This is a genomic window from Aliiglaciecola sp. LCG003 (assembly GCF_030316135.1).
In the GTDB taxonomy this organism is placed as follows: Bacteria; Pseudomonadota; Gammaproteobacteria; order Enterobacterales; family Alteromonadaceae; genus Aliiglaciecola.
This window is the reverse complement of record NZ_CP128185.1, coordinates 1,326,446-1,557,131: the sequence shown is the minus strand read 5'-3', so window position 1 is coordinate 1,557,131 and position 230,686 is coordinate 1,326,446. Positions and strand designations below refer to the sequence as shown.

At 43.3% G+C, this 230,686-nt stretch carries 191 protein-coding genes, 2 tRNA genes, 1 pseudogene and 1 CRISPR repeat array (1 of these 195 only partly in view); of the genes and pseudogenes, 65 read left to right on the top strand and 129 right to left on the bottom strand.

Annotated elements, in window-relative coordinates:
- Nucleotides 1–170 precede the first annotated feature (170 nt).
- Nucleotides 171–814: pseudogene (locus tag QR722_RS06565) on the top strand (RpiB/LacA/LacB family sugar-phosphate isomerase).
- Between the two features lie 141 nt (nucleotides 815–955).
- Here the strand turns inward: QR722_RS06565 and QR722_RS06560 are convergent.
- Together QR722_RS06560 and QR722_RS06555 are read right to left on the bottom strand one after the other, a co-directional pair.
- Complete coding sequence (locus QR722_RS06560; protein WP_286286415.1) at nucleotides 956–2,164, bottom strand: ammonium transporter; 1,209 nt, start codon at nucleotides 2,162–2,164, stop codon at nucleotides 956–958.
- Nucleotides 2,165–2,205: 41 nt separating this feature from the next.
- Nucleotides 2,206–2,544: a P-II family nitrogen regulator gene (locus QR722_RS06555; protein WP_286286413.1), complete on the bottom strand. Its 339-nt coding sequence runs from the start codon at nucleotides 2,542–2,544 to the stop codon at nucleotides 2,206–2,208.
- A 296-nt stretch (nucleotides 2,545–2,840) separates the two neighbouring features.
- Here QR722_RS06555 and QR722_RS06550 point away from each other — a divergent pair, with 296 nt between their 5' ends.
- The 4 genes from QR722_RS06550 (at nucleotide 2,841) to QR722_RS06535 (ending at nucleotide 5,595) form a co-directional block, all read left to right on the top strand.
- Nucleotides 2,841–2,978 (top strand): hypothetical protein, encoded by a 138-nt coding sequence (locus QR722_RS06550; RefSeq protein ID WP_286286412.1) that lies wholly within the window; start codon nucleotides 2,841–2,843, stop codon nucleotides 2,976–2,978.
- Between the two features lie 66 nt (nucleotides 2,979–3,044).
- Nucleotides 3,045–3,809 (top strand): hypothetical protein, encoded by a 765-nt coding sequence (locus QR722_RS06545; RefSeq protein WP_286286411.1) that lies wholly within the window; start codon nucleotides 3,045–3,047, stop codon nucleotides 3,807–3,809.
- A gap of 260 nt (nucleotides 3,810–4,069) precedes the next feature.
- Nucleotides 4,070–4,450: a VOC family protein gene (locus QR722_RS06540; protein WP_286286409.1), complete on the top strand. Its 381-nt coding sequence runs from the start codon at nucleotides 4,070–4,072 to the stop codon at nucleotides 4,448–4,450.
- Nucleotides 4,451–4,737: 287 nt separating this feature from the next.
- A complete protein-coding gene (locus QR722_RS06535) occupies nucleotides 4,738–5,595 on the top strand; it encodes a PA4780 family RIO1-like protein kinase (protein ID WP_286286406.1) in 858 nt (285 codons plus the stop codon).
- 61 nt (nucleotides 5,596–5,656) lie between these two features.
- Here the strand turns inward: QR722_RS06535 and QR722_RS06530 are convergent, their stop codons facing one another.
- Nucleotides 5,657–6,457: a hypothetical protein gene (locus tag QR722_RS06530; RefSeq protein WP_286286404.1), complete on the bottom strand. Its 801-nt coding sequence runs from the start codon at nucleotides 6,455–6,457 to the stop codon at nucleotides 5,657–5,659.
- A gap of 12 nt (nucleotides 6,458–6,469) precedes the next feature.
- Nucleotides 6,470–6,943 carry a hypothetical protein gene (locus tag QR722_RS06525; RefSeq protein WP_286286401.1) on the bottom strand — a complete coding sequence of 158 codons (474 nt, stop codon included), beginning with the start codon at nucleotides 6,941–6,943 and terminating at the stop codon, nucleotides 6,470–6,472.
- Between the two features lie 596 nt (nucleotides 6,944–7,539).
- Between QR722_RS06525 and QR722_RS06520 the strand changes: the two genes are divergently transcribed.
- The 6 genes from QR722_RS06520 to QR722_RS06495 all read left to right on the top strand — a co-directional run bounded on the left by QR722_RS06520 (nucleotide 7,540) and on the right by QR722_RS06495 (nucleotide 11,680).
- The gene (locus QR722_RS06520) at nucleotides 7,540–8,109 is read left to right on the top strand and encodes a hypothetical protein (RefSeq protein ID WP_286286399.1); all 570 of its coding nucleotides are present in this window, start codon (nucleotides 7,540–7,542) and stop codon (nucleotides 8,107–8,109) included.
- Nucleotides 8,110–8,122: 13 nt separating this feature from the next.
- Nucleotides 8,123–8,419, top strand: a complete 297-nt coding sequence (locus QR722_RS06515) for a hypothetical protein (RefSeq protein WP_286286396.1) — start codon at nucleotides 8,123–8,125, stop codon at nucleotides 8,417–8,419.
- Between the two features lie 271 nt (nucleotides 8,420–8,690).
- The gene (locus QR722_RS06510) at nucleotides 8,691–9,980 is read left to right on the top strand and encodes a DEAD/DEAH box helicase (protein WP_286286393.1); all 1,290 of its coding nucleotides are present in this window, start codon (nucleotides 8,691–8,693) and stop codon (nucleotides 9,978–9,980) included.
- Between the two features lie 324 nt (nucleotides 9,981–10,304).
- Nucleotides 10,305–10,496, top strand: a complete 192-nt coding sequence (locus QR722_RS06505) for a CsbD family protein (protein ID WP_286286391.1) — start codon at nucleotides 10,305–10,307, stop codon at nucleotides 10,494–10,496.
- Nucleotides 10,497–10,771: 275 nt separating this feature from the next.
- Nucleotides 10,772–11,284 (top strand): YgjP-like metallopeptidase domain-containing protein, encoded by a 513-nt coding sequence (locus QR722_RS06500; RefSeq protein WP_286287585.1) that lies wholly within the window; start codon nucleotides 10,772–10,774, stop codon nucleotides 11,282–11,284.
- Nucleotides 11,285–11,320: 36 nt separating this feature from the next.
- Nucleotides 11,321–11,680, top strand: a complete 360-nt coding sequence (locus QR722_RS06495) for a YacL family protein (RefSeq protein ID WP_286286389.1) — start codon at nucleotides 11,321–11,323, stop codon at nucleotides 11,678–11,680.
- A 63-nt stretch (nucleotides 11,681–11,743) separates the two neighbouring features.
- Here the strand turns inward: QR722_RS06495 and QR722_RS06490 are convergent, their stop codons facing one another.
- The 3 genes from QR722_RS06490 to QR722_RS06480 are packed head-to-tail and all read right to left on the bottom strand — an operon-like array spanning nucleotide 11,744 to nucleotide 14,818.
- Nucleotides 11,744–12,070: a YdbL family probable chaperone protein gene (locus QR722_RS06490; RefSeq protein WP_286286387.1), complete on the bottom strand. Its 327-nt coding sequence runs from the start codon at nucleotides 12,068–12,070 to the stop codon at nucleotides 11,744–11,746.
- Nucleotides 12,071–12,079: 9 nt separating this feature from the next.
- Nucleotides 12,080–12,232, bottom strand: a complete 153-nt coding sequence (locus tag QR722_RS06485) for a YnbE family lipoprotein (protein WP_286287582.1) — start codon at nucleotides 12,230–12,232, stop codon at nucleotides 12,080–12,082.
- Between the two features lie 30 nt (nucleotides 12,233–12,262).
- Nucleotides 12,263–14,818 carry an intermembrane phospholipid transport YdbH family protein gene (locus tag QR722_RS06480; RefSeq protein WP_286286385.1) on the bottom strand — a complete coding sequence of 852 codons (2,556 nt, stop codon included), beginning with the start codon at nucleotides 14,816–14,818 and terminating at the stop codon, nucleotides 12,263–12,265.
- A 710-nt stretch (nucleotides 14,819–15,528) separates the two neighbouring features.
- Here QR722_RS06480 and QR722_RS06475 point away from each other — a divergent pair.
- The 4 genes from QR722_RS06475 (at nucleotide 15,529) to QR722_RS06460 (ending at nucleotide 20,593) form a co-directional block, all read left to right on the top strand.
- The gene (locus QR722_RS06475) at nucleotides 15,529–16,365 is read left to right on the top strand and encodes a hypothetical protein (RefSeq protein ID WP_286286382.1); all 837 of its coding nucleotides are present in this window, start codon (nucleotides 15,529–15,531) and stop codon (nucleotides 16,363–16,365) included.
- 206 nt (nucleotides 16,366–16,571) lie between these two features.
- The gene (locus tag QR722_RS06470) at nucleotides 16,572–17,357 is read left to right on the top strand and encodes a hypothetical protein (RefSeq protein ID WP_286286380.1); all 786 of its coding nucleotides are present in this window, start codon (nucleotides 16,572–16,574) and stop codon (nucleotides 17,355–17,357) included.
- Between the two features lie 45 nt (nucleotides 17,358–17,402).
- Nucleotides 17,403–19,496, top strand: coding sequence for a hypothetical protein (locus QR722_RS06465; RefSeq protein ID WP_286286378.1), 2,094 nt, complete (start codon nucleotides 17,403–17,405; stop codon nucleotides 19,494–19,496).
- A gap of 296 nt (nucleotides 19,497–19,792) precedes the next feature.
- Nucleotides 19,793–20,593, top strand: coding sequence for an ankyrin repeat domain-containing protein (locus tag QR722_RS06460; protein ID WP_286286377.1), 801 nt, complete (start codon nucleotides 19,793–19,795; stop codon nucleotides 20,591–20,593).
- 22 nt (nucleotides 20,594–20,615) lie between these two features.
- On the opposite strand, the gene QR722_RS06455 is transcribed toward QR722_RS06460, so the two are convergent.
- The 5 genes from QR722_RS06455 to QR722_RS06435 form a co-directional block, all read right to left on the bottom strand.
- The gene (locus QR722_RS06455) at nucleotides 20,616–21,023 is read right to left on the bottom strand and encodes a Dabb family protein (RefSeq protein ID WP_286286375.1); all 408 of its coding nucleotides are present in this window, start codon (nucleotides 21,021–21,023) and stop codon (nucleotides 20,616–20,618) included.
- A 169-nt stretch (nucleotides 21,024–21,192) separates the two neighbouring features.
- Nucleotides 21,193–21,771: a porin family protein gene (locus QR722_RS06450; protein WP_286286373.1), complete on the bottom strand. Its 579-nt coding sequence runs from the start codon at nucleotides 21,769–21,771 to the stop codon at nucleotides 21,193–21,195.
- A gap of 544 nt (nucleotides 21,772–22,315) precedes the next feature.
- Nucleotides 22,316–24,412, bottom strand: coding sequence for a TonB-dependent receptor plug domain-containing protein (locus tag QR722_RS06445; RefSeq protein ID WP_286286371.1), 2,097 nt, complete (start codon nucleotides 24,410–24,412; stop codon nucleotides 22,316–22,318).
- Between the two features lie 83 nt (nucleotides 24,413–24,495).
- A complete protein-coding gene (locus tag QR722_RS06440) occupies nucleotides 24,496–24,903 on the bottom strand; it encodes a hypothetical protein (RefSeq protein WP_286286369.1) in 408 nt (135 codons plus the stop codon).
- A 72-nt stretch (nucleotides 24,904–24,975) separates the two neighbouring features.
- On the bottom strand, nucleotides 24,976–25,872 hold the full coding sequence (locus QR722_RS06435) for a helix-turn-helix transcriptional regulator (protein ID WP_286286367.1): 897 nt from the start codon (nucleotides 25,870–25,872) through the stop codon (nucleotides 24,976–24,978).
- A gap of 127 nt (nucleotides 25,873–25,999) precedes the next feature.
- On the opposite strand from QR722_RS06435, the gene QR722_RS06430 reads away from it, so the two are divergent.
- Both QR722_RS06430 and QR722_RS06425 read left to right on the top strand, forming a co-directional pair.
- A complete protein-coding gene (locus QR722_RS06430) occupies nucleotides 26,000–27,385 on the top strand; it encodes an MATE family efflux transporter (protein WP_286286365.1) in 1,386 nt (461 codons plus the stop codon).
- Between the two features lie 228 nt (nucleotides 27,386–27,613).
- A complete protein-coding gene (locus tag QR722_RS06425) occupies nucleotides 27,614–27,898 on the top strand; it encodes a DUF6172 family protein (RefSeq protein ID WP_286286362.1) in 285 nt (94 codons plus the stop codon).
- 305 nt (nucleotides 27,899–28,203) lie between these two features.
- A CRISPR array of direct repeats spans nucleotides 28,204–33,511; the repeat unit is 28 nt; unit sequence TTTCTAAGCTGCCTGTGCGGCAGTGAAC.
- A 220-nt stretch (nucleotides 33,512–33,731) separates the two neighbouring features.
- Here the strand turns inward: QR722_RS06425 and cas6f are convergent.
- The 12 genes from cas6f to QR722_RS06365 all read right to left on the bottom strand — a co-directional run bounded on the left by cas6f (nucleotide 33,732) and on the right by QR722_RS06365 (nucleotide 48,928).
- Nucleotides 33,732–34,355 carry a type I-F CRISPR-associated endoribonuclease Cas6/Csy4 gene (gene cas6f / locus QR722_RS06420; protein WP_286286359.1) on the bottom strand — a complete coding sequence of 208 codons (624 nt, stop codon included), beginning with the start codon at nucleotides 34,353–34,355 and terminating at the stop codon, nucleotides 33,732–33,734.
- Between the two features lie 9 nt (nucleotides 34,356–34,364).
- Complete coding sequence (gene csy3, locus QR722_RS06415) at nucleotides 34,365–35,390, bottom strand: type I-F CRISPR-associated protein Csy3 (protein WP_286286357.1); 1,026 nt, start codon at nucleotides 35,388–35,390, stop codon at nucleotides 34,365–34,367.
- 37 nt (nucleotides 35,391–35,427) lie between these two features.
- On the bottom strand, nucleotides 35,428–36,381 hold the full coding sequence (gene csy2 / locus QR722_RS06410) for a type I-F CRISPR-associated protein Csy2 (RefSeq protein ID WP_286286355.1): 954 nt from the start codon (nucleotides 36,379–36,381) through the stop codon (nucleotides 35,428–35,430).
- Complete coding sequence (csy1, locus tag QR722_RS06405) at nucleotides 36,378–37,679, bottom strand: type I-F CRISPR-associated protein Csy1 (protein ID WP_286286352.1); 1,302 nt, start codon at nucleotides 37,677–37,679, stop codon at nucleotides 36,378–36,380. The genes csy2 and csy1 overlap by 4 nt, the downstream gene beginning before the upstream one ends.
- Nucleotides 37,680–37,690: 11 nt before the next feature.
- Nucleotides 37,691–41,089 (bottom strand): type I-F CRISPR-associated helicase Cas3f, encoded by a 3,399-nt coding sequence (cas3f, locus tag QR722_RS06400; RefSeq protein WP_286286350.1) that lies wholly within the window; start codon nucleotides 41,087–41,089, stop codon nucleotides 37,691–37,693.
- Nucleotides 41,086–42,057 (bottom strand): type I-F CRISPR-associated endonuclease Cas1f, encoded by a 972-nt coding sequence (gene cas1f, locus QR722_RS06395; RefSeq protein ID WP_286286348.1) that lies wholly within the window; start codon nucleotides 42,055–42,057, stop codon nucleotides 41,086–41,088. Before cas1f ends, cas3f begins: the two co-directional genes overlap by 4 nt.
- 144 nt (nucleotides 42,058–42,201) lie before the next feature.
- A complete protein-coding gene (locus tag QR722_RS06390; RefSeq protein ID WP_286286345.1) occupies nucleotides 42,202–43,074 on the bottom strand; it encodes a WYL domain-containing protein in 873 nt (290 codons plus the stop codon).
- 188 nt (nucleotides 43,075–43,262) lie between these two features.
- The gene (locus tag QR722_RS06385) at nucleotides 43,263–44,453 is read right to left on the bottom strand and encodes an MFS transporter (RefSeq protein ID WP_286286343.1); all 1,191 of its coding nucleotides are present in this window, start codon (nucleotides 44,451–44,453) and stop codon (nucleotides 43,263–43,265) included.
- A 16-nt stretch (nucleotides 44,454–44,469) separates the two neighbouring features.
- The gene (locus tag QR722_RS06380; protein WP_286286342.1) at nucleotides 44,470–45,573 is read right to left on the bottom strand and encodes an NADH:flavin oxidoreductase; all 1,104 of its coding nucleotides are present in this window, start codon (nucleotides 45,571–45,573) and stop codon (nucleotides 44,470–44,472) included.
- Between the two features lie 25 nt (nucleotides 45,574–45,598).
- On the bottom strand, nucleotides 45,599–46,240 hold the full coding sequence (locus QR722_RS06375; RefSeq protein ID WP_286286340.1) for a TetR/AcrR family transcriptional regulator: 642 nt from the start codon (nucleotides 46,238–46,240) through the stop codon (nucleotides 45,599–45,601).
- Nucleotides 46,241–46,823: 583 nt separating this feature from the next.
- The gene (locus QR722_RS06370) at nucleotides 46,824–47,807 is read right to left on the bottom strand and encodes a transposase (protein WP_286286338.1); all 984 of its coding nucleotides are present in this window, start codon (nucleotides 47,805–47,807) and stop codon (nucleotides 46,824–46,826) included.
- A 236-nt stretch (nucleotides 47,808–48,043) separates the two neighbouring features.
- A complete protein-coding gene (locus QR722_RS06365) occupies nucleotides 48,044–48,928 on the bottom strand; it encodes a hypothetical protein (RefSeq protein ID WP_286286336.1) in 885 nt (294 codons plus the stop codon).
- Nucleotides 48,929–49,223: 295 nt separating this feature from the next.
- Here QR722_RS06365 and QR722_RS06360 point away from each other — a divergent pair, with 295 nt between their 5' ends.
- On the top strand, nucleotides 49,224–51,386 hold the full coding sequence (locus tag QR722_RS06360) for a S46 family peptidase (RefSeq protein ID WP_353506908.1): 2,163 nt from the start codon (nucleotides 49,224–49,226) through the stop codon (nucleotides 51,384–51,386).
- A 132-nt stretch (nucleotides 51,387–51,518) separates the two neighbouring features.
- On the opposite strand, the gene QR722_RS06355 is transcribed toward QR722_RS06360, so the two are convergent.
- The 9 genes from QR722_RS06355 to apbC all read right to left on the bottom strand — a co-directional run bounded on the left by QR722_RS06355 (nucleotide 51,519) and on the right by apbC (nucleotide 62,222).
- Entirely contained in the window at nucleotides 51,519–52,694 is a 1,176-nt protein-coding gene (locus QR722_RS06355) for a CaiB/BaiF CoA transferase family protein (protein WP_286286331.1), read from the bottom strand.
- Nucleotides 52,695–52,706: 12 nt separating this feature from the next.
- Entirely contained in the window at nucleotides 52,707–53,852 is a 1,146-nt protein-coding gene (locus QR722_RS06350) for an acyl-CoA dehydrogenase family protein (RefSeq protein WP_286286329.1), read from the bottom strand.
- The gene (locus QR722_RS06345) at nucleotides 53,849–55,978 is read right to left on the bottom strand and encodes a 3-hydroxyacyl-CoA dehydrogenase NAD-binding domain-containing protein (protein WP_286286327.1); all 2,130 of its coding nucleotides are present in this window, start codon (nucleotides 55,976–55,978) and stop codon (nucleotides 53,849–53,851) included. The genes QR722_RS06350 and QR722_RS06345 overlap by 4 nt, the downstream gene beginning before the upstream one ends.
- A gap of 9 nt (nucleotides 55,979–55,987) precedes the next feature.
- Entirely contained in the window at nucleotides 55,988–57,196 is a 1,209-nt protein-coding gene (locus QR722_RS06340; RefSeq protein ID WP_286286325.1) for an acetyl-CoA C-acetyltransferase, read from the bottom strand.
- Between the two features lie 173 nt (nucleotides 57,197–57,369).
- Complete coding sequence (locus QR722_RS06335) at nucleotides 57,370–58,368, bottom strand: AraC family transcriptional regulator (protein WP_286286323.1); 999 nt, start codon at nucleotides 58,366–58,368, stop codon at nucleotides 57,370–57,372.
- 74 nt (nucleotides 58,369–58,442) lie between these two features.
- Complete coding sequence (locus QR722_RS06330) at nucleotides 58,443–59,804, bottom strand: MBL fold metallo-hydrolase (protein ID WP_286286321.1); 1,362 nt, start codon at nucleotides 59,802–59,804, stop codon at nucleotides 58,443–58,445.
- Nucleotides 59,805–60,155: 351 nt separating this feature from the next.
- Nucleotides 60,156–60,232: transfer RNA gene (locus tag QR722_RS06325), tRNA-Pro, on the bottom strand.
- Between the two features lie 231 nt (nucleotides 60,233–60,463).
- Complete coding sequence (gene dcd / locus QR722_RS06320; protein ID WP_286286319.1) at nucleotides 60,464–61,060, bottom strand: dCTP deaminase; 597 nt, start codon at nucleotides 61,058–61,060, stop codon at nucleotides 60,464–60,466.
- A 100-nt stretch (nucleotides 61,061–61,160) separates the two neighbouring features.
- Nucleotides 61,161–62,222, bottom strand: coding sequence for an iron-sulfur cluster carrier protein ApbC (apbC, locus tag QR722_RS06315; RefSeq protein WP_286286317.1), 1,062 nt, complete (start codon nucleotides 62,220–62,222; stop codon nucleotides 61,161–61,163).
- Nucleotides 62,223–62,329: 107 nt separating this feature from the next.
- On the opposite strand from apbC, the gene metG reads away from it, so the two are divergent.
- Nucleotides 62,330–64,357: a methionine--tRNA ligase gene (gene metG, locus QR722_RS06310; RefSeq protein ID WP_286286315.1), complete on the top strand. Its 2,028-nt coding sequence runs from the start codon at nucleotides 62,330–62,332 to the stop codon at nucleotides 64,355–64,357.
- A 131-nt stretch (nucleotides 64,358–64,488) separates the two neighbouring features.
- Here the strand turns inward: metG and QR722_RS06305 are convergent, their stop codons facing one another.
- Together QR722_RS06305 and QR722_RS06300 are read right to left on the bottom strand one after the other, a co-directional pair.
- A complete protein-coding gene (locus tag QR722_RS06305; RefSeq protein ID WP_286286314.1) occupies nucleotides 64,489–65,562 on the bottom strand; it encodes a methyl-accepting chemotaxis protein in 1,074 nt (357 codons plus the stop codon).
- Between the two features lie 226 nt (nucleotides 65,563–65,788).
- Nucleotides 65,789–66,562, bottom strand: a complete 774-nt coding sequence (locus QR722_RS06300; protein ID WP_286286311.1) for a class I SAM-dependent methyltransferase — start codon at nucleotides 66,560–66,562, stop codon at nucleotides 65,789–65,791.
- 77 nt (nucleotides 66,563–66,639) lie between these two features.
- Between QR722_RS06300 and gloB the strand changes: the two genes are divergently transcribed.
- From gloB to QR722_RS06285, 3 genes are read left to right on the top strand one after another with little or no spacing between them, the layout of a single operon-like run.
- A complete protein-coding gene (gene gloB / locus QR722_RS06295) occupies nucleotides 66,640–67,413 on the top strand; it encodes a hydroxyacylglutathione hydrolase (RefSeq protein ID WP_286286309.1) in 774 nt (257 codons plus the stop codon).
- Between the two features lie 40 nt (nucleotides 67,414–67,453).
- The gene (locus QR722_RS06290; protein ID WP_286286307.1) at nucleotides 67,454–69,130 is read left to right on the top strand and encodes a LysM peptidoglycan-binding domain-containing protein; all 1,677 of its coding nucleotides are present in this window, start codon (nucleotides 67,454–67,456) and stop codon (nucleotides 69,128–69,130) included.
- A gap of 10 nt (nucleotides 69,131–69,140) precedes the next feature.
- Nucleotides 69,141–70,127 (top strand): ion transporter, encoded by a 987-nt coding sequence (locus tag QR722_RS06285; RefSeq protein WP_286286304.1) that lies wholly within the window; start codon nucleotides 69,141–69,143, stop codon nucleotides 70,125–70,127.
- Between the two features lie 85 nt (nucleotides 70,128–70,212).
- Here QR722_RS06285 and cysS read toward each other — a convergent pair whose 3' ends face one another.
- Nucleotides 70,213–71,589: a cysteine--tRNA ligase gene (gene cysS / locus QR722_RS06280; protein ID WP_286286302.1), complete on the bottom strand. Its 1,377-nt coding sequence runs from the start codon at nucleotides 71,587–71,589 to the stop codon at nucleotides 70,213–70,215.
- Between the two features lie 166 nt (nucleotides 71,590–71,755).
- Here cysS and ppiB point away from each other — a divergent pair, with 166 nt between their 5' ends.
- From ppiB to QR722_RS06255, 5 genes are all read left to right on the top strand, one after another.
- On the top strand, nucleotides 71,756–72,250 hold the full coding sequence (ppiB, locus tag QR722_RS06275) for a peptidylprolyl isomerase B (RefSeq protein WP_286286299.1): 495 nt from the start codon (nucleotides 71,756–71,758) through the stop codon (nucleotides 72,248–72,250).
- Nucleotides 72,251–72,294: 44 nt separating this feature from the next.
- Nucleotides 72,295–73,029, top strand: a complete 735-nt coding sequence (lpxH, locus tag QR722_RS06270; protein WP_286286296.1) for a UDP-2,3-diacylglucosamine diphosphatase — start codon at nucleotides 72,295–72,297, stop codon at nucleotides 73,027–73,029.
- Nucleotides 73,030–73,349: 320 nt separating this feature from the next.
- Nucleotides 73,350–74,930, top strand: a complete 1,581-nt coding sequence (locus tag QR722_RS06265) for an alkaline phosphatase (protein ID WP_286286294.1) — start codon at nucleotides 73,350–73,352, stop codon at nucleotides 74,928–74,930.
- 13 nt (nucleotides 74,931–74,943) lie between these two features.
- Complete coding sequence (locus QR722_RS06260; protein WP_286286292.1) at nucleotides 74,944–76,827, top strand: alkaline phosphatase family protein; 1,884 nt, start codon at nucleotides 74,944–74,946, stop codon at nucleotides 76,825–76,827.
- A gap of 133 nt (nucleotides 76,828–76,960) precedes the next feature.
- Entirely contained in the window at nucleotides 76,961–77,701 is a 741-nt protein-coding gene (locus QR722_RS06255) for a hypothetical protein (protein WP_286286290.1), read from the top strand.
- Between the two features lie 149 nt (nucleotides 77,702–77,850).
- On the opposite strand, the gene ffh is transcribed toward QR722_RS06255, so the two are convergent.
- Nucleotides 77,851–79,227 carry a signal recognition particle protein gene (gene ffh / locus QR722_RS06250; protein WP_286286287.1) on the bottom strand — a complete coding sequence of 459 codons (1,377 nt, stop codon included), beginning with the start codon at nucleotides 79,225–79,227 and terminating at the stop codon, nucleotides 77,851–77,853.
- A 203-nt stretch (nucleotides 79,228–79,430) separates the two neighbouring features.
- On the opposite strand from ffh, the gene QR722_RS06245 reads away from it, so the two are divergent.
- Complete coding sequence (locus tag QR722_RS06245; RefSeq protein ID WP_286286285.1) at nucleotides 79,431–80,219, top strand: cytochrome C assembly family protein; 789 nt, start codon at nucleotides 79,431–79,433, stop codon at nucleotides 80,217–80,219.
- An 80-nt stretch (nucleotides 80,220–80,299) separates the two neighbouring features.
- Nucleotides 80,300–81,592, top strand: a complete 1,293-nt coding sequence (locus QR722_RS06240; RefSeq protein WP_286286283.1) for an HlyC/CorC family transporter — start codon at nucleotides 80,300–80,302, stop codon at nucleotides 81,590–81,592.
- 40 nt (nucleotides 81,593–81,632) lie between these two features.
- Here the strand turns inward: QR722_RS06240 and QR722_RS06235 are convergent, their stop codons facing one another.
- Nucleotides 81,633–81,809: a hypothetical protein gene (locus QR722_RS06235; RefSeq protein WP_286286281.1), complete on the bottom strand. Its 177-nt coding sequence runs from the start codon at nucleotides 81,807–81,809 to the stop codon at nucleotides 81,633–81,635.
- A gap of 123 nt (nucleotides 81,810–81,932) precedes the next feature.
- Nucleotides 81,933–82,412 (bottom strand): phosphohistidine phosphatase SixA, encoded by a 480-nt coding sequence (sixA, locus tag QR722_RS06230; protein WP_286286279.1) that lies wholly within the window; start codon nucleotides 82,410–82,412, stop codon nucleotides 81,933–81,935.
- A gap of 219 nt (nucleotides 82,413–82,631) precedes the next feature.
- Here sixA and QR722_RS06225 point away from each other — a divergent pair, with 219 nt between their 5' ends.
- From QR722_RS06225 to QR722_RS06215, 3 genes are all read left to right on the top strand, one after another.
- Nucleotides 82,632–85,391, top strand: coding sequence for an insulinase family protein (locus QR722_RS06225; protein WP_286286277.1), 2,760 nt, complete (start codon nucleotides 82,632–82,634; stop codon nucleotides 85,389–85,391).
- Nucleotides 85,392–85,624: 233 nt separating this feature from the next.
- Nucleotides 85,625–90,115: an EAL domain-containing protein gene (locus QR722_RS06220; RefSeq protein ID WP_286286274.1), complete on the top strand. Its 4,491-nt coding sequence runs from the start codon at nucleotides 85,625–85,627 to the stop codon at nucleotides 90,113–90,115.
- Between the two features lie 189 nt (nucleotides 90,116–90,304).
- Nucleotides 90,305–90,448: a hypothetical protein gene (locus QR722_RS06215; RefSeq protein ID WP_286286272.1), complete on the top strand. Its 144-nt coding sequence runs from the start codon at nucleotides 90,305–90,307 to the stop codon at nucleotides 90,446–90,448.
- 466 nt (nucleotides 90,449–90,914) lie between these two features.
- Here QR722_RS06215 and fadJ read toward each other — a convergent pair whose 3' ends face one another.
- Both fadJ and fadI read right to left on the bottom strand, forming a co-directional pair.
- Nucleotides 90,915–93,062, bottom strand: a complete 2,148-nt coding sequence (gene fadJ, locus QR722_RS06210) for a fatty acid oxidation complex subunit alpha FadJ (protein WP_286286270.1) — start codon at nucleotides 93,060–93,062, stop codon at nucleotides 90,915–90,917.
- An 11-nt stretch (nucleotides 93,063–93,073) separates the two neighbouring features.
- Nucleotides 93,074–94,384 (bottom strand): acetyl-CoA C-acyltransferase FadI, encoded by a 1,311-nt coding sequence (gene fadI, locus QR722_RS06205; protein WP_286286268.1) that lies wholly within the window; start codon nucleotides 94,382–94,384, stop codon nucleotides 93,074–93,076.
- Nucleotides 94,385–94,631: 247 nt separating this feature from the next.
- On the opposite strand from fadI, the gene QR722_RS06200 reads away from it, so the two are divergent.
- From QR722_RS06200 to QR722_RS06155, 10 genes are all read left to right on the top strand, one after another.
- Nucleotides 94,632–95,588, top strand: coding sequence for an AAA family ATPase (locus tag QR722_RS06200; RefSeq protein WP_286286266.1), 957 nt, complete (start codon nucleotides 94,632–94,634; stop codon nucleotides 95,586–95,588).
- Nucleotides 95,589–95,595: 7 nt separating this feature from the next.
- Entirely contained in the window at nucleotides 95,596–96,543 is a 948-nt protein-coding gene (locus QR722_RS06195) for a DUF58 domain-containing protein (protein ID WP_286286264.1), read from the top strand.
- The gene (locus tag QR722_RS06190) at nucleotides 96,540–97,049 is read left to right on the top strand and encodes a DUF4381 domain-containing protein (RefSeq protein WP_286286261.1); all 510 of its coding nucleotides are present in this window, start codon (nucleotides 96,540–96,542) and stop codon (nucleotides 97,047–97,049) included. Before QR722_RS06195 ends, QR722_RS06190 begins: the two co-directional genes overlap by 4 nt.
- Nucleotides 97,042–98,046: a vWA domain-containing protein gene (locus QR722_RS06185; RefSeq protein ID WP_286286259.1), complete on the top strand. Its 1,005-nt coding sequence runs from the start codon at nucleotides 97,042–97,044 to the stop codon at nucleotides 98,044–98,046. The genes QR722_RS06190 and QR722_RS06185 overlap by 8 nt, the downstream gene beginning before the upstream one ends.
- Nucleotides 98,043–99,908 carry a vWA domain-containing protein gene (locus tag QR722_RS06180; RefSeq protein WP_286286258.1) on the top strand — a complete coding sequence of 622 codons (1,866 nt, stop codon included), beginning with the start codon at nucleotides 98,043–98,045 and terminating at the stop codon, nucleotides 99,906–99,908. Before QR722_RS06185 ends, QR722_RS06180 begins: the two co-directional genes overlap by 4 nt.
- Entirely contained in the window at nucleotides 99,908–101,614 is a 1,707-nt protein-coding gene (locus QR722_RS06175; protein WP_286286256.1) for a BatD family protein, read from the top strand. Before QR722_RS06180 ends, QR722_RS06175 begins: the two co-directional genes overlap by 1 nt.
- 51 nt (nucleotides 101,615–101,665) lie before the next feature.
- Nucleotides 101,666–103,522, top strand: coding sequence for a DUF885 domain-containing protein (locus QR722_RS06170; protein WP_286286255.1), 1,857 nt, complete (start codon nucleotides 101,666–101,668; stop codon nucleotides 103,520–103,522).
- 140 nt (nucleotides 103,523–103,662) lie between these two features.
- Nucleotides 103,663–104,220: a sigma-70 family RNA polymerase sigma factor gene (locus QR722_RS06165; RefSeq protein WP_286286253.1), complete on the top strand. Its 558-nt coding sequence runs from the start codon at nucleotides 103,663–103,665 to the stop codon at nucleotides 104,218–104,220.
- A complete protein-coding gene (locus QR722_RS06160; RefSeq protein ID WP_286286251.1) occupies nucleotides 104,213–104,926 on the top strand; it encodes a DUF3379 family protein in 714 nt (237 codons plus the stop codon). The genes QR722_RS06165 and QR722_RS06160 overlap by 8 nt, the downstream gene beginning before the upstream one ends.
- Nucleotides 104,927–105,280: 354 nt before the next feature.
- Nucleotides 105,281–105,952 carry an HAD family hydrolase gene (locus QR722_RS06155; protein WP_286286249.1) on the top strand — a complete coding sequence of 224 codons (672 nt, stop codon included), beginning with the start codon at nucleotides 105,281–105,283 and terminating at the stop codon, nucleotides 105,950–105,952.
- A 56-nt stretch (nucleotides 105,953–106,008) separates the two neighbouring features.
- Here the strand turns inward: QR722_RS06155 and QR722_RS06150 are convergent, their stop codons facing one another.
- From QR722_RS06150 to QR722_RS06055, 20 genes are all read right to left on the bottom strand, one after another.
- On the bottom strand, nucleotides 106,009–107,274 hold the full coding sequence (locus QR722_RS06150; protein ID WP_353506900.1) for a Xaa-Pro dipeptidase: 1,266 nt from the start codon (nucleotides 107,272–107,274) through the stop codon (nucleotides 106,009–106,011).
- A gap of 354 nt (nucleotides 107,275–107,628) precedes the next feature.
- Nucleotides 107,629–108,753 carry a flagellar biosynthesis protein FlhB gene (gene flhB / locus QR722_RS06145; protein ID WP_286286248.1) on the bottom strand — a complete coding sequence of 375 codons (1,125 nt, stop codon included), beginning with the start codon at nucleotides 108,751–108,753 and terminating at the stop codon, nucleotides 107,629–107,631.
- Nucleotides 108,754–108,762: 9 nt separating this feature from the next.
- Nucleotides 108,763–109,548: a flagellar biosynthetic protein FliR gene (gene fliR, locus QR722_RS06140; RefSeq protein WP_286286246.1), complete on the bottom strand. Its 786-nt coding sequence runs from the start codon at nucleotides 109,546–109,548 to the stop codon at nucleotides 108,763–108,765.
- Nucleotides 109,549–109,551: 3 nt separating this feature from the next.
- Nucleotides 109,552–109,821 (bottom strand): flagellar biosynthesis protein FliQ, encoded by a 270-nt coding sequence (gene fliQ / locus QR722_RS06135; protein WP_286286242.1) that lies wholly within the window; start codon nucleotides 109,819–109,821, stop codon nucleotides 109,552–109,554.
- Nucleotides 109,822–109,832: 11 nt separating this feature from the next.
- A complete protein-coding gene (fliP, locus tag QR722_RS06130) occupies nucleotides 109,833–110,582 on the bottom strand; it encodes a flagellar type III secretion system pore protein FliP (RefSeq protein WP_286286240.1) in 750 nt (249 codons plus the stop codon).
- Entirely contained in the window at nucleotides 110,575–111,066 is a 492-nt protein-coding gene (gene fliO / locus QR722_RS06125) for a flagellar biosynthetic protein FliO (protein ID WP_286286238.1), read from the bottom strand. The genes fliP and fliO overlap by 8 nt, the downstream gene beginning before the upstream one ends.
- Nucleotides 111,026–111,451, bottom strand: coding sequence for a flagellar motor switch protein FliN (gene fliN, locus QR722_RS06120; protein ID WP_286286236.1), 426 nt, complete (start codon nucleotides 111,449–111,451; stop codon nucleotides 111,026–111,028). The genes fliO and fliN overlap by 41 nt, the downstream gene beginning before the upstream one ends.
- Nucleotides 111,452–111,478: 27 nt before the next feature.
- Complete coding sequence (fliM, locus tag QR722_RS06115; RefSeq protein WP_286286234.1) at nucleotides 111,479–112,537, bottom strand: flagellar motor switch protein FliM; 1,059 nt, start codon at nucleotides 112,535–112,537, stop codon at nucleotides 111,479–111,481.
- A gap of 40 nt (nucleotides 112,538–112,577) precedes the next feature.
- Entirely contained in the window at nucleotides 112,578–113,102 is a 525-nt protein-coding gene (gene fliL, locus QR722_RS06110; protein ID WP_286286232.1) for a flagellar basal body-associated protein FliL, read from the bottom strand.
- A gap of 93 nt (nucleotides 113,103–113,195) precedes the next feature.
- Nucleotides 113,196–115,514: a flagellar hook-length control protein FliK gene (locus QR722_RS06105; protein WP_286286229.1), complete on the bottom strand. Its 2,319-nt coding sequence runs from the start codon at nucleotides 115,512–115,514 to the stop codon at nucleotides 113,196–113,198.
- Between the two features lie 107 nt (nucleotides 115,515–115,621).
- Complete coding sequence (gene fliJ / locus QR722_RS06100; RefSeq protein ID WP_286286227.1) at nucleotides 115,622–116,068, bottom strand: flagellar export protein FliJ; 447 nt, start codon at nucleotides 116,066–116,068, stop codon at nucleotides 115,622–115,624.
- Nucleotides 116,068–117,402 carry a flagellar protein export ATPase FliI gene (fliI, locus tag QR722_RS06095; protein ID WP_286286226.1) on the bottom strand — a complete coding sequence of 445 codons (1,335 nt, stop codon included), beginning with the start codon at nucleotides 117,400–117,402 and terminating at the stop codon, nucleotides 116,068–116,070. The genes fliJ and fliI overlap by 1 nt, the downstream gene beginning before the upstream one ends.
- Nucleotides 117,403–117,404: 2 nt before the next feature.
- Nucleotides 117,405–118,196, bottom strand: a complete 792-nt coding sequence (gene fliH, locus QR722_RS06090) for a flagellar assembly protein FliH (RefSeq protein WP_286286224.1) — start codon at nucleotides 118,194–118,196, stop codon at nucleotides 117,405–117,407.
- 43 nt (nucleotides 118,197–118,239) lie between these two features.
- Nucleotides 118,240–119,274 (bottom strand): flagellar motor switch protein FliG, encoded by a 1,035-nt coding sequence (fliG, locus tag QR722_RS06085; RefSeq protein WP_286286222.1) that lies wholly within the window; start codon nucleotides 119,272–119,274, stop codon nucleotides 118,240–118,242.
- Nucleotides 119,275–119,282: 8 nt separating this feature from the next.
- On the bottom strand, nucleotides 119,283–120,986 hold the full coding sequence (fliF, locus tag QR722_RS06080; protein ID WP_286286221.1) for a flagellar basal-body MS-ring/collar protein FliF: 1,704 nt from the start codon (nucleotides 120,984–120,986) through the stop codon (nucleotides 119,283–119,285).
- An 18-nt stretch (nucleotides 120,987–121,004) separates the two neighbouring features.
- Nucleotides 121,005–121,334 (bottom strand): flagellar hook-basal body complex protein FliE, encoded by a 330-nt coding sequence (gene fliE / locus QR722_RS06075; RefSeq protein ID WP_286286219.1) that lies wholly within the window; start codon nucleotides 121,332–121,334, stop codon nucleotides 121,005–121,007.
- Nucleotides 121,335–121,573: 239 nt separating this feature from the next.
- Entirely contained in the window at nucleotides 121,574–122,917 is a 1,344-nt protein-coding gene (locus QR722_RS06070; protein WP_286286217.1) for a sigma-54-dependent transcriptional regulator, read from the bottom strand.
- Entirely contained in the window at nucleotides 122,914–124,080 is a 1,167-nt protein-coding gene (locus tag QR722_RS06065) for a sensor histidine kinase (RefSeq protein WP_286286215.1), read from the bottom strand. Before QR722_RS06065 ends, QR722_RS06070 begins: the two co-directional genes overlap by 4 nt.
- Before the next feature lie 143 nt (nucleotides 124,081–124,223).
- The gene (locus QR722_RS06060; protein ID WP_286286213.1) at nucleotides 124,224–125,687 is read right to left on the bottom strand and encodes a sigma-54 dependent transcriptional regulator; all 1,464 of its coding nucleotides are present in this window, start codon (nucleotides 125,685–125,687) and stop codon (nucleotides 124,224–124,226) included.
- 166 nt (nucleotides 125,688–125,853) lie between these two features.
- Nucleotides 125,854–126,654 carry a flagellin N-terminal helical domain-containing protein gene (locus QR722_RS06055; RefSeq protein ID WP_286286211.1) on the bottom strand — a complete coding sequence of 267 codons (801 nt, stop codon included), beginning with the start codon at nucleotides 126,652–126,654 and terminating at the stop codon, nucleotides 125,854–125,856.
- A gap of 305 nt (nucleotides 126,655–126,959) precedes the next feature.
- Between QR722_RS06055 and QR722_RS06050 the strand changes: the two genes are divergently transcribed.
- From QR722_RS06050 to QR722_RS06040, 3 genes are read left to right on the top strand one after another with little or no spacing between them, the layout of a single operon-like run.
- A complete protein-coding gene (locus QR722_RS06050) occupies nucleotides 126,960–128,006 on the top strand; it encodes a zinc-binding dehydrogenase (protein WP_286286209.1) in 1,047 nt (348 codons plus the stop codon).
- Entirely contained in the window at nucleotides 128,003–129,487 is a 1,485-nt protein-coding gene (locus QR722_RS06045) for a PfkB family carbohydrate kinase (protein ID WP_286286207.1), read from the top strand. Before QR722_RS06050 ends, QR722_RS06045 begins: the two co-directional genes overlap by 4 nt.
- Nucleotides 129,484–130,197: a nucleotidyltransferase family protein gene (locus QR722_RS06040; protein ID WP_286286205.1), complete on the top strand. Its 714-nt coding sequence runs from the start codon at nucleotides 129,484–129,486 to the stop codon at nucleotides 130,195–130,197. The genes QR722_RS06045 and QR722_RS06040 overlap by 4 nt, the downstream gene beginning before the upstream one ends.
- A gap of 57 nt (nucleotides 130,198–130,254) precedes the next feature.
- Here the strand turns inward: QR722_RS06040 and QR722_RS06035 are convergent, their stop codons facing one another.
- The 41 genes from QR722_RS06035 to QR722_RS05835 all read right to left on the bottom strand — a co-directional run bounded on the left by QR722_RS06035 (nucleotide 130,255) and on the right by QR722_RS05835 (nucleotide 174,650).
- A complete protein-coding gene (locus tag QR722_RS06035) occupies nucleotides 130,255–131,052 on the bottom strand; it encodes an SDR family NAD(P)-dependent oxidoreductase (protein WP_286286203.1) in 798 nt (265 codons plus the stop codon).
- Nucleotides 131,052–131,849 carry an SDR family NAD(P)-dependent oxidoreductase gene (locus QR722_RS06030; RefSeq protein WP_286286201.1) on the bottom strand — a complete coding sequence of 266 codons (798 nt, stop codon included), beginning with the start codon at nucleotides 131,847–131,849 and terminating at the stop codon, nucleotides 131,052–131,054. The genes QR722_RS06035 and QR722_RS06030 overlap by 1 nt, the downstream gene beginning before the upstream one ends.
- Before the next feature lie 3 nt (nucleotides 131,850–131,852).
- Nucleotides 131,853–132,662, bottom strand: a complete 810-nt coding sequence (locus QR722_RS06025) for a hypothetical protein (RefSeq protein ID WP_286286197.1) — start codon at nucleotides 132,660–132,662, stop codon at nucleotides 131,853–131,855.
- 10 nt (nucleotides 132,663–132,672) lie between these two features.
- Nucleotides 132,673–133,530, bottom strand: coding sequence for an FkbM family methyltransferase (locus QR722_RS06020; RefSeq protein ID WP_286286196.1), 858 nt, complete (start codon nucleotides 133,528–133,530; stop codon nucleotides 132,673–132,675).
- Nucleotides 133,527–134,693 carry a methyltransferase domain-containing protein gene (locus QR722_RS06015; protein WP_286286194.1) on the bottom strand — a complete coding sequence of 389 codons (1,167 nt, stop codon included), beginning with the start codon at nucleotides 134,691–134,693 and terminating at the stop codon, nucleotides 133,527–133,529. The genes QR722_RS06020 and QR722_RS06015 overlap by 4 nt, the downstream gene beginning before the upstream one ends.
- The gene (locus tag QR722_RS06010) at nucleotides 134,680–135,609 is read right to left on the bottom strand and encodes a transketolase family protein (RefSeq protein ID WP_286286193.1); all 930 of its coding nucleotides are present in this window, start codon (nucleotides 135,607–135,609) and stop codon (nucleotides 134,680–134,682) included. Before QR722_RS06010 ends, QR722_RS06015 begins: the two co-directional genes overlap by 14 nt.
- Nucleotides 135,606–136,379, bottom strand: a complete 774-nt coding sequence (locus tag QR722_RS06005) for a transketolase (RefSeq protein WP_286286191.1) — start codon at nucleotides 136,377–136,379, stop codon at nucleotides 135,606–135,608. Before QR722_RS06005 ends, QR722_RS06010 begins: the two co-directional genes overlap by 4 nt.
- 4 nt (nucleotides 136,380–136,383) lie before the next feature.
- Nucleotides 136,384–137,163 carry an SDR family NAD(P)-dependent oxidoreductase gene (locus QR722_RS06000; protein WP_286286190.1) on the bottom strand — a complete coding sequence of 260 codons (780 nt, stop codon included), beginning with the start codon at nucleotides 137,161–137,163 and terminating at the stop codon, nucleotides 136,384–136,386.
- 4 nt (nucleotides 137,164–137,167) lie between these two features.
- Nucleotides 137,168–138,232, bottom strand: a complete 1,065-nt coding sequence (locus QR722_RS05995) for an alpha-ketoacid dehydrogenase subunit beta (protein WP_286286188.1) — start codon at nucleotides 138,230–138,232, stop codon at nucleotides 137,168–137,170.
- On the bottom strand, nucleotides 138,225–139,184 hold the full coding sequence (locus QR722_RS05990; RefSeq protein ID WP_286286187.1) for a thiamine pyrophosphate-dependent dehydrogenase E1 component subunit alpha: 960 nt from the start codon (nucleotides 139,182–139,184) through the stop codon (nucleotides 138,225–138,227). Before QR722_RS05990 ends, QR722_RS05995 begins: the two co-directional genes overlap by 8 nt.
- Nucleotides 139,181–139,834 (bottom strand): class I SAM-dependent methyltransferase, encoded by a 654-nt coding sequence (locus tag QR722_RS05985; protein WP_286286185.1) that lies wholly within the window; start codon nucleotides 139,832–139,834, stop codon nucleotides 139,181–139,183. Before QR722_RS05985 ends, QR722_RS05990 begins: the two co-directional genes overlap by 4 nt.
- Before the next feature lie 17 nt (nucleotides 139,835–139,851).
- Nucleotides 139,852–140,841, bottom strand: a complete 990-nt coding sequence (locus QR722_RS05980; RefSeq protein ID WP_286286183.1) for a GDP-mannose 4,6-dehydratase — start codon at nucleotides 140,839–140,841, stop codon at nucleotides 139,852–139,854.
- A complete protein-coding gene (locus tag QR722_RS05975) occupies nucleotides 140,838–141,401 on the bottom strand; it encodes an SIS domain-containing protein (protein ID WP_286286181.1) in 564 nt (187 codons plus the stop codon). The genes QR722_RS05980 and QR722_RS05975 overlap by 4 nt, the downstream gene beginning before the upstream one ends.
- Nucleotides 141,398–142,336, bottom strand: a complete 939-nt coding sequence (locus QR722_RS05970) for an NAD-dependent epimerase/dehydratase family protein (protein WP_286286179.1) — start codon at nucleotides 142,334–142,336, stop codon at nucleotides 141,398–141,400. Before QR722_RS05970 ends, QR722_RS05975 begins: the two co-directional genes overlap by 4 nt.
- Complete coding sequence (locus QR722_RS05965; protein ID WP_286286178.1) at nucleotides 142,333–143,610, bottom strand: hypothetical protein; 1,278 nt, start codon at nucleotides 143,608–143,610, stop codon at nucleotides 142,333–142,335. Before QR722_RS05965 ends, QR722_RS05970 begins: the two co-directional genes overlap by 4 nt.
- A gap of 22 nt (nucleotides 143,611–143,632) precedes the next feature.
- Complete coding sequence (locus QR722_RS05960; protein ID WP_286286177.1) at nucleotides 143,633–145,876, bottom strand: class I SAM-dependent methyltransferase; 2,244 nt, start codon at nucleotides 145,874–145,876, stop codon at nucleotides 143,633–143,635.
- A 43-nt stretch (nucleotides 145,877–145,919) separates the two neighbouring features.
- Entirely contained in the window at nucleotides 145,920–148,196 is a 2,277-nt protein-coding gene (locus QR722_RS05955; RefSeq protein ID WP_286286176.1) for an HAD family hydrolase, read from the bottom strand.
- Between the two features lie 76 nt (nucleotides 148,197–148,272).
- Complete coding sequence (locus QR722_RS05950; protein ID WP_286286175.1) at nucleotides 148,273–148,731, bottom strand: adenylyltransferase/cytidyltransferase family protein; 459 nt, start codon at nucleotides 148,729–148,731, stop codon at nucleotides 148,273–148,275.
- Nucleotide 148,732: 1 nt separating this feature from the next.
- The gene (locus QR722_RS05945; protein WP_286286174.1) at nucleotides 148,733–149,623 is read right to left on the bottom strand and encodes a LicD family protein; all 891 of its coding nucleotides are present in this window, start codon (nucleotides 149,621–149,623) and stop codon (nucleotides 148,733–148,735) included.
- A 22-nt stretch (nucleotides 149,624–149,645) separates the two neighbouring features.
- A complete protein-coding gene (locus QR722_RS05940) occupies nucleotides 149,646–150,821 on the bottom strand; it encodes an acyl-CoA reductase (protein ID WP_286286173.1) in 1,176 nt (391 codons plus the stop codon).
- 1 nt (nucleotide 150,822) lies between these two features.
- Nucleotides 150,823–151,905, bottom strand: a complete 1,083-nt coding sequence (locus QR722_RS05935; RefSeq protein ID WP_286286172.1) for a LuxE/PaaK family acyltransferase — start codon at nucleotides 151,903–151,905, stop codon at nucleotides 150,823–150,825.
- Between the two features lie 320 nt (nucleotides 151,906–152,225).
- Nucleotides 152,226–155,735 carry a 6-hydroxymethylpterin diphosphokinase MptE-like protein gene (locus QR722_RS05930; protein WP_286286171.1) on the bottom strand — a complete coding sequence of 1,170 codons (3,510 nt, stop codon included), beginning with the start codon at nucleotides 155,733–155,735 and terminating at the stop codon, nucleotides 152,226–152,228.
- Between the two features lie 293 nt (nucleotides 155,736–156,028).
- The gene (locus tag QR722_RS05925) at nucleotides 156,029–157,423 is read right to left on the bottom strand and encodes an AMP-binding protein (RefSeq protein WP_286286170.1); all 1,395 of its coding nucleotides are present in this window, start codon (nucleotides 157,421–157,423) and stop codon (nucleotides 156,029–156,031) included.
- A 3-nt stretch (nucleotides 157,424–157,426) separates the two neighbouring features.
- Nucleotides 157,427–158,152: an SDR family NAD(P)-dependent oxidoreductase gene (locus tag QR722_RS05920; protein WP_286286169.1), complete on the bottom strand. Its 726-nt coding sequence runs from the start codon at nucleotides 158,150–158,152 to the stop codon at nucleotides 157,427–157,429.
- Nucleotides 158,145–158,390, bottom strand: a complete 246-nt coding sequence (locus tag QR722_RS05915; protein ID WP_286286168.1) for an acyl carrier protein — start codon at nucleotides 158,388–158,390, stop codon at nucleotides 158,145–158,147. Before QR722_RS05915 ends, QR722_RS05920 begins: the two co-directional genes overlap by 8 nt.
- 31 nt (nucleotides 158,391–158,421) lie before the next feature.
- Nucleotides 158,422–158,994: a GNAT family N-acetyltransferase gene (locus QR722_RS05910; RefSeq protein WP_286286167.1), complete on the bottom strand. Its 573-nt coding sequence runs from the start codon at nucleotides 158,992–158,994 to the stop codon at nucleotides 158,422–158,424.
- Nucleotides 158,984–160,021, bottom strand: coding sequence for a UDP-2,4-diacetamido-2,4,6-trideoxy-beta-L-altropyranose hydrolase (gene pseG / locus QR722_RS05905; RefSeq protein WP_286287576.1), 1,038 nt, complete (start codon nucleotides 160,019–160,021; stop codon nucleotides 158,984–158,986). Before pseG ends, QR722_RS05910 begins: the two co-directional genes overlap by 11 nt.
- A gap of 29 nt (nucleotides 160,022–160,050) precedes the next feature.
- Nucleotides 160,051–161,112: a pseudaminic acid synthase gene (gene pseI, locus QR722_RS05900; RefSeq protein WP_286286166.1), complete on the bottom strand. Its 1,062-nt coding sequence runs from the start codon at nucleotides 161,110–161,112 to the stop codon at nucleotides 160,051–160,053.
- Entirely contained in the window at nucleotides 161,105–162,064 is a 960-nt protein-coding gene (locus tag QR722_RS05895) for a hypothetical protein (protein WP_286286164.1), read from the bottom strand. Before QR722_RS05895 ends, pseI begins: the two co-directional genes overlap by 8 nt.
- A complete protein-coding gene (gene pseF, locus QR722_RS05890; protein WP_286286162.1) occupies nucleotides 162,061–162,759 on the bottom strand; it encodes a pseudaminic acid cytidylyltransferase in 699 nt (232 codons plus the stop codon). The genes QR722_RS05895 and pseF overlap by 4 nt, the downstream gene beginning before the upstream one ends.
- Complete coding sequence (gene pseC / locus QR722_RS05885) at nucleotides 162,756–163,919, bottom strand: UDP-4-amino-4,6-dideoxy-N-acetyl-beta-L-altrosamine transaminase (protein WP_286286161.1); 1,164 nt, start codon at nucleotides 163,917–163,919, stop codon at nucleotides 162,756–162,758. Before pseC ends, pseF begins: the two co-directional genes overlap by 4 nt.
- An 11-nt stretch (nucleotides 163,920–163,930) precedes the next feature.
- Nucleotides 163,931–164,929: a UDP-N-acetylglucosamine 4,6-dehydratase (inverting) gene (pseB, locus tag QR722_RS05880; RefSeq protein WP_286286159.1), complete on the bottom strand. Its 999-nt coding sequence runs from the start codon at nucleotides 164,927–164,929 to the stop codon at nucleotides 163,931–163,933.
- 286 nt (nucleotides 164,930–165,215) lie between these two features.
- On the bottom strand, nucleotides 165,216–165,524 hold the full coding sequence (locus tag QR722_RS05875; protein WP_286286157.1) for a hypothetical protein: 309 nt from the start codon (nucleotides 165,522–165,524) through the stop codon (nucleotides 165,216–165,218).
- Nucleotides 165,521–165,952: a flagellar export chaperone FliS gene (fliS, locus tag QR722_RS05870; protein ID WP_286286156.1), complete on the bottom strand. Its 432-nt coding sequence runs from the start codon at nucleotides 165,950–165,952 to the stop codon at nucleotides 165,521–165,523. The genes QR722_RS05875 and fliS overlap by 4 nt, the downstream gene beginning before the upstream one ends.
- Before the next feature lie 10 nt (nucleotides 165,953–165,962).
- Nucleotides 165,963–167,426: a flagellar filament capping protein FliD gene (gene fliD, locus QR722_RS05865; protein ID WP_286286154.1), complete on the bottom strand. Its 1,464-nt coding sequence runs from the start codon at nucleotides 167,424–167,426 to the stop codon at nucleotides 165,963–165,965.
- Nucleotides 167,427–167,448: 22 nt separating this feature from the next.
- Nucleotides 167,449–167,880, bottom strand: a complete 432-nt coding sequence (locus QR722_RS05860; RefSeq protein ID WP_286286152.1) for a flagellar protein FlaG — start codon at nucleotides 167,878–167,880, stop codon at nucleotides 167,449–167,451.
- 90 nt (nucleotides 167,881–167,970) lie between these two features.
- Nucleotides 167,971–168,795, bottom strand: a complete 825-nt coding sequence (locus QR722_RS05855) for a flagellin N-terminal helical domain-containing protein (protein ID WP_286286150.1) — start codon at nucleotides 168,793–168,795, stop codon at nucleotides 167,971–167,973.
- Nucleotides 168,796–169,698: 903 nt separating this feature from the next.
- Nucleotides 169,699–170,724: an IS110 family RNA-guided transposase gene (locus QR722_RS05850; RefSeq protein WP_286283064.1), complete on the bottom strand. Its 1,026-nt coding sequence runs from the start codon at nucleotides 170,722–170,724 to the stop codon at nucleotides 169,699–169,701.
- A 600-nt stretch (nucleotides 170,725–171,324) separates the two neighbouring features.
- Nucleotides 171,325–172,155, bottom strand: a complete 831-nt coding sequence (locus QR722_RS05845; RefSeq protein WP_286286148.1) for a flagellin N-terminal helical domain-containing protein — start codon at nucleotides 172,153–172,155, stop codon at nucleotides 171,325–171,327.
- Between the two features lie 460 nt (nucleotides 172,156–172,615).
- Nucleotides 172,616–173,458: a flagellin N-terminal helical domain-containing protein gene (locus QR722_RS05840; RefSeq protein WP_286286146.1), complete on the bottom strand. Its 843-nt coding sequence runs from the start codon at nucleotides 173,456–173,458 to the stop codon at nucleotides 172,616–172,618.
- Nucleotides 173,459–173,825: 367 nt separating this feature from the next.
- Entirely contained in the window at nucleotides 173,826–174,650 is an 825-nt protein-coding gene (locus QR722_RS05835) for a flagellin N-terminal helical domain-containing protein (protein ID WP_286286144.1), read from the bottom strand.
- A gap of 260 nt (nucleotides 174,651–174,910) precedes the next feature.
- On the opposite strand from QR722_RS05835, the gene QR722_RS05830 reads away from it, so the two are divergent.
- On the top strand, nucleotides 174,911–175,843 hold the full coding sequence (locus QR722_RS05830; protein ID WP_286286142.1) for a hypothetical protein: 933 nt from the start codon (nucleotides 174,911–174,913) through the stop codon (nucleotides 175,841–175,843).
- 26 nt (nucleotides 175,844–175,869) lie between these two features.
- On the opposite strand, the gene flgL is transcribed toward QR722_RS05830, so the two are convergent.
- The 13 genes from flgL to QR722_RS05765 form a co-directional block, all read right to left on the bottom strand.
- Nucleotides 175,870–177,099 (bottom strand): flagellar hook-associated protein FlgL, encoded by a 1,230-nt coding sequence (flgL, locus tag QR722_RS05825; RefSeq protein WP_286286139.1) that lies wholly within the window; start codon nucleotides 177,097–177,099, stop codon nucleotides 175,870–175,872.
- Nucleotides 177,100–177,108: 9 nt separating this feature from the next.
- Nucleotides 177,109–179,202: a flagellar hook-associated protein FlgK gene (gene flgK, locus QR722_RS05820; protein ID WP_286286137.1), complete on the bottom strand. Its 2,094-nt coding sequence runs from the start codon at nucleotides 179,200–179,202 to the stop codon at nucleotides 177,109–177,111.
- A 3-nt stretch (nucleotides 179,203–179,205) separates the two neighbouring features.
- Complete coding sequence (gene flgJ / locus QR722_RS05815) at nucleotides 179,206–180,186, bottom strand: flagellar assembly peptidoglycan hydrolase FlgJ (RefSeq protein WP_286286134.1); 981 nt, start codon at nucleotides 180,184–180,186, stop codon at nucleotides 179,206–179,208.
- Nucleotides 180,187–180,209: 23 nt separating this feature from the next.
- Nucleotides 180,210–181,295 (bottom strand): flagellar basal body P-ring protein FlgI, encoded by a 1,086-nt coding sequence (locus QR722_RS05810; protein WP_286287573.1) that lies wholly within the window; start codon nucleotides 181,293–181,295, stop codon nucleotides 180,210–180,212.
- 38 nt (nucleotides 181,296–181,333) lie between these two features.
- Nucleotides 181,334–182,020 (bottom strand): flagellar basal body L-ring protein FlgH, encoded by a 687-nt coding sequence (gene flgH, locus QR722_RS05805; RefSeq protein ID WP_286287571.1) that lies wholly within the window; start codon nucleotides 182,018–182,020, stop codon nucleotides 181,334–181,336.
- 14 nt (nucleotides 182,021–182,034) lie between these two features.
- Nucleotides 182,035–182,823, bottom strand: a complete 789-nt coding sequence (gene flgG, locus QR722_RS05800) for a flagellar basal-body rod protein FlgG (RefSeq protein WP_286286132.1) — start codon at nucleotides 182,821–182,823, stop codon at nucleotides 182,035–182,037.
- A 36-nt stretch (nucleotides 182,824–182,859) separates the two neighbouring features.
- Nucleotides 182,860–183,603, bottom strand: a complete 744-nt coding sequence (locus QR722_RS05795) for a flagellar basal body rod protein FlgF (protein ID WP_286286130.1) — start codon at nucleotides 183,601–183,603, stop codon at nucleotides 182,860–182,862.
- A gap of 136 nt (nucleotides 183,604–183,739) precedes the next feature.
- Nucleotides 183,740–185,122: a flagellar hook protein FlgE gene (gene flgE, locus QR722_RS05790; RefSeq protein WP_286286128.1), complete on the bottom strand. Its 1,383-nt coding sequence runs from the start codon at nucleotides 185,120–185,122 to the stop codon at nucleotides 183,740–183,742.
- 26 nt (nucleotides 185,123–185,148) lie between these two features.
- Nucleotides 185,149–185,835, bottom strand: a complete 687-nt coding sequence (locus QR722_RS05785) for a flagellar hook assembly protein FlgD (protein ID WP_286286126.1) — start codon at nucleotides 185,833–185,835, stop codon at nucleotides 185,149–185,151.
- Nucleotides 185,836–185,861: 26 nt separating this feature from the next.
- On the bottom strand, nucleotides 185,862–186,284 hold the full coding sequence (gene flgC / locus QR722_RS05780) for a flagellar basal body rod protein FlgC (protein ID WP_286286124.1): 423 nt from the start codon (nucleotides 186,282–186,284) through the stop codon (nucleotides 185,862–185,864).
- A complete protein-coding gene (flgB, locus tag QR722_RS05775; protein WP_286286123.1) occupies nucleotides 186,281–186,685 on the bottom strand; it encodes a flagellar basal body rod protein FlgB in 405 nt (134 codons plus the stop codon). The genes flgC and flgB overlap by 4 nt, the downstream gene beginning before the upstream one ends.
- Before the next feature lie 110 nt (nucleotides 186,686–186,795).
- Nucleotides 186,796–187,629, bottom strand: coding sequence for a CheR family methyltransferase (locus tag QR722_RS05770; protein ID WP_286286121.1), 834 nt, complete (start codon nucleotides 187,627–187,629; stop codon nucleotides 186,796–186,798).
- A 22-nt stretch (nucleotides 187,630–187,651) separates the two neighbouring features.
- The gene (locus tag QR722_RS05765; RefSeq protein WP_286286119.1) at nucleotides 187,652–188,578 is read right to left on the bottom strand and encodes a chemotaxis protein CheV; all 927 of its coding nucleotides are present in this window, start codon (nucleotides 188,576–188,578) and stop codon (nucleotides 187,652–187,654) included.
- Between the two features lie 171 nt (nucleotides 188,579–188,749).
- Here QR722_RS05765 and flgA point away from each other — a divergent pair, with 171 nt between their 5' ends.
- The 3 genes from flgA (at nucleotide 188,750) to flgN (ending at nucleotide 190,445) form a co-directional block, all read left to right on the top strand.
- Complete coding sequence (gene flgA, locus QR722_RS05760) at nucleotides 188,750–189,481, top strand: flagellar basal body P-ring formation chaperone FlgA (RefSeq protein ID WP_286286118.1); 732 nt, start codon at nucleotides 188,750–188,752, stop codon at nucleotides 189,479–189,481.
- A gap of 152 nt (nucleotides 189,482–189,633) precedes the next feature.
- Nucleotides 189,634–189,966, top strand: a complete 333-nt coding sequence (gene flgM, locus QR722_RS05755; RefSeq protein WP_286286116.1) for a flagellar biosynthesis anti-sigma factor FlgM — start codon at nucleotides 189,634–189,636, stop codon at nucleotides 189,964–189,966.
- Between the two features lie 53 nt (nucleotides 189,967–190,019).
- Nucleotides 190,020–190,445 carry a flagellar protein FlgN gene (flgN, locus tag QR722_RS05750; RefSeq protein WP_286286114.1) on the top strand — a complete coding sequence of 142 codons (426 nt, stop codon included), beginning with the start codon at nucleotides 190,020–190,022 and terminating at the stop codon, nucleotides 190,443–190,445.
- An 85-nt stretch (nucleotides 190,446–190,530) separates the two neighbouring features.
- Here the strand turns inward: flgN and QR722_RS05745 are convergent, their stop codons facing one another.
- A complete protein-coding gene (locus tag QR722_RS05745) occupies nucleotides 190,531–190,995 on the bottom strand; it encodes an LPP20 family lipoprotein (RefSeq protein ID WP_286286112.1) in 465 nt (154 codons plus the stop codon).
- Nucleotides 190,996–191,472: 477 nt separating this feature from the next.
- On the opposite strand from QR722_RS05745, the gene QR722_RS05740 reads away from it, so the two are divergent.
- The 6 genes from QR722_RS05740 (at nucleotide 191,473) to QR722_RS05715 (ending at nucleotide 200,005) form a co-directional block, all read left to right on the top strand.
- The gene (locus QR722_RS05740; protein ID WP_286287569.1) at nucleotides 191,473–192,579 is read left to right on the top strand and encodes a flagellar assembly protein T N-terminal domain-containing protein; all 1,107 of its coding nucleotides are present in this window, start codon (nucleotides 191,473–191,475) and stop codon (nucleotides 192,577–192,579) included.
- A 112-nt stretch (nucleotides 192,580–192,691) separates the two neighbouring features.
- Nucleotides 192,692–192,768, top strand: a tRNA-Arg gene (locus QR722_RS05735).
- Nucleotides 192,769–192,982: 214 nt separating this feature from the next.
- Nucleotides 192,983–194,851, top strand: coding sequence for a cytochrome c/FTR1 family iron permease (locus tag QR722_RS05730; protein ID WP_286286110.1), 1,869 nt, complete (start codon nucleotides 192,983–192,985; stop codon nucleotides 194,849–194,851).
- Nucleotides 194,852–195,201: 350 nt separating this feature from the next.
- Complete coding sequence (locus QR722_RS05725) at nucleotides 195,202–195,765, top strand: hypothetical protein (RefSeq protein ID WP_286286108.1); 564 nt, start codon at nucleotides 195,202–195,204, stop codon at nucleotides 195,763–195,765.
- A complete protein-coding gene (locus QR722_RS05720; protein WP_286286106.1) occupies nucleotides 195,758–198,544 on the top strand; it encodes a prolyl oligopeptidase family serine peptidase in 2,787 nt (928 codons plus the stop codon). The genes QR722_RS05725 and QR722_RS05720 overlap by 8 nt, the downstream gene beginning before the upstream one ends.
- Before the next feature lie 285 nt (nucleotides 198,545–198,829).
- The gene (locus QR722_RS05715; protein WP_286286104.1) at nucleotides 198,830–200,005 is read left to right on the top strand and encodes a tetratricopeptide repeat protein; all 1,176 of its coding nucleotides are present in this window, start codon (nucleotides 198,830–198,832) and stop codon (nucleotides 200,003–200,005) included.
- A 136-nt stretch (nucleotides 200,006–200,141) separates the two neighbouring features.
- On the opposite strand, the gene QR722_RS05710 is transcribed toward QR722_RS05715, so the two are convergent.
- From QR722_RS05710 to QR722_RS05700, 3 genes are read right to left on the bottom strand one after another with little or no spacing between them, the layout of a single operon-like run.
- Complete coding sequence (locus tag QR722_RS05710) at nucleotides 200,142–203,816, bottom strand: AAA family ATPase (RefSeq protein ID WP_286286102.1); 3,675 nt, start codon at nucleotides 203,814–203,816, stop codon at nucleotides 200,142–200,144.
- Nucleotides 203,813–205,048: an exonuclease subunit SbcD gene (gene sbcD / locus QR722_RS05705; protein ID WP_286286100.1), complete on the bottom strand. Its 1,236-nt coding sequence runs from the start codon at nucleotides 205,046–205,048 to the stop codon at nucleotides 203,813–203,815. Before sbcD ends, QR722_RS05710 begins: the two co-directional genes overlap by 4 nt.
- A gap of 49 nt (nucleotides 205,049–205,097) precedes the next feature.
- Nucleotides 205,098–206,903 carry a cation:proton antiporter gene (locus tag QR722_RS05700; protein WP_286286099.1) on the bottom strand — a complete coding sequence of 602 codons (1,806 nt, stop codon included), beginning with the start codon at nucleotides 206,901–206,903 and terminating at the stop codon, nucleotides 205,098–205,100.
- 228 nt (nucleotides 206,904–207,131) lie between these two features.
- Here QR722_RS05700 and QR722_RS05695 point away from each other — a divergent pair, with 228 nt between their 5' ends.
- On the top strand, nucleotides 207,132–207,701 hold the full coding sequence (locus QR722_RS05695; protein ID WP_286286097.1) for a polyphosphate kinase 2 family protein: 570 nt from the start codon (nucleotides 207,132–207,134) through the stop codon (nucleotides 207,699–207,701).
- The gene (locus tag QR722_RS05690; protein WP_286286094.1) at nucleotides 207,670–208,047 is read left to right on the top strand and encodes a polyphosphate kinase 2 family protein; all 378 of its coding nucleotides are present in this window, start codon (nucleotides 207,670–207,672) and stop codon (nucleotides 208,045–208,047) included. Before QR722_RS05695 ends, QR722_RS05690 begins: the two co-directional genes overlap by 32 nt.
- An 87-nt stretch (nucleotides 208,048–208,134) precedes the next feature.
- On the opposite strand, the gene QR722_RS05685 is transcribed toward QR722_RS05690, so the two are convergent.
- Complete coding sequence (locus QR722_RS05685; RefSeq protein ID WP_286286092.1) at nucleotides 208,135–210,030, bottom strand: M1 family metallopeptidase; 1,896 nt, start codon at nucleotides 210,028–210,030, stop codon at nucleotides 208,135–208,137.
- A 128-nt stretch (nucleotides 210,031–210,158) separates the two neighbouring features.
- Here QR722_RS05685 and smrA point away from each other — a divergent pair, with 128 nt between their 5' ends.
- Nucleotides 210,159–210,743, top strand: a complete 585-nt coding sequence (gene smrA / locus QR722_RS05680) for a DNA endonuclease SmrA (RefSeq protein WP_286286090.1) — start codon at nucleotides 210,159–210,161, stop codon at nucleotides 210,741–210,743.
- Nucleotides 210,744–211,271: 528 nt separating this feature from the next.
- Here the strand turns inward: smrA and purL are convergent.
- Nucleotides 211,272–215,165 carry a phosphoribosylformylglycinamidine synthase gene (gene purL / locus QR722_RS05675; RefSeq protein WP_286286089.1) on the bottom strand — a complete coding sequence of 1,298 codons (3,894 nt, stop codon included), beginning with the start codon at nucleotides 215,163–215,165 and terminating at the stop codon, nucleotides 211,272–211,274.
- Between the two features lie 135 nt (nucleotides 215,166–215,300).
- Here purL and mltF point away from each other — a divergent pair, with 135 nt between their 5' ends.
- Entirely contained in the window at nucleotides 215,301–216,779 is a 1,479-nt protein-coding gene (mltF, locus tag QR722_RS05670; protein WP_286286087.1) for a membrane-bound lytic murein transglycosylase MltF, read from the top strand.
- A gap of 233 nt (nucleotides 216,780–217,012) precedes the next feature.
- Nucleotides 217,013–217,165 (top strand): hypothetical protein, encoded by a 153-nt coding sequence (locus QR722_RS05665; RefSeq protein ID WP_286286085.1) that lies wholly within the window; start codon nucleotides 217,013–217,015, stop codon nucleotides 217,163–217,165.
- A 6-nt stretch (nucleotides 217,166–217,171) separates the two neighbouring features.
- Here the strand turns inward: QR722_RS05665 and tadA are convergent, their stop codons facing one another.
- On the bottom strand, nucleotides 217,172–217,666 hold the full coding sequence (gene tadA / locus QR722_RS05660) for a tRNA adenosine(34) deaminase TadA (protein WP_286286083.1): 495 nt from the start codon (nucleotides 217,664–217,666) through the stop codon (nucleotides 217,172–217,174).
- 220 nt (nucleotides 217,667–217,886) lie between these two features.
- Here tadA and QR722_RS05655 point away from each other — a divergent pair, with 220 nt between their 5' ends.
- On the top strand, nucleotides 217,887–218,129 hold the full coding sequence (locus QR722_RS05655; RefSeq protein ID WP_286286081.1) for a hypothetical protein: 243 nt from the start codon (nucleotides 217,887–217,889) through the stop codon (nucleotides 218,127–218,129).
- Between the two features lie 86 nt (nucleotides 218,130–218,215).
- Here QR722_RS05655 and guaA read toward each other — a convergent pair whose 3' ends face one another.
- Together guaA and guaB are read right to left on the bottom strand one after the other, a co-directional pair.
- On the bottom strand, nucleotides 218,216–219,793 hold the full coding sequence (gene guaA / locus QR722_RS05650; RefSeq protein ID WP_286286079.1) for a glutamine-hydrolyzing GMP synthase: 1,578 nt from the start codon (nucleotides 219,791–219,793) through the stop codon (nucleotides 218,216–218,218).
- A 76-nt stretch (nucleotides 219,794–219,869) separates the two neighbouring features.
- The gene (gene guaB / locus QR722_RS05645) at nucleotides 219,870–221,339 is read right to left on the bottom strand and encodes an IMP dehydrogenase (protein ID WP_286286077.1); all 1,470 of its coding nucleotides are present in this window, start codon (nucleotides 221,337–221,339) and stop codon (nucleotides 219,870–219,872) included.
- Nucleotides 221,340–221,447: 108 nt separating this feature from the next.
- Here guaB and xseA point away from each other — a divergent pair, with 108 nt between their 5' ends.
- The 3 genes from xseA to QR722_RS05630 all read left to right on the top strand — a co-directional run bounded on the left by xseA (nucleotide 221,448) and on the right by QR722_RS05630 (nucleotide 226,048).
- Nucleotides 221,448–222,791 carry an exodeoxyribonuclease VII large subunit gene (gene xseA / locus QR722_RS05640; RefSeq protein ID WP_286286075.1) on the top strand — a complete coding sequence of 448 codons (1,344 nt, stop codon included), beginning with the start codon at nucleotides 221,448–221,450 and terminating at the stop codon, nucleotides 222,789–222,791.
- 531 nt (nucleotides 222,792–223,322) lie between these two features.
- Nucleotides 223,323–224,948, top strand: coding sequence for an endonuclease (locus QR722_RS05635; protein WP_286286074.1), 1,626 nt, complete (start codon nucleotides 223,323–223,325; stop codon nucleotides 224,946–224,948).
- A gap of 131 nt (nucleotides 224,949–225,079) precedes the next feature.
- Complete coding sequence (locus tag QR722_RS05630; protein WP_286286072.1) at nucleotides 225,080–226,048, top strand: transposase; 969 nt, start codon at nucleotides 225,080–225,082, stop codon at nucleotides 226,046–226,048.
- A gap of 318 nt (nucleotides 226,049–226,366) precedes the next feature.
- Here the strand turns inward: QR722_RS05630 and nhaA are convergent, their stop codons facing one another.
- From nhaA to QR722_RS05620, 4 genes are all read right to left on the bottom strand, one after another.
- The gene (gene nhaA, locus QR722_RS05625; RefSeq protein ID WP_286286071.1) at nucleotides 226,367–227,557 is read right to left on the bottom strand and encodes a Na+/H+ antiporter NhaA; all 1,191 of its coding nucleotides are present in this window, start codon (nucleotides 227,555–227,557) and stop codon (nucleotides 226,367–226,369) included.
- Between the two features lie 387 nt (nucleotides 227,558–227,944).
- Nucleotides 227,945–228,103: a DUF1993 family protein gene (locus QR722_RS19385; protein WP_353506907.1), complete on the bottom strand. Its 159-nt coding sequence runs from the start codon at nucleotides 228,101–228,103 to the stop codon at nucleotides 227,945–227,947.
- Entirely contained in the window at nucleotides 228,087–228,302 is a 216-nt protein-coding gene (locus tag QR722_RS19380) for a DUF1993 family protein (protein ID WP_502872455.1), read from the bottom strand. The genes QR722_RS19385 and QR722_RS19380 overlap by 17 nt, the downstream gene beginning before the upstream one ends.
- 266 nt (nucleotides 228,303–228,568) lie before the next feature.
- The gene (locus QR722_RS05620) at nucleotides 228,569–229,114 is read right to left on the bottom strand and encodes a GNAT family N-acetyltransferase (protein WP_286286069.1); all 546 of its coding nucleotides are present in this window, start codon (nucleotides 229,112–229,114) and stop codon (nucleotides 228,569–228,571) included.
- A gap of 746 nt (nucleotides 229,115–229,860) precedes the next feature.
- Between QR722_RS05620 and QR722_RS05615 the strand changes: the two genes are divergently transcribed.
- A complete protein-coding gene (locus QR722_RS05615) occupies nucleotides 229,861–230,556 on the top strand; it encodes an esterase/lipase family protein (RefSeq protein WP_286286068.1) in 696 nt (231 codons plus the stop codon).
- A gap of 55 nt (nucleotides 230,557–230,611) precedes the next feature.
- On the opposite strand, the gene der is transcribed toward QR722_RS05615, so the two are convergent.
- On the bottom strand, nucleotides 230,612–230,686 hold the 3' end of the coding sequence (gene der / locus QR722_RS05610; RefSeq protein WP_286286067.1) for a ribosome biogenesis GTPase Der. The gene runs 1,371 nt beyond the window's last position; the window shows 75 of its 1,446 coding nt (coding positions 1,372–1,446); its start codon lies beyond the right edge, outside the window; its stop codon occupies nucleotides 230,612–230,614.

The window sequence follows — 230,686 nt, the reverse complement described above, 5'->3', positions numbered from 1 at the left end:
TTACCTTACTGTTAAGTTGTCACTTCATCTGCAATCTCTTTAGTTACACAGGACTAATACGCAGAGTCAACTCCAATCCTAGGTCAGTTTATTTTTGTTGATAGCTGCCAGTATGAAGGGTTGAATAACCTAACCATCTGATAAAATGTAAAAAGTAAGGATCAACAGCAATGAAAATCGCGCTTATGAACGAATTTAGCCAAGCATCAAAGAACGCCACTGTTCTGGCTGAATTAAACGAGGTTGCCGGTGGACTCGGTCACCATGTATTTAATGTAGGTATGAGTGATGATAACGATCACCGCCTTACCTATATTCATTTGGGCATTTGGGCATTTGCGCCGCTATATTATTAAATTCTAAAGCGGTCGATTTTGTGATCGCAGGTTGTGGAACCGGTCAAGGTGCACTGATGTCTTTAAATGCCCATCCTGGAGTCGCATGTGGATGCTGCATAGACCCTGCAGATGCTTATTTATTTGCACAGATCAATAATGGTAATGCTTTAGCCCTGCCTTTCGCCAAAGGCTTTGGCTGGGGCGCAGAGCTTAATATTCGTTATATTTTTGAAAAAGCATTCAGCGGAGAAAAAGGCTTGGGCTATCCCGCGGAGCGCAGGGACTCTCAAGTCGCTAATGCCACCATCCTTGATGGTGTTAAAAATGCGCTGGCCAAGCCGTTCATGGAGGGCTTAAAAGCCCTCGATCAAGAGCTGGTTAGCACAGCTGTAGGAGGAGAACGTTTTCAGGCTTGCTTGTTTGAACACAGTCAGGATGCTGAGTTAACGGCGTATGTTAAATCCCTTTTAAATTAACAATAAATTATCCAACGACAGCCAACAAATACAGGTACTCGGCTGTCGTTAATTAGAAACCCCACAACTAGTGACAGTGAACAAATATAGCCGCATCACTGTCTCGCTGCGAGCCGAATAGATCGCAGCCACATCAATTGCTTAGTCGTGGTTCATTGAGCCGATTTTATGGATAGCCAGATCGGCTCCAACAAACTCATCTTCTTCACTCAAGCGCAAACCTGATATTTTATGAATAAGCCCATAGACAATTCCGCCACCGATAAGCGCAACAGCGATACCTGCTAGGGTTCCAATGACCTGTGCAGTAAGGGAAACGCCACCTAAACCGCCTAAGGATTGACTACCGAAGATACCGGCTGCAATACCTCCCCACGCCCCGCAGATTCCGTGCAATGGCCACACCCCTAATACATCATCAATTTTACGAGTTCGTTGTAGCATAGTGAACAAAAATACAAACAAGCCTCCTGCAATCACACCCACCACCAATGATCCTATCGGATGCATGATGTCTGACCCTGCACACACTGCCACTAAGCCTGCTAAGGGCCCATTGTGGATAAATCCAGGGTCATTCTTGCCGAACACTAATGCTGCAATAATGCCACCCACCATGGCCATCAATGAATTGACTGCCACCAGCCCACTAATACTGTCCATACTTTGTGCAGACATAACATTAAATCCAAACCAGCCAATACACAAAACCCAGGTTCCTAAGGCTAGAAACGGAATATTCGAGGGTGCAAAAGCAACTAACTTACCACCGGACGTTCTCCCTTTGCGCAGTCCTAAGAAATACACCCCGACGAAGGCTAACCAGCCCCCTACTCCGTGTACAACCACGGAGCCAGCAAAATCGTGAAACGCCGCGCCTGTAGTCTGTTCAAGCCAAGCTTGCAAACCATAATTACCATTCCAAACAATCCCCTCAAAAAAGGGATATACAAAAGCGACAATTAACCCTGAGGCCAGCAAAAATGGGTAAAACTTGCCGCGCTCTGCAATCCCTCCAGACACGATAGCTGGAATAGCTGCGGCAAAGGTTACCAAAAAGAAGAATTTGACTAATTCGTAACCATTGTTTGCAGTTAACGTTTCCGCGTTACCGAAAAATGTGGTGTCGTAGGCAATCCAGTAACCAATGAAAAAGTAAGCTAAACATGACACCGCAAAGTCTGTAATTATTTTCACCAAGGCATTGACTTGGTTTTTACTTCGCACCGTACCGACTTCCAGAAACGCAAACCCAGCGTGCATGGCAAAGACCATGATGGCACCCATTAAAAGAAAATAGGTGTTAGAGCTTTGGATCAGCGTCTCTACTGCACTATTTATATCTTGCATATTCAATCTCAATTAGGGGTTTAAAGTTAGAGTTAACCAGTCTAAATGGCTTCATTATTTAATTCACCAGTGCGAATTCTAATGGCTTGCTCTACATTCATTACGAAAATTTTACCGTCGCCTATCTTGCCAGTACCGGCCTGTTCCATAATAGCTTCAATGCAACGCTCTACTTGTTCATCGGCTAGCACGATTTCAAGTTTCACTTTCGGTAAAAACTCCACATTATATTCAGCACCGCGATAAGTTTCCTTGTGGCCCTTTTGACGACCATAGCCTTTCACTTCTGTGACTGTTAAACCCGTGATCCCTATCTCAGTCAGTGCTAGCCTGACATCGTCCAATTTGAACGGTTTTATTATAGCTTCTATTTTTTTCATGCTGTTACCCGATGGCTAAAGTGAAGTTAATGATGTTTGATTTACCAAAATGATACATTGCAAATGCCTTGAATGCAGGCTTAAGTGTAGACCGAAATGAAATAACAAATTACCCAAGTAACAATAAGTTAACAATAAAGGTGGCGAGTAGGCAGATGCTTAACAAAGGCGACATGATAGAGCTTTTTGGCACCTAGTGGAGTTTTTTATATCTGCCTCAAATATAATGGGCGATTAGCCATTCATCGATTAAATCGAACCAACAGGGCTGTGAAATTTAATGAGGTAATATCAAGATGCCAGATATAGACGAACACAATTCATCCGATAATGGCTTCTTGGTACGTGTTAAAGACGGTTGGGATTTTCTGTTCGAATGGTGCAGAACCAACATCATTTCTAACAATAAGTCTGATAAGCTTTCTATTGTATAAAGCAGATGATGGTATTAATCTGCGCGACAAATATCGATAACCACTCGACAGCATTAAACCAAGGATTTGGATATAGGAAATATAAGCAACAATTCCCCGGACTATTCTCGATGCACAATTGAAGAACTTGAAGACGTTTTGGTCAATATCGATCTAGCACAATATCCTGAACGCCATTTAGCGGCAAAAGCGATGATCTCCAAGAAATTGAAAGAGCAAAAGATAGCGCCTAAAAGCCGTTATGATCAGGTATCAGCTTCTGCGTCAAAACCAAAATGGTCTGAACAACTTTTAATGACCCGCATTATCATAGGGTCGTTTTTGTTTATGACATTTTCAGCTTTACCTGCTATGTTTTATGAGTTTATGACAACCAAAAGTTGGACAGCATATTCCTCAGGAGTGATTTGGATGCTGGCATCCATTCTTGTGGTAATGTGGTTCACATGTCTGAAAAAAGACTCAAAATTGATGCGACGTCTAGGAACAAATTGGCGCGGCAAACTCGCCGTCGTGGTTATGCCTTTTTTATTTTTACTAATGAGTTGGCTGTTTATCAATAAGTCTCTACCTCTATATTTGCACATGGTCTCGGTACAACAAGAAGTGCGCTATGATATGGATTACCGAAAGCGAAGTGGCCGAAAGCACTGCCGTCATCGGGTAGAAATTATTGAAACTGACGAACTAGCAGACGGCGATTTATGTTTGACTGAGAGTCAGCGAAATAGTTTGTCCGAAAAGGGGAAAATTACCGTGGTGGGAACTCGCAGTCAGTTTGGTATGGTGATTAACGGATTTAAACTTACCCTGATTAAGCACACTCAATAAGCGACTGCATAAGCCAGTTAGGCACTTACTCAAAGCACATAACCTAAACAATCTAAGTGTAGATTATTTAGCTTCAAAGACTATATTTCGCGCATAGGTCCCCGTCAGCCTTGCCCCAAATCTGATTTAATAGTCGTCAATTCGGTCAGGACTGATACAAATTACACTAGGGAGTATTCCACCATATGTTTATTCGTGGTCTACTGATTGGCTAAAATAAATATAAATTGCAATCGCGTTATTAATAAGGAGTTCACTCTATGTTTAGCCATATCATGATAGGTGCCAACGATATCCAACAATCAAAAGCGTTCTATGACGCTATTCTCGGTGCTTTGGGCCACGAGCCCGGTGTTGTAGATGAAAAAGGTCGTTGTTTTTATTTTACCGACAATGGCATCTTTTCTCTCAGTAAACCGATTAATGGCGAGCCTGCTAGCCATGGTAATGGCAGTACTATAGGCTTTGCTGCCACGACGCCTGAAATGGCCGACGCATGGCATGCAGCTGGATTAGCCAATGGTGGCACAAGCTGTGAGGATGCGCCTGGTATTCGCGAAGGCGGTGGCAGAAAGCTTTACTTAGCGTATTTACGTGACCCAAGCGGCAACAAGATCTGCGCGTTGCTTCGAGTCAAATAAAGATTCCCGACCCACTTTAGTGAATCCATTTGCGAGTTGCCGGCAACTCGCAATCTTCCCATCATAATTGCCCTTTCCAGACTGTTTTAATCCTCTATTTTGCATAGCTGGGGTTCTATCTATTCGACTATTCATTAACTTGATGGATAAAATCCGCACAAGACGATATCAATCACCCTATTAAACTTGATATCATGGGGCTACACATCTTTAAATGGCATAGGTTATTCAAGTTTGAGCGTAGTGAAAAATTCAACAAAAATTGTGCAGGTTGGTATTAACCTTTAATGAAAATACCTAAAAGATTGCAACCTTTAGTAGAAGACGGTCTTGTCGACGAAGTGTTATATCAGTTGATGAGTGGGAAGGAAGCGACAGTCTATGCTGTGCGCTGCGGTGAAGAGATCCGCTGTGCGAAAGTGTATAAAGAAGCCATGAAACGCAGTTTCAAAAAAGCCGCTCAATATCAAGAAGGACGAAAAGTCCGCAATACTCGTCGTGCCAGAGCGATGGAAAAAGGTTCGAATTTTGGACGCAAACAGCAAGAAGATGCTTGGCAAAATGCGGAAGTCGATGCTCTATTTAAATTGGCTAAGGCAAATGTAAGGGTACCTGAACCCTACGGATGCTATGACGGCGTATTATTAATGGAACTGGTTACCGATGACGAAGGTAATGTTGCGCCAAGATTAAATGATGTAACCATGTCTGCGGAACAAGCCATCGAAGATCATCACCTAGTGATGATTTATGTCATGCGCATGCTATGTGCAGGCTTGGTGCATGGCGATCTGTCGGAATTTAACGTGCTAGTAGATGACTACGGCCCAGTCATTATTGATTTACCCCAAGTTGTTGATGCAGCAGCAAACAATAATGCATTTAGCATGTTGCAACGTGATGTACGCAATATGAGTGAATACTATGGCCAATTTGCCCCCGAATTAGTCAATACCTTTTATGCAGAGGAAATGTGGGCCTTATTTGAGGCCGGTGAATTGACGCCTGACACCGAACTTACTGGCCATTTCGAACACCCAGACGATGACCCAGATGTGGATTCTGTTATCGAAGAAATCAAAGCAGCATTTGCTGAAGAGCAAGAACGCTTGGAAAGGATCAGAGACGCTAACGAACCATTATAAAGTAAATTTTAGTGGTTCGATGGAGCCTATATAACCCAATGTCTTATAGCTTTGCACGGGGCTATTTTGACTTTTCAGCGAATGCTTTCATTACAGTGGCGGTCAAACGTTTTTCCGCCATACCCGCGAACACCCCAAGTAGAATCGCATCTGTCGGATTAAACACCACATTATTCAAGTTGAAGGACAGGATTTTTAATTCAATTACCTCTTTGCCCAACAACAACATGACAATGATGATCAATACCATCAGTAAAATGTAGCGGATAATAGGGGGATAAAGGCTTGAACCATACCTTTCCAAATTATCCCAACTCAGTGTTTCGTTGGTTAACATTCGATAGGCCCAGTTCCCTAAGCAAAGTCCCACAACAGCGGCTAAAAAACATTGTAATTGAGGTAATAAGTTAAGCCCCAAGATAGCAATTGTCGTTATCTTAGATATCTCTAACAAGCCCAACGCTAGCAAAGCAATGACCAGCACTAAGGCGGTAGCTTTATGCAACTTGTATAGAAATAACTTGCGTAAAAATGGCCCCTGATGCTCAGCGAAGTATTGACGTGCACTGTTTAACGCTATTTCCCCTTGCCCTAAATCTCCAATGCCTTGCCCCACTCCGTTTTGCGCGGCAAATAATACACGCTCATAATAGTCTCGATACTCATTAGTACTGGCATAATTTTGGTGCAATAGACTCATCAAGGTGTTAATCCGACTCAGCGTGCTGATTGCTTTATCCGCAAAGGCCGATTCTTCGGCATTGGGCTGTGGTTGATCCGGCGGTCGGCGTTTAAAAGAGATATCTGTTTGAGTGTTACCCTCCGGCGGGTACGCTTTTACTTCATATCCTGCGATAGTCATTGTCGATGTTCCCTATTTTTTTACAATACGTTGCCCGCAACAACTGCAGTATTCATTATCTTGCACATGAGTCTGAGCTTGATCAGGAGGCAAAAACACCCGGTTCAAATAAGGCTGCGAATCAATACCGACCTTGGATGGAAGATCAGGAGGAAGAAAAATATAGGGAGTAGGATCAGGTATGTATTTATTGGAATCTGATATTCCTTTCCTTGAAGCGCCAAAATTTGGATTTTTTAGGACGTCGAGCAATACCGTTTCAACAGCCTGTTTTAACTGCTCATTTGATGATTCAGACTGCGAAACTGCGCCTAATACTGATGCGGTAAAACCCTTCAAAAAGTTTTGTTGCTGATGTTGATCTAGTTCTGCCGCAAAGGGTTTGATATCTGCCCATGATTTCAATCGTGTTAAATTATCATCACCCAATTTACCAAGCTCTTCACGCAATGCATCCGACTGAATAGATTGGAATAAATTATCCATAATGTTTTCCTTATAGCTAGTATCTGAGTCCTCCAGATCCTAGCGTTAATGATACAGACATACTGATTAAGAATGGTACACCCTAGTCAAATTGCAAGACGAACTGATAGAAACTAGCGCTACCTAAAATCGTTTAGTCGTCCGCTCGCCGTTGGCATTATTTGAGGCAAACGGATAATCGTGCCTTTAAACTTTCAAATCCTATAGTCATTTAGTGGCTAAATTTCTTTTTAAGGGGGAAATATCTCCAATAGTGCAGTGCCTATGCATTCACACTAATAACCACGAAGTAACTACACAGCTAGTTGATTTAAAGATATTTTTTGTTGTTTTTTTGAACATATTTAACTATGTTAAAGGCTAGGTTAACGGAGTTATCGAGCTCTTTTTTTTGCTCTGCAATAAAGTCGACTAGGGTGTAATTGTTGAACCCGCTATTTAAATTACTCAGCATCTTTAACCTATACCTGACGCAGCAAATAATTGAGTTGCCAATGCACTAGTCAATCGTTAGCAGTCGAGTGTATAGCCGTAGTCTAGTGTGACTCACAACACCATAATAAGTCTAACAATGTGTACTCAAAAGGAAATGTCATATGCAAATAAAAAGTGTTTTAGTACTGCTGATCTTAGTCTTAGCGGGATGCGCCACACCACCAGAAGTTAAGCAATTGTCCGTTCAACAAAACAGCTATTTTGATGCCGCCATAAAAGCAGTCACAATTCAATCTGAGGCCCTCATTCTAGCCACAGAAAAGCTTGTTGCACAGGCACAACAGCGCATCACAGACGAAGAGAAATCCTCGCAAAAGGTGTTTGAAGACCTCATGCAACAAGGTGCCTTATCGGCCTCAGATGCACAGGGGACAATTACCAGTTTAGCGGCAACCGCAAAAGCCGCGGAACAATCCCGTGCGCAATTGAATCAAGATCTGGCGGCCATCAAACAAAAGAGTAACGAGCTAATCGCGTTTTTAAGCAAGATGAAGCAAGTCAATATTACCCTTGATTCTTACATTCAGTCGGAAAAAGCCGGTGAGGCTGTCGTCAATGACATTATGAAGCAGCCTTCAGTGAGTGCATTATTAGATACTATCAATAGTTTAACCCCAAAAATACTAAGTGGTGCAACGGAAATTAATACGCTACTCAATGGCATAAATTAGGGAGAAGTAGAAAATGAATAAACAACAACTTATGAGCAAGATTGAAGAGCTGCGACAGGCCGCTGAAAGCCTTGAAGGGGCGACCAAAGCATTTAAGCTGAATGAGATTAGTATTCTCAAAATAAAGATTGAAGGCATGGCAATACAAGATATAGCGGCAAAAATGAACTCGATTACACTACCAGAATTAGCAGATATGGATGTCGCCATTGAAAGCGCAGCAAACGCGGTTAAAACCCAGCAACAGCGGGTTCAAGCATTTGATAAGGCGTATACTTTTATTAAAACAGCCTTAGGGCTGGTTATTTGAACCACCTCGACCTTTACCTGCCAGGCTAATTTTCCTAATTAAACGGCTCTTATCGGTTTTAAGGGTCGTTAACGATGGTTAGAGCACATCAATTCTGAATCCATAAACAAGCACTTGTGATTGCTTTTGGCTATTATCTGCACAAAAGCCAAAAAACTGTCTAGCAAATCTACAATTAATCCCACCAAATGAACTAAAATGCTGTATATTCCGCCCTCATTTTTAAACTGTAGCTAGATCTACAGAACACATTAGCTACAGAGGATCCAACATGAAGTTTTCATCATTAGGTTTAAACGCAGAAATCGAGCAAGCTATTAAAGTTTGCGGTTACACTGAGATGACCCCGGTCCAGGAACAGACCATGGTTGCTGCCCGTCGCGGACAGGACTTATTAGTCAATGCGCAAACAGGGACCGGTAAAACGGCTGCTTTTTCATTGCCTATTCTGCAACAAATGCTCGATAAACCGAAGCAAACAGTAGCTTCAAGTCCAAGAGCGCTGATCCTAACCCCAACTAGAGAGCTGGCAGAACAACTCGCTGGTGCCATAGGTCGTTATGCTCAATTCACTGAATTGAAGGTGACTGCTTTATATGGTGGCGTCAAAATGGGTGGCCAAACTAATAAATTAAAAGCTGGAATTGACATTCTGATCGCCACTCCCGGGCGTTTGCTTGAACATATGGCATTGAATAACCTGACATTAGCAGCAGTTGAATTCGTGGTACTAGATGAAGCTGATCGCATGTTAGACATGGGCTTCATAGCCGACGTCAGCACCATCATGCAACATACCGCTAAAAAGCGTCAAACCTTGTTGTATTCCGCCACGACTTCTTCTGCTGTGAACGAGTTGTCCCACAAAATACTGAATAACCACAAAGAAATCCGCGTAACGAAAATTAATGCCACCGCAGAAACTGTCAACCACATAATGTATGAAGTTGAAGAGTCGCGTAAAATTGAACTATTTACTACCTTGCTGAATGAGCAAAACTGGTTTCAAGTGTTGGTATTTACCAGTACCAAAGAGCAAGCAGACAAATTGATGGACAGTCTGAAGAGAAGCAAAATAGACGCAGCGGTATGTCACGGCGATAAAAGCCAAGGTTCTCGCCGTCGTGCGCTGGCTGATTTCAAGTCGGCTAAGCTGCAAGTATTAATTGCTACCGAAGTTGCTGCTCGAGGCATAGACATTCAAGGATTAGATCATGTGGTTAACTTCAACCTACCATATCTTCCTGAAGATTATGTGCATCGTATTGGCCGCACCGGTCGTGCAGGTAAGAGCGGTGAAGCGATTTCTTTTGTCAGTCGGGAAGAAGAGCGCACCGTTGCGCGAATTGAGAAACTGATTGGTACCTCTATCCAACGTGTAATCAAAAAAGGCTTTGAAGTCAGTAATCGGGTCAGCTTGCTTAAGAGTATTTCAAGCAACTCTAGACCAAGCAAAAGTAATAAATCGAGTCAGACTCAAATCACCGGTGACAAAGTGCGAAATAAAAAACCGACTAAACCCAAAGCGCGTACAACCAAACGCAGTACTAAACGGGCTTAGCAGTTTTAGTTTTTTAACGGCAATCAAAAAATTTTAAAGGGCCTGAAAAGGCCCTTTTTGCATAGCTTATATACCCCCCACATAGACACTTTTACAGACGTCAATATGTAAAACTTACAACTACATCAAACTATTCCTCAAGCAAACATCATCAGAAACTATAACCTTAGCGATTTAAACTGTTTTTAAGCTATATCTATCAATGACTTAATTTTATTTTTGGTGTTTTGAACCCCCTTCCAGGATTTTGGTGCAATGCTTGCAATATGTAAATTGGAAGGCTGCAAAGCCGCCAAATTAAATTTACTCAGCAAGGAGAATGTCATGAATAGTGATCGAATCGAAGGTAATTGGAAAGAGCTGAAAGGCAAGGTTCAACAGCAATGGGGTAAGTTAACCGACGATGATCTTGATGTCGTTGAAGGTCGCCGTACCGAATTAGTAGGTAAGATCCAGCAAGCTTACGGCAAAACCCGTGAAGAAGCTGAGCGTGAGGTAGACAAGTTCTTTGAATAGGACGTCTAGCTAAATATTTGATTATCATCAAGCTGCGAATAGAAATTCGTAGATTGCAGAAACAGTCAAATTTATAAGCTTACCCAAGAAGTGGCCAGATAAATCTGGCCACTTTTTTGTTTAGGGGAAAAATATTTTCATCATAAAAACGCCTACTTTATCACCGCCACAGTATTAGCACATATCGACTTGTTGGAGTTAGATTTGTGACGGTTTGATTATGACAAAATCGCTGATAAGGAGTAAACTAGCACCACTAATTACTCACTTGTAGCATCGTGGCAAACCTTAAATATTTATCAGCGTATAATCATACATTGCAAAATCAAATTCAGCATTTACTGGAACAGGATAAGCTCGCCGATTACTTACTGGCAAAGTATCCAGTGAGCGGAAAAGTCAATACCGAGACACAATTACGAGACTATGTGCTGAACATCAAAAATCAATATTTGAAGAAATCTGCGCCCTTAAGCAAAATCACCTTTGACCCTAAAATACATGTTATCAATCACGCATTAGGCTTACATACTTTTATCTCCAGAGTACAAGGTGGAAAACTCAAAGCCAAAAACGAGCTACGAGTCAGCACAATATTTAAAAATACACCAGAGCCGTTTCTTAATATGATCGTTGTACATGAACTGGCTCATTTAAAAGAAAAAGAGCACAACAAGAGTTTCTATCAACTTTGCCTACATATGCTAGCGGACTACCATCAAATTGAGTTTGATATGCGCGTATATCTGACCCAACTTGAGCACAAAGGAGAGATTTACCATGCCTAAACTACCCATCCCCCCCCATAAAAGTGAGCAGCGTTAATGAATTACCAGTTTTCAAGAGGCCCTTTCGATCAGCCACAAGCGATATTTGAAATGGGTGCCGAAGCATTCGGAAAATGGTTCAGCGATGAGTTAGGTGACAACCAACAAAAAATCAGCAGTTTGTTCAGTATTATTGAACAACTAGAAAGCAAGCAAATAAAAGAACACAGATTTAATGGTGCCGAATACGGCCTTTTCCTCGATCAGTACGAAGTTGAAGTTTATTCACAAACTCAGGATTCACTTCCAGATGATGATTTACCCGAAGGAACAGAAGTTTATGACCAAGAAACCCGCGCCGGCTGTGGTTTGGAGGATTTTAAGCACGTACTTATTTCGTGGCGGGAATTTATCTGAATTAAAAAATACGCAGCCCCAAAGCTGCGTATTTTGTACTTAGCGAATTTATCTGGCTGTGTTTTACTTCTTAAGCCATTTCCCATCAACTTTAACGTAATGACCTGATTCGGTCTTCTCAAACGCTTTCTTGGCAGCTAGCTTTTCCACTTGAGCAACTGTGATGTTGTTGTCTCTGGCTAGCTCTTCATATTTAGCTTTGCGTTTCTCATTAATATCATTCACCAAGGCTAGGATATCTGGGCGCTCAACCACTACTCCAAGGTAACCGTTGTCCTGTTCACCTACCAAACCACCTTGTTTAGCTGAGCTGAGTTCAACCGCCAGCACACTGTGACTAAAAAGCAAAGATGCCATTACAATTGCTTGAATTAAGACTTTAATTTTCATGCCTTGCTCCTAAAATAATTCACTATCTTGACTAAAAATATCATCTAATTCTTTGTCTACTTTGACACGAATTTCATGATCGATTTTGACATTAATATTAATGGTAATGGGCTCCTTGGTCTCCACCTGTACCTTGTGAGTACAAGCTGAAATCAACAGCATACTGCTAATAAAAAATACTATTTTCACGGGTCATTTTCCTTGTTTCAAAGTGCCTTGTTGTATGCGCTGTTCGATTGAGTTTTGCATCGAATTTGTGATCCGCATCGATTTTAACAATGTGAATATGTTTTGCTTATGGCCATAATTAAATATCACTGCTTGATTTTTTTCCGGGTTGCGCCCCTCTATACTAAAGGCAAGGTCGAGCCAGCCATCTGAGCTTAAATTCACTTGACTGGAAAGATGATCAAAATTTACATTTTCCAATAGTGATAACTCACTCTGTTGCGCTTTAATTGAATCGAAGGCGGCATTTTTACTGATCCGCAATGTGCCAGGCCCATCACTACTTAGCTTGCCAGATTCAATCAACGGCACTTCTGTGGCGACTCTAATTGGCATCTCTCCCGAGATGGAACCATTGACCTTAATACCAGGCTGATCATGCAATTCAACTAACTTCTCTAGGTCTAACCCTGTCAGATCTATATTGGTTTTTTTAATTGGTGTGTCAAGTCTCATTTCGGCAATGTGAATTGCACCACCAAGTAAGTTTCCGCTAGCATAGTTGAGGGTAAATTCGCTGCCTGCCACACTCAATTGTGCTTCAACATTTTTAATTGGCACGCCTACATTGACTTCATCGACTCTAATCTTAGCTTTATCTAGCTGAAGCGAACCTGAATCAAGGGTAAAAGGCTCATCTATATTCAACATCAGAACTTGAAAGTCATCATAGCCTAGACTCACATCAGTCAGACTTACCCTACCCTGTACGCCACCGGATGTGGCTTGATTGTTTAATTTAGCACTAAAGGTGCCTGATACAGGATCAAGCTTAGGTTCGAATTGCTTTATCCAGGGCTTGAGAAGCTTAACGCTCTGTGGTGGCAATTCAATACTATAGCTTTGTGCTTGATGACTAACCAACCCCGTCAGCGCTGAATTAAGGCTAAAGTCATGCTTACCCGTTACAGAAAATGGCTCCAGCGCCATATCAACTGCATGTGTCACATCAACTTTTTTTATTGTGTATTTGTCTAACGATATCCCTGTCAATACAGAAGTACCGGTTATATGCGCTAGCTTTCCAGCATCCAGATTGACTTCAATTTTTGACCTTATCTGGCTCAAGTTTGCAACAGAACTAGAGACCTTCTGCCCCACAACATCGAGCTGTAAATGCCACGCTTCATTTGACGGATTGTTTAACACCCAATCTATACTGCCTTGCTCCATCGTGGCGCTAGAACCACCCAGCTCGCTGGTTAAGAAAGCAACTGACTGGTTACCGCTTAACTGTACCGCTATCGCTTTATCAGGACTATGCTGCACAGTATAGTTGTACTTGCCCTGACTACTGGCAAGCTCATAATCGTGACCTTGTAGCTGTTCAACAAGCAAATTACTTTGAGTTGAACGCACACTCCACTGAGCTGCGTTTGCCTCAATCACACCTTTGGAATCTAATTCAATAAGGGCTTGCTGGAGATACGAAGTGTCTAGGTACCCGGCTAGCTGTGCACTGAGCAAAACTGAGTAATTAGTCTGAATATTCATGTCAGTATCAATAGTGCTGTCAAGTATTTGCAACTGCAAATTGTCTTTGTTATTTGATAGCACAACATTCACTTCGGGTACTTCTAATAGCTTATTTTGAAACACAATAACTTTAGGGACAGTCACGGTAGCGACCAAATCAGCCGGGAGTATGACTTTGGTTAAATTTGCGCAACCTGTTTGAGTAAACTTGACTGGCAAATGGTGCAAATTTACACGAAAGCTTTGCGCCACCACATCCCATTCAGCCACCAATTTTCCATCGGCGAGGAATTGAGCAGAACATCCATTGTATTCAACAGGGCTTTGCATCTGCATTTGGTGCTCACTAAAGAGCTGTCTGCCATCAAAACTAAGATGGCTGACAATTGGACTAGCCAGCAGCGCCGGCCAATCGACTATGGAACTATAGGGTTCAATTGCCTGCTGTAGTGTAGTACTCATAGACATAATTTGCTGAATATTCCAACTTACTTGAGCGGCTAACTTACCTTGCTCTAGCGCAATTTCGGCGTTAAGGTCACCGCCTAAATGCAGCTCTTGAGGCGTGCGTTGCTTTAGCGTTAAGTGCAACGGTAAATCAAGTAAATAGGATTCGATAACCGCTTGCTTTATAGTTAAAATCGGTAGATAGGAGGGTAATGTTTTCGGTACTAAAGTGGCTATGTCACTATCTTCATTGCTATCGGCTTGGGTTGTATAATCTTGCGTATGCTTGATGTGCAAGCGAGATATCGCTAAGGAACTTTGTAAATTCGCTACATCAGTGACACGCCAGAATGCGTCTTCAATTCTCAGCTCTAAACCAACTTGATCAACGCAAAGTTGGTTGATGTGTACCCCTTCAGAAACACTTATATCGTAATCTATACAACTTATCTGAGTATTTTCTGGCAACCAAAAGGACCCGACAAATTGGCCAATTGGATTACGAAAGACATAACTTACCCAGCTCATCAGCAATACTATCAACACAGGCAATACAATCCACTTCAGCATTTTAGATTGCGACTGACCCAATGTCATTGGTCAATAATCCTTGTTGGTTGATGAGCAAGGCAAAAGTGCATCCTAGCTACAGATTAAATTTATCTTGGCTTGTACCATTCCATAATCATGCCACAACAGCAATAATCTACTTATTTCAACATCAGAATTGCTTATGGCTACTTTAAAGGCTCTTTTTTTTGCAGTCCTGCATTAGGCCAGTGCCCGACTAGACCATGACATTCAGGCATACTTGACAATCATCCTAGGTGGAATGCAAAGCTTTTCGATGCAACAAATCCTATTCAAATTGGAAGCCTGTAAACTTAGACCTAAACACTGTGAAGCATTTTGTTGGTATAGGCTATAATTTTACGCTTTACTCACTCTATGACTGAGGTTGGCTGCGCACCCTCACACCTCAAGCAAGATTAATAATAGAGTAGCAAACTACCTTTTCCAGGATCTCCCGCCTTGAAATTAGCCCTCTGAAATCAAGTTGCTCTGACCCCCTTGATAGATTTAATTTCCCCCTACAGATGATTTTCTATTACAGCCCAGACGCTGCTTGCCTTTTATCATTTTCGTTACTTACACGAGAGTCGATATTTTGCGCTTTATTCTAGCTGATTAAAATTACCAATTGATAACTAATTGATCTTGTTCAACTTTTATTACACCTACTTGACTAATACTTGTATTGAAGCTTCACCACATACATTGATAACAGATAAATTAGGCGTAATTAAATGCAGCAAAAACGTTCAACCTCACCGTCGATAAGACATGTATTATCCGTTATCTTTTTTAGTTGGAAAAATTATAAAGTGTCGAATGTTTTCGTTACTTTATTTATGTGGCTAGTGGCCTTTAGTATTGAGGCTAGCGAAAATATCCCGCTTAAAGAGTCCTTTCCAGCAGACGAAATTACCCACCTTTATCAGATAGGCGACACGATTGTATTTAAAGGCACCGTTAGCCTCACCAAAGTTGGTGCGCCAACAAATATCATGACAATTCAAGTTAAGCAGGAATTGCTACCTAGTAGGATTGTTTATTTAGATAAATCGATAATGACCTTACGCACCACTACTACTTTCTTGGATAGTGGTGAGCAACAAGTTAGTCAGCAAGATATTTGGCAGGAACCAACCGGTGCATTATTTGAACTTACCGATCCAGATGGAAAAGAAATTGTTATCGGCAGCGCTTTCGATAAAGGTCTAATGGCACTTCCTGAATACAGTGCAGCCATTACCGAGTATCAAATTAAATTCTACTCAATCTACGGTGGACCAAACTCTAGGCCTGTTACGCAAGGAAGCAGGACAATTACAGTTGCCCCCCAGAAGACCATTTTCACACCAAACGGCGAAACCTTAGCCCGCAAGATTAATCACCAAGAAACATATGAATATCTTTTTACCTTCGCTGATAACAAACGAAGTTCTTATATGGTCACTGAGCGAAATATGTGGATCTCGCCATCCAAAGGTCTCATCAAGAAAGTTGAAGTTGTGCGTAATTATTCTCACTCTGGCGTGTTGCAATCGACTGCCCGCTGGGAGCTGGAAGTTAAGCAATAAACTTATGAGTTTAAGCCGAGTCGATGAAATTTAGGTGAACGGTTCAGGTGTATAGGTCATACAAAAGCACTTTTAATCTGATCAAAGCACCTCAAACAGGGTTATCGATACGCTACAACAATGTGTATTTTCAACCCGACACATGCTCCAAAACTAAGCAACAAACTAAAGTAAATACGCTTTAAGTAAAATAAAGGAACCAAAAAATGACAACAATACAAACGTATTTTTATTCGCGATTACGCAATGTCCTAATAACGACAACACTGTTATTTATAACCTCTGCTGCCAATGCCGCTGTGCTTTACAACGGTTACGCAGATATTGAATTTAACCTAGACAGCGTACGGCACGCTCAGGGAAACGGTAACGGTCCGGGCCCGGGCCCGATAAGAAATGCTATTTCATCAACCGGAAGTGTTTTTGAAGCTAGTGCCATTAGCAGTGGTGCTGCTACGGCGACTTATCTAACCGAGCTGATATCACCTAACGACTGGGCAATTGATGAACCTTTTTTCCAGTATTCCGAATCATATGGTGACGCAGGTTTAACAGGAGACGGCACTGGAACATCAGATGCGTTTGCTGATACCGAGTTCTCTATTTTTGTCGAAAACAACTTAAATTCAGCGCTGATTTTTACCTTTTCATTTTTTTCTTATGTCAGTGCTGATGTGATCATTGACGGTGATTTAGGACCTTTCGATGACGGTGGTGCCTATGCCGAAATATTTATGGCTGACGATTTTACCGATGAACTGCTTTTTAGCTCTGCAGAGGTTTTTGTAGGCGGCTCTATGTTTGATTCGGACTATATCGAGGGCAACATAATCTTCACTTTAGCACCGGGTGAAAGTAATACCATTTACGGCAACGTTTACAGCGAAGGATATGCGGCAACAGTTGCCGAGCCGTCATTACTGTATTTGTTTTGCTTGGGCCTTGTGGGCTTAGTACGCCTAAAACGTCAGAAAACTCTAACAGCGAGTTAGCAATTTGCTTTTGCAAACGTCGAGCAAATTCAAGAGGAAATAATTATGTTGAAAAATACCATACGCAAAACACCTGTCGCTTTAGCGATAGTGGCTGCACTGCTCCAAGGTAATGCTCTGGCTGCATGGGAGTCCGAGCATGTATTCTCAATTGATGATGTCATGGGTAGCTTTGATGGAACCACCTATGGCACTACGGGTGCTGCTACTGACCCCAGCATAATATGCGGTGTTGCTGATATAGCCTGCGGTGATATAGGAAGCTACTTAGACAAGTCAGGGGTTAGACTCTACCCAGTAGATAGCGAGTTCGGCTACTATGTAGTGGACTTTCTGGGCGCCGAGGGAAAAGTAAGGGATTACGATTACGCAGAAGGCTTTGTCGGCAATGAGCCAGACGGCGGACTCAGGTTATCCAATGCTCCCACTCTAAAATACAAAGTCAAACCGCCATTAGGGACCTGGTGTCAAGGTCTAGGCGGCACCTCAGTGAAATGCGAAACTGAGCACTACACTGCCATGGAACATGTGCTGAGCTGTCACGAGACCATACCTTACAAATTTGCAGATCCGGTAACTGGCGACCAAAAAATATTGTCCTCAGGCAATCTTACCTTCGATTGCGCTAATGCACCTTTAGATGACAACGCGTTGATTCTTGAAGCTGGCACCCCTGGCCCCCGCTTGATTAGTCCTATTCCATGCGACTCCGAGGGTGTTCCTGCTGGTTGTCAGATGTTTCCAAATGATAAAACCGACATGCTGAATAATATTGCCTTGAGTACCGACTACTCTGTGCAATTAAAAGACGATGGCAAGCCACTTTACGGCTGGGGAGGTTTACATAAGCGACCTAATGATGTGCGTATGTATGCTCGTCTTGCCTTGCCTGACGAGTGGAAGGAAGAGGATGCTGATTTTGTAGTTACTAAGGCTTATTTGGAAGTAGACCACCTAATTACCAATAATCCGAATGACCAGATACGCCCGGAAGATCTTGAAAATGAAGCCGCTACGGGACGCAAACCGTCTTATCGAGTTGAGGGGACACCAGGCACTGCTGATGAAGTATGGAAATCAACAGTAGATTGCTATGAAGGGGATGGTGATTTTATCGAGGGCGAAACGCCAGCTAGCCCAATAGGTATTGGTACTGTACTGCGGAATATGCCTTTTGCGTTAAGTAAAGATGACACACCTGGAACCGAGCCTGCTGATGCACCCTATGCCTTTTCATCTGATCTCTACAATGGGTTGACTAACGCATACTATACAACCATAAACCGCGACCCCTTTGAGTGGTCATACGTTAGTGTCAATGCGCAAGATACCGGCGTGTATGACTTTGTCGGTACGGCCTTTCCGAAAACTCAACAAGAAATGGAGGCAGAAGGTGTAGAGTTGGTATCCGGCCCTCGCTGGCGTCTAAAACCAAATAAATTTGGTCAAGATTTACCCGGTTTAGAAATTCCAAAAATTGAATGTAGTGCACCACCATTTCAAAAAGACAATATCAAATATGAAGTTGGTGAAAGAGTGGTGACGGTCATTAATCTGCTAGATTGGAACAATACACTTGGTGCCTCACCATTATCTACCAGCAAAGGTTGGGTTGACGTAAATGCAAACGCCTTTGTTACCGTCGCCGGTTTTACCAATGGTGTTCCTTATACAACGAATGGCTTACCAATGACAGAAGACTTCGATGTTGCGTTTTACGTTAAAGGTGATAGCAAATCTACCGCCATCTATAGCGCCAAGCTGATATTGGAATATGAAGGTCAAGGACCCACGCCTGTGCCCGATGACTTAGACATGGAGTTGTTGAGTCTAGCGGTTCCAGCAAGGGCTACGGTAAACTCTGCGCAGATATTGGCAGTTGATATTATCAACAATGGCCCAGCGGATGGTGCATCAGGAACAGTGACTGTTGAAGGTGTATCCTCTCGCGGTGAAGTTTTGCAGTTCTCAGATATCTTCGCTGATATGCAAAGTGGCCAGCAACAGAGCTTTATATTCCCTTGGACCGCACCGTCATCACCTACAACATTTACATGGACAGCCACAGTAACGGCCGATGCAAATGATACAAATCTAGGTAATGATACTGCGACAGCCCGAACGCGAGTTCGTCGCTAGCCAGCACAGACAGGTTAAACCCTGTTGGAAAAGCTAGGATCACGGTGATGTTATTGAGATTAATGTGAAGTACTAAGCTTCAATTGGTTTCAGTATCATCCCTTGGTTCTATTAATACTTGAGAGATTGGATGAAAATAAAAGCTTACATCCCCCAACCTAATCACACGGCTATAACTGCCACAAGGCATAGGCGCAAGGTTATTGCGCTGTGAGATAAAGCATAGTGTTCAGGTCGTTTAAGGGTTGTACTGATAAAAACCAGACATTTTTTCAACAAATTTTCGGAGGATCACGGTGACAACAAAGCAGGTTATCATCTCTGTATCTATCTTCGTGTTACAAGCATTTACATTGAATGTATCTTTTAGTAAAGAGCACTCCCCTTCCCCAATGAGTGTGCAACAAGAAGGGCAAGATAAAGCCTTGTTACGTGCTGTTGTAACCAACAAACTCCCTGACCTTCAACGCCTACTGGATGATGGTGCCAATCCGAACGCTATTGCACAGGATAAAAACCGACGCAGCGCGCTCATTTTAGCCACAGCAACGGGTCGAGTAAAAATGGTTAAAGCTTTGCTATCAAGTGGTGCTGATGTCAATTATAAAGATAGTGCTGGCCTTGCTGCACTCAACTGGTCAGCAATGCGCAATAAAACCAATGTTGCGTCGCAACTGTTGATCTGGCAGGCAGATGTGAATACCCAAGATAACAACGGGGTTACTCCTTTAATGTATGCAGTAGGAACTGCTAATAGGCAATTACTACAGCAATTAGCAACCAATGGGGCAGATTTAAACGCTGTATCACAGCCTACCAAAATGACGCCATTATTGGTGGCTGTTGAACAAGGCGATAAAGGAAGTGCAATGTTGCTGTTGAAGCTTGGTGCCAACGTCAACGCTTCGAATCACGAAGGCTATACGCCATTGATGGCGGCGGCGGAATCAGGGCAGCATGAAATGCTTAAAATGTTGGTTACACAGGGCGCAAAATACACCTTAAAAGATGCCAAAGGCATGAGCGCAATGCACTATGCGCAAAAAAATAGACATATGAAGATTGATCAATTTCTGCAGTCCTTGCAGAATAACTAGCGCTACAATTTTACCAAACAGATCACAAAATCAGCGAATCATGCACAACGACTTTGTCCCAAAGGTGTGAGCAATTTTCGACAAATTTCAGGTGCAGTGGGTGCACTTGGTAAGCACTTTGTCCGGCTGTATCATCGAAATACATCAGCTCAAACACATCGAAGCTATTGTCCACTACGTCACGTTTTTCAGTAGTCGCTGGCAGGCCTATTTGCATAGATTTAACTGTCGGTATTTGCTTCAGGGTTTTTAAGCCAGCAATTAAGGCATCACGATCGTTAGTCGAGCCCGGATTTTTCAGCCAAAAATACACCGAGTGGACTAATTTTGGCTCAGAACTAATAACTTCTGCGCTCGCTATACTGGCCGTTGCGCCGACACCAAGAACAGCTGCAGTTGTGATAAATTGTCGTCGGTTAAGATGGGCCATAATTTCCTCTGCTTATTTTTATCCAAAAACGAGTCTAGCAAAGTTCGACATTAATGCTACGAAAACCAGCTCCTTTAAAAAACAAAAGCCCCATCAAGATCGCAACATCTTAATGGGGCTAGCACTCAGATTATTCTTGGATGATTAATATCCAAAAAGGCTGAATTGATTAGAACAAGTATTGAACACCAATTGACGCTTGTTTTAGGTCTGTTGAAAAGTTGGCATCATCAAAATCATCAACCGCTTCACCAGCATCTAGGTCAACATCATACAAAGTATAATCTAGTTTAACTGACCAGTTATTCGTTAGTTTGAAGCTCAAACCAACACCAGCGAACAAGCCTTTGTCATCATAATCATCACGCACACCTAGCACTGTGTAATCTGTTTCGTACCAAAGCTGACCACCTTTGACATAAAGTCCGATAGTTTCAGAAAGTGGCATTCCGGCAACCAAACCAAAGGTATATCCGTCTGTATCTGCGTTGCTGACATTATTGCCGTAGCTACCGAAATCGATATAGCTTCCTTCTAATGCGAAATATTCATTGAAGCTGTAACCAGCAATAAACTGGTATGCATCTTTGTCATCATCAAAATCGTCGTCACCATCAACACGTAAGTAACCATAGTTGGCGCCCAGGTAAGCTCCCATAGCGTCTGCGTCATTTACAGATTGAGCTGCCGCTGGGGTTGGAAGCGCGCCTAATGCCATTAGTGATGTGATTAATGAAAGTTTCTTCATTGTATTCTCCTGTTGTGTTATTTCGGTATCCCTAAATTTGGATAGGTTAGTAAAGATTGAGTTGTTGCCGTCTTGGCAATCACGAAATACTTATTACAAAAGGCATGCCAACAAATTCCGCGCAAAAATCCGCCAAAAAAAGTCAGATTTGAATAAAAATAAATCAGTTACGCTGTAGTACCACGTGATTTTTGCAACTGGGATGTAAGATTTACATTCTAGTAAGCACACTGGATTACGCTGTTAACACCTTCCAATTGGCATACAGGTAAGTGGATGTTTGAGCGCAATCTAGTACTTAATAGCAGTGCTATTTTGGGGAAAGGCTGATGAATCTTAGCTTTCGCAAACACATATTGCACAACCTACATGCAACATTAGCTCAGTACTAACAAGCTCAGAGCCAATACTTGATGGGATGGCTAGCCCGATGAAAATTCTGTGTCTCGGCTAAACCCTATACATTTTAACCGAGACACCTTTACCATACTAAGAGACGCGGACTAAGCTGCTTTTTCGACAACCTAGTCCAATCCGCTTAACACTACCAAACCAAGGTTAAACTAGCGCTCAACTCGCGACCGGTTTCATATAGCCGATCTCCCACAGGCACATCTGTTTCGGCCACCCGATTGACGCCACCAAGGTGAGGTTGATAGGCCTTATCAAATAGGTTTTTGGCTGCCAAAGACAAACTAATATGCTTGTTAAAGCGATACTCACCAGACAAGTTAATCAGTCCATAGCCTGCACTTTGTGTTTCACTTTGAAGCTGCGATACCTGATGCTGCGCTGCGAACAGCTGTGATTCTATGGATACCGTCAGTTGCTGATTACGCCAATGTAATTGGGTCATCAAGCTAGCCGGGGCAATGCGGTATAAGGGTTGATCAATGTCATCTCGGGTTCCACGCACCCAGCTGGCAGTCATACCCAAGTCGATTTTGTCGCTTAATTGCGCTGTCACAAGTATGTCGGCTCCCCAAATAGTCGCATCGGTATTTTGCCATTGTAGCGGTTGAGCACCACTCATCATGGTCGACACCATATTGGCTAAAGGATCTTCTGAAGGAGTACCGACTATATAATCTTGAACAGCTTGATAAAATACTCTTGGAGCAATAGTCAGGGCATCGCTGTAATAACTGACACCTAGATCGACTTGGCGGCTAGTTTCGTGGTTTAACTCAAGGTTACCCAAGTAATTTTTACCATCGGCTAAACCCGCGGAAATACCTAGGGGCAACCATACATATAATTCTGTATAGCTTGGGGCCCGATTCTTTTGTGCTATCGCGGCTTGCCATTGCCAAGCGCCATCGAATGAGCCCTGTGCGTGAGCACTGACATCCGCGAAAGAAAAGTGAAGGTCCCGTTCTGATTGATTGAAGCGCCCCACCAGTGCCGCAAGATTTGGATTCATCATAGCCATACTATTCGCTACACCACCGGCTTGCATATCCACCTGGGTAAAACGGCTGCCCAAAGTCAATTCCGCTAATTCAGTTTCAGTTACCCATTCTAGATAGGCACTTTTGCGGGTGCGCTCAACCTGATTGAAATTGTTTATATTTAAACTTCCCACTAGCGGGTTGGTAATGACTGAATTGTGCTGGTTATTATGCCAACTTAGCCCTGCTGTTAACGCCCCAATGTCTAGCGTATTTTGCCATACCCCTTCGTAACCCCGAGCGATGCTGTCTACGGTATTCAGCCTAGCCTTTAGAGGCGAGCTAAGTGGTCTATGCTCAAAATTATTCATACCATGTTGATTGCTGTTGCCATAGACTTTGAGTTGTAATTGGCTGTCGGAACCTGCCACATTTAGGCCAGAGTAGGTGTAATTGAGTCGATACCAAGCGGCATCAATATATTTAATGTCCATCGCCAGCGCCGGAGTACCACTTTCATTGGTATCAATACGCTGATATACACCATGCAGCATATGCTGGCCGTTACGAACGCCTAATTCAGAGCCAAAACCAGAACGGTTGTAAAAACTATTTGGCACTGCAAGGCCGCGTCCATCCTCAACTTGGTCACGCTGTTGTTGCAAACCATTAAAACTGGCAAAAAGCCTATCCGAAGAGTAGCCAATTTGCCCAGTGTAATGTCGTGCACTGCCTTGATCAGTTCCTTGCATCTTGGCCTGTGCAGCAATTTTAGGCTTGGTTGAGAATCGCTGCTGTATATCGGTTTCAACTTTAACCGCCCCACCTAGGGTCTCTACACCTGCTGAAACCGGAGCGATTCCGCGATAGAAGGTCAGTTTGCTCGCAGGTTTCGATACCACATGAGATAGCGGTGGATCCATCCCATTTGGACCTGCACCATCGATGGGTGCGCCGTCAATGCTTATCGCTAATCTGTCACCAAACAACCCCCGATATTGTGGGATACCTGAGACAGGGCCGTTACCATTCACACTCATTCCGGGTAATCGGTTCAAGCTATCTCGATAATCTGTTGAGCTATCAGTTAGCCTTTGAATATCAAGATCTATTTTAGTGCTCTGCTGATGACCAAGGACTTCAATCGTTTCTACTTTTTCGATGCTATTGGCATATACAGCCAAAGAAATGCTGCTAAAAGCACTGATAACGGCAATATTACATACCATTGAAATGTTGTTTCTTTTCATTGTTGTTCTCTTGAACTGAGGCGCTTACGCGCACAAAACTTCTCGATACCAGCTCACACTGGCAAAACGTTAGGATTTAATGTTCAAGCAAAAACAGGCGGGGCGCGGGAGTGCGCTGTTTGATAGGGATAGGCCGTATAAGGCTGCTGTGCCAATCGTTCTAATCTGGCTGTATAGCTGACAAACTGACTCAACACACTATGACTTTGCATGGCCAGAGCGTTTTTGAAATCTGACATGACCTTATCAGGACACAAATTTTCTATGGGAAACTCAGAGGCTTCTTCAGGCGCATCAACAAACACGAAATGATTAAATTGGTTACTCTGTGACAACGAAATCCACTTCATTTCTTTGCCCGTACAGATAAGCTCAATGTCATTGAAACTTTGCAAACGCAACTGCTCTAACTGCTGACCATTCAACAGCAAGCGCAAACCGCCCTGCAGCAACAACGTCAGGCAAAGAACATAACAAAGTTTGTGTTTCAACGAATTAATGGCTGGGATTTCCTTTTTGAGCGTGGAAATAGTTTACGAAATCAGCACTATAGTGCAAGGGATTTATTCGTCATGCTGGTGATTCTTGTCGTTACTATTTCGCCATCGACCCGGACTAACTTGATAGAGTTGCTTAAATCGATGGGCGAAACTGGCACTGTCGGCATATCCCACCGTATCAGCGATTTGCTCTAAGCTATAGTGAGTGTAACGCAGCAAATAGCAGGCATATTCCATACGACTGTGGGTAAGCAACTTCATTGGCGTTTTACCGGTTTCTTTTTTACATAGCCGATAAAATTGGGGCTCTGATATATGCAACTCGGCCGCTAACGACTTTACACTCCATGGTAGTTGCAATTGTTTGGTTACGCTGCGCATCAATGCCTGAAAGCGTTGCTGCTGGACACTTTGGGTGGGTGTCTTTTTAAGTGTCTGTTCAATTTGATAAAGTAGCACTTCGATTAGTCTAAGTTGAATGTCAGGCTGATAGTGACCATCACTGTGATCAAAGTCCCTGATCATTGCCATGACTTGGTATAGCAGCGCAGCATTTTCACTTTGCCAAACACCCGCGTTGAGTTGGCGAATAAACTGGTATTCCGGACAGTCATGTAGCAACAACCAACACATATCCCAATGATCGCCATCCAGTTCGTACAAAAACGGGGTGCCTGCTGGTATCAGCATAATGGTATTCGGGGAAACCGCTTGTTGACCGCTATCTAGACTAAGGGTGGCCCCGCCTGATTTGGTTGAAATTAAGTAATGAACATGCACCCGATCATTTTGCTGACCATTGAAATACTCACCTTTACCGGTTTTACCGACTCGATATTCGCTGCGTAGATGTGACACCCCTGCACAGGCTATAAAGCTCTTACCCTTACCCGGAAGAGAGTCGAAGTTGAAGAAGTCTTCTTCGCAACTCGGATCGATGTTGAGAATATCTCTCCACATATTTTTAACCATAATGATAGTTTTAGACATAATACATGATATTCGCAATTATGTTTATTTGCTTGAAATCTTATAAAATGCACCACCCTGACTGCCCACTAATATTTAACTAAACACAACGGAGCCTATGCAACCTAATCGCACATCCACATTAAGACAAAGTCTTAAACTTGCTTGGCCAATTTCACTGCAAAGTATTTTGGTGACCATGCTGGGTATGAGCGACATTGTAATGGTCGGTCATCTGGGTGATGCCGCCGTTGCCTCTGTTGGATTGGGTAATCGTATTCAGTTTGTGGTGTTGATAATTTTGTCGGGCCTTGCGGCCGGTGTGGGCGTGTTGTCAGCACAGTATAATGGCGCTGGTAAAACTGGCCTGATAAGTCCTGTCATCATAAAGTCACTGGTTATTGGGGCTGGGGTATTGCTACCTGTGGTGTTACTGACCTTTGCCTTTGGCGATCATATTGTCGGCTTAGGAACCACAGATCCAGTCATCATCAATACAGGCGAAACTTATCTATGGGTCACTATGCCCAGCTTAGCCTTTATCATCGTAGTCATGGTGTTTGAAAATGCCTTGCGTGGCTTTAGCCAAGTCAAACTTCCGATGGTGCTTGGCAGTATTGCAATTTTTATCAATATCGCCCTCAATTATTGGTTGATAAACGGCGGATTGGGCATTGATGCCTTAGGCGTTTTAGGCGCTGCTTGGGCAACCTTCATTGCGCGAGGATTGCATGCGTTGATGATTATTTACTGTCTGGCGAAAAGTAAACATGAGGTCTTCCCCACTCGCCTGAATAGTCAGCAGTTCTATCAAAAACAGCAATGGATACATTTAATTAAATTAGTCTGGCCGATGATGGTGAGCTTTGGCGTCTGGTCAATTGGAACCTTTGTTTATCAGCTGATATTTGGACGCATTGGGACCCAAGAATTGGCGGTCATGAGCCTGATGGCTCCGCTTGAGGGCTTGTTGATTTCGTTCTTTTTCGGTTTTGCTTCTGCTTGCTCTATTCTGGTGGGGCAGCGACTTGGACAAGACGCTTTTGCGTCTGCCTGGTCGGTCGCCCGCGGTTTTGCTATTAGCGCGCCGATAGTGACCTTTTTATTGGCGCTGGGAATGTTAAGTTTGGAATCTGTAGTGTTCATGCCCTATACCAATCTGCAGCCTGAAACCCTTAGTGTCGCCCATAACATTTTTATGTTGATCACCTTCGGAACCTGCATCAAAGTATTCAATATGACAGCGTCTATGGGTATCTTGCGCGCTGGCGGCGACAACAAGCACTGTATGCTGATTGATATTTCCGGCATGTGGATAATAGGCATTCCGCTGACCGTTGCCGCCGCATTTTATTTTAACTTGTCGCTATACTGGGTGGTGCTAGTAACCTATTCAGAAGAAATCACCAAATCCATCATGTTTGTTTATCGCATGCGCGCAAAACACTGGCTGCGCAATTTGACCGTGCAGACGCCATCAACCACTTCTACAGGTTTAACTTAATAGGATAATCAACATAGCTGCTAAGCCGCCTGAAACAGGTTGCGCTGATATGTTATTGGCATTGTCAGCTATCAATATGTAAATAATGTATTTGTACACGGCACTGCAACAACCTAATAACTTAACCATAAATAGTTTTTATCAGGTATAATGCCCCTCCAGCTATCCCCTGCTGGGTTTAGCCATCTGCATGTGAATTCTGCAAATAGATATCCTGATAGGAACCTAATGAAAAAAACATTTGATCTCACTCATCCCAAAATTAATATTGACCGTATGGTTGACTCGGTTAAACATGAAATTAAGAAATACCTTAAGCGAGAACGAAATAAGTCACTTCCAGAAGGTATTGGATATTGGGAATTTGACTGTAAGTTCGGCGTAACAGAAGCTGTTGCCAAGAAAGTATATTTGAAAGAAATAAATAAAATGATAGATGAATCAGTGGCCAATGGGGCAACGTCGTTTTATGTGGAAATATTAGCCAAGCCCGGGGAAATGAAAACGGTTTGATAAATACAGGCAAGCATTTTGGATAATGGTTGCCCATTAAAAAGTCCGCTTTCAAATCGACGCCTCAAGCTAAATCGAAAATATATAGCATGTCATTCAAGACCATAAATCAGAATAAACAACGGCAATCTCTAGAGGATTACGATGAAATCTGCATCTTTGGTTCTGGGGTGCATATAAAGAAACCCATGATATTTTCGATCATCTAGATTATCGATAGAAGAAAGCTTATCAACGCTATAAAGTGGATATCTATTTCAATGCCTCTTTCGGTGAAGCTGTAAAGGTAACCAGTTGCAAGAAATTTTCTAAGCTGCCTGTGCGGCAGTGAACCGGTAGGCACAGGCCTGTCATTACGTGGAACATTTCTAAGCTGCCTGTGCGGCAGTGAACTGCATCACCTCTGCTGCCTAGCATCTGCATTTTTTCTAAGCTGCCTGTGCGGCAGTGAACTTCGACCAACTTCATCAATGTCATCTTCGCCGTTTCTAAGCTGCCTGTGCGGCAGTGAACAGCTTGCGCCGCTGTTTTAACTAGATAAATAATTTCTAAGCTGCCTGTGCGGCAGTGAACTATCTGCAGCGCTTTCGTCTGTTCCGTCTATATTTCTAAGCTGCCTGTGCGGCAGTGAACAGACAGGAATCAAGCCGCTTGATGATGTGATTTTTCTAAGCTGCCTGTGCGGCAGTGAACAAAGCCACTGCCTTGATGCCAATTATTATAAATTTCTAAGCTGCCTGTGCGGCAGTGAACGGTCAGGCTGATTGCTTGTGCGATGTTGCTGTTTTCTAAGCTGCCTGTGCGGCAGTGAACGGATTGTGTCATCGAAGTCAAAATCAGGCTCATTTCTAAGCTGCCTGTGCGGCAGTGAACTGGCCAGTGGAGAGGTCAGCGATAGAGTCAGTTTTCTAAGCTGCCTGTGCGGCAGTGAACTACACGATGAATTGCAAAGAGTGGCCCGGCGATTTCTAAGCTGCCTGTGCGGCAGTGAACAAATGCCTTATTGGTATCAATTCGGAATGTTTTTTCTAAGCTGCCTGTGCGGCAGTGAACTTGGCGTAATTAGCCAATTAAAAAACCTTAATTTTCTAAGCTGCCTGTGCGGCAGTGAACATCAAGATGAAATTATTTTTCGGGATGTCAGTTTTCTAAGCTGCCTGTGCGGCAGTGAACTTAAGTTAGAAGCACCTAACGCCTTATCGAATTTTCTAAGCTGCCTGTGCGGCAGTGAACATGCTTGGGTTGATCTTGGTACTATCCCTGACTTTCTAAGCTGCCTGTGCGGCAGTGAACACAACCATCATAAATCGAGCTAGTGTGCGTATTTTCTAAGCTGCCTGTGCGGCAGTGAACTCCTAAGTGATCACGGTGATTGTGGGGCTAACTTTCTAAGCTGCCTGTGCGGCAGTGAACACATTATTGATGTGTTTATTGGTGATATGGATTTTCTAAGCTGCCTGTGCGGCAGTGAACAACATAAGTGCTGCCATAAGTATTCGTGTTGTTTTCTAAGCTGCCTGTGCGGCAGTGAACGCATCAGCTGTTAACCCAGTAACCTCGGTAATTTTCTAAGCTGCCTGTGCGGCAGTGAACTGCCTTTCGATCTGGAGGTTCCAGAGTTTAGCTTTCTAAGCTGCCTGTGCGGCAGTGAACAGCTAGAAGTTTTCTTTTTCTTCTTGCTGTTTTTTCTAAGCTGCCTGTGCGGCAGTGAACGGGCTAAAGTACTATGTAAAAACTCCTGCACATTTCTAAGCTGCCTGTGCGGCAGTGAACACGTGGCTCAAGTTGAGCTATGGATTATGAATTTTCTAAGCTGCCTGTGCGGCAGTGAACTTGTGAACCAAAAAGTGCGTTATATTCGTTCTTTTCTAAGCTGCCTGTGCGGCAGTGAACATAACAGTGGGATCGTTTGAATCCATTGTGGATTTCTAAGCTGCCTGTGCGGCAGTGAACTGAAATCCGCACGTCTAAAGCCGATTCGACATTTTCTAAGCTGCCTGTGCGGCAGTGAACATCCATTCATAAATACTCATGCTGCCTCCGGTTTTCTAAGCTGCCTGTGCGGCAGTGAACCACAGCGGGTAGCGTAGGCGCAATTCTTCGTATTTCTAAGCTGCCTGTGCGGCAGTGAACTTGACTTCATTGATTCTAATTACACCATTAAATTTCTAAGCTGCCTGTGCGGCAGTGAACGCTTGTGATTTCAATGTTGCCTATTTCTTTCATTTCTAAGCTGCCTGTGCGGCAGTGAACGACCCGGTTAAAGATGTATCGGCCAGTGAAAATTTCTAAGCTGCCTGTGCGGCAGTGAACGTCTAGAAGATACCACTCCAATAAAAGTTGATTTTCTAAGCTGCCTGTGCGGCAGTGAACACAACCAAGTTAACATCTCTTGCATACCTGAGTTTCTAAGCTGCCTGTGCGGCAGTGAACGGAATTAATTCTAATTATTACACAGGGGAAAGTTTCTAAGCTGCCTGTGCGGCAGTGAACATGCGCCCTCACCTATTTAGTAATAACACTGTTTTCTAAGCTGCCTGTGCGGCAGTGAACGATTTAAATTATTTTACTGGTCGGAGCAGTTATTTCTAAGCTGCCTGTGCGGCAGTGAACATTTTTTAGATCACTTAGAATCTCTATTTAGTTTTCTAAGCTGCCTGTGCGGCAGTGAACTAGTTATGCCCTTGTTTCTGCTTTTTAATTACTTTCTAAGCTGCCTGTGCGGCAGTGAACAATTTCCGGATAGTTGGGTAAATAGCGCCGCCTTTCTAAGCTGCCTGTGCGGCAGTGAACATCGTTTATAGGTGGTGGTTATATACCTGATGTTTCTAAGCTGCCTGTGCGGCAGTGAACTGCAACTCTTTGCTTCATTGCTTTATTCGGTATTTCTAAGCTGCCTGTGCGGCAGTGAACTAAATCTTTAATTGTTTTAAATTCCCCTGAATTTTCTAAGCTGCCTGTGCGGCAGTGAACTGCAAGCCTTAGCCGGTGTTTGGTTTGTTAGATTTCTAAGCTGCCTGTGCGGCAGTGAACTGTAAAGATTTAATCTCTTTATTATTTCCTATTTTCTAAGCTGCCTGTGCGGCAGTGAACTTTATTTGCGCTTACTCCGCTGCCCTTTGGTGTTTCTAAGCTGCCTGTGCGGCAGTGAACTGTGCGGGGCTGCGAAGTAAAACGCTAATATTTTTCTAAGCTGCCTGTGCGGCAGTGAACATTGTCGAATGATAGCACTACCGCGTCAAATATTTCTAAGCTGCCTGTGCGGCAGTGAACATATAACCGGTGGAGCATTTGCATACTCCGGCTTTCTAAGCTGCCTGTGCGGCAGTGAACGAGTAAGAAGAACATATGAAGCTGTAGTATTATTTCTAAGCTGCCTGTGCGGCAGTGAACCTATTGACTTGAACTCTTGGCTTGAACAGTGTTTTCTAAGCTGCCTGTGCGGCAGTGAACATGTTTGATTGCCTCTTCTTTAGCTTTTAGAATTTCTAAGCTGCCTGTGCGGCAGTGAACTAAAATCAACTTTAGACAATCCATACTTAAACTTTCTAAGCTGCCTGTGCGGCAGTGAACCTGGCGCTTTTACGTAACCAACAGGTCCAACATTTCTAAGCTGCCTGTGCGGCAGTGAACTAGATTACCAAATTCGGCTAGTTGATCATCTGTTTCTAAGCTGCCTGTGCGGCAGTGAACCTAATGCTGATTCGTTCGGATGGGACTGTGATTTTCTAAGCTGCCTGTGCGGCAGTGAACCTCTTGAAAAACAATGGTCCCGCCAACCTTTGTTTCTAAGCTGCCTGTGCGGCAGTGAACAAGCAAAGGCGGTATATTCACCACCGCAGAGCTTTCTAAGCTGCCTGTGCGGCAGTGAACCTTGGGAAGCCGCCCCATACACCTTCTTCTGTTTTCTAAGCTGCCTGTGCGGCAGTGAACGTATGGTGCTGCACTGGCAATCAAGGGTTTACTTTCTAAGCTGCCTGTGCGGCAGTGAACTTCTGAGCCTTCGAATATGGATTCTGGATGATTTTCTAAGCTGCCTGTGCGGCAGTGAACACAGATCTGAAAGCCAGAATTGAAAAGCTGGATTTCTAAGCTGCCTGTGCGGCAGTGAACAGTTCCTTACCAAGCAGACTTTGACAGACAAGTTTCTAAGCTGCCTGTGCGGCAGTGAACAATTACTAGCGCAAGCGTAGATGCAACATTCTTTTCTAAGCTGCCTGTGCGGCAGTGAACATGCCGATGCTAAAGGTGTATTGGACGCATCTTTTCTAAGCTGCCTGTGCGGCAGTGAACGACCTGCAATGTCAAAGTCTATATTCCCAGATTTTCTAAGCTGCCTGTGCGGCAGTGAACCCGCGCTAATTTCTATTGGTATTTCTGGTGTTTTTCTAAGCTGCCTGTGCGGCAGTGAACGCAACATCTCCCACAACAGCGGCCGGACTTGTTTTCTAAGCTGCCTGTGCGGCAGTGAACCAATATTGAATGATACGCTTCCGTCTGGCTGTTTTCTAAGCTGCCTGTGCGGCAGTGAACGCAGGTCTATCACTGTTTCCGGACTTGATCAATTTCTAAGCTGCCTGTGCGGCAGTGAACTACACGAAGGGCATAAGGTAGAACATACTAACTTTCTAAGCTGCCTGTGCGGCAGTGAACTTTTTGCTTATGATATCGAGCCTGACACGTCTTTTCTAAGCTGCCTGTGCGGCAGTGAACTGGTGGCTGGGTTTGGTTTATTCTTGTTGCCTTTTCTAAGCTGCCTGTGCGGCAGTGAACCACAGGCTGCAACTGATGGTGATGTTGCAGACTTTCTAAGCTGCCTGTGCGGCAGTGAACTACCTTGAATCTATTCCTATAGACCACCTAAATTTCTAAGCTGCCTGTGCGGCAGTGAACCTTTGAAGTTGATACAGTTGGCAAACATCAATTTTCTAAGCTGCCTGTGCGGCAGTGAACTGGGCTGTTTAGAGGCGATAATATGCTAATGGTTTCTAAGCTGCCTGTGCGGCAGTGAACGACAAGTTGGTATTCTCGGCGAGTACAACATATTTCTAAGCTGCCTGTGCGGCAGTGAACTACAATGCAGCCATTAGTATGTTCAACCTTGTTTTCTAAGCTGCCTGTGCGGCAGTGAACTGAATATATACTCCATACTAGATCTTAAAGTTTTTCTAAGCTGCCTGTGCGGCAGTGAACCCAGGCAGATGGCATAGGCACTGGCTCATTCATTTCTAAGCTGCCTGTGCGGCAGTGAACTTCATAATACCCTTGTCTGTCAAAGTCTGCTTTTTCTAAGCTGCCTGTGCGGCAGTGAACTGCAACTCTTTGCTTCATTGCTTTATTTGGAATTTCTAAGCTGCCTGTGCGGCAGTGAACTCACAATAGTATGGTTTGCACCTCTTGTTGTTTTTCTAAGCTGCCTGTGCGGCAGTGAACTAACGGGATGGTTAAAGGCGTTGTGTCACAATTTTCTAAGCTGCCTGTGCGGCAGTGAACAGTTTCTGCGGTTAAACATCATTGATTTAACATTTCTAAGCTGCCTGTGCGGCAGTGAACGTATTGACGATAACCTTTCTGATGCAGAGTTGTTTCTAAGCTGCCTGTGCGGCAGTGAACAATAGAATAACGTTAAAAAAATAAGTTACAACAAGTAGATAGGCAAAAATTTGCACTTTTTACCTATGTTTTTTCTACCTATTGTAACTAATTGATTTTATTGATTATTGTTAAAGAGCAATTTTATTGGGTAATTAGGGAAGTTGAGTACCTTAATAAAAATAACCCTCTGTATATGGCGGGTTATTCAATGCGTTCACTAACAATTAATGGTAATTCTTTAAAACCAAGGCACTGTGGCGGTTTTAGACAGGCCATAACAATCAAATTTACCGTTTACAGGTTTATCAAAAAAAGTTTGCTCGATAAACAGTAAAAACTGACTTGATACGCCCTGTTGTAGCCGCTTTTTCGTTTGCTGGCTTTCAACATTAATAAAAGGTAAAGATGATTTAACATATTGAGACTTTGCTTGTAATTCACTTAAACATGTCTCGTAATCAACATTAAATTTTTCAGAAATATGTTTTGCTTTTTTAAGCAACTGAGTTTCAATACGGCTTTCACCTTTAACACGTTTTTGCATAAAACGAGCATACTGGGGCACATCAGAAGGTACAGGTTTGACAGGCTCAATATAGCAATAATCACTTAGCCTATTTAACCAACGATGGATATCTAGTTTCTGCAAAACATCCTCACTGGCAGCCAATAAACGCAATTGTTTACCTAAGGGAAAATCCTTATCACCGTAACCAACAATAGAAAGTGCAACGGCTGATTCGTTGTCAGCCACTTTGTTATCCACCAGCGCAATATGGACTTGCTGAAATGCCTTCTGCCATATAAAACCAAGGTTCGCTTCAGCGTCTGGCAATAGGGTAATGTCGAGATAATATTTCATCTCAGTTCCTTATTTATCGCTTTCGCCGAACACGCCACCACGAACTAGCGTCGCCATCACATAATGCTCATCTTCAACACGCGCTAGCTTCTCACCCCTCGCCCACGCATCAAAGAAAGTATAAAAATCTTGTTTATCCGATGGCGTTCGATAAGCTTTACCAAGGTTAGTAACTGCACCATAGGGTTCAATAGCAATAGGGCCCGCGCTAGTTTCAGCGTCAGAAAACTCAGGATACCAAGTATCTATGGTACGTAGAGCATTGCCAATTTTTTGCGAATGCATAGCGGCTATTCCATTAACATTGTATAAAATTTTACTTTTCTCGCCCTTACCTTTATCCAGCACTAATTCTTCGCTGGGGTAAACTTCCTGAGCCTTTCCAGCTTTTACAAAACAACTAACGTCCAATAACAAAAAGTCGTTTGCACTTGCTAAAACTTTCGCAATATACGTCGCAAGATTATTGATAGCGTCATCATTAAAATCAAAGTTACGGGTACTAAATTGTGTTGCATCAAAAACCCAAGATTCATCGACATTGCTATTCTTGGCTTTAACTTGCACCTCAATCTTTTCTGCACCAACCCGATTACGCCATAAAAAACGTGCATTAGCGATGTTACTCGCATATCGGCGTGCCAGCTCGGTAAAAGCCTGACTAGCAATATACTCACTGGCCGCCGCACTGTAACTTTGTTTAAACAAAGCATTATTACAAGCAGATGGCTGAGTGATACCGCCCAAAACTTTGATGGTAAATTGCAGGTTCAAGGTATCTTGTTCAGGTGCAAGTGCACAGGCATCTACACGTTGTAAGTTAGCTTTTTCTACTTCTGCGTTTAACTTAGCCGAGTCACTTTTAATGGCGGCTTTCAAGCGATTTGATATGGTGCCACGTACCGATTTTTCTCGTAAGGCAAGAGGCGTTATTTGACTACGAGCATCCCACGCAGTCCCATACATATAACCATCACTGGTAACTAATTTTTTTTCAAATGCCAATACAGATGCAATGTTGTCTTTTTTAGCCATGATAATTTTCCTTTTACTGTGTTAAATATTGATTAAATTAAAATTCAGATTCGATTGAGCTTGGCGCCGAATCAAGGTCATAACTTGGGGTTGCGTGTTTATTTTGCTGGCAAAGATATAAGTCACCGTCCACATGATAACGCCACAATATGTCTTCAACAGCCTTAATCCGATGAGGCATTTTAAATTCACCTAAGGTGACGATACTTTCTGCAAACCGATGGGGTGTAACTGGATCACGCTGGTTTTTAGCTTCACCCAATTCACTGATACCTTGAAATCCGGTGGCGATAGGTACTATCCATCCGGCTGGTTTATTGTTCAGCGTTTTGCGATAACTGCTCCAGGTTACATTGCCATCATCAGCTGTTTCACACTTATGATGAATGGCCAGATAATCAATCAATGCGTCTAGCGCATCGGCGCCATGTTCCATAGCATCTAACATCAGATCTCGTCGTTCAATTAGCGCATAGCCGGGCATCAAGGTGCGTTGTACAATACGTAGATCTTGGTCGTCGCCTTCTTTACAATTAATACAAATTGGGGTTTGAAATGCCTTAATATCTCCCCCAGCCATCTTCATGCCGGCATTTAATAAATGGGTGATGGCAGTTAACATCGGCTCTCGGTCATCGATAGTAATGTGATCGTATTGGATCACTAAACTTACATTCAGATGACAACGTGCTTCTTCGATGAACGCGGATCTAGCACCGGTTTTGTCCAATGGGTTGCCGGTCCCAACAATCGAGTGCACAAAGTCGTTGTCTCCTTTGTAGGTTTGTAAATCCATATCATGATTCACCACTCCTGTTGCTGAAAAAATCACAGGAATATCCTGCGAGTTTAACTTTCGTTGCAAGGCATGTACTGCGCCTAACCAAGCTGTCATTGCTGGAAAGCCTATGGTAAAAGGGCTAGACAGCGCATTGGCGTTGTGAACTTTAATGTGGGGAATAATTAGCAGTTTTTTTACTTCGCCGATCATCGCAATGCCTCCTTGTTTATTAAGACCAACTTGTGCATATGTTTATGTTCAGCATCACTGAGTTTTATGGCTTTTTTACCCAGTATTTTTTCGTAACCATTAAATAAAAACGTAGCCACAGACTTAACGATGCTGTCCAGCCAATCATCAGTCGCCTCGCGCAAGGCTTTGCTATCGTCTTGCTCACTCAACCAAGTTTTTTGTGCCAATGGCAATTGATTTTCGGAGGCGTTGAATTGCTCTAATGCGGTGCTGCGAACCTGCCACATTTTTTCAATAATGTGATCGATCACACTTTGATAATATTCATCACGCTCAGCGCGAATACGCATGTTGTTTTCATCGCGCTGATAGAGTTTATGTAACTGATAAAATAGGTTCTTGCACTGGAAATAATTCACGGTTTGGCTGAAAAAATCGGAATTTGGAAAGTGTATATTGCGATTTTTCAATTGCGGTGGGGCGCTCATAAACATGTGAGCTTTTCCGCCATTTTGATTATTTAACACACTGATATTCTGTGGTTTAGTGCCTCCGTAACCAATAGTAGTTAAATTATGAATTTCGCAATAACCTTCGTGCTGTAGGTTGTTTTTTTTCTTGCCCCGCGCTAACTTTATATCTTCACCGTAACGTATCCCATCAAGGCGTTTTCTTAATTCGAATACGATTCCTGATGCAGTCAAAATAGATAGCTGGTGATAATTTTCAGCGCCAGACTGCTGAGTGGGCAAATCAACTGTAATAGGAAAAAACACCTGTTTTATTTTAGAACTAGTAATGCTTTCACCTGAACCACTAGTTATGGCCAAAAAGCCCTTTTTTAGCATTTGGTAATTTTGGCTTTCTTCAGCATTAGGCAATGAAAGTAAACTTAATGCTAGGTCAGTATCTTGTTCCAGATGTTCGATTAAAGTTTGTCCGTCTTCCATAAGCAGTGTTAAGAATTTATATACGTCCAACGCAGCTGCATTGCCTAAAGCGTCGGTATTGACTGCAACATTACCACTTCTTAAAAAACCATCATTGGCTGACTGGCTATTGGCAATAACTGAACTAGCATAACCATTTTTATTTTTGCGTGAACTAGGATGACTAAAGGTACAAGGGTGAGTAGAAATAGAAATCTGCCCCGCCCTTTTGGCCGCATTTGGTAACCAATGCATTAATGAAAAAACCGATTCGCACTCTAATTCTTTCTCACGGATCTCGATTTCTGACATAGTTGTTGAAATATTTTTCTTTAACCAAGCGGCTTTTCGCTCGTCAAAAAAAGTCGTTATTACTGAATCAACCATACTCACTCCTATTAAATTTTGACCAATCCTAATTGATCGTTATATCCATAGCGTTTTTTCTCATCATGGCGAAAACTCAGTTCACCATAACGTAATGAAATCCTTCTTTGACTCAGTTCTTGTCCATCAGCTAAAGCGATACAGCTCTGGTCAAAATCCCGAGTTAACCAAAGGCGCTGCTGCGCTTGTTCGCTTAGTGCAATACGTTGAATATTGAGTGTTCTCTCGCGCTCGATGGCATAACCTTGTTCATCTTTTTCACAAAACCGGCTGTCCTGGTGATTGGCGTCAAACACCAAAAAAACTTTTAGGCTCGGTGCACTTTTTCTAAATGGTGCTAATGCTTGCGGTAAGGCCGTTAAAAACCAATGGTGGTTTAACCACCCCTGCAAAGTTTGGGGGCCAACTTGCGCGTTATCCCCAGAATTTTTGTAATTTGCCAACCAATGCCAAGTGGCGGCATGTTCAAGTTCAGCTAAGCTCGTCGCCTGATTTAATTCACGAAGGTAATTTGCCGTTAATTGCGCTGACTGTTGAATACGAGGGATGGCATCCAAGCGTTGAGCGATAAGGTTGACATCAATAAGTTGCGTTATATCATGAGTTGTTAAACGAATAAGATCCTCAAATCCTGGGCGATTAAAAACCTTGGCATTTTCATCATTATGTTCGCGTATACCCTTCCAGTTATATTGCATCAGAGCAATATTCGGCTCAGAAACCTCCCCTTGCCGATGTCGCTTTACTCTTCCTGCCAACTGAATAATAGAACGATAAGATGATGGTTCGATCACCGCCCAATCAAAATCGTGGTCACGGCCAACTTCTTCTACCGGTGTTGCTACCAATATAAATAAAACATTTTCAATTTTTGGAGATATTTTTTTTATGGTCGTCAAATGCTGGCGAATAACGGGTTCATTCAAAGCGGCGGGGATTTCACCTGACTTTTCTTTGCGTTTAAGCACATTATCTAAATGCCTCTCTTGTAAAGAGCGCAGCAACAACACTTGTTGACTGTGATAAGCCATAACCCTGACTTCGGTGTTTTCAGGCCAATCTTTTTTTAATAGATATTGGGTAAGGTCAACGCAAGGCTTAATATTCGCAACACGAACAACCCCGAACGAAACACTCAACTGACTGCAAGCATCGAAATAATGATGTTTTAGATGTTTGTTAAGAGTGCTTTGTGCCATCACCTCAAAATAGGCTGTTTGTTTACTTTCAATGACCTCTTGCTGGCGATTATTTTGCCCCTGATGATTTTCAATAATACTTTGACAGTCAGTAATGTCGGCTTTGCGTTTAGCTGGTTGTTGTTGAAGTTTTGTTACACGTTTTTCAATAAATTGGGCATGCTCTTGTCTATACTCCAATATAGCAGAGGGAGTTTCATTATTATTGTTAGTACACACTTTAGTCGAAAATTCATCTATCCAGGCGCAACCGATCATGTTGCTGGTATCCCGAGTTTGGCAATATAAAAACCAACCATCCCGATAAGCCTTAAAATAACCTTCGGCAAGATAAGGCGGGATAGTCGCTGATGAAATCATAACTTTGCGGCCAAGCATTCCTGCCAAATGAATTAACCGACCAATTGCGATTAAGTCATCACCCGTAAAATCATCGATTTCATCAATGACCAAATCAGAGGACATAAGTCGCAGTGTTGGCAATATGTAGCGACCACCGCGTTTAGTCTCGGTCGCAGCCATTAAATGATCAATAGTACAAGCCAGTACTGGCGCATAGAGGAACTGCTTATCACGCGCGCAAGTTAATACTGTACTCAAACCTTGCTCGGGTATGGCGCAATCGAAGTCCAGGTCTTCATCCAGCAATGGCTCTTGCGACAAAGAACCGGTGTTTTCAAAACTCATATCGTCTTGATCTAATTTCGCTTGTTGATGTAACTCCATGACCGCGCGCGAACCAATTAGTACCGCAAGTTCACTGCTATCTAAGCCGACACGTTCACGATATTCGTCACCCGTCTGCAAGGTTAATGTACGCAAACCAAGAGCTAAAATAAACCGTAAGCTTTTGGTGTCGTTGGATAAGGCTCGCATAACTTTGGCATTGGTAAAGGTTTTACCACAACCGGTACTGGCCATATTGACAGCGAAAAATCCGTATTTCAGTTTGCTCTGCTTGGCAGTCACTTGCTGCCAAGCAAGAATTTTATCCACGGCTTTGTCTTGCCATTCAAAAGGCTTAGGACTGCGATTTTTTAAGCTATTTATTTCTTGCGCTACCGGTGGTTCCCTTTCAAATGCGGGTAACAAATGAGCTGTTTGCAAGGCATTTCTGGCCACTCCGACTAAATGCTCATCCAGTTTTTGCTTTAAGCTATTGGTTGCGCGGTCGGTGTTGGCAAATAAGCCTGTTGTATCCTGCCATTGTTTATCCGCTTGCTGTGATGAGTAAAAATGGTCGCCCAACATCAAACACAGTCGAGCATGATGAAGTACTATCCGATCGCTTCCATCATCTAAACATTCTGCTGCTTGTATTTGGCTAGCTAACAATCGCTGAGACCATTTTTTAACCTGATTAAGCCAATGCTTCGAATTGCTGATTAAACCTTTTGGAAAACTAAAACATGCTTTTAGTCGCTTTTGATACTCTTGTTCATCAAAGCGATTTTCATAGCCCCATTCTTTAGTGATTCGACTGAGCATGACATCGATAGAATCAGCTGATTCTGCAGTGTAATTGTTCCAGTATTTTCTATCCGGCAACGGTAAACGATGATGAGAGACGATGAGCCAAGCGACTAATTTTCCTACTGGCGGCAACCGAGTCAATGGCTGAGGCACCTTTTGTTTTATCAGTTTTTTTAAAGCCCCTTCATTAATCTCACCGTTACTTAGTTGAGTTAGCCAAGCTTCGTCTGAACTTGTGTCTGTCGCCTGAATAAACGCATTTAATAACAACAAGGAAATCCATTCATGACGAATCGGATCCCCCTTAAAGCCCATTTTACTGCCGGGATTAAGTTTTTCCTGAAATAGAGCCGTTGCCTTTCCCCAGTCATGCAATAAGGCAGCTAATCCAACTAAAGCTTTAATTAAAGGTAAATAGTGCCAATCATTTTTAATATCAGTATTCAGCAAAGTACGCTTGGTACTATTCACTGGCACTACACCTAACTCATTAAACTTATGCCTATTCCCCACCACCCATAAAAACTGGCTTCTCGCTCGGCTGCGTATCCAGTGGCAGCTAACGGCGGTGCTTTTACTGGCGGTTTGGCGGAGCATCTTTTTCACCGTTATTAGGCCATCCTCGGTGATCACAGTCTGCCAAGTGTTGTCACCTATTCGGTCTGCAAATGCGTCTAGCACTCTTCTAGTTTTCTTTAGGGCGTTTTTTTCGCATTGACTCACAAAGGTGACCATCATAAGTTGTTCACCACTTGCTCAGATTTTCCTTGCAAAGCAACCTGTTTTACTTGCTCAAACATAAAATCTAGCGCTTTGTGATCAGTGAATTTTTGCAGCACTTGTTGGCGAAATTCTTGCTCAGATGCATTTTCTTTGGCGCAGATAAAAGCCCATGGTAAGACGATGGCGTCTTTAATTAAATCAGCAATATCAAATACTAGCGCCCCTCTTCTAGTTTTACCGTGCATTACAGCAAAACCATGGGGGATGCCTAATACCCATAATGTACAAGCCGCTAAGCCATAAGCCAGATAGTTGCCGTGGTTGAGAAAATCGTTCGCTTTGTCTGTACTTTGATGCTGGCGGCTAAAGTCTGTTATTCCGGTATTATTAGCGGAAAATTTATAGAGTACTTTGGTGAGTTGCGCTTCGGTCAAAAGCAAGTCAGAAGATTTAACTGCTTGCTCTGTACGGCTGTTAAAACGGTCTAATGCTGCTTTGATATCTACATTTTCGGTAATAAACCCTTCCCCCCTCAAGTCCTTGTCTTTGCCCCAAACTCGGAGTAAATATTCAATTCTCGCTGCTTGAAAATGCTTCGCGGCAGCAAGTCGTTTGTCATCATCGAACCAAAAAGACAACCATCCTTGGATATATTCTGTTGGTCGATATTCACTTTGCGGCGTTAGCCACTCGATGTCATTCCCCATATACAATGGCGTACCACCACCACCGGCAAAGCCAAGTAATACGCCTGCTTGCGCTAGCATTCTCACTGCGGCTTGGGTTATGGATGTACCATTACCCAGCAGCAAAACGGTGGTATTGGCGATGGGGATATTAAAATATTGGTTCTCGGCTTTGGCTTCGGTAAGGTATAACACCCGCCCGTCTTTTTGCATCACACGGCAGTACTCGAGATAATATAAATTCGCTCGTTTAGAGTGCAGTATGGTTTTAAGATCTGAGGGCGATAAGTCTTTCATTCGTCTATTTAAATCCTTTAAAACAAACTTGGGTGAATGCTTTGTTATTCAATGTCCACTACTTTGGTCTAATCAGCTTACCTTCGCAACGCCTGAAATATAACCAGTAAACAAAGTTGACAGGTTTTCTTAATTTACCTTGCTCTAGCTATTAAATAACCAGTCTTTTATGTCATTTTTATTGAGTAAGACTAGCTGTTGGGCCTCTGGATACGCATCGTGAAATTTGATATTTATCTGCATTTCTTGCAATAAATATTGAGCGAGGGCTGCGCGGGTTTTGATGACAAGTTGCCCATTCTGCATTTGATAATCATGCTCAATCACTCTTTTTTGATTCATATTGAGACGTTGATCAGGGGCTAAAATGATATTTATGTAGGTATTCCAGCCGCTATCTTGTTTAGCGCAATGAGTGCCCTTATCAAGCAATTCAGGCTCACCTCGAAAGCGGCTCAGCACAAAATCGCGAAATTCTTTATGTTTTTCATCAAATGCTCTAAGGTGCCATCGCAATCCTGTTCTCACAAATATGTGCGGCTGAATAATCCGACCTTCTCCATCTGGATTGGCAAGCGACACATAGTCCACATCTACGCGTTTTTGTTGCTTAATGGCAGCGACTAGGCCTCGCATTACGGTGCAAGACACCGACCTTTTAGGCAACTCTAATGAGGTATAAGTTATTGAATTTAAATGGGGAGATGGCTGTATCTGTGCTGATAGCATATTCGATGAGTTACTAAGCCATTCAAGATATTGGTTTACATCTTCATCAATTGCCTTTGATTGAAAATTATTAGTGGGTAAAAAGCTTTTCGCGCTTTTGTCATATACGAGGTTATTTGGGTTGTTTTGCTGGTACTCAGTAAAATATTTTTGGGCTTGTTGGCGACTAATCTTAAAATGATTAACTATATGAGTAGTATTAACCGCTCCTTGCCAATAGGCGAGTAATTCTATCAACTGATAATGAATATCCATTTCATCTACGCCCACTCTAACTACTTCCTTCATTTCGTGATACGGCTCACTATGTGGAAATTTTTTCCGTTGGTCAAATAAGTTCTACCTTTCCGATAAAAATTTTTAAATCAAAAGATATTGATGGTGACAGATTGTGCTTAATTTATTTGCTGAAATAATAAGTAAATCGAAATAAAGTCATCGAAAATATTAGATAACAAGCAACCACTATAACCCTTTTACTTATCTTTAAACTTAAGGGTAAATAAAAACAATAATGCATAGCTGGTGAAGGCGAACCAATAAGGTAGCGTTCCATCGATTGAATATAAATAAGTACCCAATAATGGACCTACCGTAAAACCCAGTGGCGGGCACGCGCCCGCTACTCCAGCTACTGCGCCTTGCTCTTCAGACGAAACTGCAACAGAGGCACCAGCCATAAAACCCGGACCAGCTAAACCCATACCTAAGCCCAAAATACACATGCCCAGTAAATACATTCCTTGAGTTTGGCCTAACGCCATAAAAGCGAAAGCGACCATCATCATCGGCATGGAAATTCTAAGCAATACAAATGGCCGAACAGCTAAACGGGGGATCAGTAACATTTGCGCAAATAGAGCCGCAGCTGCTGAACACATCAGGCTGATCCCGACAATCTTGGCTGTCTCGGTACCGTCAAGGCCTAACATATCCTGAAAGCGAAACGCGATAGTTTGTTGCACAATTGCAAAGCCCATAAACAAAAATACCCCGGCTACCACTAACGGAAAGATCCTCGGATCGGTGTATTTCAATTTCGGCCGCTTGATTACTGCTTTGGACTTTGGCAACTCGGGTAGCGAATAAAGGGTTAATATTGCTGCGGCTAGGGTTAATAACACCGAGAAATACAAAGGCGTAAGTAGACTGATACTAGCCAGTAACCCGCCGATTGCGGGCCCTAATATTGCGCCTATGTTGCCTGCAGCACCAATTGCGCCCATACCTTTAACGCGGTCTTTTATGCTGGTGATATCAGCCATGTAAGCATTTGCAGATGGTGAGACTGCTGCCATTACCGTTGCATTGGCAACTCGAGTAACAATTAACAGGATTAGCGCAGTGATGGGGATAAGGTAACCGAGCAAGGCTGCCTTAAACACGCTGGCAAACATCACTGTGCCAGCGGAATACCCAAACAAGCCGATTAAAAGGACTTTTCTTCTACCCCAGTTATCACTGGCCCTACCCCATAATGGACTGACCAAAAACAGAGTTAGAGATGAACAAGAGATAATCGCCCCAATTTGCACTTCTACCAGGCCGATTTCTCGGCCAAGTGGCGCTAATATGGCGAATAATACCGTTTGGGCAAACCCGATAGCTGCCGCCGCTAACAAAAGTGTGCGCTTCGCTAAAACATTGGCAACATGGGAATTACTCATATTAGGGAGTTTTGGCTTAGGACAAGGTCGTCAGCGCTTCTCCTGAGAATTGCTCAAGTTCTTGCATGTGACCATCACGAACTTTGTTTGCCCAGTTTGGATCTTGTAATAGGGCACGACCCACAGCGACGAGGTCGAACTCACCCTTATCCATACGTTCAATCAAATCATCGATGGACCGAGTACTTGAGCCTTTACCAGCAAAAGCACTGAAAAAATCGTCGTTCAGACCAACCGAACCCACTGTAATGGTAGGTTTGCCGGTGATCTTTTTGGTCCAGCCGGCCAGATTGAGATCTTCACGGTCAAATTCATTTTCCCAGTAGCGGCGGGTTGAGCAATGGAAAATGTCCACACCTGCTTCACTTAGCGGTGTCAAAAACTCTTCTAATAATTGTGGAGTTTCGGCCAATCTAGCGCTGTAATCCTGCTGCTTCCATTGTGAATAACGCAATACAATTGGAAAATCTGGTGATGTTGCGGCGCGGATCCTTTTAATAATTTCGACCGCAAAACGGCTGCGGTTAGCCATGCTACCACCCCACTCGTCAGTGCGTTGATTGGTGCCACTCCAGAAAAACTGATCAATCAGATAACCGTGCGCGCCATGAATTTCAATTCCGTCAAAACCAATGCGCATGGCATCAGCAGCTGCCGCGGCAAACCCGCTAATTGCCGTTTCAATTTGTTCTGCTGTCATCGGCTCGGCGACTTGTTTACCTGGGGCAAGTAAGCCAGATGGGCCGACACTTGCAAGCTCTGGAAAAGGCGCTTTTTTAGGTGAGCGTGCCATACCTACATGCCATAATTGGGGCATAATCTTTCCGCCTGCTCTATGCACAGCTTGTACGACTTTTTCCCAGCCTGCCAATGCCTGTTCACCGTGAATTTGTGGAATTCGCTCACTCATAGTGGCAACTGGGTCGTTGATGGTTGTGCCTTCAGTGATAATTAAACCTGTACCACCTTCCGCGCGGCGACGATAATAGTCAGCGACCTCAGAGGTAGGTATTCCGCCTGGGGAAAACTCGCGAGTCATAGGTGCCATCACAATTCTATTGGCTAGTGACAAACTTTTATGGCTGAATGGTTTAAATAGTGCATCTACATTTTTACTCACGTTATTACCTTCCTAAAATTTTAAATTAACTGAATGTATTTATTCGCTCTGCCGCGGCTTTATCACTAGGCTCAGTGCTTACTGAACGTACCAATGAGCGAATCATCACTGCGGACAATTCTTCTATTTCCCGTTTGTTTCCCAGCAAGTGGGCTAAATGCAATGAAATTAAGCCGTGCAATCCGGCCCATAGCACGTAACAAATATTGACTGGATCCCCTGCAATATTTCCAGCTTTCACCAAAGCATTCACAACCTGACGCATCGGCTCTCCGCTACGCAGAATCTCAGCCTCTAATTCGGGATACTGACCTGAGTCAGGCTGTGAAACGGTATACATTACCCGGTAGGAATCTGGATGTTGAATGGCAAAATCTAAATAGGCACGACATAGTACCTCTAACTGCTCGCTAGGTTCCGGCTCTTGGATTAACGCGGCTTCAAGGGTATCGGCTATGCATCCAAACTCACGCTGGCGTAAAGCGGCCAGAATATCGGCCTTATTTTTAAAATACCTGTACGGCGTGGTGCGACTGCAGCTCAAATCTGCAGCCAGTCCCCGCAAAGATATGCCTTCTACCCCATGTTTACCAAAAGACGCCAATGCGTGATCACACATACGATTGCGAAAGCAGCGAATCTCTTCTGGTGTCAGTACCTTTGGCATAGATGTTCCGATGTTTGACTAACTGATATTGAGTCTATTATTAAGCATTCCAAAGCGCTGCGCCTAGTCACTATTTAGCTTAATTTCAGCGAAAATAAAATTAAATGGTTATCGGTTTAGATAAGCTTATAACCCATGATATCTTTTATATTGACACTGTCAATTTTAAAGTCAAATTGCTTAATGACAAGATGAAAGAGAAGTAAAGACACCCATTGTAAAAGATGATTAAAGATTAAAAGATGGACACACATCGCAAGTAAAAAAATAAATAAAAATAACAAGTCAGCCTCGAGGTGACGTGTCCATGCTAAGAATAAAAAGAACTAAAAAAGAACTAAAGACACCCAACTTAAAAAAGAAAGAACTAAAGACATCCAACACACTCCCCTAACCAATTCACAACAGATTCGAGGTACCGTGTTCATGCTAATACTCAGACGCGAGACCAGTGAATTACTGCTTATATATGATTTGTTACAGCGAAATTTGTTGAAGGAACAGGGTTTCCTGAACACATAGACATAGTGATATTAACGCCACCTGATGCTGACGTTGAAAGGGTTAGATTGGATTTGGTAGCTTAGGCGCAGTTAAAGAGGGCTCTTGCCGCACTCATCCCTCGCAATCGCTGATGGCTGGTATGAGTTTTAAATTTTTGCATCATAGACTCGGCTCCTACGGCATAACAGAAGTGACTTTCAAATTCAGTGGTTAAGGTCATCCAATGGTCTGAAGGTAAGCCTAATCGCTCGAGAATGGGACTCTGATAGCTGTCTAGGTGAGCCGCATTACTTTCGCGAATACAACGACAGGTTATTTTCAAAAGCTCACAATAATCCTCAAGGTGGTAAACAATGCCCTTAGGCAGATTTTTTCTATGATTCCCGGTGAAGGCCATCAGAGCTGCAGGCTGTGCTCTGCCCTGCTTAAGTGCGTGAATTCTTTTCTGGATACTAGTATGACTGGCCGTCTCGATGCTTTTTGACATCTTGGCGCGAATGGGGTTTAAATCTACATAAGCCATACACGTCAATATCGCTCCTTCGTCCAATAGTGCCTGGGATTTAAAGCGCCCCTCCCAGAACCTCCCCGTACATCCATCTTCTTTGTTAGCTTCACGTGCAATATATTCATTCAGATCTCGCATAAACCAACTGATATCGTATAAGCGACCGCGGTACACCTTGACGGTTTCAAGCAAGCTAATATTTTCACTTGGGCTTAGCACTTCTCCTTTCGCGAATCTCTGCGTCAACAAAGTACCGCTGTGTAGTCTATGGTAACGATTTAACACCTCATCAATTGACCAAGCTAACGCCGCATCTCTGTCAACATGCAAGACAACATGTGTATGGTTGCTCATTACAGCATAGGCACAAACGTCAATGGCAAATTGGCCGGACAAGAATAACAGCCGCTTCTCAACCCAGTCTCTACGATGCTCATAACTTTGCCCGGAATATAAATCGGTCCCACACAAAAATGAACGCCGCACGCAGCGCGATATACAGTGGTAATAAGGGGTATCGATTAAGCTAATTTGATTTTTACGCGCCTGCGGCATAAGTCACCATCCATTGGTTTTATATCCTTAACCAAGCGTAGAACAAAGCCCCTTTCTAAGCAAATCAGGACGTAAATAAGTTGGGTGTCTTAGTAAAAATTACTAAGCAAATCACGACGTAGTTAAGTTGGGTGTCTTAGTAAAAATTTTGACTTGATAAAGTTCGATTAAGTTGGGTGTCTTGATAAAGGAAGTCACTCAACGGTGGTAAAAAACTTAAAACTGCGGATAACTGATTACTGATTTGCCAGGAGTATTTGTTCTTTGTGGGATTGTATTATGCCAGAGATAGCCTGAGCACTTTGCGGCGGTAAATAGCTCGTATGCGCCGTTATGAAGCTAGGCTCAGAATACATGGCTATAATTGCTTGATTAACTGCATCTATAAAGGCTCTGCCTTTAGGGCTATCACCGCATAAGATATGTCCTGTGACAAATTTCGGATTTGTTGCAATATCATAACTACGCATTTCTATTGGATTATCTTGTTTGAAATGCTTATATAACCGCACCGGATAAATGAGTGCAAAATCGGTCCGTTTGGCTGTCCATATCCTCATAAATGAGTCATAAAAATCGCTATTCGCAATAGGTATAATTTGTTCTTTATTGACTTTAGCTAAATCTATATCGACACGAGAACCAAATGAGTAGTCTCTTGGTAGCAAAATAGTGGAAGATGGCATGGCATTCAATACGCTGTGAATATCCTTCACTTCACCACTGCTATTTAAAAGCTCAGGGGCAATTGGCGGCAGTTCACCTAGCTGATACAATTTTTGCGTTTCGAAGAAGTTAAGCGCATGAGTAAATAAATACTTTGTTTCTCTTTCTGGTGTTTTAATCTTACTGACGACACATGCCGACTGGCCTTTATCAATATAATTCAGCGAACGGGAGAAAGGCACATTTAGCAGGTTGACGTCTAATAACAGCCTATCGAAGAGCAACTGCAATGTGTCTATGCCTGTAGAAATATTACGGCTTTTGGAATTGATACTTTCAGTCACTAAGGCGGAATCAGAGTACAAGTCTAATCCGTCAATAAGGGAATTATCTGCCCAAACCTTAATAGTTTGTACATAAAATAATACACCAATAATTGCTACTAAAAATCTCACGGCAATGACATCGCTTTTAATAAGGATTAAAAATTATATCAATTACTAAACCACATACAACCGCTGAAATCACTTTTCTTTTTGCAACTGACGTTGTTTGACTCAGCCAAGAATAATGATTGTAGCTCAACGGAACAATTAAATGCCTGAAATATATGTAAAGCATTCCACACACTCAATTGCAGGCATTCAATTCCCGTCTGCGCGACAGCCCCGTAATTGTTAGATAGACTGCGAAACAACGTAATAATAATTAAAAACCTTATTTAGGGAGACAAATAACGTGAGTAATATATTGCGCCGCACTTTAATTGCGGCTTTAACTTTAGTGGGTTTACAAGCTACCGCGGACGAAGGGATGTGGCAACCCCATCAACTAAACACCATCGCCGATGAATTAAAACAAGCAGGCTTACAATTGGATCCTGCGCAAATGACTAATTTATCCCAATTCCCAATGAATGCCATTATTAGTTTGGGCGGATGCACTGCCTCATTTGTATCGCCTAAAGGGTTGGTGGTAACGAATCACCACTGTGCTTATGGATCTATTCAGTACAACTCCACGGAACAAAATAACTTGCTAAAAGACGGCTTTGTGGCAAAAACCATGAAAGCCGAAGTAGCAGCCGCCCCTGGAAGTCGAGTCTATGTGACTGAATCTTTAACTGACGTGACAGACAAAGTTCGTGGTGCAGTTAAGTCAGGCTTAAGCGGTAATGCATATTACAACGCTATTGAAGAGAATGAAAAACGCCTTGTTGCAGAGTGTGAGACGTCGCAAGATTATCGCTGTGAAGTATACAGTTTCCATAGCGGAGCCTCTTATTTTTTGATCAAGCAACTGGCTATTCGTGATGTTCGTCTAGTTTATGCTCCTCCCTCCAGCATAGGTAAATTTGGTGGTGATACGGATAACTGGATGTGGCCTCGTCACACCGGTGATTGGTCATTTTATCGTGCCTACGTAGATAAGAACGGCAACCCTGCCGACTTTTCGAAGGACAATGTGCCCTATACACCAAAGGCCCACCTGAAGGTTAGTGTCGGCGGTGTTGATGAAGGGGATTACGTGATGGTGCTTGGCTACCCAGGACGCACTAATCGCTATCGGACTCCAAGAGAAGTTGAAAATGAGTTTACTTGGGTGTACCCCACCGCGAAACGTTATAGAGAAGAATATATTGATGTCATTAAATCCGTTGCGCCAAAAGGTAGCGATCCTCGGATTAAGTACGAAAGCACTATTGCCGGTCTGGCTAACTACGCAAAAAATTATGGCTCGATGCTAGAAAGTTACCAGCGCGGCGATATGCTCGAACGTAAAATTGCTTTCACTAAAGATTTGCATAGCTGGATAAAGGCCGATGAAAAACGAACAGCACAGTATGCAAGTCCAATAGCCACTTTAGATACATTAATTGAGAGTAGTTTTGAACACCAGCAGCGAGATTTACTGGTGAACTATATGGGCCGCACCAATATGTGGGATGTAGCCAAAAGCCTTTATCGCCTTGCACACGAACATAGCAAAGACGATTCGCAGCGTGAACCAGGTTACCAGCAGCGCGACATGAACCGCTTTAAGCAGTCTATGCAAAAAGTAAATAGACGCTATGACCCAAGCGTGGATAAAGCAGTATTGCTGCATTTCATTAAGCAGTATGCCGCGTTGCCGAAATCTGAACGCATTGCCGCATTCGATCAATATTTCAATCTGAACAAAGGCTTTAATGAACAAGCCGTAAGTAAGCAACTGGATAAAATGCACAGCAATACCAGCCTAGATGAAGAAGCCGTGCGCTTAGCCTGGATGGATAAATCTGTAGATGAATTCAAAGCCAGCGATGACCCCTTTATTCGCTTTGCAGTTAGCCAGTATGACTATGACATGGCAACAGAAAATCACGCCAAAGACTTGGCCGGTGAAATGTTAAAAGCCAAACCAGCCTATATGGATGCGATTATTGCTTACAAGTCGTCACTGGATCAGCCGGTCTATGCCGATGCTAACAGTTCTTTGCGCATCACCTACGGCAACGTTAAAGGTTATTCTCCAAAAGATGGATTAATGGCAACACCTTTTACAACCCTCGAGGGAATGTTAGCTAAATATATCCCCGGTGATGAAGAATTTGATATGCCTGCAAATCTTATTCAGGCTATTAATGACAAAAATTATGGCCCATACAAAATGGACAAGATCGACAGTATCCCAGTTAACTATCTAAGCACATTAGATATTACTGGCGGTAATAGTGGCTCACCAACCTTAAATGGCAAAGGCGAATTTGTCGGCTTGGTATTTGATGGAGTCTATGAGTCGATAATAGGCGATTGGGATTATGACCCTTCCCTTAAACGTGCAATTCATGTTTCAAGTCCTTACATGCTATGGGTAATGGAACAAGTAGATGGCGCGGAAAATCTAATTGAAGAAATGACCTTATCCGAATAAGATAGAAAATAATCAATGCCCCGGAAATACCCTTCAGGCATTGATTCTACTATCCTAAGGCGCAGACTGGCATTGGTCCAGCTTGCGCCTTAACATCAGTCTCGCGCCCCTGTTATAGCAGTTACCAGTTATTTAATCTTGGTGTTGCACAAGATCGCCATTAGCTAATAAACTACTTATTTGGCCATCCTCTATGCCAGCCTGCTTTAAAATATCTATGCTGTCCTGGCCTAAACACCTACCGATTTTGGCGGAAGCTGAAACGTGATCGGGGCATAATGGTGAACGAATTTGTGGGATAAACTGGCCATCCTCTGCAATGGCCTGATTAACCATATTGCGATGTTTCAGTTGTGGATGTTGAGCGGCTTGGTGAACAGATAAAACAGGTTCGACACACACGTCTGTACCGGCGAATAGATCCAGCCAATGTTGCAAAGAATGGCTGGCAAATAAATTGGCCAAATCTTGTTTCAGTAAGCCCTGCTGGCCTGCCGGTGCCGTGCATCGCATCAACCATTCTGGATGTTCAAGCAGTGTAAAAAAGCGCTGAGCAAATTGCGGCTCCAATCCGCCCACCGATAAATACTGACCATCTGAGGTAGGATAATAATCGTAAAAAATCCCCCCATTAAGGATTTCCGAACCCAATTGAGGATCCTGACCCGTCGCCAATGCCGCTGCACCTGACATGCCGTTCATGGCAAACGCACAATCCAGCATACTAATATCCACATAGCTGCCCTCTCCCTCTTGTTGACGTTGTATTACAGCAGCCAAAATCGCCATCACCGCATGATGTGAACCGCCGGCCAAATCAGCAACTTGAGTGCCGCTCAAGACCGGACCCGTATCGGTTTTACCGCTATAGCTGGCCAAGCCAGATAACGCCAGATAATTGATATCATGGCCAGCTTTATCCTTGTACGGACCTGTCTGACCATAGCCGGTAATCGAGCAGTAAATAAGTTTCGGGTTAATGGCTTTAAGTGTTTCATAATCAAGGCCTAGCCTAGCCATCACCCCAGGACGAAATTGCTCTATCAGCACATCATAGCTTTGAATTAACTTATGAATGATCCCTTGCGCTTGCGCGGATTTTAGATTCAATGCCAACGAACGTTTGTTACGATTAATTGTAAGGTGCGCGTAGGACCGCCCATCAAACATTGGCGGGGTGACACGCAATAGATCCGGGCGGGTCGGTGATTCCACTCGAATAACAGCAGCCCCCATATCCGCCAGAATCATAGTGGCATACGGCCCAGGCAACAAAGTACTAAAATCCAACACTTTCAATTGTGACAAGGGGCCCATCCTTTATCGCTCCATCAAAGAACGGGCAATAATGATTTTCATTATTTCACTGGTACCGGCATAGATTTTCTGCACACGGGCATCAGCATAAGCCCGTGCTACTGGGTATTCCCACATATATCCATAGCCACCGTGCAATTGTAAGCACTCGTCAATTGCCCGGCATTGAATTTCAGTGGATAGCAGTTTGGCTTTAGCCGCAGTAGGCGCATCCAACTTGCCGTCAATGTGCAGCTCTAGACATTTGTCGATAAAGACCCTGAGCATAGTCAACTCAGCGTCAACCTCAGCAAGCTTAAATTGGGTATTTTGAAAACTGGCAATGCTACTGCCAAATGCTTTTCGGTCTCGCACATAATCAAGGGTATGTTGCAATATGCCCTCAGCACTGGCAACAGCGCCTAATGCGACCGATAAACGTTCCTGCGCCAATTCCCGCATAAGATAGGCAAAGCCCATACCTTCTTGCCCGAGCAAATTTTCTCGTGGCACTCTTACATTGTCAAAAAACAGCTCTGATGTGTCTTGCGCCTTCATGCCAATTTTTTTAAGGTTCTGGCCCTTCTCAAAACCGGGCGTACCGGCTTCAACCAGAAACAAACTGGTGCCTTTGGCGCCGGCAGAGGGGTCGGTTTTGGCTACAACTATGACCAAATCTGCAAGCTGCCCATTGGTTATAAAGGTTTTAGAGCCATTGATGACATAGTCATCCTTGTCCAATACGGCATGGGTTTTAACACTTTGCAGATCCGATCCCGTGCCAGGCTCGGTCATCGCAATCGCAGTAATAATCTCGCCGCTAATGCAGCGCGGCAGGTATTTTTGTTTTTGTTGCTCGGTGCCATAACTTTCCAAATAGGGAACCGCAATATCCGAATGCAAACCCCAACCGATGCCAGTCAAGCCTAAGCGAGCGATTTCTTCGGTGACAATCGCGTTATAGCGAAAATCCGCGCCCACACCGCCGTATTGCTCAGGCATAGTAGGACACAACATGCCCTGTTGACCGGCCTTTAACCAGACTTCACGACTGACTTGCCCCTGCTCCTCCCATTTATCATGGAAAGGTACGGCTTCGGTTTGTAGAAATTTTCTGACCATGTCGCGAAACAGTTCATGGTCGCTATCGAATACTTGGCGTGAGATCACAAGCTTTCTCCTAATTGTGCTTTATCAATAAGTAGTTGTGGAGGCGCGAAACGTTCTCCATAGGTGTCACAAAATTGTTGTGCCCGGCGAATAAAGGATGCTATCCCATATTGGTTAATAAATTGAATACAACCGCCCGTCCAAGGCGGGTAGCCAATCCCGAAAATCGAACCAATATTGGCGTCGACTGAAGATGTAAGCACATGCTCTTGAAGGCAGCGTACCGTTTCAATTGCCATAATGAATAACAAGCGCTCTTTGATGTCTTGCAAGGGGACTTGAAGGTCTGATTTAGTAAACTGACTCAGGCCCGTCCATAGATGCTTACCACCTTGGGAGGGGTAGTCGTAAAAACCGGCCTGAGCCACTTTTCCTGGCCGCTCTAATTCCAACATACGATCAACCACCTTATCTGAAGGATGGCCTGGATACTGCTTGCCTTCGGCGTTGAAATCCGCAATGTTCTGGCGCTTAATTTTATCGATAAGGGTGAGCGACACTTCATCTGTCACCGCCAGAGGTCCAACTGGAAAACCGGCTAAATAGGCTGCATTTTCAATGCTGGCTGCCGGGACACCTTCGCCCAGCATCGCCATGCCTTCACCGACAAATTTTTCAAATACACGAGAGGTAAAAAAGCCACGGCTGTCATTTACCACAATCGGGGTTTTGCCAATCTGTTGTACAAAATCGAAACATCTGGCCAGACTTTCATCTGAGGTTTGTTGACCACAAATAATCTCTACTAGCGGCATCTTATCTACTGGTGAAAAGAAATGTAAACCGGCAAAATTAGCTGGCCGACTGGATGCTTTGGCCAGTCCAGTTATTGGCAAGGTGGATGTATTACTGGCAAATAATGCGCCCTTGCCCAACACCGCTTCCGCTTCTTGAGTAACCCGCGCTTTAAGGGCTCGGTCTTCAAAAACCGCTTCTATGACAAGATCACAGTCGGCCAAATCGGCCACATCGGCACTAGGGGTAATTAGACCCAATACCTGTTCAATCTGCTCGGCTGTTTTGCGTCCACTGCGTAATTGCTTATCGAGTAATTTGCGCGAGTAGTCTTTACCGTGCTCTGCTCTTTTGGTGTCAGTGTCTTTGAGGATCACTGGGATCCCTTTTATAGCACAAGCGAAAGCGATGCCAGCACCCATCATGCCCGCGCCCAATACCGCGACTTTTTGCACCTTGTGTTTATCAATATTGCTTGGGCGACTGCTTCCCGCTTTAATTTGATTGAGCTGGAACCAAAAGGTGTTGATCATGTTCTTCGCCACCTGTCCACAGGCCAACTCGACGAAGTAACGGGACTCAATCCGTGTGGCCGTATCAAAATCCACTTGGGCACCTTCCACCATGGCTGACACTATGGACTCGGGGGCGGGCAAAACACCTTTGGTTTTCGCTCTTAGCATAGCCGGTAAGATAGCGAGCGTTTGGGCAACTTTTGGATGACTGGGCGTCCCACCTGGGATTTTGTATGATTTCTCGTCCCAAGGCTGGCACACTTTCGGATGTGAAAAAATCCAGTCTTGCGCCATGTCCAACATCTGCTCCTGCGATTGCGCGACTGCATGTATCAATCCCGCTTTCAGACCAGCTGCAGAATTAAATTGTTTACCTTCTGTTAGATAAGGTAAAGCACCTTCCAAGCCAAGTAAGCGCACCATCCGGGTCACTCCTCCCCCCCCGGGTAACAATCCCAAGGTAACCTCAGGCAGGCCCATTTTAAGCGCCGGATGCTCTAACGCAATCCTATGATGACATCCTAGCGCCAATTCCCATCCCCCGCCTAGGGCAGCCCCATTGATACAGGCTACGACAGGCTTGCCACAAGTTTCCAAGGCACGCATGGATGCCTTGATTTTCTCCAACATGTGAAATAGTTCACCAGCGTTTTCCTCGCTTACTTGCGAGAGCATGGTGAGATCACCGCCGGAGAAAAATGTTGATTTAGCAGAACGCAGGATAACCCCTGCATATTCATCCTTGAGCAAGGTAGTGATTGCCTGGGCAAAGTCATCAGCGAAACGCGCATCCATCAAATTGGCGGAGCACTCTGGCCTGTCAAATATCAGATGCACAATATTTTTTTGATCTTTTTGATACTGAATTACCTGCATGTCGACCTCCTATACACGTTCAATAATAGTGGCAATACCCATGCCCCCGCCCACGCACAGCGTAGCCAGACCATAGCGCAAATCACGCACTTCAAGTTCATCCAACAAGGTCCCAAGTATCATCGCTCCGGTGGCGCCAAGTGGGTGCCCCATCGCAATAGCTCCGCCATTTACATTGATTTTATCCGGATCAATTTGCAACTCTGTTTGGAAACGCATCACTACGGAGGCAAAGGCTTCATTTACCTCAAACAAATCAATATCGGCGACACTCAAACCAGCCAAACCCAGCGCTTTGCGGGCAGCAGGAGCAGGGCCAGTTAACATAATTGTAGGGTCTGTACCAACCACCGCGGTAGATACAATTCGCGCACGTGGATTCAAACCGTAGCGATTGCCCATCTGTTCACTGCCAATCAATACCGCCGCTGCACCGTCTACAATGCCCGAAGAGTTACCCGGCGTGTGCACATGATTGATGTGCTCCACCCAAGGGTACTTTTGCTTAGCAACCGCATCAAAACCTAACTGACCCGCCTGCAAGAATGACGGTTTCAACTTGGCCAGTGTGGCCAAGGTGCTATCGGCACGGATGGTTTCATCGTGATCAAGAATGAGCAGATTGTTGCGGTCTTTAACCGGCACAATAGACCGAGCAAAGGCTTTACGCTGCCAAGCTTTTGCCGCTTTGTGATGGGAGTTCATGGCAAACTGATCAATCTGATCACGGCTAAAGCCATCTAAGGTGGCAATCAAATCGGCCCCTATACCTTGCGGCATAAACCCAGTATTGATGTTGGTTTCAGGATCCATCGCCCACGCCCCACCGTCGCTACCCATAGGCACTCTAGACATGGACTCGACGCCTCCAGCGACTACCAGATGCTCCCAGCCGGAGCGGATCTTCATAGCCGCCATGTTGACTGCTTCAAGCCCAGATGCGCAAAATCGATTCAGCGTTACCCCTGCTACATCATCTTCCCAACCTGCCACCAAGGCTGCAGTTTTAGCGATATCGGCGCCTTGATCGCCAATTGGTGTAACACAGCCCATAACAATATCATCCACCGCATGGGTCTCAAATCCGTTGCGCTGCTGCAAAGCGTTAAGTAGCTGACTTAATAAGGTGACGGGCTTGACTTCGTACAAAGATCCGGATGCTTTGCCTCTGCCCCGCGGCGTGCGCACAGCATCAAAGATAAGCGCTTCGGTTGTCATATATTTCCTCTCTAATCTAAGGTCAAGAACATGCAAAGAGCCTCGACCAAGCAATGTTAGTCATACACTAAGCAATCAGCGCTCAAAAAAACATGATGATTATGATCGCAAAACCTGACATTTTTAATCATCTCTTTTAGGTGGGATAAGTTTAGGAAAGGTTTTGTTACGATTTACTGGTGGGAAACCCGATAGGATTTAGGCGTCAGTCCAGTCCATTTTTTGAATGTGCGATAAAACACAGCGTCTTCTGAGAAGCCCAATTGAGAGGATATTTGACTGATGGGCAAATCGGTATTTAATAGTAAATGAATGGTACGGGCCTTGCGCACTTTGTCCTTGATTTGCTGAAATTGATGACCTTCCTGCCGCAGCCTGCGGGCCAGAGTAGGCGCAGAGCAATCAAAGGTATTTGCCACTGACTCCAGACTTGTAGTTTCGAAATCCTCCAACTCGCTAAGTTGAGCCTTAACTTTGGCTGACCAACTTGTTTGCGGTTCATAGCGGCTCAAAATGTTCTCTGGTGCGTTGGCCAGAAATTGACCGAGACTGTGAGTATCTTGCTTGATAACCTGATTTAAATAGGATTCGGGAAAGATAATGGCATTTTGTTTTCGTTGAAAAAACACCGGGCAGTTAAACACAGACTGGGTATGCTGTGGCCATCCTTGCCCATCAAAGGCAAAATAGCAGCGGTTCAACAACAACGGGGCGTCCATCAACCAGGCTAGATAACGCCAGAAAATGGTAAACAACATGGCAATAAAATAGTCATTGTTGACCTCTGGTTTTGCCTTATGCTGGATCACGAAACCGGCTTCTTCACCATGTTCCTGCAATTCAAAATGAAACTCATCACTTAGCAGGCGGAAATATTCTGCGATACGCAAAATCGCACGACGCACATTGCCACAACCAATAGTTGCATGGCACATCATGCGAAAGGTACCAACACGCAAAGGCTTATGGGTGAAACACATAGCTTCATCATCAAGCTGGTTGTAACAAACTCGCATTAGACGAGCAAAGGCGGTCGCATCCAGCTGCGCCTCTTGATCGTCTAACAATGGCTCATCTATGCCGACGCTGTGCAAAAAGGTGCGACGCAGAACCGGATCAGCAATAGCGCTGAGCTGGGCGTTAACGATGATATTAGCTATTCGATGAGTCATCCGAATAGTGTAACGCTATTGCTTTTAGATTGCCTCAACGAAGATTACTTTTAAAACTCGCCACCGCCTTAACGTTATTCTACTGGATAGTCTTTGGCTTTCCACGCCCCCATCGAGCCCATAAAAACTTTTACGTTATTAAAGCCATTAGCTTGTAAGAATGCACCGGCGATAGTCGCACGCATACCACTAGCGCACATGGTGATGTAGCTTTTGTCTTTTGCTAGATGACATATTTGCTTGTCTAAGTGGCCTAAAAACACATGCTCACTACCCGCAATGTGGCCTTGTTCATATTCCGTTACTTTCCTAACATCTAATAAATTCCATTTTTGCTCAATTAAGCTTTTAACATGTTCGGCATCTACCACATCTAAACTTTCAAACTGCATGCCACCAGTTGCTACCGCAGCCAAGCTGTCGGAGAAATAGTAATGACAGTTTGCATAGCCGATGCGCGCCAAGTGCAGCGCCGCGCAACTGGCCATCTTCTGTTCATCTGCAATGAGAATAAAGCGCGCATCGTTATCAAACATCCATCCCGCGAACGAGGTGATCATACTGACGGGCAAGCTATAACTACCCGGCAAATGGGCACCAAGGTAGGATTCAATACTACGCACATCGATAACCTTATAGCCCTGCTGCTGCAACTCAATCAGTTGGTCAGCGGGAATGGGCGAAATAACCTGAGGAGTAGAATACGCTGATGCGCCTTTCAGGTTGAGTCGCTCCATTTCGGAAAAATAGGGTGGTATGTAATGATGCTCAGCGACTTTTTTATCTATAAATTCTGTACGATCGGAAATTTTGAGCATCGGATTGTTTTTAATTTCATGCTGCACCGTTGAAAATTCTCGATCCGCCATACCATCACCACACACCGAGCCGGCGCCATGAGCCGGATAGATAATAGCTTCAGGTGCGCGATGTTTGATTTTTTGCAAGCTATCATAAAGTAACCCTGCAACATGCTCCCTTTCTTGTGGGTAAAAGTCAGTACGGCCGACATCTCCCACAAACAACGTATCGCCAGTAAGAATACCCACCGGCCCCTCACAATAATCTTGGTCAAATATCAGTATACAAATACTATCTTTAGTGTGCCCTGGCGTTTCTAGTACTTCCAACGTCAAACTACCCACTTTGACTTGATGCCCTTGTGTAACGGTTTTAGCGTATTGAACGTCACCATCAGCATTGGGCCCATGTAATACCTCGGCTCCAGTTAAGCGTGAGAGTATTGGCGCACCGCTGATAAGATCTTCATTGCGATGGGTTTCAAAAATATGGGTGATACGGCATTCGTTTTGATCAGCTACATCAACGTAGATATCAATGTCACGCCGAGGGTCAATCACAACGGCCTCCCCTGCTGAGCCTAGAATATAAGAAAGATGTGCTAATCCGGGGGTTTTAATCGTTTCAATAAACATCAATAATTTCCTCGTAGTCCTCTTAAAATAAATCTCTTAGCGCTATTAAAGCAAGAAAAATGCCTACTACTAAACACAGCAATTTTATTCTAAGCAAGGGTCTAAGAAGTGGATAAACAGTGACTCGGGAGGGAATATGTCGCTGACGACTTTCGTATAGAAAAAGTAAACAATAGGGAAAAAGCTCATAAATACGATCAGCCTATGTAAATATTTCCCAGCAAATATGTAGCCGTTACAGCTTATAGATGGAAACCTGTTTACACAGCCAAAGGTGAATTTAAATTGTAGAGAGTAGTTGAATTACAAAGCAGTAAATCGAGCCTAACAGAGCGGGGAAGAAGAATTAATTGGTCGGTGTGAGAGGATTTGAACCTCCGACCCCTGACACCCCATGACAGTGCGCTACCAAGCTGCGCTACACACCGACCGAAGCTGGGCAGTTTACTTATTTTTTGCCGCTTTGCAATGGCAAATGTGTTTTCTGAGCTTAAATGCTGATTCTTTGTGCAGTTCTTTGCTTGGGCTGCTTTGCCCTTGGTGGAGGTCTGGTCAATTCACAGCATTTTTATTGGTTGAATATTGACAGCTAAACCATTGCAATTGGCTTCAGTGTGGATTGGGAAGCCATCCATTCGTATAAGGTACTTCCCTAACCGCTATTTGGATTCTTTCTCATCAGCGCTGATGCGGCTGGCAATGGCGCCGTCTTGCCCTCGATATTTGGCATCTGCTCTTGAGTTGTATGGCTTTTCGGCGAAATCCGATAAGACTTCGAAGCTTATCGCACCTATTTTCATTTTAGGTTTAAGTGCCAGCGGTAACTTACCACTGTTATAAAACTCTAAGACTATATTGCCAGACCAGCCAGGATCGATGCGGTGTGCGGTCACATGGACCATCAATCCTAAGCGCGCCAAAGATGAACGTCCGTCTAACCAGCCGACGATGTTGGCTGGCAAGGTCACTGATTCATAGGTCATTGCTAGTGCAAGCTCACCCGGATGCAGAAAAAACGATTTATCGTCGGCCACCAAAATTTCATCACTCATCACCGAGTTCATCGCTTCTTGGACTTGTGCTTTAGGTCCACTTAAATCAATAAAAGGTGCAGCATGGTCTTCAAATACACGAAATTTGTTACCTAATCTGATATCTACCGTTACACCACTGATTTCTGAATAATCCGGCTGTGGTGTAATTACAATTTTGCCGTCTTTTATATATTGATAGATGTCTTTGTCACATAACCGCATGGTTGTTGCTCTTTTTTGGTTAGTTCAAGTGGTGGCTTTTACCGACGAGTCGGTATTGTGTGTTCAAGCGCCGCCATTATGATCGTCGCGATGGCGTTGTTCAATGTTTTTCAACAACCTGAATACTATTGTCTTTGCCAATGTCTTTATTAAAGGCCAGTTTACGTGACAAATTCTTCGCCGCCAGCAGATATGCTTGACTGATTTCGCTATCTGGTTCGGCGACAATCAGCGGCTCGCCGCCATCTGCATGTTGGCGAATTTGGATGTCCAATGGTAATTGGCCGAGCAGCTCTACCGCATATTGGCTAGCCAGCTTTTGCCCACCACCACTGGCAAACACAAAATCTTTGTGACCACACTGACGACATTGGTAGTAACTCATATTTTCAATTACACCCAGCACAGGAATGTTGACTTTGTTAAACATGGCAATACCTTTTATGGCATCAGCCAACGCAATATCTTGCGGGGTGGTCACCACTACCGCTGCCGTAACAGGCACCTGTTGGGCTAAGGTCAATTGAATGTCACCGGTGCCCGGCGGCATATCTATTATCAAGTAATCTAAATCCGGCCATAAGGTTTCGTTCACTAATTGCTGCAAAGCTTTGCTTGCCATCGGCCCTCGCCAAATCGACGCGCTGTCAGGCGCAACCAGATACCCAATCGAATTGGCCACTACCCCATGACATTCAATTGGTTGCATGTGACGATTATCTTCGCTTTGCGGATGGGCATCAGGATTGCCCAACATAATGGGCACCGACGGGCCATAAATATCGGCATCCAAAATACCGACTTTTGCACCTTGCGCCTGCAGCGCAAAGGCCAAGTTAACACTGGTAGCCGACTTCCCTACACCACCTTTACCCGAAGCTACCGCAATAATATTTTTGACCCGAGGCAGACGCTTAACTTTGGTTTGTTTGGCCTCAATGGCGATGGAAAAATGGATATTGGAAGCTGACATACCCAGCTCAACCAAGGTATCAATGAGCAAGGACTGGTCTTGTTGACAGGCAAACGGCAGCGCGAAGCTCAAGTGTTCGCCAGAAATCTGACTGCATTGTGCCAGTTGCGCTTCGGAAATACCCAAAATGGTAGCGGCTGCCGTATAAATTTGCCCTCGATCGGCTGCGTTTGACAATTTAATCGACAAAGCTGACTCCTTTTCATCTAATTTATGTTGTTTAGCTAATGCAATAAGGCCGCATTTTCGTTACCATTTGCGTCCTTTTTTTAACTTATCAAGACACACATACACACATGCCAAATAAGCAACGCAAAATTCTCGTTACCAGCGCCCTGCCCTATGCAAATGGATCTATTCATTTAGGACACTTGTTGGAACACATTCAAACTGACATTTGGACTCGTTTTCAACGAATGCGCGGCCACCAATGCTACAGTGTTTGCGCTGATGATGCACATGGCACACCGGTTATGTTAAAAGCCCAAGAGTTAGGGATCACGCCAGAAGAAATGGTGGCGCAGACCCGTGCTGAGCATAATCAAGATTTGCTGGATTTTCATATAGAATATGACAATTATTATGTCACTCATTCCGATGAAAATAAGCAATTGTGTGAAGAAATATATAATCGTCTAGATAAAGCCGGTTACATCAGTAAACGCACTATTAGTCAGTTGTTTGATCCAGAAAAACAAATGTTTCTACCTGATCGCTTTATCAAAGGTACCTGTCCTTCGTGCGGTGCGGAAAACCAAAATGGCGACAGTTGTGACGTGTGTAGCTCAACGTATAGCCCAACAGAAGTGATCAATCCGCGCTCTGTTGTATCCGGTGCTACGCCCATCTTGAAAGATTCTGAGCATTACTTTTTCGATCTGCCAAAATTTGAGGGTATGCTCAAAGAGTGGTTAGTCAGTGGGGCCTTGCAAGAAGAGATTTCTAACAAACTAAAAGAATGGTTTGAAGAAGGCTTGCAACAATGGGATATCAGTCGCGATGCGCCTTACTTTGGCTTTGAAATTCCCGGTGCGCCCAACAAGTTTTTCTACGTTTGGGTAGATGCGCCGGTAGGCTACATGGCCAGTTTCTTAAACTATTGTAATCAGCATGATATCGATTTTGATAGCTTTTGGAATGTTGATTCAGATGCCGAGCTTTATCACTTTATCGGCAAAGACATTACCTATTTCCATTGTTTATTCTGGCCTGCCATGCTTGAAGGCGCCGGCTACCGTAAACCCACTGGAGTAAATGTGCACGGCTTCGTAACGGTAAATGGTGCCAAGATGTCTAAGTCGACCGGTACTTTTATCAAAGGCCGTACCTACCTTAACCATTTGAACCCAGAGTACTTACGTTATTACTATGCGTCTAAGCTCAGTGATGGTGTGACCGATATTGATTTAAATCTGGAAGATTTTGCGCAAAAAGTGAATTCAGACTTAGTCGGGAAAGTGGTCAATATTGCCAGTCGTTGTGCCGGCTTTATCACTAAACGCTTCGATGGTTCCTTATCCGAAAACATCATTAAGCCTGAACTGTTCAGCCAATTTCAACTCGCCTCAGCGGATATCGCAGAAGCATTTGAAAAGCGCCAATATAACCGTGCTATCCGTGAAATCATGGGCTTGGCCGATAAAGCCAATCAATATATCGATGCTCAGGCACCTTGGGTGACCATAAAAGAAGAGGGTAAAGAACAGCTAACCCATGACGTATGCTCTTTGGGTATTAATATGTTCCGTATTCTTATGGTCTACCTCAAGCCGGTGTTGCCAAAGCTAGCAGAACAGGCCGAAGCATTTTTAAATGATAGTTTGGACTGGGAAAGCGCGGCCACTAGCTTAACTAACCACAAAATTAATAAATTTAAAGCACTGCTTCAGCGTGTTGACATGGACAAAGTAAACGCCGTGATTGATGATTCCAAAGAAAACCTAGAGCCGATTAAAAAAGTTGATCTAAACAGCCCACTTGCCAAAGATCCTATTGGTGAAACCATTAGTTTTGATGACTTTGCTAAAGTCGATTTACGCATCGCTAAAATCGCTAAAGCTGAGCATGTGGAAGGCGCAGACAAATTATTGCGCTTACAACTGGATTTAGGCGGTGAATCACGTCAGGTATTTGCTGGGATCAAGTCTGCTTATAAGCCTGAAGATTTGGAAGGCAAATTGACCGTGATGGTTGCCAATTTAGCACCACGTAAGATGCGCTTTGGTTTATCTGAAGGCATGGTGCTTGCAGCGGGTCCAGGTGGTGAAGACTTATGGATATTAGAGCCACATGAAGGTGCCCAACCGGGTATGAAAGTGAAATAACCGCTGCCAACAACCCCGTATTATCCCTGCGTGAGGGATTTATCAGCAGGATAAAAAAAGGCGTTCAAATGAACGCCTTTGTGTTTTTAGTACCGAGCAAAAAAATTGATCTGGTTATTGCTAATTCACGCTTAAACTGAGGTCACTAAACTATCAATTTTGTGCATTAAGTCTGAGCTGGCTTTTTCCATATTATTCAATGCTTCCAACACGCGACTGTCAATATGCTCTCCTGCACTACTGAGGGCCAAACGTGCGGCTTCAAACACTTTATGATTAGCTTGTTCAACACTGCGAACTCCAGAAGAGTTTCCTTCGGCCCCTAAAGTATTTATCCAACGGTTAAGCTCTGAACTTGACTCGTCACCAATGGCACTAGTCGAACGGTCACCATTGCCAATAATACCGCTGTAAACAGCACGTTTAACATCCATATGATCAATTTGAGCGTTGGCCAGAGATGTGCGTGCGGCTGAGTCACTAATGGTATTACTCATTGAAGTCGACAAAGTTAAAACTTGGCTAACCTTGTCTTTTACTTCACTGGTTTTTAATACCAGTTCTTTAGATTGAGATGACACTTCATTAATATTGGATTCAATATTTCGTGTTCCTTCTTCTATTTTCTCAACCAGATTATTGATTTCTTGGGTTGATTCCGATGAACGCAACGCCAAATTACGCACTTCCTCTGCCACAACAGCGAATCCCCGTCCACTCTCACCAGCACGAGCCGCTTCGATTGCAGCGTTCAATGCTAGCAAATTGGTCTGTTCCGCAATTGAATTGATGACGCCTACAAAACTGCTAATGCTGCTGGCTAAACCCGATAGTTCACCTGCATGAGTCACACCTTTGGCTGCCATTGCATCAATTTGGGTTAAGCCTGTTACCGCTTCATCGAGTATTTCTGAAGAGCCAGTGAATAACGCTTGGGCATTTTTCGCTTTGGTACTTTCAGCCGCCAAAGTAGATGCGGTTATTTGCAGCGAGTTTTTGACTGAACTCAAAGACTTTTGTCCATCCAACATAACCTCAGCCACTATTTGTGCTTCCGAGCTATCTGTTGTTTGTTGAGCCGCAGCTTCATGGGCCACCGATAGTTGCCCATGCAAGTCTTCAATTTGACGCTGCAGTGCTTGATTCTCACTTGTTAAGTCACGGATTTTTTTTTGATCTTCTTCGTTTACTTTCTTAAAAAACATATTGGACCCCAGTTCCCAAATTCGATGTGGTAGATAAGATTTACAATCATTTATCAAATACCTAGCAGTTAGTTATCGACCATTTTTAGTTTTACAGCAAATTTTTTTATACATTTTGTAACTGCCGATGCTCTGCAGTTATCTAAAGACTAATCAGATTAGCGGCCAAATAGGCAAAGTTGCTGCTAGCCTAGTAATTTTCCGCAGTAGGTTGCTGATATCGATTTTAATTGCCAGTACTATTTTTAATACTCCCTCGCATACTAGCACCGACTGCTGAAAATTTGGTGGCGGGCTTCCATTTTGGCTTTATGAGCGACAAAGGTATGACACGTTTGCGCGCTACTATTACATAAATGCTGGAAAAAATAGGTAAATAGCGACGACATAATTTTTCAATAGCGGCAAAGACACGATGTTTTTTACTGAACATCAAGCTGGTAAAAGCGAGTTGTTGCTGTTCGATGACTTCAAAGCCAAGTAGGTGAAGCCAATCCTTAATACGTACACTGCTAAAAAAGCGAGCTTCGCGCAGAGTTTTATTACCCTTGAGCGGTAAAAAGCGAAATACACCAGCTAAACTAAAGGGATTGAACCCGACAATGACCACATGTCCATTTGGGATCAATGTCCTATCCACTTCCCGTAATATTTGATGGGGGTCTCTAGAAAAATCCAGTTCGTGGGCGAGTAAAAAAGCATCGATGCTGTTTTCACTGAAGGGTAATTCATGGGCATCAGCAATCACTTGGCTGTTTGCGGTGTCAGCCTGGGTTTTCACGCATTCTTGATTAATCACATTAACAATGTGTTTAATGGTGCAATCAGCAAGCACAATATGGCCGCTCAGGCAGCCAACTTTAACTAAATGATATCCGAAAAATCGCCCGGTACTTTGCACTAAGCTCTGTTCCAAATGAGATTGCAGATGCAATCCCATGGGTAATTCGTCCCAATTTATTGGATAAATGGGCTTTTTGCTTCGTAATGCTGGTTTCATTTAGTTCAAATAATTGCGCGACATCAAACAAGTTCTTATAGTACAAGAATCATAAGCCGACACAAGCTACAACCTCAATGAATGACAAACAAGTATCCCCCATACCTGCTTTTACCGATAATTATATTTGGTGTTTGCATGACACCCACAATTGTTGGGTAGTAGACCCTGGCGACGCTGAGCCAGTTATTGCATTTTGCAACGCCAACGGACTAATTCTTAAAGGGATCTTGATTACCCATCATCATTGGGATCATACTGGTGGAATCGAGCAACTTACTCAGGTATATCCTGACATTGGGGTTTTGGGTCCAGATTATGGTAATATCAGTGGCCTAACTCAACGTGTTAAGCAGGGTGATGAGGTCGAATTGGCGGGGTTGGACATGACTTTTCAGGTTATTGAGGTACCAGGGCACACCCTTGACCATGTTGCTTATTACGGGAATGGCCTAGTGTTTTGTGGCGACACTATGTTTTCTGCCGGTTGTGGAAGGTTATTTGAAGGAACACCACAACAAATGCTCCACTCGCTGAAAAAAATAATGCAACTCCCTGAACAAACGGTGGTCTATTGTACCCACGAGTACACTATGGCCAATTTAAAATTTGCATTACAGGTTGAGCCTAACAACCAACAATTGGTCGAGTATGCTCAATGGGCAAAAAAATGTCGCAGCCAAGGGAAGCCAACGTTACCGACAACCATTAAACAACAAATCGCTATCAATCCATTTTTACGTGCGCAACAGGATGAAATAAAACACAATGCAGAACACTATGTTGGCAGGTCGTTGCCCAACGAAGATGAAGTATTTGCCGCAGTCAGGCACTGGAAAGACAATTTTTAGTCTTATGCTCTGCATCACCCATAAGCCACAAGGCGCAACCATGTTTAAACTAGGACTCGTCGGATTGGTTATGTTGCTCTCGGGCTGTCAGGCAACCGATTTACACTCACAACAAAAAATTGAATCACAAAAACAGCAAGAACAACAAATTGCCGAACAAATTAACCTAAGCTGTGAGCAACAGCATAAGTTGGCCGAGGAATTATTCGACTGTACGTCTGCCTCGCAAGGGACAATACCCGTTACGCATCCGGCTGAAATAGTCGAGTTAGATGCCGAGCCTGACAACTACGTTGAATTGCTAGCACCCGTTGATCCACAAAGTAGTGAGAACCTGTGGGTCCGCATCCAGCAACAACTGAATTTTGACATCCCCGACAATAATCGCGTTAAAGCGCAAAAAAACTGGTATTTGCAACACCCAAACTACATGGGTCGGGTAGCGACCAGAGCGAAACCATTCTTACATTACATTGTAGAAGAAATCGAAAAGAATCAGATGCCGTTAGAATTAGTGCTATTGCCTATTGTTGAAAGTGCCTTTGACCCTTTTGCCTATTCTCACGGCCGTGCAGCGGGTATGTGGCAGTTTATTCCTGGCACAGGGAAGCGCTTCGGTATGAAACAAACCTGGTGGTATGACGGTCGTCGCGATGTAGTAGCATCCACTCAAGGCGCCATTGCCTATCTAAACTACTTACACAAGATGTTCGATGGTGATTGGTTGCACGCATTAGCAGCCTATAATAGCGGTGAAGGACGGGTTAAACGTTCGATTAAACGCAATAAAAAAGCCGGCAAACCAACAGATTTTTGGTCTCTGGACCTTCCTAAGGAAACTCGCGCTTATGTACCAAAACTACTGGCCCTGAGCAGTATCCTGCAAGAAGCTGACATGCAAGCATTCGATTGGCCAGCTATTCCTAATAGTCCGCGAGTCAAGGTTGTCGAAATAGGCAGCCAGATCGATCTCGCGCTAGCCGCCGATTTATCCGGCATCACCTTGAAAGAACTGCATGCCCTAAACGCTGGCTTCAATCGCTGGGCAACTGATCCTAAGGGACCCCATCGCTTATTATTACCGATTGAAAAAGCAGATAGTTTTACCCTGGCGCTAAATGACTTGGACGATAAAAAACGGCTTAATTGGGTAAGACATAAAGTTCAACCCGGCGACAGTTTACTCAAATTAGCTAAGCAATATTACACCACAGTTGACGTCATACAAGCGGTCAACGATATGAACGACAATATGATAAGAGTGGGCGAGCATATATTAGTGCCTGTGGCGCTAAAATCATTAGAATCCTATTCAATGTCACAAGATCAGCGCCTTGTCGCAACCCAAGCCAAACAACATGCTAGCCATCAACTCTCCCATACCGTAAAGTCCGGAGACACATTTTGGGATTTGAGCCGCAAATATAAGGTTAACTTGCGCAGCCTAGCTAAATGGAATGGCATGGCCCCTACTGATCCTTTGCGACCAGGTAAAGAATTGGTGATCTGGGTCAATCAAGTAGCTGAACAACAAAGCCAAGATGCGGTAATGCGCAGCTTAACTTACACGGTTAAACGCGGAGACTCGTTAGCCCGCATTGCAAATAGATTTAAAGTTAAATTGAATGATCTCAAGCGTTGGAATCAGGACAAATTGTCCAAATACCTTCAACCAGGTCAAAAACTGAAAGTATTTGTCGACGTCACTCGCACGTAAAAGGACTATTATGCTCGGTTTTAATCGCTCCAATTTACTCAAAAGCCACGAAGGACCGTGGCTAATACTTGATTTGAGCATGCTTGGATTGCTGATGATTAATCTTGCATGGATTATATTTGATTCACTTTATGCGACAGATTTTTTCCGCCAAAGTCTCAATTATATAGCCCCGGGAATAGTAGATTCCTACGCGCCTGTGCATGCTAATTTTTTATTAATCGATTTAGTTTTTGTCGCGGTGTTTTTAACTGAGTTCTGTTTTCGCTGGATTGCCGCGGTATATCGCAAGACTTACTTTAGGTGGTATTTTTTCCCTTTTATTCACTGGTATGATTTAGTCGGCTGTATTCCTTTGGGTGCGGCTAGGATATTTCGATTTTTGCGGATTTTCTCCATACTGCACCGCTTGCATAAGTATCAAATAATCGATTTAAGAAGCACCGCATTATTCCGTTTTATGGGCTTTTATTATGATGTATTAGTCGAAGAGTTGTCAGATCGGATCGTGGTTAAAGTATTAACTGATGCACAAAAAGATATCGCGGCCGGCTCCCCTTTGGTTGAAGATATCAGTCGCAATGTTATTGCCACTCGATTACCCATACTATCTCAGTGGACAGCCTCTGTGCTCACTCATATTGGTGAGTCTATCGAGCATAATGAGCATGGAAAGTCTGTTCGTCAGCATGTGAACGATAGTGTGGGTAAAGCGGTGCGCGGTAACCCGCAAATATCCACCTTGAAATTAGTCCCTGTATTGGGCTCCACCATAGAGCGTACGCTCGAGCAAGCTGTCACTGACATTGTCACTCAGTCGATTGTAAACTTGTTAAAAGATATAACCGCAGACAAAATAGATGATTTTGTTGAGCATGGCATTGGTCGTTTTTCTGCCGAAGATCATCAGCTGGATATAGAGGTACTTGCAGTGGTTAATGAATGTATTGAATTGATAAAAGTGCACGTTTCCCATCAGCGTTGGAAAAGCGCTTAGTTTATTTAAACAATAGACAAATAACACCACCGAAAAAATAAAGGGATGACTGAGCATCCCTTTATTAATGATTATTCGACTTAAACTAACCTTTTCGCCAGACAGTACCCTTAGGGCCATCTTCTAAAACAACACCCAACGCGTTCAGTCCATCACGGGCGGCATCAGCCGCAGCCCAGTCTTTACTCGCTCGAGCATCATTGCGGGCTTTGATCAGTGCCTCAATTTTTGCCACTTCATCCTCATCCCCTGCTCCACCTTGAAGATATTGATTAGGAGATAATTGTAAAATACCCAAGATGCCACCTAATTTAACCAGCAATCCAGACAAATCCGCTGCAGTTTGACCACTTGCTTTGTTTATTTCTTTGGCTAAATCAAACAGGACGGCAAAGGCTTCCGGTGTATTAAAATCATCATCCATCGCAGCTTCAAACCGTGCTAAATAATCCCCTTGGTTTAAATCCACATTAAGATTAGGCGACACATCCCTTAGTGCAGTGTAGAGCCGTTCCAAAGCCGCCTTGGCTTGTTTAATGTTATCTTCTGAGTAGCTTAGCTGACTGCGATAATGAGCCGACATCAGAAAATATCGCAACGTTTCGGGATCATAATCCTTTAACACATCTCTTAGGGTGAAGAAATTGCCTAACGACTTAGACATTTTTTCTTGATCTACTTGCACCATGCCGGTGTGTACCCAATAGTTCACGTATGGGGTATCGAATGCACAGCATGACTGCGCCACTTCATTTTCATGATGAGGGAAAATCAAGTCAGAACCACCACCATGTATATCAAAGTGGGTGCCTAAATGCTTGTGGTTCATCGCCGAACATTCTATATGCCAGCCCGGACGACCGTCACCCCAAGGAGATTGCCAGTAAGGCTCATTAGGCTTAGCTGATTTCCACAATACGAAATCCAGTGGATCATCTTTGTCACTGGATACTTCAACACGTTCACCAGAGTTAAGCTGATCCAAATCCTGCTTACTTAACCTGCCGTATGCTTCATAAGTACTAACGTCAAACAAAACATCTCCGCTTGGCGCTTGATAAGCATTGCCTTTGGCAATCAGCCGTTCAATCACATCAATGATTTCTGGCATATGAGTAGTCACCCGCGGTTCGATATCAGGCTCCAACAGGTTAATTGCCGCGAAGTCTTCGTGCATCATGGCAATGGTACGTTGAGTCAATTGCTCGGCCGTTTCACCATTTTGATTGGCCCGCTGGATTATTTTGTCGTCAACATCAGTAATGTTACGCACATAATTAACCTCCAAGCCTTTATGGCGCAAATAGCGCACCATTAAATCGAAACTCAGATAAGTACGCGCGTGTCCCATGTGACATACATCATATACAGTTATGCCACATACATATAACCCCACTTTTCCAGCAACCAAAGGCTTGAATGGCTCTTTTTTACGAGTCAGGGTATTGTATATTTGTTGCATATGTCACATTTCCATTAGTAGAGTTGAGAGCGGCGATTCTAGCACTGAGATCAATCTACATAAACCTGTGCAGTGGATATTTTCAGATTAGTTAAATATGCGATACACTATGCCCCATTGAAATTTTAGCGACAATTTGATTAATTCAAATCAACAGGACTTATAAATGGTAAAACTACATACAAATTATGGTGTGATCACTATCGCACTTTTTGCAGACAAAGCGCCTAAAACAGTAGAGAATTTTTTAAACTATGTGAAAGACGGCTTTTATGACAACACCATTTTCCACCGAGTAATTGACGGTTTCATGATCCAAGGCGGTGGTTTTGAACCTGGCATGGAACAAAAAGAACCAAAAGAGTCAATTCAAAATGAAGCCAACAATGGTGTTGCTAACACGACTGGCACACTTGCTATGGCTCGCACAAACGCACCTCATTCAGCTACTGCGCAATTTTTTATTAATGTGAGCGATAACAGTTTCCTAAATTTCCGCAGTGAATCTGCAGATGGTTGGGGTTACTGTGTTTTTGCTGAAGTGACTGATGGCATGGACGTTGTTAATAAAATCAAAGCGGTTAAAACGAGTCGCAATGGTATGCATGACGATGTACCAGTTGAAGATGTGATTATCCAAAAAGCTGAAATTACCGAATAAAGCCAGCATAAAGGGCTGAATACATTCAGCCCTATTAAGTACTCATGACAACACATACCTTCTTTATTTCCGATTTACATCTCAGTGCTGAGCGGCCGGATATTACCCGTTGTTTAAGCCAGTTTTTACAACATCAAGCCCCAACAGCTGATGCGCTTTATGTATTGGGTGATTTGTTCGAATATTGGTTAGGGGATGATGACCGCAGTGCTTTCAATGAGCATATTGGTAATATGTTTCGGGAGCTATCGCAAAAAGGCGTACCCATTTATTTTATTCATGGCAATCGTGACTTTTTGATCAGACAAAAATTTGCCCAACGCGCCGGTATGACGCTTCTGCCTGAGCAGACCGTAATAGATCTTTATGGTACACCAACACTAATCTGTCATGGCGATGAATTGTGTACCCAAGATATTGCTTACCAAAAATTTCGTAAAAAAGCCCGTGGATGGTGGTGGCCTAGGTTAGTGTTGTCTTTACCCTTAGCTACGCGACGTAAAATTGCTGAGAATGGTCGCAAAAAGAGTCAGCAAAATCAGCGTCAGTTAACCATGGAGATCATGGATGTCAGCGCATCTGAAGTGGTTAAGATAATGGAAAGGTTTGACGTCAAAAGAATGATCCACGGCCATACACATCGGCCCGCAATCCATGAATTAAGTGTAGATGGGCAGCCTGCCCAAAGGATAGTATTGGGTGATTGGTACGATCAAGGCAGTATGTTAAAAGTGTCGACTCAATCATTAGAGTTGATCAGTGCGCAATTTCAAGCCTAAATACAAATTACTCATTTGCTCTATTCGTTAGCCACCATTGCATAGGACTAATCCTTTCTTCCCCTAGTGTTTCCGCTACAAACAACGACATCCTTGCCAAATTACCAGCCTAATCCGACGGTAAATTATATCAACTGTAATATCAGCGACATATTTCATTCATAAATTCGCCACAGCTTTGTAAATAAAACGTCAGGTTTGTGTCATATATCTAATCTAACCTCTTTAGCGTTTGTGTTGTCTCGCAGCACCAACACTTAATAAAACGTATTAGGTGCAATTACATTGCGTCTTGCTCTGACAACTCATAGGAAAATGACATGAAACTCAACTGGATTGCTGCAGCCAGCGCACTATCGATGGCTGTCTCAACTGCGCTTTATGCTGATGCGCTACCCAACTATCAAACAGAAAGTGACTGGTACAGCGATGCTCAAGCAAAGCTCGCCGCAAAATTAGCGACCAATAATCAGTTTAAAGCCAAAAATGTAATATTGTTTGTTGGTGATGGTATGGGGGTTTCGACTCTTACTGCATCACGTATTTTAAAGGGGCAATTAGAGGGTAACCCAGGTGAAGAAGGTTTATTAAGTTTTGAATCTTTTCCTTATACCGCTCTGGTAAAAACCTATAATGTGGACGCACAAACCCCAGATTCTGCAGGTACGATGACAGCGATGATGTCTGGTTTGAAAACAGATGTTGGCGTTATTGGTGTAGACGAAGATATTGAACGCGGTAAGTGCAGCACTATGCAGGGTAATGAAGTGGTTACGGCCCTTGAATTAGCTGAAATCAAAGGGCTATCGACAGGTATTATTTCCACCGCACGTATTACACACGCCACGCCAGCGGCAACCTATGCCAAATCAGCAGATCGCAACTGGGAAGACATTTCCGACATGCCTGAAACTGAAGCCGCAGGTTGTGAAGATATCGCCTCCCAACTCGTCAATTTCGAAACCAATTTAGAAGCCCGCTACACTGGTGTAGATGTAAATGGATTAGAAGTAGTCATGGGTGGTGGACGCCGCCATTTCCTACCCAAAGATGCCGCTTTCAATAGCGCAGATGCTATCAGCGAAGTAGAAGGTGATCGCACAGATTCACGTGATCTAACCGCTGAGTGGAAAGAGCAATATCCTACCGGGAACTATGTAATGGACCAAGCTGGTTTCGACGCTATCGACGCTGAATCAGCTGAACGCATTTTTGGCTTGTTCAATGAATCTCATATGCAATATGAAGCAGACCGGGCCAATGATGTTGCAGGAGAGCCTTCTCTTACACAAATGACCGAAAAAGCCATTCAATTGTTAGATAACAATAACAAAGGCTTTTTCCTGATGGTCGAGTCAGGCCGAATAGACCATGGCCATCATGCTGGTAGTGCATATAATGCATTGACTGACTCTATTGAAATGGCTAAAGCAGTTGAGAAAGCCGTTAGTATGACAAATCAGGAAGACACCTTGATCATAGTGACAGCTGACCATGGTCACGTGTTTACGATCGCTGGCTACCCTAAACGCGGTAATCCCATACTTGGAAAAGTCGTCAATGTTGGCGGTGACTCACCTGCTCTAGCTGGTGATGACATGCCTTACACCACCCTTGGATATGCAAACGGTCTTGGTTTTCGCGACTTAGGAGCAGAAACCGATGCAGACGCATCTTATGCATCAACGGCGGTTGCGGGTCGACAAGATATAACCAATCTAGATACCACCACTTCAGGTTACCACCAAGAAGCCCTAATCCCGTTAGGCTCAGAAACACACTCCGGTGAAGATATTTCTTTGCATGCGGTAGGACCCGGTTCGCAGTTGGTCCAAGGCGTTATCGAGCAAAATGTGGTTTTCCATTTAATCAATCAAGCACTTGATCTTGTCGAAGAATAAGAAGGAAAAGACAATGAAAAGTTTAAAACGAACTAAATTAGCATTCGCGATTCCTTTAGTACTTGCACTGACTGCATGTGACGGTGATGACGGTAAAGACGGTAGTAACGGCGCAGCTGGAAACGCTGGAGTAAATAGCTTAATCAATCAAACGGCTCTTCAATTAGGCGATATGAATTGTCCGAATGGCGGTGTACAAATTGATTCAGGCTTAGATGCCAATGCCGACGGTATATTGGACACAGTAGAAGTAACACAAACAGAATATGTTTGTACAACAGGTGTGACCGAATTAGCCACATCAGAGTTACTATCTACCCTACAAAACCCATGGTTCAAAGCGGCGAGCAACGAAGTAAAGCAAGCCCAAGACACTTGGCTTGAAGCGACAGGCACAACCGCAGCAAAATCAGAACCCAATACCCAAGCTAAAGTCACTGGAATCAAAGGTAAAGCAAAAAATGTTATTCTGTTCGTAGGCGATGGCATGGGAATATCTACTGTCACAGCCGCCCGCATTCTTGAAGGCCAAATGGCTGGTAAAGATGGTGAAGAGCATCAACTTAGCTTCGACAAGTTCCCGTTTGCAGGCTTAGCGAAAACATACAATGTTGATGCGCAAACGCCAGATTCAGCTGGTACCATGACAGCCATGATGTCGGGTGTTAAAACCGATGTAGGAGTTATCGGTGTAGATCAAGATATCGAACGAGGTGAATGTGCAACAGTAACGGGTAACGAGCTAACAACGGCGCTAGAACTGGCCGAGTTAGCGGGCAAATCTACCGGGATCATTTCAACTGCGCGGATCACTCACGCCACCCCTGCCGCTACCTACGCGAAGTCTGCAGATCGCAATTGGGAAGATATCTCCGACATGCCAGCGGTTGCGATAGAAGCCGGATGTAAAGATATTGCCGACCAATTGATTAATTTCGAAAGTAATTTGGAAGCACGTTTTAGTCAGGTTGACGTAAATGGATTGGAAGTTGTTATGGGCGGCGGTCGTCGTCACTTTTTACCCAAGGATGCGATCTACAATAGTCCTGATGCCGTCAGTGGCGTTGAAGGTGATCGTACCGACAATCGTGATCTGACGGCTGAGTGGCAGGATCGGTATCCGCAAGGTAGTTATGTCTATGACAAAACCGGCTTCGATGCGATTAACCCTGAGACCACTGAACACGTATTTGGTCTTTTCAATGAATCCCATATGCAATACAACGCCGATATCGCTAACGATATCTCTGGGGAACCCACTCTTTCCGAGATGACAGAAAAAGCCATTCAAGTACTAGACAATAATGCAGATGGATTTTTCTTAATGGTAGAATCTGGCCGTATCGACCATGCACATCATGCAGGCAGTGCCTACGGTGCGTTAACTGATACGATTGCGTTCTCTGCAGCAATCGAAAAAGCAATGCAGATGACCAACGCAGAAGAAACCTTGATCATTGTAACTGCAGACCACGGCCACGTATTTACCATTGCAGGTTATCCTAAGCGTGGTAATCCAATTCTAGGCAAAGTGGTTGCTGTGGGTCAGACTGAGCCAAGTCTAGCCGCGGATGACATGCCCTATACAACCTTAGGTTATACCAATGGTTTAGGCATGCGTGACTTAGGTATGGAAACCGACGCCGATGCAACCTATAACTTGCAACACAATGCTGGCCGTCATGATCTTGTCAATATTGATACGACAGCACCAGGGTTCCATCAAGAAGCACTGGTGCCATTAGGCTCTGAAACCCACTCTGGAGAAGATGTAGGCATTTATGCCAATGGTCCAGGTGCGTTTTTAGTTAATGGTACAAACGAACAAAGCATGATTTTCCATATCATCGATTATGCTGCTGACTTAGTGTCTGCGGCAAATGAGGCAACCCAGTAATTCATTGTAAAATGGTAACTAATGGAGGTGTATTTTCACCTCCATTTTACTTTTCTGCCCCTTTAGCCTGTTCACACTTTGTTCTTAAAAATGTGTTTGTGAACTGCATTTCGAGCTGTTTTGAGGATATATAATGAAATCGATATTTACGTTTGTATTTACTATTGCCTATCTGGTTATTTCTAGCGATACCGTGGCTAATACATGTGAAGAGCAAAGTTCACCTTTGCAAGCAGACTACACTATTACCAATATGCACCAACAAAAAATAATCTCTACAACGGCATTGTCGTTGCTGCGCGCAAAAAATCGCGTCGCCCATCGATATCCCGCCAGCCAGATAACTGAAGCTTGGTATTTAACCTCGCACTCACGCATTATGCCAACCCGCTATTTTGACGCACACAACCGCGCGATCGAATATTCGCCTACTGAGAGTGTGCATGGTAAAAAAGAGACGGATTGGTCATATCGGTTTCAATTGGTCTCTGATGATCTGTTAAATAGCATGACTAAAGTAAGTCAAACAGGACAAGGATGTGATGTGGTCGAAACCTACCAGCTAAAATCAGAAAACACTCAATTGAGCATAAGCTGGAAACCGGATATTGCTTTGGTTACCAAATATGAACTAAAAAAAGGCATGCACACTGAACGCTGGCAATTGCAGCAGTTAATTCAATCCTCTGAGCCGGTAACGGCGTTATTTTCTCGCGTGGATCAATATCAAACTACTGATTTTGCTGATATTGGCGACGATCATACCGATCCATTTTTGACCAAGATGGTGACCCTAGGCTTTATTGAAAAAGGCGCATCAGGATTCTACGATGACAAGGGGAACCCGTTGCGAGCTGACCATCAGCATCATTGACTACATCATTACGACAAACCCGTTTAAACCCTTTATGTGTATGTACTCAAGCAGGTGGGATAGTAGAAAACAAAAAACCCTAGGAATACGCCCACTTATAAGTAAGCAACCTAGGGTTTGTTACAGATTACAATCTGTTTTTAGACACCTTATCTTGGCGGGAACATACCACCCATACCACCTGGTGGCATCATGCCTTTCATATTGCGCATCATTTTCTTCATTCCGCCACCTGACATCTTCTTCATCATTTTTTGCATTTGCATAAACTGCTTCAGTAGACGGTTAACGTCTTGGATTTGAGTACCAGAGCCGGCTGCAATGCGACGTTTACGCCCGCCTTTAATGATATCAGGGCGAAGTCTCTCACCTGCCGTCATAGAATTGATGATGGCTTCCATTTGATTAAACTGCTTATCGTTAGCTTTTTCTTTAATTTGAGCGGTCATATTGCCCATGCCGGGTAACTTATCCATCATCCCCATCATGCCACCCATATTACGCATTTGCTCTAGCTGCTCTTTAAAGTCCTGTAGATCGAAACCTTTACCTTTTTGAACTTTAGCCGCCAGTTTTTGCGCTTTGTCTTTATCTACTTTGCGCTCAACTTCTTCAATTAAGCTAAGCACATCCCCCATGCCCAAAATTCGCGAGGCAATTCGCTCTGGGTGGAAAGGCTCCAACGCATCAAGCTTTTCACCCATACCAATGAATTTGATTGGCTTGCCGGTAATGTGACGAACAGACAAGGCTGCCCCACCGCGGGCATCACCATCAGCTTTGGTTAGGATCACGCCTGTTAATGGCAAGGCTTCATTAAACGCTTTGGCCGTATTAGCGGCATCTTGCCCCGTCATGGCATCTACCACGAACAAGGTTTCAATAGGATTAACCGCTTGATGCAAGGCTTTGATTTCTTCCATCATTTCGCCATCAACATGCAGTCGACCGGCGGTATCCACTAATAACACATCATAAAACTGTTTCTTGGCGTGCTCTATAGCAGCATTGGCAATATCAATTGGACGCTGCAACGCGCTAGATGGGAAAAAACCGACATCAATGTCTTCAGCTAGGGTCTGCAATTGCTTAATAGCAGCAGGACGATACACATCGGCACTGACCACTAATACTTTTTTCTTCTCACGTTCTTTAAGGTATTTGGCTAACTTACCCACACTGGTAGTTTTACCTGCACCTTGCAAACCAGCCATTAAAATAACCGCAGGCGGTTGAGCCGCAAGATTCAGCTTCTCGTTAGCCTCCCCCATAACAGCTTCAAGTTCCGACTGAACAATTTTAATGAAGACTTGTCCGGGCTTAAGGCTCTTGGTCACTTCGGTACCAACGGCTCGCTCTTTAACCTGAGCAACAAAGTCTCGCACTACAGGTAGCGCGACATCGGCTTCTAACAGTGCCATCCTAACTTCACGCAAGGTGTCTTTAATATTGTCTTCGGTCAATCTGCCTTTACCGCTGATATCGCGAAGCGTTTTACCTAAACGTTCTGAGAGGTTTTCAAACATATTCAATTAATTCCTTGTTGCTAATGCGGCAATTATACCCAATGTCTCGTAATATAAGAACCTTGATAGAATGTTCAAGCTAGTTTTTTTTAAAGATACTATTTCAATTGGATCAAGATATACTCTACAGTAACTTTCAAAAGCCAATTACTACCCTTAACTAGTTGAAATAGAGATAGTAAAATTTTGTACCGGAGCGTTACGTGTTAATCGAAATTGTCTGCATTGTTTTTTACCTCTGCGCCGCAGGCTGGGTGGGCTCTCGCCTTTTTCATCACCAAGGGCCAAATCCCACCCTGATGGCAATTCCTGCATTTTTGGCCCTAACCGCTCATCTTTATTTGTTGTGGGAAGGTATTTTACAAACGCCTGGGCAGAACATGAGTATGCTCAATGTTGCGTCTTTACTAGCGTGGCTAATCACCTTTACCATGACTTTAGCATCATTTACATTCGCAACAGCGATTCTGATGCCAGTGGTCTTCAGCTTTTCTGCCATAATAGTCCTGCTAAGTGTATTAATTCCTGATATTCATATTATGCAAATTGAGCTACATCCAGGGCTACTAATTCACATTAGTTTGGCTTTGTTGGCCTATGGCTGCTTACTTATAGCCGTTTTGTACGCATTACAGTTGTCTTATATTAGCGGACGCTTAAAAGATAAACGCCCACCGTTTTTACATTCTTCTTTGCCTCCTTTGATGACGGTAGAGACAATCTTTTTCAAACTTCTGCTCACTGGAACCATTCTACTTACCTTATCACTAGCAAGTGGTTTTGTATTTTTGGACAATATGTTGGCAAAAGAGCAAGCCCACAAGACGATCCTATCGATTCTAGCGTGGTTAGTGTTTGTAGTTACGACCTTAGGTCATCAGCGCTGGGGCTGGCGAGGGAAGCGAGTAATAAGTGCAACCCTTATTGGTGCACTATTATTGACCATCGCGTATTTTGGCAGCCGCTTCGTGCGCGAAGTGCTATTAAACTAAAAGATTTATGCTATTTAACTTGAAAGATCGGCCCGTAACACATACATTTCGATCTCAGTAACTCTATAGGAACCACCTAGTTGGACGATATATCGACGGGCACGTTATTAATCATGCTCGCCATCCTTATTTTACTATCCGCATATTTTTCGAGTTCAGAAACGGGCATGATGTCGATCAATCGATATCGCCTAAAACATCTTGAAAATGAAGGACATAAAGGCGCCATCCGAGTTCAGAAATTACTCAGTCGTCCGGACCGTTTGATTGGTTTAATTCTGATTGGCAATAACCTAGTCAATATAGGTGCTTCTGCAATAGCAACAGTCATCGGCATCAGATTATTTGGTGATGTGTGGGGGTTGGCGGTAGCGACCTTTGGTCTGACATTCGTGATCTTAGTATTTGCCGAGGTAACACCTAAGACTGTAGCTGCATTGTATCCTGAGAAAGTGTCATTCCCCAGTTCTATGTTATTGCTGCCATTGTTAACCCTCTTATACCCAGCGGTTTATCTAATTAATGGCATCACTAATGGCATATTGGCCATCTTGCGTATTAAGCCGATTGATGGTGACGGCCAAAGTCTAAGCCGAGAAGAGTTGCGCACAGTCGTGCATGAAGCTGGCGCATTAATACCGCAAAAACACCAAGAAATGTTAGTGGGTATTTTAGATTTAGAAAAAGTAACTGCCGAAGATATTATGGTACCGCGCAGCGATATCGTCTCCATTGATATTAATGATGATTGGAAGGATATCCAGAAACAATTGATCAATGCACAACATACTCGTGTGCTACTATATCGCGATACCATTGATGATGCAGTCGGCTTTGTACACATGCGTGATGCACTGCGGTTATTATCAAAAGATCAATTCAGCAAAGCCAGTCTACTGCGGGCGGTGCGCGAAATTTATTTTACTCCAGAATCCACACCACTACATACTTTGATGTACCAATTTCAAGCAGCCAAAGAGCGTATCGGCCTAGTGGTCGATGAGTATGGTGACATTCAAGGATTGGTCACTTTAGAAGATATACTAGAGGAAATAATTGGTGACTTTACGACCAGTATCGCCCCTGCTCATTCTAAAGAAGTTAATATCCAACAAGACGGCAGTGTATTGGTAGATGGAAGTGCCAACTTACGAGAGTTAAATAAAGAAATGGGTTGGAACTTTCCCACGGAAGGTCCTAAGACATTAAATGGATTGATATTGGAGCATCTTGAAGATATACCTGATGCCAACATCAGTGTCAGACTTTTTGGTTATCCCATTGAAATTATTGAAATTAAAGACAATATGGTTAAGGCAGTGCGGATACTTCCAGCTTATTATAGCGTTCCACCAGATGACGACGGAAACTAGTTAATCGATTATGACCAAGGTGCGGCAGCCTGCACTCTGGTCATTGACGCTCCATGCGCTTACGCTTAATTTCTGCTTTTATATTTTCTACACGTTCATTCAGCGAGCTTAAACGATCATAAATACCCTCAAGCTCTTTGTCATGAGTCAATTCTGATTTTTCCACATGTTGTTGTAACACCTGCTGTAAATAGGCAGGTAAACTTTTGCTGGACATAGGCCTCTCCTCTCGATAGTTATATCGGAAGAAAGCCCAAAAGCTAAAGGACAAACTGAAGTGATTGAGATGAATTACTTTATGGCCCTAATAACCCCACAGTTAGCATTTCAAAAAGACAACTTAATCGGCGATAAAGCGCGTTATCACTTGTCCACTGGCATGCTCAACTGAATAATCAATGCATAAAATAGATGCAGTGGAAAATATCTCGGACAAATGTTGTCCGCAGAGTTCATCAAGAAGAAAACTTACCAGCGGCATATGGCTGACTAGCAATACCCCCTTTAAATCAGGATCTGACTGGGCTAACTGATCAAGATACACATGCAATGCAATGGGCTTGCCTGATGGAATTAACTCGGTTAGCTCTGTCGTAGATTTAACCTTAATGCTTTCATTCACTTGTTCGAAAGTTTGCAGGGCTCGCAAGAACGGGCTGACAAGCCCGACAGAAACATCAGTGTGATGATCTACGGTGAACTGCTTCAACCATTTTCCTGCTTGCATGGCCTGAAATACGCCGTAATCCGACAACGGACGAAGCTCATCGAATTTAAAATTAGTTAACGCATCGCCGTGACGCATGATGTAAATATACATTTTATGGACCAAAACACCCAAGCAAATCAAAATCCTAGCTATAGTAAAGTCGTAACTGGAGAAAAACTATAGTTTTTATTCCAGTTTTAAGTAATTTTCGCTATTTATCCTATCTATATTGCAATCCAACAAAAATCCAGCCCTTTTCGTCGGTTCAAGGTTTCAAAATGACAATATTAAGTTATGCTTGATAACACCCTATTGCCAAGGTCTTTGCCATTGCAAATAAGCAAAAATGATCACCGTAACTATTGCCCTATTACCATGGAAAATGGAACTAAGGTATTATTAGTACATGATGTAAATTGCAAAAAATCAGCAGCAGCAGCCTGTATATATGCCGGTCACTTCGACGATCCTGCTGATATTCCGGGCTTGAGCCATCTGTTAGAGCATGTATTATTTGGTGGCAGTGTTGCCTTCCCAGAGGCAAACGGGTTTGATAAGTTCCTTGCCAGCCATGGCGGTAATATCAATGCATGGACAGGCACCGAATACTCTAATTTTCATTTTGATGTTACTCCTAATCATTTTTTCGAAAGTCTTGAGCGCTTTGTTGATTTGCTATTTCAGCCACAATTCGACCTCGCCATTATTGAGCGCGAAATACAGGCTATAGATGCAGAATTCAAACTCAAGGTGAAGGATGATTTGCGCCGCCTCTATCAAGTGCATAAAGAGACGTGCAACCCTGCTCACCCCTTTAGTCAATTTTCAGTTGGCAACGCGCAAACCCTAGGAGTCATTGCGCCTAAAACATTGCAATTGGCACTTAAAACGCTGCACAAAAGCTGTTATTTGCCGTCTAATATGATGTGGTGTTTAATCAGCAATCATTCCCTTGATGAAATGAAAGTTCATCTGGCCAAACTACTACAGCCGATAAACTTTACTGGGCACAAACCACTAATTGACTTGCCACCATTATATTTACCCGATCAACTTGGCATAACCATCCATATTAAACCGATCAAACAGGCCAGACGTTTAATTCTTAGTTTTGCATTACCTGACGTACAAGCATTTTATCAAACCAAGCCATTGGAAATGATAAGTCATTTACTTGGCGACGAAGGCCAAGGTAGTTTACTTTCTTTCTATAAACAGCGTAACTGGGCCACTAACCTCAGTGCTGGCGGGGGGATTAACGGTTCAAATTTCAAAGATTTCAATGTCAATTTACAGATGACCGAATTGGGTCTGGAAAACTTAGATAAATTGCTCAACGCCCTTTTTTACTTTCTGCAGCTAATCAATCAAGGTATGTCAGAAAATTGGCGTTTAGTTGAAAAAGCCAAGCTAGGCCAATTAGCCTTTGATTATCACGAATCCAGTAAATCCATCGATGATGCCATTCATTTATCAAATCAGATGTTTCATTACCCGATAGAGGAAGTCCTATCTGGTGACTTTCTGGTGAGCAAGCTGGATGCGAATCCGGTTAAAGATTGTTTAGCCTATATGCTGCCGCACAATATGCGGATAAAACTAATTTGCCCTGAAGCAGAAACGGACCAAATCGCAAAGTGGTATGGGACGCCCTACCGCAGCAAGGCTATCCCTCCAGAATTCCTAGCAAAACTAGCTCAGCCTCAACCTGTAAGTGAATTAAAGCTGCCCCCTGAGAACCCATATATCGTGGATGTAACCGATACTGGAGTGGTAAAAAGTTGCAGTGCAATCCCGCGCAAAACCTTTGAAGCTGAAAACCTGCGTGTTTGGTTTGCACAAGACCAGCAATTCAATCAGCCTAAAGGAGACTGTTTTATCTCCTTTGACTGTCAGGCTATCGCCGAAGGCTCTGAAGTCTCTGCCTATAAAAGACTTTGGGTAGCCTTAATGGTCGAGCATTTTAATGATCAGTTTTACCAAGCTAACGTCGCCGGGCTGCACTACCACTTATATGCTCACCAAGGTGGATTTTCTTTACATACCAGTGGTTTTTCACAGAAACAATTGGACTTGTCGGTGCAAATTTTTAAGCAGATCCATGCCACAATTGATTTACAACCTATGTTTGAGCAAGTGAAAAACAAGCAGCTTAACGCACTACAAAATAGTTTAATGAACAAACCTATCAACCGATTATTTACTCGTTTGTCAGGTATCGTACAACGTTATACACATGCACCTAAAGAACTTTTGAAACACGTAGAAACAGCAACCATTGAAGATGTTAATCAGGTTAGATACAAACTCCTAGATGACTATTTTATTGAGGTGTTTTTGTTTGGTGATTGGCATGAATCCCAATCAATAGAGTATGCTCATCGCCTCAACCAGTTAAAACGTAAGTCGCTAAATGCAGCGAACATTAAACGTGAGGTGGTTGATTTAACCGGGCAGCAGAAGTACTTAAACCAAGTGTCTAGCCAACACGACGACGCGGCTGTGGTTTTGTATATCCAGACTCCTACTGCATCAACTAAGGATGTTGCTCTGACTATATTGACAGAACAATTACTCGCCTCTCCGTTTTTTAATTATATGCGTAACGAAAAGCAACTAGGCTACCTAGCGGGTAGCGGTTACCTCCCCCTCAATCAACATCCTGGTATGGCATTTTATGTGCAATCTCCAACAGTAAGCTCCAAAATACTAGTCGATGAAATTGAGTTATTTTTAAACGATAACTTTAGTACGATCAGCGAACTTGAGCCTATTTGGCAATATGTCCAAGCAAGCGTCGTTAAACAAATAAAAGATAACGACACTAGTTTGTCAGTCAAGAGCCAAAGACTGTGGATGGCCATCGGCAATCAAGACCATGACTTCAACCAACAAGAAAATCTAGCCGAACAATTGCTTAGCTTGACGTTTGAAGACATAACCCAATTTTGCAACGCCATTCAGAAAAGCCAGCAATTTGGTCGATTAATTTTGTACTGCAGTGGAAAGAACCAAGCAAAAACGCCACTTGAAGGGAGTGTGATTGAAGACTTAAGCAGCTTTAAGCAACACGCTAATTTTATAATTTAAGCCAAATAAGAACAGATTTTGAACATAATTGTAAATATTCGTTAGATTCATCGAATTTGCAGCATTCTTGCCTTGTAGATTAGGCCTATTTTCGGCATATTAATGTATTAGGTTTTTGTGTGATAAAAGTGGCAAATGTTCTTAAAGAATAATAATAATAATAATAGCGAGACGTCACTCTTGGGTGCGAAGTGCAATTGAAATCAATAAATAGGTTACTTCTTGTAACTGCTTTGATTGTTCAAACAGCGCTATTATCCCTATCAGCGAAGGCCAATATCGCTGACATACAACTGCGCAATTTTTCTGTAGAGCAAGGGCTTTCTCAAAGCTCTGTAACTGACATTATAGAAGATAAAAACGGTTACATTTGGGTCGCCACTATGGAAGGCCTGAACCGATTTGATGGTACTAACTTTAAGCTATACACTCCCAAATTACCCAATGGTAACAATTTACCCATAGAATATATTCGCAAGCTCTACATCGACTCAAATGACGTGCTGTGGATATCTGCAGTTGGTGGAGTAGCTAGATACCTTCCTGAAAGTGATGAGTTCAAAGTTTATAGTCCTGAAAACAGTCAATTAAAATCCCGCAAAAATTGGGCTATCGCCGAAATTAAGCCTGGCAGATTAATTGTTTCCGGGGAAAAGAAATTATACGAATATAACCCCCAAACTGATGATTTTGCGGCAATAACCTTTAGCAATGATATCCAACTCGACGACACGGTAAGAACCATGTTTGTGGAAAAAGATAAGATTTGGCTAGGTACTGAAAATTCGGGCCCCTATGCAATCGACATTGATAGCAATGCCTTGTACCCGCTGTTTAAGGAAAACCCTTGGGGTTTGTTTCTAGAAAACCCACTTTATGACCTTAAAGTAATCGATGACCAATATTGGTTAGCCACCACAGCTGGCGTTGTTGTGCTGTCATCAGATTATAAAACAGTGATGACACTTACCTCAACCAGAGACGACAAACTTAAGATCATCAATAATTATGTGCGCTCCATCATTGAAGAGAAAAGCGGCAAAGTCTGGCTGTCCACCGCTGATGGCATCAGTATTTATGACAAAGCCGAACAGGCGGTCTCTTCGATTGATGAAGAGTATGGGATTTTTGTTGGCTTGACGAATTACTTCATCATTACCGCTTACCAAGATAGCAAAGGCTCAATATGGTTTGGTACTCATACTTCGGGGATGTTTAAATACCACCCACAGTTTTCGAGTATCAAGCACTTTCAAACCATTAATGGTAAGGGCTTCTCCTCAACCGACAACAGTGTTTGGGCATTCGCCGACTACACCGGGAACAGCGTATGGGTAACCACCCTGACTGGTGGATTAAGCCTGTATAGTGAAAATGGCACCTTTAAACGTTACTTAAATAATGCCAACCTGATGATTTGGGATATCGCTATAGATGCAAAAATGCGTCTGTGGTTGGCAACCGATAAAGGCGTCAAGGTTTATAGCTATACCAACGAGAAGCTGAGCCTGCTGAAAACATATTTTGATGGTATGCCTATCGTAGAGTTGACTAAGGTCCACGACAATTATTGGATTAAAGCTATTGATGAGAAGTTATTTTCAATAGACAGTCTTCGTCTTGATGTTCCTCCACAAGAAGTCAGCTATGCCAACTTAGAGGGCGAAACACCGCTTTTATCCGATAGCAAAGGTAATATATGGCTAAAAACAGATATTGGCTTGGTCATTCAAGATGCAAAATATAATACCTTTAAACAGTTAACCCTGCGGACTTCGATAAATGATATTGAACCTGTAGTATTTAATGTTCATGAAACAAACGACTTTTTTTGGGTCTCCACCGGCAAACACGGTCTATTTAAACTCGACAAAGATAGCTATCAAGTCTTGGAAAACTTTCATCCTAGAGGCTTTGACGTTCGAGGATTAGTGGTTAACTCTGTACTAGATACTAAAGAACAAACCACAGTTTGGCAAAGCAGTCAGTCAGAAATATGGCAAATATCTTTGTTGACTGGAAAGTTATTAAAGACGATTCCCCGCCACTTACTGGATTACAATGATCTAAATGAGGGTGCCGTGTTTATGTCCCGCACTGGCTTAGTATTCTTTGGCGGTATTAACGGCTTCCATATTTTTAATTCAGAAAAATTAATTCAAACAGAAAGCGGTTTGATCAGCGACATAGCAGACCATCAACAAAAGCTTGCGCCCCCCAAAATCACTCAGTTGAGGATCCACAATAAGCCGGTTAAAGTCGGCGAAGCGAACTCTCCTTTGAGTCAACCGTTAATTATGACCAAAAAAATATCGCTCACTTATGAGAGCATTCCCTTTACATTAGAATTTGGTCATATTAACTCTTTATTCAAAGGCCAACTGCTATATAGATATCGGTTATTGGGTTGGCGAGATACCTGGCTTGAGACAAACCTTGGTGAACAATTTGCGGCCTTTTCAATCGAAACCTATGGCGAGCACACTTTTGAAGTGCAAGGTAGAGTTGGAGATGGCCCATGGTCAGACTCAGCCCAGTTAGATATTGTAATCAGCCCGCCCTATTGGCTAGATAAGCCCGCATTAGCACTGTATGGTATTTTCACCGTCATCATCTTGTTATATATATTGCGTCAATATAAGCGTCGGTTATCAATCCAAAATGCAATAAGAGAAAGCGAAGAGCGCTTGAAGTTGACTCTTTGGAGCAGTGGCGATGAATTATGGGACTGGGATGTGTTCCGCGGCCAGGTCTACCGCGCCAACACTTGGGGCACCATTGATTTCCCGCAAGACAATATTCGAGCGAATAGTTCATACCAAGCGAATATTCATCCGAATGACATGTTACGGGTGCAAAAAGCCTTAAATGAGCACATAGCCAAAAATTCTGAACATTTCCAAGTATCCTATCGGGCTAAAACCTTTAAAGGTGAATGGATATGGATCCTAGACCGCGGAATGATTGTTAAGCGTGACAACAACAATCAACCACTGCGGATGACAGGAACCCTTAAGAATATAAGCCACCTGAAGCAGGCAGAAGAACAGCTTAAATTGTATGAGCGTTCAATTGAAACCATTTCAGACGGCGTGTTTATTGCCGATACCAACTTTCGGTTTATCTCAGTAAATCAATCTTATTGTCAATACACTGGGGAGACCCGAGAACAAGCGTTGGCAAGCTTCTTCAAGTTCAATCAATACCCTGAAGCCTTCACCGAAGAGGTTAAAAAAGCCCTTCGCCAAAAAGGTAATTGGAATGGTGAGGTAGAATCGCGACGGGTTAATGGCGATAGATATGAGATGGAGCTCAATGTAGATGCCATTCACGGTGAAGATGGCCGAACCACTCACTATGTAGGTGTATTCTCGGATATTACCTCTCGTAAGAGTACTGAAAAAGAGCTCCTTAAGCTGGCAAATACCGACCCATTGACGGAAATGCCAAATCGTTCCTTCTTCCAGGCCAGCCATAATAACTTAGTACGCAAAGATGTGGCCCATGCACTCGTTTGCTTGGACATGGATAATTTCAAAAAGATTAATGATTCCTTGGGTCATCAAACCGGTGACATCTTAATTAAACAAATCGGCAAACGCCTGCAAAAAATTGCCGGTACAAATGCAACATGTTACCGCTTAGGCGGTGACGAATTCAGTATCTTGATTGATAACGAAGATGAAATGCTGCGGATCAATCATTATGCACAGCGTATTCTCGATCAAATGGCACACCCATTTATCATAAATAAACAAGAGTTTGTATTGAGTGCAAGTGTTGGTATCGCGTTTTACCCTGAAGACGGCAATAATCCACAAGAATTACTGAAAAACGCTGATACGGCGATGTATTTCGCCAAAAACAGTGGTGGTAACAAATACCAATTCTTCAGCGGTGAAATGAATCAAAATGCAGTACGCCAGTTACAAATAGAAAACCTTATTCGCTATGGTCTTAAAGAAGATCTGTTTACGGTTCACTATCAACCTAAAGTCGATATTTCCTCAGGAAAATTGGTCAGTATGGAAGCCTTGGTCCGCTTCGAGCACCCTGAGAAAGGCATTGTCAGTCCAGCTCAATTTATTCCGCTGGCAGAAGAGACCGGACAGATTATTGAAATCGGTGAGCGAGTGTTACGTAAAGCCTGTGAAGATACTAAACGCTGGGTAGCCAAGGGCTTATTCACAGGACGAGTTGCCGTCAATATTTCGGCGCGTCAATTTGAGTTGCCGGATCTAGATGATAGAATCAACAGGATACTGCAGAAGGTAGGCCTATCGCCACTCCACTTAGAGTGTGAAATCACCGAAGGCACGCTAATGCAAAACCCAGATCAGGCGTTACAACTGATGGATCGACTGCGAGAAAAAGGCATTCACCTTGCGTTGGATGATTTCGGTACTGGCTATTCATCTTTGGCCTATTTAAAAAAATTCCCCCTTAATACACTCAAAATTGATAAAGCGTTCATTGATGATATCGCCACCAGCAGCGTTGATAGACATATGACCGCTGCAATTATCAATATCGCCCACAACCTAGGCTTGAAGGTGGTCGCTGAGGGTGTAGAGCAAGAGCGTCAATTAGAGATCCTCAAGCGCTATGAATGTGAGATGCTTCAAGGTTATCTTTACAGTAAGCCCCTAAGTGCGTCTAAGTTCGAAAAACTTCTGAATGAAAACCTCCACATCAGTCAATTACTGCACAAATCAAAGGTTTAATTTTTCTTTTTTTTGGGTTAAGATTATTACCGAAGGACCTGGTAAGTTTTTTCGCAACTATCTGATAGCTATTATTAAATAATATTGAGAAAGTTGGCACGTTCTTCGCAAATAGAACAGTGTCCGACAATATTCTGTCGGTCAAACAATAAAAATAATATTATATAAATATCAAAGAGGAACCAAACGATGTTAAAAGCTTATGCAGTAGCACTAATGTTAACCACTTCTCCAGCAAGCACAACTCTAGATGGAGCTAAGCAAGCTGAACAGAAAACAGTAACAACCCAAACTACTCAGGCACAAAGACCTGGTAACGGTATTGGATTTTAAGTGCCAAAGCATTGGATTTTAGTGCAGTACATGGATTGTTTCTAAAAAAGAGAGGTTAACCTCTCTTTTTTTTACTTTAATAAAACTAGCGATTGAGCAGAAACGTTAAGCGTTCATAAAGGTAGTAGTAAAACCTCTAGCATGTCTGAGTGTTACATGTTTCGATATAGTAAAAATCGGTAGAATAAAGGGGCCAAAAATTAGACCTGCAACAGCCCACTTCTTTGCTGGCAAAGCACTTTTAAACGATTCCACGTAATAATACAAACTACACAATACTGTGACTATTAAGGTTACAAGCACTTTACTCTCCACTCATCATAAAACACTTTAGTGTGGAAATTATAGCCAAATACCCCAATAAAACTATCTTTTTCATAGGTTACATACAAAAAAGTCGGGCTAAGCCCGACTTTTAACAGTTATGTAACAAGTTATCAGCAAAAATTTAAATTTTGCTCCGACTTTAATAAAAGGTTTCACCACTTTCGGCCATTACTACCAGTTTGTTTGCTGGGGTAAATTTATCGCCAAATTGGGCTTTATAGTGATTCAGTCTGTCCACTAAGTGTTTCGCACCAAGTTTATCCATATAGCGGAATGGACCGCCTAGGAAAGGCGGGAAGCCAATTCCAAAGATCGCGCCTATATCACCATCTCTTGGGTTACGGATCACGCCTTCATCAAGACACATGGCTGCTTCATTCAACATAAGTATCACACAACGCTCGGCAATTTCGGTAGCACTTTTACTTTGAGCTGGCGTAATACCTAGTAATTGATAGACAGATTCATCCACTTCTTTTCCAGGCTTTTTACCTGTATATGAATAAAAGCCACGCTTGTTTTTCTTACCTTTACGGTCATCCGCCAAAACTTTGTCAAAGGCTTCTGCTGATTTGAAACGATCACCGAACTGAGCCATCAAAATCGGAATGATCTTAGTTCCAACATCTATACCCACTTCATCTAACAATTTCACCGGACCCACTGGAAAACCAAATTTCACTAATGCTTTGTCAATGTGTTCAATTGGCTCACCCGCCAACAATACATTAGCAGCTTCATTCATATAGGGTGCTAAAATTCGATTTACGTAGAACCCAGCACCGTCTTTTACCACTATAGGGGTTTTCCCCTGCTTTCTCGCTAATTCAACTGTCGTGGAAATAGTTTGATCTGAGGTAGTTTCATGGGCGATAACTTCAGCCAACGGCATTTTGTCTACGGGCGAAAAGTAATGTAAGCCAATGACTTGTTCAGGTCGAGCAGCTTGGGCCGCTATTTGACCAATTGGAATCGACGAGGTATTAGATGCAAAAATGGTATTTTCATTACAGTTGGTTTCAACATCATTGACCATTTTTTGTTTAAGAGACAAATCTTCGAATACGGCTTCAATCACCACATCCGCATCGCCGAAACCAGAATAGTCGACCGAGCCGGTCAAGAGCGACATCTGCTTTTGCATTTCAGACTTACGCATAAAACGTCGTTTGACCTTTTTGTTCAGCAAATCATAGGTATACTTCATCGCATTAGCAATGCCCTCAGGGCGGATATCTTTAATACGAGCTGGTAAGCCAGCTTTGGTAGCAGTAACAAAAGCAATGCCGCCACCCATGAGTCCGCCACCTAACACAGCTACTTTTTTAAGCTGGCCCGGTTTGACACCAGAAACTCCAGTTTCCTTTTTCATTTCAGTGGTCGCAAAGAAGATATTGCGTAATTGCTCTGACTCAGAAGTCATCACCAGTTGGCCAAAACTACGGGCCTCGGCTAACATGCCTTGACGGATCCCTTTGCTCATACCAATTTCGATACAATCAATGATCAGTTCAGGGGCAGGGTAATTACCTTTGGTTTTACTCAGTGTTTGTTTTTTGCCTTGGTTGAACAGGGTGTTGCGACCCATTGAGGTGCGTTCAAGGAATTTCCCCATCATATCCAGCGACGGTTGTTTACGCGAAGGCTTGCGTTGCTGGGCTCTGTCAATTGCCACTTCCAGCAAAATTGATTGGGGAACCATATCGTCCACAATGCCATACTTAAGCGCTTGCTTGGCTCTTACTGGCGCACCTGTAAGCATCATTTTCATGGCTTTTTGAATGCCAATCAATCTTGGCAGCCGTTGCGTACCACCACTGCCTGGTAGCAAACCTAATTGCACCTCAGGCAAACCCATTTGGGTTTTAGCTGAGTCGCTACATATTCTTGAATGACACGCTAAAGCAAGCTCTAATCCACCACCTAGCGCTGGACCATGGATAGCCGCCACGAAATGCGCTTTCATGTCTTCCATGCGCTGGAAAATTTCCTGGCCGCCTCGCGAAATGGTTTCAGCGTCTTCTGAGGTTTTGCATGACGCTAACATGCTAATATCGGCACCAGCAACAAATGAGCTTTGTTTACCGCTGACAACTACAACGCCTTTAATTGCGTCGTTGCCGTCAATTTGATCCAACATGCTAGAGATTTGCTCTGAAAATTCCATTTTCAAGGTATTCATCGACTCACCTGGAACATCCATGGTGAGTATGGCAACGCCATTGTCTAACACTTCAAGTGCGAATGCGCTAGCTGATGGTTGCGTAGTTTGGTTCTCTTGTGACATCTTTGTTCCCCTTAAGCCGTTTCAACGATCATAGCTGCACCTAGGCCGCCTGCAGCGCACGCAGTGACTAATCCTGTACCACCGCCTTTGCGATTTAGGTCATTTAACATTTGCGTAATCATACGAGTACCTGTTGCGGCGAACGGGTGCCCATAAGCGATTGAACTGCCCATTTGGTTAAATTTATCCATATCAATCTCACCTGTAGCTTTACTGCGTCCCAATTTTTCTTGAGCAAACTTATCACTAGCAAACATTTTTAAATTAGCTAGTGTTTGGGCAGCAAAGGCTTCGTGCATTTCTATTAATGTCAGGTCATTCAACGTCATCCCTGCTCTATCCAAGGCCATTGGTGTTGCATATGACGGCCCCATTAACATATCTTCCCACACATCTATAGCGGCAAAAGCGTAGCTTTTAATATAGCCCAGAGGCTTATATCCAAGGGCCTTGGCACGGCTTTCCGTCATCATAATTATGGCTGATGCGCCATCTGTCAGTGGCGTGGCGTTGGCAGCCGTCACAGTTCCGTGTTTCTTATCAAACACCGGACGCAGTTTTGCATAGCCTTCGAGTTTAGAATCGAAACGGACATTATTGTCTTTTTCCAACGCACCTTTAAAAGGTTCTGCGTAAGCGGTCATCACTTCATTGTCTAGGTGTCCTTCATTCCAGCTTTTTGCCGCGAGTGAATGAGACCTATGGGCCAATGCATCTTGCTCTTGGCGAGATATCGAATGGCTTTTTGCCATTTGTTCTGCCGTCTGGCCCATAGATAATCCAGTCGAATACTCAGCTACCGCAGGCGGTACAGGAAGTAAGTCTTTAAAACCTAACTTTTTAAGTACATTGAATTTTTGGCCGAGGGTCTTGGTTTTCTGTAAATCAGTCAAAGCTCTAGCAAGTGCTTTAGATACGCCGATTGGCGATACAGAGGTGGAGTCAGCGCCACCAGCGATACCAACCTCAATATTACCAGCCATCATTGATTCAGCAATATTAACGGTAGATTGGAAGCTAGTCGCACACGCGCGCGAAACAGAATAAGCATCGGTGTGCACATTCATACCCGTGCCCAACACGATTTCTCGTGCAATATTTGGCGCTTCAGGCATTTGCACCACTTGACCATACACGAGCTGCTCTACCAATTGAGGATCAAGGTTATGCCGTGTCAACATTTCATTGACCACCATTTTGCCTAGATCTACTGCGGGAACCCCATGAAAATAGCTCGCCATTTTCGCAAAAGGTGTCCGTAAACCTGCTACTATAGCTATTCGATCACCGTTACGGGTGGAGACTGTTTGCTTTGCCGACATTATCTGTCCTCATGTTATCGTCAGAGTGGTCTGACCTCTAGTAATAGGTGGATTGTACAGACTGTGCTAGAAAATTCAAATTCTAGTTAACATATCAACTTTTCGCTTTGAATAAAGTGTGAGCCCAATTTAAAGACAAAATAAGCCGATTTGTAACATTGTGTTTCTTCAAGGGAACCCAATATAGCTTTTTATTGTCACTAAGGTGCTTTTTAAAAACACCACTTAAATACAGCTAGGAAGATTAATGGCAGTAGAAAAATTCAAACAATTGCAAGCCTATCTTGATTCACAGGTTCTAGGTCAAAGTAATCTCACCCACAATATCATGATTGCCTTGCTGGCCAATGGCCATTTGTTAGTAGAAGGCCCCCCAGGGCTAGCTAAGACCCGTGCAGTTAACGCCCTAGCCCATGGCTTAGAAGGTGATTTTCATCGGGTTCAATTTACCCCTGACTTGTTGCCTGCGGATTTAACAGGCACCGATATTTACCGGCCAGAAACCGGTGAGTTTGTATTTCAAAAAGGTCCGCTGTTTCATAATTTGGTATTGGCTGATGAAATTAATCGCGCCCCAGCAAAAGTCCAGTCGGCACTGTTAGAGGCGATGGCCGAACGTCAAATCACAGTTGGCAATAAAACCTACCCCTTATCTGAACTGTTCTTGGTCATGGCCACTCAAAACCCGATTGAACAAGAAGGCACTTATCCATTACCGGAAGCACAACTCGATCGTTTCCTAATGCATCTGGAGATTGACTATCCTGGGGCTGAAACCGAACTTGAGATTTTGCGTCTAACCCGCGACGAAGCAATTAATCAGCAAAATATTGTTACCCCTTCGATTCCTCAAGCTGAAATTTTCGCGGCACGCGAAGAAGTGCTGCAAATTCATCTGGCCGAATCCTTAGAAAAATACTTAGTTGAGCTAATTATCGCCACCCGCAGCCCAGAAAAATATGATGCAAGTTTGGCCAGTTGGATAGAATTCGGCGCCAGTCCCAGAGCCACAATCGCACTAGACAAATGTGCCCGGGCTCACGCTTGGCTGATGGGCAGAGACTTTGTTGGACCGGACAATATTCAGGCGATTTTCCATAACGTTTTACGACATCGAATATTGTTAAGTTATGAGGCCGAAGCAGAAGGCGTAAGTGCCAATCAACTGCTTGACCGTATTTTACAACTTGTACCCGTACCATAGAATTGCTATGTATGATGTAGTTAATTGGCTTAGCCGTTTACATACCGATGGGGTTTCGCTGGATATAAAGCAATTACTTTATTATCAGGCAAAAACCAGCTTACTAAACTTGTCTCCTCAAAAGACTATCCAATCAAAGTTGGCTGGCAGCTATTTGGCTAAAACCAAAGGTCGAGGCATGGAATTCGACGAAGCTAGGCATTATCAGCCCGGTGATGATATTCGTGCCATAGATTGGCGCGTAACGGCCCGCTCAGGGAAGACCCATACTAAGTTATATCGGGAGGAAAAAGAGCGGCCAATTTTTATTCTGGCTGACCTGTCTGCGTCCATGCATTTTGGCACTCAATTACTGTATAAGTCGGTTCAGGCAGCTCATCTTGCAGCACTGACCGCATGGGCAGCCCGTCAACGGGGTGACCGTATCGGTGGCTTAATTTACAACCAACATCGCCATCTAGAATTCAAACCCATGACACGGCAAAAAGCGGTACTGTCTTTATTACATGGATTGATTGATATACATCAACCAACCCAAACAGACGCCGGCGAGTTTCGTTTTTCAGATGCTTGCGCTCGACTTAGACGTTTAGCTCACCCAGGCAGTCTAGTTTTTGTTTTAAGTGATTTTCAGCAGTTGGATGAGGTCGCCAAACAACATCTTAGTCGTATTGGCCGACATAGTGAGATTATTGCCTATTCGATCTCAGATCCCTTCGAACACGAGTTGCCTGCGGTTAAAACCAAACAGGTCGTTGAGTTGACCGACAATATAAATCAACAAACGTTAGTGTTAGGTGAAAAGTCAGTCTCCCAGCGCTATAAAGATTCTCATCAACGTCAATTTGAGCAGATATCTCAAGTATTGCGGCAGTGCCATGCACAAGTATTTCCGATAAACGCCGGTTTGTCCTTGGAGCAACAACTAGACGGTAGAAGGGGAATAAGGAAATGAATAATCCTCTTGAACAGCTTAATGACATCCATTTGCCCCCAGACGCTAGCATTTGGCCCCTAGCAATAGGCTGGTGGTTGGTCATTGCCGCAGCAACCCTGTTGCTGATCGCTTTAATCGTATTCAGTAGTCGTTATATTCAACGGCGAAAAAGTCAAAAAGCCGCCTTACAAGCGCTCGCAGCTATTCGCTCCACCGACCCAGATTGGTTAAACCAAATGAACAGCGTGTTAAAACGGGCAGCCCTGAGTTACTTTGCCGCGGAGCAAGTGGCAGCATTGCACTCAGAGCAGTGGTTAGCATTTTTAGTCCAACAGCTTCCCAAAGGTCGCCAACAAAAATTTAAGCAACAATATCAACCCGTGCTGCTTGGTGCCTTTGTTGTAGATGCCAATTTGGCCTTTGCCCCTACCATCGAGCAAGCGAAGAATTGGTTAAAGTATGCGCTCCCGCCTGTGAAGTCGCGGATGAAAAACAAGGATTTAACGGAGGCGAATAATGTTTGAATTTGCCTGGTGGTGGGTTTTACTGGCACTACCGCTGCCGTTGTTAGTACTTTTATTGCCACGAAAACCACGGCACAGCGGTGCCGCGTTGCGAGTGCCGTCTTTAACTGCAGATATGCAGACCACAAATCAAAAAACAGGACCGAACAAAGTTCTATTGGTACTGGCCATAGTTGCTTGGTGTAGTTTGGTCATCGCCAGTGCAAGACCTCAGTGGTTGGGCGATCCTGTGAGTATTCCTACTCAAGGTCGAGATTTAATGTTAGCGGTTGATTTGTCCGGCAGTATGAATCAAGAAGATATGGAAATAAATGGCCGTCGGGTCAATCGCTTAGTCATGATAAAAAAGGTTCTTGGCGATTTTATTGCACGGCGCGTAGGCGATCGATTGGGTTTAATACTCTTTGCTGACACCGCTTATTTACAAGCTCCGCTGACCTATGACAGAGCCACCGTTGAGCAGTTGTTGAAGGAAAGTCAGATAGGCCTGGTGGGTGAACAAACTGCCATTGGCGATGCTATAGGGTTATCTATTAAACGTTTCCAAACCAAAAGTGAATCCAACAAAGTAGTGATTTTATTAACCGATGGTCAAAATACTGCAGGTAATATTACCCCTCAACAAGCCAATGAGTTGGCTATCAATGATGGCGTTACTGTCTACACCATAGGAGTAGGCGCAGATTCGATGATCACCCAAGGTTTTTTCGGCTTACGCACACAAAATCCATCTAGAGAACTTGATGAAGACATGCTGACTGAACTGGCTGAATCCACTGGCGGCCAATATTTCAGGGCAAAGGACACCCAGGCATTGCAGCAAATCTATAGCATATTGGATGCCTTGGAGCCCATAGAGCGAGAAAGTCGACAGATGCGCCCGCTACAAGCACTGTATTATTATCCACTCGCGTTGGCCTTATTCCTCAGTGCGCTGATAGCCAGTGCACCAATATTGAATTGGGCCGCTCAAATGTTTAACAGGAAGTCATCATGATTGACGTAGCCAACTTCCATTTTTTACGACCAGAATGGTTTTTGAGTATTATTCCATTGCTGATTATTTTATTCGCAAGTCGACGAATAAAACGCCAGCAATCTGGTTGGCAAGGCGTGTTAGCGCCACATTTGTATCAGCATTTGGTTGGTAGTAAAAGTCAACCGACTCAGCGTCTCTCGCTACTGCTTATGGCAATTGCAGGGTTAATGGCGATAACGGCGTTAGCCGGTCCAACCTGGCAACAACTTCCTCAGCCAGTTTATCAATTGAATAGCGGCAAAGTCGTCTTATTGGATATGTCGATGTCGATGCGCTCCACCGATATCAAGCCAGATAGATTGACCAGAGCCAAATTCAAAGCCATAGATCTGATTAACCAAATTGCTGAAGGGGATGTAGGCTTAGTCGCCTATGCCGGGGATGCATTTACTATTAGTCCTCTTAGTTCCGATGCACAAAATTTAACAACCCTGCTGCCAAGCTTGTCTCCCGAAATTATGCCTGTTGCGGGCAGTGAACCCTATTTGGGGCTAAAACGGGCTGCTGGCTTATTACAAAATGCAGGTTTCTTGGATGGTGAAATATTCTGGATCACTGATGGAGTAGAAATGGCCCAATTGGCCGAGCTGAACAAGTTCATCGCAGCCTTACCCTATCGCGTCTCAATTTTGGGCGTCGGCACTGAAGAGGGTGCTCCGATTCAATTACTCGACGGCGACTTTTTAAAAGACAATCGTGGCGCTATCGTCATCCCTAAAATGGACAAGGGGATTTTAGCCGGCTTGGCCACCAAAAGTAACGGGCGATATAGCAATATCAGCGCCGATGACAGCGACATTAAACGCTTAACTGAACAAAGTTTGACCGCAACGGAAACCGATTCCCAACAGCAATCGAAAGATGAGTTTGGCGATAAATGGTATGAAGCAGGCCCCTATTTATTGCTCATTTTGTTGCCCATCGCCGCTCTATCTTTTAGACGGGGTTATCTGACAGTTATGGTGTTAACGCTATTTGGGGGAATGTTGTTGCCCCGCCCTGCTCTGGCATTTGATATCCAAGAGTTATTTAAAAACAATGATCAAAAAGGCTTATCTTCATTTCAACAAGATGAATTCGAAGACGCTGCTGCACAATTTGATAATCCCATATGGAAAGGTGGAGCATTATATCGCAGTGGTGATTTTAGCGGAGCCTTGGACGCATTCCGCCAATCAGACAGCGTCGAAGCCTTGTATAACCAAGGTAATGCATTAGCTCAGCTAGGCGAGTTAGATCAAGCGCTGCAAGCCTACTCCAAAGTGCTAGATCAGCAACCAAATCACAGTGATGCCGCACAAAATAAGGCGTTGATTGAAGAACTCAAACAACAACAGGAACAGCAGCAACAACAATCTGAGCAAAATCAACAAACAGATGAAAATCAGTCTTCGGATCAAGATCAAAGCGATCAACAGGATCAGGACCAACAGCAACAATCTGATCAGCAGCAAGATGACAGTCAACAACAACAATCAGACCCACAGCAAAATGACAGTCAACAAAATAGCCAACAGCAAGATGAACAAGAATCTGCGTCTGAAGACCAGCCCAAACCTTCTGAGCAAACACCTCAAGACGAGCAGTCACAGAATGAGCAGCAGGAAGAGGAAGAGCAAGAACAACAAGCCCAGGCGCAACAGGCTCAAGAGTCTGAGGAACCTTTAACCGACGAGCAAAGAGAACAAATGCAACGAATGCAAAATCTGTTGAATCGTGTACCAGATGACCCGGCTTTCTTATTAAAACGTAAAATGATGTTAGAAAATCGTCAACGTCGAGCCAATCGCTCCCCTAGCCAGTCAAAGAGGAATTGGTAATGCTACACTCTTTTTATAATACTCTTCAGCGTCTTTCGTTGACATTAATCATCACCTCTGCGCTTATTCAAAGCGCCACGGCGCAGGTTAGCGCGCTCAGTGCTCGGGTTGATAAAAATCCAGTAATGGCTGACGAATCTATCGTGTTAACCGTAACTGCCATGGGCAGCATTGAGCAAAATGCCTTTAATGCCGATATTCTCAATGATGACTTTGTAGTAGGCCGAACCTCTGTTAGCAGTCAAACTCGGGTGGTCAACTTTGATACTACGCGATCCACCACCTGGACGACTATCTTAATTCCCCGTACAGAAGGAGTCCTTGATATCCCAGCGTTCACCGTTGGCGGCCAAAGCTCTGAACCAATTAAAATAAGAGTATTACCCACTTCCGCGGCTAGTCCAGCAAAAGCGCGAGAAGCATTCATTACCGCCGAAGTGGATGTCAAACAGCCATACGTGCAGCAGTTAGTTAAATATACGGTTCGAATTCACCTTGCGATTGATTTGCAACGAGGCAGTATGGCGGAGCCTGTTTTACAAAATGCCAATATACGCCCCTTGGGGAAAGACCGCGATTATACCGATATTGTAGATGGTCAGCGCTATCGAATCATTGAACGTAACTATGGGATCATTCCCCAAAGCAGTGGCCAAGTAGTCATTAAAGGGCCTTTGTTTGAGGGTGAAGTGATTGATAAGAGTCGCGACAGTTTTAGCTACTTCAACCAAACGAAACCTATTAATCGGGTTACGCCTGATATTACCCTAGATGTTAAAGCCATCCCCTCAACCGTGACCGAACATTGGCTACCCAGTGAATATGTTCAACTAAACGAAGAATGGCAGCCTGATTTAGCTGAGATAAAAGCGGGCGAGCCGATTACTCGAACTTTGACCTTATCTGTATTAGGCGTGGCTGAAGAACAGCTGCCAGAAATTATTGGCCGTTATCCACCGGATTTTAAAGTTTATCCCGACCAACCTGCTACCACTACAGTCGTGCGAGATGGTAATTTGGTCGCTCAGCGTGTTGAAAACATTGCTATCATTCCTAGCAAAGCAGGGAACTACGTGCTCCCTGAAGTAAGTGTTGCATGGTTTAATGTGCTAACCGGTACGACCGAATATGCAACGCTGCCTGCGCGAAGTATTGTGGTAACCCCTGGCGCGGCTGTGAATCCTGCTACACCAAGCCCTATCCCACAAAGTAACCAAGATACTCTGACCACTGATAAACCAGAGCTACCTCCTACTGCCCAAGTAGAAACCGTCGAAGTGACCAAGTTTTGGAGCTTGAGTAGCTGGATACTACTGGGTGTGTGGCTTGCCACCCTGCTGTTATGGTTTATGAGTCGCAAGAAAATTAGCGTTGCACCAACGAATACGAGCCCGACACTACAAAGTGAAAAGGCGCTGTGGAGCAACTTGACCACGGCCTTAAAAACTCAACAAAGTAACCTGATATACCCAAGCTTACAGCACTGGCTGAGCCATATATTGCATACACCGGGTGCTTCATTGACAGCTTGTCAACAAAGAATCTCATCCGTGGAACTAGACCACGAAATCAACGCCATGTTTGCGGATCAATTTAGCCAAGATGACAAGCGCTGGAAAAGTGATAAGCTTTTACTAGTTTTGCAGCGGGTCCGACAATCTGCATTGGAAAAAAATAATAAAGCCACCTTGCAGCCACTCTACTGATCTCAACACTATGTAGGTAGAGTTTTCGCTATTACGTTAGGAAAATACACTATGAAAAAAATTGCCGTTCTATTCCCCCTTAGCATGATGGCGCTTGCAATGGTGGGATGTTCTAAATCAGAAGAGCAAAATGTTACCCAAACCCCTCAACAGCAGGTAACTGAAGCGTCTAACCAGCAAAATAATCAAACAGAATCCCAAAGGTTAGCTGCGTTTTTTGCAGACGCCTTCGAGCAAGATCTAAAGCGCTCTCCGCTGTACCAAAGCTACCTTGGTTACAAATGGGATTATGATAAATGGGACGATATCAGTGAAACCAGCAGTGATGAAGAGCAGGAAATTCGCGAATCCCGTCTAGCCACCTTGGCCAGTTTTGATCAATCAAAACTCTCGGATCAAGAAAAATTGAGTATCCAAATAGCCAAGGTTGATCTTGAGCGCAGGATCGCCAACGACGAATTTCGTCACCATACTTATATAATGCATCAATTCAGAGCATTCCATACTGTAGTACCGAGCTTTTTAATTAATATTCATTCTGTCGATTCCACTAAAGACGCTGAAGATTACGTGTCTCGTCTACAAGGTGTGGATCCGTTATTTAAACAAGTCATTGAACAACTTAAGATCCGTCAGAAATTGGGCGTATTCCCGCCAAAATGGTCTTATGATCAAATGATCCAGGCATCCCAAAACGTAATCAGTGGCAACCCGTTTGAGGAATCGGCAACTGATTCCACAATTTGGCAAGACTTCAAAAGCAAAGTTGATAAATTAGAACTGTCTAATGCTGAAAAAAGCGGACTGATCAGCAGCGCAAGAGACGCACTGCAAGAGTCAGTGCTACCCGCTTATAAAAGCCTAATTGCCGAGCTTGAATTGCAGCGCACATTGACCCCCGAAGGAGATGGGGTTTGGCGCTTGCCCCAAGCTGATGACTGGTATAACAACCGTTTAGCTTGGTTCTCCACAACAGATTTTACCGCGCAACAAGTACATGATATCGGCTTAAAGCATGTAGATCGTATTCATACGTTAATGCGAGACATCATGCAACAGGTAAATTTTGAGGGGACGCTGCAAGAATTCTTCGAATTTATGCGTACCGACAAGCAGTTTTATTATGCTAATAGCGACGAAGGTCGCCAAGCTTATCTGGACGATGCCAAGGCATTGATAGATGAGATGGAAGCCAAATTACCGCTGTATTTCGGGCTCACTCCCAAAGCTAGAATGATAGTCAAGCGGGTTGAAGAATTTCGCGAGAAATCTGCAGGAAAAGCCTTTTATCAGAGCCCATCAAAAGACGGCACTCGACCAGGTATTTACTACGCCAACCTTTATGCTATGCAAGATATGCCCACTTACCAAATGGAAGCATTAGCGTATCATGAAGGCATTCCAGGCCATCATATGCAGCGCGCCATTGCGCAAGAACTAGAAGGGATCCCGGAATTTCAAAAGTATGTATCCTTTACGGCTTACACCGAAGGTTGGGGCTTGTACAGTGAAGAGCTGGCCAAAGACATGGGCTTTTACAAAGACCCTTATTCAGACTTCGGTCGCCTAGCAATGGAGCTATGGCGGGCGTGCAGACTAGTGGTTGACACCGGCATTCACGCCAAAAAGTGGAGCCGCGAAGAGGCAATTCAATACTTGGTAGACAATACACCCAACCCTGAAAATGATTCTGTAAAAGCTATCGAGCGGTATATTGCTATGCCGGGACAAGCTACGGCCTATATGATAGGTAAGCTTAAAATTATGGAATTACGTGAATATGCCATGCAAGCATTGGGTGATAAATTTGATATCCGTGGTTTCCATGATGAAGTATTGAAAGATGGGCCAGTGCCGTTGAATATATTAGAAAACAAAATAAAGTCTTGGGTTGAAAGCCAGAAGTAGGCTTTAATTAATTTATAGGTATTAAAAAAATCCGGTTTTAACCGGATTTTTTAATATGACTTGCTGATAGTTTGATGAGTAATAGATTTTTTAAAAAGCCATTGAAATCATCGTTTTATATAAAAAAGGCTAGCCGTCTTATGTTTTCGCGAAAGCAATCCAGCCAAGCCTCGGTCTCTGAGGACATGGTAAATAAACAAAAACGCTATGAGGCGCTAGTACATGCGCTGCACGGTGACATTTTTCGCTACGCGTATTGGTTGGTGAAAGACAAAGCCATTGCTGAGGATATCGTGCAGGAAACCTTCCTTCGCGCATGGAAGTCGTTGGATTCTTTGAAAGAGGAAAAAGCCGCTAAGTCATGGTTAATAACCATTTTGAGACGAGAAAATGCACGTCGATTTGAACGTAAACAATTCGATCTAGTAGACATGGATGATGTATCTCTGGTCGATGAAGGTCTTTCTAATGAAACAGAGATAGAACACCGAGAACTCAGAGCCCTGATGGCTAATCTAAGTGAAGAATATCGTGAACCCTTGATGTTACAAATTTTATTCGGCTATACCGGTGATGAGATAGCTGAGCAACTCGATCTAAATAAGAATACGGTAATGACCCGTTTATTCAGAGCTCGCAATCAATTAAAAGACGCTTTAGAAAAAGCAGACAGCAGCAGAGGTTATAATAATGGATGATTTACAATTTCGTCGTACCATTTATGCCGAGCCAAATTCAACTAGTGATGAGATTAAACAAGCCATCGCGGATGATCCCAAAAAACAAGAATTTTGGAACGAGATCAATCGATTAGATGCGGCTATATTGCAAGCCAGTAAGGTTGACGTGCCTGAAGGGTTAGCCCATAAATTAATTTTACGGCAGGCGCTGGAAAGCCATAACGTGCAAAAGAAACGTAGTCGGATCCACTTGGCCATAGCCGCTTCTATTGCCTTCGCAATTGGTATCAGCATCACTGTGTGGCAACAACAAAGTGGTGTTTATTTAGGTGAACACGCACTAGCACACGTTTACCATGAAGCTGACGGCTACCCGTTGAGAGCAAACGGTGACATAAGCGTTGATAAAGTAAATGTACAATTGGCCAGTTTAGGGGCTGAATTTAAACACAAAGTTGGACGGATATTTTTTGCTGGTTTCTGTACCTTTGATAATGTTCGCAGCTATCATATGGTTTTAGAAGACGGCAGCGGCAACAAGGTTACTGTGTTTGTTGTGCCACACGATGAAGACTTCAAGTTACAAGAGAATTTTTCAGATAACAAGATGGCCGGACAGATGTTCGATACCACCAATGCCAGCATCATCATGGTAGGTGAAAAAGGCCACTCTCTTGAACAGGTCAAGTATAAGCTAAAACAAAATATGTTGTTTTCCGCATAATGTAAGCAGCCTAGGCACAGAGGATCCAAAGTAACAATAGGTCAGGGGGTACTACATCTATTAACGCCAGGTTGTAGGGTGATGTTGCCCCTAGGAGTTAAATTAAACCTCACAGGTTTAAAGTAATCTTAGAAGTGAACAGCTATTCCAAGCTTAAGCCTAAGCTGTGGCGTTAGATTATCATTCGCCCTGATTCAGAATAGCTAAGCCTACTGCGTTTAAATTCTGCAGCGGTGTGGGATATGCTAAATTGATTGAACTCAAAAACGCCTCAAATCAAAAACCAGATAGTGGCCGACCAAGATTTATTAAAAAACACCTAATTTACCCTCGTGAAAAGATTATGGAGACTAGATGAGATTAAAAGCTATTTTATGGGATATGGACGGCACGCTGATAGACAGCGAACCCGCTCACCAACAAGCTCTCAGCGCTGCGATGACATCCCTTGGCAGCACAGTTCTAACCAATATTCATGACCGGCTGTTAGGTGCAAGTTATGTGGAAGTCCACCAGGTGGTGCGTGAGGTAACTGGGCTTAATCTATCTCTGCATGAGTGGAACAGCTTAAAGTGGAAATATTACCTAACCTATTGCAAAGATATTAAACTCCTCAAAAACCGCCAAACTATTCTGGATACGTTGATAGCCAGAGGTGTTCCTATGGCGCTAGTCTCCAATTCTACCCGTGACGAAGTAGATTTAAGTCTCAAGGTGACCGACCTGAATGATTATTTCCACATCACCGTTAGTCGCAATGACGTAGCCCAAGGTAAACCAGCCCCTGAAGGTTATTTAGCCGCCGCTACGGCCCTTTCAATCGCCCCTAACCAATGCCTAGTCATAGAGGATAGTGTCACTGGCGCTAAAGCAGGCTTGGCTGCAGGCATGACAACCTTATTTCATCCGGAAACAGAAGCCTTGTGCAAACGTTGTCCCCAAGGCGCGATCCTGCTGCCTCCCAAAGAGAGTTTAAGCCGATGGTTAACAGACTCTTTTTCTGATTGCAGTCTCAATCCGGCTTGATCTAAGTCTGCCAAACTCGAATTCACTGTACTGCAACTTCCCTTTACGAGGCTAAGCTATTGCTTTACGACTTCTCCACCTTGCATAACAAAATCTACATTTTCTAAAATTGCAATATCTTCTAATGGGTTGCCCTTAACGGCAATAATATCAGCGTAGCGCCCCACCCTCAAAGAACCGATATTTTGCTCTTGGCCCAGTAACTTAGCTCCACTAATAGAAGCTGCCTGTAAGGCTTGCATCGGCGTCATACCGTAAGTCACCATTCTGGATAGCTGCTTTAAGTTATCTCCGTGGGGATACACCCCTGCATCGGTGCCTAACACCATATTGACACCGGCTGTTACTGCTTTTCGAAAATTATCCCGTTGTATGCCGCCCACCGAACGCTCCTTTGCCAGGCTTTCTGGGGAGATGCCAGCGGCTTCTCCTTCGCCTAAAATGTACTCTGTTACATAAATATCCATGGAAAGATAAGTGCCTTTTTCTTTGGCTAGCTTAAGACCCTCCTCATCAATAAAGCTAGCATGTTCAATGGAGTCTACACCGGCTTTAATCGCGTTAAATATACCTTCGGTACCATGAGCATGCGCTGCCACTGTTACGCCTCTTCGATGAGCCTCAGTCACAATCGCGCTCATTTCTTCCAAAGACAATTCCGGCGCACCAACCTTAGTACCTTTAGACAAAACACCACCGGTTGCTTTGACCTTTATCACATCAGCAGTGTATTTCACATTTTCCCGCACCTGCTTAACCCCTGCCCAAGGCCCATCTACCAGGCCGCGAGTGCTAGTCGGAATATCATGAGGTAAAATATTATTGTCACCATGGCCCCCGGTGATTTGCAAAGAGGGCCCAGAAACAAACATGCGTGGCCCAATGAAATCGCCATCTTTGATAGCATCTCTTAAGGCAATATCTATAAATTCAGCGGCACCTAAATTACGTACTGTAGTCACGCCCGCCAATAAAGTTTGTTCGGCGTGCTTTACGCCCCTCAATACCTTCCTAGTTTGCGATGTTACTAAGCCTCTAAGACCATGTTCCGTTGCTGAAGAGGTTAAATGTACGTGCATATCAATCATGCCTGGTAGCAAGGTGTAGCCGCGCAAATCAATCAGCGTGTCCCCTTCATCAATGCTGGTGTTAGAAGTGCTTTGCACCTTTACAATTCGTTCATTTTCTATTTCAATCCGAGCCTGTTGGACCCTTTCTCCGGACACAACATCAACATATGCATCAGCAATTAAAACGGTTTTAGCCAAAGCTGAGGTGGCAGTATAAAATATAATGCAGAATAGTATGAGCAGGCGATTCAAGGTGATTCTCCAGTTGAGTTAGGCAAGGAATATTGTTAAAAACCATCACATTGCAGCGCACAATTGTCAATAAATATAACGCCCCCCTCTATTCAACACAATGAAACTTGCTGAGCAGACTTCAGCACTGATTAGACCTTAGTTAGTAAAGTACACGATAGGTAATTAAGGGTTTTGAGCGTGCAGGATCTATTCTTGCTGTACGCGATTCAATAAAATCGCTCAACTGGTCAATTCTACGACATAAAATTTAACCGACATTTATCTTGCTCAATTTTAAAGTTAAACCTTATGCTCAAAAGGAGATAAACACGCCCGATATAACCTAATACTGTTTAAAAAGCTTTTTGATCGTTAATAACGCATATCTTCTGGGATAGGCAAATCTTTACGCAGTGGCGGTGGACGCTTACCTTTACCCTTTTTAAATGCCTTAACTTGATAAACATAGGCTAGGACCTGCGCCACTGCCATAAAGAGTTTCTCAGGGATTTCTCGGTTCGCCTCCGTGGTATGGAAAATCGCCCGCGCTAAGGGGGGAGAAGAAACAATAGGTACGCCATGGGCTCCGGCGATCTTACGAATATGCATGGCTAACTCATCACTGCCTTTGGCCACCAATATGGGCGCGGTTTCGCCATTGGGGTCGTACTTTAATGCCACAGAATAGTGAGTAGGGTTAGTGACCACCACATCGGCTTTGGGCACCTCTTGCATCATTCGTTTGGCCGCAGCCTGATATTGTAAGCGTCTGATGCGACCTTTAACTTGCGGATCACCTTCAGAGTTTTTACGTTCGTCTTTGACCTCTTGCTTGGTCATTTTCATTTCTTTGTTGTGTTTCCAGCTTTGATAAGGAACATCAAAAGCGGCTATGGGGATCAGAGCACAGCACAACATCAAAAATGCCCAAGAAATTAATTCCATGGCGTGAAATAAGTTTCTAGGGTAAAGCTCCATGTCCAAATGTAGGGCTTCATCTTGAAACAAAAGCAGTGAACCATAGGCCATAGACGCCACCACAATAAATTTGGCGATGGCTTTAAGTAGTTCAACCAAGCCATTCATGCCAAACATGCGCTTAATGCCCGCCAAGGGATTGAGTTTATTGGCTTTAGGTGCCGCGCCCTGCCACGTGAAATTATATCCACCTAAAGCGATGGTGCCATAAACACCGGCCACTAAGGCAATGAACATATAGATTAGTACCGGCACGCTGATGGTTTCAAAAGCATAACCCCAGGCTTGGAACATGTGATTAAAGTCGTAGGTCTCGTCACGGGACAAGGTAAAAGTGCGCTGGGTAACTTGGAAAATAGCGGTGGCAATTTGCTCTCCCATGAGAATAAAGGCCGCAGCACTGCCGACCAATACCAAGGTGGTTGACAACTCTTTTGAACGGGCAATCTGTCCCTTTTTTCGGGAGTCGCCGGTTTTTTTGGAGGTGGGGTCTTCTGTTTTTTCGCTCGAATCAGCCATCTAATTCACCTAGTAGTTGCCGCATACGCGCACCAAGTCACACATTAATAACTGCGCCCTCTCCCACTGCACTTCAAAGTGATGGGTAAAGTTATCTAAAGTTAACCAAATAATGATCAGGCCCATGATTTGTGCAATGGAAAATCCAATACTGAAGATATTTAGCTGCGGCGCCGCTTTGGTCATGACCCCAAAGGCTAAGTTGACGATCAGTAAGGACACAATTGGGGCAAGGGAAAGTGTCACGGCAGCAACAAACATCCACCCCCCCCAATGAGCTATCGCCTTAAACTGCTCGGGCTGAAACCAGGCTTCACCAATAGGGAAAGCCTCAAAGCTCAACACGATCATTTTTATCATGGCTAGATGCCCGTCAAGCCCCCAAAAAAGTAGCGTGGCTAAAATCAGATAAAATTGGCCTACCGCTGGGACATTAATGCCATTGACGGGGTCAACAATAGAAGCAAAGCCCAAGCCTGTTTGCATAGCGACAACCTGACCTGCCAGCACAAAGGTTTCCAGCGCCATTGCGGAGATAAAACCAATGGCGATACCTATGATAAGTTGTTGAATGATCAAGACAAAGGTACCCACCGACAACATCTCTCCCATATTCACAGGAGGAACAACTGGCATGATCACCAAGGTTAAAAACAGGGTTAGTAAGCTGCGGATCGGGGTGGGAACCGACTTTGCACTCAGTCCCACCATAGCGGCAAATAGACCTGACACACGCATAAAAGGTAACAGCATGTCAGCCATAAATTGAGTAATAGTGGTGGCCGCAAATTCCATCGATTAGCCAACTACTTCAGGGATACGTTCCACCATAGTGAAGGTGAAATCCATGATTTTTTGTACCAACCAGTGACCGCCCCAACTCAGCGCAAGCAAAGTAACGATCAAGCGTGGTAAGAAACTCATAGTTTGCTCATTAATTGAAGTGGCAGCTTGGAACACCGCAACAATCAAACCCACAAACAGGCTCGGTAAAATAATTGCCGATACCAACAAAATAACCATTTGTAGCGCTTCTTTGAGTATTTCAACGAACATTTCCGGTGACATATTATTCTCCGCTACCCTAAGCCAAAGCTATTGGCTAAGGTGCCAAAGATTAGGTTCCAACCATCCACCAGCACAAATAGCATCAGCTTAAAAGGCAGGGATACAATCATAGGCGACAACATCATCATACCCATGGCCATCAAAATTGATGCCACCACCAGATCCAAAATCAAGAAGGGAATAAACAGCATAAATCCAATCTGAAAAGCCGTTTTTAATTCACTGGTTACAAAAGCTGGAATAAGCACATTCATAGGAACTTCTGACGGCTCGTCGAATTGGTCTTGCATGCCACCTAGCTCCACAAAGGTCTCAAGATCTTTGATACGTGTCTGGGACAACATAAAAGCACGCATAGGCAGTTTGGCTTGCTCGTAGGCCTCTATCGAGGTCATCTCTTCATTCAGATAAGGCTGAAGGGCATTTTCATTTATCTGTTCAAACACCGGAGCCATAATGAACATTGACAAAAACAAGCTCACCCCGATCAAAATCTGGTTTGATGGAGATTGTTGCAAACCTATAGCTTGGCGCAAAATAGACAATACAATAATAATCCGCGTAAACGATGTCATCATCATGATGAAAGCAGGCAATAAACTTAACGCAGTCATTATCGCCAGAACTTGCAATGTCATCGTATAGTCTTGCGAACCGTCGGGATTAGTCGTTACCGTCAAAGCATCCAGCCCAGGCGCGGCGAATACCTCTGAGGGCGCCAATAAAGTGACACCAAATAATATACACAGGAGTCTAAACATTGGACTGCCCTTTGGCTGTTGCCATTCCAGATTGTATTTTTCCAGCCAAGGCAACCGTCAGTTTGTCTTTAAAACTGACGGCGGTAGCGGATTTCTCAGGGCTATCCAAAGGCGTATCTAGTTTAGCTAAGTGATTGATATTTGTAGCAGTTACTCCAATTAAATGTTGTTCCTGGCCCACTTCAATCACCATCACCCTCTCGCGGGTGCCAGCCACCATAGAGGCGACAACTTTGAGTTGACCATTACCACTGGCAGTGACATTAAACCGACGCATCAACAAAGCCAACGCAAATACAATGGCTATAACCAGTAAAAGCGATAGGAATATTGACGCTATAGAAGTGGGATTAGAGAGGCTTTGGGCCTCTGCAAAGGCCCCAAAGGGGATAAAAAAACATGGGCCAAGAGTAGTCCAAACCCATGTTTTAATTGGATTTTTTCTATCTGAGCTTTTTGATTCTCTCGATTTGACTAATAACATCTGTTAAGCGAATACCAAATTTGTCGTTGACTACTACTACTTCTCCATGAGCAATCAACGTGCCATTTACTAACACATCGAGGGGTTCGCCCGCGACACGGTCTAATTCGACCACTGAACCTTGGTTCAACTGCAGTAAATTTCGGATACTTATATGGCTACGCCCCACTTCCATAGAAATGGTCACAGGTATGTCTAATATGGTATCGAGTTTCTTCTTTTCTTCTTGGGTAATAGGCTTATCTTCTGATAACTCATCCAGCTCTGCCACCGATACATCAAGGTCATTGGCCCCAATATCAGGTTTGTTTTCGGCTGCCGCTTCTTCGTCAGCCTGCTCGGCCATCGCTGCGGCCCAATCGTCCATTCCGTCATTATCACTCATAATTTTTCACCTTAGTTAGCAGACGACTCATAGATCATCTTCAAGAACAGATAGCTCGGCGTCACTATCTATTCGACGTCCGCCTTTCGTTAATAACTGCAATTCAGATTTAACTGAAGTGGGTCTTGGAATTTTTTCAGTAATTTTAAGCGCCATATTGTCTCTGGAGCGCCCTAATTTGGCTCTGAATGTAGGCAACTCTTCAATCAATACCGTAATGTGATCGGGCATTTCAATCGGAATGATATCGCCCTTTTTGAATTCCATGATGTCTTTGAGAGTAACTTCCAAATCCATCATATGGGTTGATATCGCCACATTGACATCTAAAATTTCGTCTCTTAAGGCCTTACTCCAGCGCAAGTCGGTGTCTTCTTTATCACTTTGTACACCGGCATCTAACAGCTCGCGAATAGGCTCTAGCATCGAATAAGGTAGCGACACATGAAAGTCGCCCCCCCCGCCATCCAATTCAATATGGAATGAGCTTATTACCACCACTTCTGTCGGACTGACAATATTGGCCATGGCAGGATTGACTTCCGAATCCAGATATTCAAAAGATACATCCATAACCGGAGCCCAAGCTTCTTTGTAATCTTCAAAAATAAGCTTTAACAGCATTTGGGTTATACGACGTTCCGTCGGAGTAAATTCCCGTCCTTCAATTTTGGCATGGTAACGGCCATCCCCACCAAAGAAGTTATCAACAAGAATAAACACCAACCTCGCTTCCATGGTGATCAACCCAGTCCCTTTTAGTGGTCTGAATCGCACCATATTCAAGCTAGTAGGCACAAACAGGGTATGAATGTACTCGCCGAACTTAATCATCTGAATACCGTTGATCGAAACTTCTGCCGAACGGCGCATCATATTGAATAAACTAATGCGCATGTGCCGGGCGAAACGTTCATTTACGATTTCCAACGTAGGCATTCGTCCACGCACAATACGATCCTGCGAAGAGAAATCATAGTCTAGGGTTGAACCTTCCGATTCAAGAGCCTCGCCATCGTCCTCTTCAACATCGTCGACGCCATGTAATAAAGCATCAATTTCGTCTTGTGATAATAAATCGCTCACTATTTTGCTCGCTTTGAATGTTGCATTATGTAATTTGCGACTATTGCATCACAAACCCAGTGAATAACACTTGCTCAACCACTTCGTTGCCAATGGTCTCTTTAAGCACTTTTTGTACTTCACGGGCCGCTTGGTCACGTAACGACACCTTGCCTGCCTCTGTGACTAAATCGTCAGCATTGGCGCTACTGAAAACTCTTAATAACGTACCTTCAATCAAGGGTACGTGCATTTTGGCTAATTCTTCATTATCTGTTCCACGTACCATCAATTGTACTTTAATCTGCGCCAGACGGTCTTTACCTTGTCCAGGCACGTTAAAGACGAATGGTCTGGGCATTGCTACGTATAACGCTGTACCTTTATTAGGACCACTAACAGCAGGAGCCGCATCACCTGTACCTTCTGGCATTTCAGCAGTTTCAACGGCAACCGGCTCATCATCACCACCCATTAAGAAATACGCCGCTGCTCCGCTGCCAATCAGTAAGACAGCAACAATGATGATAATCATCATCTTCTTGCCCTTGCCACCTTCTTCCATTTGTAATTCTTCTTCAGCCATAATTCGCTCTGTAATAAAGTTCAGGTTAGATATTATCTGCCTGTGTCAGTAAATCGCAACGTCTGATTGAGATAAGTTGCAGATTAATGCCGATTAAACAAAATAATCTATCCCTCCGATACGACCATTGTTGATTTTTTGTTCCGCCACTAGACTTTCATCTACTGTCATATCTTCTGGTGATTGAGATGACTGAGCAAATTGTGAATCACCTTGTTGCTCTGCTGTTTCATTTTGCTCTTGTTGCACGCTAGATTGGCCAAGTTCAATACCTTGCTGCTCTAGCATCTCACGTAAACGCGGTGCAGCTTGGTCTAGGACATCTCGCGCCTGTTGGGATTGCACCACAATATTCACAGTAGCTGTATCGCCTGACATACTCACCCGCACTTTCATTGAACCTAAATCAGGTGGATCTAGACGAATGTCTGCCTGCAAATTATTTTGCGATACCATCCAGCGGACTTTTTCTGTCATTTGTTGTAACCCTTCATTGCGGGTTATATTTACCGCCTTATCAAATTGGGCTACTTGTTGCTGGCTTTGCTTGTTTGAAAGCAACACCGACTGGCTTTGACTCTCTCTTGCGCTAGTTTTCTCAATCATTGTTAGCAAATGACTTACATCAGATTTAGCGCTAAGTTGAGAGGTGATTTCAAGGGTTTGATTGAACCGATTTAACGTCGCTCCTAACTTTTCCATATTGATATCTGCTACAGATACCTTTTCCATGGTTTGAGCAACAAGGGCGTTAAAATCAATTGCTGGCTGATGACCTTGCTTCAACTGTGCTTTGAATTCTTCCAAGCCAGATTTAATTGCTGCAACAAACTGACTATTTTGGGGCGCTGCTGTCTCGTCGCCCAAACCTAAACGCTGGGCAAGATTATTAATCGCAATATCTAACTTTTCAGCAGGAAACTCTAACATTCTGACCAGATCTGGGTCGGCGGATGTAACTGTGCTAGCTTGTTTAGCGGCCGCATCGGTTCTTGCTTGCTTAGCCCCTAAATCAGCGAGAGTGGCCGTATTCACTTGCTCAGTATGTTGTGGTTTTGATTCTTCAAGGTTGCGGCCCTGCTCGGCGCGCAATAAATTTGCTATCAGCGCCAAGTTTGCATTGTACTCAGAGGGTTCACTTGAAGTGGATGCTTGGTTAGTATTCTCAGTGGTCAAAGCCGTGGGCTTATTGCCCAATAAATCAGTTGGAGTTGATATTATCGATGAGTCGATTTGAGTTTGATTATCTAGTCCCCCTTGACTACCCTCGCCCGCCAATGCATCCAACAGCTTTTGCAAAGCGACTTGCAAATCATCCATCTGACCTTCTAGTGCTAGCCCGCCAGCCTCGCCTTGGCTGTCTTGAACAGCCACTGGCTGGATTTTCTCTAGCATTCCAAGTAGCTGTTCTAAAGGGCTCAAATTGTCTGTACCGGCGACCGGTAGAGTGACATTATGTTGTTCAATAACAAGATTTGTTTCGTCACCAGCGCTAGCAGAAGTATTCGCAGCGCCTAGCTCAGAGCTTACATTTAAACTGTTGCGCAAAGACAGGTCAACACCATTTACTGCGCCGTCAGCACTTTGCTTGCCCAATAAATTGCTAAGGTCTGTATCAGCCTTGGCTTGAGGGTCAGAGTTAAGGGCATGACTGATACTTTGTGCAAGTTCAGTACTCTTACTTTTTTCCAGCAGCCCCAACCAATCAAAAAATTGCGCCGGCTCAGCTACTTCACCTACAAGCCCGTCAATTGATTCGCCCTCAGTTGAAATAGGCTTATCAGAGGTATCTTGTTGCTGGGCAATATTGTGTAATGGGTCTGGCACAAGGGATGCTAGCGCGATTTGTTGCTGCTCTTCACCAAGTCCCTGTTTAATTATCTCATCGCTGTTCGTTTTTTCTGACCCGGCGTGTTGCTCCGCTTCATACGCTGAGCGCTCAGAGCCTGATTGTGGCTGATCTTTTATATTGGACTGATGTGCGGTCTTAACTTGCTCATACTCTGTACTTTCAGCATCAGCAGCACGTTCTTTATTCGCCGCTTTTTGTTGCTCACTTGCAGATAGTGTCGATGACGTATTTTCGCGGACATTATATTTATCGGTCTTGTTGTCTGTGTCGCGGGTGTCACCTTGGCGACTATCATCTCCCGCTCTTGGTTGACGATGCTGTTCAACATTGCGCGGCTGGGCTGGACTAGTTTGACGACTGACTTTTCGCTCTATGTGCTCTGGGGATGAAGCACGTTCTACCTGTTCAGTTCTGGGCTCTACCGGCTGATGATAAAGCGGCTTTACTTCTTGCAACAAGGCTCTAAATTCAAAATTTCCATTGCGATTGTCCTCGCTAAAGGTTTGAATCTTAGACGGCAAAGCGGCAAACTCTGATTTAGTAGTGGCAATATCTTGCATCTTTTATTCCCGTTTTGGCACTGTTTCAGCGCTCAAATCAATGTTTCTAACAGTATTATTGATGAACAGAGCAAAGACTGTTCCAACACCGCAAAGAAACACCAAAACTAACCAGAAAACTGCTTACGGATATATCGTTGGGTCGACAACTCATCAAGCAATTGCTGCTCAATTCTATCTTCGGCTAAGTGTTTTTCTAGGCGTTTTTTGTCTAATAACATTTCGACCGCTTTACGTTTACGCTGTTGCTCTAACCATTGCCCTTTTCGCTGCTCTGCCACTAGTAGAGACTGCCTATGAACTTGCATTTGCTGTAGACAAGCTTTGTCTAGCTTGCCAATAAATGAGTGCAGTTGGGTGAATTGCTGAACCCCTAACGGCTTAGTAGATACCGATTGGGTTTGGTTCAAATAGTCCCGCTTATAACTTTCCAGGCTAGCTAACTTTTGCTTGTTGAGTTGCGCGTGCTGCTGAGCTAACTGAAAATCTCTCGCCAGTCGGTCTTCTTTTTCTCTCTCCCAGCGCGCAACCAGCTCTAGTTGTTTTTCTGCCATTAGCCGTTCCCTAGACCTCTCGCCAAGGTCACCATAGCTTCGAGACTTTCATCATAAGGCAAGATTTGCTTCATACCCTGTTGTAAAAACGCATTGATGGCAGGCTCTGCGGCAATCGCCAAATCAACTCTGGGGTCTGTCCCCTTTGAATAGGCGCCTATATTGATTAAATCTTTATTTTGTTGGTAATTCGAATATACCTGCTTGATGCGCCGGCTGGCTTTTAAATGTTCGTCACTAACCACCATCGGCATAACCCGACTGATTGAGCCTTCCACGTCTATGGCTGGATAATGACCTGAATCGGCCATTTTCCGTGACAAAACAATATGGCCATCCAAAATGGCCCGTGCTGAATCGGCAATTGGGTCTTGGAGATCATCACCTTCAGTTAGCACGGTATAAAATGCAGTTATTGAGCCCTGCCCTTCCATACCGTTACCAGCACGTTCAACCAGCGCAGGTAATCTAGCAAATACCGAAGGCGGATAACCTTTAGTCGCAGGGGGCTCACCCACCGCTAAGGCTATTTCCCTTTGCGCCATGGCATAGCGGGTCAAGGAGTCGACCAACAGTAATACATTCATGCCTTTATCGCGAAAATATTCGGCTATTGTGACGGCGGTTTCACAGCCTTTGAGTCGCATCAACGGCGAGGTGTCAGCGGGAGCCGCTACCACAACTGATTTTTTTCGTTCTTCTTCACCGAGTATATCTTGAATAAACTCTTTTACTTCTCGGCCCCTTTCGCCCACGAGACCAACCACCACTGCATCTGCACTGGTGCCGCGAGTCATCATACCCAAGAGCACACTTTTACCCACACCACTGCCGGCAAACAGTCCCATACGCTGACCAAGGCCCACGGTGATCATTGAATTTATTGCACGGACACCGACATCTAATGGCTGGTTGATCGGGCGACGTAATAACGGATTCATCGGCGGGCGACTTAAGGGAACGCGTTTTTCGGCTTTGATTGCGCCTAGACCATCTAAAGGTTGCCCATTGCCATCTACCACTCGACCAAGTAAAGACATACCTACTGGCAGTCCCTGCTCGCGGGTCAATGGTTGAACTCGAGAACCAGGCACTATGCCCTTTACCGCTTCGGTAGGCATTAAGTAAGTTATATTTTCAGCAAACCCCACCACTTCGGCTTCGATTTGTCCGTCAATGGTTTGCACCAAACACTGACTACCCACCGGCATCTGGCATCCCACCGCTTCTAAGGTCAAACCAATACCACGGACCAATTTACCCGATGCAATACTAGGTACTGAGGGTACTTGGGTCTGCAGTGATTTTATTTTATTTAACAGGGTTTCCGTCATAACTAATCAGCTTCGATATCTTGCAGGCCTTGTTCTAATAAAAATCGGTCAAGTACATCTTTGATCCGTCGTTCAATTGAAACATCTACTGCATTATTTTGCGTACTAATATCACAGCCGCCTCGAGACATGTTCGGTGCGTCAATAAATATCCAGTTATTTTTGTCTATATGTTGTTGATCAAAATTCTGTTTTATAAGGGCGATATCTTCTGGATTCATCAAGATTTGATAACTGGATTCTTGAATAGGCAAAACTTTAAGGCCTTCAGCCAGAGCATGAGATATGACTTCAGTTGAGGTGTTAACCTCTACCCGAATAACAGCCTTAGCAAGGGATACGGCTAGCTTGACCAATTCTGATTGAAGTTGTTGATCCACCGACGCTGTGGGTTCATGTAGATGTTCCAATACCCCACTCAATGATTCGATATGTTGTTTTAACTCTTCTTCTCCAGCGCTGAGACCTTGTTCATGACCTTCGGTGTAACCTTTCTCTTTACCTTCCTCCAATCCTTGCTGCAGGCCTTCTTCCAGACCTTTTTCATGCCCCTCTTGCTTACCTTGCTCAAAACCTTCCTGATAAGCAGCCTCTCTTATCTGAGCTAATTCTTCGGCCGTGGGGGGTAAAATTTCTTGTTCAGGCTCTGGGGGTTCATATTTCCAGTTACTGCGGCGATTGAATGCATTGGTTTTTGTATCGTCATCTGGTGTGGAGGCTTCAATATAGGGAAGCTCCCAGGCAGAGATCTCTTCGTCACTCAGATCTTGGTCGTTCACACCCTCAATGCTCATAGTCCTGACAACCCTTGGGTCGATTTATGCTGATGGGATACCATTATAAGAACTCTTCGCCGCCGCCGCCGCCGAGCATGATCTCGCCAGAGTCAGCCAAACGTCGTGCCACCGATAAGATTTCTTTTTGGGCCGTTTCCACTTCACTAATGCGCACCGGCCCAAGGGCTTCAAGATCGTCAATAAGCATCTCAGCGGCTCGCTTAGACATGTTCTTAGTGATTTTATTTTTGAGCTCTTCGTCAGCACCTTTAATCGCTTTAAGTAGAGAGTCTTGTTGCACTTCACGCAAGATAGCTTGAATCGCTCTGTCATCCACGTCAGCCAAGTTATCAAATACGAACATAAGATCTTGAATTTGCTGGCTCATTTCTTCGTCTTGCTCACGGATAGCATCCATCAACTGACCTTCGATATTCGTATCGAGGTAGTTCATAATATCTGCAGCTGATTTCAAGCCGCCCATTTTAGCTGCTTGGGTACCCGCTTGACCGGCAAACTGTTTCTCCATAATTTCATTCAATTCTTGTAATGCAGCAGGCTGAACTTCTTCCAAGTTCGCCACGCGCATCATCAAGTCTAAGCGTACTTTCTCTGGGAACTGTGACAGGATTTCAGCGGATTGTTCAGCATCTAGGTAAGACATAACGATAGTTTGGATCTGCGGGTGTTCATTTCGAATGATACTGGCAACTTGTTTGGAATCCATCCATTTCAATGAATCTAGGCCCTTAGCGCCACTGCCCATCAATATCTGATCGATTAGATTAGCAGCTTTGTCTTCACCTAACGCAGCGGTTAGTGCTCGCTTAACGAAGTCTTGGCTTTGGAAGCCTATGGTGCTGTAATTCTGAATTTCTTCAATGAAGTGTTTATGCACAGAGGTAATCTTGGGCTGTGTCATATCATCGATTTGTGCCATTGCCTGACCCAATTTCTGCACTTGCTTAGGCTCAAGATGCTTTAAAATCTGGGCGGCATCTTCTTCAGACAAGCTCAACAACAAGATGGCGGCTTTATCTACGCCTTCAAGTTTGCCGACATCGTAACTACTGGATTCAACTATTTCATCAGCCATAACTTAACCTATTCGTCTTGTAGTAGCCAACCTTTGACTACTTGGGCAGACAATTCTGGCTCATTCGCCACCAATGCTCTTACTGCTTTAAGCACATCTTCATCTTTGTGTAGATCAGGCAACATTAACGACCCGTCAGCGGCAAATCCTACTTGACCTTCGTCAAACTCTTGGGACAGCATGCTAATGGTCTCATCACCTAAATCTAGTGCACTGTCTACATCAAAGTCATCACCTTGCGTTGTATCTTGAGGGTTTATCAGACGACCCAACATAGGTCTGACTAAGGCAAATATTAACACAATTATGATCAACGCACCCGCAGCAACTTTAACCGTCTGTGCAAACCAATCTTCTTTGTAATAAGGTACTTCAACTGGTACATAATCATCATCTTTGCTAAATGGGATACTGACTACTTCCAAGGAATCACCGCGGGTCACATCGAAACCTATACCACCTTGGAGTAAACGACGAATATTGAGCAGCTCTTGCTGAGCGCGGGGATTGGTAGTCACTGTGCCATCTTCAGCAGTAGCATTAATATAATCGACCGCCACAGACACACTTAACCGTTTTATGATCCCCGTTTGCTGCTTGGTATGACTAATCGTAGTATCCAACTCGTAGTTTCGCGTCTCTTCTTTGGAATTTCTGCCCGGTAAAGCCGCAGCGCTGCTCGCCCCACCAGCTTGTTCAGGAATGGTTGAATCCAATGGTGGTTGATTGGTAAGTGCACCGGGGATACCCGCAATAACACCGCCTATACTGTTTTCTTCCACTAACATTTCACTGCGCACCGCGGGCAAATCAGGATTATAACGACGCTGAGTTTGTTCCACCGCGGTGAAATCCATAGTCACATCCGCCTGTGCAGTGTAATTTCCCAGTCCTAACACTGGAATCAATATGGAGTCTATCTTTTCTAAATAGGCCGACTCCCGCTGTTTTTCCATTTCATATTCTTTACGAGAACGGGCGGAAGCGGCATCTTGAGAGCCAGAGTTGAGTAGGCGACCATTGCTGTCGGTAACCGTCACGCGATTTGGCTCCATCCCTTGTACGGCAGATGCTACTATATCTACTATGGCATCCACCTCACGGGCTGAAATTGAACTGCCTCGCGCAGATGTCACGACAATAGTTGCGCTGGCTTTTTTCTCGCGGCGGGCAAATACATTTTCAACCGGCATGGCTAGCAGTACTTTAGCGCGCTTGATGCCATTGATTTCTTCAATGGTTCGGGCTATTTGTTGTTCTCTGGCGTGCTTTAAGCGTTCTTTTTCCACACGTTGGCTGACTCCGAAACCCATGTCTTGCATGATAATTTCTGAGCCTTCGATGGTAGATGAGGTAGACAGACCCTGACGAGTCATATTTAGTTTAATGGTTTTATAGTCGCTTTCTCTAACAAAAACCACACTGCCTTCTAATTTGTAATCCGGATAATTAGCGTCAAGATAATCAAGGGTTTCGATCAGCTCAGGGGTTTCCATTTTTCCCAGCGGTCGATAATTTGGCTCTTGTGCCCAAAGGACAATAAATATTGCAATTGCAATACAGATAACCAACGCAACCACTATGGTTAATTGGCGCATCAGGTCCGCACTGCCTATCGCATCCATGAAACCGGATTTTTGCTCCATCTCAGAAGAATCTGAGTAGGCATCGTTATCACTAATTGCGAGATCTGTACTCGTTGCCTCAGCCACGTTTTATCCTCTTACTGATTAGACTGGCATGTTCATGATTTGCTTGTAAGCTTCCATGACTTTGTTGCGTACCTGCACGGTGGCTTCAAAGGCAATACCGGATTTTTCTTTCGCTATCATCACATCTGCCAAACTCAGTGATTTATCACCCATTTCAAACTTGATTTGCTTATCTTTAGAATCAAGTTGCATGTCATTTACGGTATTGATTGCACTACCTAACATTTCAGCAAAGTTTTTCGAAGATGGATTGAATTCTGCTTGCGGGGTTAATGGTCCAATTTCCATTTTGGCACCAGAAGCCATCGCTTGCATTTCTTGATACAAAGATTGTGCTTTAATTTCCATGTGATTCTCCGAGTTGAGTTGGTTAAAGTCTTAAGACGTCAAATAACCGAACAACTAGCTGTAGGTTTAGTGTTATTGAAGAGACTAAGCAAGTGGAGTGCCAAATATTAATAATCTATATTAATCAGTTAGTTATATTGGACGCCATTTATTTGACTAGCGTAGCTGTGGTACGCAAGCTAAATAACAAAAAAGCCGCAAGAGCGGCTTCTAGGCAATATGGATTGGCAATGGGCAACTTAAGCGGGCAATTCGATACCCACTTCGCGCATTTTAGCCAGTTTGTATCTTAGCGTGCGAGGGCTGATACCCAGACGTTCCGCCACATCTTTGCGACGTCCGTTACACGACTGCAAGGTATCTAAAATAATCTGGTGTTCTTGTTGGCGCAACTCACTTCCCAGCTTACTTTCATCTATTTCTGTCAGCCCTGGGCTATCGTGCATTTGAGCCTGACCAGATTCCACTTCAATCATTAAATCTGTGGCTTCTATACTTTGGCCATCAGTTAAGATCAGCGCCCGTTGAATAACATTTTCCAGCTCTCTCACGTTGCCAGGCCAGCTATGTTGCATCAATTTACTGCGTGCTGATGCGCTCAATACCGGCGGGTTACCCGCACCAGAGAAGTGGCGCTCTATCATATGCTCAGCTAGAGGCACAATGTCGCCAGCGCGCTTGTCAAGTGGATGCCACATGAGTGGAAACACATTGAGTCGGTAGTATAGATCCTCTCGAAAACTGCCACTTTCAACGGTTTGACGTAAATCGCGGTTACTGGTAGCGATGACTCGCACATTAAGGGCAATGGTCTTACGTCCCCCTAAGCGTTCCACTTCTTTTTCTTGTAATACACGAAGAAGCTTAGCTTGTAAGGCTAAATCCATCTCGGTAATTTCATCTAATAATATACTACCACCTTGGGCTTGTTCAAATTTGCCGGGGCAAGCTTGAAGCGCACCAGTAAAGGCACCCTTTTCATAACCGAACAGGGTCGCTTCTAACATGTTTTCGGGGATCGCGGCGCAATTAATCGCTATAAAGGGCTGTTCGCTGCGATTGGATTGATCATGTATATAGCGAGCTAATACTTCCTTGCCTGACCCACTTGGGCCCAGCACCATTACAGTAGCGTCTGATGTGGCTACCTTTTTCGCCAATTCGAGTAGTTTACGGCTGACCGGATCCGCGGCAATTGGATTACGTGATTCAACCTGTTGAGCCGGGGCGTAGCGTCCAACTAAATTTAATAGTACTTCAGGGCTGAAAGGTTTAGATAAATAATCTGTAGCACCGTCTCGCATCGCTTGAACTGCATCGTCAATGGTGGCGTAAGCTGTCATCAGCAAAGTAGGCATGTTGGGAAACTTATTCTTAATACTTCTGAGCAGCGCTAAGCCGTTCATATCACCCATTTGAATATCGCTGACAACAAGATCGACCTGCTGTGTACCTAGTTTGATCATGGCCTGTTCAGCACTATCGGCCTCAATAACAGCATAACCACCTAGCAAAAGTGTATCGACTAACGCTTCTCTGAGGCCGGCATCATCTTCAACAATTAATATTGTAGTTTGACTCACAATTGCTCTCCTAAAGATTGTATTGAGGATTGGGCTTGAACAGCCTGATTGTCTATATGCATCGGCAGTTGCATGGTGAAGCACGCCCCTTTGCTAGCACAGTTGTGAACACTGACAGTGCCGCCATGTGATTTAGCAACGGTCGCAACCACCGCAAGTCCCAGCCCAGTACCATGACTTTTTGAGGTGAAAAAGGGTTCGAAAATATGCGGCATATTGTCGGGTTCGACGCCTGGACCATGATCCACCACTTCGATAAATACTGACTGAGCTTCACTGTAGGCACGTAATTGAATATGTGGTGCGTCTTTTTGCACTTGTATTCCGTTATGGATTAAATTCTGTATTGCCCCGACCAAGGCCGGTTTATTGCCTAATATGCGGCCAGAATTTTGTGAGGTTTTTATGCTTAACGTTGCATTGGATTGGCTTAACATGTTTTCTGATGCTTGATATACGTCGTTAAACAAAGTGTCAATGTCTAAACTCTGCACCACTTGTTGTTCGCCGCTTTTAGCAAACAACAGCATGTCATTAACCTGTGACTCCAAATCTTTTAGTCTTAGGATCAACTTTTCACTGAAGCGTGTTCTGGCGGCGTCGGTTAACTTATTACTAGCTAAATTGGACGCATATAACAATGCTGCCGATAAAGGCGTTCGAATTTGGTGGACAATAGATGCGACGGTTTTACCCAAAGAAGATAAACGCTGCATATGTCCGATTCGTTGCTGCAATTGTCGTGTTTCGGTAAGATCCGTTAGCACAATTAATTGGCCAGGCTCTTGTGTTAAAGGCGTAATGGAAAGCTTTACTTTCCGGCCATCGTGCAAAGACACTTCATGACCATCATCCGCCTGCGGCTTAAAGGAACGACTGATGATCATTCGCCATTTCTGACCTTCCAGTGGCTCACCGAGTAAATCTTTGGCAACGGCGTTGGCTTGTTTGACAATACCTCGTCCATTCACCACTACCACACCGGCTGGCATCACTTGCAACAAATGCTCTAAGCGGGTTGCCTGAGTTTGCAATTGTTCAAACTCTCGCAAAGATACATTTTTAGTATCGGATCCGCGGGTATCTGTGGCCTCTACGCTGCTAAAATCAGCGCTAACAAGGATATTGTTAAATGACTCACGTAATGCATTACCAAGCGCCATACTTTCCTCACGTCAAAAAATACTAAAAATCAATCTAGTGAGGGAATAGCATATCGCATGCCAAGTATTTTATATTAAAAATCAATACGTTAACGGGATGGTAATGGCAAATAGTGCCGTCAACAAAATGACGGCGAGGCGTTTTAGTCTCGGGTAATATTGTATTTACGCATTTTTTCAACCAAGGTGGTACGTCGCATCCCAAGGGCTTCAGCTGCTCTGGCGACTACACCATCTTGTTGATCCAATGCTTGATTAATCAGGTTGATTTCTAGATCCGACAGATACTCTTTTAAATTGATCCCATCGGATGGAAGCTCTGAGTTCAAGGTAAATTCGCTAGGCATAAAATTGGCTGGATCTGCGCCGCTGTCAGTTGCTTCCGACTCTTCGTTCGAAGCATCGGCAAACATAGCGATAAGGGCTTCCCGTTCGAGCAGCTCTTCAGGATAATCTGGTTCAAAGTTATCGCCGTTGGTATATTGATATTTATGCGGTAAATCTTTAACGTCTACTACTTGGTTTGGAAACAGGATCAGCAAACGTTCGACTAAATTGGACAATTCGCGAACATTGCCAGGCCACTGATGTTCTACCAAAGAATTAATCGCATTTTCAGTAAATCGAATTGTTATATCACTTTCGCGTTCAAAGCGTGAGACTAATTCTTGTAACAACAGCGGAATGTCTTCTTTGCGCTCTCTAAGCGCCGGACTCTCAATAGGAAAAACATTCAGGCGATAATACAAGTCTTCTCGAAAAGACCCTTCCGTAATCATCACTTCTAATTCACGATGAGTCGCAGCCACAATTCTCACATTACACTTAATCGGCTTAGTACCGCCCACTCGCTCATATAATCTTTCTTGTAACACCCGCAGCATTTTAACTTGCATTTGCAGGGGCATATCACCGATTTCGTCTAAAAACAGCGTGCCATTCTCAGCTAATTCGAAGCGGCCTTTACGAGAATTAATCGCACCGGTGAAGGCGCCTTTCTCATGGCCAAAAAGCTCACTTTCCAATAATTCTGCTGGGATAGCCCCACAATTAACCGGAATAAACGGGCCGTCACGACGCTCAGACAAGAAGTGCAGGTTGCGCGCTATCACTTCTTTACCTGTGCCGGACTCGCCTAACACCAAAACGTTTGCATCTGAACTAGAAACTTGTTCTATCAAATGCCTAACATTCTGAATTTCATCACTTTTTCCGACTAAACTACGAAAAAGCTTAGTTTTACTTGAGACATTATGATTGGAAGGGCGTTTTCGGACATATTCTTGACAACGATGAAGCATCTGGGTCATCACTGGATACACCACAGGCTCAGCTAATTGTCCGACAATATTACTGCGAAACTCCAAGGTTGTATCTGAATTACCGATTGCAATAAAAGGCTGAGCGGGAAACTTACTAACCACATCATCAGCCAACTCGGAGGACTCAATATCGATGATCACCGCATCATAGCTGGCTTGCGCCTTTAATGCAGTGAGTGCTTGAGAAAAGCCAACAGCAGTGCACTGTTCACCTAGAAAAGACAAGATTGTCTTGAGATTATACGCGCGCGTGGTCTGCTCGCTGATAATCAGAATTGTGCTCATCTTTTCCCCAAGATTATTTATTATTTATTTTATACACACACTGATTTTAAACATTCGTTGCCGGATAGCAACAAACAATCATAGGCTTTAGCGATAAATATCAGTCAACTGCACAAAATAAAAGCAACCGAAGCTGCTTTTATTTGCGAAGCCGACGAAAAATTTGTTAACTCAGTAGGGAAAGAACTTGACCTTGTTGCTGATTTGCTTGAGCTTGAACAGTTAATGCAGCCTGACCTTGAATACCTGTAGCGATACTATCACTAGTCGCCTGGGCAAAATCAGTGTCTTGCAAACGACTACGGGCTGCAGACAAATTGGTGTCTGCCTGACTTAAGTTTCGAGCGGCACTTTCAAATTGATTTTGTGTCGCGCCTAGCTCAGCACGAGTCTCACCGACTAGTTGCTGCGCGTTGTCGGCAATTTCAAGGGCTTCTTCAGCGCCTTGGGTGGTAGATACATCAAGGTTCAGCACACCTTCTAACTGGGCTGCGAGGTCTTGGGTATTAACCCCTATTTGTTGTCCTGGATTGGCACCAACTTGAAAATCGATGCTACCTTGTTGACTCAATAAAGGCTGACCAGCAAAATTGGTTTGCTCGATAGTTTGGCCGATATTTTCTTGCAATTGAGATATTTCAGATTGCAGTGCACGTCTGTCTGCAGACGTTAGAATACCGTTGCCCGCTTGTACCGACAGTTCGCGGATACGGTTTACATCATTATTTATCCCAGAAAGCCCGCCTTCAGCGACTTGTGTCAAGGACACACCGTCATAGGCATTGGATATGGCCTGTCGGTTACCTTCGACTTGAGAGGTCAATCGATCAATAATTTGCTGCGCAGAGGAATCATCGGCAGCCGAATTTACGCGCTTGCCAGAAGCTAGCTTCTCTAGCAGACTATCCTGCTTCTTTTGAACTTGCTGTAACAGCGAACTATTGTTGCTGGTATCAAGGTTAATCATATATTTCCCCTGTTAAGTAACTAAAAGTATAGCAAAACTTAGCTTAAAAAGTAAGCACAGCTAACAACACCTATGTATACAAATACATACTTTAAGTACCATTCAAATACATAGCTTAAATACCATCCAGTAGTACAGCAATGGGTAATTGGATTTCTTGATAGGTTAATTCGCTAGAATACCCTATCAACTTAACCAACTATATAACTTTCAAACAACCAATCAAAGGGTTAATCACTTAAGCTTCAGATGATTTTGTCGATAATATTTAGTATGGTGTTATGTGACCTTAATCTATGTGAGTAATGATGAAATTTTCAGCCGCTGTTCTGACTAAAATCGGTAATCCACTCGAGTTAATAGATGCGATCCAAGTCCCTGTTTTAAAAGTAGGACAGGTTTTAGTTAAAATCATCTATTCAGGTGTATGTCATAGCCAGCTAATGGAAGCTTCAGGAGCCCGAGGTCAAGATCGATACTTACCTCATATGCTAGGTCATGAAGCCACTGCTGAAGTCTTAGATGTTGGCCCAGAAACGACTAAGATTAAAGCCGGTGATAAAGTTATCTTAGGCTGGCTGAAGGGAACAGGCATCGACGCCGGAGGTACTGTCTATCAATCACCAATAGGGAAAATTAATGCTGGTGCAGTGACCACATTTAGTCAGTTGAGTGTGGTTTCTGAAAATCGCTGTTACCTACTTCCAGACAATATTAGTTTGCGAGAAGGCGTTCTGCTTGGCTGTGCATTACCGACTGGCATGGGCATGGTTAACAATCAAATTAATTGCCAACCTGAGCATAGTATTGGTGTCTTTGGATTGGGTGGTATAGGCATGTCTGCATTGATTGCAGCGGTTAATTGTCAAGCAAAACTTGTCGTAGCCATCGATACAAATGAAGACAAACTTAAGCTCGCTAGAAAGTTAGGGGCCCATGTTTGCATCAATCCTATGGCACAAGATGCTAGTCGAATAATCGCTGAGCAGACTTCCGGGAAGTTGCTTGATTTCATTATTGAAGCCGCTGGAACGTGCAGCACAATAGAACAAGCTTTTTCTGTGATAAATAAAAACACTGGCAAATGTATCTTTGCTTCACACCCAAAACATGGCGATAAAATATGTTTAGATCCCTATGATTTAATATGCGGCAAAAAAATAGAAGGCTCTTGGGGCGGGCAAACCGATCCTGAAATATTCGTTCAACAAGTAGCACAGCAGCGTAATCATGATTCACTGAAAGAATTAGTTTCTAATACTTATCACTTACAAGACATTAATCAGGCTATGGCTGATTTAACGGCTCAGAAGGTCCTTAGAGCGATTGTTGCAATGGAGTCAACCCTATGAATCAAAAGCTTGCATCTATTGCTCGTATAAAATTCCTGAAAGAACAAGGCAAGCGCATTAGCTTTGTATCGGGTAATTTTAATATCATTCACCCAGGTCACTTGCGCTTTTTGCTGTTCGCTGCAGAACAAGCTGAAGTTCTAGTAGTAGGGTTGTATGATAAACATGACTCTATAAGTGCCTATTTTGAAAATGACGAGCGCAGCCTAGCCCTGCAGGCGTTAAATTTTGTTGATGAAGTAATAGTCGTCAATGGCGATAGACTGGATGTAATTGCACAATTGCAACCTGATGTGTTAGTGAAAGGAAAAGAGTTTGCTGATTCAGATAATCCAGAAAAAGATATTGTTGAAGCCTATGGTGGCAAGCTTATTTTTAGCTCTGGGGAAAAGTTGTTTTCTAGCCGAGAATTGCTCCAGCAACAAATTTCCGAAAACAGTAAATTATCGCAAAAGTTACAGAAATTCCATGAACGTTACGACTTAAATCGAGATACTCTCAGCCGATTCATTGACTCTTTTAGCCAACTAAAAATTGCCGTGTTAGGTGACATTATCGTTGATGAGTACCAAGAGTGTCTCGCTATAGGAATGTCGCAAGAAGATCCGACTATTGCGGTCAGCCCACTGGAATCTTTTCAGTACTTGGGTGGAGCAGGAATTGTAGCCGGACATGCATCTAGTTTAGGCGCTGATGTAACATTCTTCAGTTTGACCGGCAAAGATAAACATGCGGATTTCGCCCGCAGCAAATTAGATGAATACGGTATTAACGCTATAATTGAACAAGATACATCGCGTCCTACAACCCATAAATTGCGCTATCGTGCCAAAGATAAAACCTTATTACGGGTCAATAGCTACCGCCGACATGATATTGATGCTCCACTTATCACCAAATTTGTCGAAAAATTTAGCCGTCGGGTGGCCCAATTCGATCTCGTTATATTTGCCGATTTCAATATGGGCCTGTTATGCCCTAAACTCGTCAAGAAAATCAGTCAAATATGCAAAGAGCATAAGATTCCGATGGTTGCTGATAGTCAAACCTCATCACAGGTAGGGGATTTAGCCAAATTCAGTGATCTATTGTTAACCACTCCCACAGAAGTGGAAGCCAGACAAACCACTCAAGATGATTCAAATGGCTTAATTCAAGTATCAAAAGATTTAGCCGAAAAGCTCAGCGCACAAAATGTGATTGTTACATTAGGTGCAGAAGGGATATTAATTCGTCATTTGAATTCCCAAGGAATACTAGATACCGATAATCTTCCTGCTTTAGCCGACAGCGCTATTGATACCGCCGGAGCAGGAGACGCTATGTTCGTCACTACAGCTTTAATGCTCGCATCAGGAGCGAGTATTTGGCAAGCAGCATTTGTAGGCAGTGTGAGCTCCTCCATACAGGTAAACGTGCGCGGTAACATTCCAATTACCAAGCCCGCAATTTTTGAAAAAATGAGTAATTTGCTAGGATGAAAGTAGTATTATTAGCCGCTGGCGAGGGGACTCGTTTGCGTCCGATTACCAATACCATCCCCAAATGTCTAGTCCCGATTAATGGTGTGCCGCTACTCGACTTTTGGCTTAACGCGCTGGCTCCGGCCGAATCAGTCAATCAAATTTACCTTAACCTGCACTACTTAGCAGACAAAGTAGTGCGACATATCGTGAGGAATTGGAACCATCTCGATAACCTATATTGTTGGCACGAAGACAATCTTTTAGGCACTGCTGGCACTCTTATACGCAATGTTTCACAACTAACTGAAGACGACGTGATGGTGATCCATGCTGATAATTTATCGGTCTTTGATATGGACGATTTTATTGCTGCTCATAGAAATCGACCGAAGGAATGTGAAATCACTATGATGTTATTTGCCACAGATACACCCCAGTCATGCGGCATCGTCGAAGTAGATGCCCATGGCGTAGTAACCAACATGCATGAAAAAGTCGCTAATCCACCTGGGAATCTGGCTAATGGTGCTGTCTATATTTTTTCTAAACAGGTAATAGAAACACTTAAATGTAGCGCGATCACTGATATCAGCACTGAATTATTGCCCAGCTATTTTGAAAAAATTTTTGGATGGGTCAATCAGACCTATCACCGTGACATAGGTACGCCTTCGAGTTATACACTCGCCCAGCAAGAAATTAAAAGAGTATTGAATAAAAATTGATATCGGATTGCCAATCCTTCTCAATCACCTATTGAAGTGGATATCAACTTACGCACCTTACATTTCATGCCTTTTGCCACCATCAACTGTGAAGTCTGAACCTGTAATATAACCAGCTGATTCACTTGCCAAAAAGTTAACTAGGGATGCCACATCGTTGACAGTCCCCATACGTCCCAATGGAATCCTTTTACTGGCGTTGGTTTTTGCTTCATCAACTACATGCTTTACGGGCAAATTGACATCCAACGCCACTTTTTGCATATGTCCATGCCAGCCTTCAGTTTCTATTATGCCAGGCGATACGGTATTAACTGTCACCTGACTACTAGCAAGCTGTTTAGATAAATGTTTGCTAAAGTTATTTAGCGCCGCTTTTGCAGCTGAATAATGCGGGTTGAAAAATCCCGGAGAGTTCGCATTAATACTGGAGATATTAATAATCCGCCCTCTCCCTTGCTTATCAATTAGCGGCAGTATCTTGTTAGTCAAATCAACAATTGAAAAAAGGTTGAGTACAAATGCATGCTGCCAATCGTCTCTGTCTAATTTGTGTAAGGGCGCATTTTTTTTAGCCCCACCAGCATTATTCAGCAGGACTTGGATTGACCGTTGAGAATGATTAAGCCAATCATATATTCGATCGATACTAGCTACCTCAGTGAGATCGCAACTCAGAAATTCACACTCTACTGAATATTCATCAATAATATTTTTTGCTAAACGCTCAAGTTTGTCTTGACGCCGGGCGACCAACAGCAGTGAAAAACCGCTTGAGGCCAAAGCGATTGCGCATTGCTTTCCTATCCCTTCACTTGCCCCCGTTATTAGTGCCCATTTTTGTGCTGCTAACATTAGTCACCCTTTCTATTATTCGCAAGATAATTGAGTTGATGCCAACCATCACGCAGCCCCAGCCCACCATCGACTACGATGGTTTGTCCTGTAATAAAACTCGACATCGGGGAGCATAAAAATATAACAGCGTTTGCAACGTCTATATCCACCCCAACCTTTTTGAGCGGATGCGCGTGCTCGGCTCTTTTTCGATATTCTAAGTTATCTTGGCTGTGAAATCGCTCAAGGTGCTGATCAGCTACAATAAAGCCAGGTGCAACCCCATTTACTCTAACGCCTTGTTCTCCTGCATGAACAGCTAGATAACGAGTAAGTGAATCCAAACCGGCTTTCGCTAGGTGATATGCCGCACTTTCTTTGGATATCTGTTGTGCGCAGATAGAAGAAATGTTCACAATTGCTTTCTCTTCTGACTTATTTGCAACGTGTTGAATAAAAGACTGAGACAATAGCAGAGGAGCTTTAAGACCGACATCTAGAGCATGCTGAAACGAAGTTGATGATTCGACTAAAGGTTTATTACCCCGCGGTCCTCGAGCAGTATTAATCAGGATATCAATACTAGTATGAGCCTTCAACTGCTGAGGAATTAAGTTTTGTAACGCTATCTCATCTGTTAAATCGCAATTAATCCAACTCACTTCTTTCCCATCGAAATTTTGGGGCTTATTTAGGTCGACTATAATAACTTTAGCGCCAGCAAGATTTAGTTGTTTGCATATTTCGGCTCCAATACCACTACTCCCGCCCGTAACCAAAGCAACCTTATGTTTTAATAATTGAGTATTAGGCATTTTTTATAATCCCATTTCTTGCAACATTTCTCTGCACTCTTGGTTGACGGATTCTAGGGTATCTGTAGCAGTTAGTAGCTTTTGATTTTTGCATCGAAAGGGAAATTGCTTTTGCTGGTCTAACTCCAGCGCCATTTCTCTTGTATGGTGACCTACATGCTTCCAAATGCGATATGGTTTACCGCCCAATATAGCAGCTGCACAGAATGCACTGGACATTCCGATGAAACAGTCGCTTTCACACACTACGGAGAAGTAGTCTGCCAATTGCCCCTCAAAAGCGTGCACGTTGCTTAGAGACAAAATCCTGTGCTCGATCGAGTCATCACCGACTAAAATAAAATTCACTTCAGGAGATGTTTCGCACCATCGGCTAAAAAAGCTATGCCAATTTTGCTGATTAGCATTACTTTGAGGGTCTGTTTGGTTATTTTTAAGATGAACACTAATTATAATTTTTTCTGGCTTATCTTTTAATAATAACCTCTTGTTTGAATGGGGGTATCGCCCTCCAAACTCCCCAAGTAAATCAGCAATCCAGCGAGTACTTCCTCGCCTACTCGTCCTTTCGGGCTCAATCAAGTCATGAATTAATCCTGACTCAACCCGCTCACTATCGATGGCGATATTGTGGGATGAAAAGCGCTTTAAAATATTCAGCATAGGTTCATAAGCGGGGCGGTAATTTTTGACCGCGATTGTTCGAATATCTCTGTGATAATATTCCAGCTCATGTATAAATATATATAAACTGCCTATTCGACTATCAACTGAATCAAAGTCCCAGACTCCAACAACTTTGTTGTGCTCCAACGTAAGGCCTCTATATATCCCAGACTAATTGAGCTTGCGCAGAGATAAATAAACTTCCTTCTTTATAACCAAACGGCATATGGTTAATATTTTCAACTTTTCTCCAACCCATTTTCTGACTATATGCATGCAATTCAAGTTCGTGAATATGCTTCAGAATTCGGCATGCATTTTCTTCACTACCCACTTCCAGCATCATGTCGGTATTTTGCCAATGTTGCTTTGAGGTTGAACAAATAGCGTCTACTTCTGCGCCTTCAATGTCCATTTTAATAAAATCAAACTCAGCCATCACATCCGTCAGTGCAACGCATTGAACCTCAAATTCATCGATATCCCCATATACGTTGCTCTTTTTACCCTTAAGATGACTTCCTGTTCGATTACCTTTGAGCCGCGTAAAAACTAAAGTTCCAGATTCATTGGAGACCGCATTTTCTCTAATATTAATAGTTGAAATAGAATTAAGTTCAGCATGTTGCTTTATTTTGGCTACATGTATTGGATCTGGCTCAAATGCGGTCACATGCCAGCCCAATCGAGACATCAATATACTGTGCAAACCTATATTTGCGCCCATATCTGCAGTGCGTTTGTAGCGACATTGATTGGCATGATAAAAAGAGAATAGTATCAGTTCATCAAGCCCAAACAACTTCAATGAATCTATATTTCCCATTGAATAATATGGAAAAACAATATGTCCAAAGGGACCAAAATCAACTGCAACCTCTTCATTGGAAGAAAATCCGCTCTGTTCGATCAACTTGGTACAGACTTCACTACTAAATGCATGAAAGTGTTTAGAATGAGCATGAAAACTTTTAGTTTCTTTAAGCATTTCAAACAAAGAAGCGAATATGTTCATATAGTAAAACCCTCAAAGCGTTCGGCGACGAAGCGCTTTTTAATCATATGGTCCAATATTGGTATGTTTTCGTATGACGTAATCAGTATGCCATCAAGCTCGGAAATCTGATAACCCGATGGTGTATCAACTTTCAAATCCTGTATGTTTTTATAGGTAAATCCAGTTTTGGACTGATCGTCATCAAATACAAGTGTGATTTTTTTCGCTGCTTCACCAATATGATAAAGGATGACTGGCAATAATAAACTTGCACCATAGCCATATACTTTTGAGTGTTGTGTTAGCCATTTGGAGATTTGAATATTTTGCTTCTTAAACGTCGCATAGTTAGCGTGAAACGCCTGCTTCAAGCTCGCAACGCTTTGAATAGGATATTCTAATGGTACCGAGGCTTTGGTGCCCTTTAACCTTCTTTTAAAAGCAAACATTACCGCACCGCCGCATGTTGGATAGGCATTATATTGAATAGAAATCAGTTCTCCATCACAACTATCTACTAACTTATGGATAGATGTAGGATGGAAATAATGAAAATGCTGATGAAAGAAAGCGTCAAATCGAAGCGCCGCTATCTGTTTTTCAAAACAAGGAACCTCAAAATAAAACAACGTATTTTCGTCACATTTATCTAACAGAGTTTGGATAAATTTACGTGGCTCAGCGATGTGCTCCAAAGCATGAGAGCAGACGACTACCTGCGGCGATATTTGCGCCAAATCGATATCCTCAACAAAGCCCTTTATCGTCTTAACATCCTGATAGTCAATATGCTTAGCAACACTAGGGTCGACTAAATATTTATGCTCAACATCGAACAACGACAATAAACTTATATCATTACCGCCAATATCAATGATCGACTCAGTTTGATGGCTCATGGTTTGTCCGATGAACTCTCTGAAACTATTGAAGCGTTTGATTGTTGAAGAGGATTTAGCCGTCGAGTAATTGTAATCAGATTCATTGTAAAGGACACTAGGGGGCAACTGAAAGGCTAGTTGCACGTGCCCACAACAAGCGCATATATCAATGCCTTGGTCAAAGTTTTTAAAATCAGGTTCATACACCCCATAAGTTTCAGATAATGGCAAACCCGGTAATTCTAATAGCGAATCTAACTGCTCACTTTGGCATACTTTACATTTATCAACGTTGCGCATTACTTAACGTCTCGATTGCGGTTTTAACGATATTGCTCGCTGTGAGCCCACTCACTTCGCATAAGGTAGAATACTCCCCATACTCATGGACAAAATCATCAATGGCCAGTTGTCGTATGTCAGCCCGATCCCTGCTATTCCAACTCCGCATCACTAAGTTATATATCCCATCTTGCGCTGAAAGCTCTTCAACTACTAGGGCACGTCCCGTTCTACTAAGACTGTCAATAACCCGGGCAGAGTCAAAGGGCTTGACGCTATGAACATACAACAAATCCACATTCACACCATGCTTTTCACTAAGCTCTTTGGTGGCTTCAATGGCGTTTTTAAGTTGCGGGCCCAACACGATAACACTGATATCGCTTCCTTCGGTAACTTGAATAATTTTACCAGCCTCTATGGGTTGTTCGAACTCAACACCATGTGGGTTTTCAGTCAATTTAAAATAGTTGATCTTTCCGCTATTGTATTGGGCGCGAAACAACTCATCGAATTCTGTTGCTGAACCAGGACAAAACACCTGACTATTAGGAATATGGGACATGAGCGATACATCAGCATAACAATGATGGCTACAGCCAAGTTGAGCATAGTCGAATGCTCCTCCAACTGAAATAAAATTACCCGCAAACCCTTGATAGCCAAAATCTAACTTAATTTGTTCAAATGAACGCTCAATCAAAAATGGAGCTATTGTATGAGTCACAGGAATTAAGCCCTGTTTTGCCATACCCGCCGCTATAGAAACCATAGCTGGCTCACAAATGCCAATATTAAAATATCGCCCAGGGCAGGCTTGCGCAAAGGGTTGTAAAATACCATGGCTGATGTCACCAACCATCACCACCAAGTCATCGTTTTGACGACCAATATCAAGCATAGTGTCGGCAAATTGCTCTCTTAAACCTTTCATACTTCTAGCGCTTCCATTATTTGCTCAAATTCCTGCTGGTTGGGAATTCGATGATGCCACCTACCATGTCCTTCCACGAGTTTCACACCGTACCCTTTGGTATTTTTGCCAATTAATGCGATGGGTTTGCTGGCTTGTTCTATGCGTTTAAAAGCATCGCTAATGCTATTTTGGTTGTGCCCATCAAAGACATGAACCTCCCAACCAAAACTTGCCCATTTTGCAGGAAGATCATCTACAGGGCACAATTGAGCACCAGATAAATTCCAGTCGACAATCGCAACCAAATTATCTAAGCCTCGATTCGCAGCGACATGGGCAGCTTCCCATATAGTTCCTTCATGACATTCACCGTCACCAAGCAAGGCGATAACTCGGGATTTTTTCTGCTTAATTTTGTTACCGATAGCGATCCCTACGGAGAAAGGAAATCCATGACCAAGGGAGCCGGTTGAAGCCTCGATAAAAGGTACTTTTGTTCTATCTGGATGACCACCCAATACCCCTCTGGGCTGCGAGTAGTTATCTAAATCGGCAGAGCTCAATAATTTGTATTTTTCCAGTACAACGTACAAACCTGCACATCCATGTCCTTTTGATAGTACAAATATATCTCGTTCTGACCAATTAGGGTCGGCTGCGTCGAAGCGTAGAACTTGCCCGTATAGATGGTCGATAATATCTACTATAGAAAAAGAACTCGGGATATGCCCTTCTTTTGCTTTAGTGACTATCTCTACAATTCTTTTTCGCAAATCTTTGTTTAGCACTGGTTTACCCCTCAAAAAACACTCTTCCTTGGCCACCATCAAGCAATACGGATGTTCCAATTGCAAAAGAAGCTTTATCGGATACTAGGAAGGCCACAAACTCACTAATTTCTTCAGGAGTACCAAACCGTTTTATTGCCATTCTTTCTGACAAGTATTTTTCGACATGTTCAGGCCGCGATTTAAGCGTCTCATCCCAATAACCCCCTTCGGTAAATACTGCACCGGGTAAAACAGCTGTCATAACAACATTGTCTTTCGAAACGTAGCGCCCGACACTGCGAACATATGCATTAAGCGCAGCCTTAGCTGCACAATACATAGGGGTTCCTTGATTTTCTAACGAGGCAATAGAGGAGATATGACAAATTCGCCCCCATTTTTTAGCACGCATTGATGGTAACAATGCATTATTTATCTCTATCGCATTGAGCAAATTGAATTGCATTACATCTCGCCAAGCTTCAACTGGACTTAATGGATCTGTCACACCCAAATTTCCACCAACATTGTTGATCACAATATCAGGCTGTAAGTTTTTAGACGAAAGCCAGTCCAACAGTATTTTCGGACCATCAATGGCTTTTAAATCGACACTGAAGTAACGGTTATTATTGTTATATTGTGCAGATGCCTGTTCAGTTAATTTTGCTAATTTATCAGTATTTCTAGCAACCCAAATAACGTCAGCACCCTCTTGAGCAAGTGATTGGGCTATAGCCATACCCAAGCCACCAGAAGCCCCAGTCACAACTGCAAGTTTATGTTCAATTTTTAAATTCATATGATTAGAATGGTCCTTTAAACCATTTGCCTGGAATATCGTGCGCCCCGCCGACTTCAATCACATCGACCTTTTCTAACCCAAGCATTTCGCAAACACTATTAGTAATAGTATCTGCATTGTTGTAAAAATCTTTAGTCATTCCATAGCTTGTTGGTTCTGGGTGGTCGGGTAATCCTAACCTTCGTGGAGCTACTTTAAGACTCCCAAAACAATTTTCAGTCACACTAGCGACCAATTCAGCAGCCACAGAAAAGCTTTTATGAGCACTGTCACAAACCAAAAAATTCCCAGTTTTATTTACTGAGTCGTAAATTGGCTGCCAGCCTGCTTTATCAGTTTGAACAGTTTCTAGGACTTCACAGTTAATCCCCTTTTCAGCCAGTTTATCTGCGGCTAGCAAAGCTTCTAATAACATGTAACTATTTGCTACTAGAGTGATATTTCCACCCTGCTTATGATGCCTGACTTTATCAAGTGGCTGGGTTAAATCAACCAATTCAGACTCATCGCATTGCTGATTGTGCAACCAGCGGTGCTCTATGAACAAAACAGGATTGTCATCCATGATAGCCTGATAAAGTTGCTGAGCTACCGAGTCGGTTTTACTTGGGATCACCACTTTTAGACCCGGAATATGCGCAAACCATGCTTGTAAATTTTGTGCATGAGTAGGCCCCTGCCCCCACCCTCTTCCGACAATTAAGCGAATGGTCAGCGGCACTTTCATCTGGCCATTGAACATGTAATGCCATTTGGCGGCATTATTAACTAGTTGATCCATCGCTAACAAAAAGAAGTCCAGTCGTTGATGGGTCATCAATACTCGGCTACCAGATAACGCGGCTCCTATCCCAATACCTGTCATGGCATTTTCAGAGGTTGGCATATCGAAAACCCGCTCGTTGCCAAATGCTTGGACTAGGCCACTGGTCGTATCAAAGATGCTTTTAGGATCATCAATTCCTAAACCAAAGCTGAGCATAGCTGGATCGTTTTGCATAGCTTGATGTTGCGCTGAGTTTACTTGTTTTGCGAAGCTAGTAACTTTTGAATGAGAGTCAGGCATATACAAATCTACTATTGTGTTGAGCAGTTGGAAACCTTGAATCTTCAGCAAAATCGAAGGCTTGATTTATTTCCATCTGGATAGTTTGCTTAGCCAGAACGATGGCTTTGTCATTTGCGGGATTTTCGCGCAGCAGTTGGCTTTCGAGCAAGTTTACTGGATCTCGTTCAAGCCATTTTGACACTTCCCATGATGGACGATAAGCAAGATCATCATCCCAATTTGGACCGCAATGCTCGCGATGACGATAGGTGTGGCACTCCATTAGAACTGGACCAGCCCCAGAGCGAATATTATCTATATTTTTGGCCGCTACGTCGGCAACTTGTATGACATCATTACCGTCCACCTCAACAGCCTGAACACCAATAGCCTCAGCTAGTTTAGTAATTGAGCGACCTTTTGGTTGTCTAACATGCAACGGACTGTAGACTGAATAACCGTTGTTTTCACACACAAATAATATTGGTAATCCCTTTAATGCAGCAAAGTTAGCCGACTCGTAAAACGCGCCTTCCTCTGTTGCACCCTCACCGAAATATGCTACAGAAATCTCGTCCAATTTCTGAACTTGTTGATGCAGAGCATTTCCCACTGCAAGCGGAATACTGTTGCCGACTATCGCAGTACTAGCAACAAACCCAGCATCCAAATCGGTTAAATGCATTGAACCACCACGTCCGCCTGTACAGCCGGTTTCTTTACCATATAGCTCGGCAATCAACTTTTTTAAATCTCCGCCTTTAGCCAGATAATGAGCATGGGCGCGATGTGAACTATACGCTTTATCTTTATGGCTTAAAGAAGCTGATACACCAACAGCAACAGCCTCTTGTCCAATGGACAAATGAGTTGGGCAACGCATCTTTTGTTCAGAATAGCGCGCTGCAATAGCTTCCTCTACCAAACGGATACGCAAGATATCTTGGTAATAAGACAGTAATAAACTCATGGGATAAACCAATAATAATCGCCGGTATAACCAACTTCGTCAAAAAAAGCCTTCCATTCATCAACATGCATTATTGTTTTGGCGGTCAAATTCCATTCATACATTCTAGCTTCTTCTTCGGCATTGCGATAAGCATCCACCGTGATAAAGGCATTACCTTTACTGACACGCATAATTTCTTGCAAAGCTTGTCCACACTCTTGCCTATCGAGGTTATGCACGGTATTTACACTCATAACAAAATCAAAGCTTTTGTCTGCATAAGGTAGCTGAGTTGCGCATCCGCATACCACATCATTTTTGATTTCATCTTTAGCATTCGCAATTGCATATTCTGAAATATCGATTCCTTTGGCTGTAATCCCTGGTATCAATTGCTGGAGATCGTATAGAAAAAAGCCTTTAGCACAGCCTACATCGAGCACAGCACTGTGTTCAGTCAATCCATACTGGTGTTGGATATCTGGTACCACAGGCTGCCAAAAGCGTGGAAAATATTTAAAACCACCATAGCCATATTGGCGTTCGCCATCAAAGAACTGCTGGCCAAATCGCCGAGCAATTTCACGTACTACATCGGTTTTTTCTTCACTACGCGCCTGCGTATTTCGATTCGTTTTAGGGTAATTTCTTAATAAATCTATTTCCATTGATTGAAATTCCTCATTTACTGCTTATGAATATAATCTAAAGGCATCGACTTAAGTTGCTCGAAGTTTAGCTTTGCCCAATCAATAGTTTGTTCTATTCCCTGTTCAAGGGATATTTTATCGTGCCATGCAAATTCGTTTCGAACTTTACTAGAATCTAACAAGTAAGCTGCGTCTTTCCCAGGACGGTCCGCTGAAATCTCACATACTTGGTGAATATCTCGTTGCATTTTTTGGCAGATAAGCTCGACCAACTGCCGGATAGAAACTGTATCTAAGGTAGATATATGATAAGTGTCACCATTAGTGCCTTGCTCGCCAATAGACTGAGTTGCTGACGAAACATCATCAATATGAATAAACGAGCGTTCTGATACCCCGCCACCATGCAGAGGCAATTTACGCCCCATCATGATACTTAGCACTGTCTTAGGAATTATACGATATAGCTGCTGGCCAGGACCGTAGACATTGGCTGCTCGAGTTGTCACAACAGGAAAATCATGTACAGCGAAGAATGTTTTCAGACTCATATCTGCTGCTGCTCGAGAGACCGCATACGGAGTGCTCGGATTAAAGTTCTGTGACTCGTTCACAAAGCCGCTCACTGAGCCGTAGACCTCTGGAGTAGAGATATGTATATATTTGTCTAAGTAGTCTTTATGACGCAATATATTATGCAATTTGATAGTAGATACCGCATTGGTCATGAACCAATGTTCGGGAAACTCCCAACTTTGTCCCACCATGCTTTGTGCGGCAAAGTTATACACATTTCCAACTTGACGATTATCTAGCAATTGCTCAATATTTTCCAAATCGTGGTTTATATCCAATTGATGGAAATTCAACTTTGTAGAATCTCCCCATTTATATGGCAAAAGCGCCTTGATAGGCTGCGCAGATCGGCTTAGAGCGATTACCTCATAGCCTTGCTCTAACATATGCTTGCAGAAGCTAGCGCCTGAAAATGAATTACTGCCAATGACGGCTATAGTATTGGTCATGCAGCGAGTTCCTTGGCCATGTATTGCATTAACATATGGCCTACGATAAGTTGCAAATCTTCGGAAATTTGCATATCGGTTATGTCATTATGAATGGAGTGATCTGCCAATGTTTTTGCCTTACCACCGCTATACCCTAAAATAGCATAGCTGATCATGCCTATTTCTTTTGCTTGTTTAAGTGCCTGAATAATGTTGTTGGAGTTTCCGCTCCCGGACAGCACAATCAGTACATCATCAGGTTTGGCCTTTACGGTCAGTTGATGGGAGAAAATTCTTTCATAGCCGATATCATTACCCAAGCATGTCAGCACGCTGCTATTAGCAGGGAGTGCCTCTACATTAAGACTGTGGTTGCCGGTGGGGTCAATTCCATATAAATAGTCATTAGCTAAATGAATAGCATTTCCAGCACTACCACCATTACCGCAAATATAAACGTTTTTCTTGTTCATGCAGCAATCCAGCAGGTGCTGGGCTAGTCTTTCTATGGTATCTGTGTCAAGTAAGGTTAGCTGCTCACATAAAGCGGCTTGATAAGATGCAATTAGCGATTTCATTTCAATACTTCCTGTTGCATCCACTTAAGGTTGTACCAGCGGTCTTGATCAACTAATTCACCTTGCTGGTAACGATTAATAATTTCATCGATAGCATCGCTAACCGTTTTCTTAGGTTTAAATCCAGTAGCTAGTAATTTATCCGAATTGATCCGGTAAGAGCGCGGATCATTTGATGGTGTCACTTCGATTTTTGCTTTTATTTTTTGGCTGACCATATGGGCAATATCTAAAATTGAAATATTTTCGAAGCCAGCGTTGTAAACACCAGTGTGTTGCGGATTTTCCAACAAGAAAACATATAAGTCTGTGATGTCATCTATATGGATATTGGGTCGGGTCTGATCCCCACCAAACACGGTGATAACACCATTTTTCAATGCCTGCATGGTTAACATGTTGACAGAAACATCTAAGCGCATCCGTGGCGACAAACCGCATACTGTGGCTGGCCTTACTATCTGTACAGCCATTTTATCAGCGTAACTGAGCAATACCCGCTCTGAAACCATTTTGGTTTTATTGTATTCGGAGATAGGCTCTAACACTAAATCCTCTGTTACCTGTGCCTCATCTTTGACACCGTAAACACTGCCCGAAGACGCATAAACAAAATGTTTAATACCTTTCCTGTAGGCCATATCGGCCAATTGCATCGTAGCCAATGCACTAATTTCCCATGTCAACTTGGGATCTAAATCTCCACATGGGTCATTGGCTACCGAAGCAAGATGAACGATACTGTCAATCCCATCTAAATCAATTTCAGCGACCTGTCTGACGTCCTGTTTTAACACAGTTAGCTTGGCATGTTCCGGTAAAAAATTGCCAAACCATTGGGTGTCAAGAGCTACGACGCTATGCCCCTTAGCCAACAGCTTAGGGACTAACACCGACCCTTTATATCCGCACGCACCGGTAACTAAAACTTTCATGATATATTTACTCCAAAATACTTATTCACTTCGCTGATTATGTTCACACTCGTTTCATCAAGCCAAGATATATACTGATCTTCTGATGCGCCTCTAATTTGATTTTTTCCTTTTGAAATACCTACCCGCTCAAGGTGCTCATAGGTATTGGACGTACAAGATTTCTGATACATTCCAAAAAATAAATATCGACATTTTGTGGATAAAAAACACAATATTGCAGGGCCATTACAGACACCTAAATTGATCAAACTTGATTCATAAAGTGCCGTTCGTAATTCAACATCCATTGCTGCCGCACTAAATTCTGACACATTGTCCCATTCAATGGACATTAAAGCTTGGTCTGTATCTCTAATGATTACAACGCAGTAGCCATTAACAGAAAGGATTTCCGCCACTTTTTTCCATTCCAAAAGAGCACTGTTTCTTTCCGAATGTGCGGTCGATTCGCGCAAGGTAATGGTAACGACTTTATCGCGATTGATATTATTATTGTCAAACCATTGGGAAATTTTTTCTCGGTAAAAATCACTAGACGTTATTTTGCGATGTTCCACGCCTGAATTTATGTCATCGAAGAATTCATAGTAATAGTGTCGAGCTACAGGTTTCACAAAATTATGCTGCTCCGGAAACTTGTGAGTCGCAAAGTTAAACAAACGTCTTGCTTCAAAACGATCACTGCAGTAATGCAAGCTTGCTTTTGGGTCAACTAATTTCACTAATGGAAACAGTAGGTGGGTGACACGAAAGTTCATTTCATCCAAACTAAAAAAATCGATATCGCTCCTAAAGCCGTGCTTGTCCCCAGGGCAAATAATAACACTCAATGAACAGAGTTTACGTTTTTCGGCTTCAAGTTGACATTTTACCAGAAACGTCAAGAAATCATACGTAGGTGGTGATATTCGCAGGTCATAAATAACGGTTAATCTCTGCTGATTTGTGATGAAATTGTCATTATTATCAGCGAACAAATCACTTAGTTGCTTGAGGCTCCCATCCAAAGCATTAAACCAATACACAGGTACACTATCTATTTTATCGATAAGATGAAGTACCTCATCATAGCGATATATAGCTATGACTACTTTATCGTAATCCCCTACATTCAATTCTGTTAACGGCCGGATACTCCGACCATTGAAGTCACCTTTTCCTGTTGAATTGAAAAACTCCATGCAATTTCGCAGAGCATGAGAATCAAGATACTGTTGAGCACTCCCCCCTGTCCCCACCACTGCGACTTTTTGCTTGGCAGATGCACTCATAGCTAGTCCCATCTTTTACCTCTTAAGCCACATAAACACATTGAATATGTTTTGGTATATCAGCGGCAATCTTGTCTGAAGAGCCGACAGATGTAAGTACTATAAGCCCGATTTGCGTAGCCTGAATATCAGCGGGAGTAATGACGGGTTTATCCATGCAACTCTGTCCCTGAGTGGCATTAGAGTCGATAAAACCCACTACTTTTATGTGCTTTGTCGTTAACTGCTTGCAGACCTGTTTGGCGGCAACGCCTGTTCCCCAAATATAGAGATTGTCAACACTGCTACAGTTTGAAACCTTGCTAATAAGTTTATTGATATAAGACTGGGCCAGCAATTGCATGTCGGCTTGGTACGTCAAATCAGGCGAAGAACGATATTTCTGAACCAAATTAAACAGTCCGAAACGCTTATTATTTTCAAGTTTTTCTGCTTTAGTAAAGATATTTGCGACGCTTTTAGTGTTATCGATAGCTATCAGCAGTTGATTCAGTAAAGCACCAGCGTCATATAATTCAGCCATCTCAGACCATAGGAAAGGCGCAATCTGGTCGTGCTCCCCAGCAACTTCTTGACGGAATACTTCGGTAGCCGCAAATACTCGATTTTTACCAGAGATTAAATGCTGTCTGGCATTTTTGGGATTTTGACTATATAGACAGATCTTAGCTAAGTAGTAATCACTTTCTATGGCTTTTATGCACAATACCGGACAAAAATCACTGCAATTAAGGGTCAGTATCCGACCGAAATGGCATGCAGAAGCAGCCAAATTACCGGCGTCAAACAGACGCTTTGCGATTAGAAAAGATAAAGACACATACCAACGTAACACAAAGGGATTTTGTGCTAAATCATGGTTTGAAGTATTTTCTAGTAGAGACTCAGCATCTAGGATCCACTGATTGATGAATCCTTCAGAAGATGACTCTAATGCATAACCTTGTACTGTTTTTAGCATTAACCTATCGTCACTGCTAGTAGCTAACAACTGGGCCACATAATCAGCACGTACTTTATTATCTTCGATCCGTTGTCCCACTTGCACTAGTTGTCTGTGCAACCAAGGGTTGTCATAACCGCTGGCAAAATCCACGTAAATGGGTAAAGCAGCTTGCGGATACTGTGAGTTAACATATTCAGTGTTTTTATGGTTTTGCCACAAAGGACTACTCAAATTGGGCGTAGCGACTATGACTAACCACTCTGTATCGACTTCTTTGGAATCTAAGCTTATTTGTTCGAACCTGCGAGGCGCACTTGTCAATTTGAATCCCCCAGGTGCTGTCTGGTGGTATCGCGCTTCGAGAATAAAGCCGTAATCCGATAACAGACTGGCGAATTTATGCCAATCAAACTCATGAAAGTGATAAGGGTTCGGATCTTTACCTGTTTCATCAACCCATAAGTACGGCACGCTGGCAATCAATCGACCATCAGGCTTTAAACTTTTCAAACATAATTTGAAAAACGAATGGAAATCGGTAACGTGCTCAATGGTTTCAAAAGATGTAATTAAATCAAATAGTTTAAAATCGGTAGATTGGTATTCATCTATATCCAGCACTTGATAATCAAGTCTGTCGTTGCCGTACACCCCATTTGCATAGGCCACACTGTCAGGGCAAATATCTACTGCTGTGACACTTGCTACATGATCATTTGTTGATAGCAGATAACTGCCGTAACCCAAACCACAGGCACAATCGAGTACTCTATCATTGGGCCGTATATACTGATGAGCAAAAACATAGCGGAATACATGAGCATCTGACCGACATGAAAACTCCCTCAACATGTCCATATGTAAATCACGCTCAGCTAACAAGTTCTGCATCACGGTTAGCTTATGCCCAGTTTGGCGGACTTTCTTAAAGGTTGTCGTTATAAAAGTTCGATCATCTTTTAGCGATTGGTAATCACGGTTAAACCATTCATAGCCATTAAGATGATAGCCTTGGGCATACATTTGCTGTTCGATATCTTTTTGCCTGACGCTTTCACCATCTGACTTCATCACTGTCACAAACACATCATGATGTAACTGATAACGATAGTGATCTTCGATTTTTTCGAGATTCTCCGATAACGTCGCTACGCTACACAGCACGTGACCTTCGGTCAAGGTTGCATTTTCGATGTAATCAATCGCCTCTGCTGGAAACAGTGCTTGAAAGCAACGCTTGTCCTCAGCAGTGAATACTAAGAACCTTAGGCCTTCACTTAAGGGCACACTGGGAAGACTTAAGTCTTTGGATAAATTCATTTTAACGGTCCAAGTTAGTCTGGCACATGCAATCACCTTGTTGTTATAGGCTTAACACGTCGATAGCGTGTGAATTGTGCATAATAGACTGTTCATAAATGTTTCTAGCTATTTCATCCTTAAATGCATAAGAAGAAATTAGAACTTTATCAGTACCACCAGCTAAGGCAGTATCTAGGCTAACGACTTCGAAACCAGCAACGTTATAAGGGCCTGAAATGTCAGCCTTGCGGTCAATCAAATAGTCAATCTGTAGATTATTTTTTTGTAAATAAGGTAATAATTTTTCGAAAAACAACCCTGCACCATAGACCGAAAAACGGCGCCATTTATGCTCAAGTAAACGTTCGACCAAATTCAACACATCACTGTCAGTATCCATTGACATTAAACCTAATTGTCTGGCCAGAAATCGCTCAGAGATCAGCGTAATTACTGCCTGTGGCCAATGGATTTTCCCAACTTTAACCTTTGGGTATTGGCAAAATTCTTGATAAAAATCGGCTAGTCCCCATTGTTCAATTTCTTCTCGCTGATGATCAGTGATAATCGGATAGGCATCATTTGAACCAAAGTTATCCTGATGCAAAATTCGCGTAAAAAGCTGTGCTTCTAATTTGCTAGGAAGCTGAATATAGCGATACAAAATGGGAATAATTTGTTTGGTACTGATCTGACCAAATCCAAGTTGATGATGTAGCCTAAAATAAACTACAACCCCATTTAGAAAATCGTTCACGGGAGCTGAATTATCTGGTAAATGTGCGGCTAGAATTGGTGTACCGGTTGTGTCATCTTGATAGCCCAAAGTTGTTCCACAGTCACCGACTAAAAACGGTTCGATACATTCTGGCGAACGGGATAAAAGCTGACGTAAATTGCGGCTATCTGAATGGGCATTGATAAAACTGCTGTATCGCGTGGACGCAGAGAAACGATAAATCCTCTCGGATGAATAAAACAGCAAATTGCCTGCACTTTTACAATTCAGAATAGCTTCTATCTGATGTTGAATGGTGCCGCCATTGCCTAGATCAACGACTGTACAGGTATCAAGACTCTCACCAATGTGATGAGTAAAGTAACGGCTGAAAAGCGCTCTTTGCAAATGCACATAATCTTTTAATTGTTGGCTATTTGCGCGAGCGGCGTCTGTTAGTAGTTTTAACAAGTTTTGACCCTGAAAGAACAAGCCATCTGTGTCTCGGACCAAAACGTTCTTATGAGCAGAATGCACTTCGTCATGGGACAGCAAAAAATCTCGATAAAAGTCATCTACCGTGTAACCTCTTCTTTGCACTAGCACATAAATGAGATCTTCAAACCAGGATTCGTGTTGAGTATCGATAGCAGGCCAAAAAGTAGATTTTCGTGATGCATAAAGCTTCTTAACTACGATATCGGTTAAATTACGTTGTTGCAGACGATTCTCAATCAGAGGAGCAAATACTTCTGCTTCGCGCATTAGGCATAATATGCAAGAACTTTTCGCTTTTATGGTTTGATCGATTACCCAATCAGTAAAAGAAAATAGTATAGGCCCCCAAATAAGTGATCCAATATTAAATGCAACTGCATCAGACTGAGCTTGGAAATGTGTAGAGGCGAGCATACGAGCAGAGTTGAAGCTCTGGCTCTCAGGGAATAGTGTGCTTTCAAGGTGAAAAATGCTATTCACATCCAACTCAGTTGACAAACATTGCGCAAGCAACTGTTTTTGCTTGGGCATCGTAAAATCTGATAGCAAATTGTCACCTAAATGCAGCCAACTGGACTTCTCAATACTATATTGCTCAGCCAAGTGGTCGAACATCAATCCCGATGACTTATTTAACTTATACTCTGACGAAACATGCAGAGGTAAAGATTGCAGCAATGGATAATCAGCAAAGAAGCACTGCCGTATTTGGGCCTTACTTAAATACATATCTGACACCAAAAAAACTTGAATCCCTTGTTCAACTAAGGCGGCAATAAAATCATTCATAGGCTGATAAATAAATCCCAGCCTTTTTTCAATATCCAGTTCTGCTTGTTTTAAACCATCAACCACCTCTAAAGAGAACGGCATACTGGAGAATATATCCTCAAGGGATACCTCACCATGGATGGCTTGACGTTTGACTTGCTTCTCAACATAGACACGAAGCTCTTTGAATTCATCGGCACTCATCGTCAGCTCATTGGTCAAACTGAAATGGTCAAATGCTGCAGTAAAGACTTCGACAGGACGAGCAACTCGACGAAACACTATGGTATCAAACACGTCGAATGAGACAGTTTTAATGCCTTCATTGTGAATAAATTGACGTAAATTCATGACCCTTTCTGACATGTTCAAGATACCCTGTTTAACTTCATGACTAAATTAAATTCCACTAAATAGCTTGTTCAGCTTATTCCATAGCCTTAACAATGGTGAACATATGATCGAGATTATCCTTAATTTGGCGGATAAACTCTTTGTCAATATTGGACAGTGCTTGTTTCAAGCTTGTCGATGAAATGTCCTTAGTTCTGGACAAATAATGCACTTCACAAAATTCATTTAAACTATCGAATTTTCCTTGCCAATCATCACCGATACCAAATATATCGACATTATACTTGTGAATATCTTCAGGTTTTTGCTGCCAATTTTTTTCTGGGATTACTTCATCCACACAGCTCAAAGCATTGATAATCCGGGCGCGTTCGTCAAACGAGAATATACTTTGCTTACCCTTTTGCTGATTAAATTCATCAGTAGATACCCCGACGATAAGCTTATCTCCCATAGATTTGAGACGCTCAAGCATATTGAGATGGCCAACATGCAATAAATCAAAGGTGCCGTAAGTTAATATTGTCTTCATCTTAAAGGCCCTTAAACACAGTGGCAGATTGAACATCATCTAATGCCCAGTCCGATTTTGGTGTTTGCCAGTCGCCATAATGGCTACTTAAATACCCCTCAACATCGCTTGGAATATAAACATCTTGGCCACGAAAAGTATAAGAGTCTAAACTATGCATATGTCTACTGGGCATTGAGAAACCTCGTGACGCTATCACATAGTCCATCACATCTTGGTCTAAATACTTAACAAAAAAGTCAATTAATGGAAGTTGCCTATCGGTATTTATCGGTGCGAGTTTAAAACTGCGAGTAGCACCAACATTCACCAAGCCAAAAGGCTGTGTGGCGTAATATTGAGTCATTTTCCATGATTGTTGGGTGACACGTTCTAAGGCTGCTAGTAATCTATCTTGATGACCATTAATGATTTCAATACAGTCACTTGGCACAGCAAAATCTAAATCATCATCCCAAGGGATCAATGCATTATCTCGGTAAATACCCAACAAGGTTCCCGCATCCACATGATACTTGATACCGCAGGCGCTCAATGTCTCACATAAAACCAGCAATATTTGTTCTGCCGTTTGTTTGACACTCTCGCTATCACCAAAATGGAAAGGTTTTATTTGAGTTGCAGCCAGTATGTGAATTTTAGCCACTGGTACACTTTCTTGTTGCTCAAGTTGCAAACGGATTTGTTCAAAATACTCACTGGCAATCATAATAAGATCGAATTGAATTTCATCTAATTGCTGTGGTGATATTACTGGGATCTGCTCTAAGAAACTGCCGACCTTCGTATGGTCATTATCGCAAAAAGCGACCACCTGATAGGTCGCTTGTAGATTTTTATTCGCTGCGATACCAGCTTGTCCAGCGCCAAAAATGACGATTTTCTGTTTCAAAATATCAGCCCTAAGCGTTGATCTAGCCAAATTCAACTAATCGTGATAGCTGGCTTAACAAGGCATATCCGTCCCAATTGACGGAAAAATCCAATGCTTGTCCAACTGGAACTACTCTATCTACACCTTTTATCGACGGATCCGCTATAAGCTTTAATAAGTCGGTTTTGTCCACCTGCCAATAACTTAAAGTTTGTAGCTTGGCATCTAACCTACCGGTCAGTTCTGTTATGCTATTTAAGCTCTGAATCAATAACAATCCCCCGCCCAAATGCCAATCCAAAAATTGAGCATTCATTTGGCGAACTGGTATAGCGCAAATATGCTGTTGGACAAGCGGTGTATCAACCAAACCAGTACTCAATAATAGCTGAGTGGTTACAAGATGATCATTGACTTGTGTGATCTCAGCTCCATGCCCAACAGCAAGCCTATTTAGTATTTCGAAAACGGCTAATTGCAATGTTTTATCACCTAGCCAAAAAACGCTTCTGGGTGATGAGCAAGCCTGTTGCGCGTATGGCTGAACATCACGCCACAGTAATAATGCAAGTTCTTTGGCTTGAGAGGTGTCTGTCAATGCATTGCCATTTATCAGCGTTGCTGAGTATCTGTCGGCAAAACTTATATCTCTGCATCGTGGCGGTGTCGGTAAAGCACGAATCGCATTAACACTATCATCGCCACCCCAAATAACCCTTGCGTCGGCTAATTTCGATAAATCAGCACTAATATTGGATTGTTTGTCATAACTGACAAACAAATTGTTACTCGCTAGTAGTTTAAATTCAGATTTGGCGAATAAATGATTTAGCTGTGCCAATAACATGCTCTTCGATTCAGAATCTGCGCTGGCAACTCGAACAATATTTTTGTTGCCCATCAACAATGAGCAAACCCAACTGTAAATAAACATGGTATCAACATTCGAAGGGGTAAAATGTATCACCAGCCCTAAGGCTTTGGAGATACCTTTTGGCTGCTCTAATTGAAGTTGCTTAATGCGGCTGCTGCGAAGCCAGAAAGCCAGCGCGACTAACTCTGGAAGTTTTTTACAGTTCACGTCTGTCATCAAGCTCTGAGAAAGAGCCTGAATAAATGCCAAAATTTCAGGGCAAAAAGGCTGCATAGGATATGACTCTAAACAGTCAGTCAATTCACTGCCACTGCTTGGCACCAAGACCTTTAATTTACTCATTTTACATATCACCTTGGGTATCGCTACAGCCACGTATTTCTGTTTTAGGTAATCTTCCATGCACTTCGAAGTATTTTCCTTTGCGACCACAGCAACAATCGTCGACACCGAGTATTTGCCCCATGTCTTCAGTCAAAATGCTATACCCGGGATAACTAAAAGGTAAGACCGACAAAACCTGAATCAAACCGACTTGCTTGTTAGTGCATTCTTCCAGAGTATAAGGTTCACGAATTATAATGTCAGCCAATAGAGGCGCATGTAAATGACCTTGTTTACATTCGACAAAGATAGAGCCGACCTGCTCTGCCATACCGTAAAAATTCACTACTTGAGATATTGCAGTATGTGCCTTAATGCGCGCTTTAAATGTTAGATTATCGACTTTCTGCGCCTCAAGTTTTTTCCAACCGCCGCTGTGAAGTAAAATCCCTTTAGGTATCTTTAAATATTTATTCTGCTGTGTCGCCATCTGTATAAAATGTTGCCAAACCATAAAGGTAAAACCAAATAGCAACACAGGTTGATCAGGGTATTTATCAACAAATTGCTCAATTACATCCCAATCTGGCTGCATATCATCATTTAAAGCATAGGTATGGTCACGGCCGAAAAACGCTAGACCTTGAATACCCGCGCTACGAGCGCTAAATTTGTTGCGATCTTTCAAAATAGCTGGACTGTCAATAATCAGCATTGGCAAACGCTGTTTGCCAATTGAATGTTGCAATATGTTGACTAATGCTTTTGACTGATTGGAACTGGTAACTCTATCCAAAAAAATTCGAGCTGGTGTTTGTGAAGTGGTTCCTGAGGATTGAAGTGTTTTGAACACATCGGAGTCATCAATACTTTTTAACGCTAGGAGTTTGAATAAGCGTACCGCTAAATAAGGTATCTCATTGAGCGTTCTCCAGTCATCCGATGCACTCGATGTAATATGGCGGTAAGGTTGACAATGTTGCTGATGGTGTTGATGCAATTGTGCAAAGATAGGTAGTAATAGTGCTTCTTTTTTAGCTTGCGGTAATTGATAAACCGGTTGAGCAAAAAGCTCAGTTAGTAGTTGGGTGTAATGTAACATCAAAACCGAGCCTCATTAATTTCAGCCCGCCGAATTGCAGACAGAACGCAGGATGTTTATCGGCAGACGCTGCTACCCACTTGAATAAAAAAGCTGAAACCAGTTGGATGATTTTGCACCGTTTTTCTCAACATGGTAATTAACGCTTTGGTTTAATAGTTATTTCTCTCAATTCACATATTGCGATATTGTGAAATTAATACCTCAAACTATATCATTCACTCTCCTCCCCCGCACTTTCAAAACCACTATTCACACTCAATCGAACAAATAACCGACTCAACCAGTGCGTTATTCAAACGACCGGTAAGTAGCAGCTTTTACTCGATAAAAATTTTGCTTATATTGCGATACTCACTTTCGCTCATAAACCCCGCACTTAGATTATCAAGCCCAATACGGGAACAAATTAATTCCCCTCGATTTCCTAACGAATCAACCAAACTGTCGTCCTGACCATCTCTGGGAATTGCTATATAAGTGGGAAACTGAATGAAATAATCATATGCAGGGAGCGCATCAAGATAACTCTGTAACCATACCTCTGAAGCAGGTTGATTGCCGATGACAAAATCAAAGCGTGGAATAATCCATTGCGGATTGTTAGTACACAAATAGCATTTTTTAAGCAGTACAGCGTACATTTTCATATTCATCACTGGTAACCTACCTGCTCGAATAGCTTGATCATCAGTTGAAAAAGAAGGTAGCGGGATGACCTTGCTGCATATTACCGAATCATCGTATTGCGGTGACCAGTTTAACTCATTAGTAACCAACCCTAGCACTCTGAGCTGCTTTTGCTCTGAAAGCGCGATACTATTGAGTAGTTCTATATCGTCAGACAGAGTAATCCCTTTTTCTGGCATGGAGTTTCGAGAAGTCTCAATTTCAAACCAATTACTAAAATCGAAGTCAAAATGCTGCGTGACCCCAGCAAACTTTTTGACCAATGGAATAATCGGTGGGTTTTGCAGCTTGCGCAAATATTCACGCTCCCGTAAACCACTGAAAGATGAGGTTACATCGAAGCTAAAATCACTTGAGTTTATTTTGTCGCTAAATTGTGTAAATCTCTTCAACACGATATCCAGCGCTTGTTGTAACGCTTCGTTTTGTGAGGTGTCACTTGCAAAAGACAATTTAAGTAAAAAAGCATTTGCGAAGTTTATAGTGCCGTATAAATAATAGAACAGCAGGGATTTATTCTCTGCATATGAAGAAAACAAAGTATTCTTCAAGTAATCAATTAACCAATGAATATCTTCCTCACCTTCCCGAACCTTGGAAATTTCTGCGCCTATCACGGCTAACTCTTTGGCTAATCTATTTTTGTCATAATGAGTAAAAAAACGGTCACGATAATCATCTACCATTGGTTTCTGAAATGTTTCTTGCATAATCCCTTCGCAAGCTTTCTCTTTGTCCGATGGTTGGGAAAGGATCAGCAAATCATCAATATTAAGGGGCACGGTTGCACTTATTCTTGCACCATCACTGGTGTTGTAACAGTCACCATCGAAGTCTCTCAATAAATCTTCCATGACCACCTTTGAGACTTTAAATTCATGTTTAGTGTTGACTACTTTGCGGAAGTTACCCGGAACGATTAGCGCAGTATTGTTTTTCTCGTCATAATCATACAATGCTGCACCTGTTTCATCGTAATAACCGGATGACTTTGAGTGATGATGAGCTTTGTCCACGAAGCCTAAATCGATACCGAATAAATAAAGTTGTTTAAAGCCAAGGGTCTTAAACAAATTCAAAGCAAAATTACTCACCGTTGGGAAAGCAAACTTCAGCGTCGCATAATTTTGTTCACCCAACACTCTCAAATTCGAAACCGTAGAAGACTCACCGTCCTTAAAGGCAATGAGAACATCTTTATACAAGCTACAGGTGTCAGGATGAATACCGTTGCATGACAACAACACGACCTCTTTCAAATAATCAAGACAACCTAACCTTACAGCCCAATCGTAGGTCGAACGGTTTTGCTCAATTTCAGCATGAAAATCTGGGGTAATTCCGTGTTTATGCAACACCTGTAAAGATGTTCCACAACTAACCACGATGGCTCGATCTCGAAACTCTTTTATCACTTCAATGGAATAATCTAAAGAAGGACCATTTCCCAGTATAAAAACCGGGCATTCTTGGGACTCGAAATTGAGCTTTTTATGCGGATTACTGGTTAAGTGGGCATATCCTCGACTCAGCCCTTCCACTGTTTGATTGATGCCATAAAAAGCATGATCGAAGTACTCGCCCATCGAAATGACAATCTGCAATTGCTCACGTAATTGGCCTATTGCCGAATTCAGAGCAGCATTGTAATAGCTTTGATAAAAGTATGTGTGAGCCAGATTATAAGGACCAATCGCGTAAAATTGATTTAACAGATCCCGGAATAAATGTGCCCCGTCATCGCCGATATTTATATATATTCGATAGCCCTTTTGGTCGGTTTCATCTAGAATTTTGGCCCAATCTATGGCAAATAAAGACGCATAGAAAAAATCGCGATTGGGTTCACACAAAAACAGCTTTTCTATTTGATGGATATGTTGCATTTCCTCAAGCTGATAACCCAACCCAACACCAAATAAAATAATCGATTTAATTGTTTGCGGCAAAGCCCCTTCAGATTCGTGTAATTTTTCTAATAAAGATTCACTTTCTATTACAAATTTGTAGTGTAGATAATGACGTAGCTTAGTACCCTTATAGCCAAGTACTAATCCATCCTTGTTTGGATATTGAGAGTAAGAATCAAACGATAATTTAGCCTCTGCGATAGGATCATTTCCATACCAAGCATTTAGTGTTTTTTTATTAATGAGATTACAGCGCCCAGACTCAGACACAACAGGGATCCACGTTTCCGGCTGATATTCGAAGAACTCAGTGTAAATATCAGGAAAATACTTTTTAAAAGCAGCTAAATTATTTTGAAACTTTTCGTTGTCTGAGGTCAAAGTTGAATATTGTGACAACACAATGGGCGGCATCCAAAGAGGTTCAAATTCACCTCGAGCACTACTAGTCTTCAATGATAAACCATGGTCACGCAACTTACGCCAAGGCTGATTTTTAAGCTGGTAGCTCAAAGATGAGAACACTGGACTATTGTAATGTTGATAAAGGTAAAACCCACTAACATCAGCATGCTGCTGAAGTTCAGCCACATCTTTAATTATGTCTCTGCCGTCTTTTTGCAGCTGAAAAAACAAAGTAGTATTTTTTGCCTTCGCTATATCTAAAATCTCGCGCCAAGATGTTACCATCGATGAACTACTAAAATACTGTAATTCCGGTTCATATATGATGAGATATTTTATGTCGCTGTGGAGCAGCAGGTGCTTTATATGAAAACCCAAGCCCAAACCTAGTACTACCAACAAATCAACTTTTTCAGGCAGCGGTGAATATTGTTCAAATTGTTGATATGACGGAAAATCTAAATGAACTTTATGAAGAGGCTCGTTTTGATCAATAACACTAGACGCATCGTCTAAAATATTTATATACGGGCTATGCTCAAAAAATTGATTGGCTTGCTCCAAAACCTCTTGTTCAGGATCAAATCCATATAGCACTCGCCCAAGTCCGTAATCTACTATATTGAATTTACCGAACTTGTTGCAGAATAATGAAATATTCTGACTTTTAATCTGAGAGATAATAGGCACAAGGCTAGGTATTTGACGTTGAAAAGCATTAATGCTCTCACGCTGAGTAACATAGATATGCTGTGCTAATTGCGTTTCTAGTATTTCTTGTTTTTCTTCATCTTGTTCAATGTGAAGTCGAATATTTTTAAGCATGTATGCCGCTTTTCAGAATTTGCAATTTTGTCATTTGACACACTCTCGCTAAAGTTTAATCTGGGTAATTTAATAACCGCTCACTTGATAAATACAAGGTAATTAACCGGTTTTTCACTAACCAAAAGCGCGACTGAGCCTGCTAATCTAATATATATTGTGCATTTTGCACCACGACGTGGTCAAGCCATTTAAATTCCGCTGTACGGTTACTGCAAAATGTTGAATTCATCCGCTGGCCAAGGCAAACTAAGAAGCAATAACTGCTAAGTTGAGAATCAGCATAATCACTATCACTTAGTTCTATTCAATAGGCTACTGTAATCTTTTTTACCTGCCACAGTTCGTGGCAGCTCAGTTAAGAGCCTCACTTCTACCGCGCTAATATGCACGGCTAATTTATCAGCTACTATGCGTTGCAAATCTGCGTCAGAAAGGTCTTTGGCCGTCAAATTTTGTTGTGTAACAGCAACAATCAAACCTTTGTCGCTCCCCCCACAATAGGTAATTAGTCCCTGTGCCTGTAGCTCACTTTCAACTTCGTCCAATTCGATTCTTTTGCCAAATAATTTAATTAAACGAGACTTGCGGCCACTAATAAAATAATCACCTTGTTGGTCGCGAAAGGCCAGATCCCCTGTCATCAAAAAAGGAAGGGGTGCCAATCTATCAAAATCGCTATCTTGATTGACATATCCCAACATAATATTAGGACCAAAATACTTGAGCTCGCCTACTTGGTTCACGGCGCTAATAACCTGCCCCTGTTTCCCTATAAGCTCAAACTTACCGCCAGGTATGGCTTTTCCTATTGCGCTAGGTTTGATAGCAACCTGATCCGGTGCCAAATATGCCATTCTTGCTGTTGCTTCTGTTTGTCCATACATTACATAAAACTGTTTGCCATTGCTCCTAGCATAATTAGCTAGTATTTTGACTTTTTCTTCATCTAACTTACCACCTGCTTGAGTGAAATAACGCAAGTGTGGTAAATCCTTTTGGGTAAAACGCAATCTCAATAACATGTCATACACAAAGGGAACCCCAGCAAAACTGGAAATTTTGTGTAGTTCAAATAATTGCCAATATTCACGGGTCATTGGGCTGGAGCGTGTGAAAACGCAACAAGCTCCTTTACGTAAATGGCTATTGATCACCGATAAGCCATAAGAATAAAAAAAAGGTAATGCACACAACGTAAGATCGTTAGCCTCAATAGGCAAATATTGACCTATCGATTCTGCATTAGCATCAAGGTTTTGATAGCTTAGTGCAACATGTTTGGCACCACCGGTAGAACCAGATGTAGGTAATAGTAAGGCTAATTCTGCTCGCGTCACTGGCTGAGTATTTTGGTATTTAATTAACTTAGTAGTCTGATTTTCAGTGCCACAGACTAGCAAACTTGCACTAAAGTTTTGCTGAATGTGGTTTAACTGCAACTCTTCTATATCAGGGTTAACTAGCATGATGGCATGTCCCAAGCGCAAGCAACTCAGATATGCAATCAGTGTAGCACTTGTATTTGCGGCTTTAAGCAAGATCAATTGCTTAGTCTTTCCAATTTGATCTTCAATTTCACTTTGTAATTTCGTGCAGGTTTCATCGAGCTGCGAGTAAGTCAATTTAACACTACCATCGATGAGCGCCAATTTGCCAGAATGTTTATATAGGTCATTGAAAAACATAGCTTAAAGCCTCAACCCACCGTCCACACCGATTACTTGGCCAGTTATGTAGCTTGCTTGCTCAGATAATAGAAAACAAATCAAATCGGCTACCTCATTGGCATTGCCAATCCGGCCCAACATGGTTTTATTTATGATTGATTGACGCTTATCACCTTGGTAATTGGCTGTCATAGCGGTATCAATAAAACCAGGTGTGACTGCATTTACTCTAATTCCGAGATGACCTAATTCCTTTGCTATAGAGCGAGTGAGTCCCGTCAAAGCGGCTTTACTTGTAGCATACGCACTTTGTCCAGCGCTGCCTTGCTCACCAACCACTGAACATAGATTAATCAGGCTACCACGACGATTGCGGGTCATCAGCCGCGCCCCCAACTGACAGTGAATATAAGCAGATACAGTATTGACGTTAAGTTGCTGTTGTAGATCGGTTAGACGAGTCATTGCAAAGGGGGCTTCAAACATCACGCCAGCTGCATTCACCACGCCGTGCAATTCACCGGAATTCTGCATGATGGTGGCAAAGGCCTGTTTAACTTGGCGTTCATCAGTAACGTCGTAACTTAAAACTGCTGATTGCCCAACTCGTTCACTTAGAGCATGGAGTGTTTCGCTATTTCGTCCCGCTAAATATAAAAATGCACCTTGTTCGGCACATTTAATCGCGGTTGCTTGACCGATGTCGCCTGTGGCACCTGTGACAAGAATAATCCTATCATTAAGCATCGAATTGAATATCATATTTGGCTAATATTTCTTTAGCTTTAGCCACGGAACTCATATCAATTATATCGTCTGTATCCAACATGACGTTAAATTGATTTTCCAATTCTGCGATAAGGATCATATGAGCAGTAGAGTCCCACTGAGGAATACTGTTATAGCTAAGCTGGTCATTGATCGCATCTAGTTCAATGCCTAGACTAGTTGAAAATGTCTGTCGTAAAGTTTCGTTATGACTCATAGAACATCCTGAATAAAGTTTTTGATGGCGATTAATTTCTAGTTTTATTGCGTGACAGCAGAGATTTCAAAGTAACACTACATCTTTGATAATCCTCGAAATTCAATTCAATTTCAATCAGATCTCCACTTTGAACGGTTCGATAACCTAATTTTTGATTATAGTTTAATGCCGCTTGATTGTTCGCTTTCACAATGGCTCTTAGATGTTGACACTTCAACACGTCGAAACAGTAATCATTGAGTAATAAAGTGGGTGAGAATGCAATTATATTTTGTCTATACTTGGGCTCACCGATATATAACCCCGGCTCTATGGAGTGCGCACCGCTAAGTGATTTTACCCCGCCTCGGGTTTTGATATTGGCACTGCCTATTGCACTACCTTTATATTCAATCACAAAGTGCAGCTGATTTGTGGCGCGCTGAATATGCGCGAACCAAGCACTTTGTTGCTCTGCGCTAATCGGCTTTTGCGACAACATAAACTGACTGACCTGCGGGTCATTGCGCCATTGGCGTAATTGTTCCAAATCATCAGCACCGACCGGCCTGAGCTTAACACCATAGCCTTCTAGGGTTGGTGCCGTATCGCTATTGTTCATTTTGTTCTATACCCAAAATAATCGCATTTGCGACCCGTTGAGCCCCCTGTATATCCCGTGTTTGATAGGCTCGCTGACTCATTTTCTCTAATAACTGCTGTTGTTGCCATAAGATCATAAGATGCTCAACCAGTACTTCAATTTGCTCGGCTTTATCTGACCTGCGCATATCCCACAATTCGCACCAGCCCTGAGTGGCAGCCTGATTGGTGGCATTGAATTGGTTGTCGGCAACAACCAAGAGTAAACTTGGGCAACCACAGGCCTGAAGCTCAAACTGACTGCCTCCCGCGGCAGAAATCACTAGTCTCGATTGATTAAATATTTGCGCCATGCTTTGACAATTATGGCTATGTTTCACCTTCAATCTAGATTGCTGCAAAAATTCATTCAGTTGAGCAAGTACGGGGTACGCCGCTCCAGTTATCAGCTGAATAGTATCGCCGAAGCCTGCTCGTTGTAGTTGCTGTAACAACGGCAGGGTCAAATCGAAAGGATCGCTGCCTCCCATTGTAATGGTAAGGTATGAGCGTTCCTTTAAGGTAAAGGTGGCAGGCTGAGTAAACTCGCCACGCAGAACACGATACTGCTCACCTAAACAAAGCACGGCATCTGTTGCAGTGCTTTGATAGTTGAGCTTTTCAGCATTGCTTGCACCATTAATAACTAAATCCGTATGCAGTTGGGATAATTGATTAGTATCATCAAAACAGACATGAAAGCAGTGGATTTGGTTAAGGGCTTGACGAAACGACTGGTCAAAGTGGTAGCCATCCAATACCAAAGCGCTAAAATGCCCTGCTTCGAGCTGTTGCTGCAACCATTGAAGTTGTTTTTCGGTATCATCAAGGTAAGGCACCACACTGATCTCCCAACCCCAATCAGGCCGTGATTGACAAATATCAACGGCCTGTTGATTGACCGCAAAATGACAACTAAGCCCTTGCTTAGTCAATGCCTCAGCCAGGGAAATACAACGCATTAAATGCCCCAGTCCAATTTGGCTTGAAGCATCCACACGGAGCATTACTTTGCTAGCATCAGTTTGCCACATAGTTAGTTTTTAGCATCAACACTTTGCCAGCTTAACGGCTCACCTGCTGACATGTCCACGCTGGCCACTTTGCCTAGCACTTGCTCCCAATGCTTGGGAGCCAAGCCACTAGCAGGACGAACGATTCTTAGGTTTTGCTTAGTCAGCCGTTCGCCTTTCTTAATGTTTTCGCTTACGAAAATACTACGGCGATAGTACTTCGATTTTTCTTCCGCAACCGTGCCGCCATAAACCACCGAACCCATTGCTTGCCAAGCACGCTCGGTTTCGACTACCAGGGATGCCAATTCATCCGGCTCTAATGAAAAGGCCGCATCGACGCCACCCGCATTTCTGTCCAGTACAAAGTGCTTTTCTATGACAGGTGCGCCCAAGGCGGTTGCCGCGACAGATACGCCCACTCCAGCGGAATGATCAGACAATCCAACGGGCACAGCAAATGCGTCTCGCATATTAGGGATAGTGTTAAGGTTAGTGTTATTTGCTAGTGCGGGGTAAGTGCTGGTGCACTTTAATAACACTATATCTTTGCAGCCCTGCGCCCTAGCCGTCTCAACAGCTTGTTCTATTTCACTAATACTAGCCATGCCAGTGGACATAATTAGCGGCTTGCCTTTACTGGCAGCCCGCTTGATAAGGGGTAAATCGGTCAACTCAAATGAGGCAATTTTAAAACATGGCACATCCAGCTCAGCTAAGAAATCAACCGCATCCTCATCAAAAGGAGAACTGAAGGCCTCCATTCCCAAGGCGTTAGCACGCTCAAATAATGGTTTGTGCCACTCATAGGGTGTGGCCGCCTTTGCATATAAGCCGTGTAATGATTCGCCGTACCAAAGACTGTCTTTTTCTTGGATTACAAAATCATCACTGGCAACATTAAGGGTCATCGAGTCGGCAGTATATGTCTGCAATTTAATTGCATGAGCTCCTGCCTGAGCAGCAGCATCAACCATTTTACACGCCAGTGAAAAATCCTGACTATGGTTACCACTTAGCTCGGCAATGATAAACGGCGGCTGACTTGAACCAATCAGGCGCTTACCAATATAAAATTCAGTCATGCTGGTCCTCACTAAAAATAGACATAATACTTTCACACAAGGAGGCGGCGTCAGGCAGCTCATTTGCCATATCGGTAGCATAGTCCGGCATTAACATGCGAGGATCCACCTGACCGCAAAGCAGTAAAGTAGGACACGCGACGCTATTGGCCAGTGCAAATACTCCTAAAGGCAGCGTCACTAACAAATCACTGGATTTTAGCCCCGCTAATTGCTCAGCAATGCTTTGGTTAGGATCATTAACTGCCACTTCAACCCCCTGCTGCTTAAGCAGCCTGGTCAATTCATCTTGTTGAGGATATTGATACTCAGACGAGCAGACCGCTAAGGTTACTTTTTTGATGTTGCCACGACCCGAAGACTGCTTCATTGGGACCGCGATATCCCAATCCATCTCGAGATCCGTCCAGCCACAGCAGGCTTTTAGGTAAAATTCGGGGTAACCCTTGTCAGGTTGAACCGCACCTTCCCACCATGGCGTATGCCATTTGTACATACCAAAATAGGTGCTTTGCATGTAATTTTGTTGGTTATTTACGTACTCTGGTTGCAAGCTTTGATTGTGTACCCGATCTATCAGTTGCTGCACCGAGATAGACAACATATTACCTTCAACCGGCTCACCCGCATCTTTTAAAAAGCGCGCTAAAAAGCAAGGCATAAAAGCCGTATCTAGATTAATTATTTTCTGATATTCGTGGCCGATAATTTTCTCGGCTAATCCCAAGAAAGCTTCCATTGCCGTCAGAATATTATCTGGCCACCAATCGTTCTCCAGTGTCAGTGTTTGCACCTCAGGTGCCGCTAATTTAAGTATTTCGCAGCCTGGTTCACGGGTAAGTAAATCGATACTGGTATCGGGATACTTTTTTAGTAGGTATCGAATGGCAGGCACGGCAATACTTGCCACATCACCCATCTCCAACATGCGGATCAATAAAATGCGACTCATGATTGCTTCCCACCCATGTATGCCTGATACATCAACTCGGCGCGATCCCAGTCCTCTACCGTATCTATATCCTGTACAAGGTGTCGGGGTAAAACTACTGGCAGACTATGTTTAGAAAAGATCCCTTTGCTGGACAAGTAATCATCTGTTCGTCCCCAATAAAACTGCCCGGCGTCATGATAGGCCTCGGGTAAATCTTGTGAACGTTGATTAATTTTCTCGGCAAACATCGGCGCGACAAGGCCTTGTTCTATACTAAGCGCCCGTTGGATTGGAAAAGGAAAACTGGTGACCGAAAAAGCAAAAGACTTATCAAGATTGTTTTGCAGTTGAGTTAAACCCTGCTGCAAATATTCGGCTTGCAAAAAAGGCGCAGTGGCATAGATACAACAACAAAACTCAGGTTTTGCAAAATTCTCGATACAATAATCTATGCCGTGATTCGTTACTGGACGGGTGCCAATAAAATCATTGGATAATTCATCCGGACGCATAAACGGTACTTCGGCACCGTATTGACGCGCCACATCAGCAACTTGCTGAGAATCAGTAGAAACCCATATATGCTCAAATAAACCTGATTGCTGCGCCGCTTCGATAGAATAAGCTATCAAAGGTTTGCCAGCGAACTCCTTGATGTTTTTGTTGGGTATGCGTTTACTTCCCCCGCGAGCGGGTATGATTGCCAAATTCAAGCCAGTACCTCATTTAATGCTTGGATAACTCGGTCTTGTTCATCGGCCGTCAGACCAGGAAATAAAGGTAAAGTTAGCGCATTTTTATAAAAGGCTTCGGCCTGTGGGTATTCGCCGGCTTTGAATCCAAGCTGCTGGTAATAGGGTTGTAAGTGGATGGGTATATAATGGACATTTACGCCGATACCCTTGGCATGCAATGCCTGATAGGTTGCTTTACGATCGTGATCTGTTAGTTCAATCATGTATAGATGCCAAGCACTGGATGAAAGTGTTTCAGGCAGCGGCAATTTCAGCGGTAATGAGTTTAATGCTTGATTATATCTAGCAACAATAGCTCGTCGTTGTGTTACAAAATCGTCAAGTTTTTGCAGTTGAGTGATCCCTAAAGCGGCATGCAAATCACTCATACGGTAATTGAACCCCAGTGCGACCTGTTGATAATACCAAGGACCTTCCGACTCCCCTTCCATCAATTCAGGATCTCGGGTCACACCATGTTTTGCAATCAGCTTAGCTTTTTTGTCCAAGCCGGCATCGTTTGTTAATAGTGCGCCACCTTCAGCGGTGGTAATAGACTTGACCGGATGAAAACTCAAAACCGTAATGTCACTAAATTCACAACTGCCTATTTTGTGATCCAGATAATTGCCACCCAGACCATGAGCAGCATCTTCAATAACACTAAACCCATATTCTTTGGCAAGCAGAGCAATCGCACGCATGTCACAGCTTACGCCGGAAAAGTGCACTGGTATCAGAACTTTTGGGAGTTTGTTGCGCGACTTGGCCTTTTTAAGCTTGTCCTGCAGCGCTTCAATACTGATATTGCGTGTGACAGGATCGATGTCCACAAAGTCAATCTGAGCATTGCAATACAACGCGCAATTGGCAGAGGCGACAAAAGAGTTAGGGACAGTCCATACAGTATCGCCTGAACCGACTCCTAACGCCAAACAAGCCACGTGCAAACCCGACGTTGCGCTGTTCACTGCCGTTGCATATTTAGCGCCTGTGTAAGCGCATAAAGCCTGCTCAAACTCAGGGGCTTTAGCGCCCTGAGTTAGAAATTGATTTTTAAGCACATCTATCACAGCATCGATATCTTTATCGTCGATGTGATGCCGCCCGTAAGGAATAAAGGCTTGCGAGTCTGCCATGTTAATCTTCTCTATAGCGTAATTTTGTCAAGCTCACGCAACTCTTCAACAGATAGGAAGTGTGGATTGGTACCCGAATGATATTCAAATTTGTCCGTTACCGGCTTGCCTGTTTCACCTAACTTATTGATCTTATAATTTACAGTTTTATCAAAAAACTTAATCGCCGGTGTGATCACAAAATGATTGTCAAATTCTAGGGAATGATGTGCCATTTCCTCTGGCACCATCACTTCATGCAGCTTTTCACCTGGTCGAATACCTATAATGTGATGCTCACGCTTGCCAGTCATTGCTTCAACAAGATCAAGAATCCGAATAGATGGAATTTTAGGCACAAAGATTTCACCACCATGCATTCGTTGAAAATTCTTGATAACAAACTCAACGCCTTCTTCCAAAGTGATCCAAAAACGGGTCATCTCAGCGTGGGTGACTGGCAAACACGACTTTCCTTCGGCTAGCAGTTTACGATAAAACGGCACCACTGATCCTCGAGAGCCTACTACATTACCATAACGGACCACCGAAAATCTGGGGCCACTGGCACCTGACATATTGTTTGCCGCGACGAACAATTTATCTGAAGCAAGTTTAGTCGCACCGTATAAATTTACTGGGTTTGCGGCTTTGTCTGTCGATAAGGCAATTACTCGTCGTACATTGGTCTCAATAGCTGCATCTATAACATTTTGAGCACCATTAATATTAGTTTTGATGCACTCATTGGGATTGTACTCGGCGGCCGGTACTTGTTTAAGGGCTGCAGCGTGGATCACGTAATCAACATCTTTCATGGCTGACTTCAAGCGGTTTACATCTCTCACATCACCGATAAAATAGCGCATGCAAGATGCATCAAACTGCTGCTGCATTTCAAATTGTTTTAACTCATCACGGGAGTAAATTATTAACTTTCTAGGGGTATCGTGTTTGAGCAAATGAGACACAAACCGCTTTCCAAATGAACCGGTACCGCCAGTAATAAGAATCGATTTATTAGCAAACATGTTGAATCCTAGCTGTATGCGCTTCAAAAAGTGAAGCAAGTATGGGAATAATCCCTAAACGTATTAAAAGCACTGCCTGCAATTTTCTCGCCATGATGTTGTTCAATTTTTTGACCATGCTAGTAATTGCCACTTTTTATTAAGGGTAACAGAATCTGCACAAAGCGCTCTAACCTTATCGATTTTTGCCACTGCGTCTGTTGAATTTTAAAGGAATTTTCAGATTAAAATTGGAATTGATTGAGAAAATAATTAGATTGCTATGCTCAATTGTATTTTCCCGTATTTATTTATACTTATTGACTGCTTTTCTACCTCTGAGTAAGCCACTTAATTGACTTAGTGAGTCACTCAATTGCTTTTCAATCAAAGAAGATAACATATTATTTATTACAAGCTCCTGCTCCGCAAAGCTTTTTAGCTCTTCTGATGGCTGAGATTTCAAGTGACTCAAAATGAAAGTATCGCGGAGATCTACAACAGACTTCAACTTCGCATCATCTAGACTATCTGCCTCTAGCAACGCTTCTAACTGCAGATTAATATCAACAAGTTCTTGGGGGGTTTGCTTATGATTGAGTTTAAGCTTATTCACACTGCCGCTTGACGTTTCTGCCGTTGAGCCTCATATGCTTGCTGTTTCGCATCTTCAGGTATATTCGCCCAAGCCGTTTTAATCGGAAGTAATAGATTAATCACTTCATCCATAATGTTCAAGTCATTCTGAATATTTGCATCGGTTATACGCTGAATCATATAATCATATAGATCATACAAGTTTTGACTGACTTCGCTCTCAATACTCATATCTAGCGTATCACGCAAATTCATCAAAATAGAAGATACTCGGGAAAGGTGCTCCGACTTACCTTCATAATCTTTACGCTCTATGCAGCCCTTTCCGTACGCCATGCGATCCAATGCACCTTGCATTAGCATTAGAGTAATTTTATGCGGGTCTGCATTGGCCACGTCTTGTTTCAAGCTGCCTTTTTTATATGCGTTAATGCCTTTGAGTGCCATTATAAATTCCTTACCCCTGTCCTAGTGAAGCCATCAATGCGCTACCGGTAGAATTCAGTTTTGCAACGGTTAAGTCAAGATTGAGGTACTTATCCCGTAGGATTTGCTCAAAACTAGACATGCGAAGTTCGAACTGTTCTCTTTCTGTGCCGAGTTGATCTTTTTCATCTTTCATTGAACGTTCACGAGTCGACAATAACCCACTAAACGTTGTGTATTCTTTGGTGTAGCTATAAAGGCGCGCGGCAACACCATTTTCAGAGTCGGTAAAAAGCGCGGCTATTTCATCGTAATTATCTTTCAGCGCATCTTTGAGACGATCTTCACCACTGCCGATTCCATATTCATTATCGGAACTAATTTCTAACTCACCGTCGTCGTTTAGCTCTACACCGATAGCAAATAAACTGCCCAGTGCTGAGCCTGGAACGTTTGAGGCAATAATATTAGATAAGCCCGAGCTAATACTTCGGGCCATAAAATCACCCGCTAAGGCACCATCTTCTTCTAAATCTGAAGTACCGTATCGGGTCAAGGTCCCGATTTCTTTAACTAAATTATTGAAATTATCTACGAAGTCGCGGATTTTTTTATCCAAGCCCTGAGTATCAAAGCCTATGGTCAGTTTAGAGGCTAGTGTTGTAATCCCATCAGCAGCTTTGGCGGATACTGCGGTAGCTTCAAAAGATACCCCAGAAATAGTATTCTCAAACTCGTTGGTGGTGGACTCTACAGCGATGCCATCAATTGTTGCCCTAGCGTTCTGGGCTGATACTACGGGTGTTAAGTAGGTGTTAGTTTCTGTTGAGTCAGTAGTAGAAACCCGGTCTAAATCGGCTAAATTATTATTATTCACCACCACCAAATCATTACCATCGCCAGTGGTACTTGAGGTAAGCACTAACTTTGCCCCACCATCAACAGTACCCGTAGCAATAATACTGGCATTTACACCAAAGTTATCTTCAGAGCTGTTAATAGCGTTGGCCAGTTGTTGCAGTGTTTGGCCTGCTGTGACGTTGATGTTGAAACTGTCACCTGTGGTGTTGACTTTGAAGGTTAAGCTGCCTGAGCCTGCGGATAAAACCGAATCATTAGAGGATGTGAATCCACCGTCGACGGCATTTTGAGACTCAATACGACTGCCGCTGGCTAAACGATTAATAGCCACTTGATAGTCAGCTTTTACAGCACTATTGGCTGCTTCTGCAGTAAACGGCTCGACATTTTCGTCGGGGTTGTCGATGGTCGGTTCGCGGCCTTGTAAATTGAAATCACTGCGTAACTTATCGACCGAGTCGAGGAAATCGCTCATTTTGGATTTTAATTGACCGACGCCTGAGATCTGCGCATCGAGAGACTCTTCTTTAGCATCAAGGCGTTGTTGCTTTGGCGCGCGTTCAGCATCAATAAGCTGACTGACCAAATCATCCAATGCCAATCCAGAACCTACACCTAACGATTGGATACTCATGACGACCCTCTTTAAAATTAATTTAAGCTTGTTTGTTAAACAACACTCCCACTGCGCTGCCAACATCGACCTGTAACTCTTTGATCCTTTCGGATAAGGCCAGAACTTCTTCAGATGGGATTTGACGGATCACTTCACCTGATTCGGAATCTGTTACTTTTACCACAGATCTTTCACTTTTTTCATCTACCGAAAAAGCCAACTGCCTGTTCCTAGCCTGAATGAAATCAGTGATTTCTTTTACAGCACTTTCGATGTTGTCTTCGGTTTCTTGTTGCGAATCTCTTTCATTGTTATCGGCAAATTCTGAATTTTCTTTACCACTTTGAACTTCAACAGCCTTTTCAGTACCTTGCTGCTTGAGTAATTGCTGTTCAACAGAATCCGCAGATTTAGCAACTGATGCTTCTTGGTTAGCAAAATTCTGGCCAATCTGTGAAAAATTAATGTCCATCTTCCACCTCCACAAATAATGATTAGCCACTATCTATTAAAAGTATAGTGGCATTATCATAGTTAACCTAACTTGGTGTTCTGTTTAGAATTAACCAAGTAATGATAGCGCCGACTGTGGACGCTGGTTAGCCTGACTTAAAACAGACAATGAAGCCTGTTGAACAATCTGGTTCCGGGTCAATTCAGCCGTTTCTGTTGCAAAGTCGGTATCACGAATACGTGAACGTGCACCGGCAATGTTTTCAGAAATGTTGCTTAAGTTACGAATGGTAGATTGGAAACGGTTTTGCAATGCACCCAAATCGGCACGAACAGCACCAACGGTTGAAATTGCGGTATCAATTGCAGTCAATGCAGCAGATGCACCAGTAATTGACGCTACTGTTAATGTGCCAATTGACAAACCAGAAGAACCGTAACCACCAGAGCGTGACAGGTTAACAGAGATAGTTTGTCCGCCATTTGCACCTACTAGAAATGCTGCAGAGAAACTACCAGTTAATATATCAACACCGGCAAACTGAGAATCAGTAGATATACGTGAGATCTCTGTTTTAAGTGCCGAAACTTCTTTTTGTAGTGCCAAACGGTCAGATGAAGAGTTGATACCATTTTGCGATTGTACAGCAAGCGTACGAATACGTTGCAAAGAGCTAGTTACTTCGCCTAATGCACCTTCAGCAGTTTGTGACAAAGAGATTGCATCGTTAGCATTACGTACTGCTTGGTTCAAACCTTGAACCTGAGTAGTTAAACGATCTGAAATTTGTAGACCAGCCGCATCATCTGCAGCACGGTTAATACGAAAACCAGAAGACAATCTTTCAAATGATGTACTTAGCGCTTGTCCTGAACCTGCCAATTGGCGTTGTGCATTCAAAGACGAAACGTTGGTGTTTACAAATAAACCCATATTTACCTCCTGAGAACCACTGCCGGATTATTATTGTTGTCCAACGGTAGCTCGCCTCAATTTCGACTTTTAATGACATTCGTCTTCAAAGTCGCCTCACTTGTTTTGAAAATCAGCACCTCTACCGACTTTCAAACATAAAATTCTACGAATAGAATTCCCCTCAACTAAGGTTATCGACAGCATCTTGAGTTTCTTTAGTTTTTTTTTGAATTTTTATTTAACACTAACCAGCTGATTTAATTGTAATTTTTAATTAACTAAAATTTTTAATTAAAAATAGTTTGAATAAGCATGATGTTTTAGGCTTTTAAGTGGTTCAACTATTTCAGTTTTGTTGTGACTATTTGAATTTCACTCACAAAGGGGGGTGCAATAAATAATGTAGGATGTCGTTACGGAATTTTTACCGATAGAGGCTGATTTGTCTGGATGGATCGCTGTTCAATGGAACGTTTACATGGACACCCACCATTAAATCGTTTACATGGACATATATGGACGCTCCCCTGATGTCAACGTACTAATTGCCCCTTCGTGCTGATTTTCTGCACGAATTACGTTTTTACTATTCTATTACCGCTAGTCTGTTGTCTTGAAGGCAGTCTAAAATGGCTTAGTTCTGACATATATTCAGGCTCTTTATTAGCGTTGGTTTAATCAACGCTGGCCTCTGATGAACTCCGAACCTTATCGCCTAAAAACACCCAGTCGGATTGTTATCCGTGTCTAAGTCTGGCTTTGATGAGGTAGGTAGACCGTTTTCTTCATCATTTTATGACTAAGCGGGGTAGGTAAAGTAAGTGTTATCCCGTGTCTTGCCTTCCACAACACCCACACAGGCTTGGTGCCTTTGTCCTACACGGAATTGAGCTCGACAGGGATAACGTAAAGTGATTCATGTTATGCGCTCACTTGTGAGGACGTAACGCGATAGTGCTCCTGACGTGTGAGCAATATCCAGATTAAACGTGCTAAACGATGGGCGACGGCGACTGCCACTTTATTAAACGGCTTGGTAACGCGAAGTTTAGTGGCCCACAGTGATAACGGATCAGTTCTTTGCGCGGCACGACTCACGACAGACCGCGCACCATGTACCAGTTGTTTACGTAAATAACGGTCTCCGCGTTTGGTAATGCCGCCCATCTTACTGATATTGCCTGAGGCGTGTTGTTTAGGCGTCAGCCCTAACCACACGGCAAATTCTTTGGGATTATTAAACGCCTGGCCTTTATCAATGGCGGCTAAAAACGCTGAGGCATTAATGAAACCAATCCCTGGGATGCTGAGCAATATTTTGCCACTTTCACTGTTATTAACAAAGTGATGCAATTGCTGCTCAATGGCCTTGATGCGAGAGCGTGTGTCTTCATATTCTGCCTTTAACGCGCGCATCATGGTTCTCAACTGGTTACTGCGTTGTTCGCTATCAATTACTTGGGCTAATCCTGCACACAAGGCCACGTGGCCACAAGGAAATATTACCCCAAATTCACTTAACAACCCGCGTATCTGGTTACTCAGGGCCGTTTTGTTTCTAATTAAGCGCTCTCGAATTCGATGCAAGCAATTAATTTCTTGCTGTTGCTCAGATTTTACGGGGACAAAGCGGATATGTGAGCGCTGGCTGGCTTCTGCTATGGCAAAAGCATCGTTATGGTCATTCTTGTTGCCTCGCACAAAAGGCGTGACATGTTGGGCTGGTATAAGCTTGGTATCATGACCTAATTTAGCAATTTCACGCCCCCAGTAATGCGATGAATAACAGGCTTCCATCACCACCAACGTAGGTGGTTGTTGGCGCATAAAATCAAGTAGCTCAGTCCGTTTTAATTTCTTATTAAATTGCGGTTTAATATGTTCATTTACTCCGCACACTTGAAATACAGTCTTTGCCAAATCGATGGTAATTGTTTTAAGCTTCATATTGGACGTTCCCTATGTAAATAGTCTTGTTTAAGAACTACTATTTTGGCGCATTGACGCCGTATTGGGGAGCGTCCATCTCATCACCCACCATTAAATTACTCTCACCGTACAAATAGAAAGACAGATGACAAAGAAGGAGTATCATTTTCCGGAATTAAGAATGCTAGGCATAGGGGACGTGGTCGTAGCAACTTTAAAACAGCCACACAGTTAAATACATATGCCCTACTAAACAAGATATTTTTTGCTTTCTAATTATTTGGCATAGCTATTGCTTTATTTTAGAGACAACGTAAGTAGGCTTGCATTAGTCAAGATTCTGGCATAACAATAAAAAAGGCCAGATCAAATGACCTGGCCAACATGCTCACGTTAGGAGTACGAGCAAATACTGTTTCTGTCCGGCTGGCAGGGTTAGAGAATGAATACTGGCCTCTCAACCAAAACTTCTACACTCTCGGTCTTGTTAGTCGGCGTTTTCTTTCGCCCAATGCCATATGGCATTGGGCATCCGTTTCTTCCTTGCGCATAACCAGCACAATCTATCCTTAGATTATGCAAGGGTGGCCTCTCATCTCCTACCCTCTAGAAATTTCGTTAGCCCCCCAACAATTGCAACGCAGATTGTGGACGTTGATTTGCTTGCGAAAGCACTGTAATACTGGCTTGTTGAATAATTTGGTAGCGGGTTAATTCTGCCGTTTCGGTGGCAAAATCTGTATCGCGAATGCGAGATCTTGCCGCTGCTACATTCTCCGAAATATTACTCAGGTTTCTAATAGTCGATTGAAAGCGATTTTGAATCGCACCTAAATCAGCACGCTTGGCATCAATAATCGATATAGCGTTGGATACTAATTGCATTGTTCTGGATGCTTGTGCTTCGGTGATCACTGAAATATTTTCGCCTGCAAATAATCCAGATGTACCATAGCCCCCAATCCGAGAGATATTCACACTTATAGTTTGCCCAGCGTTAGCACCGACTAAAAATGCTGAAGAGTAAGCGCCGTCGAGTATATTCACTCCACCAAATTGAGACGTGGCAGAGATACGGCTAATCTCAACTTTCAGTGCTGACACTTCTTTTTGCAGAGCAAAGCGGTCTGAAGAACCATTAATGCCATTTTGTGATTGCACTGCTAGCACCCGTATACGCTGCAGAGCAGCGGTTGTCTCGGCCAAGGCACCCTCTGCGGTTTGAGCCAACGAGATACCGTCATTAGCGTTTCGCACAGCCATGTTCAAGCCGAGAATTTGAGTCGTCAATCTATTTGAAATTTGCAATCCTGCAGCATCATCTTTAGCGCCGTTTATTCTGAAACCAGAAGATAAACGTTCAAACGCAGTACTAAGATGTGCGCTTGAGGTAAATAATTGTCGCCGAGCGTTCAAAGAAGAGATATTGGTATTAACATATAATGTCATGATTTTTCTCCTAACTTTGGCAAACCATTATTATTTTTTTGTGGTTTGCTGCCGCTTACACTCAGTTGGCACGTATAATGCTAATACTGAGAGGTAAGTCAATGTTTTGACTTGCAATTTGTCTGGCATTAAAAAACCGGCAATAAAGTGTTCGTAGAGTGTTAAAGCTCTGGTCGGCGGACAGGATTGATGGCCTATACCTCAATACCTCTCACTACCTCCTGGCTTCTATTCTGTCAGCCGACTAAACACAAAAGCCCACGGGCCGCGTGTTTAAACAGCATTAATACACTCCAATACTTAGTTGCTCTTTATAATGTCTAACAAAAGTGTCGTTCTTCGGTCGGTTGCAGCCTGCCCCCACAATTTGCAATCCGACCGTTTTATTTTCTAACCATTCTTCAACGTTGCAGCCTGCCCCTTTGCTTGCTTAGCATCATTGTTTTTCATGTATCTATCCCTATTGCAACAAGCTCAACGCTGATTGTGGGCGCTGATTAGCCTGGCTCAGTACTGTGATACTGGCCTGTTGGATAATTTGGTAGCGGGTTAGATTTGCCGTTTCAGTGGCAAAATCTGTATCACGGATACGGGATCTTGCAGCCGAGACGTTTTCAGAAATATTACTTAGGTTACGAATAGTAGATTGGAAACGGTTTTGAATCGCACCCAAGTCGGCACGTTTGGCATCTATGATAGAAATTGCGCCTAATACCGCTGTCATAGCCCGAGAAGCATCCGCTTCAGTCAATACATTGATATTATTGCCCGCGACGCTTTGGTTACCAAACAAACCTGAGGTGCCATAGCCGCCTGGACGGGAGATATTTACACTGATTGTTTGACCAGAGTTAGCCCCCACCAAGAATGCAGATGAGAATGCACCACCAAGAATATTAACGCCACCAAACTGAGAAGTTGCAGCTATACGACTAACTTCAGCCTTAAGTGCAGAGACTTCCTTTTGCAGCGCTAAACGGTCTGCAGAGCCATTGATACCATTTTGAGATTGGACTGCAAGCACACGTATTCTTTGCAACGCAGAGGTTGTTTCAGCTAATGCACCTTCAGCAGTTTGAGCTAAAGAAATACCATCGTTGGCGTTTCTTACCGCCATATCTAAACCCAATATTTGAGTGGTTAGACGGTTTGATATTTGTAGACCAGCAGCATCGTCCTTTGCATTGTTAATGCGGAATCCAGACGACAACCTTTCAAAGGCCGTACTTAGTTCGTTGTTCGACGTGAATAGCTGACGTCTTGCATTCAACGACGACACATTAGTGTTGACATATAAAGACATTTTATTTCTCCTAACGATTTATGCAAAGTACCCCAACCTATTTTTATAATTTGATGGTTTTTGGGGCATTAACGTGCGCTATTTATTATTGTTTTGCGTCACATATTTAGGCCTGTACTTATTATTTTTTTTAGTGGTACATGGCTCTTGCAAACTGTATCGTTCGGATCGTAAAAATCCTTTAGACTAATTTTTATCTAATATTTTAAAGTCATAATTATCAACAAGTTAGACATTCAAAAAAGCCGACTCAATGAGTCGGCTAAACGCTCTTACGTTAGGAGAGAGTGAGCGGACTCTCTACGAGTTGGGCCATTAAATCAGAAACACTACCTCCTGGCTTTACGATCCCATTCGTATTTTTTTATTAACCAAGTAATGATAAAGCTGATTGTGGACGCTGGTTAGCCTGAGACAATACTGTCAAACTCGCCTGCTGAACAATCTGATTACGGGTTAAATTTGCAGTTTCAGTCGCAAAATCTGTATCTTTAATACGTGAACGCGCACCAGCAACATTTTCAGAAATGTTACTTAGGTTACGAATCGTAGATTGGAAACGGTTTTGCAGGGCACCCAAATCAGCTCGGGTTGAACCGATAGTTGAAATGGCTGTAGTTACTGCAGTTAATGCTGCTGAAGCGTCAGCTACACTTGCTACTGAAAGGGTACCTACACCTAAACCTGATGCACCAAACCCACCGGTACGTGACAAGTTAACCGAAATAGTTTGTCCACCGTTAGCCCCTACTAGGAAGGCTGCGGAGAACGCACCGGCAAGAATATCTACACCAGCGAATTGTGACGTGGTAGAGATACGCGAGATTTCAGTTTTAAGGGCTGATACTTCTTTTTGTAGTGCTAGTCTATCAGCAGAGGTATTAATACCGTTCTGTGACTGCACAGCGAGTGTACGGATACGTTGAAGTGAGTTTGTCACTTCACCTAATGCACCTTCAGCGGTTTGCGCTAAAGAGATGGCATCATTTGCGTTACGCACAGCTTGATTAAGACCCTGAACCTGTGTGGTCAGACGGTCGGTGATTTGTAGACCGGCAGCATCATCTGCCGCTCGGTTGATACGGAAACCTGAAGACAAACGCTCGAAAGACGTGCCTAATTTATTTGAAACATCGAATAATTGACGTTGCGCATTTAAAGACGAAACGTTGGTATTGACGAATAATCCCATGGGATCTCTCCTACACTCTCAGTCCAGCGTTTCGCTGGCAACCGAATAAATCGGCGGTTAAAAACACATTCAAGAACAACAACTTAAAAATACTAAAGTTGGTGTTACTGGCTCTCTCAAGTAAGGGTATCGACGATATTAAAAATCCCTTTAACAAAATATTGCCGTTTTTTTTAAATACGGCAAAATCATGCCGCCTTTGCAATATCTAATTAATTGAGATTCAATGAGTTACCCAGATTTAAGCGGATATAAAAAAAATGCAGATTGAGTGGACAAAAAGCCTGTGGAAGAGCAAAAAACACTGCGCATTTACCGATCTTTGTGAATATCAAGGCCAACTAGTCTGTAGTTTTAGACAAGCCAGTGATCACATGGGTATAGATGGCAGCTTAAAAGTGGTTAGCTGCGACTTTAACGGCAGGGTCTTGCATTCCAGCTCGATTAAAATGCCAAATTGTGATCTGCGCGATCCTAAATTATCTATCATGCCTGATGGAAAATTGCTGATGAATGCTTATGCACGTTGTTACGATGCCAATGGTAATTGGACTCATAGTCGTTCTTTGTGCTGGTTTAGCCAAGATCTTAAAAGTTGGTCAAGTTGTCATTGGTTCGGCGATCAAAACTGGTGGGTATGGCGTTTAACCTGGCATCAAGGTATCGCCTATGGCATGGGCTATAATCGAGCAACTGAATCCATTCGACTCTACCAAGGGGATCCACTACGCAGTTTCCACTGTGAGAAGTCTAATTTGCTCGGGCTGCAAAGCCATGGTTTGGGTTATCCTAACGAAACGGATCTGTGTTTTAACCAACAAGGCACTGCCTTTGCTGTAGTGCGTCGTGATGCAGATACCTTTAGCGCGCAATTTGGACAGTCAGATTTTCCGTATCGACAATGGAAGTGGCATGATTTAGAACAGTATATTGGTGGGCCCGCAGTGTTGTTGTGGGATAGTAACAAGCTGATAATTAGTGGTCGCCGTTGGCATAATCGCCAATTTAAAACCGCCCTGTGGAGCTTAGATACTCAGCATAAAAAATTACAATTCGAAGCCGAACTTCCTTCAGCGGGTGACAGCAGTTATCCTGGATTGGTAAGACGGAATGACAGCTTGTATGTAGGCTATTACTCTAGCCATATAGATCAACAAAGCAGTATCTATTTGAGCAAAGTCATCGCAATCTAAACGGGGTATCGGCCTGCGGTTGAAAGTTAACTAATATAATCGAACAGCGACAATCCGGTCACGCGAGAAAAAGTCGCTTGCGCAGCTTGCAATGCTGTTTCTTGCTTACTCAATTCGGACACCGCCTCAGCATAATCCACATCTTGGATAACTGAACGGGCGGATTTGTTGGCAATTTCTAGATCAAGATTAGATTCATGCACAGATTGGGCAACGTTTATTCTACCGCCTAATGACGAAGTAGCATTGGCTAGTACCTTAGCACCGTTATCGATGCCGATTAAAGCATCCGACAGGGCTTCGTTAAATTCACTACTGGACAGCGTTTCATCGTTCAAAGCATTGTAAAAATCATTCAGTGTCTCAACTACGTTTTTCTTTTCGGGCGGATCTAACTGGAAATCAAATGAATTGCCTGTAGTGCCACTTACTTTAAACTCTATACCGTTGAAAACAAAAGCCTTACCTGATTCAAACGGCAGAGTTGCAAAGGTAACACCGGTACCTAGGTTATCTATTTGAATCTGATTTCCGGCTAAGATGGTGGCTCTGAAATCATTGTTGGCTGATGTAACAGCATCGTAATTATTGCGGTGGAAACTATCAAATTTACTTTGTTCTGTGATCATCGATGAAACAGAGGTAATGCCACTTTGTGCTGTGACTGTGCTGGTCAATCTAGCAGCTACATTTTCAAACACTGATTTGCCAGAGCTATTACGTTGAATTGATACCGCGTCTGACACTTGTATTCGGTTCACGCCGTCATCACCGGCAAAACTATATTTATTGCCGCTGGCAGATGGATTGTAAGTAAAGGCTTCAGACTCAGACTGGAATCCGGCAAATATATATTCGCCGTTGGAGTTTTGCGAATTCATTAAACCAAATACTTCATCGCGTATAGAGCCAATTTCTATCCCTATAGCTTCTAAATCGCTCTTATCATAAATCCCGTTGCCCGATTGAATCATCAATGTTCGCGCTTTATCCAACGCATTATTGATGTTGCCCATTATCACCTCTTCTTGTTCTAGGGCATTTCGTAATAAATCTGTGTTGCGCTTATATTGGGTGATTTTATCTAGGTCTTCTGTCAAACGTACTACTTGGGCGGCACCAACAGGGTCATCAGATGGACGTAGTAACTTTTTCCCCGAAGACAATTGTTGCTGCACATCAGATAATTCACTTTGATTCTGGGTGATGGACTGAATGCTTCTATCGTATAATTGATTGGTTGAAATTCGGGTCATGTCAATTCACTACCTAGTTGCACTAAAGATGGTATCAAAGATAGATTGGGCTGCTGTGAGTATCCGCGCTGAGGCCGCATAAGTTTGCTGAAACTTAACTAAATTGGCCGCCTCTTCATCCAAATTAACCCCGGAGACGGATTGAAACCAATCCTCCGACTGAATTTTCATCGCTTCGGCGGCCTGCAATGAAATATCTGCTGAAGCGGTTTTCGAACCTATATCACTGATGATATTCGCGTAAGATTCATGAAAAGTAATTTTACTACTACCGTTATTATTCTGCAGCATAATATCTTTATTCTGCAGCGCTGCCAATTCTAAGCCATTGCGATTGTCATGCACACCGTCAGTGTTGTAACTGATTATGAACTCATCTCCCTCTTTTGGCGTTCCTTGCATACTAAAGTCATAGCCGGGGAAATCCGTTTGAGCAACGAAGGGCCAGCCTGCATCGGCAGCAGCTTGTTCCATCAAATTATTGTAGTCGCTGACACCACTGACTACGACTAATGAATTATTGGCTTCATCAAATACTTCAAACTCTGTCGGACTGTTAAACACGATTCGAGCTGGAGTGCCGCTGACAAATCCACCATTACCATCAAACGCTGAGGCCTTGGGATCCGTTAGCGTGGCGTCCACAAAGGTATTGGTTGTGGTGGAATTGGTTAAGGTGGCATTACCTAAATTATTAATATCACTTTCGACTCGAAACGGTGATGCTAGAGCAATGTCTTCTGGACGAGTCATCACCACTTCAATTGATGAGGCGGTGCTTTTAGTAGGCTGCAACAAAAAGCGATCATTCGCGGCATAAGTTGCACCATTGGGGAATTCAAGTTCTAAGCCGCCAATCACAGGCGTAAAGGTGCCTGCTGTGGCATCGATACCCGTATAGTTCTGGGTAATACTGTTACCGTTGGTATCTTTCACCAATGAACCATCTGGATTAACTAAAGTGACAGTAAAATCCACGGTGTCTGGCACGCCGGCCGCAGAGCCGGTTATCTCAACCAAATAGTCCGCGCTGGTTAAAGTAGAGGCACCATCACTCGCCACGCGGCCAGTCATGGTTAAGGATAAATCCGAGTTAGCTGAGTAGTTTAACCCTTGGAATTCTGGAGTGGCAAAAATATTCCCACCCAATTGACCATCATAGTCCATACCTAGGCCATTTTGTTCGTTCATCGCTGAAGTCAGTGCCATGGCAATTTGCCCCAACTCACGTTGTCCCTCGGCCAAAACCTCATCTCGATAGCGAAATAAACCGCCTATCTGACCACCCATATTCTGCTCTGGCAACTTCAAAGTGGTGGGTTTTCCGGTACTCGATAAAAATAAATTACGGTAATCAGCGTCAGGTTCGCCACTTAATTGGAATAAATTGAAAGAACCGTCTTGCAATACCAAAGACTCACCGGAGGTGAGATTAACCATTACGGTGCCATCATTTTGACCATTGTCCCGGGTTTCAATCGACATCAATTCGGCTAAATCTATAATCGCGCTGTCCCGCTCATTTTTTAATGCTCCAGGTTCCTCAAAACGGTTGTTGCCCTGTACCACACGGATATTGGCGTTAAGCTCGGCAATAGTCTCAATTAAATCATTGGCTCGGGTAATTTTAGCGTCAAGCTCCAGATTTAACTCTTTCTCTTTGTCGTCCATAAATTGCGCCAGCGTACTAACCTGACCCACTAGCGCATTGGCTTCACCTAAAACCACTTGTCTGGCTGCCATATTCGATGGCTCATCGGTGGCAGTTTGCAGAGAACTGAAATAGCGACTCATGCTGCTTGATAAGCTGTTGGCCTCGCTAGCGAAAACATTGTCTAGTACAGATGCACGTTGGTAATAGGTTTCAAACTCACCAACTTGTGTGGTGTCACGACGCATTTGATTTTGGGCAAAGGTATTAATAACACGCTCAGTGGTGCCTCGCCCCACTCCGCCAATTAACTGACTGGTAAAACTGGTGCGTTCTCTGACATAGCCTTCGGTATTCACGTTGGCAATATTATTACTGGTTGTTGTCAGCAGTTGATTGCTCGCACGAACACCACTGGTGGCAATGGAATATAAGTCAGTTGGACGGATCATGGCTTATTCCCCCTGCCCAAATGACAAGGCCATTTTAAAGGTGTCACTGTTAAGTACAGACATAATTTTGTCAGCGTATTGAGGATCCGTAGCGTAGCCTGCGTCCTGCAGAGCGTCGAAGTAAGCTTTGGGATCGCTGGCTTTTTGCATAGCTTGCTGATATCTAGGATTATCCTTTACAAAAGCAACATAGTCTTGCAGGGCATCAGTGAAGGAGTCGTAAGATCTGAATGCGGCCTTTTTCTGTTTGGCCACACCATCTTCAAATTCCACTGTATTAATTGCAGCACTATCACCTTGCCAACGCTTATCGGCCTTAATCCCAAACAAATTGTGCGAGTTCTGACCTTCACTACCGTGGATCATAAATCGTCCCCAACCAGTTTCTACCGCGGCTTGAGCCAATAGGGCCTTAGCGTCTACGCCGAGCTTATTGGCGAACGCTTCTGCATGGGGCATCAAGGCAGCTACAAAATCACTGGGCGAGCTAAATGCTGCTTTTTTTGTAGCCGGCTGAATTGTATTGAGCGCTGTATCAGGCGTATCATTGCTACTTTGCTGGCTGCGAATTGAATGAGGCTCGCTGGCCTGGCGAACCATACCAGCCAAGTTAGCATTCTGACGGATAGCACTGGCCGGCATCAAACCACTTTGTTCGGGACTCAGTTGCTGAACAATAATATCCGCTATACCGATATTGCCACGGGTGGATAAATCCACCGCCAACTGTTGGTCATGCATATCTCGGTAGAACTTAACTTGTTGAGAATTAAAGGGACTATCTTGGTCCGCTAAGGCATCTTGCGCCTTACGCATGGATTTGAGCATCATCTGCACAAAAATCGCTTCAAACTGCTTGGCGGCTTCATCTAACGCGCCTTTATCACCGCTTAGTGCTGCCTGTCGCAATTGATCAATACCTTTAATATCATTCACATTACGTGACATATCTATTTGGCTATTGATGTGATTGTTCAAATCCATAATCTGTTTAGTTATCCAATTGGTTAAATAACAATGAGCTCACCTTGTAACGCACCTGCTTCACGCAAGGCTTCAAGGATAGCCATAAGATCGCCGGGTGCCGCGCCCACTTCATTCACCGCGCGTACTAATTGATCCAAGGTCACACCAGGATCAAACTTGAACATACGGCTATCATTTAAACTAACGTCAACGATAGATTGATTGGTAACCGCAGTGTCTCCCTCTGCAAGAGCATTAGGTTGGGACACAGTTTGGTATTCAGAAATCGTCACTGTTAAACCACCATGGGTAATAGCAGCCGGTAATAGACGTACATCCTTGCCGATTACAATAGTGCCAGTGCGACTATTAATAATAACTCTGGCCGGCGCATCGGCTGGAGTGAAACTAAAATTTTCTAAGGTGGCGACAAAACCGACCCGTTGGCCCACATCACGAGGTGCAGACACCCGAACCGACGCTGCATCAATTGGAGTGGCTATGGCGAATCCCTTGGCCGGATCAGCACCAAGACGCATATTTATGGTGTCAGCCAAGGCTTTAGCCGTAGAAAAATCAGGATAGTTTAGGTTTAGAGTCAAGAAGTCGTTTTGCATCAAACCACTTGGCACCGCACGTTCGACCATAGCACCATTAGGGATGCGCCCCACTGTTGGCGTATTTGCAACAATCCGCGAGCCATCCGCTCCTTCAGCACCGAATCCACTGACTACCAAACTGCCTTGAGCAATAGCATATATGTTGCCATCTAATCCTTTCAAAAAGGTTTGTAATAATGTTCCACCACGCAAACTCGCCGCTTCACCTATAGACGACACGGTAATATCAATAGTCTGACCAGGTTTGATAAACGCAGGCAATTCCGCATGCACCGCTACAGCTGCTACGTTCTTAATTTTAGGTTTCAGATTAGACGACAGACTAATACCAAAATTAGACAACATGGTTCTAAAACTTTGTTCCGTAAAAGGACTCTGCTCACCGGTACCAGGCAAACCAACCACTAATCCATAACCCACTAGCTGGTTAGAGCGTACGCCTTGGATACTGGCTAAATCTTTGATCCTCTGCGCGTATACGGCAGGACATAGCATGAAAAAAATCATCGCATAACAGATTCCAGATAGAGCACGTAAGGAATTCATTAGAAAGGCCACCACTGTGAAGAAAAGAATTTGGTCAACCAGCCTTTTTCCTGTGCATTGGCAAAGCTACCGGTTCCACTATATTGGATCCTAGCGTTGGCAATTTTGGTTGATACGATTTCATTGGTTGGACTGATGTCGGCCGGTCTTACAATGCCAGTCAATCGAAGGTACTCGTCGCCGTTATTCAATGTCAGCCACTTTTCGCCACGCACTACCAAGTTTTGATTGGCCAGAACTTGGATTACGGTGACGGAGATATTACCGCTTAGGTTATTACTTTGGTTGGCTTGAGCATCGCCGCTAAAATCATTTTGCGCGCCAAGTCCTAATTGAATACTTTTACCACCAAGATTGAGCGCCTCACCACCTAATCCCAAAACTGGATCGACATTTACGCTACTATCTTTGCTGGTAGTCGTACCGGCAGACTTGGTGGCGCTGGTATTTTCTTGTAGGGTCACGGTGATAATATCGCCAACCCGACGGGCTTTAACGTCTGAGTAGATACTGTTAGCCATGTCTGGTTGAAAAATTGATCCGGTTTCGGCAATTTTTTGCCGCGGCAATTCAGGGATTACCGGCGCGTAAAACGGATCGTTGGGCAACGGACTATAAGGCGTTGTTGAAGCACAACCTGTCAACAACAGAACAACCCAAGACATAGTTACGTAAACGAGTTTCATCATCATTTTACCCATTAGAGTTGCTGAATGACCTGACCTAGCATCTGATCGACAGAGGAAATAACTTTCGAGTTCATCTCGTACAATCTTTGGCTCTCGATCAAATTAACCAATTCTTCGGTGACGTTAACATTGGACGTTTCTAGCGCACCTTGAATTATGGTACCAATCCCCTCCAATCCCGGCACACCTTGCAATGGCGCGCCACTTACTGCGGTTTCAACATATAGGTTCTGACCAATCGGCTGCAAACCTGTAGGGTTGATAAAATCAGACAGACTAAGCTGACCAAGCACTGCAGGATCAGCCTGGCCTCGAATAGATGCGGACACTTCGCCGTCTTGAGAAATAGTGATTTGCTGCGCATCTTCTGGAATGGTAATGTTAGGCTGAAGCAAGAAACCCGCCCCTGGAGTAACAATCTGGCCTTGATCATTCAAGGTAAATTGACCATTACGGGTATAGGCAATAGAGCCATCCGGCTGCAAAATTTCAAAGAAACCTTGGCCTTGTATCGACATATCCAAGGCGTTATCTGTAGTTAACATATTGCCTTGGGTGTGGGATTTTTGAGTGGCAACAACTTTACTACCCGCACCTAACATCAAACCAGAAGGCAGCTCGGTGTCAGCGGATGATCGCCCCCCAGGCTGATTAATATTCTGATATAGCAAATCTTCAAATATCGCACGATCCTTTTTGAATCCCACGGTACTGGCGTTTGCCAAATTATTGGAAATTACTGCAACATCAGTTTGTGCCGCATCCAATCCGGTTTTACTTATCCATAATGCTGGGTGCATAGTTCACCTCCGCTAATAAATTCTAAACAATAGTAATTAAATAATTCTGAGTAATTGATTACCGCGCATATCTAAGGTATCGGCCTTTTTCATCATCTTGACCTGCATCTCGTAGTGACGTTGCAAGCTGATCATGTTGACCATTTCTTCGATGGCATTGACGTTACTGCCCTCAAGCATGCCTGTCCGTATTCTGACATTGATATCTTCTGCCGCTTCTTGACCACTCTTTAGGCGGAAAAGACCGTCTTCACCCCGTTCCATATCTCGAACGTTGGGATTAACAAATTTGAGTCTGGCGACTTCTTCCAGCACGGTTGCTGGCGCGCCTTGGGGCCTGACGGAAATAGTACCGTCGTTAGCAATGTTCACATTAGACAGCGGAATAGGTAAAAATATAGCGCCTGCGTCACCTGCGATGGTATTGCCATGTGCATCTTCAAGTCGACCATCTGCGCCCATTTGCAAACTACCTGCTCGGGTGTAGGCTTCATTTCCTTGAGCATCAATCACGCTGAACCAACCCTCTCCTTGAATAGCTGCATCGAGCTCACGACCTGTCTGGATCATGGCGCCACCGGCGTAATTGTTGGAGGGAGATTCAGTCATCGAAAACACACGAGTCGCCATGCCTTCGCCATAGGCAGGCATCGCCCGGGCATTTTCCAACATGGCTTTGAAGCCTGTGGTCTGAGCATTGGCTAAATTGTTGGCGCGTACCGCTGTGCCGAGAAGATCTTGTTTAGCACCGCTGGCTGCAATATAGAGTAATTTATCCATGACAACTTATTGACTGTGTTTGACTTAACTAAATATGTGCAATAAAGATGCCATTAAGCTAATAAAATCTGCAAATGCTGGTGGAATGTTTAAAAAAAAAGACCGCGAATGCGGTCTTTTTTCTATCTTTTATTCCTTATCGGATATTTAGAATGGTTTGATTCAACTGATTATTCACTTCAAGGGCCCGTGAATTCGCTTGGAAGTTACGCTGGGCGATAATCAAATCAATTAGCTCGGTGGTTAGATTCACGTTAGCTTGTTCTAGAGCCGAAGAATTGATATCCCCAAAGGTTCCGGTAGTGGCTTCACCAGCAAGGGCTTCACCGGATAAAATACTTTCTTTCCACTGAGTATTACTTTGCTGAGTTAGGCCTTGTTCGTTTGAGAAACGAACCAGTGCTACGCGCACCACAGGCTCAGACGTACCGTTAGAAAAGGTGGCACGAACTAGACCATCAGGACCGATGTCAATGCCAGTTAAACGACCCACCGGCAGACCATCTTGTTCCAGCGAGGTAACTTCAAAAGCAGAGGCAAATTGAGTCGGCTCATCAGGAGTGGCACTTAAAGGGTCCAGCACGAAATTGCTTCTTAAAGTCTGAGTAATATCTGAACCATTTGTCAGCGGTGGGTTGCCTAACTGAACAGAGGTAATATCCCCAGTGGCAACTGGCGTACCGTCACCATTTTGAATACCAATAAAATCACCACCGCTGCTGAACTGCATGCGGAATCCTGACACAGCATTCGCCCCTAAAGAGGTCGCACCGGCAATGTTATTTGCATCGGCACCGGCGACATTTGGTGTATCACCGGCAGTATCAAGTCCAACATCATCAACATAAGTTGCCACAACCCATTCATTAGTAGCTGACACGTCTTTCATGAAGTAGTAGGTCATAACATGGCTGTCACCTAATGAATCATAAACTGTAATCGACGTCGCAGCATTATAGGTTGTCGGGTCTGATGGGTCGAATAAGGTAACATCAACGGCATCATCTCCTGCGGGCAAATTGAAACGTGGTGATACTTCTGTTGTGGCTTGTGGAGAACCAGAAGAATCAGGAATTCGCACCGGTACAGTGGTGCTAAGTGCTACCGAAGCGGAGGTGCCATCTGAATTAACGGGGAAACCCATAAGGTTATCGCCATTCGAGTTGACCACAAAATTGTCTTGATCGAGTTTGAACTGACCTGCGCGGGTAAAAGAAAAATCTCTAGAGGTGATATCCGGCGTAGTGGTAAAAAATCCATTGCCGGTTATGGCTAAATCAAGTGCTGTATTGGTAAATTGCAAGCTACCTTGTGAAAACTGCTGCGCCACTTCTTGAGTTAACACCCCGTCACCGACTTTAGTTCGACCACCTGACAGCAAAGATGCGGCGTAAACGTCACCAAACTCCGCCCGTGATTCTTTAAAACCTACGGTATTCACGTTGGCAATGTTGTTTGCCGTTACATCTAGATCTCGTTGTGCGGCTGATACACCACTTAATGCTATGTTAAAAGACATTATCTACTCTCCTAAAACTTTTGGGGTTACCCGCCGATTTGAATGACTTCACTCAAATTAACACTTGTTTCGCCATCCAAATTTAAAATGACACCGTTGTTATTGCCTGCCAGACTGACACTATCTACATTGCGATTGATCGCTGTAGGTAAGGTGGTTGATTCACCTAACTGGATACCTTGTGCTCTAACAACATAGTTGCCAGCAGGCAAAACATTGCCGTTTGCATCAGTACCATCCCAATTAAACTCAATATTGCCAGCTGACTGTATGCCTGCAGAGATGGTTTTAATCACCTCACCTATTTCGCTTTCAATGGTTATCTCTAATTCTTGGGTTGTTTTATCCGTGATGACAACACCTGAGATACCATCACCGGCATTGTTCAAGTAGCCCACATTCCCTGCTAGCAACACGTCTTGACCGATAAGACTGGAGGCCTGCAGCGCTTGGTTTGAAGTCATCGAAGTAGCAAATTCGTCAAACTTAGAATTTAAATCAGTGATACCTTCTGAGATAGTAAAGCTGGTCATTTGCGAAACCATTTGATCATTATCCACAGGTTTGGTCGGGTCCTGATTTGCCAACTGCTCGGTCAAGATGGCAAAAAAGTCTTCCTGGGACAGTCTTTGATTACTGCCGTCATCTACTGGAACCGCATCCGGTTGCAGATAGAGGTTTGGATCCAAACCCGTATTTTTTGTTACGTCCACGTTACTATCCTCACTAATTCAGTGAATTATTGACCTTGGCCTAATTGCAGCACTCGTCTGAATATTCTTTTGGTTGTATCTGCAAGTTGCACATTCGTTTCATAGGCTTTGGATGCAGACATCATGTCAGCCATTTCTTCGACGACATTGACGTTCGACTTGTATATATAGCCATTTTGATCGGCCATTGGATGACCTGGGCTGTATTCAATTTGCAAAGGTTTCTGGCTTTCAACTACACCTAGCACCTGTACTCCAGCCCCTTGCGCCGCACCTTCTGTTGCTCTTTGTAATTCAGCGGCGAAGACCGGGTGGCGTGCTTTATAAGTTTCGTCGTAACTGCTGCTGACACTATTTGCATTTGCTATATTACTGGCTGTGGTGTTTAACCTGAGGCTTTCTGCACTCATGCCTGTAGAAGCAATATCCATAACCCTAAATAAACTCATTGCCCTTGTCCTCCAGATAACGCTTTTTTCATACCTTTAATTTTTCCATTTAAAAACTGAATGCCTGCTTGATAGCGCATACCGTTTTCCAAAAAATTGTTCCGTTCTGCTTGCACTTCGACGGTATTTCCATCGCCTGTATCGGCTTGTAGCGGGATACGATACTCGAGTTGAGCTTGGGATTGCATACGACCTTCAAAATGCTTGTCGTGCGTGCGAGACATAGATTGCTGACGATCATGCTGGGCGGATTGCATTGCTTTTTGGAAATCTATCCCCCGGGCTTTATAGCCAGGCGTGTTGGCATTAGCGAGGTTGCCAGCAATGACTTCCATCGTATTGGTCCGTACTGTCATTGCTTTGTGGTGCAAACCCACCAATTTATCTAAGCTGATTGCCATTGTCTGCTCGCATTGATTACTTTCATTGGTAAATGTTTAGCAATCTATATGCCAATAAAAATTGACGCAGCGAGGTGTGAAGCGAAGGAAATATTTAAATCATTGTATTTCTAAGGTTTTTTCTGATAATACAAGCCGGGATTATTACGTATCATACTAAATTGGTCCGTTACTTCAGAGATGGATTCTGACGCACCGAGGAACAATATACCGTTGTCTTGCAGGGAGGCGGCAATTTGTTGCAGTATTTTCCGCTTATTTTGCTGAGAGAAGTAAATCAATACATTGCGGCAAAATACAATGTCGAAGCGGCCTAAGTTGGCGAAACTACCCAGTAGATTAAGCTCTTGAAAGTTAACTAGAGAACTTACTCCACGAGCAAGTTGCATACTGCCATTGTCTAGAGAGGTAAAATAACGCTGTTTTAAATCATCTGGCAAACCTCGGCCCAATGACAATCCGTCATATTGAGCCAATCTTGCTTTTTGTAACATATCAGCAGATATATCTGTTGCAACAATCTCAACACCAGCGGGAAACGCTCGCGGATTTTGCCGTTTGTATTCTTGCACCAACATAGCAATAGAATACGGCTCTTGACCTGATGAGCAGGCGGCACTCCATATTCTGACTTTGCGATTGAGGCTAGTTAGATTTTGAAAAAGATCTTTGCTTAAAATTTCGAATGGATATTTGTCTCTGAACCAAAGGGTTTCATTGGTTGTCATAGCGTCAATGACTTTTTCGCGTAACAAGCTGTTGCGCCCGGTTACAACAGCCTTCAACATTGCTGACAAGTCTTGTTGATTCTCTTGACGCACCAAAGGCATCAAACGACTTTTAACCAAATAAGCTTTGCTTTCGCTCAATACAATGCCACATTGACGTTCAAGAAATTGTGCAAATTGAACGAAGTCTTGATGTGAAAGTTCGTTAGTGTTCAATCAAAAAATCCAATTTAAAGGTTTATTTATCAAACCATTTTTTAACAGCACTTGCCAATTCATCTGGATGAAACTTAGCAATAAAATCATCTGCACCGACTTTCTTAACCATAGCCTGATTAAACACACCACTCAGTGAAGTATGTAATACAACCTTAAGTTTTTGCAGTTCAGGGGTATTTTTAATCTCAGCGGTTAAGGTATAGCCGTCCATCTCTGGCATTTCAATATCTGAGACTAAAACACCTACTTTATCGGTAACATCACCCGTTTCTGCGGCTATCTCTTTTAAACGATTTAACGCCTCAAGACCATTTTTTGCGGCTTCAATATTCAGTCCTAAAGCCGTTAATGCTTTCTTGACTTGATTTCTAGCTACCGAAGAATCATCAGCGATAAAAATTATCTTATTGGTGATATTCTCTTTCGAAATATCTAAATCACCGGCCAATTCACTACTGACTTCGGCATTGAGTGGTGAAATTTCGTTTAATATTTTTTCCACATCAAGAATTTCAATTAGTTCATTTTCGACTTCTGTAACCGCTGTCAAATAACTTGCTTTACCGGTTCCTTGCGGGGGAGGCATGATTGCATCCCAATTGGTATTGATAATTCGCTCAACTGAACCAACCAAGAAGCCCTGCACCGAACGATTGTATTCAGCAATGACGATAAAAGCATTACTAACATCTTCAATTTTGCGGCCACCGGTAGCCATACTCAAATCAATGACTGAGATGGTTTGCCCTCGAATGTGTGCAACCCCTCTGACTAATTTATTTTGTTTGGGAATAGAGGTTAACGGAGGGCACTGCAGCACCTCACGCACTTTAAACACATTAATACCAAAACGTTGTCTGCCATTTAGCTTAAATAGCAACAGCTCTAAACGGTTCTGTCCAACTAGCTGTGTTCGTTGATTAACTGAGTCAAGAATTCCTGACATACATCACCCCAAATAAAAATAAATTAGGCACAAATATTGCGTTACTTGATCACATTATATGACGGTATACACGCTTATGTACCAGAACAGTTGTTTTGTGCCGGTTTTTTGACGCAAACAACAGTTATTAAGATAGAAAACTAAGCATAGACAAAATGGTGGCAACTGAACATGAAAAAATTACTTAATCCTTCCAGAACACCTATTTTTCTCTCTTTTTACTGTTTAATGGCATTTTTCAGCTCTGCCACTGTAACGGCTAGCCAGAATATTAATTTAGCACGAACCGAACTTATTGAAAGTGTGGAAAAATATGTTTCGGACAAATTGTCTTATCAAACTGCAGATGAACTAAGTGAATTAGTGGTCAAAGCGTCCGAGTTAGATCCTCGTCTAGTCATTCCAACGTGTTCTGTTCCCCTTAAGCTACATGCAAGTGACGAGGCCTTGGAACAAACTAATATTACCGTTCGCGCCAGTTGCCCGAATACTGATTGGTATTTATACTTAATTGTCAAAGCATCCAGAATGCAACATGTAGTAGTGCTAACTCGTGCAGTTGGCCCTGGCACCATTATCTCATCGCAACACGTGGGTGTGGTCATGATGGATAAGAACCTCATTCGCACCAGTACCTTTGCTGATACTAACGCGGTTGTGGGAGCGCGGATGAAGAAACGCTCTAGGGCTGGACAACCTGTTGTACCTGGCCAGTTGTGCTTTGTCTGTAAAGGCGACAACATCCTGATAACAGCCAATGCAGGAGGCGTTAATATTAAAACCACAGGTATTGCTCAACAAGATGGAAACATTGGTGATACCATTGCGGTTAAGAATGTTAATTCGAATAAAATGGTCCATGCACAAGTTGTAGATACCCATCAGGTAGAAGTGCAGATTTAATAAAAATAGCATATAATCAGGTACATCTGAATTGTTAGATACTGCTGTACCCTGCTTTAGCAAAATAGTCATATTTATTTGTGATTTTAACTAAAGATTTCGTTGAAGCAGCCGATACAACTTTTGAGGAATAATAGGTAGTCGAGGTTTTTATGGCAGTTAATAATATAAATGGCGGAAATCAAAAACCGCAATTAGACAATCAAAGGGTTAATCAACAACAAGCCCAAAATCAATCGGCCGCGCAATCTTCAGCTGAGCAAGCTAAAGTGAGCAGCGCGCCAAGGCAAGATTCAGTTTCCTTGACTCAATCTGCCCAGCAGTTAAGCCAGGTGCAGAAGAAAGCTAATGATACGCCTGTCAATCAGGAAAAAGTCGACAAATTGAAAAAAGCCATCCAGAATGGTGAGTACCGTGTTAACCCAGAAGTTTTAGCACAAAAAATTAGCACACTCGAAGCACAGATATTTGGCATTAAGAGTTAAATACTTGATGATGCCATCTATCATTTAGCTTCCGATAACAAAAGCAAAGCTAAATGAAAAACCTCATATCTATTCTCGAAAAACAAAAAGGTCACTTCGACCAACTCATCGAACTGCTTGATTCAGAGTTACATCTGATCAGCAGCCGCGACGCGGAAGCACTAATCCATGTCATCAATGATAAGACCGAGTTGTTAGAGCAGATTTCGGTGACTGATAAAGCCGTTGAAAGTGCTTTTGAGCTTGCTGAAGACCCAATGCAAAATGCGCAAGTCATCGAGTTATTCAAGCAAATCAATCTTAATCTATCCCAATGTAAATTTAGAACAGAAATCAATCAAAAAGCTGTAGAGCAAGGACAGTTGCGCCTTGAACACTTACGCTCATTATTACTTGAGTCGCGCGCTAAAGAGAGCATGACTTATGACAAAAGTGGTAAACCAAAGGGTGGAAACTCAAGTAAAAGTGTTAGTGCTTGAGCCACAACAATAGTATTTCAGCTTAGCTGTATTGAGTAAGTAGAGTGAGGACCGCTGTGCGGTGAGTCATTACCACTATGCCAATTTAGTAGTAGCGTACTTTTTTAACTTGTTTGGGCTTAGCAGTACTTAGGTATATGTCATGCACCAAGGCAAAGTCTAGTTCTAATTCAGTAGCATACGAGTCTTCACCGACTGGATAACTTTTGACTACACGTGCCCCCCTTATGACGCCTTGTACAGTGGATTTCAATTTCGTATCTGTTACTACTAGATTGGCTAGAGATTGATTACCGTCAATTTTCTGTCCGTATACTTGCTCAGTCAATTCCCGGTAAGCGTCTAGTTTAGATGCTTTTAGTGCCATCAACATTTTTGATGACCTATTTTCTCCTTGCTGCGCATTGATAGGAGCATAGCCGATAGAACGGATCACCGGATAAGTATCTGGCTCAATGGTTTCCCATTCGAGTTGTTTATCAAATACATTCTGGCAGGCACTAACAGTAAGCACAGTTACCCCAAGCATCACAACATAAGCCAATTTCATTTTTGTCTCCTATAAATACCACTAAACAGGTGGTAACAATTCACCATCTCGATATCTAACCCAAGTAACTCGGTTCGTCGTTACTCTCCACAAGCTATTGGGGCCAAGATCAATTAAACTGATCCCTAGCCTACTCTATTTCAACTTACTTCTTAGCTAGCAATAATCATTCCGTATCGATAGTCAATGTAGTTGAGCTGGCCTTTTATATCAATCTGATTATTGCCAAATAGGTACGGAAGATGCATAACCTGATAAGCGTTAAATGATAAATCTGTTAGCAGTATTTGTTATGAGGCCATAAATCATAATCGGCAAAGGTTGGAAAATGGACTGTAATCGGCCCCTCCCCTGATTTGCCTGCGAACTTAAACGTTAACTAGTGATGGTGCAATGAACAGATTGCGTAAATCTTTATCAAAAATTGTCCTCTACCGATACAAACTAAAATGTAGCTTGGCAGCTTTCGTGCTGATAATGAACGCAGGAGCTAACGCTGCGTGGTTTGAATCTAGCGGCCAGGCGGCAATTTATGACGGCAATATTGAATTGGCGCGGCAAAATGCCACCCAAGAAGCAATTAAACAAGCATTATTATTTGCTGGCGCCTCAGTGCGCAGCGTGCAAAAAATGGCCAATGGCCTGCTAAAAAATGACGAGCTGGAGATACGCTCTTCTGGCGAAGTAAATAGTTTAGAATTGATCGACGAAGTACATTCTGATGGCATAATTACAGTATCTATTCGTGCTGACATATTTTCCCAACAACATAGCTGCCGTGCAGGAGATTACAGTAAAACGATCGCCACTACCTGGCAGCCACTGCGCAATCGAGCTCAGGCCACAACAGGAGGCATTTTTGATATTGGTATGAAATTAGCCAATATGCTTGATCATAGTTTTACTGAGTATGCCCACAATTCGAAAATAAAAACCGTCCTGCCCTTCTATCATCAATATTCGAATAATACCTCAGATATTGACGCAACAATTTTAGCGCGCAAAAGTGGTAGCCAGTACCTATTGATTGGAAGTATCGAAGACATCAGTACCGAACAAACCAAGCAGTCGTCTTGGCAGTTCTGGCAATCCTCTGACACCATGCGCAATTTTGCATACCAAAGTGCACTCTATGACGGCTACACGGGCGCCTTGGTGTGGCAGAAATACTATAACGTCGCCTCAGTGTGGGACTTTGATATTCACCAACAAGTAGATGTAAACAGCCAAGCCTTGTGGGCCAGTTCTTATGGCAAGCTGATCAAAGAAGTGTTGCAGGATGTAGTTCAAAATGTCGACGAAACCTTAGCCTGCTTACCCGCTTACGGTCGAATTCTTGAAGTTAACGGAGAAATTCTAAGACTCAATCTTGGCCTCAATCAAGGCGTTAAAACAGGCGACGAACTTACCTTATTTCAAGTATCACAATTTCACGATACCGCGGGTCAAGTCCATGCACAATTTCGCTTGCATCCGGCTGTGGTCAGAGTGTCAGAGATATTCCCAGAAAGTGCAATGGCTATTGCCGTAGACGGTAGCTATCTAGGGAACATACAAGCAAACGACTTTGTCTCACGCCGGTAGCATGAGAGTCTATTTGGCGCGCATTGCAACTGATTTACCAATTGTACTTAAAAGCAAAATGACAGCACCTAAAAAATACCTTAGCATAGGCGACCCAAAATGACGTGCAAAAGTCCCCTTAGCTCAGCTGGATAGAGCGCACCCCTCCTAAGGGTGAGGCCGCTGGTTCGAATCCAGCAGGGGACGCCATTTTTACTCACACGGCGAGCCTTCGCTTGCTTAGTGATAAATTCCCTACTGTTTAACATCTAGCTATATTTGTTACGCCAAGGCAACTAGGCGTAATTTTAACGGTGCAAATACACTTAATTACAAATGAGTATCATTTACATCTGGATTTTCATTTGAGTTTTGCGTAGCCTGTAGGCTGATAATTTTACTATTTATTCTCTAGGAAGTTGTAATGTCACGCCTGTTTCTGCTTACTCTACTATTAATTTCTCAATTTTGTTTGGCCAACCCCTCTACTGAGGCTGGCCGGACCCTGCACTTGCTTTCTTATGTCGGAGTCGATTATCCAAATACCGTCAATGCAGGACAAATAGTTGATCCGGGTGAATATGCTGAACAGGTAGAGTTTGCCCAAGCAGTGGAAGACATTTTAAACACCCTCCCCGACAATGAACACAGCTCAGATTTGTTAGCGCAAACCGCCGTGATACGTCAAGCCATAGCAGATAAACTGCCCGGTGAAGATGTTAAAGAGATGACTGAGCGGTTAACTCAGGCCATCGTTAACGCCTATGATTTAGTTTTGGTGCCTCGAAACCTGCCAAACCCGAAAAATGTCCAGCATATATATCAGCAAATGTGTTCCGCTTGTCATGGCGCAACCGGCAAAGGTGATGGTCCCACGGGTGCACACTTAGAGCCAGCGCCAGCTAACTTTCACGATAGCGAACGCATGCAGGAGCTTTCGCTATTCGGCCTTTATAACACTATTACTTTAGGTGTCCAAGGTACGGGCATGATGAACTACTCCCAAGCTCTAACGGAAGACGAACGCTGGTCATTAGCTTCTTATGTTGCCGGATTTAACCAACCTGAACCAAGCAAAAATCTAGCCGTGGCAAATTTCAGCCTAACAGAGCTAGCGACTAAAACACCGATTCAAATTGCCGCAACAGGTCAAGACAGTAAAGGCTTTGAGCAACTGCGCGCCCACCCTAGCCGTTTGCCCGAGGCGAAGGTCTCACCAATCGAATTTGCCCTCACCAGCTTGCATAAATCCTGGCAGGCTGTGGAAAACAATGACCTTGGGTTAGCCTATCAGTTGTCAATAACTGCCTATTTGGAAGGCTTTGAACTTGTTGAAGCCAGTTTAGATAATTTAAATAATCCATTACGACTGAGCACTGAAAAGGCGATGTTTGGCTATCGGGATGCATTACGCAATGAATTAGCCACGCCACTGTTACAGCAGCGCTATCAACTTTGCTTGGATAAGTTAGCTGAAGTGCAGCGACAACTGAATAGCGGAACATTGTCTCCGGCGGTCAGTTTTAGTTCTTCCTTAGTGATATTATTACGCGAAGGACTAGAAGCCATTCTTGTCCTCGCTGCCATCTTAGCTTTTTTAAATCGCTCAGGCTCCACCGCAGCAGTTAAATACGTGCATGCAGGTTGGTTGTCCGCATTAGTCGCGGGTGTTGGCACCTGGTTTGTTGCCACCTATGTGATAGGTATCTCAGGGGCCAATCGAGAAATGACCGAAGGTATTACCGCCCTAGTTGCCACCGTAATTTTATTGTGGGTGGGAATATGGATGCATTCGAAGTCTCATGCAGCCCAGTGGCAGCAGTATATAAAAGATAAATTGTCTGCCAGCCTATCATCGGGTCAAACTTGGGGCTTTGCCATTTTGGCCTTTGTCGCTGTTTATCGCGAGATTTTTGAAATTATATTGTTCTACCAAGCACTTTGGTGGCAGGCTGGGGCTGAAGGTCACAGTGCCATCATCTGGGGAGTACTATCTGGTTTCATAGGGTTAATCGTGATCAGCTTCGCTATTTTTAAAGTTGCAATGAATATCCCGCTTACCAAGTTTTTCGCAGTGAATGCCGTAATCATGTACGCAATGGCGCTATTCTTCGTAGGACGGGGAATTGCAGCATTGCAGGAGACGGGCATAATCACCAGCAACCCCCTCGCAATCCCAGATGTGGCTTGGTTGGGTATCTACGCTGATGGGGTAACCTTAGCGGCCCAAGCCTTTGTGCTGTTGATCATTATCGCCACCTTGCTTTACCAAAAGCAGACTGAAAAGGCCTGATTGAACAGCCAATTAAAGACTAAAATAAGGGCCTGAATGTCGCCGTTTTCAGAGGGTCAGTGATAGTGTATTTCACTGCTCTGATCCTATTGGTTTGCTTTATTAACCTTAACGGTCTCTTCATCAATTAGCTTCACCCCTATAAAGGATAAGTTAATAAACCTCATTATTTGCCACTGAACTGATATCAAAGCTTCTCAAGTTATTTGTATTAGTAGCCATTTTGCGCATAAGAAAAAATTTACACCATGCCAAAATCTCTGCTAATCTGCGTTTACGCTTTGATAGCGTGTCGTACCAAGTTTGCTTTAAAACTTGCATGGAATTCAATTGTACGAACAGGGATGATGATGAAGTTTCAATCTCTTTGCCTACTATTATTGCTAGCGTTTTTGACGAGCTGCACTGTAAAAGTTTCATCCATAAAACAAGATGTCGATGTCGAACTCGAACATGATGCTGGATATCTATTGCTAGGGGTTGATAGTAACTCAGACCTCGATAGTATTAAAATTTATGGAGCCGACAATATCCGTTTAACACGCGAGGATTTGCGCTCGGGCACCCAATATATTTTGATTGACCTTGAAGCTGGCGATTATCACATTGGTAATATTAAGCTTAATTACTTTTGGTACATTGACTTAGAAGAAGGGTATTGGGACTTCACCGTTCGCCGAGGCGAAATCAGCTATATAGGTCACTTAGAAGTTAAAAGCCGTTCTAGTCTATGGATGTTGCAATCTCAATCTGATGTGGAGTTGGTCAATCGCTCTACTGAAGCGCTGTTGTTCATGGAAAGCCAATTTCCTACCATTTTGGAAAACCGCACTCTCAATTATACTGGTCCCAGCAGCGATCCCTTTTTACGATTGATGCAAGAAGATCAGCAAGTGGAGGTTAGCCATGAGTAAGTTAATCGGTTGCTTGATGTGCCTTACCAGCATAGTGATGTCCTTAGCTGCTATCGCTGCACCTGTGCCTGCAGAAAAACTGTTTCAAAACCCAACATCGAGTTTGTTGGATATGTCTCCTGATGGTCAATGGATATCTTATCTGACCAGAATTGACGACCAAACCTATCTAACAGTTCAAGATATAGAAACTAAACAACCACTAGGCATATTGGTGCTGCGCGATGATGAAGTTATTCATGGATACTCTTGGTTAGATGAACGCACCCTGCTGCTTAGCGCTAAATTAGGTCACCGTCACCGCATGGTTTTGGTTTATAAAGACTCTAGCAGTGAAAATGACACATGGAAGAACATCATTCTTAAGCGCGATGGCTATTTAGTTTCATCACTACCAAATGATAAACAGCATGTTTTACTGGCTATCGTTGAAAACCATAAAACTATCACATCCCACCTGTATAAATTTCCATTGCAAGCCCTTCGCGATGGCGATATGGCCGACCAATATAAGATGCCTGGGATATCCGAAAATCTAAATTTATTCAGTTACAGTGATGAATTGGATCGGCTTATCAGCTTGCAAATAGATCAAGAGCTAGAAAAAATATTCTTGTCTATCGGCAGGCTCGGGGATGAGCAATCCACCAAAAGCTATGAGTTGAATACAGAAGAGTCAGATTTTGTTCCTGTCGGCCTGCTTTCCGAGTCAAAGATGGCGGTATTAAGTGACAAAGACACTGATACCCTGTCACTTTTCGAATTTGATTTGGCCAGCAAAACATTTGGTAAACAGCTCTACTCACACAAAAGTTTCGATCTTGTCGGTGCGCAAATTTCTCCTGTCGCAGGCAAAGTTATCTCGGTGAGCTATTACGACCATGGTAAGTTGACCACCGAATATTTAGACACTGATAGCGCCGCCAACTCGGCGCTGCTGACAAAACACTTTGGCAACGAGCAAATTTCCGTCGCCCTGAACAATGCCTTAACGGGTAAGCAAATCTTAGAAGTATATTCGTCGTCCAAGCCCAGATCATACTACCTGTACGATCGTAAAAAAGAACAAATAGAATATTTGTTACCCGCTAATGACAAGTTAGAAATGTATCAATTTGCCAAGACTGAAATGTTCCATGTGACCAGTAAGGATGGCACTTCAATTGATGCTTATCTCACTAAGGCAGAACAGCCCAACCACAACACCCTATTAATTATGCCCCACGGCGGACCTATAGGTGTAATGGATACTGTAGGTTTTGACCCAAGCGTACAATATTTTGTCAGCCGCGGATTTTCGGTCTTAAAAGTCAATTACCGAGGTTCATCCGGCTATGGTAACGATTTCCGCAATTCTGGCGTGGGTCAATGGGGCAAAATGATCGAAGAAGATATCAGTGCCGCTATGAATAAAGTATTGAAAGATCACAAGTATCAGCACATGTGCGCAATGGGCAGCAGTTATGGCGCCTACTCCTCGATGATGCTGGCCCTTAAACACCCAGATAAAATTAAATGCGTGGTTGGAGCTTTTGGTGTTTATGATTTACCACTGATGTTTAATTCAAGTAACTACGCGGTGTTAGAAGAAGAGCGAAAGGGCTGGGCTGATGTCATAGGAGAATTCAACGATAAACTATTTGATGTATCACCGGTTTACCTTGCCCAGAATTTAAATGTTCCTATACTTCTGATTGGTGGTGTCAAAGATAAAATTACTACCATCGAACATACTCGTCGGATGGAGTATGTTTTGAAAAAACATGACAAGGACGTACAAGCTGTTTATTACCAGAAAGCTGCCCACGGACACAACTCGTGGTATGGCGATTGGCACGAACAAACCTTAACCTATCAATTTTTACTTGATTCCCTAGCGCTGCCTGATTTGGATATCGCACAAATTCCGAGTGCTGATGTCAAGATGATTCAAGATGAGTATATCCGTCTTGGGGCAACATTCTTCGGTGATAATTGGGTTAACCAAGATTTAGCACTGTCGCTAAAATATTTCAAAATGGCGGCGCTAATGGGCAGTCCTCGAGGGCTCTATAGCGAGGGTTGGCTTTATGAGCATTCTGCCCAAATTGAGACCGATTTACCAAAAGCCATAGCTTTGTATCAGCAGGCTTCTGATAAGGGGTTCTCAAATGCCTCTTTTGAACTTGCTGAGCATTACTACTCAGGCAAGGCGATCCCCAGAGATTACGCCAAGTCCTTTGCTTTGTTCAGTTTAGCCAAGCAGCAAGAGCACAATGCTATTGTTAATGTCAAATTGGCAAATGCCTTTTGTTTAGGTCACGGTGTAGAACAAAGTGACATCCAGTGCATTGAGTTACTGGATTTAGCCAAGCTTGAAAAAGACCAAAGCGGTATTGAGGTTGATAATAAAAGCTACGCGGAACGTCGTAAGTCATTAGCCAAGATGTTGTTGTCAGCAGATCTATCCTCTGAAACCCGCCGATTGCTCAAGCTAAAGATACAACAGTGGCATGGAATTGATTCTTTTGAAGTAGATGTTGAGGAGGATGACTTCGGCCGACTCAAAAACAATTCACGTAAGAAAGTATATGACGACAACCACGTTATCCGTAGAACAGAAGATGGGTTATTTGGAGCGTCTTTGGATGTCGACATCAAGGGGACCTTTGACAACAATTCCACCAAAACTATTTTCCTTGTTAACTGGAAAATGCACCATCAGGATGGAAAAATTTCGGATCAATATACAACCATGCTGTGGGGTTATGAAGGCAGTGATTGGTTTGCAAATCTTTGATCTCGACAAAAAGCTGTTGTTTAGTCGCGTTTTTACCTTCGAACGATAATGTTGGATTTACCGGCATAGGGAACAGCGCTAGCTGTGCAAATAGCTATCAGCTTGGAAGTGCTAGCAATCCTTGCTTATAGTGAAGTGGCTTGAACCGGTTTATCCGGTGATATTTGGCCAGGGTGGAGCCGCGCTGGCGGTTTTACCCGATGATATTAAAAAGCCTTGAATGCTGCAACTCAGCGTAATAGGGTTTAATCAATTAAAATTTCAAATAAATAGGCGGTATTTTTGATGCTAAATAGTTTCCTTGTGTTGCTGACCTTTTGCGTTTTATCAAGTATGTTATTGGGGTGCGCAACCCAAAGCGAAGTTATCCAGCAGCAAACGAACCAGGTTGCGCCTGACTTGGATTGGCAATCTGATCACTTTAAATTAACTGAAGTACCCACTGCAGGAACGCTATTCGAATTGCTTCCGCAGCAAAGACACGCCTTTCTAGAATTCTATAATGCCCCAGCACAATCAAGCATTCCTGGCCATCAGCGACTGTTTGAATACATGGAAAGAGTTACCAATTTATTCGATTACAAGGGCGATACCTACATCGCTAGCAAAGCTTTAGAGTCCAGTACAGGGAATTGTTTGTCTTTGGCTATTTTAACCAGTGCGCTGGCCCAAGAAGTAAACATAGATATTGAATATCGTAAAGTGCATGCCAAGCCGGTTTACAGTCGTTATGATAATTTGATGACACTATCAACCCATGTTCAAACCCGCATTTTCGCACCAGCTACCGAATCTAACACAAATGAAGTCGTTTTCGCGCGCTCATCACTAATTATCGACTACTTCCCGAGCCGCTCAAATGAAGCAGGTTCAAAGGTCAGTCACAGTGACTTCATCGCTATGTTTTATCAAAACCTTGCCAGTGTAGCGCTCATTAATAAACACTATGATTTAGCCTATACCCTGCTAGCCCATGCCATGCAGGCGTCGCCTAAAAATGCGGAAACACTTAATACACTAGGAGTGTTATACAACCGGGTTGGAAACACCGAAAAAGCAGAGCAAATCTACCTATATGCCATCAACCACACCAATGGTGGACTGAACCTCTTTAGCAACTATGCGAAACTTTTGTCGGAACAAAAGCGCGTCAAAGAATTACAGACTTTAGAAAGTAAAGTAGATTTAGCCGACGACGATAACCCCTATAAATGGGTCGATTTGGCAAATATTGCCTTTGAACAAAAGCGCTATCAAAGAGCCCTTAACTTTTTCAACCGTTCTATACAAAAAGCCCCCTATTTATCTGAAAGTTACTTCGGTTTAGCGAAAACCTTATTTGAAATGAATAAAAAAAAACAAGCTAAAGAATATATGCAGCGGGCAATCGAACTGGCCGATAGTGACAAACAAAATTACCTCTATACCGCCAAACTCGAAGTATTGAAAGACCATCACTAATCATATGTATTAGTCCCAATCAATAGGGTCAGATCAATAGAGATCAAGAGGGTCAGAGTAACTAGATCAAGAGGGTCAGAGTAACTTGAAGAGCAAGAGGATCAAGTTACTCTGCCCCTCTTGATTCGGAGTGGCGTTATGGGCCAACGCTGAAGCGACTGTCTAGCTGACTAACTCCTAAGCCGCTTTTCTTGGTGACCTGCAACTGGGTGGGGATCCGTTCCTTCATGGCTTCGATGTGGCTTATCACGCCGATCATTTTGCCTGATGCATTAAGGTTGTCTAGGGCATCTAACGCTATATCCAGAGTTTCAGAATCCAACGTGCCGAAGCCTTCATCAAGAAACAACGAATCAATACTGGTTTTATGGCTAACTAAATCCGACAAAGCCAGCGCTAACGCTAGACTCACCAGAAAGCTTTCTCCCCCTGACAAGGTTTTTGTATCCCGTTCTACATCACCTTGCCAAGTATCAAGTACGCTCAGGGCTAACCCCTCCTCGTCTTTTCGCTTAAGCAAATATCGACCATGAATACGATCAAGTTGTTTGTTGGCTAAATAGACTAGATTGTCCAGTGTCAGGCCTTGGGCAAAGCGGCGGAACTTATCGCCATTGGCCGAACCAATTAATGAATGTAAATAGCTCAAGTCGTCATACTGTTGCTGTTGCTGCGCAATTTGCTGAATCAATTCGCTTTGCCGCTGCGATAGTTGTTGGTCAGCAATCAATTTCTGTTTGAGCTCACCTTTGCTTTGCACTAACAGATCTTTGTCACTTTGCAACTGTTTAAGGGAATCCGTAACTTCAGCCAGCGGTATGGTTTGCCATTGTTGTGCATTTTCCGCACGGTTTAGTTCATCAACTTGTGTGCTGGCTTGTTGCAACAAGGCCTTGGCCTGCTCGAATTTTGCATCTAGAGCTCGTTTAAGCTCAACTAGCCGTAACTGTTCTTGTTCGGGTAACAGCGCACTAAGAAATTCTTGCTGATCGGTAAACGGACTTTGGCTGATAGCTTGTTGCCATGCTTGCTCACGTTGAACTGTGACTTCTTTCAGTTCATTTTGACTGTGAATTTGAAGTTTAATATTAGCGGTCAATTCACTGTGACGCTGTTCAACTTGTTTATGGCTGTCAAATTTAGCTTGGTAGACCTGTTCGGCTTGAAGAAGTGCAGCACTTGCTGTTTGTCTGGCTTGGTTGACAGACAAATCACCAAAGAGAATGTGTCGTTGTTGTTGTAGCTCGATTATCTGTTGGCTGAGCACTGTACTTTCGTGTTGCATCTGAGCATGCTCATTTACAATTTCAGCAAGTCGTTTTTCAATTTCAGATAATTGATTCTGCTTGAGCAAAATTTGCTGGCTAAGTGTATTGTTTTCTGCGACGTGTAACTGATATTGGCGCGCATCGTCACGTTTAGTCTGGATCCAATCAGCTAATCTATCCTCAGGAAACTCATAACCCAACTCACTAATAGCCCCGCGCAACTCTTGTTGGCTGGCGTTATTCCTATGCTTTAATTCAGTCAATTGCTGCTGAATCTTTGCTTCATGTAGGTAAAGATCATCTCGACTTTTCACTACGAAATTTTGTTCCGCCAGCAGCTGCTTTATATCTCGCTCCGTTGACTCAAAAGCTTGCATACTTTGTGAACAGCTTTTATCTAGATCGCGAAGCGCTTGTAATTGTTGCTTAACCTGCTCGATATCTTTTGTTAGTTTGAGCTTTGCATCTTCTAAGCCTGCTTGATCATCTATGTCGCAATCTACCCCCAAAACATCAACCAAAGAACACCAACGACCCATTAATTCAGTTAGGCTGTTGCTCAAAGTCTCCTCACTGTATTGCAACTCGGTGATTTGACGCAAAGTAGAGTCCAGTTGCTCACGGACTTCTTGTCCTTGAACGGTCACAGTGTCAAAAGCAATTTCTGCCTGTTGCAGACGCTCCAAGGTTTCAGGTATGTCCAAAACCATTTTGCTCGCTTTAGGATGGTCTGTCGCCCCGCACAACGGACATGCTTGGTCATCTTTGAGTAAGCGTCGATATTCTGCCAGCTGTTCTTCTTGGGAGACTAGACGACGCAAATCTTCTATTTGTTGCTTTTGCTGTTTAAATTGCTCAGCTAATTCATTGCGTTGCTGTTTGAGTTGCCCTTCATTGGCTTGCAATCGTTGTAGTTGAGTTGAGTTATTAGTTTTATCTTTGTTTACCTGCAGATAGTTTTGCTGCAGGCTCTTGGCGCTGTGAAAATCTGGCCATGAATTCAGCAACATCCCATGCTTTAGCTCTAGCGTGTCTATGTCTGCTTGTTGATTTAGTTTTTCTAGGTGCTGTTGATGCTGCTGCAATTGCTTTTTTTGGATAGCCAAGGTCTGGTTATATTTAACTAATTGCTCGGCTAACTCGTTGTGCTGCTGATCTAACTGACCTATTTTAAGTTTGTGTTCAGAAGATTCTTTTTGGAGTTGCTGATGATGTTGAGTGTCTTTTTCAATCTGTTGCAACTGCATCTGCCAACTATTTAAATGCTCCGCCACCTTACTATCGGCTATATGTTGCTCTAAATAGCGGGTTACTTCCTGACGTTGCTGTCGTTCAATATCCAACTCAGTGTTTGAGCTTTGCTGTTGAGCAGCCAATTCTTTTTGCTTTATTAACCGTTTATTTATTTCCTGCTTAAGCACTAAGTATTTATCGTCAAGCCGCTTAATCTCATTGTCTAATGGTAATACTTTGTCTGTAATTAACTGCTCTTGGGTACGCTGCGTTTGTTTTGCTTGTGTAAAGACATCATTGGCCTGCTCAAGGGCACTTTGAGCGTCGTGTAATTGTTCTGTTATGCGAACTTTATTTTGTTGATTTTGCGCTAATTGCTGATTGATCTTTGATAACGATTGTTGCTCATTAATAAGCAGTTCCCACTGAGTACGTAGCCGAGATGCGGGTTCACTTTGGGCTAATTTATCCAGCTCTGGTTGGGACTTTTCGAACCCTTGGTTTACCTGTGCAAATTGAATCTTTGCTTGTTGCTGGCTGTGTTGGGCACTGTGTAGTTTGTCCCACCAACTCTGGTGCTGTTGCCACTCAACGACTTGCTGTTCTAGCTTTTTCTGGCGTAATTCTAGGCTGTCTAATTCTACTTGTAATTGCTGTTTTTGTTCAGGGCTAAGCAGCTCGAAAGTCCCGGCTTTATCTTGCAACTCTTTAAGATACAGTTTGGCTGAACTAAATTCTTCATGGACTTTAATCGACACAATGCCGTAGATATCAGTACCGGTTAACTCTTCGAGTAATTCAGCCCGTTCACGTTCTTCTGCATTTAAAAATGCCGCAAAGTCACCTTGGGATAACATCATTGATTTAGTAAATCGGCCAAAGTCTAAACCGGTGATACGCTCCACTTCATCGGTTTTCTGACGGATTTGGGTTGCCAAAACTTTACCACTTGCAACTTCCGCCAACTCTGTATCAGCCGGTTGTAAATTGCCATCTGCCTTGCCTCTTGAACGACGCATACTCCAAAATGCGCGGTAGGCTTTTCCTTTTACTTCAAACTCAACCTCCGCTAAGCACTCAGCTGTGCCTCGCGTCATGATTTGATTAGAAGATGAGGTAATTTGTCCTAAGCGCGGGGTTTGGTGATAAAGCGCTAAACAAATTGCATCTAGCAAAGTGGTTTTGCCCGCCCCTGTCGGACCAGTAATCGCAAATAAACCATTTTCTGCAAAGGGAGATTGGCTAAAATCAATCTTCCACTCTCCCTTGAGTGAATTGAGGTTTTTGAGGCGCAGCGTGAGGATCTTCATACATCCTCCCCTTGATGCTCTGCACGGGACAGTATTTGCTCGAATTGCTGTTTTATCCGTTGTCGACGGGCTTGCTCAGCGTCACCTTCAAAACGCTCCATCGATAGGCGTTTTTCAAATACATCATGAGGGGTCAGCTCTGCAAGGGTTTCACTTTGTATTTGAGTCAGAGACTGGCGCTGTGGATTGCGTGTTCGGCGTAATTGCAAGACTTCTACATTCAATCCCTCTGTAAGGGTTTGAATACGTTGCTGCAAATCAGACAAATAATCTTGGGTCTCGACCTCTATACACAACCAACAAGGTAAACCTGCCTGATCCTGTTTAAATGACTGCAAAGCCTGAGACAGCGCAGGCAAACCGCCCTTGAGCACTTGCATAGGTTGAAAAATGGGTACATCTACTGGCGTAATTGTCCTTTGCTGTGCAGCGTTAAACTCTACTAACACCACCTGTTTTTGCGTATTGAGTTCATCAAAGCTCAATGGAATAGGTGAGCCGCAATACCGAATATGTTCGGACTTTGCGACTATTTGTGGTCTGTGAATGTGTCCTAGCGCGATATAATCAGCAGGCGGGAAACCATCTGCTGCGAATCCATCTAAGCTGCCAATATAGATATCTCTGACGCTTTCGGATTGACTTACACCTAATGCAGTTAAATGCCCAGTGGCAATGATGGGTAAATCTAAGCCGCTTTGCTGTTTCTTCGTTATAGCAACTTGGTATAGAGTCTGATAATGCTGTTGAATTGCCTCCCCTAGCGCTTGGCGCTTTTCCAGCCCTGTCTCACCAGAGCTGCTTTGCAATACGTCTCTGGCTCGAATAAAGGGCACGGCGCACAGTATGGCTGAAGGCTGGCCAGTTTTATCTGGGATTACAAACACCTGCTCCTCAACAGACACACCGGTGCTTGCCACCACAAAGGTGTTTAAGCAGGCAAGTATTTGTTTGGACTCATTGAGGGTCGACACCGAGTCATGATTACCGCCCAATACCACCAGAACACAATTTAATTGCTGTAAATCGACCACAAATTGGTTATACATTTCTCGAGCATAGCTGGGCGGTGTGCCGGTATCAAACACGTCCCCTGCAATAATCACCGCGTCTATTTGCTGTCTATCTACCAGCTCAAGTAACCAATTGATAAAGGCTTGATGCTCTTCTTTGCGACTCTTAGTAAAAAAGCTCTGACCCAAATGCCAATCCGAGGTATGCAGTATTTTCATCTCACTTCATCCTTAAAGTGTGCTTTACTCTAAACATACATATCAAGGTTTATTGTCCTAGTTTTTCAACTTCTTCGGGCATGATCAAACTCATCACTCGCCATTCGGATTTAGGCGAAACACTGTTGCTGGTAGTGTACATTTTCAAACGATTATTAGTATCGAACGCGCATAGCGGCAATAAACGACCATGGTATTCGGCAAGGTAATCTTCCATGGTGAAGTTATCTGAAATCCGCGTGGTTTTAATTTTTGCCCCTTTAGCCACCCAGCTAGCTAATTTACCGTAAGTTATATCTTCGGCAAAGAGTCCAAGTTTTTTAGCATATGATTCAGAAACCTGATGGCTTGGGCGTTGTTGCTGTTCGTTGTTACTTAAGGCCAGGACCGCCCCTTTGCCCATCTCGCCTTCAAAGTGGAAGGTAACCATGGGGTTTAATTGACGATACGGTGACATCACCAGCACGGTGCCAAATATTGACATATCTAGGGTTCGTGAAGCATGTTCTGACATCGGATTACCAAAATAAGTCGGTATATTATCCATTCTTGCAGCGCGCATTGCGTCCCAGTTGGTATCGGCTAAGCAAACTTGAGCATCATTGGCTATCAACTCTTTAGCAAACATCCGGCAAAACAAACCACCACCAAAAATCAAGTATCCGTTGGGCGCTGGTGCTCTAATACCTAGCCACTTTGCCACCTTAACTGAGGTTAAACTTTGAAACACAACCGTGCAGATAATGACCAAAAATACCATAGGTACTAGCAATTCAATTTGTTCGTAATTAAGTAATTCCAGTTTCAAAGAGAACAACGCTGATACGGCAGCGGCAACAATCCCCCGTGGGGCAATCCAACTTAGAATGGCCTTTTCTTTCCAGTTAAGTCCGGTGCCAATAGAGGAAACCAATACCGATAATGGTCTAGCGACAAACATAATAACGACTAACACTATGACTGAGCCCCAACCAACGTTCATAATCGACTGCAAATCGATGCGAGAGGCGAGTAAAATAAACAACCCAGAGATTAATAAAACACTAAGGGTTTCTTTGAATTCAAGAATATCGTCGGTGTCGACATCGCGCATATTAGCCAGCCATATCCCCATGATAGTCACGGTTAATAAGCCTGATTCATGGGCCAACAAATTGGAGACAGCAAATGCGCCTAGCATCAAGGTAAGCACCGCTGTATTGCGCAGGTAATGTGGTATGTAATTACCCCGTAATGCCTTGCCTAAAAAATAGCCCATTGCAGCGCCGATGCCCAAGCCTACGGTCAGTGTCAAGCCAAAAGCATACAAGGTGTGACTAATCGCATCTTGGGTAGAAATGATGAACTCAAACACCAGTACCGCAAGGAGCGCACCGATAGGATCGATCACTATCCCTTCCCAGCGTAAAATATTGGCAATTTTACTGCTTGGTCTTACGGTTCGTAGCATAGGAACAATCACAGTTGGTCCGGTGACCGTGACAATAGCACCGAATAAAAATGACATTTCCCATGACAAACTCAACGCAAAATGCGCAGCAGTCGCGGCAATACCGCCGGTTACTATAGTACCTATTGTACATAGATTACGCACCATAGAGCCGTGCCCAGCGAGATCGCCAAAACGCAGCGTTAGAGAGCCTTCAAACAATATGATCGCCACAGACAGCGATACCACCGGAAACAGCAGATCACCAAAGATTAAATCGGCATCTATCAATCCGGTAACAGGGCCGGCAACAATACCTACAATCAACAGAGGCAATATCGCCGGTAGTTTGATTTTAAAGGCAAGAAATTGACACGCGATGGAAAGCAATCCAACGAGTACTAAAGCTACGGTGAGGTCGACCAAAACAATTCCTTAATTTCGTAATAATATTTTTATGGGTTATCAGCCGCCTACTTTGCAACAGTTCAACCCATGCTGCAATCAGAAACCGCTGTGTTATTCAAGTTTCGCTGCTGATCGTGACAATTGCCGCACAAACCAACTGATCTGCATCAATAAATAGTCAATTTTCACTGTAACCAGAAAAAATATGGCTACACTAATCATATCGTTTTATTGATTGGTATGGGTATGCAGGATAAAAAAAATAATGAGCAGAATAAAATCAAAACAACTGACGCTAAATCTACTCGAGGCGAGTCGTTGCATCAATTAGCGGAACATAGACAGGATCCGGATTTTATCACTCATGCCTTCGAAGCGGGTGAATACCCCTATAAATCCAACATGTCGAAGAACAGTTATGAGTCTCATAAACAAGAATTACAAATAGAATTGTTAAAAGCGCAAAAATGGGTCAAAGAAAGTGGCCAACGCATTGTCGTCTTGTTTGAAGGAAGGGATGCATCAGGCAAAGGAGGCACCATAAAACGCTTTATGGAACACTTAAATCCACGTGGCGCTCGTGTTATCGCCTTAGAAAAACCATCAGATACCGAGCGCGGTCAATGGTATTTCCAACGTTATATCCAACATTTGCCGACTAAAGGCGAAATCACTTTGTTTGATCGCTCTTGGTATAACAGAGCTGGGGTTGAGCGAGTCATGGAATTTTGCCAACCGGCTGAATACCTAGAGTTCATGCGCCAAGCCCCCCGAATTCGAAAGGATGTTAGTACGAAGTGGAATTTACCTGTTTAAGTATTGGTTTTCAGTCACCGCTGAAGAACAAAGAAAGCGTTTAAAGAAACGTCAGACCGATCCGCTAAAGCAATGGAAACTCACCCCCATAGATCAATTTGCTGTCACCAAGTGGGATGAATATACCAAAGCAAAAAACGCGATGTTTTTTTACACCAACACTGCTGATGCGCCTTGGACTATTATTAAATCCGATGACAAGAAACGCGCTAGACTAAATTGCATGCGACATTTTTTGACAGCGCTTCCCTACGACAACAAAGACATACATGCTATTAGGCAAACTGATAATTTAATTGTAGGGCACCCCACAATCAACGCCCAATCGAAAGAGCATAAGATCTGATTAGGTTGTTGCATCGCAGCAACTAGAATCCCATAAAAAAGCGGGATACCTGATCCCGCTTATTACCTAAACACTTTACTGTTTTGCTTATTCAACAAAACCCTGATTAGCTTTCACCGTTAGCGGATGATAACCCGGCTTAGCAATGTCAAAGGCACGTTTGGCAAATGCTTTACCCTCTGGTGTTTTGGCTAACTCACGATATAACGGCTTGACCAACTTGTTACGACCAATAGTCGTGAGGTAATCAAACAAGCGGTCAAACGCAGGCTGATAATCATTCTTTACCGCTATCATTAACCAACTGTGGGCAATTTCGTTATTCTTGCTTTGAGTCAACTTAAATTGCATATCCAACGTCACAATTTGCGCTTCAGAAAGCTGCTCTGGCATATTATTCAAAAAGTATAACCACTGATGTACGGTCCAGTCTTGGGTATCAATGTCAGCAGCTTTTAAACTGCCATCCAACCAACCTGTTCGCGCACTATCAACTTTAGTAAAAGCATCCGAGAGCGGTACCGCCACATTTTCCGGTAAACCCGGTTCGAATATCCACTGATGAATACGTGCTTTGTCGAGCTTATCAGCATAGGTGGTTAACAAGGTTTTATCTAAATAGGCGATAAATTCGTCGGTGGTAATACTCTTAAACGCAAAATGCTCGAAATAATTTAGCAAGAATTGGTCAAAATTGTCACGACCGATTTTCTGTTCAATTTCTCGTAAAAATAGCGCCCCTTTTTCATAGGGAATATTTGAAAAAACATCGTCTGGATTGCGTCCACGTAAATCAATTGCCAGAATTTGGTCATTCTCATCGAGACTATTGATGTCTGCTTGCAAGTCTTGATAACCCAATACAGCTTCCATATTGTATCTATCAGTGCCGTAGATCATTTCCATGATGCGGTAAGTCAAATAGGTGGTAAATCCTTCATTCAACCAAAGATCACGCCACGTTGCATTGGTAACCGTATTCCCTGACCAACTATGGGCGAGTTCATGGGCAATAAGGGAAACTAAACTTTTGTCACCTGCGATAACCGTTGGCGTAATAAACGACAAGCGCGGATTCTCCATCCCACCAAAGGGAAATGACGGCGGTAATATAAGTAAATCATAACGATCCCAACTGTAAGGGCCATAAGTGCTTTCAGTAGCTTCTAACATGCTTTCCGTGTCTTCAAACTCTGCCGCTGCTGCTTCGAGCAAAGCAGGCTCTGCATAAACACCCGTGCGTTTACCCATTGCTTTAAACTGCAAATCCCCAATGGCAAGTGCGATCAAATAAGAGGGGATAGGCTGCGGCATATGAAATTCATACACGCCATCACGTTCCGTATCAGGATCATTAGCCGCACTCATAACCGCTAATAATTCTGCAGGTGTGCGTATAGTCGCATCATAGGTAACTCTGACCTGTGGAGAATCTTGTAACGGTATAAAGCTTCTAGCGTGCACCGCTTGTGCTTGAGTGAATAAAAATGGATGTTGCTTGCCTGCAGTTTGTGCCGGAGTGAGCCACTGAGCCCCTGAGGAGTCAGAAGAAGTATGATATGCAACTGTCACTGATTGTGCACTGTCAGGAACGCTGATATGCAATGCAGCACCAAGATCCGGATCAGCCTGCTGCAAGGTATAATCGATATCTTCGCCATTGGCCGTCACATTAACGATGGTTAAACCTCGTGTATCAACAACTAGCTCGTTCGCTTTTGGTTGTACGCGCTTGAATTGCAGTTCCGCACTACCAATTAATTGTTGCTTGGTGAAGTCAGCCGTAAGATCCAAATTAATATGCGTGACCCGAATAACATCTGGGTTAGCAAACGAGTGGTAATCTTTGCCCGCCTCCATTGTGCTCGAATTTTCAGTAGTAGATTGCTTTGCAGTGGCGGGTTGCTCGCTAGTATTTTTTGCAGGTGAGCAAGCACCCAATGCTATGGTTAGCACACCAATCAATATTTTCGAATTTTTCATTTTTCTTCCCAATGAACTTTTTATAAGATTGTGACATAAATGGATCAGAAACCGAATGCCTCTCGTAGTATTCGCTTAACTATTAGAATTTATACTTTACAGGTCAATTTGATTACTTGGAGGATAGTATGACGAATACAGATTGCAGTGACGAGATATCATTTCTCGATGCCATGCAAGATGTTAAACCTCTACGTAAGAATGATCCTGTGGTATCGCTCAAGCCTCAGCATACACTTGCTCAGCAGCTAAAACGCCAAGCCTTGGAACGTGAGCATAGTTTACCTAACAATAACCTAAGTGTGGAATGCGTTGAACCCGTTGATCCGTTAGATCAACTCAGTTTTAAGAAGTCTGGGGTACAACATGGTGTATTCAAAAATTTACGTTTGGGAAAATATAAAATTGATGGGGTGCTAGATTTACACAAATTGAAATTTACCCAGGCACGACAACTACTGTTTGAAAAAATGCTCCAAGCTCAGCAAGATGGTCAGCGAACACTGCTTATTAAGCATGGCATCGGCTTACACAGCAAACCCTTTCCTGCCATGCTGAAAAGCTATGTTAATCAGTGGCTAAAAGAGTTGCCTCAAGTACTAGCTTTTCACAGTGCTCAACAACAGCATGGTGGTGCGGCTTCGGTGTACGTGATGCTTAAAAAAAGCGAACAGGACAAACTACAGAATAGAGAACTGCAGCGTAAAAGGTAGTGTGTTCAGCTTATTTGCTTGCAGCGACTAAATTTGTTGGTTGCCCCTGACCCGTGGCAGAATTGGCTGAGGAACTGATAACAGCTGTAATGACCAAAATTAAGACAGTCGCAAATACGCCTGCTAAGCCAAACCCTTTCGATGAACGATTCATGTGAGTATCTCTTTGTTATTATAGTTATTCAGACACAGAAGGTTAGAAAGAATCCATTCTTTTTCGCCATATCCAATAATTCTTACAGCGAAACGCGTCAGAATACTGACACTCAGATTACTCTAATCTACTAAGGTATAATTGACAAGTATTTTATTTAATGAAATCAATAGACTAAGTACTTTGTTGGTTAAAAGTAATAATTTCCACTTGATTTATTATGATATTTAAAAAAGCGCCCAAAAAATTGGGCGCTAAAATGAGCATTTGCTCGAAGGAAATCACCAAAGTAAATGTTTTACCATTTACTCAGCATACAGACCGGCGAAGCGCTAAAAACTATTCATTCGCCCTCTATATACTATGCTCTAGGATTAACCTGCAAATACTCTGGCATTTCTAAACATCCGCATCCATGGACTATCTTCTTGCCAATCATCGGCTTGCCACGAGTTAGCCACGGCTCTGAATACTCGCTCAGGGTGTGGCATCATGATAGTAGCCCTACCGTCAGTTGAGGTTAGACCGGTAATCCCATCCGGTGAGCCGTTAGGGTTAGCCGGATACTGTTCGGTCACATTTGCGTAATTATCAATGTACCTTAGCGCCACCGCACTGCTATTTTGCACTTGTCTCAAATGACCCGTATGTTTGAACTCTGCTCTACCCTCGCCATGAGATACCGCGATAGGCATTCTCGAGCCCTGCATGCCTTGGAAGAATATTGAGTCGCTTTGCTGAACTTCCAACATCGCCACCCGCGCTTCGAATCGTTCCGAACGATTGGTGACAAAATGCGGCCACAAATCCGCACCTGGAATAAGTGATTTAAGATTTGATAACATTTGGCAACCGTTACACACCCCTAAACTAAAGGTATTAGAGCGCTCGAAAAATTGTGCAAACTGCTCCCTTGCCTGAGGATTAAATAAAATAGATTTAGCCCAACCCTCACCCGCTCCCAACACATCACCGTAAGAGAAACCACCGCAGGCTACCAGCCCAGCGAATTGCTCGAGATCGACCTTCTGGTTTAAAATATCACTCATGTGAACATCGATGGCGCTAAAACCGGCACGGTTAAATGCAGCAGCCATTTCAGAATGTGAGTTGACCCCTTGCTCGCGCAAAATCGCCACCCGCGGTAATAGCCCTTTAGCGATATAAGGTGCAGCCACATCCTGATTAATATCAAACGTAAGTTCACTGTGTAGGCCCGGATCGGCATCATCTGATTTCGCCGCCCATTCTTGGGCAACGCAGTCTGGATTATCACGAAGACGCTGCATTTGGTCGGTAGTTTCTGCCCATATTTGGCGATAGTAACCCCTTGATTGTTTAATCAAAGTGTTGCCATCGCGGGTGATCACAATGCGATCATCAGTGCTAATGCTACCCACAACATGAACACATTCTGTTAAACCATGCTGCTGTAGCGTTTGGGTCACAGTATCAAGGTCAGATTCACGCACTTGGATCACTGCACCTAATTCTTCATTGAACAATACCGCCGCGTTGTCTCCAACCAGTGCCGAGATATCAATGTCAATGCCCGTATGCCCTGCAAACGCCATTTCAACCAATGTAGTGAACAAGCCACCATCAGAACGGTCATGGTAGGCCAACAATAACTGATCACTGACAAGAGTTTGGATACTGTTGAAGAAGCCTTTCAATAATTTACTTTGGTCTACATCAGGCGTCACTCGACCCAAATGTTGATAAACCTGTGCTAAGCAAGACCCGCCTAAGCGGTTTTGCCCACAGCCCAAATCAATCAACAATAACTTACTAGGTCCTTTGTCTGTTCTTAGCTGCGGGGTTAAGGTATTACGAATATCTTTGACCGCACCAAATGCAGTGATAACCAGAGAAAGCGGTGAGGTAACCGACTTACTTTGACCGTTTTCCTGCCACTGGGTTTTCATCGACATTGAATCTTTACCCACCGGAATGGTTAGGCCCAGCTCTGGACATAACTCTTCTCCGACGGCTTTAACTGCTTCGTATAATCCGGCATCCTCTCCAGGGTGACCCGCTGCAGCCATCCAGTTGGCAGATAGTTTAATGCGGTTTAATGAACCAATATCGGCAGCGGCAATATTGGTTAAAGACTCACCCACTGCCATCCGCGCCGATGCAGCATGGTTTAATAAAGCTATGGGGGTTCTTTCACCCAGCGCCATGGCTTCGCCCTGATAACTGTCGAAAGATGATGCGGTTACGGCCACATCTGCCACTGGAATTTGCCAAGGTCCTACCATTTGATCGCGGTTAACTAAACCTGTTACCGAGCGATCACCGATGGTAATCAAGAAGGTTTTTTCCGCCACTGTGGGTAAACGTAAAATCCGCTCAGCCGCATCCGTCAGTTCAATCGTGGCTGAATCAAAATCATCACCCTTAGCTTGGCTAGAGGTAACGTCACAGTGCATCTTAGGCGCTTTACCCAACAAAACATCTAACGGTAAATCAATCGGCTTATTATCAAAGTGATTGTCGTTTAAGCTTAAATGAGGGGCTTCAATTGCCTCACCCACCACAGCAAACGGTGCTCTTTCACGGCGACAAATAGACTCGAACAACGCTAAATTGGCAGGTGCAACCGACAGCACATAACGCTCTTGAGATTCATTACACCAGATTTCATGGGGGGCCATACCCGGTTCATCATTAGGCACATTACGTAGCTCGAAGTTAGCGCCCCGTCCACCGTCGTTCACTAGCTCTGGGAAGGCATTGGATAAGCCACCCGCGCCTACATCATGGATGAATTGAATAGGGTTGTTTTCGCCTAACTGCCAGCAACGGTCAATCACTTCTTGGCATCGTCTTTCCATCTCCGGATTATCTCGCTGTACTGAGGCAAAATCTAAATCTTCATTGGATTGACCTGAGGCCATAGACGAAGCAGCGCCGCCGCCTAAGCCGATGTTCATGGCTGGTCCACCGAGGGCAATGAGTTTTGCGCCAACGGTAATTTCACCTTTTTGAGTATGGGTACTGCGAATATTGCCTAAACCACCGGCCAACATAATCGGCTTGTGATAACCGCGCACTTCTTCGCCATTGAAACTATTCACCTGTTGCTCGAAAGTACGGAAGTAACCCAATATATTGGGACGACCAAATTCGTTGTTAAATGCAGCGCCGCCCAACGGACCCTGCTGCATAATTTCTAACGCGTTGACAATACGCCCTGGCTTACCATATGGCTGTTCCCAAGGTTGTTCAAATCCTGGGATACATAGGTTTGAAACGGTAAATCCTACCAAGCCCGCTTTGGGTTTAGAGCCTCTACCGGTAGCACCTTCATCGCGTATTTCCCCACCGGAACCGGTGGCTGCACCGGAAAAAGGTGATATAGCCGTTGGATGATTATGGGTTTCAACTTTCATCAAAATATCAATATTTTCATGATGATAGTCGTACTCATGTGAAATCGGATCAGGGAAGAAACGGCCCGCTTCCCAACCTTCCATTACAGCGGCATTATCTTTGTAGGCAGAATGCACAAAGTCGGGATTCAGTTCATAAGTGTTCTTAATCATTTTGAATAACGACTTGGGCTGTTTTATCCCATCGATGGTCCAGTCAGCATTAAAAATTTTGTGCCGACAATGTTCTGAATTGGCCTGCGCGAACATATATAATTCAATGTCATTCGGATTACGACCTAAGCGTTGGAAATTCTCTACCAAATAATCAATTTCATCTTCAGCCAGCGCCAATCCCATTTGAGTATTGGCCTTGACCAATGCATCTCGTCCGCCAGCTAATATATCCACACTAGTAAAAGGTTTAGGCTGCTCAGCCTTAAATAACACGTTAGCATCCTGCAATTCGGCCATTACCACTTCAGTCATTCGATCATGGATGATCTCATTAACCTGAACACCTTGCGATGCCGATAAATTTCCATCAATCTGTAAATAGTAAGCGCAACCACGTTCGATTCTGTGTATTTGAGTTAACCCACAATTATGTGCAATATCAGTGGCTTTAGATGACCAGGGTGAAATAGTCCCAGGACGTGGCACGACTAACATTAGGCTTCCCGCCGGTTCGTGAGCTTGAATAGCAGGTCCATAAGTCAATAATTGTTCAAGTACCTGTTGTTCGCTATTGTTGAGCTGGCCATTTAAATGACTAAAGTGGACAAATTCAGCATAGACAGCAGAAATCGGTAACGATTGAGCAGCGAAGCGTTCAAGTAATTTATTCAGACGAAATTCAGAAAGCGCAGGTGCACCGCGAAGGACTAGCATAAGGCTATCACCAAGGTTAGTGGAATGTACCAAAACAGTTTGACATCATTCACGTTTTCAAGAAGATTTGAGGCGCGAATTATAGAGTAAAATCAGTCCATTGATAAGCGCAAACAGCTCGGTTTTTACGCTTTTATGCACAAATTTATTATTCCAGTAGATGAACTGCAACAATTTAGTCACAATAGACCTCTCGATGTGAAAAAAAGGTCGCCAGTGAAAAAAGGTTTAGGCACATTTGTACTGCTGTGGTTGTTGATATTTTTATCAGCTTGCGAAAAAACGCGTCCAACCAGTACCCTCGAGCGCATCCTTGATGATGGCGTTCTGAAGGTTGGCACCAATTATGGTCTCACCACCTATTTTAATGGCGCTACTGGACCTGAAGGCTTTGAATATGAACTGGCCGAAGGCTTTGCCGAATACTTGGGAGTGAGATTGGAAGTCTTCCCTTATTACACTTTGAACGAGTTATTCCCACAACTTAGTCATCATCACTTAGATTTAATTGCAGCCGGTATCAGTGTCACCCCAGAACGCTATGAACAATTCCGCTTCGGCCCTGCCTATCAAAATGTTAGCCAGAAGTTGGTCTTTAAACAGGGGAATGTCCGTCCTCGCTCGGCAGTGGATTTAACCGAAGATATATTAGTCATTGCTGGCAGCAGTCACGCCGAAACATTGCGCACCTTTAAACCCTTTCATCCAAATCTCAATTGGCAAGAAACTGACGAAAAAGACGCTGAAGAATTAATGGAGATGGTGTTAAACGATGAACTCGCTTACACCATTGTCGACTCAAACATCTTGGCTGTGCTGCGCAGACGCCATCCCGAGTTAAGCATTGGTTTTACCATCAATCAAGAACAAGGCGTGGCTTGGGCATTAGATAAAGCGCAGGATGATTCTTTGTTGGCCGCATTGATTGAATATTTCGGCCAAATTCAGACCAATGGTCGTTTAGCTGCTTTGGAAGATAAGTATTTCGGTCATGTCCGACTATTCAATTACGTTGATACCCGTGAGTTTATTCGTTCCGCCCGAACCGTGTTGCCAACCTATCGTCACTTGTTTGAGCAATACGCTAATGATATCGATTGGCGTTTGTTAGCAGCCATGAGTTATCAAGAAAGTCACTGGGACCCGCAAGCCAAATCGGCTACCGGTGTGCGTGGCATGATGATGCTAACCTTAGCCACTGCCCGAGATTTGGATATCACCTCCCGACTTGATCCTGAGCAAAGCATACGTGGTGGCACTGATTATTTCAGTCAATTACTCAAACGAATCCCCGCCCGAATTCAAGAGCCGGACCGAATATGGTTTGCGCTAGCGGCTTACAATATAGGCCTTGGACACTTGGAAGATGCAAGAGTTTTGACCCAAAAACAAGGTGGAAACCCAGACATGTGGATCGACGTTAAAAAACGTTTGCCACAACTGCGTCAGAAAAAGTACTACAAAACTACTCGTTACGGTTATGCCCGCGGCGATGAGGCCGTCAGCTACGTGGATAACATTCGCCGCTACTATGACACTTTAGTATGGATAGATGAACAAGACCCCCTCACCCTTGACGAAGCACAAATAGCGACAAGTGAAGACACTGAATAACACCTTGAACCCTTAGTTCAGTGCACAACCTCTTCAACACACTACTTCCCTGCTCGCTGTCATATTAGTTTCATGCTGGTATGGCAGCCTGAATTCGTCAGACAATGAAAATCATGAAACATTCGTTTTATTGTTTTCATTATTGAAACTTTCTGGTAGAAATGACTGTCTGAATTAAGGTACCTTAGTATTACACCAAGGAGTTCGATTTTTTAATAGGAATGGAGAATATAATGAAAAAAAGAAATGTGTTTTCACAACGTAATCGTTTGAACAATGGCAGCCGTCGACGGCTAATGGTCAAACGCTTACATCAAAAAGTCATCTTGCGTCGTCAGCAATATTTGCAATTTGATGCGCAGGAATTGTTTGCCGAAGCCAGTTAATTGCTATTACTTATTGGCTAGTTGCCTTTGAGCTTTGATCTGCTGTCGTCTTAATTTAAAAAATGCAGATAGCTTTTCGGCGCATTGTTCCCCTAGTATTCCAGACACCACTTCTATTTGGTGATTGAATCGTGGATCGTTAAGCAGGTTCATCAAACTCCCTGCACATCCGGTTTTATAATCAGCCGCACCATACACAACACGTTGAATGCGACTGTGCACCAGTAAACCTGCACACATCGGACAGGGCTCTAAAGTGACATAGAGGGTGGTATCCAGCATACGATAATTTTGTAAGCTTTGCCCGGCGCTACGTATCGCTAACATCTCGGCATGGGCAGAGGGATCATGTTGGCTAATTGACTGGTTCCAGCCTTCGCCAATCACCTTATTATCTTTGATTAATACCGCACCTACCGGAATTTCTCCCATATCTTGTGCATTATCAGCCAATTGCAATGCATATCGCATCCATTTTTCATCATCAGTCGAATTTATCATGGGTTGCCACTAATCGTTTATTTTTACTCTGATGGTTAGTCATTTTGCTTACTTATTAGCTATATTTACTAAGTATCTAGTAACTAAATAGTGCGCAAAATAGCTAACAAACTGTTTTAATTGATAATTTTTATATTGGTGAGAATTATGCAATAGATATTTTATATTAAGAAATTTATTTAAAACGCATCGTGATTTTACGCCACAGGAGAACCACCCCATGAATCTGACCGCAATCGCAATTATCGCTCTTATTTGCTGGACAATAGTCAAATTGACCGACAGAAGCAAGAAAGTTAAACCAGAAGCCAGCCCTAAGCAGGCTGACATTCATAATCAAGAGATGCTGCACCAACTACAAAGCATGCAAGAGCGCATCGCAGTGCTGGAAGCCATAGTCACTGATGAAAAGTACAATCTAAAGCGCGAATTTGATAATTTAGGTCGCAATAAGGCCGCATAACATCAACTCTATTAAACAAAAATAAGGCGCATACAGTGGATGCGCCTTATTTGGTTTAAGCAAATAGCTTTTCAGTTAACTACTGGTTATTCCCACTCAATGGTAGCCGGCGGCTTGCCGGATATGTCGTATACCACACGAGATATACCATCAATTTCATTGATAATACGATTCGATACTTTACCTAAAAAGTCATAAGGTAAATGGGCCCAATGTGCAGTCATAAAATCTATGGTTTCTACTGCTCTAAGTGAAACCACCCAATCATATTTACGGGCATCGCCCATAACACCAACCGAACGCACCGGTAAAAACACAGTAAAAGCTTGGCTGACTTTATGATATAAGTCGGCAGCATGTAATTCTTCGATAAAGATAGCATCTGCGCGGCGCAATAGATCACAGTAGGTTTTTTTAATTTCTCCTAACACTCGAACACCTAAACCAGGTCCTGGGAAAGGATGGCGATACAACATATCGTAGGGCAAACCCAGTTCTAAACCTACCTTACGCACTTCGTCCTTAAACAGTTCACGTAATGGTTCAACCAGTCCCATTTTCATATTGGCCGGTAACCCACCCACGTTATGATGGGACTTAATGACATGTGCCTTACCTGTGGCAGAGCCGGCAGATTCGATCACATCAGGATAGATAGTACCTTGGGCCAACCATTTGGCGTTTTCCAGTTTCTGGGATTCTTCATCAAACACACCGACAAATTCACGGCCGATTATTTTACGTTTAGACTCGGGATCCTGTTCGCCTTGCAGGGCGGCCAAGAAGCGATCTTCGGCTTCAATTTTGATAATATTTAGTCCGAAGTGATCACCAAACATATCCATCACTTGCTGTCCTTCGTTTAAGCGCAGCAAGCCATTATCAACGAATACACAGGTTAGCTTTTTACCAATTGCACGATGCAGCAACATGGCGGTAACCGAAGAGTCTACTCCACCAGATAGGCCCAAAATGACTTCATCGTCGCCGACTTTCTCTTTGATACGTTCAATAGCATCTTCAATGATACTGGCAGGTGTCCATAGCTTCTCACAGCCACAAATATCCATTACAAAGTGGCTTAATATACGCAGCCCTTGGCGCGTATGGGTTACCTCTGGATGAAATTGAACACCGTAGAAATGACGTGATGCGTCATACATGGCAGCATGGGGGCAACTTGGTGTCTGCGCAGCCGTGACGAAGCCTTCAGGTATTTCCAAAACTTTGTCACCGTGGCTCATCCAGACATCAAGTAAACCGTTTCCGTTCTCGGCAATGTGATCTTCGATATTAGCTAGCAATGGCATTTTTTCAATAACTTCAACCTGCGCATAGCCAAATTCACGTTTATCCGAGCCGAGTACTTGTCCACCAAGCTGCTCAGCCATAGTTTGCATACCGTAGCAAATACCAAATACGGGTACTCCGGCCTCAAACACATATTGCGGTGCACGTGGTGAGTTTTCTTCAGTAACGGACTCTGGACCACCGGAAAGAATAATTCCGTTGGGCTTGAATTCTTTAATTTGCTCTTCTGTTACATCCCATGCCCAAAGCTCACAATAGACCCCTATTTCACGCACTCGGCGCGCAATGAGCTGGGTGTACTGAGAACCAAAATCTAGAATTAATATGCGTTGTTGATGAATATTAGTGGTCATGGACATTCTCATATAGATAAAACGAAAAACAGGCGGAAGTGGCACTTACCGCCCGTGAAGATAAAGCATGCGTTGACTAACCTAAACGATAGTTTGGCGCTTCTTTAGTGATGCTGACATCATGGACATGAGATTCACCCATGCCTGCCGCTGTCACTTTGACAAATTGTGGCTTGGTGCGCAGTACTTCAATAGTCGCACTGCCCGTTAAGCCCATTGCTGAGCGTAAGCCACCCATTTGTTGATGAATAATATTAGAAATCGGCCCTTTATAAGCAACTCGGCCTTCGATTCCTTCAGGCACTAATTTCTCTTCATTCTTGCTGTCTTGGAAATATCGATCAGATGAACCATGGCTTTGGTTCATTGCACCTAACGAGCCCATTCCGCGATAAGATTTGTAGTAACGTCCTTGATATAGCTCTACTTCGCCCGGAGCTTCTTCGGTACCAGCCAACATACTGCCGACCATGACACAACTTGCCCCAGCGACTAATGCTTTGGCAATATCACCAGAAAAACGTATGCCACCATCGGCAATAACGGGAATGTCGCGATCTTTCAGTGCCTCGACTGCGTCAGCGATGGCCGTAATCTGTGGCACTCCACAGCCGGTAACAATACGAGTGGTACAGATAGAGCCAGGGCCAATGCCAACTTTAACCGCATCAACGCCTGCATCGGCTAGTGCAAGAGCACCCTCGGCGGTTGCTACGTTTCCAGCAATTATCTGGATATCAGGGAAGGCTTTTCGCGTTTCAGCTACTCGGTCGATCACTCCTTGGGAATGACCATGAGAGGTATCAATCAATAATACATCTACACCTGCTTCAACCAAGGCTTCAATTCGCTCTTTAGTCCCAGGACCGACACCTACAGCGGCACCTACACGTAATCGTCCAAGCTGATCTTTACAGGCATTGGGTTTGCTTTCTGCTTTTTGGAAATCTTTAACAGTGATCAAGCCTTTGAGTTTAAATGCGCTATCTACCACCAGAATTTTCTCTACCCGGTGTTCATGCATCAAGGCAAGGACTTCATCTGAGGCGGCGCCTTCAGGAACAGTTACCAAACGCTCTTTGGGCGTCATCACGCTGGTAATAGGCTGATCTAACTTATTTTCAAAGCGTAAATCACGACCTGTGACAATACCTATTAAGTTGTTGTCTTTGTCCACCACGGGGAAACCTGAAAAGCCATGATGCTTGCTCAAGGTGTTAATTTCACCGATAGTGGCTTTGGAATTGACCGTAACCGGATCTGACACCACACCACTTTCGTACTTTTTAACTGCACGAACATGATTAGCTTGATCTTCGATAGTCATATTTTTGTGAATAAATCCCATGCCGCCTTCTTGGGCTAACGCTATAGCAAGGCGCGCTTCAGACACGGTGTCCATCGCAGCAGAGATAAGGGGGATATTTAATGATACACTGCGGGTCAATCTGGTGCGCAGATCGGCAGTATGGGGTAACACTGTAGAGTGGCCTGGTACTAATAATACATCATCAAAAGTAAGGGCTTCTTTGGCAATCCTTAACATGCAACAACACCTATATTTAGCGGGTTTTAGTTGCGGCGTGATTGTAGCCGTTTTGTATAATCAGGTAAACTGTATTTGTAGTAAATTTTCAAAACTTTTAAGGCGCCCATGCTCAGTCAATCCAGCAATAGTAAAAATATCTTCACCGTTAGCCAATTAAATCGCATGGCGCGCAGTGTGCTCGAATCAGAAATTGGCCAAGTGTGGCTGTCTGCAGAGATTTCAAATTTCGTCGCGGCGTCGTCGGGCCATTGGTATTTCACGTTAAAAGATAGCCGTGCTCAAGTAAAAGCTGCGATGTTTCGAGGGGCCAACAGTCGGATCAAATTACGTCCCAAAGAAGGCGACAAAATACTAGTCCGTGCCACCATCGGAATATACGAAGCTCGTGGCGACTACCAGTTAGTGGTGGATTTCATGGAGCCTGAAGGCGAAGGCCAACTTAAACAGCAATTTGAGATGTTGAAAATTAAGCTATCTGCTGAAGGTTTATTCTCCACACACACCAAACAAAGCCTGCCTTCAGTTATTAATTCTGTGGGAGTGATCACCTCGGCTACAGGCGCAGCTTTACATGATATATTAACCGTACTTAAGCGGCGAAACCCTGCTATAAACGTAATAGTTTATCCTTCTCAGGTACAAGGGGAGCTTGCACCTGCATTGATTTGCCAAGCGTTGGACAAAGCGATTCAACGCAACGAAGTGGATGTGTTAATAGTTGGTCGCGGAGGCGGCTCGCTAGAAGACTTGTGGTGTTTTAATGATGAAGCGGTGGCCAGAAAAATATTTATCTGCCCAATTCCGATTATTAGCGCAGTGGGCCATGAGGTAGATGTCACTATTGCCGATTTCGTCGCAGACCTGCGAGCCCCCACCCCTTCCGCTGCTGCAGAGATGGTCAGTAGTGACCAAATAGATGTTTTACAAAGTATTGTCGCTCAGCAAAAGCGCCTAAGCCAAAGTATTCTTCGGCATATTCAGGGTTATGGGCATCATACCCAACTTATGGCACAGAAATTAAAATTAACTCATCCGGAAAATCGCATTCGTCAGCAATATCAACACTTGGATACACTGCGAATGACGTTGGAGCATCGCTTTAATCGCCAGCAATCTAATCTGCAACAACGATTAGCCAGCGCAAGTCAGCGTCTCGACAAACAGTCTCCGGCCAATATAGTCAATCAACATGTTCGCACTACCCAAAATTTGCAAGAACGGCTGAGCAAAGCCACTCATACTTTATTAAATCAACGTCAATTACAATTGGCCAAAGCCAGTCAATTACTCGATACGGTCAGCCCTTTATCAACGCTATCCAGAGGCTACAGTATTACCTTTAAGGATAACCAGATTGTCAAAAGCAGCAAAGAGTTACAAGCAGGCGATCAGATTTCAAGCAAATTCCATGATGGCGAAGTGACAAGTCAGGTCATCAAGCACCCTTAGCAACTCGCAGAGCCTATTAATCCCCAAAATTCAGGATCAAGAGGGTCAGAGGGATCAAGAGGGTCGGATCAAGAGGGTCAGAGTAACTTGAAAATTTTAACCCTAACAGTGAGCTAAACGACACTATTAAATACCAACGCATCGCCCCTAGTTGACATTGGATAGTGAAAGCAATAAACATCAGCATAAGTACTCGACGCTTTGCGTTTTCTAGATGCAAAGCTCTTTCAAATGCTCAGTGATGCTAGTTGTTGGGGCAATCATCACATCTAAAAATTCGAGCAAAGAAACCTAGCAGCTGACAGACCCGAATCACTCCAAATGTAACTGAGCAGGTTAGGTTAGCCAATCCTGCTCAAGTAGCATCACCTTAAAAATAAAAGAATAGCAATGCGAACGTTGACTGAACGGTCAAAAAAGTACACGCTAGAATCCCTACCAATAATAGGGAATCTAAGCCGCTATGGTTTTTAATAACCATTGCAGTCTCTAGACACTGATGACACATCAAAAAATAAAAAAGAGAATAAAATGAAAAGATACACAAGTATGTTGTTATTAGGGATGATGATTGTAAGTCAAATGACTTATGCAAATATAGAAAATGGAGATTTTGAAAACTGGACAGGCAATGTGCCTGATAGTTGGACTACGATAGATTCAGGTATCAGTCTAGCTGAATCGAGTAACATTGTTCATTCAGGAAGCAGCGCTGCAGCGATATCCGTCAACACGGCAACACAAGGTTCTACTGACTTTCTACAATCAGTAAGCGTCACGCAAGGACAAACTTATGACTTTAGCGTCTGGGTTTACCATACAGAAGGCAATGTGCGAGCCCGTTTATATGTAAACGGTTATCAAGGCTACTCCAACGAGTCGGCTACCAATCAATGGCAACAAATCAGTTATAGTTATACTGCTAGCAGTACAACGTTGATTAACGTGGGTCTGCGTTTCTATGATACCTCTGGATTTGACGGATCTGAAGTTGTCTACATTGACGACTTTGCTCCCACCAATAGCTCACCCGTAACTCCAGGTTGTGCTACAAATTCAGGTACCTTAAGTTTAACGACGGACAATTATGGCAGCGAAACCAGTTGGCAAATCACTAATAGCAGCGCCAGCGTGGTCGCTTCAGGTTCTGGTTATGCCAGCAATACCAATTACTCCGAGGAAGTTTGTCTAACTGACGACAGTTACACTTTTACCATTAATGACACCTATGGAGATGGCATTTGTTGTAGTTATGGCTCAGGCTCATATAGTCTGGCAGTTGGCGGGACGGTAGTAGCAAACGGTGCCAGCTTTACCAGTTCCCAAGCAAGCAGCTTCACCCTTGGCAGTTCAAGCGGTGGCGGCTCTGGAGGAGGCGGTACTGATTTAGGCACCTATTACCAATCAGTTGCAGGTTTAACAGGCTATAATTTAAAAACGGCCTTGTATAACATTGTAAATAACCACACCACCAAATCTTATGGTGACCTTTGGACATTTTACACTGCCAATGAAACAGATAAATATTATGAAAATGACAATTCCGTCATTGATATTTATTCTGAATCTCCAGGTGGAGGTGACCCGTATAACTTCACTTTGGTCAGTGATCAATGCGGAAATTATTCGGGTGAAGGGGGTTGCTACAATCGGGAGCACTCATTCCCAAGAAGTTGGTTTGGCGGTGCAGTTAATCCAATGAATACCGATGTTCATCACATATTCCCAACTGATGGCTATGTAAATTCTAAGCGCAGCAGCTATCCCTTCGGTGAAGTATCATCTGCTTCATTTACCTCACAAAATGGCTCTTTATTAGGCAGTGGAACCTCTGCACAGGGTTATACGAGTACCGTTTTTGAACCTATAGATGAATTCAAAGGTGATCTGGCTCGTGCTTATTTCTATATGGCGACTCGTTATGAAAACATCATCGCAGGATGGGAAAACAACAGTACCTATGTAGACGCGGCTTTAGACGGTACCAGCAGTCAGGTATTTGAAGCTTGGATGCTAGCATTGCTTAAAAAATGGCATACTCAAGATCCTGTTAGTCAAAAAGAATTGGATCGCAATGATGCGGCGGAATCATTCCAAGGCAACCGTAATCCATTTGTCGATCACCCTGAATTCGTTAACGAAATTTGGGGCAACTAATTTCCATCCGCTCCCCAAAAGACTAGAAATATTTCTAGTCTTTTAACCAGGACACCCACTTTAAAACTAGACTTGGAAAAAAAAGGAACTACGTTAACCTTGTAATAATGGAATTGGACAAGGACTACCAAATGCCTCTAGCTAGAAAGCGCCAAATCAGTTTGATTGATACGCCCTTTTACCACTGCGTTTCTCGCTGTGTTCGTCGTGCATTTTTGTGTGGGGAAGATATGCTCACAGGCAAAAGCTATGAATACCGCCGCCAATGGGTTGAAGACCGTTTGCTCTTTTTATCAAGGGTATTTTGTATTGATGTTTGTGCATATGCGGTGATGAGTAATCACACCCATGTTGTATTGCATGTGAATCAAGATGAAGCCAAGCAACTTAGTGACCAAGAAGTAATTATTCGTTGGCAAAAATTGCATAAGACCACGTTACTCGTACAACAATTTATGAATGACGACAGCGAAGCCACAGACAATGCTCAACAAATAACTTTGGACTCGACAATTGCAATATACCGGCGACGTTTGTTCGATATCAGTTGGTTTATGCGTGAGCTCAACGAGCCTATTGCACGCCAAGCCAATGCTGAGGATAACTGCACCGGTCATTTCTGGGAGGGTCGGTTTAAATCACAGGCACTCTTAGATGAACACGCGTTAGCCGCCTGTATGGTTTATGTGGATTTAAACCCTATTCGTGTCAACATGGCTACGCTCCCTGAAACATCTAAACACACAAGTATTCAACGCCGTATACTCAGTTTAAAAAAAGGCTATCAACCTAGAGCACTGATGCCTTTTGTGGGAAATCATGCTAATAACAAACCTTCAGCATTGAATTTTGATTTAATCGACTACATTCAATTAGTTGAGACAACCGGGCGGTGTATTGCCCCACAAAAATCAGGTACGATTGACATCACTGTGTCTCCCATTTTGCGACGTTTAGGTATAGATGAAAGCCATTGGCTAACACTAAGCCAATGTTTTGAAAGCTGCTTTAGTGTCGCGGCTGGTCAGCCCCAATCCATGAATCGCTATAAACATCACACTAAGCGAAAACGTATCCTAGGCATAGCCGTTTTTCCCTAAGCACAACGCAAATCTTTCACTCCCAAAATCAACTGCAGAGCTTGAGAGCTCCTGCTGAATTAAAACTCGTATCAACCATAACTTTAGCTTTAATGCTGGCTAACTCAGACTGATTTGGCGCAAAAAGTCATAATTTATGGATATCCCAACTTAAAATACAACGCTTATGGGAGAATCAAGCTTCTTCAAGAAGATATTTAATATGCCTGTCCATGATGAGGATGGCCCATGATGAGGATGCATGTCCATAGTTAAATAGTTTATAGCTTTAGCGCTAAGACATCTCATCTAATTCGACACGTCTTAGCGACTAGTCCCTTAAGCTGTTCTAGTTGAGTTCAAACTGATTTTCAGCACGATAAAACCAACTATACCGGAGGCCAGGGATCCAACAATAATTCCTAATCTCTCATCAAATAAAAGGTTAACGCCGGTTTCTTCAAAGGCCAGTGAGCCTACAAATAAACTCATAGTGAAACCAATTCCACACAGTGCGGAGGTACCGTACAAACTCGACCAACTCATACCTTCTGGTAACCTAGCCACTTTTAATTTTATGCATAACCAACACAGGCCAAATATGCCTATTTGCTTTCCAAGGAACAATCCAAGCGCGATACCCACAGGCACTGGATGCAACAGTTGCTCCACCCCTACACCTGTCATACTTATACCAGCATTAGCGAAGGCAAAAACGGGGAGTACAAAAAAGGCAACCACGGAGTGTAAATCGTGCTCCATACTTTTGAGCGGTGATATATTTGGGTCAGCTTTCGCGCGCATAGGTATAAACATTGCCAACACCACACCGGCAAGTGTTGCGTGAACACCAGATTTGAGTGTTGCTATCCACATAATAACACCTACTAAAATGTAGGCGCTCTTCGAAGTAACGTGTTTCTTATTCAAGGTAAACAGGATGGCAATACACGTGGCCGCTACAACTAACGCAGTTGCAGATATGTTCGAGGTATAGAAGAAAGCGATGATGACGATAGCACCGATATCATCAAAAATAGCTAATGAAGTAAGGAATATTTTTAGCGCAACAGGTACCCGTGATCCTAGCAACATTAGAACGCCCAGTGCAAATGCAATGTCCGTAGCAGCAGGGATGGCCCAACCATTCATAGCAACACTATCACCGGCATTGAAATATACATAAATTAGTGCTGGAACTAGCATACCCCCTACAGCGCCAATACCCGGCAAAACGATATTGCGTTTATCGGAGAGTTCTCCTTCGATCAATTCTCGCTTTAACTCAAGCCCCACTAAGAAAAAGAATATTGCCATCAGGCCATCGTTAATCCATAGCAGCAAAGGCTTAGCTATTTCTAGGCTACCGATCTTAACTTCAACTGGTGTTGAAAGTAGTAACTGATAGAAACGGTCGAGTGGTGTATTAGCCAGAATAATGGCGACGGCTGCAGCTATTATCAACAGGATCCCTCCCGCCGATTCCAGCTGTAAAAAGCGCGTGATGGAAGAGTTTTGTTGGTTGTTCATTTAATCTCCGAATCTTTAAACACTATGTTTTCCCTTGGGGAATTTCTGGCATGCTTGCATGGGTGTCTTCATAATCTCATTCATAATCTCATCTTGCTTGCATGGGTGTCTTCATAATCTTTCATTCATAATCTAATCTTCATAATCTAACATGAATTAGCCAAGATTTTGAGACCTTTAATCCTTACAACTTAACAAGCAAACTGGATCAAAGTGAGCAACCAGTCAATATTGGTTTAATAACTTTTTTGATAAATACAATATTAATACGCACTTGCACTACAGCACAAAGATATTCCACGTGTTCACTCAAGAATGTATGTCACAGTCTCACGGAAAAACTCAAGCACTTGCAAATGATGCGCTGCGCCAAACGGAAGTGACTTATTATTCAAATGGAAATCCATCATAATCCCCCTTAGTGATGGAGATCCCCCTAGATCGTGCAATGACGTAAACCACACTCAAATGGAAAAAGAAATTCGCCCGCGCAAAGTTATTTAAAAACGCTGAAGTAGTTAAGCTTACTTTAACCGAACCCGCCATAACGGAAATGCTGCCAATGTACAAAAGATCCGAGGAGGACATTCACGATAGGACAGCTTGTCCGCAATGCAAAACTCGCCGCGATTTCAGCTTGAGTATAAAGCGGCAACATATCATCTATTAACCTTGCCTCTAAAATTGAGGTGTCACCATCAACACTAGATTCTATTTTGCCAAAAAGCTTAGCGAGTGATTCCAAATACCCTGTAAACGCTTCCTATATGTTCTTTTTTCATTGCTTATTCCATGAGCTAAACAAACTGATCATTTTGCAAAATTTAAGTCAGATGATAATAGATATATCACTTTATATTATTGAAGCTTAGGTACGAGCAGAATCAATCACAAAGAACTGAAAGCAGAATAGATAAGACATTAAACCCTATTCCTTCTACAATCATGAGAAACAGCACCACAGACCCAAAAGTCGCCAGCAGCAAGACAGTTCCTTCGTTTTGTAACCCTTTACAATCGTTTTTGCATCTTTATCACTACACTATTAACCCCGTCAGCAGTCAAGTGCGAGTTTCTACTGACCTCCTTGTAGCCTCGGGCAAGATACAAAGGTTCGCCGGGGATGGTTGCGCCAAGCTCGATTAATTTGAATCCAGCATCTCGGGCTGCTGCTTCACTGAGCTCAAGCAGCATTGTCCCCACACCACAACGCACCCAAGATGGATGGGTATACATGGCTCGAACTCTAGCGGCATCTACTGCTGGATCGCTATAAGAATCGTCTCGACCTAGGGTGTGCGCACCGCCATACAAGGTTCGACGTTTTCCCCATCCGCCACAGCCAACCATAACCGTTTTTTCATGCTCTATGCTTTCAATAACGAAGTAGGTATTGTCCTCAATTAGGGTCACGTCTACTCCCATTGTTTGCTGGGCCGCTTCAATCTCCTTAGCAGTAAGGAACGACTTCATATTTTCCAAAATCGAGAGTTGCATCAGTGCAGTAATCTCAGGAATATCTTCTTGTGTTGCCAACCTATTGTTAAAATTAGACAATTTCCACCCTTCTATAACTTTTCTTGATAAGTATTACTCTAGTATCTATCACCCCGTCCCAGCAAACCCTGTAAAACAAATAGCAGTAATTTTGGCCTGGTTGCACAAATGGGAGACTTGCCGAGATTAGCCCTACACTAACGACAATAATCTACATCTGTCACCTAGCTAAAGTTGTGTATGCCACAAATTAAATTTCCATTCCAGCTAGAAACAACGGGCCTAAATTGCCCGTCTGAGCAAACCGTGATCCAATCACAATGATCATAACAATATCCGCTGCCGACATCTTCGATAAACTACCCAAGCCTACCAAACGTGTGTAAAGCAAAAAGACGACCTATGCTGCTTGCACCCAGAGCAGAACCTTAGGAATCCAATCCTAACCTGACGTGATCTATTTTTCAAACCGCTATCTCGGTTTTCTGTGAGGTATCTACACTGTGCTATAAATAAGCCTCATCGCGGCTTACCAGTCGTTGAAATATAGAAGCGTAGACAAATCTCCACCAGATACTCCCTGGGCTCAAAAGCCGCACTGCTAATGATATTTCACGGTGCTAATTTGCTCTCTACAGAATCACGAATTGTACTCAATGACTAGCCAGCCTAGAAAATACGGTTAACGGCCTTAACTAAATGGCCCTCTAAATTGGGGCTAAGTCTAGCCGCTGTACTAAAGTACTATGTCTTTATTAGCGTTTCGCAACTAATTTTATTGCTCCAATAAAAAAGAGCATTAAATTATGTTGAAAATAATCACTACCACTTTGCTTGCATTCCTATCAATATCCATAAACGCTTATGCAAGTGGCTGTAAAGACGCTGTCGTTTTAGTTCATGGCAATACGGCAACTCCTAGCAGTTGGGATAATACTTACAACTTACTTCTAAGCAATGGCTATACAAGTTCAGATATTTACCGTCCTAACTGGGGCTCTAAATATTGCGCTACCTGCAACAATCATAGCGGAAGTGAAGAGACCCCCGTGCGTCAGGCCATAAGTGATGCCATCGCTAATTCATGTACTGGCAAAATCGACGTAATCGGCCACTCGATGGGCGCGACTCTGGCGGCACAGCAAATCAGTAAGTTAAATGCATCCGCCAATGTAGATACATTTGTCGGTATCGCAGGGGCATTTAGAGGATTATGGAGCTGTGGTGTGTATCCGTTTAATGTGTGGAATTCTACTTGCGGTTATTATGGACTGTCGGTGCAAAGCCCATTCTTAGATGGACTCTATGGGGTGCCACTTGGTAGTAAGGTGTATTCGATTAAGAGTAATATCGATCAAGTTGTTTGCTCCACAGGGGTTTGCAGCGTGGGGGGGTTACACAGTAGCAGGGTTTGGAATGAAGATAATTCGTACACGTACACGCTAGGACACTTTGGCCTACAAACTGATACCGCAGAAAAACAGTTAGATCTGATTCAATAACGCAGCAACTGCGGGTACAGACAGCAAGTGACTGTATCCGCGCCTGCTATAATGGCTACTTTCTCTTATGGTGTGACATCAAACGCTTACGTTTACGCTCTTGAGATAACGTAAGTTTATTCACCTTGCC

Coding starts and splice junctions, on each gene's coding strand:
- QR722_RS06560 (WP_286286415.1), bottom strand. CDS start 2,164: ATGCAAGATATAAATAGTGCAGTAGAGACGCTGATCCAAAGCTCTAAC.
- QR722_RS06555 (WP_286286413.1), bottom strand. CDS start 2,544: ATGAAAAAAATAGAAGCTATAATAAAACCGTTCAAATTGGACGATGTC.
- QR722_RS06550 (WP_286286412.1), top strand. CDS start 2,841: ATGCCAGATATAGACGAACACAATTCATCCGATAATGGCTTCTTGGTA.
- QR722_RS06540 (WP_286286409.1), top strand. CDS start 4,070: ATGTTTAGCCATATCATGATAGGTGCCAACGATATCCAACAATCAAAA.
- QR722_RS06535 (WP_286286406.1), top strand. CDS start 4,738: ATGAAAATACCTAAAAGATTGCAACCTTTAGTAGAAGACGGTCTTGTC.
- QR722_RS06530 (WP_286286404.1), bottom strand. CDS start 6,457: ATGACTATCGCAGGATATGAAGTAAAAGCGTACCCGCCGGAGGGTAAC.
- QR722_RS06525 (WP_286286401.1), bottom strand. CDS start 6,943: ATGGATAATTTATTCCAATCTATTCAGTCGGATGCATTGCGTGAAGAG.
- QR722_RS06520 (WP_286286399.1), top strand. CDS start 7,540: ATGCAAATAAAAAGTGTTTTAGTACTGCTGATCTTAGTCTTAGCGGGA.
- QR722_RS06515 (WP_286286396.1), top strand. CDS start 8,123: ATGAATAAACAACAACTTATGAGCAAGATTGAAGAGCTGCGACAGGCC.
- QR722_RS06510 (WP_286286393.1), top strand. CDS start 8,691: ATGAAGTTTTCATCATTAGGTTTAAACGCAGAAATCGAGCAAGCTATT.
- QR722_RS06505 (WP_286286391.1), top strand. CDS start 10,305: ATGAATAGTGATCGAATCGAAGGTAATTGGAAAGAGCTGAAAGGCAAG.
- QR722_RS06495 (WP_286286389.1), top strand. CDS start 11,321: ATGAATTACCAGTTTTCAAGAGGCCCTTTCGATCAGCCACAAGCGATA.
- QR722_RS06490 (WP_286286387.1), bottom strand. CDS start 12,070: ATGAAAATTAAAGTCTTAATTCAAGCAATTGTAATGGCATCTTTGCTT.
- QR722_RS06485 (WP_286287582.1), bottom strand. CDS start 12,232: ATGCTGTTGATTTCAGCTTGTACTCACAAGGTACAGGTGGAGACCAAG.
- QR722_RS06480 (WP_286286385.1), bottom strand. CDS start 14,818: ATGACATTGGGTCAGTCGCAATCTAAAATGCTGAAGTGGATTGTATTG.
- QR722_RS06475 (WP_286286382.1), top strand. CDS start 15,529: ATGCAGCAAAAACGTTCAACCTCACCGTCGATAAGACATGTATTATCC.
- QR722_RS06470 (WP_286286380.1), top strand. CDS start 16,572: ATGACAACAATACAAACGTATTTTTATTCGCGATTACGCAATGTCCTA.
- QR722_RS06465 (WP_286286378.1), top strand. CDS start 17,403: ATGTTGAAAAATACCATACGCAAAACACCTGTCGCTTTAGCGATAGTG.
- QR722_RS06455 (WP_286286375.1), bottom strand. CDS start 21,023: ATGGCCCATCTTAACCGACGACAATTTATCACAACTGCAGCTGTTCTT.
- QR722_RS06450 (WP_286286373.1), bottom strand. CDS start 21,771: ATGAAGAAACTTTCATTAATCACATCACTAATGGCATTAGGCGCGCTT.
- QR722_RS06445 (WP_286286371.1), bottom strand. CDS start 24,412: ATGAAAAGAAACAACATTTCAATGGTATGTAATATTGCCGTTATCAGT.
- QR722_RS06435 (WP_286286367.1), bottom strand. CDS start 25,872: ATGTGGAGAGATATTCTCAACATCGATCCGAGTTGCGAAGAAGACTTC.
- QR722_RS06430 (WP_286286365.1), top strand. CDS start 26,000: ATGCAACCTAATCGCACATCCACATTAAGACAAAGTCTTAAACTTGCT.
- QR722_RS06425 (WP_286286362.1), top strand. CDS start 27,614: ATGAAAAAAACATTTGATCTCACTCATCCCAAAATTAATATTGACCGT.
- cas6f (WP_286286359.1), bottom strand. CDS start 34,355: ATGAAATATTATCTCGACATTACCCTATTGCCAGACGCTGAAGCGAAC.
- csy3 (WP_286286357.1), bottom strand. CDS start 35,390: ATGGCTAAAAAAGACAACATTGCATCTGTATTGGCATTTGAAAAAAAA.
- csy2 (WP_286286355.1), bottom strand. CDS start 36,381: ATGATCGGCGAAGTAAAAAAACTGCTAATTATTCCCCACATTAAAGTT.
- csy1 (WP_286286352.1), bottom strand. CDS start 37,679: ATGGTTGATTCAGTAATAACGACTTTTTTTGACGAGCGAAAAGCCGCT.
- cas3f (WP_286286350.1), bottom strand. CDS start 41,089: ATGATGGTCACCTTTGTGAGTCAATGCGAAAAAAACGCCCTAAAGAAA.
- cas1f (WP_286286348.1), bottom strand. CDS start 42,057: ATGAAAGACTTATCGCCCTCAGATCTTAAAACCATACTGCACTCTAAA.
- QR722_RS06390 (WP_286286345.1), bottom strand. CDS start 43,074: ATGAAGGAAGTAGTTAGAGTGGGCGTAGATGAAATGGATATTCATTAT.
- QR722_RS06385 (WP_286286343.1), bottom strand. CDS start 44,453: ATGAGTAATTCCCATGTTGCCAATGTTTTAGCGAAGCGCACACTTTTG.
- QR722_RS06375 (WP_286286340.1), bottom strand. CDS start 46,240: ATGCCAAAGGTACTGACACCAGAAGAGATTCGCTGCTTTCGCAATCGT.
- QR722_RS06370 (WP_286286338.1), bottom strand. CDS start 47,807: ATGCCGCAGGCGCGTAAAAATCAAATTAGCTTAATCGATACCCCTTAT.
- QR722_RS06345 (WP_286286327.1), bottom strand. CDS start 55,978: ATGCAGGTAATTCAGTATCAAAAAGATCAAAAAAATATTGTGCATCTG.
- QR722_RS06340 (WP_286286325.1), bottom strand. CDS start 57,196: ATGACAACCGAAGCGCTTATCTTTGATGCTGTGCGCACGCCGCGGGGC.
- QR722_RS06335 (WP_286286323.1), bottom strand. CDS start 58,368: ATGACTCATCGAATAGCTAATATCATCGTTAACGCCCAGCTCAGCGCT.
- QR722_RS06330 (WP_286286321.1), bottom strand. CDS start 59,804: ATGTTTATTGAAACGATTAAAACCCCCGGATTAGCACATCTTTCTTAT.
- dcd (WP_286286319.1), bottom strand. CDS start 61,060: ATGCGGTTATGTGACAAAGACATCTATCAATATATAAAAGACGGCAAA.
- metG (WP_286286315.1), top strand. CDS start 62,330: ATGCCAAATAAGCAACGCAAAATTCTCGTTACCAGCGCCCTGCCCTAT.
- QR722_RS06305 (WP_286286314.1), bottom strand. CDS start 65,562: ATGTTTTTTAAGAAAGTAAACGAAGAAGATCAAAAAAAAATCCGTGAC.
- QR722_RS06300 (WP_286286311.1), bottom strand. CDS start 66,562: ATGAAACCAGCATTACGAAGCAAAAAGCCCATTTATCCAATAAATTGG.
- gloB (WP_286286309.1), top strand. CDS start 66,640: ATGAATGACAAACAAGTATCCCCCATACCTGCTTTTACCGATAATTAT.
- QR722_RS06290 (WP_286286307.1), top strand. CDS start 67,454: ATGTTTAAACTAGGACTCGTCGGATTGGTTATGTTGCTCTCGGGCTGT.
- QR722_RS06285 (WP_286286304.1), top strand. CDS start 69,141: ATGCTCGGTTTTAATCGCTCCAATTTACTCAAAAGCCACGAAGGACCG.
- cysS (WP_286286302.1), bottom strand. CDS start 71,589: ATGCAACAAATATACAATACCCTGACTCGTAAAAAAGAGCCATTCAAG.
- ppiB (WP_286286299.1), top strand. CDS start 71,756: ATGGTAAAACTACATACAAATTATGGTGTGATCACTATCGCACTTTTT.
- lpxH (WP_286286296.1), top strand. CDS start 72,295: ATGACAACACATACCTTCTTTATTTCCGATTTACATCTCAGTGCTGAG.
- QR722_RS06265 (WP_286286294.1), top strand. CDS start 73,350: ATGAAACTCAACTGGATTGCTGCAGCCAGCGCACTATCGATGGCTGTC.
- QR722_RS06260 (WP_286286292.1), top strand. CDS start 74,944: ATGAAAAGTTTAAAACGAACTAAATTAGCATTCGCGATTCCTTTAGTA.
- QR722_RS06255 (WP_286286290.1), top strand. CDS start 76,961: ATGAAATCGATATTTACGTTTGTATTTACTATTGCCTATCTGGTTATT.
- ffh (WP_286286287.1), bottom strand. CDS start 79,227: ATGTTTGAAAACCTCTCAGAACGTTTAGGTAAAACGCTTCGCGATATC.
- QR722_RS06235 (WP_286286281.1), bottom strand. CDS start 81,809: ATGTCCAGCAAAAGTTTACCTGCCTATTTACAGCAGGTGTTACAACAA.
- sixA (WP_286286279.1), bottom strand. CDS start 82,412: ATGTATATTTACATCATGCGTCACGGCGATGCGTTAACTAATTTTAAA.
- QR722_RS06215 (WP_286286272.1), top strand. CDS start 90,305: ATGTTAAAAGCTTATGCAGTAGCACTAATGTTAACCACTTCTCCAGCA.
- fadJ (WP_286286270.1), bottom strand. CDS start 93,062: ATGTCACAAGAGAACCAAACTACGCAACCATCAGCTAGCGCATTCGCA.
- fadI (WP_286286268.1), bottom strand. CDS start 94,384: ATGTCGGCAAAGCAAACAGTCTCCACCCGTAACGGTGATCGAATAGCT.
- QR722_RS06200 (WP_286286266.1), top strand. CDS start 94,632: ATGGCAGTAGAAAAATTCAAACAATTGCAAGCCTATCTTGATTCACAG.
- QR722_RS06195 (WP_286286264.1), top strand. CDS start 95,596: ATGTATGATGTAGTTAATTGGCTTAGCCGTTTACATACCGATGGGGTT.
- QR722_RS06190 (WP_286286261.1), top strand. CDS start 96,540: ATGAATAATCCTCTTGAACAGCTTAATGACATCCATTTGCCCCCAGAC.
- QR722_RS06185 (WP_286286259.1), top strand. CDS start 97,042: ATGTTTGAATTTGCCTGGTGGTGGGTTTTACTGGCACTACCGCTGCCG.
- QR722_RS06180 (WP_286286258.1), top strand. CDS start 98,043: ATGATTGACGTAGCCAACTTCCATTTTTTACGACCAGAATGGTTTTTG.
- QR722_RS06175 (WP_286286256.1), top strand. CDS start 99,908: ATGCTACACTCTTTTTATAATACTCTTCAGCGTCTTTCGTTGACATTA.
- QR722_RS06170 (WP_286286255.1), top strand. CDS start 101,666: ATGAAAAAAATTGCCGTTCTATTCCCCCTTAGCATGATGGCGCTTGCA.
- QR722_RS06165 (WP_286286253.1), top strand. CDS start 103,663: ATGTTTTCGCGAAAGCAATCCAGCCAAGCCTCGGTCTCTGAGGACATG.
- QR722_RS06160 (WP_286286251.1), top strand. CDS start 104,213: ATGGATGATTTACAATTTCGTCGTACCATTTATGCCGAGCCAAATTCA.
- QR722_RS06155 (WP_286286249.1), top strand. CDS start 105,281: ATGAGATTAAAAGCTATTTTATGGGATATGGACGGCACGCTGATAGAC.
- flhB (WP_286286248.1), bottom strand. CDS start 108,753: ATGGCTGATTCGAGCGAAAAAACAGAAGACCCCACCTCCAAAAAAACC.
- fliR (WP_286286246.1), bottom strand. CDS start 109,548: ATGGAATTTGCGGCCACCACTATTACTCAATTTATGGCTGACATGCTG.
- fliQ (WP_286286242.1), bottom strand. CDS start 109,821: ATGTCACCGGAAATGTTCGTTGAAATACTCAAAGAAGCGCTACAAATG.
- fliP (WP_286286240.1), bottom strand. CDS start 110,582: ATGTTTAGACTCCTGTGTATATTATTTGGTGTCACTTTATTGGCGCCC.
- fliO (WP_286286238.1), bottom strand. CDS start 111,066: ATGTTATTAGTCAAATCGAGAGAATCAAAAAGCTCAGATAGAAAAAAT.
- fliN (WP_286286236.1), bottom strand. CDS start 111,451: ATGAGTGATAATGACGGAATGGACGATTGGGCCGCAGCGATGGCCGAG.
- fliL (WP_286286232.1), bottom strand. CDS start 113,102: ATGGCTGAAGAAGAATTACAAATGGAAGAAGGTGGCAAGGGCAAGAAG.
- QR722_RS06105 (WP_286286229.1), bottom strand. CDS start 115,514: ATGCAAGATATTGCCACTACTAAATCAGAGTTTGCCGCTTTGCCGTCT.
- fliJ (WP_286286227.1), bottom strand. CDS start 116,068: ATGGCAGAAAAACAACTAGAGCTGGTTGCGCGCTGGGAGAGAGAAAAA.
- fliI (WP_286286226.1), bottom strand. CDS start 117,402: ATGACGGAAACCCTGTTAAATAAAATAAAATCACTGCAGACCCAAGTA.
- fliH (WP_286286224.1), bottom strand. CDS start 118,196: ATGAGCATTGAGGGTGTGAACGACCAAGATCTGAGTGACGAAGAGATC.
- fliG (WP_286286222.1), bottom strand. CDS start 119,274: ATGGCTGATGAAATAGTTGAATCCAGTAGTTACGATGTCGGCAAACTT.
- fliE (WP_286286219.1), bottom strand. CDS start 121,334: ATGGAAATTAAAGCACAATCTTTGTATCAAGAAATGCAAGCGATGGCT.
- QR722_RS06065 (WP_286286215.1), bottom strand. CDS start 124,080: ATGGCGCTTGGTAATGCATTACGTGAGTCATTTAACAATATCCTTGTT.
- QR722_RS06060 (WP_286286213.1), bottom strand. CDS start 125,687: ATGAGCACAATTCTGATTATCAGCGAGCAGACCACGCGCGCGTATAAT.
- QR722_RS06055 (WP_286286211.1), bottom strand. CDS start 126,654: ATGATTAACCTTGATACCAGCAACAATAGTTCGCTGTTACAGCAAGTT.
- QR722_RS06050 (WP_286286209.1), top strand. CDS start 126,960: ATGATGAAATTTTCAGCCGCTGTTCTGACTAAAATCGGTAATCCACTC.
- QR722_RS06045 (WP_286286207.1), top strand. CDS start 128,003: ATGAATCAAAAGCTTGCATCTATTGCTCGTATAAAATTCCTGAAAGAA.
- QR722_RS06040 (WP_286286205.1), top strand. CDS start 129,484: ATGAAAGTAGTATTATTAGCCGCTGGCGAGGGGACTCGTTTGCGTCCG.
- QR722_RS06035 (WP_286286203.1), bottom strand. CDS start 131,052: ATGTTAGCAGCACAAAAATGGGCACTAATAACGGGGGCAAGTGAAGGG.
- QR722_RS06030 (WP_286286201.1), bottom strand. CDS start 131,849: ATGCCTAATACTCAATTATTAAAACATAAGGTTGCTTTGGTTACGGGC.
- QR722_RS06020 (WP_286286196.1), bottom strand. CDS start 133,530: ATGAACATATTCGCTTCTTTGTTTGAAATGCTTAAAGAAACTAAAAGT.
- QR722_RS06015 (WP_286286194.1), bottom strand. CDS start 134,693: ATGCGCAACGTTGATAAATGTAAAGTATGCCAAAGTGAGCAGTTAGAT.
- QR722_RS06010 (WP_286286193.1), bottom strand. CDS start 135,609: ATGAAAGGTTTAAGAGAGCAATTTGCCGACACTATGCTTGATATTGGT.
- QR722_RS06000 (WP_286286190.1), bottom strand. CDS start 137,163: ATGAATTTAAAAATTGAACATAAACTTGCAGTTGTGACTGGGGCTTCT.
- QR722_RS05995 (WP_286286188.1), bottom strand. CDS start 138,232: ATGCCTGACTCTCATTCAAAAGTTACTAGCTTCGCAAAACAAGTAAAC.
- QR722_RS05990 (WP_286286187.1), bottom strand. CDS start 139,184: ATGAGTTTATTACTGTCTTATTACCAAGATATCTTGCGTATCCGTTTG.
- QR722_RS05985 (WP_286286185.1), bottom strand. CDS start 139,834: ATGGAAATAGATTTATTAAGAAATTACCCTAAAACGAATCGAAATACG.
- QR722_RS05980 (WP_286286183.1), bottom strand. CDS start 140,841: ATGACCAATACTATAGCCGTCATTGGCAGTAATTCATTTTCAGGCGCT.
- QR722_RS05975 (WP_286286181.1), bottom strand. CDS start 141,401: ATGAAATCGCTAATTGCATCTTATCAAGCCGCTTTATGTGAGCAGCTA.
- QR722_RS05970 (WP_286286179.1), bottom strand. CDS start 142,336: ATGAAAGTTTTAGTTACCGGTGCGTGCGGATATAAAGGGTCGGTGTTA.
- QR722_RS05965 (WP_286286178.1), bottom strand. CDS start 143,610: ATGAGTGCATCTGCCAAGCAAAAAGTCGCAGTGGTGGGGACAGGGGGG.
- QR722_RS05960 (WP_286286177.1), bottom strand. CDS start 145,876: ATGAATTTATCCAAAGACTTAAGTCTTCCCAGTGTGCCCTTAAGTGAA.
- QR722_RS05955 (WP_286286176.1), bottom strand. CDS start 148,196: ATGAATTTACGTCAATTTATTCACAATGAAGGCATTAAAACTGTCTCA.
- QR722_RS05950 (WP_286286175.1), bottom strand. CDS start 148,731: ATGAAGACAATATTAACTTACGGCACCTTTGATTTATTGCATGTTGGC.
- QR722_RS05940 (WP_286286173.1), bottom strand. CDS start 150,821: ATGAGTAAATTAAAGGTCTTGGTGCCAAGCAGTGGCAGTGAATTGACT.
- QR722_RS05935 (WP_286286172.1), bottom strand. CDS start 151,905: ATGTTACATTACACCCAACTACTAACTGAGCTTTTTGCTCAACCGGTT.
- QR722_RS05930 (WP_286286171.1), bottom strand. CDS start 155,735: ATGCTTAAAAATATTCGACTTCACATTGAACAAGATGAAGAAAAACAA.
- QR722_RS05925 (WP_286286170.1), bottom strand. CDS start 157,423: ATGTTTTTCAATGACCTATATAAACATTCTGGCAAATTGGCGCTCATC.
- QR722_RS05920 (WP_286286169.1), bottom strand. CDS start 158,152: ATGCTTAATGATAGGATTATTCTTGTCACAGGTGCCACAGGCGACATC.
- QR722_RS05915 (WP_286286168.1), bottom strand. CDS start 158,390: ATGAGTCATAACGAAACTTTACGACAGACATTTTCAACTAGTCTAGGC.
- QR722_RS05910 (WP_286286167.1), bottom strand. CDS start 158,994: ATGAACAATAGCGATACGGCACCAACCCTAGAAGGCTATGGTGTTAAG.
- pseG (WP_286287576.1), bottom strand. CDS start 160,021: ATGCTCCGTGTGGATGCTTCAAGCCAAATTGGACTGGGGCATTTAATG.
- pseI (WP_286286166.1), bottom strand. CDS start 161,112: ATGACTGAATTTTATATTGGTAAGCGCCTGATTGGTTCAAGTCAGCCG.
- QR722_RS05895 (WP_286286164.1), bottom strand. CDS start 162,064: ATGAGTCGCATTTTATTGATCCGCATGTTGGAGATGGGTGATGTGGCA.
- pseC (WP_286286161.1), bottom strand. CDS start 163,919: ATGGCAGACTCGCAAGCCTTTATTCCTTACGGGCGGCATCACATCGAC.
- pseB (WP_286286159.1), bottom strand. CDS start 164,929: ATGTTTGCTAATAAATCGATTCTTATTACTGGCGGTACCGGTTCATTT.
- fliS (WP_286286156.1), bottom strand. CDS start 165,952: ATGGCACTCAAAGGCATTAACGCATATAAAAAAGGCAGCTTGAAACAA.
- fliD (WP_286286154.1), bottom strand. CDS start 167,426: ATGAGTATCCAATCGTTAGGTGTAGGTTCTGGATTGGCATTGGATGAT.
- QR722_RS05860 (WP_286286152.1), bottom strand. CDS start 167,880: ATGGACATTAATTTTTCACAGATTGGCCAGAATTTTGCTAACCAAGAA.
- QR722_RS05855 (WP_286286150.1), bottom strand. CDS start 168,795: ATGGGTTTATTTGTAAACACCAACGTTTCGTCTTTGAATGCACAACGC.
- QR722_RS05850 (WP_286283064.1), bottom strand. CDS start 170,724: ATGAAGCTTAAAACAATTACCATCGATTTGGCAAAGACTGTATTTCAA.
- QR722_RS05845 (WP_286286148.1), bottom strand. CDS start 172,155: ATGACATTATATGTTAATACCAATATCTCTTCTTTGAACGCTCGGCGA.
- QR722_RS05840 (WP_286286146.1), bottom strand. CDS start 173,458: ATGTCTTTATATGTCAACACTAATGTGTCGTCGTTGAATGCAAGACGT.
- QR722_RS05835 (WP_286286144.1), bottom strand. CDS start 174,650: ATGGGATTATTCGTCAATACCAACGTTTCGTCTTTAAATGCGCAACGT.
- QR722_RS05830 (WP_286286142.1), top strand. CDS start 174,911: ATGCAGATTGAGTGGACAAAAAGCCTGTGGAAGAGCAAAAAACACTGC.
- flgL (WP_286286139.1), bottom strand. CDS start 177,099: ATGACCCGAATTTCAACCAATCAATTATACGATAGAAGCATTCAGTCC.
- flgK (WP_286286137.1), bottom strand. CDS start 179,202: ATGATCCGTCCAACTGACTTATATTCCATTGCCACCAGTGGTGTTCGT.
- flgJ (WP_286286134.1), bottom strand. CDS start 180,186: ATGGATTTGAACAATCACATCAATAGCCAAATAGATATGTCACGTAAT.
- QR722_RS05810 (WP_286287573.1), bottom strand. CDS start 181,295: ATGATTTTTTTCATGCTATGTCCTGCCGTATACGCGCAGAGGATCAAA.
- flgH (WP_286287571.1), bottom strand. CDS start 182,020: ATGAAACTCGTTTACGTAACTATGTCTTGGGTTGTTCTGTTGTTGACA.
- flgG (WP_286286132.1), bottom strand. CDS start 182,823: ATGCACCCAGCATTATGGATAAGTAAAACCGGATTGGATGCGGCACAA.
- QR722_RS05795 (WP_286286130.1), bottom strand. CDS start 183,603: ATGGATAAATTACTCTATATTGCAGCCAGCGGTGCTAAACAAGATCTT.
- flgE (WP_286286128.1), bottom strand. CDS start 185,122: ATGTCTTTTAACATAGCATTAAGTGGTGTATCAGCCGCACAACGAGAT.
- flgC (WP_286286124.1), bottom strand. CDS start 186,284: ATGAGTTTATTTAGGGTTATGGATATTGCTTCTACAGGCATGAGTGCA.
- flgB (WP_286286123.1), bottom strand. CDS start 186,685: ATGGCAATCAGCTTAGATAAATTGGTGGGTTTGCACCACAAAGCAATG.
- QR722_RS05765 (WP_286286119.1), bottom strand. CDS start 188,578: ATGTCAGGAATTCTTGACTCAGTTAATCAACGAACACAGCTAGTTGGA.
- flgA (WP_286286118.1), top strand. CDS start 188,750: ATGAAAAAATTACTTAATCCTTCCAGAACACCTATTTTTCTCTCTTTT.
- flgM (WP_286286116.1), top strand. CDS start 189,634: ATGGCAGTTAATAATATAAATGGCGGAAATCAAAAACCGCAATTAGAC.
- flgN (WP_286286114.1), top strand. CDS start 190,020: ATGAAAAACCTCATATCTATTCTCGAAAAACAAAAAGGTCACTTCGAC.
- QR722_RS05745 (WP_286286112.1), bottom strand. CDS start 190,995: ATGAAATTGGCTTATGTTGTGATGCTTGGGGTAACTGTGCTTACTGTT.
- QR722_RS05740 (WP_286287569.1), top strand. CDS start 191,473: ATGAACGCAGGAGCTAACGCTGCGTGGTTTGAATCTAGCGGCCAGGCG.
- QR722_RS05730 (WP_286286110.1), top strand. CDS start 192,983: ATGTCACGCCTGTTTCTGCTTACTCTACTATTAATTTCTCAATTTTGT.
- QR722_RS05725 (WP_286286108.1), top strand. CDS start 195,202: ATGAAGTTTCAATCTCTTTGCCTACTATTATTGCTAGCGTTTTTGACG.
- QR722_RS05720 (WP_286286106.1), top strand. CDS start 195,758: ATGAGTAAGTTAATCGGTTGCTTGATGTGCCTTACCAGCATAGTGATG.
- QR722_RS05715 (WP_286286104.1), top strand. CDS start 198,830: ATGCTAAATAGTTTCCTTGTGTTGCTGACCTTTTGCGTTTTATCAAGT.
- QR722_RS05710 (WP_286286102.1), bottom strand. CDS start 203,816: ATGAAGATCCTCACGCTGCGCCTCAAAAACCTCAATTCACTCAAGGGA.
- sbcD (WP_286286100.1), bottom strand. CDS start 205,048: ATGAAAATACTGCATACCTCGGATTGGCATTTGGGTCAGAGCTTTTTT.
- QR722_RS05695 (WP_286286097.1), top strand. CDS start 207,132: ATGCAGGATAAAAAAAATAATGAGCAGAATAAAATCAAAACAACTGAC.
- QR722_RS05690 (WP_286286094.1), top strand. CDS start 207,670: ATGTTAGTACGAAGTGGAATTTACCTGTTTAAGTATTGGTTTTCAGTC.
- QR722_RS05685 (WP_286286092.1), bottom strand. CDS start 210,030: ATGAAAAATTCGAAAATATTGATTGGTGTGCTAACCATAGCATTGGGT.
- smrA (WP_286286090.1), top strand. CDS start 210,159: ATGACGAATACAGATTGCAGTGACGAGATATCATTTCTCGATGCCATG.
- purL (WP_286286089.1), bottom strand. CDS start 215,165: ATGCTAGTCCTTCGCGGTGCACCTGCGCTTTCTGAATTTCGTCTGAAT.
- mltF (WP_286286087.1), top strand. CDS start 215,301: ATGCACAAATTTATTATTCCAGTAGATGAACTGCAACAATTTAGTCAC.
- QR722_RS05665 (WP_286286085.1), top strand. CDS start 217,013: ATGAAAAAAAGAAATGTGTTTTCACAACGTAATCGTTTGAACAATGGC.
- tadA (WP_286286083.1), bottom strand. CDS start 217,666: ATGATAAATTCGACTGATGATGAAAAATGGATGCGATATGCATTGCAA.
- QR722_RS05655 (WP_286286081.1), top strand. CDS start 217,887: ATGAATCTGACCGCAATCGCAATTATCGCTCTTATTTGCTGGACAATA.
- guaA (WP_286286079.1), bottom strand. CDS start 219,793: ATGACCACTAATATTCATCAACAACGCATATTAATTCTAGATTTTGGT.
- guaB (WP_286286077.1), bottom strand. CDS start 221,339: ATGTTAAGGATTGCCAAAGAAGCCCTTACTTTTGATGATGTATTATTA.
- xseA (WP_286286075.1), top strand. CDS start 221,448: ATGCTCAGTCAATCCAGCAATAGTAAAAATATCTTCACCGTTAGCCAA.
- QR722_RS05635 (WP_286286074.1), top strand. CDS start 223,323: ATGAAAAGATACACAAGTATGTTGTTATTAGGGATGATGATTGTAAGT.
- QR722_RS05630 (WP_286286072.1), top strand. CDS start 225,080: ATGCCTCTAGCTAGAAAGCGCCAAATCAGTTTGATTGATACGCCCTTT.
- nhaA (WP_286286071.1), bottom strand. CDS start 227,557: ATGAACAACCAACAAAACTCTTCCATCACGCGCTTTTTACAGCTGGAA.
- QR722_RS19385 (WP_353506907.1), bottom strand. CDS start 228,103: ATGGCGGGTTCGGTTAAAGTAAGCTTAACTACTTCAGCGTTTTTAAAT.
- QR722_RS05615 (WP_286286068.1), top strand. CDS start 229,861: ATGTTGAAAATAATCACTACCACTTTGCTTGCATTCCTATCAATATCC.